The 230186-nt window shown below is 68.4% G+C and carries 194 protein-coding genes, 6 tRNA genes and 2 pseudogenes (1 of these 202 running past the window's edge); 67 read left to right on the top strand and 135 right to left on the bottom strand.

All coding sequences use genetic code 11. From position 1 onward, the window contains the following. The 3 genes in view from AC5Y31_RS04670 to AC5Y31_RS04660 are tightly spaced (each overlapping or abutting the next) and all read right to left on the bottom strand, a layout consistent with a single transcriptional unit that may run on beyond the window. A protein-coding gene (locus AC5Y31_RS04670) for an SDR family NAD(P)-dependent oxidoreductase (protein ID WP_499978429.1) crosses the window boundary here: on the bottom strand, window positions 1–1140 show its 5' end (the start). 1788 nt of this gene lie to the left of the window's left edge; the window shows 1140 of its 2928 coding nt (coding positions 1–1140); the start codon lies at window positions 1138–1140; its stop codon lies beyond the left edge, outside the window. Next, window positions 1134–2468, bottom strand: coding sequence for a beta-ketoacyl [acyl carrier protein] synthase domain-containing protein (locus tag AC5Y31_RS04665; RefSeq protein ID WP_499978425.1), 1335 nt, complete (start codon window positions 2466–2468; stop codon window positions 1134–1136). The genes AC5Y31_RS04670 and AC5Y31_RS04665 overlap by 7 nt, the downstream gene beginning before the upstream one ends. Next, the gene (locus tag AC5Y31_RS04660; protein ID WP_499978422.1) at window positions 2461–3216 is read right to left on the bottom strand and encodes a thioesterase II family protein; all 756 of its coding nucleotides are present in this window, start codon (window positions 3214–3216) and stop codon (window positions 2461–2463) included. Before AC5Y31_RS04660 ends, AC5Y31_RS04665 begins: the two co-directional genes overlap by 8 nt. A gap of 189 nt (window positions 3217–3405) precedes the next feature. On the opposite strand from AC5Y31_RS04660, the gene AC5Y31_RS04655 reads away from it, so the two are divergent. Then, window positions 3406–3795, top strand: a complete 390-nt coding sequence (locus AC5Y31_RS04655) for a nuclear transport factor 2 family protein (RefSeq protein WP_499978418.1) — start codon at window positions 3406–3408, stop codon at window positions 3793–3795. 24 nt (window positions 3796–3819) lie between these two features. Here AC5Y31_RS04655 and AC5Y31_RS04650 read toward each other — a convergent pair whose 3' ends face one another. Next, on the bottom strand, window positions 3820–4509 hold the full coding sequence (locus AC5Y31_RS04650; RefSeq protein ID WP_499978416.1) for a cutinase family protein: 690 nt from the start codon (window positions 4507–4509) through the stop codon (window positions 3820–3822). A gap of 184 nt (window positions 4510–4693) precedes the next feature. Here AC5Y31_RS04650 and AC5Y31_RS04645 point away from each other — a divergent pair, with 184 nt between their 5' ends. Next, window positions 4694–5944 carry an HNH endonuclease signature motif containing protein gene (locus AC5Y31_RS04645; protein WP_499978409.1) on the top strand — a complete coding sequence of 417 codons (1251 nt, stop codon included), beginning with the start codon at window positions 4694–4696 and terminating at the stop codon, window positions 5942–5944. A gap of 431 nt (window positions 5945–6375) precedes the next feature. Here the strand turns inward: AC5Y31_RS04645 and AC5Y31_RS04640 are convergent, their stop codons facing one another. After that, window positions 6376–9810, bottom strand: a complete 3435-nt coding sequence (locus tag AC5Y31_RS04640) for a non-ribosomal peptide synthetase (protein WP_499978407.1) — start codon at window positions 9808–9810, stop codon at window positions 6376–6378. Between the two features lie 71 nt (window positions 9811–9881). On the opposite strand from AC5Y31_RS04640, the gene AC5Y31_RS04635 reads away from it, so the two are divergent. Then, window positions 9882–11423, top strand: coding sequence for a (2,3-dihydroxybenzoyl)adenylate synthase (locus AC5Y31_RS04635; protein ID WP_499978405.1), 1542 nt, complete (start codon window positions 9882–9884; stop codon window positions 11421–11423). A gap of 3 nt (window positions 11424–11426) precedes the next feature. On the opposite strand, the gene AC5Y31_RS04630 is transcribed toward AC5Y31_RS04635, so the two are convergent. Together AC5Y31_RS04630 and AC5Y31_RS04625 are read right to left on the bottom strand one after the other, a co-directional pair. Further along, on the bottom strand, window positions 11427–13157 hold the full coding sequence (locus tag AC5Y31_RS04630) for an ABC transporter ATP-binding protein (RefSeq protein ID WP_499978403.1): 1731 nt from the start codon (window positions 13155–13157) through the stop codon (window positions 11427–11429). Continuing rightward, window positions 13154–15745 (bottom strand): ABC transporter ATP-binding protein/permease, encoded by a 2592-nt coding sequence (locus AC5Y31_RS04625; RefSeq protein WP_065024878.1) that lies wholly within the window; start codon window positions 15743–15745, stop codon window positions 13154–13156. Before AC5Y31_RS04625 ends, AC5Y31_RS04630 begins: the two co-directional genes overlap by 4 nt. A gap of 127 nt (window positions 15746–15872) precedes the next feature. Here AC5Y31_RS04625 and AC5Y31_RS04620 point away from each other — a divergent pair, with 127 nt between their 5' ends. Next, window positions 15873–16499: a GNAT family N-acetyltransferase gene (locus AC5Y31_RS04620; protein WP_065024877.1), complete on the top strand. Its 627-nt coding sequence runs from the start codon at window positions 15873–15875 to the stop codon at window positions 16497–16499. Here the strand turns inward: AC5Y31_RS04620 and mbtN are convergent. The 3 genes from mbtN to mbtL are packed head-to-tail and all read right to left on the bottom strand — an operon-like array spanning window position 16463 to window position 19508. Then, the gene (mbtN, locus tag AC5Y31_RS04615; RefSeq protein WP_065024876.1) at window positions 16463–17623 is read right to left on the bottom strand and encodes a mycobactin biosynthesis acyl-ACP dehydrogenase MbtN; all 1161 of its coding nucleotides are present in this window, start codon (window positions 17621–17623) and stop codon (window positions 16463–16465) included. The two genes, AC5Y31_RS04620 and mbtN, sit on opposite strands and share 37 nt — an antisense overlap. Then, entirely contained in the window at window positions 17620–19203 is a 1584-nt protein-coding gene (gene mbtM, locus AC5Y31_RS04610; protein WP_499978397.1) for a long-chain-fatty acid--ACP ligase MbtM, read from the bottom strand. Before mbtM ends, mbtN begins: the two co-directional genes overlap by 4 nt. Next, a complete protein-coding gene (gene mbtL, locus AC5Y31_RS04605) occupies window positions 19200–19508 on the bottom strand; it encodes a mycobactin biosynthesis acyl carrier protein MbtL (protein ID WP_082966460.1) in 309 nt (102 codons plus the stop codon). Before mbtL ends, mbtM begins: the two co-directional genes overlap by 4 nt. A gap of 122 nt (window positions 19509–19630) precedes the next feature. Here mbtL and AC5Y31_RS04600 point away from each other — a divergent pair, with 122 nt between their 5' ends. The 5 genes from AC5Y31_RS04600 (at window position 19631) to AC5Y31_RS04580 (ending at window position 24858) form a co-directional block, all read left to right on the top strand. Further along, entirely contained in the window at window positions 19631–20584 is a 954-nt protein-coding gene (locus tag AC5Y31_RS04600) for a hypothetical protein (RefSeq protein WP_065024873.1), read from the top strand. A gap of 120 nt (window positions 20585–20704) precedes the next feature. Next, entirely contained in the window at window positions 20705–21562 is an 858-nt protein-coding gene (locus tag AC5Y31_RS04595; RefSeq protein ID WP_499978395.1) for an SDR family NAD(P)-dependent oxidoreductase, read from the top strand. An 11-nt stretch (window positions 21563–21573) separates the two neighbouring features. Next, window positions 21574–22494 carry a reductase gene (locus tag AC5Y31_RS04590; protein WP_065024871.1) on the top strand — a complete coding sequence of 307 codons (921 nt, stop codon included), beginning with the start codon at window positions 21574–21576 and terminating at the stop codon, window positions 22492–22494. Window position 22495: 1 nt separating this feature from the next. After that, window positions 22496–23962, top strand: a complete 1467-nt coding sequence (locus AC5Y31_RS04585) for a flavin-containing monooxygenase (RefSeq protein WP_499978390.1) — start codon at window positions 22496–22498, stop codon at window positions 23960–23962. Beyond that, the gene (locus tag AC5Y31_RS04580) at window positions 23959–24858 is read left to right on the top strand and encodes a MerR family transcriptional regulator (protein WP_065024869.1); all 900 of its coding nucleotides are present in this window, start codon (window positions 23959–23961) and stop codon (window positions 24856–24858) included. The genes AC5Y31_RS04585 and AC5Y31_RS04580 overlap by 4 nt, the downstream gene beginning before the upstream one ends. 134 nt (window positions 24859–24992) lie before the next feature. Here AC5Y31_RS04580 and AC5Y31_RS04575 read toward each other — a convergent pair whose 3' ends face one another. After that, window positions 24993–25262, bottom strand: coding sequence for a metal-sensitive transcriptional regulator (locus tag AC5Y31_RS04575; RefSeq protein ID WP_065024868.1), 270 nt, complete (start codon window positions 25260–25262; stop codon window positions 24993–24995). A 64-nt stretch (window positions 25263–25326) separates the two neighbouring features. Further along, window positions 25327–26670 carry a salicylate synthase gene (locus AC5Y31_RS04570; RefSeq protein WP_499978386.1) on the bottom strand — a complete coding sequence of 448 codons (1344 nt, stop codon included), beginning with the start codon at window positions 26668–26670 and terminating at the stop codon, window positions 25327–25329. A 228-nt stretch (window positions 26671–26898) separates the two neighbouring features. Between AC5Y31_RS04570 and AC5Y31_RS04565 the strand changes: the two genes are divergently transcribed. Continuing rightward, a complete protein-coding gene (locus AC5Y31_RS04565) occupies window positions 26899–27153 on the top strand; it encodes a hypothetical protein (protein WP_408632458.1) in 255 nt (84 codons plus the stop codon). Between the two features lie 169 nt (window positions 27154–27322). Here the strand turns inward: AC5Y31_RS04565 and hemW are convergent, their stop codons facing one another. From hemW to AC5Y31_RS04550, 3 genes are read right to left on the bottom strand one after another with little or no spacing between them, the layout of a single operon-like run. Next, window positions 27323–28495 carry a radical SAM family heme chaperone HemW gene (gene hemW / locus AC5Y31_RS04560; protein ID WP_499978383.1) on the bottom strand — a complete coding sequence of 391 codons (1173 nt, stop codon included), beginning with the start codon at window positions 28493–28495 and terminating at the stop codon, window positions 27323–27325. Between the two features lie 43 nt (window positions 28496–28538). Then, entirely contained in the window at window positions 28539–28943 is a 405-nt protein-coding gene (locus AC5Y31_RS04555; protein ID WP_065024865.1) for a transglycosylase family protein, read from the bottom strand. After that, complete coding sequence (locus tag AC5Y31_RS04550) at window positions 28940–29479, bottom strand: Rv1363c family protein (protein WP_499978380.1); 540 nt, start codon at window positions 29477–29479, stop codon at window positions 28940–28942. The genes AC5Y31_RS04555 and AC5Y31_RS04550 overlap by 4 nt, the downstream gene beginning before the upstream one ends. Here AC5Y31_RS04550 and AC5Y31_RS04545 point away from each other — a divergent pair. From AC5Y31_RS04545 to AC5Y31_RS04530, 4 genes are all read left to right on the top strand, one after another. After that, complete coding sequence (locus tag AC5Y31_RS04545) at window positions 29368–29712, top strand: Ms4527A family Cys-rich leader peptide (RefSeq protein ID WP_428844333.1); 345 nt, start codon at window positions 29368–29370, stop codon at window positions 29710–29712. The two genes, AC5Y31_RS04550 and AC5Y31_RS04545, sit on opposite strands and share 112 nt — an antisense overlap. Before the next feature lie 114 nt (window positions 29713–29826). Then, complete coding sequence (locus tag AC5Y31_RS04540; protein ID WP_499978376.1) at window positions 29827–31506, top strand: nitrite/sulfite reductase; 1680 nt, start codon at window positions 29827–29829, stop codon at window positions 31504–31506. Next, a complete protein-coding gene (locus AC5Y31_RS04535) occupies window positions 31503–32234 on the top strand; it encodes a phosphoadenylyl-sulfate reductase (protein WP_065024863.1) in 732 nt (243 codons plus the stop codon). The genes AC5Y31_RS04540 and AC5Y31_RS04535 overlap by 4 nt, the downstream gene beginning before the upstream one ends. Then, a complete protein-coding gene (locus AC5Y31_RS04530; protein WP_065024862.1) occupies window positions 32213–32947 on the top strand; it encodes a sirohydrochlorin chelatase in 735 nt (244 codons plus the stop codon). Before AC5Y31_RS04535 ends, AC5Y31_RS04530 begins: the two co-directional genes overlap by 22 nt. A gap of 18 nt (window positions 32948–32965) precedes the next feature. Here AC5Y31_RS04530 and AC5Y31_RS04525 read toward each other — a convergent pair whose 3' ends face one another. The 6 genes from AC5Y31_RS04525 to AC5Y31_RS04500 all read right to left on the bottom strand — a co-directional run bounded on the left by AC5Y31_RS04525 (window position 32966) and on the right by AC5Y31_RS04500 (window position 37254). After that, window positions 32966–33997: a sulfate/molybdate ABC transporter ATP-binding protein gene (locus AC5Y31_RS04525; protein ID WP_065024861.1), complete on the bottom strand. Its 1032-nt coding sequence runs from the start codon at window positions 33995–33997 to the stop codon at window positions 32966–32968. Beyond that, a complete protein-coding gene (cysW, locus tag AC5Y31_RS04520; protein WP_065024860.1) occupies window positions 33994–34809 on the bottom strand; it encodes a sulfate ABC transporter permease subunit CysW in 816 nt (271 codons plus the stop codon). The genes AC5Y31_RS04525 and cysW overlap by 4 nt, the downstream gene beginning before the upstream one ends. Beyond that, window positions 34806–35666, bottom strand: coding sequence for a sulfate ABC transporter permease subunit CysT (gene cysT, locus AC5Y31_RS04515; RefSeq protein WP_065024859.1), 861 nt, complete (start codon window positions 35664–35666; stop codon window positions 34806–34808). Before cysT ends, cysW begins: the two co-directional genes overlap by 4 nt. Continuing rightward, complete coding sequence (locus AC5Y31_RS04510) at window positions 35663–36679, bottom strand: sulfate ABC transporter substrate-binding protein (protein ID WP_065024858.1); 1017 nt, start codon at window positions 36677–36679, stop codon at window positions 35663–35665. The genes cysT and AC5Y31_RS04510 overlap by 4 nt, the downstream gene beginning before the upstream one ends. 113 nt (window positions 36680–36792) lie before the next feature. Further along, window positions 36793–36885 (bottom strand): Ms4533A family Cys-rich leader peptide, encoded by a 93-nt coding sequence (locus AC5Y31_RS04505; RefSeq protein WP_428844332.1) that lies wholly within the window; start codon window positions 36883–36885, stop codon window positions 36793–36795. A gap of 174 nt (window positions 36886–37059) precedes the next feature. Beyond that, window positions 37060–37254, bottom strand: coding sequence for a hypothetical protein (locus AC5Y31_RS04500; RefSeq protein ID WP_499978362.1), 195 nt, complete (start codon window positions 37252–37254; stop codon window positions 37060–37062). 141 nt (window positions 37255–37395) lie between these two features. Between AC5Y31_RS04500 and AC5Y31_RS04495 the strand changes: the two genes are divergently transcribed. Then, window positions 37396–39441 carry a glycoside hydrolase family 15 protein gene (locus AC5Y31_RS04495; protein ID WP_065024884.1) on the top strand — a complete coding sequence of 682 codons (2046 nt, stop codon included), beginning with the start codon at window positions 37396–37398 and terminating at the stop codon, window positions 39439–39441. 17 nt (window positions 39442–39458) lie between these two features. Here AC5Y31_RS04495 and AC5Y31_RS04490 read toward each other — a convergent pair whose 3' ends face one another. The 4 genes from AC5Y31_RS04490 to AC5Y31_RS04475 all read right to left on the bottom strand — a co-directional run bounded on the left by AC5Y31_RS04490 (window position 39459) and on the right by AC5Y31_RS04475 (window position 43669). Next, complete coding sequence (locus AC5Y31_RS04490; RefSeq protein WP_499978361.1) at window positions 39459–40223, bottom strand: sensor domain-containing protein; 765 nt, start codon at window positions 40221–40223, stop codon at window positions 39459–39461. After that, the gene (gene lepA, locus AC5Y31_RS04485) at window positions 40223–42091 is read right to left on the bottom strand and encodes a translation elongation factor 4 (RefSeq protein WP_499978966.1); all 1869 of its coding nucleotides are present in this window, start codon (window positions 42089–42091) and stop codon (window positions 40223–40225) included. Before lepA ends, AC5Y31_RS04490 begins: the two co-directional genes overlap by 1 nt. A 124-nt stretch (window positions 42092–42215) precedes the next feature. Continuing rightward, the gene (locus tag AC5Y31_RS04480; protein ID WP_499978359.1) at window positions 42216–42779 is read right to left on the bottom strand and encodes a hypothetical protein; all 564 of its coding nucleotides are present in this window, start codon (window positions 42777–42779) and stop codon (window positions 42216–42218) included. Between the two features lie 335 nt (window positions 42780–43114). Continuing rightward, window positions 43115–43669, bottom strand: coding sequence for a hypothetical protein (locus AC5Y31_RS04475; protein ID WP_499978357.1), 555 nt, complete (start codon window positions 43667–43669; stop codon window positions 43115–43117). A 495-nt stretch (window positions 43670–44164) separates the two neighbouring features. Between AC5Y31_RS04475 and AC5Y31_RS04470 the strand changes: the two genes are divergently transcribed. Continuing rightward, window positions 44165–44779, top strand: a complete 615-nt coding sequence (locus AC5Y31_RS04470; RefSeq protein ID WP_065025646.1) for a type II toxin-antitoxin system PemK/MazF family toxin — start codon at window positions 44165–44167, stop codon at window positions 44777–44779. An 18-nt stretch (window positions 44780–44797) separates the two neighbouring features. On the opposite strand, the gene AC5Y31_RS04465 is transcribed toward AC5Y31_RS04470, so the two are convergent. After that, entirely contained in the window at window positions 44798–45226 is a 429-nt protein-coding gene (locus tag AC5Y31_RS04465; RefSeq protein ID WP_065025647.1) for a CBS domain-containing protein, read from the bottom strand. A gap of 116 nt (window positions 45227–45342) precedes the next feature. On the opposite strand from AC5Y31_RS04465, the gene AC5Y31_RS04460 reads away from it, so the two are divergent. Both AC5Y31_RS04460 and rpsT read left to right on the top strand, forming a co-directional pair. Next, the gene (locus tag AC5Y31_RS04460) at window positions 45343–46200 is read left to right on the top strand and encodes a ribonuclease Z (RefSeq protein WP_109470828.1); all 858 of its coding nucleotides are present in this window, start codon (window positions 45343–45345) and stop codon (window positions 46198–46200) included. 120 nt (window positions 46201–46320) lie between these two features. Next, a complete protein-coding gene (gene rpsT / locus AC5Y31_RS04455; protein ID WP_065025649.1) occupies window positions 46321–46581 on the top strand; it encodes a 30S ribosomal protein S20 in 261 nt (86 codons plus the stop codon). Between the two features lie 97 nt (window positions 46582–46678). Here rpsT and holA read toward each other — a convergent pair whose 3' ends face one another. From holA to AC5Y31_RS04440, 3 genes are read right to left on the bottom strand one after another with little or no spacing between them, the layout of a single operon-like run. Beyond that, complete coding sequence (holA, locus tag AC5Y31_RS04450) at window positions 46679–47641, bottom strand: DNA polymerase III subunit delta (protein WP_065025650.1); 963 nt, start codon at window positions 47639–47641, stop codon at window positions 46679–46681. Between the two features lie 12 nt (window positions 47642–47653). Continuing rightward, window positions 47654–49210, bottom strand: a complete 1557-nt coding sequence (locus AC5Y31_RS04445) for a ComEC/Rec2 family competence protein (protein ID WP_499978351.1) — start codon at window positions 49208–49210, stop codon at window positions 47654–47656. Between the two features lie 2 nt (window positions 49211–49212). Then, window positions 49213–50058, bottom strand: coding sequence for a ComEA family DNA-binding protein (locus tag AC5Y31_RS04440; RefSeq protein ID WP_499978347.1), 846 nt, complete (start codon window positions 50056–50058; stop codon window positions 49213–49215). Window positions 50059–50347: 289 nt separating this feature from the next. On the opposite strand from AC5Y31_RS04440, the gene AC5Y31_RS04435 reads away from it, so the two are divergent. Next, complete coding sequence (locus AC5Y31_RS04435) at window positions 50348–50743, top strand: hypothetical protein (protein ID WP_234787455.1); 396 nt, start codon at window positions 50348–50350, stop codon at window positions 50741–50743. A 151-nt stretch (window positions 50744–50894) separates the two neighbouring features. Here the strand turns inward: AC5Y31_RS04435 and AC5Y31_RS04430 are convergent, their stop codons facing one another. Continuing rightward, window positions 50895–51431, bottom strand: a complete 537-nt coding sequence (locus AC5Y31_RS04430) for a DUF4352 domain-containing protein (protein WP_499978343.1) — start codon at window positions 51429–51431, stop codon at window positions 50895–50897. Window positions 51432–51585: 154 nt separating this feature from the next. Between AC5Y31_RS04430 and AC5Y31_RS04425 the strand changes: the two genes are divergently transcribed. Beyond that, complete coding sequence (locus AC5Y31_RS04425; protein ID WP_065025654.1) at window positions 51586–52746, top strand: acyl-CoA dehydrogenase family protein; 1161 nt, start codon at window positions 51586–51588, stop codon at window positions 52744–52746. A gap of 14 nt (window positions 52747–52760) precedes the next feature. Further along, window positions 52761–53870, top strand: a complete 1110-nt coding sequence (locus AC5Y31_RS04420) for an acyl-CoA dehydrogenase family protein (RefSeq protein WP_065025655.1) — start codon at window positions 52761–52763, stop codon at window positions 53868–53870. Window positions 53871–53875: 5 nt separating this feature from the next. Here AC5Y31_RS04420 and AC5Y31_RS04415 read toward each other — a convergent pair whose 3' ends face one another. After that, window positions 53876–55069, bottom strand: a complete 1194-nt coding sequence (locus AC5Y31_RS04415; protein WP_499978336.1) for an enhanced intracellular survival protein Eis — start codon at window positions 55067–55069, stop codon at window positions 53876–53878. 56 nt (window positions 55070–55125) lie between these two features. Between AC5Y31_RS04415 and AC5Y31_RS04410 the strand changes: the two genes are divergently transcribed. Further along, complete coding sequence (locus tag AC5Y31_RS04410) at window positions 55126–56169, top strand: NAD(P)H-dependent amine dehydrogenase family protein (protein ID WP_499978335.1); 1044 nt, start codon at window positions 55126–55128, stop codon at window positions 56167–56169. Here AC5Y31_RS04410 and AC5Y31_RS04405 read toward each other — a convergent pair whose 3' ends face one another. Then, window positions 56170–56757: a PepSY domain-containing protein gene (locus AC5Y31_RS04405; RefSeq protein WP_065025658.1), complete on the bottom strand. Its 588-nt coding sequence runs from the start codon at window positions 56755–56757 to the stop codon at window positions 56170–56172. A gap of 223 nt (window positions 56758–56980) precedes the next feature. On the opposite strand from AC5Y31_RS04405, the gene AC5Y31_RS04400 reads away from it, so the two are divergent. Both AC5Y31_RS04400 and AC5Y31_RS04395 read left to right on the top strand, forming a co-directional pair. Beyond that, on the top strand, window positions 56981–57424 hold the full coding sequence (locus tag AC5Y31_RS04400; protein ID WP_499978333.1) for an MmpS family transport accessory protein: 444 nt from the start codon (window positions 56981–56983) through the stop codon (window positions 57422–57424). After that, a complete protein-coding gene (locus tag AC5Y31_RS04395; protein ID WP_065025660.1) occupies window positions 57421–60336 on the top strand; it encodes an MMPL/RND family transporter in 2916 nt (971 codons plus the stop codon). The genes AC5Y31_RS04400 and AC5Y31_RS04395 overlap by 4 nt, the downstream gene beginning before the upstream one ends. Before the next feature lie 8 nt (window positions 60337–60344). Here the strand turns inward: AC5Y31_RS04395 and AC5Y31_RS04390 are convergent, their stop codons facing one another. The 5 genes from AC5Y31_RS04390 to nadD are packed head-to-tail and all read right to left on the bottom strand — an operon-like array spanning window position 60345 to window position 63687. Next, window positions 60345–61208: a DegV family protein gene (locus AC5Y31_RS04390; RefSeq protein ID WP_499978329.1), complete on the bottom strand. Its 864-nt coding sequence runs from the start codon at window positions 61206–61208 to the stop codon at window positions 60345–60347. Next, window positions 61205–61936, bottom strand: a complete 732-nt coding sequence (octT, locus tag AC5Y31_RS04385; RefSeq protein WP_165607364.1) for a diglucosylglycerate octanoyltransferase — start codon at window positions 61934–61936, stop codon at window positions 61205–61207. Before octT ends, AC5Y31_RS04390 begins: the two co-directional genes overlap by 4 nt. A 7-nt stretch (window positions 61937–61943) precedes the next feature. Beyond that, window positions 61944–62615: a glucosyl-3-phosphoglycerate phosphatase gene (gene gpgP, locus AC5Y31_RS04380; RefSeq protein WP_065025663.1), complete on the bottom strand. Its 672-nt coding sequence runs from the start codon at window positions 62613–62615 to the stop codon at window positions 61944–61946. Continuing rightward, window positions 62612–63019 carry a ribosome silencing factor gene (gene rsfS, locus AC5Y31_RS04375; RefSeq protein ID WP_499978326.1) on the bottom strand — a complete coding sequence of 136 codons (408 nt, stop codon included), beginning with the start codon at window positions 63017–63019 and terminating at the stop codon, window positions 62612–62614. The genes gpgP and rsfS overlap by 4 nt, the downstream gene beginning before the upstream one ends. Continuing rightward, on the bottom strand, window positions 63016–63687 hold the full coding sequence (gene nadD / locus AC5Y31_RS04370; RefSeq protein WP_499978323.1) for a nicotinate-nucleotide adenylyltransferase: 672 nt from the start codon (window positions 63685–63687) through the stop codon (window positions 63016–63018). The genes rsfS and nadD overlap by 4 nt, the downstream gene beginning before the upstream one ends. Before the next feature lie 161 nt (window positions 63688–63848). Between nadD and AC5Y31_RS04365 the strand changes: the two genes are divergently transcribed. Then, complete coding sequence (locus tag AC5Y31_RS04365) at window positions 63849–64841, top strand: class I SAM-dependent methyltransferase (RefSeq protein WP_499978962.1); 993 nt, start codon at window positions 63849–63851, stop codon at window positions 64839–64841. A gap of 148 nt (window positions 64842–64989) precedes the next feature. Then, complete coding sequence (locus tag AC5Y31_RS04360) at window positions 64990–67641, top strand: helix-turn-helix transcriptional regulator (protein WP_499978321.1); 2652 nt, start codon at window positions 64990–64992, stop codon at window positions 67639–67641. A 122-nt stretch (window positions 67642–67763) separates the two neighbouring features. Here the strand turns inward: AC5Y31_RS04360 and AC5Y31_RS04355 are convergent, their stop codons facing one another. The 6 genes from AC5Y31_RS04355 to AC5Y31_RS04330 form a co-directional block, all read right to left on the bottom strand. Next, window positions 67764–72224 (bottom strand): PE family protein, encoded by a 4461-nt coding sequence (locus AC5Y31_RS04355; RefSeq protein WP_499978316.1) that lies wholly within the window; start codon window positions 72222–72224, stop codon window positions 67764–67766. Window positions 72225–72454: 230 nt separating this feature from the next. Next, complete coding sequence (locus AC5Y31_RS04350; protein ID WP_499978312.1) at window positions 72455–73894, bottom strand: vWA domain-containing protein; 1440 nt, start codon at window positions 73892–73894, stop codon at window positions 72455–72457. Window positions 73895–73905: 11 nt separating this feature from the next. Further along, window positions 73906–74814 (bottom strand): AAA family ATPase, encoded by a 909-nt coding sequence (locus AC5Y31_RS04345; RefSeq protein ID WP_499978311.1) that lies wholly within the window; start codon window positions 74812–74814, stop codon window positions 73906–73908. 17 nt (window positions 74815–74831) lie between these two features. After that, the gene (locus tag AC5Y31_RS04340; protein ID WP_499978310.1) at window positions 74832–76085 is read right to left on the bottom strand and encodes a glutamate-5-semialdehyde dehydrogenase; all 1254 of its coding nucleotides are present in this window, start codon (window positions 76083–76085) and stop codon (window positions 74832–74834) included. Next, window positions 76082–77494 (bottom strand): mechanosensitive ion channel domain-containing protein, encoded by a 1413-nt coding sequence (locus tag AC5Y31_RS04335; RefSeq protein ID WP_499978309.1) that lies wholly within the window; start codon window positions 77492–77494, stop codon window positions 76082–76084. Before AC5Y31_RS04335 ends, AC5Y31_RS04340 begins: the two co-directional genes overlap by 4 nt. Continuing rightward, on the bottom strand, window positions 77491–79560 hold the full coding sequence (locus AC5Y31_RS04330) for an adenylate/guanylate cyclase domain-containing protein (protein ID WP_499978958.1): 2070 nt from the start codon (window positions 79558–79560) through the stop codon (window positions 77491–77493). The genes AC5Y31_RS04335 and AC5Y31_RS04330 overlap by 4 nt, the downstream gene beginning before the upstream one ends. Before the next feature lie 175 nt (window positions 79561–79735). Between AC5Y31_RS04330 and AC5Y31_RS04325 the strand changes: the two genes are divergently transcribed. After that, the gene (locus AC5Y31_RS04325; RefSeq protein WP_499978307.1) at window positions 79736–80587 is read left to right on the top strand and encodes a ribokinase; all 852 of its coding nucleotides are present in this window, start codon (window positions 79736–79738) and stop codon (window positions 80585–80587) included. A gap of 36 nt (window positions 80588–80623) precedes the next feature. Here the strand turns inward: AC5Y31_RS04325 and AC5Y31_RS04320 are convergent, their stop codons facing one another. Genes AC5Y31_RS04320 through AC5Y31_RS04310 form a run of 3 tightly spaced genes read right to left on the bottom strand, consistent with a single transcriptional unit; the run spans window position 80624 to window position 83854 of the window. Continuing rightward, window positions 80624–81019: a tautomerase family protein gene (locus AC5Y31_RS04320; RefSeq protein WP_499978306.1), complete on the bottom strand. Its 396-nt coding sequence runs from the start codon at window positions 81017–81019 to the stop codon at window positions 80624–80626. 21 nt (window positions 81020–81040) lie between these two features. Continuing rightward, entirely contained in the window at window positions 81041–81784 is a 744-nt protein-coding gene (locus tag AC5Y31_RS04315; RefSeq protein ID WP_499978304.1) for a class I SAM-dependent methyltransferase, read from the bottom strand. A gap of 15 nt (window positions 81785–81799) precedes the next feature. Further along, entirely contained in the window at window positions 81800–83854 is a 2055-nt protein-coding gene (locus AC5Y31_RS04310; RefSeq protein WP_499978303.1) for an NAD(+) synthase, read from the bottom strand. Between the two features lie 58 nt (window positions 83855–83912). On the opposite strand from AC5Y31_RS04310, the gene AC5Y31_RS04305 reads away from it, so the two are divergent. The 3 genes and pseudogenes from AC5Y31_RS04305 to AC5Y31_RS04295 all read left to right on the top strand — a co-directional run bounded on the left by AC5Y31_RS04305 (window position 83913) and on the right by AC5Y31_RS04295 (window position 86726). Further along, window positions 83913–84452 carry a cysteine hydrolase family protein gene (locus AC5Y31_RS04305; RefSeq protein ID WP_301636566.1) on the top strand — a complete coding sequence of 180 codons (540 nt, stop codon included), beginning with the start codon at window positions 83913–83915 and terminating at the stop codon, window positions 84450–84452. Between the two features lie 4 nt (window positions 84453–84456). Then, a pseudogene (locus AC5Y31_RS04300) lies at window positions 84457–85290 on the top strand (NAD-dependent protein deacetylase); the annotation flags it as partial. Between the two features lie 173 nt (window positions 85291–85463). After that, on the top strand, window positions 85464–86726 hold the full coding sequence (locus tag AC5Y31_RS04295) for an MFS transporter (protein WP_499978301.1): 1263 nt from the start codon (window positions 85464–85466) through the stop codon (window positions 86724–86726). 67 nt (window positions 86727–86793) lie between these two features. Here AC5Y31_RS04295 and AC5Y31_RS04290 read toward each other — a convergent pair whose 3' ends face one another. Then, window positions 86794–88053, bottom strand: a complete 1260-nt coding sequence (locus AC5Y31_RS04290) for a cytochrome P450 (protein ID WP_499978300.1) — start codon at window positions 88051–88053, stop codon at window positions 86794–86796. A gap of 93 nt (window positions 88054–88146) precedes the next feature. Between AC5Y31_RS04290 and AC5Y31_RS04285 the strand changes: the two genes are divergently transcribed. Continuing rightward, window positions 88147–88782, top strand: a complete 636-nt coding sequence (locus AC5Y31_RS04285) for a TetR/AcrR family transcriptional regulator (RefSeq protein ID WP_499978298.1) — start codon at window positions 88147–88149, stop codon at window positions 88780–88782. Here AC5Y31_RS04285 and AC5Y31_RS04280 read toward each other — a convergent pair. The 17 genes and pseudogenes from AC5Y31_RS04280 to clpX form a co-directional block, all read right to left on the bottom strand. Then, window positions 88776–89480 (bottom strand): PE-PPE domain-containing protein, encoded by a 705-nt coding sequence (locus AC5Y31_RS04280; protein WP_065025679.1) that lies wholly within the window; start codon window positions 89478–89480, stop codon window positions 88776–88778. The genes AC5Y31_RS04285 and AC5Y31_RS04280 overlap by 7 nt on opposite strands. A gap of 11 nt (window positions 89481–89491) precedes the next feature. After that, window positions 89492–90598 (bottom strand): glutamate 5-kinase, encoded by a 1107-nt coding sequence (proB, locus tag AC5Y31_RS04275; protein ID WP_065025680.1) that lies wholly within the window; start codon window positions 90596–90598, stop codon window positions 89492–89494. Next, entirely contained in the window at window positions 90595–92040 is a 1446-nt protein-coding gene (obgE, locus tag AC5Y31_RS04270; protein WP_499978297.1) for a GTPase ObgE, read from the bottom strand. Before obgE ends, proB begins: the two co-directional genes overlap by 4 nt. 102 nt (window positions 92041–92142) lie before the next feature. Then, a complete protein-coding gene (rpmA, locus tag AC5Y31_RS04265; protein ID WP_065025682.1) occupies window positions 92143–92409 on the bottom strand; it encodes a 50S ribosomal protein L27 in 267 nt (88 codons plus the stop codon). Between the two features lie 14 nt (window positions 92410–92423). Beyond that, a complete protein-coding gene (rplU, locus tag AC5Y31_RS04260) occupies window positions 92424–92735 on the bottom strand; it encodes a 50S ribosomal protein L21 (RefSeq protein WP_064856633.1) in 312 nt (103 codons plus the stop codon). Between the two features lie 139 nt (window positions 92736–92874). Next, window positions 92875–95682, bottom strand: a complete 2808-nt coding sequence (rne, locus tag AC5Y31_RS04255) for a ribonuclease E (RefSeq protein ID WP_499978295.1) — start codon at window positions 95680–95682, stop codon at window positions 92875–92877. A gap of 296 nt (window positions 95683–95978) precedes the next feature. Further along, complete coding sequence (gene ndk / locus AC5Y31_RS04250; RefSeq protein ID WP_065025684.1) at window positions 95979–96425, bottom strand: nucleoside-diphosphate kinase; 447 nt, start codon at window positions 96423–96425, stop codon at window positions 95979–95981. 28 nt (window positions 96426–96453) lie between these two features. Continuing rightward, window positions 96454–96804, bottom strand: a complete 351-nt coding sequence (locus AC5Y31_RS04245) for a DUF4233 domain-containing protein (protein ID WP_064856630.1) — start codon at window positions 96802–96804, stop codon at window positions 96454–96456. Beyond that, window positions 96801–98228, bottom strand: a complete 1428-nt coding sequence (gene folC, locus AC5Y31_RS04240; RefSeq protein ID WP_065025685.1) for a bifunctional tetrahydrofolate synthase/dihydrofolate synthase — start codon at window positions 98226–98228, stop codon at window positions 96801–96803. Before folC ends, AC5Y31_RS04245 begins: the two co-directional genes overlap by 4 nt. Beyond that, window positions 98225–100876, bottom strand: a complete 2652-nt coding sequence (locus AC5Y31_RS04235; RefSeq protein ID WP_499978293.1) for a valine--tRNA ligase — start codon at window positions 100874–100876, stop codon at window positions 98225–98227. Before AC5Y31_RS04235 ends, folC begins: the two co-directional genes overlap by 4 nt. A gap of 79 nt (window positions 100877–100955) precedes the next feature. Further along, window positions 100956–101546, bottom strand: coding sequence for a DUF937 domain-containing protein (locus AC5Y31_RS04230; RefSeq protein WP_499978290.1), 591 nt, complete (start codon window positions 101544–101546; stop codon window positions 100956–100958). Between the two features lie 101 nt (window positions 101547–101647). Beyond that, window positions 101648–102904: a saccharopine dehydrogenase NADP-binding domain-containing protein gene (locus tag AC5Y31_RS04225; protein WP_301636545.1), complete on the bottom strand. Its 1257-nt coding sequence runs from the start codon at window positions 102902–102904 to the stop codon at window positions 101648–101650. An 80-nt stretch (window positions 102905–102984) separates the two neighbouring features. Continuing rightward, window positions 102985–103218, bottom strand: a pseudogene (locus AC5Y31_RS04220) (transglycosylase family protein); the annotation flags it as partial. Between the two features lie 1010 nt (window positions 103219–104228). Continuing rightward, entirely contained in the window at window positions 104229–104822 is a 594-nt protein-coding gene (gene mobA / locus AC5Y31_RS04215) for a molybdenum cofactor guanylyltransferase (protein ID WP_499978288.1), read from the bottom strand. A gap of 15 nt (window positions 104823–104837) precedes the next feature. Beyond that, on the bottom strand, window positions 104838–105923 hold the full coding sequence (locus AC5Y31_RS04210) for a 2-oxoacid:ferredoxin oxidoreductase subunit beta (protein ID WP_499978285.1): 1086 nt from the start codon (window positions 105921–105923) through the stop codon (window positions 104838–104840). Next, window positions 105920–107860, bottom strand: coding sequence for a 2-oxoacid:acceptor oxidoreductase subunit alpha (locus AC5Y31_RS04205; RefSeq protein ID WP_499978956.1), 1941 nt, complete (start codon window positions 107858–107860; stop codon window positions 105920–105922). Before AC5Y31_RS04205 ends, AC5Y31_RS04210 begins: the two co-directional genes overlap by 4 nt. Window positions 107861–108148: 288 nt before the next feature. Continuing rightward, window positions 108149–109432: an ATP-dependent Clp protease ATP-binding subunit ClpX gene (gene clpX, locus AC5Y31_RS04200; protein ID WP_065025692.1), complete on the bottom strand. Its 1284-nt coding sequence runs from the start codon at window positions 109430–109432 to the stop codon at window positions 108149–108151. Window positions 109433–109688: 256 nt separating this feature from the next. Here clpX and mmuM point away from each other — a divergent pair, with 256 nt between their 5' ends. Next, a complete protein-coding gene (gene mmuM / locus AC5Y31_RS04195) occupies window positions 109689–110573 on the top strand; it encodes a homocysteine S-methyltransferase (protein ID WP_499978280.1) in 885 nt (294 codons plus the stop codon). A gap of 56 nt (window positions 110574–110629) precedes the next feature. On the opposite strand, the gene clpP2 is transcribed toward mmuM, so the two are convergent. The 4 genes from clpP2 to AC5Y31_RS04175 all read right to left on the bottom strand — a co-directional run bounded on the left by clpP2 (window position 110630) and on the right by AC5Y31_RS04175 (window position 113492). Further along, the gene (gene clpP2, locus AC5Y31_RS04190; protein ID WP_064854936.1) at window positions 110630–111265 is read right to left on the bottom strand and encodes an ATP-dependent CLP protease proteolytic subunit ClpP2; all 636 of its coding nucleotides are present in this window, start codon (window positions 111263–111265) and stop codon (window positions 110630–110632) included. Next, window positions 111262–111840, bottom strand: a complete 579-nt coding sequence (locus AC5Y31_RS04185; RefSeq protein ID WP_046315102.1) for an ATP-dependent Clp protease proteolytic subunit — start codon at window positions 111838–111840, stop codon at window positions 111262–111264. The genes clpP2 and AC5Y31_RS04185 overlap by 4 nt, the downstream gene beginning before the upstream one ends. A gap of 95 nt (window positions 111841–111935) precedes the next feature. After that, entirely contained in the window at window positions 111936–113360 is a 1425-nt protein-coding gene (tig, locus tag AC5Y31_RS04180) for a trigger factor (RefSeq protein WP_499978276.1), read from the bottom strand. A gap of 55 nt (window positions 113361–113415) precedes the next feature. After that, a tRNA-Pro gene (locus tag AC5Y31_RS04175) sits at window positions 113416–113492 on the bottom strand. A 123-nt stretch (window positions 113493–113615) separates the two neighbouring features. Here AC5Y31_RS04175 and AC5Y31_RS04170 point away from each other — a divergent pair. Then, window positions 113616–113686, top strand: a tRNA-Gly gene (locus tag AC5Y31_RS04170). Window positions 113687–113722: 36 nt separating this feature from the next. Then, window positions 113723–114946, top strand: coding sequence for a serine hydrolase domain-containing protein (locus tag AC5Y31_RS04165; protein ID WP_499978273.1), 1224 nt, complete (start codon window positions 113723–113725; stop codon window positions 114944–114946). A gap of 18 nt (window positions 114947–114964) precedes the next feature. Here the strand turns inward: AC5Y31_RS04165 and AC5Y31_RS04160 are convergent, their stop codons facing one another. The 4 genes from AC5Y31_RS04160 to AC5Y31_RS04145 all read right to left on the bottom strand — a co-directional run bounded on the left by AC5Y31_RS04160 (window position 114965) and on the right by AC5Y31_RS04145 (window position 117244). Next, on the bottom strand, window positions 114965–115768 hold the full coding sequence (locus tag AC5Y31_RS04160) for an Fpg/Nei family DNA glycosylase (RefSeq protein WP_065025695.1): 804 nt from the start codon (window positions 115766–115768) through the stop codon (window positions 114965–114967). Between the two features lie 18 nt (window positions 115769–115786). After that, on the bottom strand, window positions 115787–116266 hold the full coding sequence (locus AC5Y31_RS04155; RefSeq protein WP_065025721.1) for a ribose-5-phosphate isomerase: 480 nt from the start codon (window positions 116264–116266) through the stop codon (window positions 115787–115789). A 46-nt stretch (window positions 116267–116312) separates the two neighbouring features. Then, on the bottom strand, window positions 116313–116924 hold the full coding sequence (locus AC5Y31_RS04150) for a mycothiol-dependent nitroreductase Rv2466c family protein (protein ID WP_065025696.1): 612 nt from the start codon (window positions 116922–116924) through the stop codon (window positions 116313–116315). 62 nt (window positions 116925–116986) lie between these two features. Beyond that, window positions 116987–117244 (bottom strand): hypothetical protein, encoded by a 258-nt coding sequence (locus AC5Y31_RS04145; protein WP_065025697.1) that lies wholly within the window; start codon window positions 117242–117244, stop codon window positions 116987–116989. A 100-nt stretch (window positions 117245–117344) separates the two neighbouring features. Between AC5Y31_RS04145 and pepN the strand changes: the two genes are divergently transcribed. Beyond that, window positions 117345–119903 carry an aminopeptidase N gene (pepN, locus tag AC5Y31_RS04140; RefSeq protein WP_065025698.1) on the top strand — a complete coding sequence of 853 codons (2559 nt, stop codon included), beginning with the start codon at window positions 117345–117347 and terminating at the stop codon, window positions 119901–119903. Between the two features lie 24 nt (window positions 119904–119927). On the opposite strand, the gene AC5Y31_RS04135 is transcribed toward pepN, so the two are convergent. From AC5Y31_RS04135 to ctaJ, 3 genes are read right to left on the bottom strand one after another with little or no spacing between them, the layout of a single operon-like run. After that, window positions 119928–120692 carry a hypothetical protein gene (locus AC5Y31_RS04135; protein WP_499978269.1) on the bottom strand — a complete coding sequence of 255 codons (765 nt, stop codon included), beginning with the start codon at window positions 120690–120692 and terminating at the stop codon, window positions 119928–119930. Between the two features lie 23 nt (window positions 120693–120715). Further along, window positions 120716–121183 carry a DUF5130 family protein gene (locus AC5Y31_RS04130; RefSeq protein ID WP_065025699.1) on the bottom strand — a complete coding sequence of 156 codons (468 nt, stop codon included), beginning with the start codon at window positions 121181–121183 and terminating at the stop codon, window positions 120716–120718. After that, window positions 121170–121403, bottom strand: coding sequence for an aa3-type cytochrome oxidase subunit CtaJ (ctaJ, locus tag AC5Y31_RS04125; RefSeq protein ID WP_301636520.1), 234 nt, complete (start codon window positions 121401–121403; stop codon window positions 121170–121172). The genes AC5Y31_RS04130 and ctaJ overlap by 14 nt, the downstream gene beginning before the upstream one ends. Before the next feature lie 92 nt (window positions 121404–121495). Here ctaJ and AC5Y31_RS04120 point away from each other — a divergent pair, with 92 nt between their 5' ends. Continuing rightward, a complete protein-coding gene (locus AC5Y31_RS04120; protein ID WP_499978266.1) occupies window positions 121496–122419 on the top strand; it encodes a carbon-nitrogen hydrolase family protein in 924 nt (307 codons plus the stop codon). Window position 122420: 1 nt separating this feature from the next. On the opposite strand, the gene AC5Y31_RS04115 is transcribed toward AC5Y31_RS04120, so the two are convergent. Next, the gene (locus tag AC5Y31_RS04115) at window positions 122421–123062 is read right to left on the bottom strand and encodes an HNH endonuclease (RefSeq protein ID WP_065025701.1); all 642 of its coding nucleotides are present in this window, start codon (window positions 123060–123062) and stop codon (window positions 122421–122423) included. A 136-nt stretch (window positions 123063–123198) separates the two neighbouring features. Between AC5Y31_RS04115 and AC5Y31_RS04110 the strand changes: the two genes are divergently transcribed. After that, entirely contained in the window at window positions 123199–123597 is a 399-nt protein-coding gene (locus tag AC5Y31_RS04110; protein WP_499978264.1) for a globin, read from the top strand. Continuing rightward, window positions 123597–125213: a glycoside hydrolase family 13 protein gene (locus AC5Y31_RS04105; RefSeq protein ID WP_065025703.1), complete on the top strand. Its 1617-nt coding sequence runs from the start codon at window positions 123597–123599 to the stop codon at window positions 125211–125213. Before AC5Y31_RS04110 ends, AC5Y31_RS04105 begins: the two co-directional genes overlap by 1 nt. Window positions 125214–125217: 4 nt before the next feature. Here the strand turns inward: AC5Y31_RS04105 and AC5Y31_RS04100 are convergent, their stop codons facing one another. After that, window positions 125218–126075, bottom strand: a complete 858-nt coding sequence (locus tag AC5Y31_RS04100) for an alpha/beta fold hydrolase (RefSeq protein ID WP_499978263.1) — start codon at window positions 126073–126075, stop codon at window positions 125218–125220. A 22-nt stretch (window positions 126076–126097) separates the two neighbouring features. Between AC5Y31_RS04100 and AC5Y31_RS04095 the strand changes: the two genes are divergently transcribed. Next, window positions 126098–126739 (top strand): TetR/AcrR family transcriptional regulator, encoded by a 642-nt coding sequence (locus tag AC5Y31_RS04095; RefSeq protein ID WP_499978261.1) that lies wholly within the window; start codon window positions 126098–126100, stop codon window positions 126737–126739. A 30-nt stretch (window positions 126740–126769) separates the two neighbouring features. Here AC5Y31_RS04095 and AC5Y31_RS04090 read toward each other — a convergent pair whose 3' ends face one another. The 5 genes from AC5Y31_RS04090 to AC5Y31_RS04070 all read right to left on the bottom strand — a co-directional run bounded on the left by AC5Y31_RS04090 (window position 126770) and on the right by AC5Y31_RS04070 (window position 135279). Beyond that, window positions 126770–127168: an acyl-CoA thioesterase gene (locus AC5Y31_RS04090; protein WP_499978954.1), complete on the bottom strand. Its 399-nt coding sequence runs from the start codon at window positions 127166–127168 to the stop codon at window positions 126770–126772. Window positions 127169–127182: 14 nt separating this feature from the next. After that, on the bottom strand, window positions 127183–132036 hold the full coding sequence (locus AC5Y31_RS04085) for an NAD-glutamate dehydrogenase (RefSeq protein ID WP_499978259.1): 4854 nt from the start codon (window positions 132034–132036) through the stop codon (window positions 127183–127185). 54 nt (window positions 132037–132090) lie between these two features. Continuing rightward, window positions 132091–133767, bottom strand: coding sequence for an energy-dependent translational throttle protein EttA (gene ettA / locus AC5Y31_RS04080; protein WP_301636503.1), 1677 nt, complete (start codon window positions 133765–133767; stop codon window positions 132091–132093). 80 nt (window positions 133768–133847) lie between these two features. Then, window positions 133848–134306 (bottom strand): single-stranded DNA-binding protein, encoded by a 459-nt coding sequence (locus AC5Y31_RS04075; protein ID WP_065025708.1) that lies wholly within the window; start codon window positions 134304–134306, stop codon window positions 133848–133850. 154 nt (window positions 134307–134460) lie between these two features. Next, entirely contained in the window at window positions 134461–135279 is an 819-nt protein-coding gene (locus AC5Y31_RS04070) for an LppX_LprAFG lipoprotein (RefSeq protein ID WP_499978257.1), read from the bottom strand. A 179-nt stretch (window positions 135280–135458) separates the two neighbouring features. On the opposite strand from AC5Y31_RS04070, the gene AC5Y31_RS04065 reads away from it, so the two are divergent. Next, a complete protein-coding gene (locus AC5Y31_RS04065; RefSeq protein WP_499978952.1) occupies window positions 135459–136808 on the top strand; it encodes an MFS transporter in 1350 nt (449 codons plus the stop codon). A 4-nt stretch (window positions 136809–136812) separates the two neighbouring features. Here AC5Y31_RS04065 and AC5Y31_RS04060 read toward each other — a convergent pair whose 3' ends face one another. From AC5Y31_RS04060 to AC5Y31_RS04045, 4 genes are read right to left on the bottom strand one after another with little or no spacing between them, the layout of a single operon-like run. Next, window positions 136813–138822, bottom strand: a complete 2010-nt coding sequence (locus AC5Y31_RS04060) for a bifunctional copper resistance protein CopD/cytochrome c oxidase assembly protein (protein ID WP_499978254.1) — start codon at window positions 138820–138822, stop codon at window positions 136813–136815. Between the two features lie 54 nt (window positions 138823–138876). Further along, window positions 138877–141240: a glycerol-3-phosphate 1-O-acyltransferase gene (locus AC5Y31_RS04055; protein ID WP_499978253.1), complete on the bottom strand. Its 2364-nt coding sequence runs from the start codon at window positions 141238–141240 to the stop codon at window positions 138877–138879. Continuing rightward, window positions 141237–142829, bottom strand: a complete 1593-nt coding sequence (locus AC5Y31_RS04050) for an HAD-IB family hydrolase (protein ID WP_499978251.1) — start codon at window positions 142827–142829, stop codon at window positions 141237–141239. The genes AC5Y31_RS04055 and AC5Y31_RS04050 overlap by 4 nt, the downstream gene beginning before the upstream one ends. Continuing rightward, window positions 142826–144274, bottom strand: a complete 1449-nt coding sequence (locus tag AC5Y31_RS04045; protein ID WP_499978250.1) for a wax ester/triacylglycerol synthase family O-acyltransferase — start codon at window positions 144272–144274, stop codon at window positions 142826–142828. Before AC5Y31_RS04045 ends, AC5Y31_RS04050 begins: the two co-directional genes overlap by 4 nt. 272 nt (window positions 144275–144546) lie before the next feature. Here AC5Y31_RS04045 and AC5Y31_RS04040 point away from each other — a divergent pair. The 3 genes from AC5Y31_RS04040 to AC5Y31_RS04030 all read left to right on the top strand — a co-directional run bounded on the left by AC5Y31_RS04040 (window position 144547) and on the right by AC5Y31_RS04030 (window position 146969). Continuing rightward, window positions 144547–144620: transfer RNA gene (locus tag AC5Y31_RS04040), tRNA-Arg, on the top strand. Window positions 144621–144734: 114 nt separating this feature from the next. Next, window positions 144735–145925, top strand: coding sequence for an IS481 family transposase (locus AC5Y31_RS04035; RefSeq protein WP_499978248.1), 1191 nt, complete (start codon window positions 144735–144737; stop codon window positions 145923–145925). 285 nt (window positions 145926–146210) lie between these two features. Beyond that, the gene (locus AC5Y31_RS04030; RefSeq protein ID WP_065025087.1) at window positions 146211–146969 is read left to right on the top strand and encodes an enoyl-CoA hydratase; all 759 of its coding nucleotides are present in this window, start codon (window positions 146211–146213) and stop codon (window positions 146967–146969) included. Between the two features lie 9 nt (window positions 146970–146978). On the opposite strand, the gene AC5Y31_RS04025 is transcribed toward AC5Y31_RS04030, so the two are convergent. From AC5Y31_RS04025 to AC5Y31_RS04010, 4 genes are all read right to left on the bottom strand, one after another. Further along, on the bottom strand, window positions 146979–148163 hold the full coding sequence (locus tag AC5Y31_RS04025; RefSeq protein ID WP_499978245.1) for a dihydrolipoamide acetyltransferase family protein: 1185 nt from the start codon (window positions 148161–148163) through the stop codon (window positions 146979–146981). Window positions 148164–148236: 73 nt separating this feature from the next. Beyond that, complete coding sequence (locus AC5Y31_RS04020) at window positions 148237–149286, bottom strand: alpha-ketoacid dehydrogenase subunit beta (RefSeq protein WP_499978243.1); 1050 nt, start codon at window positions 149284–149286, stop codon at window positions 148237–148239. Further along, window positions 149286–150380 carry a pyruvate dehydrogenase (acetyl-transferring) E1 component subunit alpha gene (gene pdhA / locus AC5Y31_RS04015; protein ID WP_499978241.1) on the bottom strand — a complete coding sequence of 365 codons (1095 nt, stop codon included), beginning with the start codon at window positions 150378–150380 and terminating at the stop codon, window positions 149286–149288. Before pdhA ends, AC5Y31_RS04020 begins: the two co-directional genes overlap by 1 nt. A gap of 92 nt (window positions 150381–150472) precedes the next feature. Then, window positions 150473–151141 carry a pyridoxamine 5'-phosphate oxidase family protein gene (locus AC5Y31_RS04010; protein ID WP_499978239.1) on the bottom strand — a complete coding sequence of 223 codons (669 nt, stop codon included), beginning with the start codon at window positions 151139–151141 and terminating at the stop codon, window positions 150473–150475. A gap of 40 nt (window positions 151142–151181) precedes the next feature. Between AC5Y31_RS04010 and AC5Y31_RS04005 the strand changes: the two genes are divergently transcribed. Continuing rightward, complete coding sequence (locus AC5Y31_RS04005; protein WP_499978237.1) at window positions 151182–152504, top strand: aminotransferase class I/II-fold pyridoxal phosphate-dependent enzyme; 1323 nt, start codon at window positions 151182–151184, stop codon at window positions 152502–152504. A gap of 7 nt (window positions 152505–152511) precedes the next feature. Here AC5Y31_RS04005 and AC5Y31_RS04000 read toward each other — a convergent pair whose 3' ends face one another. The 16 genes from AC5Y31_RS04000 to AC5Y31_RS03925 form a co-directional block, all read right to left on the bottom strand. Next, entirely contained in the window at window positions 152512–155094 is a 2583-nt protein-coding gene (locus AC5Y31_RS04000) for a multicopper oxidase domain-containing protein (RefSeq protein WP_499978235.1), read from the bottom strand. Between the two features lie 90 nt (window positions 155095–155184). Next, on the bottom strand, window positions 155185–156246 hold the full coding sequence (locus AC5Y31_RS03995; protein WP_065025081.1) for an NADPH:quinone oxidoreductase family protein: 1062 nt from the start codon (window positions 156244–156246) through the stop codon (window positions 155185–155187). Beyond that, entirely contained in the window at window positions 156243–157502 is a 1260-nt protein-coding gene (locus AC5Y31_RS03990; protein WP_499978233.1) for a sulfotransferase family protein, read from the bottom strand. The genes AC5Y31_RS03995 and AC5Y31_RS03990 overlap by 4 nt, the downstream gene beginning before the upstream one ends. Then, on the bottom strand, window positions 157499–158563 hold the full coding sequence (locus tag AC5Y31_RS03985; RefSeq protein WP_499978231.1) for a DUF1214 domain-containing protein: 1065 nt from the start codon (window positions 158561–158563) through the stop codon (window positions 157499–157501). The genes AC5Y31_RS03990 and AC5Y31_RS03985 overlap by 4 nt, the downstream gene beginning before the upstream one ends. Beyond that, on the bottom strand, window positions 158556–159173 hold the full coding sequence (locus AC5Y31_RS03980) for a TetR/AcrR family transcriptional regulator (protein WP_499978229.1): 618 nt from the start codon (window positions 159171–159173) through the stop codon (window positions 158556–158558). The genes AC5Y31_RS03985 and AC5Y31_RS03980 overlap by 8 nt, the downstream gene beginning before the upstream one ends. 93 nt (window positions 159174–159266) lie before the next feature. Beyond that, window positions 159267–160088: a class I SAM-dependent methyltransferase gene (locus AC5Y31_RS03975; protein ID WP_499978228.1), complete on the bottom strand. Its 822-nt coding sequence runs from the start codon at window positions 160086–160088 to the stop codon at window positions 159267–159269. Between the two features lie 64 nt (window positions 160089–160152). Beyond that, a complete protein-coding gene (locus tag AC5Y31_RS03970; protein ID WP_499978227.1) occupies window positions 160153–161082 on the bottom strand; it encodes a ketopantoate reductase family protein in 930 nt (309 codons plus the stop codon). A 4-nt stretch (window positions 161083–161086) separates the two neighbouring features. After that, window positions 161087–162262 (bottom strand): enolase C-terminal domain-like protein, encoded by a 1176-nt coding sequence (locus AC5Y31_RS03965; RefSeq protein ID WP_499978225.1) that lies wholly within the window; start codon window positions 162260–162262, stop codon window positions 161087–161089. A 26-nt stretch (window positions 162263–162288) separates the two neighbouring features. Continuing rightward, entirely contained in the window at window positions 162289–163095 is an 807-nt protein-coding gene (locus AC5Y31_RS03960; protein ID WP_499978222.1) for an HpcH/HpaI aldolase/citrate lyase family protein, read from the bottom strand. Continuing rightward, a complete protein-coding gene (locus tag AC5Y31_RS03955; protein ID WP_065025073.1) occupies window positions 163092–163589 on the bottom strand; it encodes a MaoC family dehydratase in 498 nt (165 codons plus the stop codon). Before AC5Y31_RS03955 ends, AC5Y31_RS03960 begins: the two co-directional genes overlap by 4 nt. Continuing rightward, window positions 163589–164752, bottom strand: coding sequence for an acyl-CoA dehydrogenase family protein (locus tag AC5Y31_RS03950; protein WP_499978220.1), 1164 nt, complete (start codon window positions 164750–164752; stop codon window positions 163589–163591). Before AC5Y31_RS03950 ends, AC5Y31_RS03955 begins: the two co-directional genes overlap by 1 nt. Continuing rightward, window positions 164752–166785: an acetyl/propionyl/methylcrotonyl-CoA carboxylase subunit alpha gene (locus AC5Y31_RS03945; RefSeq protein ID WP_499978218.1), complete on the bottom strand. Its 2034-nt coding sequence runs from the start codon at window positions 166783–166785 to the stop codon at window positions 164752–164754. The genes AC5Y31_RS03950 and AC5Y31_RS03945 overlap by 1 nt, the downstream gene beginning before the upstream one ends. Window positions 166786–166791: 6 nt before the next feature. Further along, the gene (locus AC5Y31_RS03940) at window positions 166792–168363 is read right to left on the bottom strand and encodes a carboxyl transferase domain-containing protein (protein WP_499978216.1); all 1572 of its coding nucleotides are present in this window, start codon (window positions 168361–168363) and stop codon (window positions 166792–166794) included. Next, window positions 168360–169001, bottom strand: a complete 642-nt coding sequence (locus AC5Y31_RS03935) for a 3-oxoacid CoA-transferase subunit B (protein WP_499978214.1) — start codon at window positions 168999–169001, stop codon at window positions 168360–168362. The genes AC5Y31_RS03940 and AC5Y31_RS03935 overlap by 4 nt, the downstream gene beginning before the upstream one ends. After that, window positions 169001–169744, bottom strand: a complete 744-nt coding sequence (locus AC5Y31_RS03930; protein WP_065025069.1) for a CoA transferase subunit A — start codon at window positions 169742–169744, stop codon at window positions 169001–169003. The genes AC5Y31_RS03935 and AC5Y31_RS03930 overlap by 1 nt, the downstream gene beginning before the upstream one ends. A 75-nt stretch (window positions 169745–169819) precedes the next feature. Next, on the bottom strand, window positions 169820–171460 hold the full coding sequence (locus AC5Y31_RS03925; RefSeq protein ID WP_499978211.1) for an AMP-binding protein: 1641 nt from the start codon (window positions 171458–171460) through the stop codon (window positions 169820–169822). Window positions 171461–171560: 100 nt separating this feature from the next. Here AC5Y31_RS03925 and AC5Y31_RS03920 point away from each other — a divergent pair, with 100 nt between their 5' ends. Then, window positions 171561–172199: an SACE_7040 family transcriptional regulator gene (locus tag AC5Y31_RS03920; protein ID WP_499978209.1), complete on the top strand. Its 639-nt coding sequence runs from the start codon at window positions 171561–171563 to the stop codon at window positions 172197–172199. Between the two features lie 66 nt (window positions 172200–172265). Continuing rightward, complete coding sequence (locus tag AC5Y31_RS03915; protein ID WP_499978207.1) at window positions 172266–173036, top strand: MmpS family transport accessory protein; 771 nt, start codon at window positions 172266–172268, stop codon at window positions 173034–173036. 4 nt (window positions 173037–173040) lie between these two features. Here the strand turns inward: AC5Y31_RS03915 and AC5Y31_RS03910 are convergent, their stop codons facing one another. Next, complete coding sequence (locus tag AC5Y31_RS03910) at window positions 173041–174357, bottom strand: MFS transporter (RefSeq protein WP_499978206.1); 1317 nt, start codon at window positions 174355–174357, stop codon at window positions 173041–173043. A gap of 23 nt (window positions 174358–174380) precedes the next feature. Here AC5Y31_RS03910 and cmrA point away from each other — a divergent pair, with 23 nt between their 5' ends. Next, on the top strand, window positions 174381–175187 hold the full coding sequence (gene cmrA / locus AC5Y31_RS03905) for a mycolate reductase (protein WP_499978204.1): 807 nt from the start codon (window positions 174381–174383) through the stop codon (window positions 175185–175187). Here the strand turns inward: cmrA and AC5Y31_RS03900 are convergent. Next, a complete protein-coding gene (locus AC5Y31_RS03900) occupies window positions 175184–176764 on the bottom strand; it encodes a helicase HerA-like domain-containing protein (protein WP_499978202.1) in 1581 nt (526 codons plus the stop codon). The genes cmrA and AC5Y31_RS03900 overlap by 4 nt on opposite strands. A gap of 63 nt (window positions 176765–176827) precedes the next feature. On the opposite strand from AC5Y31_RS03900, the gene orn reads away from it, so the two are divergent. The 3 genes from orn (at window position 176828) to AC5Y31_RS03885 (ending at window position 178693) form a co-directional block, all read left to right on the top strand. After that, entirely contained in the window at window positions 176828–177484 is a 657-nt protein-coding gene (orn, locus tag AC5Y31_RS03895) for an oligoribonuclease (RefSeq protein WP_499978201.1), read from the top strand. Window positions 177485–177519: 35 nt separating this feature from the next. Next, a tRNA-His gene (locus AC5Y31_RS03890) sits at window positions 177520–177592 on the top strand. Window positions 177593–178003: 411 nt separating this feature from the next. Then, window positions 178004–178693: a VldE C-terminal domain-containing protein gene (locus AC5Y31_RS03885; protein ID WP_499978199.1), complete on the top strand. Its 690-nt coding sequence runs from the start codon at window positions 178004–178006 to the stop codon at window positions 178691–178693. A gap of 21 nt (window positions 178694–178714) precedes the next feature. Here the strand turns inward: AC5Y31_RS03885 and AC5Y31_RS03880 are convergent, their stop codons facing one another. Further along, window positions 178715–179944 (bottom strand): L,D-transpeptidase, encoded by a 1230-nt coding sequence (locus AC5Y31_RS03880; protein ID WP_065023362.1) that lies wholly within the window; start codon window positions 179942–179944, stop codon window positions 178715–178717. Between the two features lie 155 nt (window positions 179945–180099). Here AC5Y31_RS03880 and AC5Y31_RS03875 point away from each other — a divergent pair. From AC5Y31_RS03875 to AC5Y31_RS03865, 3 genes are all read left to right on the top strand, one after another. Continuing rightward, window positions 180100–180172, top strand: a tRNA-Lys gene (locus tag AC5Y31_RS03875). Window positions 180173–180441: 269 nt separating this feature from the next. Beyond that, window positions 180442–181149, top strand: coding sequence for an HNH endonuclease family protein (locus AC5Y31_RS03870; RefSeq protein WP_499978197.1), 708 nt, complete (start codon window positions 180442–180444; stop codon window positions 181147–181149). Next, window positions 181149–182129: a DUF3761 domain-containing protein gene (locus AC5Y31_RS03865; RefSeq protein WP_499978195.1), complete on the top strand. Its 981-nt coding sequence runs from the start codon at window positions 181149–181151 to the stop codon at window positions 182127–182129. Before AC5Y31_RS03870 ends, AC5Y31_RS03865 begins: the two co-directional genes overlap by 1 nt. A gap of 227 nt (window positions 182130–182356) precedes the next feature. Here AC5Y31_RS03865 and AC5Y31_RS03860 read toward each other — a convergent pair whose 3' ends face one another. After that, window positions 182357–182584 (bottom strand): DUF3618 domain-containing protein, encoded by a 228-nt coding sequence (locus AC5Y31_RS03860; protein ID WP_499978194.1) that lies wholly within the window; start codon window positions 182582–182584, stop codon window positions 182357–182359. 97 nt (window positions 182585–182681) lie between these two features. On the opposite strand from AC5Y31_RS03860, the gene bcp reads away from it, so the two are divergent. Further along, window positions 182682–183155 carry a thioredoxin-dependent thiol peroxidase gene (gene bcp / locus AC5Y31_RS03855; protein WP_301636444.1) on the top strand — a complete coding sequence of 158 codons (474 nt, stop codon included), beginning with the start codon at window positions 182682–182684 and terminating at the stop codon, window positions 183153–183155. A 23-nt stretch (window positions 183156–183178) separates the two neighbouring features. Further along, complete coding sequence (locus tag AC5Y31_RS03850; RefSeq protein WP_499978192.1) at window positions 183179–183652, top strand: VOC family protein; 474 nt, start codon at window positions 183179–183181, stop codon at window positions 183650–183652. Window position 183653: 1 nt separating this feature from the next. Here the strand turns inward: AC5Y31_RS03850 and AC5Y31_RS03845 are convergent, their stop codons facing one another. The 4 genes from AC5Y31_RS03845 to AC5Y31_RS03830 all read right to left on the bottom strand — a co-directional run bounded on the left by AC5Y31_RS03845 (window position 183654) and on the right by AC5Y31_RS03830 (window position 189012). Further along, window positions 183654–184994, bottom strand: a complete 1341-nt coding sequence (locus tag AC5Y31_RS03845) for a dipeptidase (protein ID WP_499978190.1) — start codon at window positions 184992–184994, stop codon at window positions 183654–183656. A gap of 85 nt (window positions 184995–185079) precedes the next feature. Beyond that, a complete protein-coding gene (acpS, locus tag AC5Y31_RS03840) occupies window positions 185080–185469 on the bottom strand; it encodes a holo-ACP synthase AcpS (protein WP_499978189.1) in 390 nt (129 codons plus the stop codon). A gap of 50 nt (window positions 185470–185519) precedes the next feature. Beyond that, on the bottom strand, window positions 185520–187043 hold the full coding sequence (locus AC5Y31_RS03835; RefSeq protein ID WP_499978187.1) for a flavin-containing monooxygenase: 1524 nt from the start codon (window positions 187041–187043) through the stop codon (window positions 185520–185522). Window positions 187044–187080: 37 nt separating this feature from the next. Then, window positions 187081–189012: a hypothetical protein gene (locus tag AC5Y31_RS03830; protein ID WP_499978185.1), complete on the bottom strand. Its 1932-nt coding sequence runs from the start codon at window positions 189010–189012 to the stop codon at window positions 187081–187083. 135 nt (window positions 189013–189147) lie between these two features. On the opposite strand from AC5Y31_RS03830, the gene AC5Y31_RS03825 reads away from it, so the two are divergent. Continuing rightward, a complete protein-coding gene (locus AC5Y31_RS03825; protein WP_499978183.1) occupies window positions 189148–190374 on the top strand; it encodes an Rv1453 family transcriptional regulator in 1227 nt (408 codons plus the stop codon). Window positions 190375–190391: 17 nt separating this feature from the next. Here AC5Y31_RS03825 and AC5Y31_RS03820 read toward each other — a convergent pair whose 3' ends face one another. Together AC5Y31_RS03820 and AC5Y31_RS03815 are read right to left on the bottom strand one after the other, a co-directional pair. Further along, the gene (locus AC5Y31_RS03820) at window positions 190392–199616 is read right to left on the bottom strand and encodes a fatty acid synthase subunit beta domain-containing protein (RefSeq protein ID WP_499978181.1); all 9225 of its coding nucleotides are present in this window, start codon (window positions 199614–199616) and stop codon (window positions 190392–190394) included. Between the two features lie 399 nt (window positions 199617–200015). Beyond that, a complete protein-coding gene (locus AC5Y31_RS03815) occupies window positions 200016–200738 on the bottom strand; it encodes a DUF1906 domain-containing protein (RefSeq protein ID WP_499978180.1) in 723 nt (240 codons plus the stop codon). 97 nt (window positions 200739–200835) lie between these two features. Here AC5Y31_RS03815 and AC5Y31_RS03810 point away from each other — a divergent pair, with 97 nt between their 5' ends. Continuing rightward, the gene (locus AC5Y31_RS03810) at window positions 200836–202092 is read left to right on the top strand and encodes an MFS transporter (RefSeq protein WP_499978950.1); all 1257 of its coding nucleotides are present in this window, start codon (window positions 200836–200838) and stop codon (window positions 202090–202092) included. 4 nt (window positions 202093–202096) lie between these two features. Here the strand turns inward: AC5Y31_RS03810 and AC5Y31_RS03805 are convergent, their stop codons facing one another. Next, complete coding sequence (locus AC5Y31_RS03805) at window positions 202097–202468, bottom strand: DUF732 domain-containing protein (RefSeq protein WP_065023354.1); 372 nt, start codon at window positions 202466–202468, stop codon at window positions 202097–202099. A gap of 360 nt (window positions 202469–202828) precedes the next feature. On the opposite strand from AC5Y31_RS03805, the gene AC5Y31_RS03800 reads away from it, so the two are divergent. Next, window positions 202829–204361, top strand: coding sequence for a hypothetical protein (locus AC5Y31_RS03800; RefSeq protein WP_499978178.1), 1533 nt, complete (start codon window positions 202829–202831; stop codon window positions 204359–204361). 144 nt (window positions 204362–204505) lie between these two features. Here AC5Y31_RS03800 and AC5Y31_RS03795 read toward each other — a convergent pair. Next, window positions 204506–204589 (bottom strand) — tRNA-Leu (locus AC5Y31_RS03795). Window positions 204590–204658: 69 nt separating this feature from the next. Next, window positions 204659–205225 (bottom strand): dihydrofolate reductase family protein, encoded by a 567-nt coding sequence (locus AC5Y31_RS03790; protein WP_499978177.1) that lies wholly within the window; start codon window positions 205223–205225, stop codon window positions 204659–204661. A gap of 108 nt (window positions 205226–205333) precedes the next feature. Here AC5Y31_RS03790 and AC5Y31_RS03785 point away from each other — a divergent pair, with 108 nt between their 5' ends. After that, window positions 205334–205708: a hypothetical protein gene (locus AC5Y31_RS03785; protein WP_499978176.1), complete on the top strand. Its 375-nt coding sequence runs from the start codon at window positions 205334–205336 to the stop codon at window positions 205706–205708. Continuing rightward, a complete protein-coding gene (locus tag AC5Y31_RS03780; RefSeq protein WP_065023351.1) occupies window positions 205705–206046 on the top strand; it encodes a DUF3817 domain-containing protein in 342 nt (113 codons plus the stop codon). The genes AC5Y31_RS03785 and AC5Y31_RS03780 overlap by 4 nt, the downstream gene beginning before the upstream one ends. A 36-nt stretch (window positions 206047–206082) precedes the next feature. On the opposite strand, the gene AC5Y31_RS03775 is transcribed toward AC5Y31_RS03780, so the two are convergent. From AC5Y31_RS03775 to clpS, 8 genes are all read right to left on the bottom strand, one after another. Beyond that, window positions 206083–206694 (bottom strand): non-canonical purine NTP pyrophosphatase, encoded by a 612-nt coding sequence (locus tag AC5Y31_RS03775; RefSeq protein ID WP_499978946.1) that lies wholly within the window; start codon window positions 206692–206694, stop codon window positions 206083–206085. Then, window positions 206687–207469, bottom strand: coding sequence for a ribonuclease PH (gene rph / locus AC5Y31_RS03770; protein ID WP_065023349.1), 783 nt, complete (start codon window positions 207467–207469; stop codon window positions 206687–206689). Before rph ends, AC5Y31_RS03775 begins: the two co-directional genes overlap by 8 nt. 28 nt (window positions 207470–207497) lie before the next feature. Beyond that, a complete protein-coding gene (locus tag AC5Y31_RS03765) occupies window positions 207498–208274 on the bottom strand; it encodes a cyclic nucleotide-degrading phosphodiesterase (protein ID WP_065023348.1) in 777 nt (258 codons plus the stop codon). A gap of 84 nt (window positions 208275–208358) precedes the next feature. Beyond that, window positions 208359–209159, bottom strand: coding sequence for a glutamate racemase (murI, locus tag AC5Y31_RS03760; protein ID WP_499978174.1), 801 nt, complete (start codon window positions 209157–209159; stop codon window positions 208359–208361). Next, on the bottom strand, window positions 209156–209812 hold the full coding sequence (locus AC5Y31_RS03755) for a rhomboid family intramembrane serine protease (protein ID WP_499978172.1): 657 nt from the start codon (window positions 209810–209812) through the stop codon (window positions 209156–209158). The genes murI and AC5Y31_RS03755 overlap by 4 nt, the downstream gene beginning before the upstream one ends. A gap of 1 nt (window position 209813) precedes the next feature. Further along, complete coding sequence (locus AC5Y31_RS03750; RefSeq protein ID WP_499978941.1) at window positions 209814–210875, bottom strand: P1 family peptidase; 1062 nt, start codon at window positions 210873–210875, stop codon at window positions 209814–209816. Between the two features lie 5 nt (window positions 210876–210880). Further along, on the bottom strand, window positions 210881–211486 hold the full coding sequence (aosR, locus tag AC5Y31_RS03745; RefSeq protein ID WP_301636417.1) for an oxidative stress transcriptional regulator AosR: 606 nt from the start codon (window positions 211484–211486) through the stop codon (window positions 210881–210883). A gap of 30 nt (window positions 211487–211516) precedes the next feature. After that, window positions 211517–211831 carry an ATP-dependent Clp protease adapter ClpS gene (gene clpS, locus AC5Y31_RS03740; protein ID WP_065023345.1) on the bottom strand — a complete coding sequence of 105 codons (315 nt, stop codon included), beginning with the start codon at window positions 211829–211831 and terminating at the stop codon, window positions 211517–211519. A 28-nt stretch (window positions 211832–211859) separates the two neighbouring features. On the opposite strand from clpS, the gene AC5Y31_RS03735 reads away from it, so the two are divergent. Beyond that, window positions 211860–213185: a nicotinate phosphoribosyltransferase gene (locus tag AC5Y31_RS03735; RefSeq protein ID WP_499978939.1), complete on the top strand. Its 1326-nt coding sequence runs from the start codon at window positions 211860–211862 to the stop codon at window positions 213183–213185. 9 nt (window positions 213186–213194) lie between these two features. Here AC5Y31_RS03735 and AC5Y31_RS03730 read toward each other — a convergent pair whose 3' ends face one another. Continuing rightward, window positions 213195–213461 (bottom strand): YdeI/OmpD-associated family protein, encoded by a 267-nt coding sequence (locus tag AC5Y31_RS03730; RefSeq protein ID WP_064853413.1) that lies wholly within the window; start codon window positions 213459–213461, stop codon window positions 213195–213197. A 72-nt stretch (window positions 213462–213533) separates the two neighbouring features. Here AC5Y31_RS03730 and AC5Y31_RS03725 point away from each other — a divergent pair, with 72 nt between their 5' ends. From AC5Y31_RS03725 to AC5Y31_RS03715, 3 genes are read left to right on the top strand one after another with little or no spacing between them, the layout of a single operon-like run. Further along, the gene (locus tag AC5Y31_RS03725; protein WP_499978169.1) at window positions 213534–213908 is read left to right on the top strand and encodes a nuclear transport factor 2 family protein; all 375 of its coding nucleotides are present in this window, start codon (window positions 213534–213536) and stop codon (window positions 213906–213908) included. 20 nt (window positions 213909–213928) lie between these two features. Then, window positions 213929–215905 (top strand): ATP-dependent DNA helicase, encoded by a 1977-nt coding sequence (locus AC5Y31_RS03720; RefSeq protein ID WP_499978167.1) that lies wholly within the window; start codon window positions 213929–213931, stop codon window positions 215903–215905. 20 nt (window positions 215906–215925) lie between these two features. Then, on the top strand, window positions 215926–217374 hold the full coding sequence (locus AC5Y31_RS03715) for a neutral zinc metallopeptidase (RefSeq protein WP_065023343.1): 1449 nt from the start codon (window positions 215926–215928) through the stop codon (window positions 217372–217374). Between the two features lie 72 nt (window positions 217375–217446). Here the strand turns inward: AC5Y31_RS03715 and glgP are convergent, their stop codons facing one another. Then, window positions 217447–220026: an alpha-glucan family phosphorylase gene (glgP, locus tag AC5Y31_RS03710; protein ID WP_499978165.1), complete on the bottom strand. Its 2580-nt coding sequence runs from the start codon at window positions 220024–220026 to the stop codon at window positions 217447–217449. 189 nt (window positions 220027–220215) lie between these two features. Between glgP and AC5Y31_RS03705 the strand changes: the two genes are divergently transcribed. Next, on the top strand, window positions 220216–222261 hold the full coding sequence (locus AC5Y31_RS03705) for an alpha-1,4-glucan--maltose-1-phosphate maltosyltransferase (protein WP_499978163.1): 2046 nt from the start codon (window positions 220216–220218) through the stop codon (window positions 222259–222261). Between the two features lie 5 nt (window positions 222262–222266). Next, window positions 222267–224474, top strand: a complete 2208-nt coding sequence (glgB, locus tag AC5Y31_RS03700) for a 1,4-alpha-glucan branching protein GlgB (protein ID WP_499978160.1) — start codon at window positions 222267–222269, stop codon at window positions 224472–224474. On the opposite strand, the gene AC5Y31_RS03695 is transcribed toward glgB, so the two are convergent. Together AC5Y31_RS03695 and AC5Y31_RS03690 are read right to left on the bottom strand one after the other, a co-directional pair. After that, a complete protein-coding gene (locus tag AC5Y31_RS03695) occupies window positions 224471–225370 on the bottom strand; it encodes a tetratricopeptide repeat protein (protein WP_499978156.1) in 900 nt (299 codons plus the stop codon). The genes glgB and AC5Y31_RS03695 overlap by 4 nt on opposite strands. A 156-nt stretch (window positions 225371–225526) precedes the next feature. Continuing rightward, on the bottom strand, window positions 225527–226708 hold the full coding sequence (locus AC5Y31_RS03690) for an acetyl-CoA C-acetyltransferase (RefSeq protein WP_499978153.1): 1182 nt from the start codon (window positions 226706–226708) through the stop codon (window positions 225527–225529). Window positions 226709–226790: 82 nt separating this feature from the next. Here AC5Y31_RS03690 and mce point away from each other — a divergent pair, with 82 nt between their 5' ends. After that, window positions 226791–227294: a methylmalonyl-CoA epimerase gene (mce, locus tag AC5Y31_RS03685; protein WP_065024493.1), complete on the top strand. Its 504-nt coding sequence runs from the start codon at window positions 226791–226793 to the stop codon at window positions 227292–227294. Window positions 227295–227298: 4 nt separating this feature from the next. Here the strand turns inward: mce and AC5Y31_RS03680 are convergent, their stop codons facing one another. From AC5Y31_RS03680 to AC5Y31_RS03665, 4 genes are all read right to left on the bottom strand, one after another. Then, a complete protein-coding gene (locus tag AC5Y31_RS03680; RefSeq protein ID WP_499978151.1) occupies window positions 227299–227637 on the bottom strand; it encodes an Rv1322 family protein in 339 nt (112 codons plus the stop codon). Window positions 227638–227642: 5 nt separating this feature from the next. Continuing rightward, window positions 227643–228737, bottom strand: a complete 1095-nt coding sequence (locus tag AC5Y31_RS03675; protein WP_065024495.1) for an NADH:flavin oxidoreductase — start codon at window positions 228735–228737, stop codon at window positions 227643–227645. A 45-nt stretch (window positions 228738–228782) separates the two neighbouring features. Then, window positions 228783–229454 carry an endonuclease NucS gene (nucS, locus tag AC5Y31_RS03670; protein ID WP_301636395.1) on the bottom strand — a complete coding sequence of 224 codons (672 nt, stop codon included), beginning with the start codon at window positions 229452–229454 and terminating at the stop codon, window positions 228783–228785. Window positions 229455–229527: 73 nt separating this feature from the next. After that, the coding region (locus AC5Y31_RS03665; protein ID WP_499978148.1) for an RNA-guided endonuclease InsQ/TnpB family protein at window positions 229528–230186 on the bottom strand (659 nt) is incomplete at its 5' end.

Here is a 230186-nt window from a genome sequence, read left to right as displayed (position 1 = left end):
CGCGGAATCGGCGATGTCGCCCAGCGGCACCAGCAGGGTGGGGTGCGCCGACATCTCGACGAACGTGGTGACCCCGCGCGCCACCGCGGCCCCGGTGGCCAGGTCGAACCGTACCTGCTGACGCAGGTTGTCGAACCAGTACTGCCGGAACGTCTTGCCGGGCGGGACCGGGCCACCATACACCGAGCCGATGAACTCCACTGGGGCGCTGTGGAATTGCGCGTCGGGCAGCTGTGCGATCATCCGATCACGCAGGGGCTCCAAAACGCTGGTGTGGGCCGGATAGCGCACCGCCAGCTCGCGGGCGAACACCCCGCGACGGTCTGCGCGCGCCAGGATCTGCTGCACCGCAGCCCATTCGCCCGAGACCACCACCGATTGCGGGCCGTTGACCACCGACAGCTCCACCCAGCCGGGGGTGCCGGCGATGAATTCGGCAGCGGCCTCGGCGCCCAGCGCGATCATCGCCATGCCGAATCGTCCCGGGGTGTCATCGGTCAGTTCCGCCCGTGCGATCACCACCGCGACCGCGGCGTCGAGATCCACCACGCCGGCGGTGTAGGCGGCGGCGAGCTCTCCCAGACTGTGGCCGACGGTGATGTCGGGCAGCACCCCGAAGTGCCGCCAGGTGGCGGCCAGCGCCGCGGCGTGGGTGAACTGCGCGGCCTGCACCACCACCGGGTCCGCGTCGTCGGTGCCGCGCAGATAGGTCAACGGCGAGGGATGCCCGGCGCGGCGGAAGGCGTCCGCGCAGCGGTCCGCCTCGGCGCGATAGGCCGCGATGCCGAACAGGTCGGCCCCCATGCCGGGCCACTGGTTTCCCTGCCCGGGGAACACGAAGGCGGTGCGGGCGGCCTCCTGCTGATGGGATCGGGCCACCAGCGGATGGTCGGCGTCGTGGTAGACGGCGTCGAGGCCGCTGATCAGTTCGCCCGCGTCGCGGGCCCGGATGACGGCGCGGTAGCGGCGGATCGGGCGGGTGGCCCGCAGCGTCTGCGCCACGGCCGCGACGCCGGGCTGCCGGGTGTGCACGTAGCGCGCCAGTGCGCCGGCCTCGGCCTGGACCAGGTCGCGGGCGTGCGCCGAGATGAGGACCGGGATGCGGCCGTCGGGCAGGGCGGTCGGGTGGGTGCTCAGCACGATGGCGTCATTTCCGCGTCGTCGACGGCGACGATCACGTGCGCATTGGTGCCGCTCATCCCGAACGCCGACACCGAGCCGATCCGGCGGCCGTCGCCGGCCGGCCAGGCGATGATGGTCTCAGCCAGGGTGATGCCGCCGCCGTGCCCGCCGTCCCAGTCGATGCCGTCGTGCCAGCCGTCGCTCACATGCAGGGTGGGCGGGATCATCTGGTGTTCGGCGGCCAGCAGCACCTTGGTCAGCCCGAGCGCTCCGGCCGCGGCCTGGGTGTGCCCGATGTTGGACTTCACCGAGCCGAGCCGCGGGCCGGCGCCCGGCTCGGTGTCGGCGCCGTAGACGTTGATCAGCGACCGCAGTTCGACAGGATCGCCGACCCGGGTGCCGGTTCCGTGGCCCTCGATCATGCCGACCTGGCCCGGGTGCACGTCCGCGTCGGCCAGCGCGTGCCGGAACAGTCGCTGCTGGGCCTGCTCACTGGGGGTGAGCAGGCCGGTAGTGTGGCCGTCCTGGTTGAGCCGGCTGGCCAGCACTTCACCGTAGATATGCCGGCCGTCGCGCAAAGCCGCTGACTTGCGTTGCAGCACAAAGATTCCGGCGCCCTCGGCCCAGACCGTTCCGGTGGCGGCGGCGCTGTAGGGCCGGCAGTGTCCGTCGTCGGACAGCGCGTGCTGCTTGGAGAACTCGACGAAGAACCCGGGCGAGCCCATCACGCACACGCCGCCGGCGAGCGCCATGTCGGCGTCACCGGTCCGGATCGCCTGGATCGCCAGGTGCAGCGCTGAGAGCGCCGAGGAACAGGAGGTGTCGACGGTCAGGGCCGGACCGGCCAGCCCGAGGGTGTAGGCGACCCGGCCGGAGATCACCGATAACGCGGTCCCGGGCAGCAGGTGACCGCTGTGGGCGGAGAACTGCGCCATGTCCGGGCCGTAGCCGGTGACCGATGCGCCCAGGTAGACGCCGACGTCGTGGCCGGTGAGCTCGTCGGGGTTGATGCCGGCGTCCTCCAGCGCGCGCCAGGCCACCCGCAGCGCGACCCGCTGCTGCGGGTCCATCGCGATGGCTTCGCGTGGCGCGATTCCGAAGAATCCGGGGTCGAATTCGGCGGCGCCGGAAAGGAACCCGCCGGCGTTGCAGATGGGCTTGAAGCCGTCGCGGTGTGATCCGTCGATGAGTTCGCGCACCGCCCAGTCCCGGTCCTCGGGAATGGTGCTCAGCGCCTCACGTCCGTCGGCCAGCAGCGACCAGTACTGCTCGGCCGTCTCGACTCCGCCGGGCGCCTCGATGCCCAGGCCGACGATGACGACCGGATCCTCGCACCGATCAGGCATCGGCGATGATCCGATTCGCCAGTGTGTCGATGTGCTCGTAGTGATAGAAGTGCCCGCCGTCGTACAGCGAGACGGTGCAGGTGCCGGAGGTGTGTTGGGCCCACCCCTCGAGCAGGTCGGTGCCGACGCGGTCGTCGGAGCGGCCACCCAGCACATTGATGGCGGCGCGGATCCGCACCTCGGGTGCGCACTGGTAGCGGTTGAACGCCAGATAGTCCGAGCGCACCGGGGTGAGCAACAGCGTGAGGAATTCCTCGTCCGCCAGTATGCGCGGGTCGGTGCCGCCGAGTTCCTCCAGTTCGGCACGCAGGTCGGCATCACCGGTGGGCACCTTGCGCAGCCCGGCCACCACGCCCGGGGCCGGCGCGGCCGAGGCCCACAGCCGCTGAATCTCGATGCCGCGTTCTTCGGCGATCCGGGCGAACTCGAAGGCGACGAGCGAGCCCATGCTGTGCCCGAAGAGCCGCAGCGGCCCGAGCTGGTGCCAGGGCGCCGCGTCGAAGAGGCTGCGGGCCAGCTGCGGGACGGTTTCGGCGGGCGGTTCGCGGAACCGGTCGGCGCGCTGCGGATACTGCATGACGTACGTGTCGACGCCGGCGGCCAAAGCCAGCGCCAAGGGGCGGTAGTTGACCGCCGCTCCCCCGGCGTGCGGGAATACCAGGGTTGCCGGCCCGGGCCCGGAAAAGCGGCCCATCCAGGTCGGAAACTGCGCGACGGCCGAGGTGTCGTCCATCCGGTCCCCTCGCATGCAATTCAGTCTGTTAGTAAAGGCTGCCCTAATTTCCCGGGTTAGATTACCCCGCTGGGGGGCGCGCCGGAAATCCGGGCGGGCTCTTGGCTGGCCCTGGACCCTCGGCCGCGCCGAACGTGCACTGAGCGCGGTTTCGCGGCGGTTTTTTCGCACTGAATGCGCGTTCGGCGAAGGGGGCGCCGCGCCATGGGCCACACTCCCCTGATGGACGTCCGCGCCACGATCGACACCTACCTTCGGGCCTGGATGCAGCAGGACCCGGCCCTGATCGTCACGATCTTCACCGACGACGCGACCTATCACGAGCGGGTGCTGGAAGAACCGATCCGCACCCGCGCCGGGATCCGCGACTACTGGCAGAGCAAGGTGGTTGAGGGACAGGCCAATATCGACGCCCGATTGCTCAACCTCTACACCGCCACCGACGGCACCACGGTGATCGCCGAGTGGGAGGCCACCTTCGACGACCGGGTGCAGGGCCACCGCAAGCGCATGCGCGAGGTAGCCGTCCTGGAGTTCGCCGGGGAGCGGATCGCGAGCCTGCGCGAGTATTGGGCTTCAGAGGTCATCGGGTAAAGCGGGTTGGGTATGCGTCCTGCGTCAGAGGTGGCTCGCCACGAAGGCCGCGGCCTGACCGGGCATCGGCGACTGCGCGTAGGACAGGTGCGGCGCGGAGACCATCTCCTCCGGTGAAGGCAGCGCCAGGGCGCCCGGGGTGCAGATCGGATCCCCGTCCGCACACAGATCAATGGCCTTGGCGCCGTACCACGGGCTGATTTCGCTGATCGGTCCCCCCAGGTACCTGTCGGTCGGGTTCCCGAAGACGGCGACCGCCGCCACGTGCGCGGCCTCGTCCTCCGACAGAGTGGCGGCGTTGAAGCCCGCCACCGATGCCCGCGCGATGGTGATCAGGTCGATGACCATCGCGCCTTGGGAGTATCCGCCGAGCACCAGCTTGGTGTCGGGGCAGTTCGCGACCATGGATTGGACGTGAGCGTTCGCATCGCCGGCGCCGGCGGACGCCGACGGCGGCCAGTCATCGGTGGCGGGGTAGTTGATCGCATATACCCCGACCGACCGCCCTCCGGCCTGGGAGCGCAGTGCGTCGACGAATCTCTGGCCGACTCCGCCGACGCCGGCTGCCTCGCCGGTGCCACGGGCGAAGGTCACCTCGACGTCGGGACAGCTGGCCGCGGACGCCGAGGGGGCGATGACGGGAGCACCGGCCAGCATCGCCACGGCGGCCAGCACCGGAACACCGAGCAATACGATCGATCGGCGCGCTTTCATGTCATCGATGCTGGCACACCGCGACCGCGGTCCACCACCCCTAATCGCGACATCTAGCTGGGGTTTTCAGACACTTTCCGGGCATCGAGATGCGGATGTGGATGTGCCCGCCTGAAGTGGGGTCGGCCATCCATCAAGGACCCGACGGCCCGAAGTTGTCGGACCCCGCTGCGATGATGAACTCATGTCAACGACCGCACTGTCCGGCACCCCTCGGAGGGGGCCTGCCCAGCGTCTGGACGTGCTGTTCGAGGAGTTATCCGAGCTGACCGGTCAACGCAACGCCATTGATGGGCGCATCGTGGAGATCGTCGCCGAGATCGACCGCGACGGCCTGTGGGGCGCCACGGGCGTCCGCTCAATCCCGGCCCTGGTGGCCTGGCGAACGGGGGTGTCGCCGAGCAACGCCCACACCATCGCCACCATCGCCCACCGGCTCGACGAATTCCCCCGCTGCGCTGAAGGCATGCGCGAAGGCCGCTTCTCCCTCGATCAGGTCGGCGTGATCGCGCAGCGCGCCGCCGACGGATCCGACGAGCACTACGCGCAACTGGTCGGGGTCGCCACCGTCACCCAACTGCGCACCGCAGTCAAGCTCGAACCACGCCCCGACCCCGACCCCCGAGCCGAACCGGAACGCTCCATCACCAAGACCAGCGACGAACACGGCAGCTGCTGGCGCATCACACTCAACCCCCTCGATGCGGCAAAGTTCGACGCCGCCCTACAGTCCCATCTCGATGCGCTGATGGCTGCATGGAAGCGCGATCACGAGGATGGCGGCGGTGCCTCAGAGCAGCGGCCGCCGTTGCCCAGCACCACCGATGCGTTCCTGCGCCTGATCGAAACCAGCTGGGACACCGAAGCCGCGCGCCGCCCCCACGGCCACCACACCACCGTGGTGATGCACCTCGACGTTGAAAACAACGCCGCACAGCTGCACCTAGGCCCACTGCTCACCGACGCCGAACGCCGATACCTGACCTGCGACGCCACCTTTGAGGCCTGGTTCGAGCGCAACGGCGAGCCCATCGGCGCCGGGCGCACCACCCGCGCAATCAACCGCCGACTGCGCCGCGCGCTGGAACACCGCGACCGGGCCTGCGTGGTTCCCGGCTGCGGGGCCACCCGCGGCCTGCACGCCCACCACATCACCCACTGGGAAGACGGCGGCCCCACCGAGCTGGCCAACCTGGTACTGGTCTGCCCGTATCACCACCGACTGCACCACCGCGGCATCATCACCATCACCGGCGATGCCGCCAACCTCACCATCACCGACAACAACAACCAGCCACTGGAGTCGGCATCGCTAGCCCGACCACCCAAGAAACCCCCACCAGCCGTACCACCATGCCCCGGACCCACCGGCGAACGCGCCCAATGGTGGTGGTACCAACCCTTCCAACCCCAACCACCACCGAGCACCAACTAGGCTCGCCGTCCTAGCCAGCCGGCGCACCGCCTCGTCGATCCGCAAATACGCTGGGGAATAACCGGTTCGTTGCATCGCTTTCCGCCACCGAGCCGTCAGAATCACGGCCGAAGGCGAAACCGTCGGAGTGCGCAACGCATAGCCGGAGGACGTGGGCGCGACTACGCCTCTGCCACGGGTGATTCACCCCCCGACCAGGACTAACAGCCATCACGGATCGCGGTCCTACTGCCAGAAGGCCGCGGGGGACTCGGCTGCGAAACCATCAGCATCCTTGGCTTCACGGGTGGGCTTCCCTTCGATGTCATTCGGGATGAGGCCGACCGCACCCTGCGTGATCTCCGCGCTACTGGGATCAACATGCAGGACGTCGCCCTTCCCCCCCATCCCAGGCGCTATCGCGCTACCCGGCGACCAAGAGCCACGAAATATCAGTCGACCTCGGCCAGCGCGTCGGCGACCTCCGCCGAATCCAGCTGCGCCACTTCCAGGTACACCTCGGCGACGGCGTCCAGGCGGTCCGGATCGGCCTCCGCGGCGGCAAGCCGAGACGCCAGCCCGGCCACGGTCCGGGTGGCGAAGATATCGGCGACCACCGCGCCGGGTGCATCCAGCCAGGTGCGGATGCGTGCTACCGCGGCGGTGGCCAGCACTGAATCGCCGCCCAGGGCAAAGAAATCGTCGTCGGCGCCTACCCGATCCGCGCCGAGCACCTCGGCGATGATCGCGGCCAACGCTCGCTGCAACGGGGTAACCGGTTCACGGTAGCCATCCGTCGCCGCGAAACCCGCGGCCAGCTCCGCCGTTACCGCGCGCCGGTCGATCTTGCCGGAGACGGTGTAGGGAATCGCCGGAACCAGCACCAGGTGCCGTGGAATCATGTGCTCGGGCAGCGCCTCGGTCAGCCCTGACCGTAGCCCCGTCACGGTCAGCGCCGGATCGTCGGTCCGAACCGCGGCGGCCAGCACGTCACGACCGGCCTCCGAGAGCGCCACCACCACGGCCTCGGCCACCCCGGGCAGCCGGCGCAGCGCGGCTTCGACCTCGCCGAGTTCGATGCGGTACCCGCTGATCTTGACCCGATGATCGGCGCGACCGACGAATTCCAGGATGCCGCCCGGCCGGTAGCGGGCCAGATCGCCGGTGCGATACCAGGTTCGGCCGTCATTCTCGACGAACTTCTCGGCGGTCAGGTCGGGCCGCCCGCGATACCCCGATGCGATACCGCGCCCGGCCACCCACAGCTCACCGGCCACCCAGTCCGGGCGGTCGGTCCCATCGGCGCCGACGACGCGGCAGGCGATGTTGGGCAGCGGCGTGCCGTAGGGCACCGACGCCCAGTCGGCCGGCGGTTCGCCGTCGACCTCGCAGATGGTGGCGTGGATGGCCGTTTCGGTGGCCCCGCCCAGCCCGGCGAACCGCACTCCGGGCGCCAGGGCGGCAAAGCGGCGCGCCAGCTCGGGGCTCACCCAGTCGCCGCCGGTCAATACCGCACGCACCGAGGGCAATTCACCCCCGACCGACACCAGCATCTCCAACGCGCCGGGCATCAAGTTGAGCACGCTGACCCGGTGCTGTCGCACCAGCCGCGCCCATACCTCGGGGCTGCGCCGATCGGCCTCGTCGACCATCACGATCGCTCCCCCGGCGCGCAGCATGGCGAAGACGTCGAGCACCGACATGTCGGCGTCCAAGGTGAGCAGTGCCAGGCTGCGATCGTCCGGCCCGAATCCGAAACGTGCGCTGAGGGTTTCGACGGTGTTCATCGCCGCGTCGTGAGTGAGCTCGACGCCCTTGGGTTCGCCGGTGGACCCGGAGGTGAACACCACGTAGGCCAATGCCGACGGATCGGTTGCGACCGGTTCCGCGGCACCGGGACGCGCGGCAGCCTCGCCGGCGCGCACGGCGGGAATCGGCAGCACCGGCACGGATTCTCCGGTCACCAACGCCACAGCGGCACCACCCAGCGCCAGGATCCGTTGCACCCGCTCGGGCGGCTGGTCGGCGGCGATCGGCAGATACCCCGCTCCCGCGGCCAGGATGCCCAGCAGTGCCGGGATCTGCTGGGTGCCCTTGGGACCCAGCAGCGCCACGGTGTCACCGGGCTGCACCCCGCGCTCACGCAGCGCGGCGGCCACCGCCAGGGCCTGATCACGCAACTCGCCGTAGCTCAACTCGCCCGTTCCATGCAGCACGGCGGGCGCATTGGGTGCCAGCTCGGCTTGCCGAAAGAACCCGTCCTGCAAGGCTTCCCCGCTGGGCTCAGCGGTGCCGGCGTTCACCGCCGCGCGCACCTGCGCCTGCGCAGCCGGCAGGGCCGGTGGCGCCGGTTCGTCCCAGCCGTCGCCGGCGGCCAGCCGGGTCAGGTCGGCGATGTGGTGGGCGAACATGGCGTCGATCACGCCGGGCGGGAACATCTCGTCGCGCACATCCCAATTCACCAGCACACCGCCGTCGAACTCGGTGACCTGAGCGTCCAGCAGCACCTGCGGGCCTTGGGAGATGATCCACACCGGGGTGCCGAACGTCTGGGTGACCTCCGGGGCGAACAACTCGCCGAGCCCGAGCGCACTGGTGAACACCACCGGGGCCAGCACCTGCGTGCCGCGGTGGCGGCCCAGATCCCGCAGCACCGCCAGCCCCGGGTAGTCGGCGTGCGCGGCGGCGGTCCGCATGGCGTCCTGCACGGCGTGGGCCCGTTGGGCACCGGTGGCGGCAGAGCCCAGATCCACATCCAGCAGCAGCGACGAGGTGAAGTCACCGACCAGCCGATCGACGTCGTCGTGCAGCGGATCCCGGCCGAACAATGGCACATTCAGCAGGAATCGCGGTCCGTCCGACCAGCAGGCCAGGGTGTGCGAGAACGATGCGGCCAGTGTCATGGCCGGGGTGACGCCGTGGGTGCGGGCCTGCCCGAACAGTGCGTCCCGGGTGGCCGGGTCCAGCCAGTGCCAGCGTCGGGTGCTGCGGCGCGGGTCGGCGGGTGCGCCGGCCGGCGGCGGCAGCTTGGGCGGGTCGGGCAGGTCGGGTATGCGCTGCGTCCACCACTGCCGGTGGTTCTCGTCGGGCGCCCGGTCGGCCACCGCGTGGCGGTACTGCCGGTAGGTGTAGCCCAACTCCGGCAAGACCGCCCCCCGGTAGGCGGCGGCCAGGTCGGCCATCAGGGTGCGGTAGCTCATCGCGTCGGCGGCTTGCATGTCCAAGTCGACGTGCAGCCGAGCGGTGCCATCCGGCAGCAGCGACACGGTGAGCTCGAAGACCGCCCCGTCGAGTTGCTGGTGGGATTTCGCCTCCCGGGTGGCGGCAAGACGCGCGGAGACGTCGTCGGTGCCCATGCCGCGCAGATCCTGCACCGCGACCGGCAGGCCGGCGTCGGGCCGGATCTGCTGGGTGCCGTCGGGCAGGAACTCAACGCGCAGCATCGGGTGTCGGGCCGCCAGCAGACCAGCAGCGGCAGACAGCCGTTCGGGGTCGAGCCCCGGGCCGTCAAACTCGACGTAGAGGTGGCCGGCCACCCCACCGAGTGCGACGTCGTCGTCGCGTCCCACCCACATGGCGTGCTGCATCGGGGCCAGCGGGAATGGTGCGGTGTCATCCTCGGGTTCGGGCCCCGCAGCGGGCTGCGCTGCCGATGACGCGCCCGACACCAGTGCCGTCCAGGCGGCGACGGTCGGTGCGGCGGCCAGTGCGGCGAAGTCGACGTCCAGACCGCGGCGCCGCCACTGGCCGGCCAGGCTCATCATCCGGATGGAATCGAGACCCTGTCCGACCAGATCAGCATCGCTGTCGAGGGCACCGGCCGGGACGCCGAGCAGCTCAGCGACCTGCGCGCGAATATCGTCCGGCCCCACCCCGCCACCTTTCATTAGTGAAGGCTGCCCTAATTTCGTCGAAGCTACTCTATCTACGTCCGGTCACCGCAAAGCCAGGGAGTCTCATGCACGGGTTCGTAGCGTTTCCGGCCGAGCGGGCCGCCGCCTACCGCGCGGCCGGCTACTGGAGCGGCCGGCCGCTGGCGTCGCTGCTCGACGACGCCGCCGAACGCTGGCCGGACCGCGCGGCGGTCATCGATCCCACAACGACGCTGACCTATGCCGAACTGGACGTGGCCGCCAACCGTGCCGCCGCGGGACTGCACGGGCTCGGCATCGCCCCCGGCGACCGGGTGCTGTTGCAGTTGCCCAACAGCGTTGCCTTCGCAGTCGTGCTGTTCGGGCTGCTGCGGGTGGGCGCCATCCCGGTGCTGTGCCTGCCTGGGCATCGCGCCGCCGAGATCGGGCATCTGGCCGCGGTGAGCGACGCGGTCGGGATCGTGGTTCCTGACGCCACTGCGGGTTTCGACTACCCGGCGATGGCCGCCGAACTGGGGCTGCGGCGCATCATCATCGACGACACGGCCGACGGCCCGCCCGCACCACGTTTCAGCCCCGATCCGGCCACCCCGGCGGTGCTGCTGGTCTCCGGCGGCACCACCGGCCTGCCCAAGCTGATCCCCCGCACCCACAACGACTACGTCTACAACGCCACCGCCAGCGCTCAGGTGTGCGAGCTGACCGCCGAGGACGTCTACCTGGTGGCGTTGCCAGCCGCCCACAACTTTCCGCTGGCCTGCCCGGGGCTGCTGGGCGCCATATCGGTGGGCGCGGCCACCGTCTTCGACACCGATCCCAGTCCCGAGGCGGCATTCGCCACCATCACCAGCCACCGGGTGACCGTCACCGCGCTGGTGCCGGCGCTGGCCACGCTGTGGGCGCAGGCCTGCGATTGGGAACCGCAGAAGCCGACGACACTGCGGTTACTGCAAGTGGGCGGCGCCAAGCTGGCAGCCGATGACGCGCGCCGGATCCGGGAGGTACTGACCCCGGGACTGCAGCAGGTGTTCGGCATGGCCGAAGGGCTGCTGTGCTACACCCGGCCGGGCGATGGCGCCGAGCTGCTCGACGCGACCCAGGGCCGGCCACTGTGCGCCGATGATGAGCTGCGGGTGGTCGGTGAGGACGGCGTCGAGGCACCCGAGGGTGAGCTGCTGGTGCGCGGGCCCTACACGATCAACGGCTACTACAACGCTCCGGAAGCGAATGCGCGCTCGTTCAGCCCGGACGGCTTCTACCGCAGCGGCGACCGGGTCCGCCGCCTGGCCAACGGCTACCTGGAGGTGACCGGGCGGATCAAGGACGTCATCGTCCGCGGCGGGGAAAACATCGCGGCCGAGGAGTTGGAGGCACACCTGCTGCGCCATCCCGCGATCCAATCGGCTGCCGCGGTCGGACTGCCGGATAAGTATCTTGGTGAAAAGATCTGCGCGGCAATCGTTTTCAATGGGACGTCGCTGAGTCTGCCCGAGCTGAACCGACATCTCGCCGAGCAAGGGGCCGCCACCCACGTCCGAGTCGACCAGTTGGCGGCGTTAACGACCCTGCCCACCACGGCGGTCGGAAAGATCGACAAAAAGGCGATCATCCGCCAGCTTGTGGGCTGAACGCTATCCGGTACTGATCCGCCAACCGGCAGCATCGTGTTGCTGTCGCCAGAACTCGTCGAAACGTCCACCGGCGGAACGTAGTTCCTCGATGGTGCCGTCTTCGACGATCTGGCCGTTGTCGAGGAACAGCACCCGGTCGGCCTGGGCGATACTGGCCAGCCGGTGCGCGACGATCACCCGGGTGCGGGGCCGCGGCTCGGCGCTGAGCGCGTCGACGATCGCCGCCTCGTTCTCGGTGTCCAGCGCGCTGGTCGCCTCGTCGACCAACATCACCGGCGCCGGTTTGAGCAGCGCGCGGGCGATGCTGACCCGTTGGCGCTCACCGCCGGACAGCGCGCCGCCGGCCTCCCCGACCGCGGTATCGGCGCCGTCGGGCAGCCGGCCGGTCAGCTCGTCGACCCGGGCGAGTTCGACCGCCCGCCCGAACGCTTGCGGATCCGCGCCGGGATCACCGACCAGGACGTTGTCGCGGATCGTGCCGTCCAGCAGGTAGGGATGCTGGAACACCATGCTGCTCGCCGCACGCCGCGCCGCGGCAGTCAGCCCGGCGGCGTCGGCCCCGTCGAGCAGGATCCGGCCGTCGGTCGGTTCGTGCAGGCCGGCGATCAGGGCCAGAATCGTGCTCTTGCCCGAACCGGACGGCCCGACGATCGCGGTCGTGGTGCCCGGCTCCAGCACGAAACTGACCCGGTCGAGCACCGGGTCGCCGGCGTCGTAGCCAAAGGTGACATTGTCGAACTCGATGCGCGGCGCCGCGTCGGTTGACCCGCCGTCTCCCACCGTCAAGGCCGGTGCGGTGAGCACGGCCCGGATCCGCTCGAGGCTGGCACGCGTCGATTCCAGGGCCGGCGCCAGCTCGCTGATGGCGGTGAAGGGTTCCAGATAGCGGGCGATCACGACGATCAGCGCGATGGCCTCCGGAACGCCCAGGGTGCCGGTCATGGTCAACGCGGTGGTGGCGCCGGCGAGCAGGATCAGTGCACCCTGGCTGGCCAGGCTGAACAACAGCTGACCCGGAATCTGCATGAGCAGCAGCCGCATTGCCGCGCCGTGTTGGGCGGCCAGGGCCGCACCGACGGTGCTGCGTTCGGGTTCGACCCGCCGTGCCGCGCGCAGCGCCTGCTGGGTGCGGGCGAACTCGATGATGCGTTCGGTCAGCGCGGTGTTGGCCTCCCCGGCGGCGGTGTCGGCGCGGGCGCTGAGCCGGTTGGCCGCCCACAGCGCCCCCAGCAGCAGTGGCACCCCGCCCAGGGCGGCCAGACCCAGCTGCCACGACACCCCGAGCAGCGCCAGCGCGATCGCCGGTGGCAGCAGAATGGCGCTGATCAGCGGGGTCAGTAGGTTGACGACCAGGCTGACGAGTTCGGGGCCGGTAGCGGCGATCGCCTGCCGGGCGGTGGCGGTGTTGTCGGGGGTGAACCAGTCCAACCGGATTGCCGGCAGCCGGTCGGCGACATCGTGTTGGGTGTGGTCGAGGACGGCGAATCCGAGATCGAATCCGATTCGTGCGCAGGTGAAATCGATGAGCCAGCCGGCCACCGTCGCCACGGTCAGCCAGCCCACCCAGGTCAGCGCGTGATGCGGGGTTTCGGAGAACAGCGCGGCCACCAGCGGGACCAGCAGTACGGTGCCCACCGCCCGCACCGCCACCGACAGCAACGTCAGCCCGGTGTAGCCGAGTAGCCGGCCGCGGCGGTTATGCGGAATCAGCTGGATCAGCGTGCGGATCATCGTGCCGCCTCCGCTGCAGCGGCCACGGCCCGGCGCCCGGTCTCCCACAGTTGCAGGTAGCGTCCTCCCGCGGCGAGCAACTCCTCGTGGGTCCCCTGTTCGGCGACGGCGCCGTGATCGAGTACCACGATCTGATCGGCTCCAGTGATCGTGTGCAGCCGGTGGGCGATGACGAGCACGGTGCGGTCCTTGGTCAGCCGGTTCAGGGCCTGCTGTACCAGGTATTCCGATTCCGGGTCGGCGAAGGCGGTGGCCTCGTCGAGGATGAGCACGGGAGTGTCGGCGAGGATGGCGCGGGCGATGGTGAGCCGTTGGCGCTCCCCGCCGGAGAGCGCGGCCGCGGCACCCAGCACGGTGTCGTACCCGTCCGGCAGTCGCAGGATGCGCTCGTGGATCTGCGCTTCGCGGGCGGCGGCCCACACCTGCTCGTCGGTCGCGTCCGGAACGGCCAGCGCGATGTTGTCCCGCACGCTGCCGTGCACCAGCTGGGTCTCCTGCAGCACGAAACCCACCCGGCGGTAGAGCTCGTCGGCGGTCAACGACCGAATGTCCTGGCCGTCAACGGTTATCGAGCCCTGCTGCACGTCGTGGAAGCGGGCGAGCAGCGCGGCCAGGGTGGACTTGCCCGATCCCGACGGACCCACCAGCGCGGTCACCGTGCCCGGCCGCAGTGTCAGCGACACATCGGAGATCACCGGCACGCCCGGGCGGTAGCCGAAGCCGACGGACTCGAAACGCACCGTTCCGGGCTGCGTCTGCGCCGGCGCCGATTCCGGCTCACCCACCACCAGTTCGGGCTCGTCCAGGGCGATCTGCAGCCGCCGCGCCGCCAGCATGCCGCCGCGGATACCGCCGACCCCCAGCCCGATACCCAGCAGCCGGGCTCCGAAGGTGGTGCCCAGCAACAGGAACGGCAACAGGCTCACCGGGTCCATCCGGCCGGCCACGATCAGTGGGACGCCGGTCAGCACCATCAGCCACAGGAAGGTCGACGGGCGGGTGACCAGGTCCATCAGCGTCTTCTTGCCGATGAACGGGCGCTGCCAGTCCACCAGGAAGTCGATGTAGTCGTCGAGGCGGCGGCGGAAGGTCGAGGCGGCCGCCCCGCCGAACACCCGGATCACCGGCTGGCCCTCCAGGTAGGTGCCGGCTTCGCCGTTCATCCGTTCCGCCCAGCGCTGCGCCTGGCTGATCTTGGGTCCGGATTGGGTCATCATCACCGACATCAGCACCAGGTAGATCAGCACCGGCACGAACAACACCAGCGCCACCCGCCAATCCACCGCGAATAGGTAGACCAGCACCGCCACCGGGGCGACGACCGCGGCGACAGCGTCGGGGATGGCGTGGGTGACCAAATAGTGCAGTGACAGGGTGTCGTCGGCGACGAGTTGCTTGATCGATCCGGAACCGCGGGCGGTGAACCAGCCCAGCGGTAGCCGGGACAACTTGCTCAAAAGCCGGCTGCGCAAACCGCTGGCGAAGCGGGCGTCGATCACGTGCAGCCACAGTGTCAATCCCGCGCCCAGTAACGTGCCCAGGCCGAGCAGGGAGACCGCCGCGATGGCAAGCGTCCACAGCCGCGACTCGTCGGCACCGGAGACCAGCAGCCGGGCCAGCTCGACCAGCAGTACGAACGGGGCCAGCTGCAGCAGGGTGATCACGGCCTGCAGGACCCCGGAGACGATCAGCGGCGCTTTCAGCGGAGACAGCAGGCGCCCCGCGGCCTGGGAGCGCCACTCCCCCTTGGCGTTGACTCTGCGCTCAGCAGGCGTCTCACTCGCACTTTCGTCTGGTGGCTGCAGAGTCAGCGGGGCTTGTTCAGTGTCTTCCGGGCCCCGTTGAGTGCCCATGGCGCGTCCGGCGTTCCAGTACGCCTGGGCGTGGATCTCGGATTTGGGGAAGCCGAACTCGTCGCGCAGCCGCGCCCGCACGGCCTTGAGCGTCGCGGCTTCCGGTGTCGCCCATGCGTACCAGTCCGACCAGTCCCGGGATTCGATCGCGGCGGCCAGGGAGTTCGCGTCGCGGCGGGGCACCCAGTGCACCCGCAGGCGCGGATGCTCCCGCAGCGGGATCAACAGGTCGTTGTCCTCGTGCTGCTCGAGATACAGCTCGATCGGCACATCGAGCGGGACGGTTCCGATGATCGCGTTGATCCCGGGGATCGACGCCGAGTCCCCGATCAACAGGTAACCGGCGGGCTGTTCTGCGGGATCGGGCACTTCGAAACGCGACGAGCCCATCAGCGACATCGCCGCGATGCGCGCTCCGGGCTCAACGGTGCTCGCCCACCGGGTCGCGGGCCCGGCCGGTTCGTGCAGCACCATGTCCACCGCGAAGCGTCCGGTTTCCGCGTCCCCCTCGGCGATGGTGTACGCGCGCTGGAACTCGGTACTCGAGCCGTCTGGGTCCGGAAACCAGAACCGTAGCCAGGCACTGGGTTCGACGGTCGCGTCGGTAAACAAGGTCGGTGAATGCAGCCACACTCGGATGCAGTGCGGGGCGATCCAGCTGGTCTCGAGCACCGTGGCGACGTGGTCCCGGGCGCCGAAGCCCCGCAGTATCGCGCCCTGCAAACCGCGCGCCATCAAGGTCCTTTCGCCAACGGTTTCCCGCCCCGCGGGGTGGGACCCGGCGCTCGCGCCGCCAAGCCCGACCTAGGTTACCCTACCCTCACTTATCCGGATAGGGCCTCGGGTAGGCTCACCGTTCGTTATGACTGACGCTGCCGCCATCCTGCACCGCGAGCTCACCGACATATCCGACGAGGTCCGCAGCGTCCCGGCGCCCCCGATCCCCGTGTTGGCCGACCCATACGCGATCCGGGTGGCCGACCCCGATGCCGACGCCGAGATGGTCGCCGAATGGATGAACCGGCCCCACCTGGCCCAGACCTGGGAGTCGGCCTGGCCGCCTGAGCGCTGGCACGCCTATCTGAGCGCCCAGCTCGCCGGCAGTTATTCGCGGCCGTTGATCGTCAGCCGTAACGGGGAAGACGGCGGTTACGTCGAGATATACCGGGCCGCCAAGGATTCCATCGCCAGGTACTACGCGGCCGATCCGCACGACCTGGGCATCCACGCCGCCGTCGCCGACACCACGGTCGTCAATCGCGGGTTTGCGGCGATCCTGTTGCCGCGCGTCATGACCTGCGTCTTCGACTTCGAGCCGCAGTGCCGGCGGATGATGTTCGAACCCGAGTACCGCAACACGGCGATGCGGCGGTTGGCCGAGTATGTGGGCGGCACCTTCCTCGGCGAACACGACATGGGTTATCGCCGGATGGCGCTCTACGGGGTGCTGCGCTACCCCGACGACCCGCTGTCGAACAACTCGGCGTAGCCGTCGTAATCCGGGCGCATCCCCGCGGCGACCAATTCCCAGAGCACCTCATCGGTGCCGCCGCCCACCCGGGCCAACTTCATGTCGCGCCACCAGCGCCCGATCGGCGTCTCGTCGACCAGGTAACCGGCGCCGCCGAACAGGTGCATGCACTCCGCGATCACCTCTTCACCCAGCCGCGCCGCGGTGACCTTCATCGCCGCGGAGGTCCGTAGGTCCAGCCGGCCCTCGGCGGCAAACCCGTTGAGCCCATGCCGAAGAAGATCGACCCGGGCCTGCAGGTCGGCCAGCCGCAACCGCAGGGCCTGATGCTCGAAAAGGCTGACGCCGAACTGCTTGCGGTGCATCATCCGGGCGTGGGTGATGCCCAGCACCTTCTGACACGACGAGGCGACCTGCCCGGAGATCGACATGCGTTCGTGCGCCAGTCCCCAAGAGATCGCGGCCAATCCGGTACCGGGGCGGGCGATCAGGGCGTCGGCCGGTACCCAGGTGTCGATATCGACCGGAGCGGTGTCCAACGGCGCCGCTCCGACCTTGCTGAACGGCTCGTGCACCTGCACCTGCGCGGTCGGCACCGCGATCATCATGACGTTGCCGTGCCGGCTGTTTTCGTCGTGATCCATGCTGCGCGCCAGCACCAGGATGTGGTCGGAGATCGGCGAGAGCGAGACGAACTTCTTACGGCCGCGCACCTCGAAACCGTCACGCACGGAACGGGCCTCGGTCTGCACCCGCTGCAGGTCCGACCCCCCGGACTCCTCCGAGGCGCCGATGCACAGCACCGCTTCGCCGCGGATGGCCCGCTGGCAGATGTCTTTCAGGTACTCCGACCGTCCGAACCGGTGCAGGATCGAGATCGACGAATCCTGCAGGCTGACCCCCACCCCGATGCCGGCAGATCCGAGCCGGCCCAGCGCATAGGCCAGCTCCACCAGTTTGGCGACATCGGTGGGCGCCGCGTCAGTCCATTTCCGGGTGAAAACCCCTGCCTGCCCGAGGTGTTCGATCAGTTTGCGGGGAAAGCGCCCACTGACTTCGGCCTCCGCTGTCCAATCCACCACCTGCTGGTCGAAGACCTCGTCAAGCAAGCCGCGATAGGTGTGGATGTCCGATCCCGTCACGTCATAACCTCCAGGTTGCGTTTGACCTCCAGTCGCCGCAACTTGCCCGACGACGTTCGGGGCAGGGCTCCGGGCGTCAGGAACACCACTTTGGCGGGCACCACCCCGCATTCCGAGGCGACCCGGGCGACCAGGTCGCTGCGGGCGCCGGCCTCGTCGGGGCCCCGGAATTCGGCGACGACGATCAACGCCGGGCGCACGTCGTCGGTGGCCTCACTGGTTCCAAAGGCCACCACCGCGCCTTCCCGCACGCCCCGGATTTCGGCGGCGACCCGTTCGATCTCGGTGGGGAACACGTTGCGCCCGGCCACCGAGATGATCTCCTTGGCGCGACCGCAGACCACCAGCCCCTCGTCGGTGAGGTAGCCAAGATCGCCCGTGGCGAACCAGGATTCCGGGTCGTGTGCCGGTTGGCCGACGTAGCCGGACATCATCGAGGTGCCCCGGATCTCGATCTCGCCGACGTCGCGTCCGGGTTGCTCGACATCGTGACCGGCGGTCGGGGCGATCCGGACCTGCATGCCGGGGATCGGCACCCCGAGAATCGCGTGGCGGCGCATCGCGTCTCCGGCGCCGGGGATTTCGTCATACAACAGTCCGGTGCCCGGCCGTGGAGCGGTCACCGCGCAGGTAGCCTCGGCCAGCCCGTAGGACGGGGTGACCGCGCCCGGGTTGAAGCCGAACTTCGCCAGCTCGCTGACGAACCGCTGCAACGCCGCGCAGTCGACGGGTTCGCCGCCGTTGATCGCCATCCGCACCCGGCCCAAGTCGACTTCCGGGATTCGGCGCGCGTATTTACCCAACACGCTGAAGGCGAAGTTCGGAGCCGCGGTCATGGTCGCGGCACTCTCGTGCAGCCACGTCAGCCAGCGAAACGGCGAGGCCGCGAACGCCGCGGTGGGTGCCAGCCACAGTGCCGAACCGGTCAAGGCAGCGCTGAGCACGAAGGTCAGTCCCATGTCGTGATACAGCGGCAGCCAGCTGCAGCCGACGTCGTGCGACGGGTCGACGCCGAGGTGCTCACTCAAGCCGGAGACGTTGCTCAGCACGGCGGCCGGCGACAACTGCGCGGTGCGCGGCACTCCGGTGGAGCCGGCCGTGCCCTGCAATACCGCCGGCGTATCCAGCGCGGCGGCCACCGGCGTGAAGGCCGCCGACCGCTCGGTGGCGGCGGCGGTGACGTCGTACACCGCGACACCGGCGTCGTGCTCACCCAGCAACTGCAGTGGTGCGCTGTGGCTGAAGACCGTGTCGACACCGACGCCGCGGAACCGGTTCAGGGTCGCTTGAGCCCACTGCTGCGGATCGGAGCCGCGGACGGGCCCGGGCAGTATCGACACGCTGCGTCCGGCCAGCCAGGCACCCTGGATGGCGGCGACCAATTCGACGGTGGGCTCCCCGACCAGTCCGACCGCACCGGTGCGATCCGAGTCAAGGATCTTCGATGCCACGCCTTGCGCGCGGGAGTGCACCTGCGCCCACGGGTGATGCTGCCACGTGCTGCTGCCCTGATCGAAGGTCACCAGGTCCTGATCTGAGGCGGTCATCGCCCGAGTCAGGGCGCTTGCCAGCACGCTCACGCGTCGGCGGGCGCTTTCGCCCGGATGGCGGCCTCGAGGTCGCCGACCGTGTCACAGGTCAGCAGGTCTTCCTCAGACAGCGCCACCCCGAGCCGGTCCTCGATGGCGACCATGCCGATCGCGAAGGCCACCGAGTCCAGGCCGACGTCGTCGACCAGCCGCGACTCCGCAGTCACCCGGTTGAGGTCGACATTCAGGTCGTCACGCAGGATCTCGAGCAGCGCGGCGCTGACGGCGTCAGAAGACGAAGAGCTCATGTGGTGGGACGCTACACCAAACGTCGAACTAAGGTTAGCTTGCCCTATCTTGTGACTCCCGACACAGAGTTAGGTAAGCCTTGCCTGGCGAGAGAGTTAATGATTAAGGTGAAGCCGCGTTCTAACTAACAGGAACCTCATACCAGATGAGGTCACGATAAGGAGAAGCAATGCAGCTCGCCCTTGCGGACGGATCCCTCGATCGCGGCTCCGCATCCGACGCTCGACCGACCACCCGCGCCAGCCTGGTAATGGCCGCCGGGGTCGCCCTGGCCGGCGCCGGCCTGATCGCCGTCAGCCCGGTAGCACCGTCGATCTCGATGGAGGCACACCAGGCTGCCGTGCAGCTCGCCAACACCACCGCTGAGAACCTCGACTACCTGACGGATCTGCTCAACCAGCCGAACCCGCTCACCACGGCCCTCGGCGACCTCGGCAGCTACTACAGCGAAGTCGCCCAGAACAGCTTCGCCGGGGTGCAGGATGGCCTCGAGATCATGTGGTCCGGTGGCGGCCGGGTCATCGGCCTGGAGAACCTGATCCCGCAGGTCACCGAGTTCCTCCAGCAGGGCGACACCCTCAGCGCCTGGAACCTGATCAACAACGACATGTTGTACAACATGAACAACATCTTCCAGCCGCTCTTCGACCACATCCCGCGCGGCGAGGACGTTGAGGTCCCCGGCGTGATGGGTATCGGCGCCGACATGACCCATGTTTGGGCGAATGTGCAGGAAGTCTTCGGCGACTTCAGCTTCTGGAAGACCACCGCCAAGTACTTCATCGAACCGCTTACCGGCTTCGCATTCGCGTTGTCGGAAAACGCGACCGGTGTACCCGACGGCATCGAGCACGTGGCGCAGGACCCGTTCGACGCACTGCTCAACGGCTACATCACCTGGGACTCCGAAACCGGCGAGAACACCGGCCAGTGGTGGGGCCTGCTCACCGAGCAGGGCACTGTCTCCTACTTCCTCGACTACCTGCCGAGCAAGATCGCCGAGGCGTTGACGATGAACCTGCCGGTGGACGACGTGGAGGTCCCGGTCGACCCCGACCTCGGCGCCTCGCTTGCCGACCCCAACCTGTTCGACCTGGACTGGCTCACCGGCCTCTTCAGCTAGCGGTACCACCGCCTGCGCCGTCGCGTGCAGGCAAAGGGCCGGGTTCGGGCGTCAGCCGTCCGAACCCGGCCCACAACATTGCCATTGACTAATGTCACCATTGGCTGTTGACTCGATCACATGATTCTCGGGCGATCGCCGAAACGCAGCCATGGAGCCTCCGCGGTCGTCACCGGCGCCGGCAGCGGCATCGGAGCCGCATTCGCCCGCGAACTCGCCCGCCGCGGCAGCGCCGTGGTCTGCAGCGACATCGATGACACCGCAGCGCAACGCACCGTCGACGCCATCGCCGCCGCGGGCGGACGTGCCACCGCTGCGCACTGCGACGTTTCGCAACTCGACGACGTCACCGCGCTGGCCGACGCCGCGCAGTCCTGGTTCGGACGCCCACCCACCCTGGTGATCAACAACGCCGGCGTCGGCACCGGCGGCCGGCTGATCGGGGAGATGTCGCTGGACGACTGGAACTGGACGCTGAGCATCAACCTGTGGGGCCCGATCCACGGCTGCCACGTGTTCACCCCGATCCTGCGCGAAGCGGGAAGCGACCACCCGCGCGGGATCATCAACGTCGCCTCCGCGGCCTCGTTCGGCGCCGCCCCGGAGATGGCCGCCTACAACGTCAGCAAGGCCGGGGTGCTGTCACTGTCGGAGACCCTGGCCGCCGAGCTGTCGGGCACCGGAGTCGGCGTGACCGTGCTGTGCCCGACGTTCGTCAAGACCAACATCGTCGAATCCGGCCGCAGCACCGCACGATCCAGCGACGCCGCGAACCGGTTGATGCGCTGGACCGGAATCTCCGCCGCCCGAGTGGCCCGGGACTGTCTGAACACCCATGACCGCGGCGGCTTGTACTGCATGCCGCAACTCGACGCGAAAATCGGTTGGAACGTCAAACGATTGGCGCCCGAGACGTTCACCCGCACCATCGGGCTGGCGTTCCGGGCTGGTGCGGCACTGGCCGAAAAAGCCGACTGAAGGAGAGTCAGATGGCTATCGACATGGACGTCATGCTCGCCAAGATCAAGGACCGGCAGTGGGCGCTGGCCGACATCGACTGGGACGCACCGGGAGCCGAGCTGATCCGGCCCGAGATGGTGCCCAAGCTCAAGAAGTTCATGGCCGACCTGTGCTGGATCGAGAACGTCGGCGCTCGCGGCTTCGCGGCCATGGCCCGCAAGGCGCCCACCAAAACGCTGGCCGAGATCTATCGGTACTTTCACGCCGAGGAGCAGCGGCATGCCAACGCCGAGCTGGCGCTGATGAAGCGCTGGGGCATGCTCGAGGACGGCGAAATCCCCGAGCCCAACGTCAACATCCGGATGGCGATGCAGTGGCTCGACGACTACTCCGACGACCTGCCGCTGTCGGTGCTGGGCACCGTCATCCCGATGCTGGAGGTGGCACTCGACGGAGCACTGCTCAAGTTCCTGCTCGACGAGGTCGACGACCCGGTCTGCCACCAGGTGTTCGAGAAGATCAATAACGACGAATCACGCCATATCGCCGTCGATTTCGAGGTGCTGGAGCTGATCGGACACGCCGACGCCCGCCGGCTGGCCATCGAGTTCGTCGGCACCGTCGCCTCCCCGTCTCTGATCGTCGGCGCGCTGATCTCGATTCCACTGCTCAACCGGATCCGCAACGAGATCATCGGCATGGGACTGGATCCCCAGCGGCTCTACTCGGCACTGATGCGCTTCCAGCAGTTCGGTGAACGCGGCGAACACACCCGGCGGGTGCCGGCCTACCAGGTGGTCAAGCGCTACTCGAACTGGTTCGCCAACCCCGACAGTCCCTATCATCTGCTGGCCAATCCCGCGGCATGGCTGTCGGGCTACTACCCCAAGCGGCTGCTCAAGCCCATACCGAGCTGGTTCAAAGAGCTCACCCACGAACCGGCGGCCTGACGTGGCCCGTGCACACGTCTATCAGACGCTGATCGTGGGTGCCGGATTCTCCGGGATCGGTGCGGCGATCAAGCTGGCCGAAGCCGGAATCGGCGACGACGAGATCGTGATCCTGGAGCGCAGCGACCGGGTCGGCGGCACCTGGCGCGACACCCGCTATCCCGGTGCGGCATGCGACATTCCATCGCTGCTCTACTCATTCTCGTTCGTCGCCAACCCGGGCTGGTCGCGGGCGTATCCGTCGGCCGGCGAGATCTATCAGCACATTGAGGACATGGTCGACCGGTTCGGCCTGCGCCGCCACATCCGGTTCAACACCGAGGTGACCGGACTGGCGTTCGACGAGCAGGCTGGCGTGTGGGCCGTCACCGCCGGGCGCAAGAAGTTTCGGGCTCGCACCGTGGTGCTGGCGTCAGGCCCGCTGCCCGATTCGAGTTTTCCGGCCATCCGCGGCCTGGAAACCTATGCCGGCCACAAGATCCACAGCGCACGCTGGGATCACGACTACGACTTCACCGGTAAGAAGGTCGCGGTCGTCGGCACCGGCGCCAGCGCGGTGCAGATCATTCCGGAACTGGTCGAGCGGGCCGGTTTCGTCAAGGTCTTCCAGCGCACCCCGGGCTGGGTGATCCCGCGGTTGGATATCGCCATGCCCGCGGTGGTGCAAGAGCTGTTCGCGAAAGTGCCTGCCGCCCAGCAGCTTGCCCGCCAGGCACTGTTCTGGGGACACGAAGCCAGTGCCACGGCGCTGGTGTGGAACACCCCACTGAGTGGCTTGGTGGCCCGACTCGGGAAAGCCCACTTGCGCGCGACCGTCAAGGATCCGTGGCTGCGTCGCCAGCTCACGCCGGACTTCACTCCGGGCTGCAAGCGCATGCTGATCTCCAGCGACTACTACCCCGCCCTGCAGCGCGACAATTGCAAGCTCATCGACTGGCCGATCGCCACGATGAGCCCCGCCGGCATCCGCACCAGCGACGGGGTGGAGCACCACCTGGACGCCATCGTCTTCGCCACCGGCTACGACGTGCATCTGACCGGCCCGCCGTTTCCGGTCACCGGGCTGGCCGGCAGATCGCTGGCCGCCGACTGGAGCGGCGGCGGCCAGGCGTTCAAGAGCATTCAGGCGCACGGATATCCGAACCTGTTCTTCATGACCGGCCCCAACTCCGGCCCGGGCCACAACTCACTGCTGGTGTATGTCGAAGGCCAGCTCGACTACGTGGTACGCGCCGTCAGCGCCATCCGCACCGCGGACCTGCGCTACCTCGACGTCCGCGAAGACGTGCAGCGCCGCCACAACGACCAGCTCCAGCGCCGGCTGCGCAAGACGACCTGGATGTCGGGCTGTCGCAGCTGGTATCTCACCGAGGACGGCTTCAACGCGTCGATGTACCCGGGGTTCGCGACGCAGTATCTTCGGCAGATGCGCACCTTCCGGCTCGCCGACTACCACACGGTGGCATGACCGCACCGGATCGTCACCTCAAGGCCGACTCCATCGCCGGCGTACTGGCGAACCTGCGCAAGGTTCCCCGCCGGGTGCGGCGCGAGTCCCGCGAGGTGATCGAAGCCGCGGTGACCCAGCTGTTCGAAGTCGTGGTGCGCCACCCGGGCGGCAGCACGGCGTCGCGCGAATACCGGATCGACGATCTGGCCCGGATGGCCGGCACCACCACCCGCAACGTCCGGGTCTACCGGGACCGGGACCTGTTGCCGCCGCCGCGGCGGGTCGGCCGGGTGGCGCTGTTCAACGACACGCACCTGACCCGGCTGCGGCTGATCACCTCGATGCTCGACCGCGGCTACACGATCGCGCACGTCAAGGAGATGATCGGCGCCTGGGAGCAGGGCAAGGACCTCGGCGACATCCTGGGCCTGGAGAGCGCCGTCGCCGGCACCTGGACCACCGAGCGGCCCCACACCATGCCGCGCGCCGACGCCGAGCGGCTGATCGACGACCCGCAGGCGCTGCGCCGGCTGGTGGAACTCGGGTTGATCCGCCTCGACGGGGCCGACGGCTCCCGAGCCACCATCACCCGGCCCAAGCTGATCGAGGCGTTCAACGAGATCCGCGGCTACGGCATCGGCGTCGACAAGCTCATCGACCTCTACGAGCAGACGCTGCCCCATATCGACGCGATCAGCCAGCTGCTGGTGCGCGCCGGCGCCGAGCATGTGCTCACGCGAGTGCAGCCCGGTGCACCGCTGCCGGCCGACACCGAGATCGCCGAGTTGATCGGCATGCTGGTCCGGTTTCGCACCCAGGCTGTCGCGTCGGTGACCGCCACCCTGGCCTCGTCGATCGAGTCGACCATCGAGTCAATGGTCACCGGCCTGCTCGCCGAGTCCCTGCAGCACTGAGGCCGCGCTGAACCGCCGGGCTTGATGCGGCGGTCCCAGCTTCGCCTCTCCTCCGTCGAGGCTCGCTGAACCGCCGGGTTGATGCGGCGGTCCCAGCTTCGCCTCTCCTCCGTCGAGCCTCGCTGAACCGCCGGTCAGGCCAGGGCGAGAAACAGCTTCTCGAGCTCGTCCTCGGTCAGCGGAGCATTGCCGCTGCCGGACTGGCCGGCGAGGCATTCGCGCAGCCCGCTGGCCACGATCTTGAAACCCGCCCGGTCCAGCGCACGCGAGACCGCGGCCAGCTGGGTGACCACATCCTTGCAGTCGCGGCCGCTCTCGATCATCGCGATCACCCCGGCGAGCTGGCCGTGCGCGCGGCGCAACCGGTTCAACACTGACTTGACGCTGTCGTCGTCGCCAACCACATGAGCTCCTCTCCACCAAAGAGCCACGATACCCGCCGGGGTATCACCGCGCCGGGAAGGCGGTTCAGCGGCGCGCGATCAGATACGGCGCCAGCGTCGCCAGCTTCTCGCAGGTCTCCTCGAATTCCCGTTCCGGACGCGAGGCGTCGATGACGCCCGCCCCCGCCCGCAGCCAGGTCCGCCCGTCTTGCTCGTAGGCAGCCCGCAGCGTCAACGCGGCGTCCAGCCCGCCGTCGGCCGAAAACATCACCACCGCGCCGGAGTACAGACCCCGCGGACACTCGTCGAGCCGCAGGATGGCCTCGATCCCCGGCGCTTTCGGGATGCCCGAGGCGGTGACCGCCGGAAACAGCGCCACCAAAGCGTCCATCCGATTCCGCGCGGGATCCAACCGCCCCGACACCGTCGAGCCCAGGTGCTGGACGCTGCCGCGCTCGCGCACCGTCATGAAGTCGGTGACCGCGGCGCTGCCGGGTTCGGCGACCTCGGCGATCTCCTCCATCGAGGTACGCACCGAGATCGCGTGCTCCACGATCTCCTTGGCGTCGGATTCCAGCTCGGCGCGAACCGGCCCGTCGACCGCGGGATCGCCGCTGCGCGCCCGCGTCCCGGCCAGCGGCTCGGTGACCACCACGCCGTCCTCACGCACTTCGGCCACCAGTTCCGGACTGTAACCGAGCGCTCGAATACCGCCGAGCCGCAACAGAAACGACCGGGCCGGGGTGTTGTGTCGCCGGCCCAGCCGATAGGTCGAGGGGAAGTCCAGCGTGAACGGCACGTCGACGCAGCGCGACAGGATCACCTTGCGGTAGGCGCCGGCGCAGATCTCGTCGACCGCGGTGGCCACCCGGCCGCGATAACCGGCGGCGTCGGCATCTACCGCGATCCGGGACGGGTCGGCGAGCGCCGGGACGCCGTCAGCCAGCAGCTGCTCCAGCACCGCGGCCTCCCGGTCACCGGCACCGAACATCTCGACCTTCGCGGCGGTGACCACGATCCGGGTCCGGGGCCAGAACACCCGCGCCAGCGCGGTTCCCGGCGCCAGCCGATCCTGCAGCCCGAAGCGGTAGGTACCGAACTCGAACGCGACCCAGCCGAACACCTGCTCGGCCTCCAGCAACAGCCGGTCGACAGCTTCGCCGAGCACCACGGCTGGGTGGCCGCGCCAGTGCTGGCGTTGCACCACTCCGTCGCGGATGGTGCGCAACTCGTCGCTGTCCAGCTCGACGGCAGCGCGCACGCCCATAGCCAGCGTCCAGCTTCCGCACCGCTCGTAGAGCAGGTATTCCTCGCCATCGCGTTCCGGCAGTGCGGCCGCCAGGGCCGCCGCGAGGTCGGCCGGCCCGACGCCCGGCGGCAGCGGCACCGACAGATTTTCGGACGCTGTTTCGACACCGAGCTCGGACACGATTAGTAAATGTAGCCTAACCTACAAACTGACGTCCTCCCCGGCCCGCTAATCCGCTGCCGCAGGGCCTTGAGCAGCGATGCCGGTGATCGTTCGGCCGCAGAGCCCGCGATGGTGATGTGTTACGGGCGTTCACGATTCGGTATCGGTCGTCACACAAGGGTTGGCAACGAGGCCATCGGTATGAAATATGGAGGCATGCTAAGTATTCGAAAGCTCGTGGGTTCGATGTTCATAGCGACAGCCGCGGCGGCGATCGCCGTCGCACCGACCGGCGTGATGGCGATGAGCGCACCGGCGGTTGTGGCCCAACCGCACGGCGCCGGGGGCCCCGACGGCAACGGCGGCGGCAGCGGCTGCGGCCACGACGCCGGCTGGCAAGGCTGCGGCGGTTTCATTCCCGGCCAGGGCGGCTTCGGCCACGGCTGCATCGGCGGAGTCTGCGGCAGCTGGGACGGCGGCCGCGGCTGGTTCAGCGGCTGACCTGCCGCAAACGTCGCCGCTCACCGGCAGGGTGTGTGCCCGCCTTAGAGCGACAACTTCCGGCAATTCCGGCACTCCACAACAGTTGTCGCGCAGAGGCGGGCACACACCACATGGTCGAAATTCCTGCAGCGACTCATCAGCCCGTCGCGAACCCCTCTGCCCCGGGCTACCCCAGCAGCGAACGCACCACCGCATCGGCCAGCAGCCGGCCCCGGTCGGTCAGCACCAGGTGGTCGCCATCGCTGCGCAGTAGCCCGTCGCTGACCGCGACCGCGGCGCGCTCCCGCTCACCGGCATCCAGCACCGCCAGCACCAATCCGTCGCGCATGCGCAACCGCAGCATCACGTCTTCGGTGTGCCGGTCGGACTCCGAGAGCTCCTCGAAGCCCGCGACCGGCAGCGTCCCCTCCCCCAGGAGCTGCGCATAAGCGTTGGGGTGCTTGACGTTCCAATAGCGCAGGTCGCCGTCATAGCTGTGCGCCCCGGGGCCGGCCCCCCACCACCGGCCACCGCCCCAGTAGCCCAGATTGTGGCGGCAGGCCGCGCCCGGCCGGCTCCAGTTGGACACCTCGTACCAGTCCATCCCGGCGGCACGCAGGGTGGTGTCGACCAGTTCGTAGCGGTGCGCCAGCACGTCGTCGTCGGGAGCGGGCAGTTCCCCGCGCCGCACCCGACGGGCCAGCGCGGTGCCCTCTTCGACGATCAGGCTGTAGGCCGAGAGGTGATCGACGCCTGCTTCCAGCGCGGCGTCCACCGAGCGCAGCAAATCGTCGTCGGTCTCGCCGGGCGTGCCGTAGATCAAGTCGATATTGAGGTGCTCAAAACCGGCGGCGCGTGCCTCGCGGGCGGCGGCCACCGGGCGCCCCGGCGAGTGGATGCGGTCCAAGGTGGCCAGCACCCGCGGCGAGACCGACTGCATCCCCAGCGACACCCGGGTGTAGCCGGCGGCGCGGATCGTGTCGAAGAACTCCGGCGACGTCGACTCCGGGTTCGCCTCGGTGGTGACCTCGGCGTCCTCGGCCAGCCCGAAGTGCTCCCGCACGTGGTCGAGCACCAGCGCCAACCGCGCGCCGCCCAGCAGCGACGGCGTGCCCCCGCCGACGAACACGGTGTCGGCGCGCGGGCCGCCCAGCCGGGCGGCGGCGAGCTCCAGTTCGCGGGCCAGCGCCGCCACCCAGGCGTCCGGGTTGGCGCCGCCGAGCTCCGCCGGGGTGTAGGTGTTGAAGTCGCAGTAGCCGCACCGGGTGAAACAGAACGGCACGTGCACATACACCCCGAACGGGCCGTCGTGGTTGCGGCGGACCTCGGGCAGCGCCACCGCGGTCGGGGTGAGCGTCATGGGGTCCGATCCTCCCACGGCTCGCCGGGCGGTGCAGGAGGCCTCAGTCGGCCCGAACCTGAAGCCCGTCGGCTTCGTCGAACAACGCCGACAGATAGTGGGTCAGCGATCCGACCGGGGCCGCCCCGGCACCCGCCGTGGCCGAAGCGCCCCGGGAGGAACAGGTCGGCCAGGCACCGGGCCCCTGCTCGGCCATGATGCGTTTGGCGACGGCGATCTGCTGCTGCGGGCTGGCCTGCGATGGCAGCCCGACGCCGCCGTTGGCGTCCCAGGTTGCCGCGCTGATCTGCAGACCGCCGTAATCGCCGTTACCGCTGTCGGCTGCCCAGTTTCCGCCCGATTCGCACTTGGCGATCGCTTCCCAGTTGATCGGATCGGCGTTGGCCGCGGCGGTCAGTTCGGCGCCGATCAGGAGCACCCCGGCGGCCAGCACTGTGAATTTCCTCATACCAGCTCCACCTTGCTGGCCAGCCAGCGGCCGTCGACCTTGTCCATGGTCATCCGGATCCGGCTGCGGTCCATCACCGGTTCGGGATTGTCGGCGTTGCGCACCGCCTGGTTGACCAGCAGCACCACTACGGCATGGCTCCGGTCCGCGGATTTGATCACTGCTTCGCCGACGTGGCCGCGCGCGGTTGCCTTGTTGTCGATCAGCAGCTGACGCAGCCTGGCACCCGATCGGGTGTGCATTTGGCTGAACTCACCGGTCGACCCGTCGGCGATGCCGGCGAAGTTACGGTCGACGTCGTCGGCGTCGATGTTGGTCAGCCGCAACGCGTATGCCTCGGCGGCCTGAAGCGCCTGCTCGCCTGCGAGATGGGTTTCGTAGTGCTGGACGGCCAGCCATCCGCCACCGCCCACCGCAGCCACCAATGTTGCGATCGCCAGCCAGCGCCGCAGCACGGCGCGTCCGTTGGCCCGCGGGGGCGGTTCGGGCGCCGGGGGCGGTTCCCACAGCTCCCAGCCGAAGTCGACGACACTCACCTGGCCCACCCGCCTTCCGATTGCGGCCCTCCCGTCCCGACCGCCTCGCCGTCGGGCCCCAAATGAGTTTTGCGCACGCTGATCACAACTTTGCGCCGGTAAGGAAGATTTTCGGCATCCATGGCATAATCGGCCGCGTGACTGCCGCCTACTGCACCGCATCCGGGGTTGCCTTGGTGGCTCGGCGGCACATCGATCTCAAGCGGGTTTGCAGCTGTCGCTGTCTGCCTTGATGTCGTAGAACCGCCCACCTGTATCTTCCAGCTGGCCGCCGGATCTGCGCCGCCGGAGTCAGTCGCCGGTTACCCGCGCTCCATCCCGCCAGCTCCTTTGTGTAAGGAGAATCGATGACCACCACTCCGTCCGCTCCGGCGAGCAGGGCCAAGCGCAGTGAGGCCCAGTGGGCGCTCGGCGAGACCGAACCGGTCAACCACAACGAGCAGTTCAAGCAGGACGACCCGGCCCTCAACGTGCAGGCCCGGATTATCGAGGTCTACTCCAAGCAGGGCTTCGACTCCATCACCAAGGACGACCTGCGTGGCCGGTTCCGCTGGATGGGCCTCTACACCCAGCGCGAACAGGGCTACGACGGCACCTTCACCGGCGACGAGAACGCCGACCTGCTGGAGGCCAAGTACTTCATGATGCGGGTGCGCTGCGACGGCAAGGCGCTGTCGGTCGCCGCGATGCGCACCCTGGGCGAGATCTCGCAGGAGTACGCCCGCGGCACCGCCGACATCTCCGACCGCAACAACCTGCAATACCACTGGATCGAGATCGAGAAGGTTCCCGAGATCTGGGACCGGCTGGCCGCGGTCGGGCTGCAGACCATGGAGGCCTGCGGCGACTGCCCGCGCGGGATGCTGGGCTCACCGCTGGCCGGGGAGTCCCTCGATGAGGTGCTCGACGCCTCCCCCGCCCTCGACGAGATCGTCCGGCGCTACATCGGCAAAGCCGAGTACGCCAACCTGCCGCGCAAGTACAAGACCGCGGTGTCGGGTCTGCAGGACGTCGCCCACGAGATCAACGACATCTCCTTCATCGGCGTCAACCACCCCGAACACGGCCCCGGCCTGGACCTGTGGGTGGGCGGCGGCCTGTCGACCAACCCGATGCTGGCCCAGCGCCTCGGCGCCTGGGTTCCGCTCGACGAGGTGCCCGACGTCTGGGAGGCCGTCACCCGCCTGTTCCGCGACTACGGCTACCGCCGGTTGCGCTCCAAAGCCCGGCTGAAGTTCCTGGTCAAGGACTGGGGACCGGAGAAATTCCGGGAAGTTCTCGAAACCGAATTCCTGGGCCGCAAACTGATCGACGGGCCGGCCCCCGCCCAGCCCACCGCGACCATCGACCACGTCGGGGTGCAGAAAACCCGCAACGGCCTCAACGCGGTCGGGGTGGCCCCGATCTCCGGACGGGTCAACGGGGCGACGCTGCTCAAGGTCGCCGAGCTGATGGAGCAGGTCGGCTCCGACCGGGCCCGGTTCACCCCGTACCAGAAGCTGATCATTCTCGACGTCCCCGACGAGAAGCTCGACGGGCTGCTCACCGAGCTCGACGCGCTGGGCCTGCCGGCCAACCCGTCGGCGTGGCGACGCAACCTGATGGCGTGCACCGGGCTGGAGTTCTGCAAGCTGTCGTTCGTCGAGACCCGGGTCCGCGCGCAGAGCCTGGTCCCCGAGCTCGAGAAGCGCCTCGAAGACCTCAACGCCCTACTGGACGTGCCGGTCACCGTCAACATCAACGGCTGCCCGAACTCGTGTGCCCGAATCCAGGTGGCCGACATCGGGTTCAAGGGCCAGATGATCGACGACGGCAACGGCAACTCGGTCCCCGGCTTCCAGGTTCACCTGGGCGGCAGCCTGGGCGCCGACAGCGGTTTCGGCCGTAAACTGCGCCAGCACAAGGTGTTCAGCTACGAGCTCGGCGACTACATCGATCGGGTGGTGCGCAACTTCATCAAGGGCCGCAACGCCGGTGAGCGATTCGCGCAGTGGGCGGTGCGGGCCGACGAGGACGACCTGCGATGAGGCCCCACGACGAAGCGGAGTTGCGTGAGCTGGCCGCCCGCGGCGCGGCCGAGCTCGACGGCGCCGGCGCCACCGAACTGCTGGAGTGGACCGACGCCAACTTCGGCGGGGTGAACGGCCCGCGCGGCGGCGCCACCTGTAACTACGTGGTGGCCTCCAATATGGCCGACGCGGTGCTGGTGGATCTGGCGGCCAAGGTCCGCGCGGGGGTTCCGGTGCTGTTCCTGGACACCGGTTACCACTTCGCCGAGACCATCGGCACCCGCGACGCGGTGGAGGCGATGTACGACATCTCGCTGGTCAACGTCACCCCCGAGCAGACCGTGGCCGAGCAGGACACCGCGCACGGCAAAGACCTGTTCGCGTCCAATCCGGCGATGTGCTGCCGGCTGCGCAAGGTCGAGCCGTTGGCCCGCACGCTGCGCGGCTACTCGGCATGGGTGACCGGGCTGCGCCGGGTGGAGGCGCCGACCCGCGCCAACGCCCCGCTGATCAGCTTCGACGAGCAATTCGGCCTGGTGAAGATCAACCCGATCGCCGCCTGGACCGACGAGGAGTTCGACGCCTACATCGCCGCGAACAATGTGCTGGTCAACCCGCTGATCGACGAGGGGTACCCGTCGATCGGCTGCGCACCGTGCACGGTCAAACCGGCCGCCGGCGCCGACCCGCGCAGCGGACGCTGGGCGGGGCTGACCAAGACCGAATGCGGGTTGCACGCCTCGTGACCACGCTAGTCTTGACCGCGCACGGCAGCCGGGATCCGCGCTCGGCTGCCAACACCGAGGCGATCGCCGGCCACGTGCGCCGGGTGGCACCGGAGTTCACGGTGCGGGTGGCGTTCTGCGAACACAGCACGCCCGGCCTGCGCGACGTGCTGGGCGAGGTGCGCAGCGCCGACGACGACGTGGTGGTGGTCCCGTTCCTATTGGCCAGCGCCTATCACGCCCGCGTCGACATCCCGGGAGTGATCGCGCAGTCCGGGGCCGCCGTGCAGGTGGCGCCCACCCTGGGCGAGGACGACCGGCTGGTGCAGGTTCTCGGTGAGCGGCTCAGTGCGGCCGGGGCATCCCGTTTCGATTCGGAGCTCGGCGTGGTGGTGGCCGCGGTGGGTTCCTCGCACGCTGCCGCCAACGCCCAGACCGCCCGCGTCGCCGCGCCGTTGTCCCGCGGAACCCGTTGGGCCGGAGTGGAAGTCGCCTTCGCCACGCAGGGACCGTCGGTTCCCGAGGCTGTCGAGCGCCTGCGGGAACGCGGGGCCACCAGGCTGATGATCGCGCCGTGGTTCCTGGCGCACGGCAGGATCACCGACGGGATCGCCGCCTATGCCGCGGGCGCCGGAATTCCGATGGCCGAGCCGCTCGGTGCGCACCGCCTGGTGGCGGCGACCGTGCTGGACCGGGTGGAGGCGGCACTCACCGCGCGTCACGCCGCCGCCTGACGCGCCGAGATTGCAGCGTTACGCCGGCACCGGCGCGTCCGCGACGGGCGCGTCCTTCAGCGGCGGTATCCGGGTGGCCCGCACGTAGACGGTGTCCCCCTCTACCAGCGACAGCGCCTCGGCGTCACCGCGGGTGATCTGGGCGGTGAACGGCACCTTGGTGGCGGCGTTGGTCAGCTCCACCCGCACCTCGAAGCCCAGTGTCACCACCCGGTCGACCACCGCACGCAACACGCCAGTGGACTCTGCGGTGCCGTCGGCGTTGGCCACCGCCATCTCGGGGGTGCGTCCCACCCGGATGTCGTGCGGGCGCACCAAGGTGCCGTTGAGCGAGGACACCGCACCGAGGAACGACATCACGAAGGCGTTCGCCGGGGCGTCGTAGACCTCGGTCGGGGTGCCGAGCTGCTCGATGCGGCCCTGATTGAGCACCGCGATCCGGTCGGCGACGTCCAGCGCCTCGGCCTGGTCGTGGGTGACCAGCACCGTGGTGACGTGCACGTCCTCGTGCAACCGGCGCAGCCAGGCCCGCAGGTCCTCGCGGACCTTGGCATCCAGCGCACCGAACGGCTCATCGAGCAGCAGCACCTGCGGATCCACCGCCAGCGCCCGCGCCAAGGCCATCCGCTGGCGCTGCCCGCCGGAGAGCTGATTGGGGTAGCGGGTCTGAAAACCGCTGAGCCCCACCACTTCCAGCAGGTTGTCGACCTTCTCCTTGACTTCGGACTTGGGCCGCTTGCGGATCTTCAGCCCGTACGCCACGTTGTCGCGCACCGTCATGTGCTTGAACGCCGCGTAGTGCTGGAACACGAATCCGATGCCGCGCCGCTGCGGGGGCACCCCGGTGACGTCGACGCCGTTGATGGTGACGGTGCCGCTGTCGGGGTGGTCCAGGCCGGCGATCGCCCGCAGCAGGGTCGACTTGCCCGAGCCGCTGGGGCCGAGCAGCGCGGTGAGCGAACCGGACGGCACGGTGAAGTCGACGTTGTCGAGGGCGACGAAGTCGCCGTAGCGTTTGTTGGCTCCCCGGACGGTGATCGCGTCGCTCATCTGCTTCCCTTTCCGGCCCGCCGCATGTCGAGCACCACCTGAACGATCAACACCAGTACCGACACCGTCATCAGCAGTGTGGACAGGGCGTAGGCGCCGTACTCGGCGCCGCGGTTGTAACGGTCGGACACCAGCAGCGTCAGCGTCTGGGATTTGCCGGGCAGATTCGACGACACGATCAGCACCGCGCCGTACTCGCCGAGGGTGCGCGCCACGGTCAGCACGATCCCGTACGTCAGACCCCACCGGATCGAGGGCAGCGTGATCCGCCAGAACGTCTGCCACCAGCTCGAGCCCAGCGTCGCCGCCGCCTCCTCCATGTCGGTGCCCAGTTCGTGCAGCACCGGTTCGACTTCCCGGATCACGAACGGCAACGTGACGAAGATGCTGGCCAGCACGATGCCGGGCAGACCGAAGATGATCTTGAAGCCCCAGTCGTTCTCCACGAAGCCCAGCAAGCCGGCCGAGCCCCACAGCACGATCAGCGCGACGCCGACGACCACCGGCGAGACCGCGAACGGCAGGTCGATGATCGCCTGAAGTGCGCCCTTGCCGCGGAATCTGTTGCGGGCCAGCACCAGTGCCGTCGGAATGCCGAAGATGACGTTCAGCGGCACCACGATCGCCACCACCAGCAGCGACAACTGCAGCGCCGAGATCGCCGCCGGGGTGGAGATGTAGGCGAAGAACTGCCCGAACCCGGGCGCGAAGCTGCGCCACAGGATCAACGACACCGGAACGATCAGCAGCAGGCCGATGTAGGCCAGCGCCACGAACCGCAGCAGGTAGCGGACTTTCGCCGACGGAGTCATGCCGACCGCTCCTGCCGCTTGGTCACCCGCGCACCCAGCAGCCGCAGCGCCAGCAGCACCAGGAACGAGATACCGAGCAGCACCAGCGAGATCGCGGCGGCCCCGGTGGGGTCGTCGTTCTCGATCAAGGTGCGGATCCACTGCGAGGAAACCTCGGTCTTGCCGGGCACCGCCCCGCCGATCAGCACCACCGAGCCGAACTCGCCGATCGCCCGGGAGAACGCCAGGCCCGCCCCGGTCAGCAGCGCCGGGGTCAGCGACGGCAGGACCACGGTGCGAAAGACCGTCGCCCCGGAGGCGCCCAGCGACGCGGCGGCCTCCTCGACCTCCCGATCGATCTCCAGCAGCACCGGTTGCACCGCGCGCACCACAAACGGCAACGTGACGAACGCCAAGGCCAAGCCCACGCCCCAGGCGGTGTGCTGCAGATGCAGGCGCACCGGGCTGGCCGGGCCGTACAGCGCCAGCATCACCAGACTGGCCACGATGGTGGGCAACGCGAACGGCAGGTCGATGATCACGTCGAGGAAGCGCTTGCCGACGAAGTCGTCACGCACCAGCACCCAGGCGATCAGCAGTCCGAACACCAGGTTGACCACCGTCACACCGGCGGCGATCGTCAGCGTCACCCGGAAGGACTCCAGCGCCGCGTGCGAGGTGACCGCCAGCCGGAACGCCTGCCAACCTCCGCCGGCGGCCTGCCAGGCGATCGCGGCCAGCGGCGCCAGCACGATCAGCGACAGCCATATCACCGCGGCGCCCACCCGCAGCGAGACGCCTTCGCGCCGGAACCCGGTGTGCACCGGCGGTCCGCCCTCACCGGGCCGGGTCGCCTCGGTGACCACAATGGCCGTCATCCGGTGACCCGGGTGTAGATCTTGGTGATGGTGCCGCTCTCCTTGTCGAACAGGCCGGTGTCAACGACGTCCCACCCGCCGAGATCGGCGATCGTCCAAAGCTTGTCCGGTGCCGGGAACTCCTCGCGGAACTCGGCCGCGACGCCCGGGTCGGCCGGGCGGAAGCCGGCCTGCGCCCACAGGCGTTGCGCGGCGGGCGTGTACTGGAAGTTCTTGAACGCGGTGACGGTCTCGAGATTCCGGCTGGAGCTCACCACCGCCAGCGGGTTCTCGATCTTGAAGGTCCGCGACGGGTTCACGTGCTCTACCGGCTTGCCCTTGCGCTCGACGGCGATCGCCTCGTTCTCGTAGCTGATCAGCACGTCGCCGCTGCCCTGCAGGAACACGTCGGTGGCCTCCCGCCCCGAGCCCGGGCGCAGCTTCACGTGATCGCTGACCAGCTTGTCGACGAAGTCCAGGCCGGCCTGCGGATCCTTGCCGCCTTCGCTCTTGACCGCGTAGGGAGCCAGCAGATTCCATTTGGCCGATCCGGAACTCAGCGGGCTGGGGGTGATCACCTCGACGCCGGGTGTCAACAGGTCGTCCCAGTCCTTGATGTGCTTGGGATTGCCCTGCCGCACCACCAGCGTCACCACCGAACCGAACGGGATGCCCTTGGTGACGTCGGCGTTCCAGTCCTCGGCCACCTTGCCGGCCTTCACCAGCCGGGTGATGTCGGGCTCCACCGAGAAGTTCACGATGTCGGCGGGTTTACCGTTGGCGACGCCGCGAGACTGATCCCCCGAGGCGCCGTAGGAGGTGACGACCTGCACGTCAGCACCGTCCTCGGTGGCGTAGAAGGCCGGGATGACCTTGCTCCAGCCGGGTTCGGGAACCGCGTAGGCCACTAGCGTCAAGGTGGTGCTCGCGCCGGAGTGTTCGGCACCGCCGACCACGTCGCTGGGGCCGCCGCCGCACCCGGCGAGCAGAACAGCGGCCAGCGCTAGCGCGGCGCCTCTGGCGGTGTGAAGCATTGGTGACCTTTCAGTGCAGGGCTGAGGAAATTCGGTCCCGTCGCTTCGCGAAGATGGTTGCCCAGGGATTACCTGCCGGGCATTACGACTTCAAAGCGTCGACGGGCGGGTGTTCAGCGACAACAGTGCACGTCGGCCACAGCGCAATTACCCACGGCAATGAGTGCCAAGACATAGCACTCGTGATTACCGGACGCTGCGAACATGCCGGGAAGCGTAACAGAACCGCGGCATGAACCCCGCGGTTCAGCGAGGCTCGACGGAGGAGAGCCGAAGCTGGAACCGCGGCATGAACCCCGCGGCTCAGCGGGTCAACAGCCAGCTGACGATCACCAGCAGGATCAAAGCGACCAGAATCAGTGTCACCTGCGAGCGCGGCATCAGCGCACCCCGCCGTCGTCGTGCCGGGCCCGTCGCAGCACCCGGATGCCCTGGGCCAGCGCAGTGTCCAGCACCAACGCCAGGCCGTACGCCAATGCCAGCACCACCGGCATCACCACCGCGGTCTGGACGACGAAACCGAGCCCCGACAGCCACAGCTCAACGCCATCCCACCAGCTCAGGAAGCCAACCATCCGGACCACTGTAGCGGCGATCGCAAGTTCGGCGAAGCCGGGCGAATGGGGCACTGCCGTTGCCGTATGCGCACGGCCCGCGGAAACCACGAACGGGCGGGTCAGGTGGACGTGCGCCGAGCCGCCAGCGATGATGTCGGAATGGTCCTGCACACCCCGCCGGGCGATGCACCCGACAAGACCGCTCCCGAAGCTACTGGAAAAACCCTCGACGTTCCTGCTCCCAAGACCCCGCCGCTGTCGGCCACCGCGCCGGTGCCGTACTCCGCGACGCCCGGGCAAGTCCGTAACTCGTTTCCCCCGATCGCCGACTACGCGTTCCTGTCAGACTGCGAGACCACCTGCCTGATCTCGGCGGCCGGCTCGGTGGAGTGGATGTGCGTGCCGCGGCCGGACTCACCCAGCGTCTTCGGCTCGATCCTGGACCGCAGCGCCGGGCACTTTCGGCTCGGGCCCTACGGGGTTTCGGTGCCCGCGGCGCGGCGCTACCTGCCCGGCAGCCCGATCATGGAGACCACCTGGCAGACCCACACCGGTTGGCTGATCGTGCGCGACGCGCTGGTGATGGGCAAGTGGCACGACATCGACGCGCGCTCGCAGACCCACCGGCGCACCCCCACCGACTGGGACGCCGAGCACATCCTGCTGCGCACCGTGCGCTGCGTCAGCGGAACCGTCGAGCTGACCATGAGCTGCGAGCCGGCCTTCGACTATCACCGCACCAGCGCCACCTGGGAGTACTCGGCCAACGCCTACGGCGAAGCGATCGCGCGGGCCCGGCACAACCCGGACGCCCACCCCACACTGCGGTTGACCACGAATCTGCGGCTGGGTTTGGAAGGCCGGGAGGCCCGTGCCCGCACCCGGCTGACCGAGGGCGACGACGTCTTCGTGGCGTTGAGTTGGTCGAAGCACCCCGCGCCGCAGACCTACGCCGAAGCCGCCGACAAGATGTGGAACACCACCGAGTGCTGGCGGCAGTGGATCAACATCGGCAACTTCCCCGACCACCCGTGGCGGGTCTACCTGCAGCGCAGCGCGCTGACGCTGAAGGGGCTGACCTATTCACCGACCGGGGCCCTGCTGGCCGCGTCCACCACGTCGCTGCCGGAAACACCGCAGGGCGAACGCAATTGGGATTACCGCTACGCCTGGGTGCGGGATTCGACGTTCGCGCTATGGGGCCTTTACACCCTGGGGCTGGACCGCGAGGCCGACGACTTCTTCTCCTTCATCGCCGACGTGTCCGGCGCCACCAACGGCCAGCAGCGTCCCCTGCAGGTGATGTACGGCGTCGGCGGAGAACACGAACTCGCCGAAGAGGAACTCGAGCACCTGTCGGGCTACGACAACGCCCGCCCGGTGCGGATCGGCAACGGCGCCTACAACCAGCGCCAGCACGACATCTGGGGCACCATGCTCGACTCGGTCTACCTGCACGCCAAGTCCCGCGAGCAGATTCCCGAAACGCTGTGGCCGGTGCTCCAGCGTCAGGTCGAGGAGGCGATCGACCACTGGCGCGAGCCGGATCGCGGGATCTGGGAGGTGCGCGGCGAACCGCAGCACTTCACCTCGTCGAAGGTGATGTGCTGGGTGGCGCTGGACCGCGGCTCGAAGCTGGCCGAGTTGCAGGGCGAAATGTCCTACGCCCGCCAGTGGCGAGCGATCGCCGAGGAGATCAAGGCCGATGTGCTGGCCAACGGGGTGGATTCGCGCGGCGTGCTGACCCAGGTGTACGGCAAAGACGCCTTGGACGCCTCCCTGCTGCTGGTGGTGCTCACCAGGTTCCTGCCGGCCGACGATCCGCGGGTGCGCGCCACCGTGATGGCGATCGCCGAAGAGCTCACCGAGGACGGTCTGGTGCTGCGCTACCGCACCGAGGAGACCGACGACGGACTGTCTGGCACCGAGGGCACCTTCACCATCTGCTCGTTCTGGCTGGTCTCGGCGCTGGTCGAGATCGGTGAAGTCAGCCAGGCCAAGCATCTGTGCGAGCGGCTGCTGTCGTTCGCCAGCCCGCTGCACCTCTACGCCGAGGAGATCGAGCCCCGCACCGGCCGGCACCTGGGCAACTTCCCGCAGGCGTTCACCCACCTGGCGCTGATCAACGCCGTCGTGCACGTGATCCGTGCCGAGGAGGAGGCCGACTCCACCGGGGGTTTCCAGCCCGCGAACGCCCCCAATTAGGGGCGGCTCGGTCCGGGTCAGCCGCTGAGGTTGCGGATCTTGTCCAGCATCGCGCGCGCCATATCGGCGGCCGTGGTGTCCCCCGGCGGTGGGGCGTCGGCGTGGTCATCCTCGCCGACGAACCAGAACACGTCGACGTCGACGATGCAGTTCACCCGCGCGGCCACCGCACGCGTCACCCGCAGGCCCACCTCGTCGTCGACGGTGGTGCGCACCGTGGCGGTGAGCACCGTGTCGCCGGTGGAGACATCAGTGATCTCCCCGCTGGCGTCGCTGCCCTCGCCGTGCCGGATCACCGTGACCCCGTCGCACTGGCCCCACTGCTGGGAGAACTTCTCGAACAGCGCGTCGGCGTCGGCGGCACTGGCCAGTGCGATCACGGCCTCGCCCACCCCGGTCAGCGACGAGTCGCCGGCAGCCGAAGTGCTGTCCCAGAACTCGTGGGCGACGTCTTGGACGCCGGCCGCGCCGTAGACACTTTTCTGGCCGCCCACCGCGGCGCCGACGCAATCCTCCGGTTCCGCTTCGTCCCAGGCGTCGGGCAGCTCGTCGACGCCGCCGAACCGCGGCGGCAGGGAGGGGTCGCTGCGGAAGGGCTGACCGACCAGCTTCGACAGCTCGGAGTCGTCGAGTAACACCTGCCGGACCGCCATTCCGGTCACCGGTGTCGGAGCCAATCCCGGTGCGGGCCTGACCGTTCCGGACACCACCGTGGTGCAACCGCCGGTCAGCAGCACGACCGCCGCCGCGCCGGCTGCGATTGCGCCTGCCCGGGCGGCCACTACTTCTTGGCCTTCTCCCCGGCAGCACCGCCGCTATCGGTAGACAGTGCCGCGACGAACGCCTCCTGCGGCACGTCGACGCGGCCGATGGTCTTCATCCGCTTCTTGCCTTCCTTCTGCTTCTCGAGCAGCTTGCGCTTCCGGCTGATGTCACCGCCGTAGCACTTGGACAGCACGTCCTTGCGGATGGCCCGAATATTTTCGCGGGCAATGATTTTCGACCCGATCGCGGCCTGTACCGGCACCTCGAACTGCTGGCGCGGGATCAGCTCCTTGAGTTTGGTGGTCATCTTGTTGCCGTAGGCCGAGGCCGAATCCTTGTGCACGATCGCACTGAAGGCGTCGACGGCCTCGCCCTGCAGCAGGATGTCGACCTTGACCAGGTCGGCCTCCTGCTCGCCGGCCTCCTCGTAGTCCAGGCTGGCGTAGCCGCGGGTGCGCGATTTCAGCGAGTCGAAGAAGTCGAAGATGATCTCGCCCAGCGGCATCGTGTAGCGCAGCTCGACGCGTTCGGGCGAGAGGTAGTCCATGCCGCCCAGCTCGCCGCGCCGGGACTGGCACAGTTCCATGATGGTGCCGACGAACTCGCTCGGGGCGATGATGGTGGTCTTGACGACGGGCTCGAAAACGTTGCGGATCTTGCCTTCCGGCCAGTCCGAGGGGTTGGTGACCAGCATTTCAGCGACCTCGTCGCTGCGGCCTTCGCGGATCACCCGGTAGACGACGTTGGGCGAGGTGGAGATCAGGTCCAGGTTGAATTCGCGCTCGAGGCGTTCCCGGGTGATCTCCATGTGCAGCAGGCCCAGGAAGCCGCAGCGGAAGCCGAAGCCCAGTGCCACCGAGGTTTCCGGCTCGTAGGTCAGGGCGGCGTCGTTGAGCTGCAGCTTGTCCAGGGCGTCGCGCAGGTTCGGGTAGTCCGAGCCGTCCACCGGGTAGAGCCCGGAGTAGACCATCGGCTTGGGTTCGCGGTAACCGGTGAGCGCCTCGGTGGCGCCGTGTCGGGAGGTGGTGACGGTGTCGCCGACCTTGGATTGACGCACGTCCTTCACACCGGTGATCAGGTAGCCGACCTCGCCGACGCCGAGCCCCTTGGTGGCTTTGGGTTCCGGGGAGACGATGCCGACTTCCAGCAGCTCGTGGGTGGCGCCGGTGGACATCATCGCGATCTTCTCGCGCGGGGTGATCTTGCCGTCGACGACACGGACGTAGGTGACCACGCCGCGGTAGATGTCGTAGACGGAGTCGAAGATCATCGCCCGGGTGGGCGCGTCGGCATCGCCGGTGGGCGGCGGCACCTGCTTGACGACTTCGTCGAGCAGCTCGGCCACGCCTTCGCCGGTCTTGCCGGACACCTTCAGCACATCCTCGGGTTCGCAGCCGATGATGTGGGCCAGCTCGGCGGCGTAGCGCTCCGGATCGGCGGCGGGCAGGTCGATCTTGTTGAGCACCGGGATGATGGTCAGATCGCGATCGAGCGCCAAATACAGGTTGGCCAGGGTCTGGGCTTCGATGCCCTGGGCGGCGTCGACCAGCAGGATGGCGCCCTCGCAGGCCTCCAGCGCGCGGGACACCTCGTAGGTGAAGTCGACGTGGCCGGGGGTGTCGATCAGGTGCAGGACGTACTGCTCGCCGTTGGCCGTCCACGGCAGCCGGACATTCTGGGCCTTGATGGTGATGCCGCGTTCGCGCTCGATGTCCATCCGGTCCAGGTACTGGGCCCGCATCGACCGGTCGTCGACGACGCCGGTGAGCTGCAGCATCCGGTCGGCCAGCGTGGATTTGCCGTGGTCGATGTGGGCGATGATGCAGAAGTTCCGTATCTGCGCCGGCGCGGTGAAGGTCTGGTCGGCGAAACTGCTGATGGGAATCTCCTGGTGAGCGGGTGGTGCGGCGGTGCTGCCTACTGTCTACTCAGGGTAGCGAGGCAGCCGCTGCAAAACGAAACCCCCGGAGGCGCCGGGGGCCTCCGGGGGTTTGCGTGCTTACGACGATTTAGACCTCGATCGCGCCCAGGCCGAAGTAGCCCAGGAGGTCGTTGAACCCGAGCTCGAAGTAGTCACCGGCCTGCGCCCAGCCGTCGCCGGATGCCGCGGCAGCGGTGGCGATCTCCATCGCGGCATTCCCGCCGAACAGCGCACCGCTGTCCCAGTCGAGGTTCTCGCCGTCGTTCATCAGCGCCCACAAAGCAGTGTTGCTGCCGTTGTTGAACTCCATCAGCGCGCCGTTGAGCAGGCTAAAGGACCCCGAGTCGCCTGACGACATCTCGTCTTCCCAGTTCACGCCGTACAGCAGCTGGCCGAACGCCGCTTGCTCCAGCAAGTCGGCGTGCGAGATGGTGGCGAACGGGTAGGTCTCGGTGGGCGCGACGACGTCGTCCTTGGCGCCCGTGAGGTCAGCACCGGTGTTGAAGAGCCAGTTCATCGAGGCCTGCTGGCTCTTGACGATGTTGCTCCAGTCGAAGGGGTCGGGGGTTTCGTCAGCGGCCGCCAGCGGCGCGAATGCGAATGCCGCTCCCGCGGCGAAGCTGCCGATGATACCGATCTTGCGAATGTTCATGGTTTCTATTGCCTTTCAGATGTCCCACCGGCGAGCGGGTGGCCCCACCGGATGCTCCCCCAGCACCGTCCGCTGCAAAGCTCCCCAAAGCTAACAGATACCTGTGATCAAGCGCAAGCGAACATTCACTTCTCCATCGAGAATGAGATGGTTTGGCGAAGTTCTCCCAGGTAAATCGGGTCCGAGAGCAGCAACCGTCGGTTCTTAGGGGACCTAAGCCAGCGCGTCACAAAATTGCGTTCGCCGACGCCGTCCGCCCGCCGCAGCACGCGGAGGCCGCGACAAAACGAAGCCCCCGGAAGGGACCTTCCAGGGGATTCGATCCTCAGCTGTGACTACGAGCCGAAGATACCGAAGTATCCCAACAGGTCACCCCAACCGAAGTTGAAGTAGTTCGCGGCCTCTTCCCATCCACTGGTGGCGTTGTTGGCAATGTCCATCGCGCTGCTCCCACCGAACAGGTCACCGCTATCCCAGTCGAGCACACCGCCGTTGTTCGCCAGCGCGAACAGCAGCGAGTTGATGCCGTCCTCGAATTGGACCATCGAGCCGTTGAACACGTTGTACGCACCGGGGTCGGAGGCGAGCCCGGCCGTTATCGGGTTCAACCCGTAGACCAGGAAATCGAAGGGGGTAGGAGTTACACCGTCACCCTGCACCGTCGCTACGTCCTCCGGCTTGATGAAGTCGAAGCCCTGCGTATTGGTATCGACGTCGCTGGAGGGGACCCCAGCGAGAAAGGTATCGGTCCCGAAGAGGAAGTTCATCGACCCGATCTCACTAGCCACGATGGGGTCCAGCGGGTCGGTTACGGCAGATGCCAAGGGCGCCAATGCGAATGCGGCGCCGGCCGCGAGGCCGCCGACCACGGCGATTTTGCGGATGCTCATAATCAATGCCTTTCAGATGTCTACTGCGACCGGAAACCTACCGCGGATTCCCCTCAGCGCTGCGGCTGAAATCCCAAGGGGCCATGCCGGTTTCACTAGTGCCGTTGCCGGCCGAACTTTGCGTCAAGATGCGTAACCCCATATACCTCTTGATAGCCGTGGCTGGACGGCGGAGGGCGACAGATCGGACGCAGGATGAATAACTAATCCCCTCCCCAAATCACTCCTCGGGGACCGACAACCAGCATCAAATCAACCCGGACGGTGGAAACCCCTCGTCACCACAACATCCCACCGTCCAGAAGCCCCCGTGTTAACGAATATTCTCGAACCGTACGCCGCTACGCTTCACGGGACAACACAAGTGGCACATCAGTTTTCGTACAGGTTCCTGTGCGCTTTGTTTACCCCCGCGTCAAGAAAATTCAGGCCTGGCCGGGCCGCCAACCGTCCGGCACACGGCTGTTCCAACCCTGATTCGCCTATGCTGCGATCATGGCTTCCCCGCGGAAGAGCCCCTGGCAGACGGTGCAGCGTTTCGCGGAAAACCTGGTGTTCAACGAAGCTCCACGGTTCATCCGCCAACTCGAGCAGGCTCCGCTGGTGCAACAGCGCATCCAGCGGGGCATCGAGCAGGGCATCAAGATCGGCCTCGAGGTGCTCAGCGGCGCGGCGTCGGAGCCGTCGCCGGCGATCCCGGCGGGCCGGCCGGTCACCAACAGCAGCGTTCCCAGCGCGCACCGCGCGCGGCGCCTGGTCTACGCGCCTGACCTCAACGGCCGGGCCGACCCGGGCGAAATCGTCTGGACCTGGGTGGCCTACGAGGATGACCCGGACCAAGGCAAGGACCGGCCGGTGCTGGTTGTCGGACGCGACCGCAGCATGTTGCTGGGGCTGATGTTGTCCAGCCAGCCGCGCCACGCCGACGACACCAACTGGCTGGGCATCGGCGCGGGCAGCTGGGATGAGGCCCACCGGCTCAGCTGGGTGCGGCTGGACCGGGTGCTCGACGTGCCCGAGGAGTCGATCCGGCGTGAGGGCGCCATCCTGGAACGCACGGTGTTCGAGGTCGTGGCCGCCCGGCTGCGCAGCGACTACTCCTGGAGCTGACCGGCCTGACGATCGCCGCTAGCCCTGGCTGATGTAGGAGCGCAGCTGCGCGTGCTCGGCCTGCAGCTCCTCCATCCGCGACTTCACCACGTCACCGATGCTGACGATCCCGGCCAGCCGGCCGTCTTCGAGCACCGGTATGTGACGCGCCCGGTGCTCGGTCATCAGCATGCTGACTTCGTCGGCGGTGTCGGATTTGGTGCAGGTCGCCACCAACTGGGTCATGATCGCCGACACCGGCCGCGCCAGCATGCTCGCGCCGTGGACGTGCAATTGGCGGACCACATCCCGCTCGGAGGCCACCCCCTCCAGGCCGTTGGGTCCGATCACCACCATGGCGCCGATGTTGTGCTCGGCCAGACCCGCCAGCAACTCCATGACGGTGGCATCCGGATGGATGGTCACCACCGCCGCGCCCTTGTTCCGCAATACATCCGCGATCCGCATAAAAGCCTCCCGCCGCAGTGATCTGCTTCACACCAGGCTAGGCCATTTGCCGCGGATGCGGGGCGGTGATGTTGAAACTCCACCGCGGCGTGCGCATCTGTGGCATATGTGGCCTCATGACCATCGAGATCACCCTGCTGGGCACCGGAAGCCCGATCCCCGACCCGAACCGCGCCGGACCGTCGACCCTGATCCGGGCCGGAGGCCAGGCACTGCTGGTGGACTGCGGACGCGGGGTGCTGCAGCGGTTGGCCGCTGCCGGTGCGTCGGCCAACACGCTGTCGGCGTTGCTACTCACCCATCTGCACAGTGACCACATCGCCGACCTCGGCGACCTGCTGATCACCCGGTGGGTCACCACGTTCACCCCCGACCCCGCGCCGTTGCCGATCATCGGCCCGCCGGGAACAGCGGAGGTGGTGGAGGCCACGCTGCACGCCTTCGGACACGACATCGGCTACCGGATCGCCCACCACGACGACCTGACGGGCCCGCCCCCGGTCGAGGTGCACGAACACACCACCGGCCCGGTGTGGGATCGCGACGGGGTGCAGATCACCGTGGCGCCCACCGATCATCGGCCGGTGGCGCCCACGATCGGATTCCGGATCGAATACGCCGACGAATCCGGGACCGCCTCGGTGGTGCTGGCCGGCGACACCGTGCCTTGTGACAGCCTCGATGAGCTGGCCGCCGGAGCCGGCGCGCTGGTCCACACCGTGATCCGCAAGGACCTCATCGACGCGCTCCCCCAGCAGCGGATCCGCGACATCTGCGACTACCACTCGTCGGTGGCCGAAGCCGCCGCGACCGCCCGGCGCGCCGGAGTCGGCACACTGGTGCTGACCCATTACGTGCCTGCCATCGCGCCCGGGCAGGAGGAGCAGTGGCGGAAGCTGGCGGCCGCGGAGTTCGACGGGCCGATCGAGCTCGGCGACGACCTGCACCGGGTCGACGTGCACCCGGGAGGCTGAGCGCAGAGCGCCGTGGTTGAGCCAAGTTGGGGAGTTGACCGGGCAGCTGGTAATCTGAACAGCCGTTGCCCCCACGTCGGGAGGCGAACCCAACGCAAGCTTTTAAGAAGGAACTACTTCGTGGCCAACATCAAGTCGCAGGTGAAGCGCAACCGGACCAACGAGCGCGCCCGGCTGCGCAACCAGTCGGTGAAGTCGGCGGTGCGCACCGCGATCCGCGCCTTCCGTGAGGCCGCCGAGGCCGGCGACAAGGACAAGGCCGGCGAACTGCTGGTGTCGACCAGCCGCAAGCTGGACAAGGCCGCGAGCAAGGGCGTGATCCACAAGAACCAGGCCGCCAACAAGAAGTCGGCGCTGGCGCAAACGCTCAACAAGCTCTGATCCACCCGGGAGCAGTCGCCCGCAAGCGGGAGATGCCCCCAGCCAAGGCCCCCATTCCGGTTGGAATTTGGGGGCTTTTGCGTCTGCTCGGGACCAGTTAGCGCGCGGCCAGCTCGGCGACTTTGCGGACCGCGGCTTCCAGTGCGTAGTCGGCGTCGGCGGCAGCGCCCTTGACGTCGGCGTTGAGGCCGGCCACCAGCCGCACCGCGACAGCCACCGAGTCGCGCGACCAATAGCGGGACTGTTTCTGCGCCTTCTGCACCCGCCACGGCGGCATGCCCAATTCGCCGGCCAGCCGGTAGGGGTCACCGGACTTGGGGCCGACCCTGGCGATGGTGTGGATCGCCTCGGCCAGCGCGTCGGCCAGCACCACGTGCGGTTCACCACGGATCATCGCCCAGCGCAGCGCCTCGGTGGCGCCCTCGACATCGCCGACGACGGCCCGATCGGCGACGTCGAAGCCTTTCACCTCGGCTTTTCCGCTGTGGTAGCGGCGCACCGCGAGGGCGTCGACCTGGCCGCCGGTATCGGCGACGAGCTGCGAGCAGGCCGAGGCCAGCTCACGGATATCGGAGCCCACCGCATCCAGCAGCGCCGTGACGCAGGCGTCGTCGACCCGGACCTTGAGCCGGCGAAACTCGGAGCGAATGAAGTCGGCGCGTTCGGCGGCCTTGGTGATCTTGGCGCACGGGTGCACCTGGGCGCCGAGTTCCCGCAGCTGGCCGGCCAGCGCCTTGGCTCGCCCGGCGCCGGAGTGCACCACCACCAGCACGGTGCCCGCCGGCACATCGGCGGCCGTCGACCCGATCAGGGTCACGGCATCTTTGCCGGCCTCGCCGGCGGCGTCGAGCACCACCACCCGTTCGTCGGCGAACAACGACGGGCTCAGCAGCTCGGCAAGCTCACCCGCCTCGACTTCGCCGGCCCGCAACCGGTCCACCGGGACGTCGGTGCTGCCGGCCTGGGCCCGTACCGCCGCCAGTACCTGCGCGACCGCCCGCTCGACCAGCAGTTCCTCATCACCGAGGAGCAGATGCAGCGGCGAAACCGGTTGGCTCACCCGCCAATCGTGTCACGCAGTCCCGACACCCGCCCAGCCGGTCAACACCTCCGAGACCGACCAGGCCAGTAGGCCCACCGCCAGCGCGGCCAGCACCCACCGGCCACCTCGCCAACGCCAGCAGACCACGACCAGCACCGCGGCGGCGCCCACACCGACCACCCCGGCCATCCCCGCGGGCACCGGCACGGTGGCGGCGGGAACCCCGCCGGCCCAGTGCGCGACGTGGCAGACCCACCACAGTTCGGGCCCGGTGAAGCGGATCGCCATCTCGGCGGCCGCCGGCCACCACCCGCACAGCACCGCCGCCGCGCTTCCCAGCACGGTGATCGGCGCGACCAGCACCGCCACCGCGAGGTTGGCGAGGGTGCTGACCAGGCTGAGCCGCCCGGAGATCCCGGCGATCAGCGGCGCGGTGACCAGGTTGGCGGCCCACGCCACGGCGACCGCAACTGCCACCGGTTTCGGCCAGCCGCGAGCCACCAGCCGCGCCGACCAGACCGGTGCGATCAGCACCAGCGCCGCGGTGGCGACCACCGACAGCGCGAAGCCGACATCGACGGCCAGATGCGGGGCCAGCGCCAGCAGCACCAACACGCTGGCGGCCAGGCTCGGAATCGCCTGGCGCCGGCGCGCGGAGAGCACCCCCAGCAAGGCGATCGCCCCCATCACCGCCGCCCGCAACACACTGGCCGTCGGCTGCACGACGATCACGAACGCCACCAAGGCGAAGCCGGCCAATACCGCCGCCGCGCGCGGCCCGACCAGACGCGCCGAAAACAACATCGCGCCGCAGACGATGGTCACATTGGCACCCGAGACCGCCATCAGATGCGTCAGGCCTGCGGCCCGAAACTCGCGCCCGGTCGCCGCAGTGATCCCCGAGGTGTCCCCGAGGACCAGCGCGGGCAGCATCCGGGCCTGCTCGCCGGGCAGCACCCGCCCGGCGGCCGCCGCAAACCGGGCACGCACCCGATGGGCTGATCGCGCGATGAGTCCGGGCCGGCCCCGGGTGGGTTCGCCCGCGGCGGTCAGCGTCGCGACCGTCAGGTCACGCCGGGCCGGGCGGGCGACTTTGGCGCGGAACGCCATCGACTGGCCGACCATCACCTCGTCGAATTCCATGCCTGAGGCGAAAACCACTACGCGGCCGGAGGATTCGTCGCCGTCAAGTTGCTGCAGCGTGGCCCGGAACATCACCCGGCGGGCACCGGCGGCCATCGGGCTCTCACTCGGGGTAACCGTCACCGCCGCGGTGCGGCCGAACGCCGCGGTGATCGGATGATGGACGATCGAGTCGGTGCGCAGCGCAACGGCGCAGCCGAACCCGGCCCCCACGGTTGCCGCCGCTGCCAGTGCCGCACCGGCCAGCCGCCACCCGCGCCGCCGCGTCTCCGTGCCGTACCAGCACAGTGCCCCGCACAATGCACCGAGCAGGGCGCACAGCAGCGCCAGCGCGGCGCCGATCTGCCACTGGATGCCCGCAGCGGTGACCAGCCAGCCGGTGAGCGCCGCCGGCACCAGCCGAACATCCAGCCGGGCCGCCGGCGCGGCCTCGGGCGGGGTCACGGTCAGACGCGGACCAGGGCACGCAGCTTCTCCAGGCGCGCCGGGCCGATGCCGTCGACCTCGCCGAGCTGGTCCACCTGGGCGAATTTGCCGTGGGTTTCGCGCCACGCGACGATGGCGGCGGCAGTCACCGGGCCGACCCCGGGCAGCGCGTCGAGCTGCTCGACGGTCGCGGTGTTGAGGTTGACCGGTTCACCGGATTTGGACTCCGGTTTAGCCGGCGCGGTGCTGGTCCGCGGCGCCTCCGGTGCCCGCGAGGGGGCGCCGACCGAGCTGCCGAGCATCGGCGGACCCGACGGCGGCGCCAGCCCGACGACGATCTGTTCGCCGTCGACCAGGGGCCGGGCCAGGTTCAAGCCGATGGTGTCGGCGCCATCGAGGGCGCCGCCGGCGGCGGTGAGCGCGTCGGCGATCCGCGATCCGGGCGCCAGCGTCGCCAGCCCCGGCTTGTGCACCAACCCGACCACGCTGACCACCACCTGATCGGCGTCGGATGCCGCCGGCGCCGCAGCGGGTTCGTCGGCACGCGGGCTGGCGGTCGAAACCATCTCTACCGGAGGCAGTTTGGCGCTGCGCACCGGCGCAGGCTGGTCGCGGAGCACGGTGAACACGGTGATGAGCACCGCGACCGCGGCGATCACCGCCAGGGCGACCGTGCCGGCCCGTCCCGGGTCGGCCCGCACCTTGGCGAGCCAACCGGCGTCAGCCGTCCCGTCGGGTAGCCAGCGCGGCAGCAATGAGTTCGGGCCGGCCTCGTCATCGGGCTCGGCTGTGTCGTCGCTGCGGTCGGGTTCGGGCAGCAGGCCGAGGCGACGCTGCAGCCGCTCGCCGGGAAGTTCTGGTGCCATGCGCCGACGGTAGGCCGCGGTTCTGGCAGTGACACTCGCTCGCAACACGATTCGAGCCAGTTCTGTGGATCAATGCCCGGTTGGGGAGAACGCCGGTGGTCGCGGCCGACGATAGGCGGGCCGAACGACCGCGTCCCTAGAATCGACCGTCATCACCGATCACATCTACGTCGACGAGACCAAGCAACGCGACTACCTACTTGTCGCCACTCTGCATACCACCAGCGACCTCGCTGATTTGCGAGCGGTCGTCCGCGGACTGTTGCTGCCAGGTCAGCGTTACCTGCATATGAAGGATGAGAAGAACGGACGCAAACGAACCATCGCGGACACTCTCGTCGCCGCAGGAGTTCAAGCCACCGTCTACCGCGCCGCATCCCCCGCGCACCGCAACGACCGGGAACGTCGGGCCGCATGCCTGTGGTCACTTGTGCGCGATCATGCTGCCAGCAATGACACCCGCGTCATCTTTGACCAAGACGACAGCATGCTCAGTTGGGACAACCAACGGCTTATCGAGTACACGCGCGCGGCTGACTGTCGCCATACCCTCCACTATGAACACAAGCGCTCGCATGCCGACGCATTGCTGGCGGTCCCCGATGCCGTCGCATGGTGCTGGGCTAAGGGTGGGCGCTGGCGACAGCTGATCACGCCGGCCGTCTCGGCTGTTCGCGACGTATGAACCCGTGGAAAACGCGAAGCCCGAGCGCCGCGGTCGTCCGGCCGGGTCTCGGGCTCACTTCCAGAGGCTCAACGCCCCAGGCGACACCCATCCTAAACCACGTCAGGCGTATGACGACAAACCATCAACGCGCGGTTGTGCAGAAACCCCGCTACGGGTTCACCCATTCCCCGATGTCACGGGAGATGCCCGAGGACGGTGAGTAGCGGACTTTCGTCGCGGTGACCCCCGCGGGCAGCGCGAACACGACGCAGCCGGTGCTCGAGGAGCCGGCGGCGAGCAGGAACCAGCCGTAGGCGAAGTCCTGGCACTCGGTCACGGTGGCGAAATCGGCCTGGTAGCTCTGGTCGTCGGAACCGACCACCGAGACGTCGCTGTTGCTGTTGCCGACGATGGTCGTCGTTCCGGCGTTCTCGATACGCAGTTTGGTCGCGATGTAGGTCTTGCCGGCCTCGCCCCAGCCGTTGGGCACGGTGGCGGGGTCGATGACCTCCGTCAACGTCACCGCGATCTTCTGCCCGCCGATCCGCATCAGGTCCAGTGTCTGGCCGAGGTGGGCGGCCGGCCGGGCGGGCGGGGGCTGCTGCGCCGAAGCCGACGGCGCGGGCCGCGCCTCCCCGGCCGGCTCCGCCGAACACGACACCGCACAAAAGAACAGGACACATAGTGCGACGAGCGACCGTCTCATAAATTCATAGCCTACAAAAACGCATACCAGCGCCTGCGTTAACCGGTTCCGATCGGTTTCCGGGTCCGGGACCGCACCTTTGCCGCGCCGCGCGGCGGGTTCCGATTAGGGTGCATACCAACCGTGAGTTCACCCAACCAACCGGGAGGTCGACGTGAGACTGGCACTGACCGCCGAGGAGGCCGCATTCCGCGACGAGATGCGCACCTTCTTCACCACCGAGATCCCCGCGGATATCCGGGAGCGCGGCCGGCTGGGCCAGTCGATATTTCCCGACGACATCGTGGCCACGCAGAAGATCCTCAATGCGAACGGTCTCGCGGTGCCCAACTGGCCGGTCGAGTGGGGCGGCAAGGACTGGACGCTGACCCAGCACCAGATCTGGCTCGACGAAATGCAATTGGCGTCGGTGCCCGAGCCGCTGACCTTCAACGCCAAGATGGTGGGCCCGGTGATCGCCGAATTCGGTTCCCAGGCCATCAAGGAACGCTTCCTGCCGGCCACCGCCAACCTGGATATCTGGTGGTGCCAAGGGTTTTCCGAGCCGGACGCCGGCTCCGACCTGGCGTCGCTGCGCACCACCGCGATACGCGACGGCGATAGCTACATCGTCAACGGGCAGAAGACCTGGACCACACTCGGGCAGTACGCGGACTGGATTTTCTGCCTGGTGCGCACCGACCCGCAGGCCCCCAAAAAGCAGGCCGGCATCTCGTTCCTGCTGTTCGAGGTGAACACGCCGGGCGTCACCATGCGGCCGATCAAGCTGATCGACGGCGGCTACGAGGTCAACGAGGTCTTCTTCTCCGACGTGCGGGTGCCCGCCGATCAGCTGGTCGGCGAGGAGAACCACGGCTGGACCTACGCGAAGTTCCTGCTGGGCAACGAGCGCACCGGGATCGCCGGGGTAACCCGCACCAAGGTGCGGCTCGCCGAGGTCAAGGAGCGCGCCAAGGAGCTCGGCGCACTCGATGACCCGCTGTTCGCGGCACGGCTGGCCGAGGCCGAAAACGACTTGCTGGCACTGGAACTCACCCAGATGCGGGTGTCGAGTGACTCCGCCGACGGCAAGCCCAACCCGGCGTCGTCGGTGCTCAAGCTGCGCGGCAGCCAACTGCAGCAGGCCGTCACCGAACTGTTCGTCGAACTCGCCGGTCCCGACGTGCTGCCGTTCGAGGCGGGCGAGGGCATCGCCACTCCGGAGTGGGCGCAGCACGCCGCCCCGACCTACCTGAACTACCGCAAAACATCGATCTACGGCGGCAGCAACGAGGTGCAACGCACCATCATCGCGTCCACCATTCTGGGCCTGTAGGAGGTACGACGGTCATGGACTTTCAACTCAGCGACGAGCAGGTTCTGCTCCGCGACACCACCCGTTCGATGTTGTCGGGCTACGACACCGAGACCCGCAACACGGTCGTCGACGCCGACCCCGGCTACAACACTCAGGTGTGGAAACAGCTGGCCGACACCGGAATTCTCGGTCTCGGTTTCGAACCGGAGGAGTCCGGACCGCTAGAGATCATGGTGGTGCTCACCGAGATCGGCCGGCGGGTTGCCCCCGAGCCCGTCGTGCACGGAGCACTCGGGCCGGGTGCGCTGATCGCCGAACACGGCGATGCCGAGCAGCGCAAACTGCTCGACGCCGTCGCCGAGGGCGAGCAGATCCTGGCGTTCGCCCACACCGAGCCGAGTATGCGCGGTGGGAACGCCAAAGTGACCACTGCGGCTGCGCAGCATGGTGATTCGTGGCGCCTCAGTGGACGCAAGAACCCGGTGTTGACCGGCGACCGCGCCGACACCCTGGTGGTCAGCGCCGCCCTGCCCGATGGGGGAACCGGACTATTTCTGGTCGACGGAGACGCCGACGGCCTGACCCGGTCGCCCTACCGAACCTTTGACGGCCGGCGCGGCGCCCAGATCGACTTGGACAACACCCCGGGTGCTCCGCTCGGTGAGGCCGCTGACGCCACCGGTGCCATCGAGCACGCGCTCATCCGCATCTCCTCGGCGCTGTGCGCCGAGGCGGTCGGGGCGATGGAAGAGGCACTACGGCTGACCACCGACTACCTCAAGACCCGCAAGCAGTTCGGCGTCACGCTCAACACCTTCCAGACCCTGACTCAGCGCGCCGCCGACATGTACGTCTCGCTGGAGTTGGCCCGCAGCATGAGCATGTACGCGGCCATGTCGATCGCCGACGGCAACCTCGACCCGGTGATCGCGGCACGCGCCAAGCTGCAGATCGGCCGCTCCGGGCGGCACATCGCTCAGGAGGCCATCCAGCTGCACGGCGGGATCGGGATGACCTGGGAGTATCCGGTCGGTCACCTCGCGGCCCGGCTCACCGCGATCGAGCACACCCTGGGCTCTGCGCAGGATCAGGTGCACGTGCTGATGGACAACCTGGACCGCTACGGCCTGGCCAAGCTGTAGCCGCTTTAGAAGAAGAAGCCGAGCTGAGCCGGCACCGCGCTGGCGAACGCCGCATCGAGCCGCTGCGCGAGCCCGCCCTCTCGGCAACGCAACCGGTTCGCTGCGGTCAGCGCCGACACCCGGTGAGTTCCCAGGTAAAGGCTGCCCAGCACGTCGAGATCCAGTTCGGCGTCCGCGGGTGCGTCGCAGCGGGTGCACTGCGCCCGGCCGTCGCGGATTTCCAGCGCGAATCGGCCACCGTCGCCGCGGAACCGGTCGGACACCTCCAGGACCACACTCAGGTCTGCGGCGTAGTCGCGGGCCGCCAATGCGGTCGGGATGTCCATCAACCGCAGCCAGCCCTCGTCGGTGCGTGCGGTGGTGCGGGCCAACCGGGTGTCGGTCAACAGATAGGGCAGCGGATCGTCCGGGTAGGTGCCGATGACGACGGTCTGCATCAGATCCATGCCCAGCAGCGCCCGCCACAACGCGGCGTGCGCCTCCGGCGTGACGGCCCGCAGCTCCGCCACCCGCACCGTCTTGGGCTTCGCCCCGTGCACCCGGTACAGGGCGTAACCGTCCGGGTGCAGCAGCGCCATCCAAGCGGTGCCGCCGTCGCGGTCGCCTTCCCGGTCGGCGAGCAGGTCGTCCCAGAGCGGGATCGGGCGTACCAACCCACCGGGGGTGCGCTCGCGGCAACGGTCGTAGATCGCGGCGAACTCGTCGCGGTGGTCACCGGCCCGGACCAGCCGGACCCCGCCGGGGTCGGGTGCGTCGGGGTGGAACACCGCGAACCGCCGGTCGATGGTCAGCTCCTGGTCGACGGTGGCCGGGCCGTAACCGAATCGCCCGTAGATGCCGCCTTCGCTGGCGGTCAGCGCCGCCACCGGATATCCGGAATCGGCGATTCGCCGGTGCAATTCGACGTACATGGCGCGCAGCACGCCGCGCCGGCGGTGGGTGGGCGCAACGACCACGCCGCTGATGCCTGCGGCCGGCAGCACCGCCCCGCCGGGAACCGTGAGCCGCAGGTCGAGGTAGAACGCCACGCCGATCACCTCGCCGCCTTCGCAGGCCACCACCGCGCCGCCGGGCGGGACCAGGGTCCGAATGGCCTCGACCTGGTCCGGGTGGGTGAACGACCCGAAGCCGGCGGCCTCCAACAGCGAGATCGCCGCCCAGTCGTCGTCCTGCGCGGTCCGCACGGTCACATCGGTCACGGACTTCGACGGTGCCACAACCGGCGGCGCGCCGCATCCCAATAAGGTGTGGAGCCATGAGCACACCGCTGCGCGTCATCCAATGGACCACCGGCAACATCGGGCAGCGCTCGCTGCACGCCATCATCGGCCGTCCCGACATGGAGTTGGTCGGCGTCTACGCCCACGGCAAGAACAAGGTCGGAGTGGACGCTGCCGAGTTGGCCGGCTGGCCGGAACCGACCGGGATCACCGCCACCGACGACATCGACGCCTTGATCGCGCTGAAGCCCGACGCCTGTTGCTACAACCCGCTGTGGCCGAGCATCGACGAATTGGTCCGGCTGCTGGAAGCCGGCATCAACGTGTGCTCCACGGCCGCCTGGATCACCGGCGGCAAGCAGACCCCGGAAGACCGCACCCGCATCGAGGATGCCTGCCGGGCCGGGAACTCGACGATGTTCGGCAGTGGTGCGCACCCCGGGCTGACCAACATGGTCGGCATGGTGCTGTCGGGGGCGTGTGAGCGGGTCGACGAGATCCGGATCACCGAATCGGTGGACTGCTCGACGTACGAGTCCGCGGCCACCATGGCGGCGATGGGCTTCGGCCAGGACCCCGAGACCCCGGGGCTAGCCGAGAGTGTCCGCCGCGAATGCGAGGTGTTCGCCGAGTCCGCGGCGATGATGGCCGACGCGATCGGCGCGCAGCTGGACAGGATGACTTTCGACGTGCAGTTCACCGCCGCGACCGGTGACAGCGATCTGGGCTTCATGAAGATCCCCGCCGGAACCGTGGGCAGTGTCTTCGGCTACCACCGCGGTTGGGTCGGTGAGCGCAACGTGGTCAGCGTGGGATTCAACTGGATCATGGGCAGCCACGTCACGCCGCCCAAGCCGGTGGCGCACGGCCACGTGATCCAGGTGTTCGGAGTGCCGAACATGCGCACCGTCATCAACTGCCTGCCGCCCAAGGACTGGAGCGAGCCGAACTTCAACGGATTGGGTTCGATCTACACCGCCATGCCGGTGACCAATGCGGTGCCCGCGGTGGTCGCGGCCGCGCCGGGCATCGTCACCCTGGCCGACCTGCCGCCGATCACCGGCCGTTCCGCGAGCTGATCAAACCGGGCGGTTGGTGGTGATCGCCCCCGACGCGGCATCGATGGTGACGTCGTGTTCGACCAGCTCGGTGTCCCACACGTCGGCGTCCCACACCACGGTGCCGTTCATGTCGAGCAGGCTCAACTCGGTGACCGAGCCGTCGGGCACCGCGCTCAGCACCTTCTTCACCGCGGCCCGGTAGTCCAGGTGGGCGCCGTCCAGATTGGCGCGTCGTTTGGCCTTGTCGGCGTCGCTGTCCTCGGTGACGGTCGGGCCGACCAGCACCGACTCACCGTCGGATTCGATCTTGAGCTGCCGTTCGGCGCCGTCGGGGGTGACCACCCGCGCCTTCCAGCTGCCGGAATCGTTGGTTTCGCTCTCGATGAAGATCAGCACGCTGGCCGGCACCTGCGAAACGGCCAGGTCCCCCGCGCGCAGCAGGGTGTGCGGATCAGGCGGCGCATCCGGGCGCGACCAGGACGCCCCGGGCGTGGTCGACTCCGACGATTTCGCGCCTGACCTGCCGTTGCCGCTGCAACCGGCCAGCGCCAGCGCTACCACGATGACCACTGCGCCGACTCGGACGCCATTCACCAGACCGTGCATCAGCGGCCATGCTACTGAAAGGCCGGCGACACTGCCGACCTACCGGGGACTTCTGCAATCGGCACACCCGGCGTGCGCACCCGTTGCGATCGTTAGCCAAGCGAAGGTTTATGCTGCCCGAGGACGATATTCGTGGCAGCCTTCGACGATTCCGGCGAGGCCGGAACACACCCTGTCCGCTGCCGGCGTTCGACCGCACTATCGACCAGCGGAAGGCGGTGATATGAGGAAGATTCCGATCGCCGCAATAGTCAAAAGGCATTGGATTCCGCTGGTCTTCATCGTGGTCGTCTTCATATCCGCCGTGGTCGTCACCCGGCTGCACAAGGTGTTCGCCTCCCAGGACCTCAACCCCCACGCCGGCGCCGGCATCGAGATCGTGCAGTTCAACCCCAAGTACGTCGCCTACGAGGCATTCGGTCCTCCGGGCACCACCGCCGACATCAACTACTGGGACGCCGAGGCCAACGTCCATCAACTCAACAATGTGCCGCTGCCCTGGTCCTACACCGTCGTCACCGTGCTTCCCGCAGTGCAGGCCAACATGATCGTGCAGGGCAACACCGGTGAGATCGGCTGCCGGATCAAGATCGACGACCGGCTGCTCGACGAACGACGCGCCACCGGGCTGAACGCCCAGACCTTCTGCCTGGTGAAGTCCGGATGATCAAACGGATCCGAGCGCGGCTCGACGAGCACCAGGACCCGCACGTCAAACGGCCGTTCTTCGCACACATGCTGCGCATCTTCGCGGTGCCGATCATCATCGTCTGGATCGTGTTCACCGTCCTGGTCAATATCCTTGTGCCCCAGCTGGAAGTGATCTCCGAGGAACACTCGGCCCCGCTGGCGCCGATGGACGCGCCGTCGATGGTCGCCAGTCAGCTGGTCGGCGAGAACTTCCAGGAATACAAATCCAACAGCACCGTGATGATGGTGGTGGTCGGCGAGGACGAACTCGGCGAGGACGCCCACCGCTACTACGACGAAATCGTCAAGAAGCTGGTCGCCGACAAGGACCACGTCGAGCACGCGCAGGACTTCTGGCGTGACCGGTTGACCGCGGCCGGTGTGCAGAGCTCCGACGCCAAAGCGGCCTACATCATGCTCAACCTGGTCGGCAACCAGGGCATGACCGAAGCCAACGACTCGGTGCAAGCGGTCCGCAAGCACATCGACGACACTCCCGCCCCACCCGGCGTGCAGGCCTATGTCGCCGGTCCGGCAGCGCTGACCGCGGATCTGCGCGAGATCGGCGACGCCAGCCTGGTGAAGATCACCCTGTTCACCATCGCCGCGATCGCAATCATGCTGCTGATCGTCTTCCGGTCCATCTCGGCGATGCTGACGCAGCTGTTCCTGACGCTGCTGGAACTGATCTGCGCGCGCGGCGTCGTCGCGGTGCTCGGGTTCAACAACGTGATGGGTCTGACGACGTTCGCGGTCAACATCATGGTGATGCTGGCGATCGCCGCCGGTACCGATTACGGCATCTTCCTGATCGGCCGCTACCGCGAGGCCCGGCTGGCCGGCGAAGAGCGGGTCGACGCCTACTACACCACCGTGCGCAGCGTCACCCCCGTCGTGCTGGGGTCGGGCCTAACCATCGCGGGGGCGTCGGCGGTGTTGTACTTCACCCGGCTGCCCTACTTCCACACCATGGGCATCCCGGTCTCGGTGGGCATGATCGTCGTGGTCGCCGCCGCACTCACCCTGGGACCGGCGTTGCTGGTGGTGGTCACCAGCTTCGGGCTGCTGGAGCCCAAACCAGCCAAGCCGGGTGGGTTCTGGCGCCGCGCCGGGGTCTCGGTCGTGCGCTGGCCGGGTCCGATCGCGGTGGCCAGCCTGGCGGTCATCATGGTCGGACTGGTCGCCCTGCCGGGGTTCAAACCCGGATACGACGACCGGAAGTACCTGCCGAAGGAAACCCCGGTCAACGTCAGTTATGCCGCCGCCGAGAAGCACTTCTCGGCCGCCCGGATGGCCCCCGACATCACCATGGTGACCTCCGACCACGACATGCGGAACCCGGCCGACATGCTGGTGCTGGACCGGGTCGCCAAGAACATCATGCGGGTGCACGGCATCGCCATGATCCAGGACATCACCCGGCCGTTGGGAATCCCGTTGCAGCACAGCTCGGTTCCCTTCCAGCTCAGTGCGTCCAATCAGTTGATGATCCAGAACATGAAGACGCTCAAGGACCGGATCAAAGACATCGACACGATCTCCCAGCAGCTCGACAAGGACATCGAGTTGCTGATCCAGATGTACGGCTACCTGCAGGAGGTCGACCGGACCTTCGATGACACCGCCGAGGTCACCGAGCGCACCGTGGAGGTCTCCGACCGGATCCGCGACCATCTGGCCGACTTCGACGACCAGTTCCGGCCGCTGCGCAGCTACTTCTACTGGGAGCCGCACTGCTTCGACATCCCGATGTGCTGGGCGCTGCGGAGCACCTTCGACACCACCGACGGTGTCGACCAGCTCACCGAGCAATTGCACCACCTGTCAGCCGACATCACCAAGACGGCCCGCTTGCTGCCACAGGCGGTGGAGTTGCTGCCCGCCGTCGTCGACACCATGAGGATCATGCGCGGCCTGGTGCTGACCGTGCATTCCACCTTCTCGGCGTTCGTCAACCAGATGGAGGATCTGAGCAACACCCAGATCATGATGGGGCAGAGTTTCGACGACTCGAAGAACGACGACTTCTTCTACCTACCCGCGGAAGCATTCGATAACAAGGACTTCCAGACGGGGCTGCGCCTGTTCATGTCGCCGGACGGCAAGTCGGCGCGCTTCTTCGTCACCCACCAGACCTACCCGGCCACCGCGGAGGGCATTGCCCGCGTGGAGCCGGAGCGCATCGCCGCGCAGGAGGCACTCAAGCAGTCCTCGCTGTCGGACGCCAAGGTCTACGTCGGCGGGATGGCCGCCCTCTACGAAGACATGAGCAACGGCGCCAAGTACGACCTGATGATCGCGGTGGTCGCGTCGCTGACCCTGATCTTCTTGATCATGATGATGATCACCCGCAGCATGGTGGCCGCGCTGGTGATCCTGGGTACCGCTTCCAGTTCGATCGCGGCGTCCTTCGGCATCTCGGTGCTGATCTGGCAACACATCTTCGGCCAGCACATCTACTGGGTGACCCTGGTTTTGGCGGTGATCGTGCTACTGGCGGTGGGTTCGGACTACAACCTGCTGCTGGTCTCGCGGTTCGAAGAGGAGATCCACGCCGGGCTGAAGACCGGCTATATCCGGGCGATGGCCGGCAGCGGTGGCGTGGTGACCTCGGCGGGCATGGTGTTCGCCGCGACCATGGGCATCATGTTCTTCAGCGATCTCAAGGCGATCGGCATGTACGGCACAACCGTGGCCATCGGGTTGCTGCTGGACACCTTCGTGGTCCGGGCGTTCTTCATGCCGTCGATCGCGACGATGCTGGGCAAGTGGTTCTGGTGGCCTCAGGTGGTCCGCCCGTGGGGCCCCAACAAGAACATCCGTGGGATCGCGGCCCACACGCCCCACACCGATCCGGCCGCAGACACCGACAGGTTCGCCACGCAGTAGACGGCGGGTCAGACGCCGGCCGGAGCCTCTCCCGGATTCAGGTCCACGCACACCGCGACCGCGCCGGCCCCGACATGCAGGGCCAACGTCGGTCCCAGGTCGGTGATGATGGCCGGCTCGCAGGACGGCAACCGCTCCGCCAGCGCACCGGCCACCTCTTGTGCTCCGTGCGGATTGGCGACATGTTGCACGGCCAGCCCGGCGGGACGATCACCGACCGCATCGCAGACCCGATCGATCATCGATGCGACGGCCTTGTTGACGGTGCGGATCCGCTGGGCCAGTACGAGTTTCCCATCGTCCACCGCCAACAGCGGCTTGAGCGACAGTGCGGTTCCCAGCCAGGCCGCCGCACTGCCGATCCGGCCGCTGCGCCGCAGATTGTCCAGCCGCTGTACCACCAGGTAGGCGCGGCTGCGCTGCACGGCTGCCTCGGCGGCGGCCGCCACCCCGTCCAGATCGGCGCCGCCGGCGGCAGCGCGGGCGGCGGCGAGCGCCACGAATCCGGTGCCCATCGCCGCAGACCTCGAGTCGATAACCCGGACACCGGGGCCGATTTCGGCGGCGACGTGCTCGGCGGTGCCGAACGTGCCGGACAGTGCCGAGGAGATGTGGATCGCCACCACGCCGGCGCCGCCGCTGTCGGCCAACCCGTTCCGATAGGCCTCGGTCAGCTCCTCGGGGTTGCTTCCGGCCGTGCTTACGCCGTCCCGGGCGTAGATGTCCTCGGGCACATCATCGATGCCGTCGCGCAGGTCGGCGCCGTCGAGCAGAATGTGCAGCGGCACCACGCGGATGTCCCACCGATCACGCAGTTCCGTGGGTAGGCACGCCGACGAGTCGGTGACCACGACGACGGAGGGGCCGGTCATTCCGCCTGTCCGGGCACGCCGGCCTCGGCCAGCGCTTTGAGCATCAGTTCGGCGACACCCCGGTGCGCTTCGAAGTTCCAGTGGATGCCGTCCGGGTTGGCCCGCCCGCTCATGACCTCGTCGGCCACGCCCAACTTCAGATCGACCAGCCCGACGTCGTGCCGCTGCGCCCATTGCGTGATCGCCCGCACCGTCGGCTCTCGCCCATGGTGGGCGCGGCCATAGGTATCGGCGATGTGAACCGACGGCAGGCAGGCCACGATCGGGATCCCCGGCCGGTTGAAATCGATTGCACCACGGGTCATTTCAAGGTAATCGGCGGTCAGCCGCGGCGGCAGTGCCGCCCGGGCCAGCGGCGAGAGCCGGGGCTGCAGCCAACCGTAACCGTCGCGCACCCAGCGTCGCAGCCAGGGCGGCCGCACATACCGGATCAACTCGCGCAGCGCGGTCGGCCACACCGAGGGCAGCGAATCCATCCCGCTGGTGGCGATGATGACGGCCCCGGCCCGGGGCAGGGCGGCCCAGGCGCGCGGATCCTGGGTGGCCGCCCACCAAACGTCCCGACTGGTCCAGCCGATCCGTCCGATCAACTCGACATCCCAGCCCAGCTGCGCCCCAACGATGTTCGGCCAGATCCGCGGGTCGTCGGCCGGCAGCCCGCCGGTGGGCCCGTAGTACGACAGCGAATCGGCGAAGATCAACAGCGTCGGACGGGATGGCGAGGACATCGTCGGTTCAGAGGACATCGCCGGCTACCTGTGCTGACGCGTTCCAGACATCCAGGCGCCATCGGACGTCGGCCGGATCGGTCACTCCGGCCTCCGAGTACCCGCTGAGCTGGGTCCAGCTGGCGTTGGCCATTCCACCCAGCACCGGCCAGTTCTCGACCGGAAGACGCAGCAACGCCGCGGTCAGGGCGGCGATCAGGCCACCGTGGGCCACCAGCACCACCGGCCGGTCAGCGTCACCGCTCCCCCAGTCCGGCTCGCCGGCCACCAACTCGGCGACCAGCGGTTCACTGCGCGCGGCCACATCCACTCTGCTCTCGCCGCCGTGCGGAGCCCACCGGGCGTCGTCACGCCAGGCCAGCCGGGCACCGGGCGCCACGGCGTCAACCTCCTCATGGGTCAGGCCCTGCCAGTCGCCCAGGTGTGTTTCGCGCAGGCGGGTGTCCACCCGGACTTGCAGCCCGTTGTGCTCGGCCAGCACCGTGGCGGTGTCGTAGGCACGCCACAGATCCGACGACACGATCAGCAGCGGATGGCGCTTGCGCAGCACCTCGGCGGCCGCCTCCGCTTGCGCGCGACCCAGATCGCTCAAGACGGTGTCCAATTGACCCTGCATCCTGCTGCCGGCATTGAACTCGGTCTGGCCGTGCCGCAACAGGATCAGTCGGCGGACCCTCACGGGGCTCCCTCCGACGCCGCCGCGTCGCCCGGCTCGGCGGCTGAGTCCGCTAAGTCCACCGGCACCAGTGGGCAGTCCTTCCACAGCCGGTCCAGCGCGTAGAAGTCCCGCTCGTCCTGGTGCTGGATGTGCACCACGATGTCGACGTAGTCCAGCAGCGTCCAGCGCCCCTCCCGGGTGCCTTCGCGGCGCGCCGGCTTGTACCCGGCCAGCCGCATCTTGTCCTCCACCTCGTCGACGATGGCGTTGACCTGACGTTCGTTGGACGCCGAGGCGATCACGAAGCAGTCGGTGATGACCAAGTGGGCGGATACGTCGATGACGACGACGTCGGTGGCGAGCTTGGACGCGGCGGCCACCGCGGCCACCGTCGCCATGTCGATCGCTTCGCGGGTCGCTGTCATGCGTTGTTCCCGGCGGCCAGGCTGGTGGATCGGCCGACGGCCTTGCTGGCGCCCGGATCACTGCGGTAGAGCCGGCGCTTGGACACGTACTGCACAACGCCGTCGGGCATCAGGTACCACAGCGGCCGGCGCTGCTCGGCGCGTTGGCGGCAATCGGTCGACGAGATTGCCAACGCCGGGATCTCCACCAAGGTCAACGCGTTCTCCTCCAGTTCGCCCAGCACACCGGTGATGTGGTCATGCCGCAGCTCGAATCCGGGCCGGCTGACCCCGATGAAACGCGCCAAGTCGAACAGCTCCTCCCAGCCCTGCCAGGACAATATCGACGCCAACGCGTCGGCGCCGGTGATGAAATACAGCTCCGATTGCGGGTTCAGCGCGTGCAAGTCCCGCAACGTGTCGCGGGTATAGGTGGGGCCGGTGCGGTCGATGTCCACCCGGCTCACCGAAAAGCGCGGATTGGACGCCGTGGCGATCACCGTCATCAGGTACCGGTCCTCGGCCGCCGAGACATGCCGATCCTTTTGCCAGGGCTGACCGCTGGGTACGAACACGACCTCGTCCAGCGCGAACTTGTGGGCTACCTCGCTGGCTGCGACCAGGTGGCCGTAGTGGATGGGATCAAACGTCCCGCCCATCACCCCCAGCCTGCGCAGCCCGTCATGCATGGTTCGCCAGCTTACTGGACCAGCGGAAACGGCTGTCGCCAGACGGCCGCGGACAGCTCAGCGCTATTGCCGAGGCAAAGCGTTCCACGATCGTGTAGAAGAGGGCTGTGGAGAATTCGCCGTCGTCATCGGTTGATCGAGCGCAGGCCGCCAAGGACGCCATGTTGCGGCGTTTCTATACCCGCGCGCGGATCAGTGGCCAGGTCGTGCTGCCGGCCGTCCCGAGCATGCTCGACGAATACGTGTCGATGTGCGACACGGTGTTCGCCGGCCTGGGCAAGCGTTTCAACGACGCCGAACTCGCCCATCTGCGCGAGGTGTTGGAGGGCCAACTAACCGCCGCCTACACGGCATCGCCGCGCTCGAACATCGTCATCTCCTACGAGGCCCCGATCGGTCTCACCCTGAACTACACGGTCCGCGCCGAATGGACCTCGATCGCCGAGGCGTACGAGCGCTGGCTGGCGACGCGGGAGCCGCCGCTGTTCGGCACCGAGCCCGATGCACGGGTCTGGCAGCTCGCTTCCGAAGCCGATGATCCTGCCGCGCATCGCGTGCTCGAGATCGGCGCCGGCACCGGGCGCAACGCCCTGGCTCTGGCACGACGCGGGCATCCGGTCGACGTCGTTGAGATGACCCCGAAGTTCGCCGAGATACTCACGCATGAGGCGAACCGGGAATTGTTGGACGTGCGCGTCATCGTGCGCGACGTATTCGTCGACGCCGACGACCTGCGCGACGACTACCAGCTGATCGTGCTCTCGGAGGTGTTGACCGATTTCCGGTCGACGCAACAGGTGCGCAGCCTCTTCGAACTCGCCGCCCGCTGTCTGGCGCCCGGCGGCCGGCTGGTGTTCAACGCGTTCCTGGCCGGTGCGGGCTACGAGCCCGATGATGCCGCCCGCGAATTCTGCCAGCAGGTGTACTCGAGCCTGTTCACCCGCGATGAGATATCCGCCGCAACAGCCGGCTTGCCGCTGGGGCTGGTTGCCGACGACTCCGTCTACGAGTACGAGAAGGCTCATCTGCCCGATGGCGCCTGGCCGCCCACCAGCTGGTACATCGACTGGGTAAGCGGGCTCGATGCGTTCCGCACGTCGCGGGAGAACAGCCCGATCGAGTTGCGCTGGCTGGTTTTCGAGCGCACCCACTGAGCGATCGGCGAGGTAGCCGCCCTGGTGAGCGGCACTTTTTGACGCGTTCGTCAACGTTTGTTTTTCGGCTGCGGAAATATGTACACCCCCGATACCCGCGGCGTAGTTTTGCGCCAAACGCAGTTGGCCCCGGGGGAGGTCGGATCCTTTGCGCAGCAAGGCTGAAGCTGTTTCGGCGTGGCCGATCGTCGGCCGCGACGATGAGCTGCGCGAGGCCTTGGCGACTCTCGAGCCGGATTCGGAGTTTCAGGGCGTCGCTCTGGTCGGCGACAGCGGTGTCGGCAAGTCGACGCTGGCTCGTGCGCTCGGAGCCCGTCTCAATGCGGCCGGGCGCACAGTCCGGTTTGTGCTGGGCACCCAGACCGGCCGCGATGTGCCGTTGGGGGCGTTCTCCCGGTCGGTGACCGTCGATGCATCGTGCGAGCCGGCAGCGATGTTGGCGATCGCGCACAAGAACCTCGAGGCCGCCGAGAACCCGGTGATCGTGGTCGATGACGCTCAACTGCTCGATCCGTTGTCGGCCACCCTGGTCTACCAGCTGGCCGCCGAAGGCACGGCGCAGGTGATCGTGGTGATCCGGGCCGGCGAAACGCTTCTCGATGCGGTCACCGCACTGCTCAAAGAACAGTTGCTGTTGAACATGCGCATCAATCCGTTCACCCGCGAACAGACCGGCGAACTCGCCCGCCGGGTACTCGGTGGTGTCGTGAGCCCCCAGGCGATCAACCGGTTGCACGACCGAAGCGGCGGAAGTCCGCTGTATCTGCGCGGACTGCTGCGGGCCGGCCGCGATGACGGCGTCCTGGTGCAAGACGAGTACGGCTGGCAGCTCAAAGGTTCCCTGCACGCCGACCAGGAACTGTCTGTCCTACTCGGCTTCCGGCTCCAGGCGCTCACCCCTGAAGAGCTCGAGGCACTTGAGATCCTGGCGACCGCCGAATTGCTGGACTGGGAGGTCTTCCGCGAGCTCTGTTCTCCCGAAGCCATTTCCGGGCTGGAGCGTCACCGGTTGATTCATCTGACGTCCGATGCCGGGGGAACCCTGGTCCAGGTGACTCACCCCATCATCTGTGAAGCGGTGCTTGAGCGTGTCGGGGTGGTGCGCGCCCGCCGACTCAACGGTGTGCTGTTCAACGCCTTCGACAAGTACCTTCTTGGTGGCGGGCGGCGCTTGCGGTTGCCCGACGTGCGCGGCAAGATCCGGATGGCCCAATTCATGATCTGCAGCGACTTGGATCCCGACTTCAAGCTGATCATCGGCGCGGCGGTGCGGGCGGCGGCGATGTCCAACCTCGGCCATGCAGAAGAGTTGGCCCGCTTCGCCTTTGACCGCGACGGTGGCCTACCGGCGGCCCTCGTTCTCGGAGACGCACTGTTGTGGCAAGGCCGAGGCGACGACGCCGAGTCGGTGTTGACCGATGTCAGCCTCGACGGCGCCGACGACGCGTTAATAGTTCAATGGGGTTGTCTTCGCGCGTCGAACCTATTCTGGAACTGCGGTGAGATCGATTCCGCATGGGCGGTTCTCGCCGAGGTGCAAGGTCGCGCCCACTCGGAGGTGAGCGCCGCTCTGTGCCGCGCCCTGGAGGTGGCTTTCACGTTCTTCACCGGCAACCTCGCAAAAACGATTCGTTCCGGACCGCCGTTCTGCGCGGCGGACGTATGGCCGGCCGCGACCGCCTTGGCGGCGTTGCCCACTGCGCACGCATTGACCGCAGCGGGGCGCTTCGGCGAGGTCTACGGAATCGCTGACCTGGGACTGCGGGCGGCTGCGCACAGTCGCTCCGGGATGATCCGATTCGGGCTCGGTATCGCCGAGGTCATGGCACTGGTCACCGCCGGGGATTTGGCCGCGACCGAAATGGTCGCCGAACGCTATGCCACCATGGCTGCCGGCGTCCCGGAACCCGATTCGATGGTCGGGGTGCTGTTCGGCCTGGTACAGCTGGCACGCGGTCAACTGCCCTTGGCATGTTCGTCGTTTCAGGACTCGATGCCGGTGTTGTCGGGCGCTTCCCTATCGCTGTGGCCGATGCTGGCCAACGCGTGGGCCACCCAAGCCGAAGCGGCGCGAGGCAACGCTGCGTCGGCCTCCGCCGCATTGCGGCATTGCGAAGAAGCCTATGGAGCGCAAATCGCCGCGTTCTCACCGGAACTCGAGATGGCCCGGGCCTGGGAGCGGGCAGCGCACGGTCAGATCTCCGATGCGCGCGCCCACGCACTGCGGGCGGCGCAGAGCGCCCGCCGATCCGGAATGCACGCGGTCGAGTTGCGGGCGCTGCACACCGCGGTCAGATTCGGCGACCGCTCGCATGCCGACCGGCTGGCGGAGCTCGCCGAGACACTGGACGCCCCGTTGCCCAATGCGGTTGCGGCGCATGCCCGCGGTCTGGCTGACCACAACGCCGACCTGTTGAGCATCGCGTCGGACAAGTTCGCGACCCTGGGCGCGTTCGCACTCGCCGCGGATGCGGCGGCCCAGGCATCCGCCGAATACGCGCGCAGCGGTCAACGCGGCAAGCAATTGGAGTCGTCGACGCGGACGCAGTGGCTGGCCCGCCAAGGTGACATCCACACTCCGGCAGTCGCGGCGGTGACTCAGCCACTGCCGATCACCGACCGGGAGCGCGAGATCGCGATGCTCGTCGCCGCCGGTCTGCCCAACCGTCAGATCGCCGACCGGCTCTCGGTGTCGGTACGCACCGTGGACGGGCATCTCTACCGGATGTTCGCCAAGCTCGGCATCGAGCGGCGCGACCAGTTGGTCCGGTTGTTTGCCGAGGGCCGGCCCCGCGCCTGAGGTCCGAGCGTCAGAAAGGCCCGCGGTAGCGGGCCTTTCGTGGTTCTCCCGGCGACACCCGCCGCACAACAACGAAGAGACCCGCCGAAGCGGGCCTCTCCGTTGTCGGTCTTGGCGACTCCCTACGTTGCGGGTGCTCCCGTGCCAGGGATGCCGCCGCTGCCGCCCGCGCCGCCGGCTCCGCCGGCGCCGGCGCCGGCGTGGCCGGGCTGACCGGGCTGACCGGGTGTCGGGCCGCCGGTGACACCGAGCCCGGGAGCCACGCCGCCGGGGGTCCCGGCGCCGTTGGCGCCGCCGTTGCCGCCGATACCGCCATCTTGGCCGTCGCCGCCGCTGCCGGTGGTGCCAGCGGCAGAGCCACTGGCGCCGCCGGTGCCGCCGGTGCCGCCGGCCGCGCCGGCCGCGCCGTCGCCGCCCTTCCCGGCGCCACCGACCGTTCCGGCGCCGTTACCGCCGACCAGCGGTTGACCGGCGCCACCGGCCCCGCCGTTGCCACCGGCGCCACCGACGCCGGCGGTGCCGCCGTCGCCGCCCTGACCGCCGGTTCCGGTGGTGACAGAACCGCCGAGACCGCCCTGTCCGCCGGCCACGGTCGTGCCGCCGTTACCGCCCGCCCCGCCGTGACCGCCGTCGCCGCCGTTGACTGCAGTGCTGGCCGCGCCGCCGGCGCCGCCGGTGCCACCCTGACCGCCCGCACTGGCGTTACCGCCATCACCGCCGGCCCCGCCGGTGCCGCCGAGGGCGTTGCCGCCGTCGCCGCCACTGGCGGCCGCGCCCGGGGTGCTGGCATTGACGTTCCCGCCGGCGCCACCCTGACCGCCCTGGCCACCGTTGGCTCCCGCGGCGTCGGCCTGGCCGCCGGCCCCGCCGGTGCCGCCGTTGCCGGCGGTGCCGGTGTCACCGGCGTTACCGCCGTCGCCCCCGGAGGCGCCGACGGCGCTGGTGCCGCCGCCATCGCCGCCGGCGCCTCCCGCCCCCGCGTTGCCTCCGGCGCCACCCTGGCCACCCTGGCCACCTGCCACAGCACCGACCGCGTTGCCGCCGGTGCCGCCGGCGCCGCCGTCGGTGCCGTTGCCGCCGTTACCGCCGACGCCTCCCGCGCCGCCGTTGCCGACGTATCCGGAGCCCGCCCCGGTAGTGGTGCTGTTGCTGCCGCCGGCGCCGCCGCGACCGCCGCTGCCACCGGCGCCGCCCTGACCGCCCTGACCGCCTGCGCCGCTGGCGTTACCGCCGGCCGCACCATTGGCGACCGCGTTGCCGCCCGCCCCGCCGTTACCGGCGTCGCCGCCGGTGGAGCCGATGCCGCCGTAACCACCCTGGGCGCCGTCGCCGCCGGTGCCACCGGAGCCGCCGGTGCCGGCGGTGCCGTTCACCGAGTTGCCGCCCGCGCCGGCCGTCGCCCCGGCGTCGCCGCCGGCGCCGCCGTTGCCGGCGTTGCCGCCCGCGCCGGCCGGTTGGGTGCCCGTGGCGTTCAGGCCGCCATCGCCGCCGTTGCCGCCGTAGTTGCCGTTACCGCCGGTTCCGGCGTTGCCACCGGTGCCGCCGGTGCCGGTGGCCAGCGCGTTGCCGCCTGCCGCGCCGTTGCCGCCGACACCACCCTGGCCGCCGTCGGAACCGTTGCCGCCGGAACCGGTGCCGGCGCCGTGGCCGCCGTCGCCGCCGTAGCCGGCCTGACCGCCGGTGCCGCCGTTACCGGCGTTGCCGCCGTTTGCTGGGCCACCCACGTTCGTCGGGTCGTTGGCGTTGCTACCGGCCCCGGCGTTGCCGCCGGCGCCACCGTTCCCGGCCACGCCGCCGTCGCCGCCGTTGCCGGTCGCACCGGCGCCGGTTGCCAGCGCATTGCCGCCGTTGCCGGCGTGGCCGCCGGCGCCGCCGGTGCCGCCGCTACCGCCGTTGTGGCCCACGGAGGCGGACCCGACGGTGTTGCCGGTGTTCTGGAAGCCGGCTGTGCCGTTGCCTGCGGCACCGCCGTCGGCGCCGTTACCGCCGAGCCCGCCGTTGCCGCCGAACGCGCCGCTGTCGCCGCCGTTACCGCCGTAACCGCCCTGGCCGCCCTGGCCGCCGTTGAAGCCGTCCACAGCGTTGACGCCATCGGGGGTGAAGCCGTCGCTACCCTTGCCGCCTTCGGCGCCGTTACCGCCGTTGCCGCCGTTTCCGGTGCCCAGGCCGGCCGGCCCGCCGCTACCGCCATTGCCGCCATAGCCGCCGGTGCCGCCGGTCATGCCTTCGCCGGTCATGACGTTGTAGCCGATGGCGTTACCGCCTATCGCGCCGTTACCGCCGTCACCGCCGGAGCCGCCGTCCCCGGTGACACCCGCGTGGCCGGTGACGCCACCGGCCAGGCCGCCAGCGCCGGCTGCGCCCGCGGTGCCGCCGTTGCCGCCGTAGCCGCCGTCGCCGCCGTTGAGCCCGACCGTGTTCCCCACCAGGTCACCTTGGGTCGGGTTGTAGCCCTTACCGCCGTCACCGCCGTTGCCGCCGGTACCCGCCGAGCCCCCGTCACCGCCGTTGCCGTCGGTGCCCGCCGCGCCGTTGGTGGCGGTGCCCGCGACGCCGCCCTTGCCGCCGCTGCCGCCGCTGCCGGCCGAGCCGCCGTTACCGCCGTGCCCGCCGTTGGGGGCGTTGGCCGCCAGTCCATCGGCGCCGTTACCGCCGTTGCCGCCGCTGCCGGCGGTGCCGCCGGTGCCGCCCTGACCGCCGTTGCCGGCGTTGCCGCTGACCGTGCCCCCGGCGCCGCCGTTACCGCCCTGGCCGCCGCTGCCGCCGCTGCCACCGGTGAGGCCGTCGGTGCCGTTGCCGTCGGCGCCAGTGCCGCCGTTGGCGCCGGTGATGCCCTGGCCACCCTGGCCGCCCTGGCCGCCGTCACCACCGTTGCCGGTGGTGCCGCCGGCGCCACCGTTGCCGGCCGTGCCGCCGGTACCGGCGGTCAGGTGGCCGACGGTGGCGTCGGCACCCGCACCGCCGTTACCACCGGTACCACCGGTGCCGCCGGGGCTGGCGACCCCGCCGTCGCCGCCGTGACCGCCCATGCCACCGTTGTGCGCCCAGTCGCCCGCGGCGCCCACGCCACCGTCTCCTGCCTGACCGATGGCACCCACGCTGCCGTCGGTACCGGCTTGACCGTTGCCTGCTCCGCCGGTCCCGGCCGTTCCGGCGTGACCGACCTCGGTGCCGCCGGCGCCACCGGCGCCACCGACCCCGCCCGAACCGTCGCCGTACTCTCCGTTCACGCCCCACTGCCCGGCCGCACCGGTACCGCCCTGGCCGCCGTCACCGGCGTCACCGCCGTTACCGGCATTGCCGCCATGGCCCTCCGACCCGCCGTTGCCGCCGTTGCCGCCGTCGCCGCCGGCCGCACCGGTGCCGCCGGCCTCACCGGTGTTACCGGTCTTGCCCGCAGCACCGTTGCCGCCGTTCCCGCCGTTACCCCCGTTACCGGTGGCGGTACCGGCGTTGCCGCCGTTGCCGCCGGTACCGCCAGCCGTGCCTGGGATAAGCGGGGTGAAGCCGTCCGCACCGTTACCGCCGTTGCCGCCGCCGGTGCCATCCGGCCCGGCAACGCCGGCCTTGCCACCACCGGCGCCCGCCGCACCACCGGCCCCGCCGTTGCCTTCGGCGCCGCCGTTACCACCGTTGCCGCCGTTGAGGTGGGTGGCGTCGGCCGCTGCGCCGTTGCCGCCGTTGCCGGCCATACCACCGGCGCCGCCGTCACCGCCGTTACCGCCGTGACCGCCGAACAATGCGTTGAGGAAGCCGGTTCCGGCACCACCGGCACCGCCGGCACCACCGTCAGCACCGTTTCCGCCGTCTTGGCCGGCGCCGTCGACGCCGCCGCTGCCGGGCACGCCCCACACGCCGTTGGCGCCGTTGACGCCGTCCGCGCCGTCGTCGCCGTCGCCGCCATTGCCGCCGTTGCCGAACCAGCTGCCACCGGCGCCACCGTCGCCGCCGGCGATGCCATCGTTGTTCGGGTCGAGGGCCGCGTCGCCACCGGCGCCGCCGCTGCCCCAGAGGTTCGCGTCACCACCGCTGCCGACGATCCAGTCGCCGTTCGCGTCCAGACCCGAGAAACCGGCACCACCGTTGCCGAAGAAGAGCCCGCCGTCTTGACCATTGGGGTTGGCCGCGGTGCCGGCGGCGCCGTCACACCACAAACCACAGGAGTTGGCAAACGACCAGGCGCTGCCGGGCACAGAGCCGGCCGCGTCACCGGCCTGGCCGGAGCCGGTGAACCAGCTGTTGACCGTAGCCATGAGTGAGTTCCAGGTCGCATCCCAACCGACCTGGTCCGCGGTCGCGCTGCCCGCAGTCGCCGCGTCGAATGCCGAGGAGTCGAACAGGGCCGACCAGGCCGCAGGATCGACGAAAGAATTCCAGTCGATGCCGTCGTAGGGCAGCGCCCACGCCGACGGGTCGAACAGATCACCCAAGTCGAAGTCATCGGCTTGGGCAGACGGCATGTGCGCCAATGGCCCCATCCCGAACGCCAAGAACGCACTTACCGCCGCGCCGGCACCGGCGACATGACGCGCCTTGCCTTTGGGCGTGGAATTCCGCTTCCCACTGCGGTTCCTGTCAGACATCACACAACCTCCCCATGAACACCGAGATGCTTAAAGCTCGCTAAGACGCCTTAGGTTATTTCGGTATTCGGCGGGGATCATAGAGTAATCAACTACCCTAGTTTTTTCGAGAAAGACCTCTTGCTTACTCGCCCCGGCAAGGGTGCCTACCTGAAACACCCACTGCGGTGTGTCCGCGACACACCCGCTCGCCGGGAAAGGCCAGCTCAGAAGGTCCTCGCCGGGAAGGGTCAGACCGGCAGGAGCTGGTCGATTACCGCCGCCAATTGCTTGGCCGAGCGGCACTCATGCATGGCGATGACGTCCTCGTACCGCGGAACCGCGGAATCCCCGCTGCCCCAAAGGTGTCTGGGCTCGGGGTTGAGCCAGTGCGCGTGCCGGCTCGCGGTCACCAGATGCGACAGCACGTCGGTGCCCGGGTCCCGGTAATTGGTGCGCCCGTCGCCGAGCACCAGCAGCGCGCTGCGCGGTGACACCACACTCGGGTACTTCTCCACGAACGAGACGAAGGCGTGGCCATAGTCGGAGTGGCCGTCACGGGTGTACACCCCGGACTCTCGGGTGATCCGCTGAATGGCCACCGCCAGGTCGGCCTCCGGCCCGAACAGATGCGTCACCTCATCGGTGGTGTCGATGAACGCAAAGACGCGAACCCGCGAGAACTGTTGCCGCAGTGCGTGTACCAGCAGCAGGGTGAAGTGACTGAACCCGGCGACCGACCCCGAGACGTCACAGAGCACCACCAGCTCGGGCCGGGCCGGACGCGGTTTGCGCAGTACCACGTCGATCGGCACGCCGCCGGTGGACATCGAGCGGCGCAACGTCTTTCGCAGGTCGATGGTGCCGGCGCGGGAACGCCGCCGGCGGGCGGCAAGCCGGGTGGCCAGGGTGCGGGCCAACGGCGCCACCACCCGGCGCATCTGGCGCAACTGTTCGCCGGAGGCACGCAGGAACTCGACGTTCTCCGACAGTTGCGGGATGCCGTACATCTGCACGTGCTCGCGGCCCAGCTGTTCGGCGGTGCGCCGCTTGGTCTCGGCGTCGACGAGCTTGCGCAACTGTGCGATCCGCTGCGCCGCGACGGCCTTGGCGATCTGCTCCTGCGTCGGACTGGGCTCATCCCCGTACGGGGTGAGTAGCCCGGCCAGCAGCCTGCCTTCGAGTTCGTCGAGCGCGAGCGCCTTGAGCGCCTGGTAGGCCGAGTAGGACGGGCCGCGGCTGGAACGGTACTGCCCGTAGGCCCCGACGATCGCGGCGACCATCGCCGACAACCGTGCGTCGGTATCGGCCAGATCGGGATTGGCGGTCAACAGGTCGACCAGCATGGCCCGCATGTCCTCGACGTCCTCGGGCAGCGGCGCGTCGTCGGCCGACTGGGGGTCGTCGGAGACGATCACGGTGCGCCCACCCAGCGCGGCGGGGAACCACAGGTCGAACATGGCGTCGTAGGTGTCGCGATGATCGGGCCGGCGCAGCACCGCGCAGGCCAGCCCCTCGCGCAGCACCTCCCGATCGCCCAGCCCGAGCGCGGCCAGCACCCGCCCGGCATCGACGGTCTCCGATGGTCCTACCGAAATCCCTTGCCCGCGTAAGGCTTCGACGAACTCCACCAGGTGCCCCGGGATACCGTGCGGGGCCAGCGGCTGGGGTGGGCGGGTTCTACGCACCATCTAGGCGACCATCAGTTCAACCGGAGTTCCCCGGATGCGCGCACCTGATCGGACTGGTGTTTGAGCACCACCCCGAGCGTGGCGGCGACGGTGGCGTCATCGATGGTGTCCAGGCCCAGCGCCAGCAGCGTGCGTCCCCAGTCGATGGTCTCGGCCACCGAGGGCAGCTTCTTGAGCTGCATGCCGCGCAGCACGCCGATGATGCGCACCAGTTCGCCAGCGAGGTGTTCGGGCAACTCCGGTACCCGAGACAGCAGGATGCGCCGTTCCAGGTCCGGATCGGGGAAGTCGATGTGCAAGAACAGGCAGCGGCGCTTGAGCGCCTCGGACAACTCGCGGGTGGCGTTGGAGGTCAGCACCGTGAACGGTGTGCGGCTCGCGGTGATGGTGCCCAGTTCCGGCACGGTGACCGCGAAGTCGGAGAGCACCTCCAGCAGCAGGCCCTCGATCTCGATGTCGGCCTTGTCGGTCTCGTCGATCAGCAGCACGGTGGGATCGGTGCGCCGGATCGCGGTCAGCAGCGGACGCGACAGCAAGAACTCCTCGGAGAACACGTCCATCTTGGTGGCGTCCCAGTCACCGCCCGGAGCGGCGGTGTTGCCGGACTGAATGCGGAGTATCTGCTTGGCGTGATTCCACTCATACAGCGCGCGGGCCTCGTCGACGCCCTCGTAGCACTGCAGCCGCACCAGCCCGGCACCGGTGGCGGCGGCCACCGCGCGGGCCAGTTCGGTCTTGCCGACCCCGGCCGGTCCCTCCACCAGCAGCGGCTTGCCCAACCGGTCGGCCAGGAAGATCGCGGTGGTGGTGGCGGTGTCGGCCAGGTAGCCGGTCTCGGCCAGCCGCCGGGCGACGTCGTCGATGTCGGTGAACAGCGAGGCGTGCTGCGCGGGGGTGGCGGGAATGGCGGGCTTTTCCATGCGAGGGTATGGCTCCTTTAGACGGGACGAGTGTGGCCATCACCCCACACGATCCATTTGGTCGAGGTCAGCTCCGGCAGGCCCATCGGTCCGCGCGCATGCAGTTTCTGGGTGGAGATGCCGATCTCGGCGCCGAAGCCGAACTGCTCGCCGTCGGTGAACGCTGTCGAGGCGTTGACCATGACAGCGGCGGCATCGACCTGCTCGCTGAACCGCTGGGCGGCGGCCATGTTGGTGGTGACGATGGCCTCGGTATGACCGGTGCCGTACTCGTTGATGTGGTCGATGGCGTCCTCGAGCCCGTCGACCACCGACAAGGCGATGTCCATCGCCAGGTACTCGCGGCGCAGATCGTCCTCGGCGGCGGCGGCATCGGCGTCGCCATGCACGGTGACGCCGGCGGCGGTCAACGCATCTACCAGCCGCGGCAGCGCGGAGGCGGCGATGGCCCGGTCGATGAGCAGAGTCTCGGCAGCGTTGCAGACGCTGGGCCGCCGGGTCTTGGAGTTCAGCAGGACCTCTTCGGCGACGGCGAGGTCGGCGCCCTCATGGATGTAGACGTGGCAGTTGCCGACGCCGGTCTCGATGGTCGGCACCAGCGCATCGCGCACCACGGCCTCGATCAGCCCGGCACCCCCGCGCGGAATCACCACGTCGACCAGTCCACGGGCCTGGATCAAATGGGTGACGGTGGAGCGGTCGACCGCCGAGAGCAGCTGCACGGCGTCGGCGGGCAGATCCTCACCGGTCAGTGCGCCCCGCAGGACGTCGACCAGAGCCTGGTTGGAGTGTGCCGCCGATGAACTGCCGCGCAGCAGTGCGGCGTTGCCGGACTTCAGCGTCAGCCCGAAGGCGTCCACGGTGACGTTGGGCCGACCCTCATAGACCATGCCCACCACGCCGAGCGGCACCCGCTGCTGACGCAGCTGCAACCCGTTGGGCAGGGTGTAGCCGCGCAGCACCTCACCGACCGGATCGGGCAGCCCGGCCACCTGGCGCAGTCCTGCGGCGATGCCCTCGACCCGCTGGGGGTTCAGCCCCAGCCGGTCCAGCATGGCCTCGGGGGTGCCGGCGGCCCGGGCGGCGGCCAGGTCTTCGGCGTTGGCCGCCAGGATGTCGTCGGAGTGGGCCAGCAGCGCGTCGGCGGCGGCGTTCAGGGCACTGTTCTTGGCCACGGTCGACAACGCCGTCAGCACGCGGGAGGCGATCCGGGCTCGGCGGGCGGCGTCGTGGACCTCTTGGCGCAGGTCGGGAAGCACGGGGACGCTCATCGTCCCAGCGTATCGGCGAACGCGGGATCCGGCGAAACGGCCCCGCTCTGGTGCTGACGGCGGCGCTGATCGATGATCCGGCCCAACTCCTGCAGCAACAGCGGCTTGGCCATCACCAGTTCTTCGATATGGTCGCGCTCGATCACCACCGCGGTCACTTCCTCCAGGGCATAGGCGTCGAACTGACTGGCTTGCCGGGTCAGCGTGGTGACGCCGAGGAAGGCGCCGTGCCGCAGCGTGGTGTCCGATACGGCCGGATCCGCGCCGGTGAGGCGGACGCTGCCTTCGGTCAGGAACGTCATCGCGGTCGGTACCTGACCGGCCTGTTCGAGTGCTTCGCCGGTGCCGTAGCGGACCACGGTGGTGTAGGGCGCCAGGGCCTGCCGGTCGGCGTCGGTGAGCCGCAGCGCGGGTGCCACCACCGTCCGCAACGCCTCGGCCACCCGCTGCGGCGTGGAGAACTCGTCGTCGGCGTCATTGAGGTGCAGGCCTTCGCGGCGGGCCGCATACCAGAGCCACAGGTTGAAGGTGGCCTGCGCCGCGCCGTCGTCGCCCGGGGAGTCCAGCGCGATGGTGGTCCGGTATTGGCCCCCGCCTAGAGCCACCGATTCGGGCGCCTCCCCGGTGGTGCGCAGCGGCAGTGCCGCGGCGACCCGCGACAGCAATGCGCAGACCCGGTCGGGTGGGTCGACAACCGCGAACGTGGTCGTGACCGACACCCGGTGCAGCCCGCCGGATCGGCTGATGTTGGTGAACGAGGTGCCCGCCAGCACCGAGTTCGGCGTGACCTGCAGCCCCTCGGAGGTGCTGATGTGCACCGCGCGCCAGTTCACTTCGACGACCTGACCGCGCGCCGAGGGGGTGGACAGCCAGTCGCCGATCCGGAACGGCTGCTCGAACAGCATGAACAGACCCGAGACGATCTGTCCGACCGAATTCTGCAGCATCAGGCCGATGACCACCGACGTGACGCCCAGCGCGGTGAACAGCCCGCCGATCCGGGCGCCCCACACGTGCGACAGGATCAGCGCCAGGCCCAGTCCGATCAGCAGGAATCGGGCGACGTCGATGAAGATGGTCGGAATCCGGCCGCGCCACGAGCCCTTCGGGGCGCTCTGGAAGAAGGTGACGTTGAATCCGGACAGCACCAACACCAGCAGCATGAACCCGAACACGGTGAAGATCACCCGCACCGTCGGGTCTTGAGCCGGTACCCCGGCCACCGGCACCAGCAGCGCCAGCAACGCGCCCAGCGGCAACAGGTAATTGCGGATCAGCGCCACCGGTCGGGCCAGATAGCTGCCGCGGCGCACTAAGGCCACATGCCATTCGGTGAACAGGGTCAGGCCGGCGGGCAGTCCGACGGCGACGCCGAGCGCCCAGTAGAACCACGGCCCGAAGACGTTCACGGTTTCTCCGACAATCGCCAGGTCTGCTCTTCGACGTCCCCGATCAGCACGGTGCCGGCGGGGACGAATTCCTGGCTGTCGCCGAGCATGTCGCGCACCGCCTCGGTGGCATAGATGCCGGGTTCTGAGGTGGCCCTGCGCAACTGGTAGGTGAGATTGACCGCCGAGCCCCACAGGTCGTAGGTGACACCGGACCGGCCCACCAGACCGCTGACGACCTCCCCGGTGTTGACCCCGGCCCACAGGCTCAGCCGATGACCGGTCTTGACGTCGAACCGATCCACGATGCGCTGCATCTCGCACGCGAACTCGACGATACGGTGCACGCCGTCGAGCCGCGGGGTGGTCAAGCCGCAACCCGCGAGGTAGCCGTTGTACATAGTGCGGATTCGTTCGACGCCAACGACTTCGGCCGCCGCATCGAACTGCCTCACCAGCTCGTCGACCATCGTCACCAGTTCGTTCGCGGAGACCGCGGCAGACAGCTCATCGATGCCATGCAGTTCGGCGTAGACCACGCTCACGTTGTGATGCTCCTCGGCGATGGCCTGTTCGCCCCCGCGGTAACGCTGCACCACCGATTCGGGCATCAGTGACAACAGCAACTCGTCGTTCTGCTTGCGCTGCTCGTTTAGCAACTCCTCCTTGATTCGCAGGCTGCGGCTCATGTCGTTGAATGCCCTGGTGAGATCGCCGATCTCATCGGCGGCCCGGGTCGCCACCGCAGCGCTGTAGTCGCCGGCGCTGATCCGCTGGGCGGCACTCTGTAACCGCCGGATCGGTCGCAGGAACAACCGGGCGAGCACCATCGCCAGTACGCAGATGGTGAAGATGACCGCGGTGGTGGCCAGCACCACCCTCCTGCTGAACGACGTGACCCCGGCGTAGGCGTCGGAGTAGTCCCGGGTCGCCAGGATCGACCACTGCAGGTCGGAATTGGGAATGGTCAGCGGCGCGTAGGCCACCAGCTCGCGGTTGCCCAGATAGTCGTATCCGGTGTTCAGCGTGCCGGTCTGGCCGCGCTGGGCGGCATGAAGTCCAGGTGCACCCACCGGCTGAACCAGGGTCGTGGTGCCCAGCTGCAGGGCCCTTTCCGCCGTCGCCACCGCGGTGCCTGCCGCCACCGCTTCGCGACGATAGGCCTCGGGGTCCTCCAGGAACAGTCGCGAATCGGAGCGCATCAGTTCGTCCGGACCGGCGAGATAGGTCTCGGTGGTGTGGCCCAGCCCCGCCTCTTTCCACTGCCGGTTGGCGGTCATGATCCGGTTGACCTTCGCGCTGGGCAGCGGCAGCGCCATCACACCCTCGACGGTGCCCTGGTTGCCCACCGGCGACACCAGCCAGGCGGTGGGCGTGTCCAGGTTGGGCTGATAGGGCTGGTAGTCGGTGATCCAGACGAAGTTGACGGCGTTGGACGCCAACGCTTTGCGGTAAGCGTCGCGCAGACTGGATTCGCGGTAGGGACCGGTCAGCACATTGGTGCCTAGGTCCACACCCTTGTTCACGCTGTAGACCACATTGCCGCGGGTGTCCAGCAACAATGCGTCGAGGTACTCGTTGCGATCGACGATCTCGGCGAAGAAGCTGTCGAACTGGGCGTTGGCCGCCGCCCAGACACCGGGGTCACCGGCATCGTAGGGTTTCTTGGGATCTCCGGCGAAACCGGCGGTGTACTGGGCTTGCAGGTAGCGCTGGGCGGTCGACGTCGGCAGCAGCGCGGCGATGTCAGCGTGTTCGCCGGTCCGTTTGGCCAGCTCGTTGACGAAGCGGTCACGGTAGTAACCCGTTATCGCCCGCTGCTGTTCGGGAGTGACTGCGGCGTGGGCAAGTTCGTCGAACCCCGCGGTGAATGCCTTGAGCGCGTTGGCCGCAGTCGCTCCCCCGCTGAAAACGACCAGCGAGTTCGTCATCTCGGCGAACAAGGTGCTCACCGCACGGCGCTGCGCCTCGCGGGCCTGCACCAGCTTGCTGGTCGCCGCACGCTGCAATTCGGCTGCGCCGTACTGGAACTCGACGAACCCGACCACCGCGACCGAGGCAATGCTGGTCAACAGCAAGATGAGCATCAGCTTGGTCTGAATGCTGATCCGGGATGGCAACCGCCGGCGCCGACGTTCATCGCTCTCGGTGCTGATCGTCGACGGTGCCGAGCCCACTCGGCCGCTCCCTTCGGTTAGGCGGACGATTTCCCAGCGTAGGGGATCTGACGCATTCCGCGTTCGTGAATGGGAAGCTGGCAGCATGGCGACGCGAGTGTGCGTGGTGGGCAGCGTGAACCTGGATAGCGTGTTCACGGTGGCCGCGCTGCCGGCCCCGGGCGAGACGGTGCTCGGCTCGGCACCGAGCGCTCACCCCGGCGGCAAGGGCGCCAACCAGGCGGTCGCGGCCGCTCGGGCCGGTGCGGATGTCTCGTTCGTCGGCGCGGTCGGCGACGACGACGCGGGCGAACGGTTGCGCCGGCACCTGCAGGCCAACGGGGTCGGCACCGAAGGATTGACGACGGTGCCCGGGCCCAGCGGATCGGCGGTCATCACTGTGGACCCGGCCGGGGAAAACACCATCGTGGTGGCGCCGGGCGCGAACACCTCGCTGACGGTCGATGCCGGCCTCGAGCTCATCACCGGATCCGACGTACTGCTGCTGCAGCTGGAGATCCCGCTCGCCACCGCGACCGCCGCCGCCCGAGCCGCTCACCAGGCGGGCGCGACCGTGATCGTCAACGTCTCCCCGATCCGCGGCGATGTGACCGAGCTGGCCGGGCTGATGGACGTCGCGGTGGTCAACGAGACCGAATCCGCACAGTTCGACCACCCGGTACCGCACCGGGTGGTCACGCTCGGCGCGCGCGGAGCGCGCTACACCGGTGACGGCGGCTCGGTTGTCGTATCTTCACCGAGGGTCGAGCCGGTGGACACCTCGGGCGCCGGAGACGTGTTCGCCGGCGTGCTGGCCGCCGGTTGGGCCGAGGGCATCGAATCCGCGCTGCGCCGCGCCTGTGTCGCCGGGGCGCTGGCGACGCTGGTGTCCGGAGCCGGCGAATGCGCTCCGGGTGGTGCGGAGATCGACGCAGCGGTCGCCGCGATGCGGCGCTGAGCAAGAACTATCAGCACCCGGCGGTGCTGTATCGGCTCAAACCCGCACGTTGAATCCCAGGTCGACGTCGGAGGCGGCCTGCCCGCCGCGGATTCCCCAGTTCTCCCGATCCACCTCGTGCAATGTGATCATCACATGGTCACGCGGAATGCCCAGTGCGGCAAGGCGTTCGACGACCTCGGCGTAGAGCGCCCGCTTGGCGTCCAGGGACCGGCCGGTGAAGCAGTCGATGGAGACCAGGGTGCGGTACTCCGGTTGGCTCAACTCCTGCGAGACCGCGAACCGGTGCGGTTCGTGGGCGATCAACCGGACGTTCTTGTCCTTGGCCGGGATCTGGAAGGCCGCTACCAGCGCACCGTGCACGGCGTCGATGATCGCGACTTCCTCGGCTTGGGTGTAGCGGCGGCGAACCTCGATCAGGACGGTGGGCATGGCTTCTAGCCTGGCAGACGGTCAGGCCCGCTTGCCCCGCACCCACTGGATGGTGCCGACGTTCTTGACCCGCACGCTGGTGAAACCCTGGCTTTCCAAGGTGTCGGCGATCTCGTCGTCGCCGAACACCCGCGCACCGGCTTTGGGCAGCAGCCGCCACAGCCGGGCGGCCGAGCCGGCGGTGGGCACCATCAGCGCGATCCGCCCACCGGGTTTGAGCACCCGCGCCATCTCGCCCAGCGCCGCGGCCGGGTCCGGGATCAGCTGCAGCACCGCGATCGAGGTGATGGCGTCAACGGTGTTGTCGCGCAGCGGGAGCCGCTGGGCATCGGCGCGCAGGAATCCCGCCTGGGAGCCGGCCTGCACCCGTACCGCACGGGCCAGCATCGGCTCGGAGACGTCGACACCCAACGCCAACCCGTCGGCGCCGACGGCGCGGGCCAGCGAGGCGGTGATGCTGCCCGGACCGCAGCCGACGTCCAGTGCCACCCCGCCGACCGGGATGTCCAGCCAGTCGATCGGATGCTGCCAGGCCTCAAGGAGTCGGCGGGCCACGGCCTGGGCGTTGTCGTAGAACATCGACCCGAACGGCGAGGCCCACAGCTTCTGGATGGCACCGGTGTTCTGCTGCGCGGCGACGTCTCCTGGCCCGCCGAGCAGGTCAAGATAACCTCGGTCCACCTGCGGGTCCGACGGCGGATCGCTGAGCAACGTCATGGCCCGCTGCAACGCCGGTGACAACGGAAACCTGCGCACCTCGTTCATCGTCGGTGCTCCTTTCTAGCCGTGCGGAATCTCCCGTTCGATCTCGTCGAGCCAGACCCGCGCCGACATGTCCGCGGGGGCCCGCCACTCCCCCCGCGGCGACAGTGAGCCGCCGTGGGACACCTTCGGCCCGTTCGGCAATGCCGAGCGCTTGAATTGGCTGAACGAATAGAACCGCTGGGCAAAGACTTTCAGCCAGTGCCGGATGTCGGCCAGCGAATAGGCCTGCCGCTTGTCCGCCGGATACCCGGGCGGCCAGGACCCCGCTTCCACGTCGTGCCAGGCGTGCCAGGCCAAGAACGCGGTCTTGGCCGGCGTGAACCCGTGGCGCAGCGCTTGAAACAGCGCGAAGTCCTGCAGCGAGTACGGGCCCACCTTGTCCTCACTGCGCTGAATGTCCGCACCCTCGCTCGCCGGGACCAGCTCCGGGCTGATTTCAGTGTTGAGTACCGAGGCCAGCACCGCGCACACGTCGGTATCGAACTCGCCGGAGTTGATCACCCACCGGATCAGGTGCTGGATCAGCGTTTTGGGCACTCCGCCGTTGACGTTGTAGTGCGACATCTGATCGCCCACCCCGTAGGTGGACCAACCCAGCGCCAGCTCCGACAGGTCGCCGGTGCCCAGCACGATGCCGCCGCGCTGGTTGGCGATCCGGAACAGGTAGTCGGTGCGCAGGCCGGCCTGCACGTTCTCGAAGGTGACGTCGTAGACGGCTTCGCCGCGGGCGAACGGATGCTCCAGCTCGGTCAGCATCAGCTTCGCGCTGTCGCGGATGTCGATCTCGGTGAAGGTCACCCCCAGGGCCTTGCTCAGCGCGCCCGCGTTGGCCTTGGTGCGTTCGCCGGTGGCGAAGCCGGGCAGGGTGAACGCCAGAATGTCACTGCGCGGCCGGTTTTCACGGTCCATGGCTCGCGCGGCGACGATCAGGGCGTGGGTCGAGTCCAGCCCGCCCGACACCCCCAGCACCACCTTGGGATAGTTCAGCGCCCGCAGTCGCTGCTCCAGACCCGATACCTGGATGTTGTATGCCTCGTAGCAATCCTGTTGCAGCCGCTGCGGGTTCGACGGCACGAACGGGAACCGCTCGATCGCCCGGCGCAGCCCGATGTCCCCCGCCGGCGGATCCAGAACGAACTCCACCCGCCGGAACGCCTGCACCGCATCCCGGTGCTGGCGGCGGTTGTCGTCGAAGGTGCCCATCCGCACCCGCTCCGAACGCAGCAGCCCGAGGTCGACGTCGGCGACCGACCGGCGAGAGCCGCTGGGGAACCGTTCGCTGTCATCGAGCAGCTTGCCGTTCTCCCAGATCATGGTCTGGCCGTCCCAGGCGAGGTCGGTGGTCGATTCGCCCTCCCCGGCGGCGGCATAGACGTAGGCCGCCAGACACCGCGCTGAGGCTGAGCGGGCCAGCAAGCAGCGGTCCTCGGCGCGCCCGACGGTGATGGGGCTGCCGGACAGGTTGGCCAGCACGGTCGCGCCGGCCAGGGCGGCGTGGGCGCTGGGCGGCACCGGCACGAACATGTCCTCGCACACCTCGACGTGCAGCACGAACCCGGGCAGGTCGGTCGCGGCGAACAGCAGATCCGGGCCGAACGGAACCTCGGCATCACCCAGCCGGATCACGCCCCGCTCGCCGGCGCCGGCGGCCAGCTGGCGGCCCTCGTAGAACTCCCGGTAGGTGGGTAGGTAGGACTTCGCCGCCACCCCGAGGATGCGCCCGCGGTGGATGACGACGGCGGTGTTGTAGATGCGATGCGCATAGCGCAGCGGCGCCCCGACCACCAGCACCGGCAAGAGCTCCGCTGATGCGGCGACCACGTCGAGCAGCGCCGCCTCGACGGCACGAAGCAGGCTGTCCTGCTGCACGATGTCCTCGATGGAGTATCCCGACAGTGTGAGCTCGGGAAAAACGGCGAGCGCGACGCCGTCGTCGTGGCACTCGCGCGCCAGCCGCAGCACCGACTCGGCGTTGGCGGCCGGGTCGGCGAGCGTCGTGCGGTGCGTGCAGGCGGCGACCCGCGCGAATCCGTGCCGGTAGGCGTTGTAGAAGTCTCCAGAGCGGTCCATCGCTCCTCATTGTTGCCCGGCCCGTGTCAATACGCAGCTTTCGGGTATCACCAGGATCATGACCGAAACCGCGGTGGTCGTCGTCGACATGCTCAACGCCTACCGGCACGACGACGCAGAAGACTTGGCCGGCAACGTCGCGAACATCGTCGAACCGCTGGCCGACCTGGTCGAACGCAGCCGGGCCGATGACGACGTCGACCTGATCTACGTCAACGACAACTACGGCGACTTCACCGCGGGATTCGCCGAGATCGTCGACTCGGCGCTGCACGGTGCGCGCCCCGAACTGGTTCGGCCCATCGTCCCGGTGGCCGGCGATCGGCGGGTGACCAAGGTGCGCCACAGCGCCTTCTACTCCACTCCGCTGGAGTACATGCTCGGCCGGCTCGGCACCCGGCGTTTGATTCTGACCGGGCAGGTCACCGAGCAGTGCATTCTCTACACCGCCCTGGACGCCTACGTACGCCATATTCCGGTAGTGATCCCCGTCGATGCCGTCGCCCACATCGACGCCGAAATGGGCGCCGCGGCGCTGGAGATGATGTGCCGCAACATGGGAGCCGAGCGGTCGGCCGCCGGCAAGTGCCTACGCTAGGCCGATGGGCGACTCCGAGCCGACGGTCTGCGATCTGCTGGAGCTGATGGCGGGCCGGCGGGTCGCGGCGCTCACCGGTGCCGGCATCTCCACCGATTCGGGCATTCCGGACTATCGCGGCCCGGACTCGCCGCCGAGCAACCCGATGACGATCACACAGTTCACCGGCGATCCGGTCTTTCGGCAGCGGTACTGGGCCCGCAACCACGTCGGCTGGCGCCACATGGCCGACACCTCCCCCAACCTCGGGCACCTGGCGCTTTCAGCACTGGAAGCCGCCGGGGTGGTGACCGCGGTGATCACCCAGAACGTCGACCTGCTGCACACCAAAGCCGGCAGTCGTCGCGTCATCGATTTGCACGGCAACTATGCGACGGTGGTCTGCCTGAGCTGCGGGAACTCGTTGAGCCGCGCGGCGCTGGCCGAGCAGTTGGAGGAACTCAACCCCGGGTTTCTCGAACGGGCGGGCACACTCGGCGGCATCGCCGTGGCCCCCGACGCGGACGCCGTCGTCACCGACACCGCGTCATTCCGCTTTGCCGATTGCCACCACTGCGGCGGGATCCTCAAGCCCGACTTCGTCTACTTCGGCGAAAGCGTCCCCAAAGACCGCGTCGCCCAGGCCTATTCGGTGCTCGATGAAGCCGACGCCCTGCTGGTGGCGGGCTCGTCGCTGACGGTGTTCTCCGGCTACCGGTTCGTCCGGCACGCCGCCGCGCGCGGTATCCCGGTCGCGATCGTCAACCGCGGCCCCACCCGCGGCGATGCGCTGGCGGCCGTCAAGATCGACGGCGGGTGTTCTGCGGTCCTGGCGCTGCTGGCTTCGGAGCTGGCCCCGGCGGTTCAGCGAGGCTCGACGGAGGAGAGGCGAAGCTGGGACCGCCGCATGACCCCGGCGGTTCAGCGAGGCTCGACGGAGGAGAGGCGAAGCTGGGACCGCCGCATGACCCCTGCGATTTCGGCGCGGTAATCCTCGCCGAGGCCACACGTAGGAGCGTTGAGTCCGGCACGATGTCTCTGGTGAAACAGCGCCTGGACGCCGATCAGCGCAACGCGTTTTTGGCCGCCTTCCTGGGCTGGTCGATGGACGCCTTCGACTACTTCATCGTGGTGTTCGTCTACGCCGATATCGCCAAGACCTTCGGCCACACCAAGACCGAGGTCGCGTTCTTGACCACCGCCACCCTGGTGATGCGTCCGGTGGGGGCGCTGTTGTTCGGCCTGTGGGCCGACCGGGTCGGCCGGCGACTGCCGCTGATGGTGGACGTGATCTTCTACTCGACGGTGGGGTTCTTGTGCGCGTTCGCGCCCAACTTCACGGTGCTGGTAATCCTGCGCCTGCTGTACGGGATCGGGATGGGAGGCGAATGGGGACTGGGCGCCGCGCTGGCCATGGAGAAGATCCCGCCCGAGCGACGCGGATTCTTCTCCGGGCTGCTGCAGGAGGGCTACCTGTTCGGTTATCTGGCGGCCACCCTGGCGTCCTTGCTGGTGACCGACTGGCTGGGACTGTCCTGGCGCTGGCTGTTCGGGCTGTCCATCCTGCCCGCCTTGATCAGCTTGCTCGTCCGCTACCGGGTGTCCGAATCCGAGGTGTGGCAGGCCACCCAGAATCGGATGCGGCTGACCCGCACCAGGATTCGTGATGTGTTCACCGACGCCAAGGTGATCCGCCGGTTCTGCTACCTGGTGTTGCTGATGACCGCGTTCAATTGGATGAGCCACGGCACCCAGGACATCTATCCGACGTTCTTGACGTCACCCGAGGGAGCCGGTCTGCCGCCGGTGACGGCCAAATGGATTGCGGTGATCTACAACATCGGCGGCATCATCGGCGGCCTGATCTTCGGTGCCCTGTCGCAACGATTGGGGCGTCGCTACGCGATCATCTGGTGCGCGGTGATGGGACTGCCGATCGTGCCGCTGTTCGCGCTGTCGCAGAGCGCGGCGATGCTGTGCCTGGGTTCGTTTCTCATCCAGTTCTGCGTGCAGGGCGCCTGGGGCGTGATCCCGGCGCACCTGACCGAGATGTCCCCCGACGCGATCCGCGGCTTCTATCCGGGCGTGACCTACCAGTTGGGCAACCTGCTGGCCGCGTTCAATCTGCCGATTCAGGAGCGCCTCGCCGCTTCGCACGGTTACCCGTTCGCGCTGGCTGTCACGTTGTTCCCGGTGCTGATCGCCGTCGCGGTGCTGACCGCGGTCGGCAAGGACGCCACCGGGATCCGGTTCGGCACCGACCACCTCACCCCGAACCCCGCCGAGCAGACGTGAAAGCCCCCTTTTGCGGAGCGATTTAGGGGCTTTCGCGTCTGCTCGCGCCCAAGGACCGCGCCCGAAATCAGAACGTGCAAGGCATGGCGCGGATGCCGTGAATGAAGTTGCCGGCCAGATACTCCGGCTCGCCGGCCGCAATCTCGGGCAGCTGCCGCAGCAACTCGCCGAAGATCGCGCGCAGCTGGGCCCGTGCCACATGGGTGCCGAGGCAGTAATGCTGACCGCCGCCGCCGAACCCGACGTGCGGGTTGGGGTCGCGGCTCAGGTCGAATCGATCAGCCTGATCGAACACCGATTCATCGCGGTTGCCCGACGAGTAGAACATCGCCACCTTGTCACCCGCCCGGATGGTCTGGCCGCCAAGCTCGTAATCGGCTGCCGCGGTGCGCCGGAAAGTCATCACCGGGGTGGCGTAGCGAATGAATTCTTCGACGGCCATCCCGATACGACTGTCGAAATCCTCTAGCAGCCAAGCACGTTGGTCGCCGAAGTCGGTGAGCGCCTTGATCGCGTGACTGGTGGCCTGGCGGGTGGTGTCGTTGCCGGCCACCGCCAGCAGCACGAAGAACGCGGCCACATCGTCGTCGGTGAGCCGGTCACCGTCGACCTCGGCGTTCACCAGCGAACTGAACAAGTCGTCGCCGGGCTTCTCCCGCCGTTCGGCGGCGAGGCGGCCGGCGACCTGATGCAAATACATGGTGTTGGTGAACATGACCTCCAGCGGGTTGCGGCCGTCGAGGTAGGTCGGGTCGTTGGTCGACACCAGCGCGTCCGCGGCGTGTGCGACCTGCTCGCGCTCGGATTCGGGAATGCCCATCATGTCCGCGAGCGTGCGAAGCGGCAGTTCCTTGGCGCAGTGCTCCACGAAGTCGCAGCCACTACCGGCGGCCGTGAGTCCTGCGACGATGTCCTTCGCACTGGCCTTGATCGAGTCCTCAATGCGGCGGACCTGTCTCGGGGTGAACGCAGCGGTGGCCAGCTTGCGCAGCCGGGTGTGCTTGGGCGGGTCCATCGCCAGAAACGACATCGTCGTCTCGAGGACTTCCTCGGGGAAGTTCTCGAACATGACGCCCTTGCCGGACAGGAACACGTCGTTGGCGCGGCTCACCGTGACGATGTCGGCATGCCGGGTGACCGCCCAATAACCGGGGTCATCGGGATCGTTGAGCATCGAGTCTTCGACCGGAGGGTGCCAGCTCACCGGGCGTTCGGCGCGCAGCACGGCGAACGATCTTTCCCGCTCGGCGGCGGTGGTCGACCAAAACGCCTGCGAGGACAGGTCGATCGGGTCGTAGCTACGGGCGGAAGCGGACGTCGCGGTCATGGTGGCCCCTTTGCGGTCTGTGACTTCGCCCACAAACCGTAATTTAGACACTACGTCTAGTCAATATGTCGATTGCCGTTTACCCTGGATCGCATGCCCTCCGTCACCCGGAAACCGCAAGCGGCCCGGCAGGCACGTCGGGAGCAGATCGAGCGCCGCCTGCTCGACGCCACCGAGCGGCTGATGAGCGCCGGCGCCAGCTTCACCGAACTGAGCGTGGACCGCCTCGCGACCGAGGCCGGCATCTCGCGCGCCAGCTTCTACATCTACTTCGAGGACAAGGGCCATCTGCTGCGCCGGCTCGCCGGCCAGGTGTTCAGCGATCTCGCATCGGGCGCCGAGCGCTGGTGGAATGTGGCCCATCGCCGTGATCCCGACGATGTGCGCGCCGCGATGACCGCGATCATCGCCAGCTATCGGCGGCACCAACCGCTGCTGATCGCGCTGAGCGAGATGGCCGGCTACGACCCGCAGGTGGCAACCACCTACCGGGAGTTGCTGGCCGGCATCTCGGACCGGGTGGCCCACATCATCGAGGACGGCCAGGCCGGCGGCTCCATTCGCCGCGCGTTACCGGCCACGGCCACGGCCAGTGCACTGACCTGGATGGTGGAGCGGGCCTGTCAGCAGAACCTGCCGGCCCGGGATGCGGATTACGATCCCGAGCTCGCCACCGCGCTGACTGAAATCGTTTGGGGCGCGCTCTATCTCAAACCCACCGATCAGTAACCCCAGGCCGAGCGATCATAACTGCGCTCGATCCGCAGACGCCTCTTACGCCGGGTGGGACAGAAGACGTAGGTGAGGTTGCCGCGCCGAACCCAGATGTTGTCGGGGCTCTCAAGGTTGACCCGAAAGTAGTTGTTGTGCACGGTCACCAGGCCCAACAGCGCGTTTCGGACAGCCAACGAGTCGACGTGTGCGGCACGCAGATTGGGGAAATCGGCCATGCCGTCGTACTGGCGACACAGGTCCGTCACCGCGAAGGGCGTGTTCTGCGGCACACCGACGCCGCCGTAGTCGGGCAGCTTCATGAACCAGACCAGTTTGGGGTCGGCCCGGTAGATGCCGTGGAAGGGCTGTTCCGGGTTGGCCAGCAGCAGAAATGACACTTTGCCGGTGGGGACCGAGGAGGCCGCCCCGTAGTCGCGCAGCCATTTGCAGGCCACCTGCGACCCCATGCTCACCGCGTAGACCAGCACGTCGTCGGCATCGGGGTTCCCGTTGAAGTGGGCGACCAACATGTCGTCGAGGGCTTTGGCGCCGCGTTCCACCGCTTTGACCGCGGGCACATAGCGTAGGCCGTCAAAGTAGGTGTTGGGGTACTTGACGCTTCGGATGGTCTTGCCCTTGGTGACAGCGCCCCGGCACATGAACCGCAGAAACCCGCTCCAACCTGCCCCGTCGATGGTGAATACCGTGCTCACGCAGGCAGGTCCTACACCGCGACCAAATCGTCGGCATGCACCACCGGGCGGCGGGCATCCGATGACAACTCGGCGGAGGAATGGCCGATCATCCCGGCCAGCTCCACCGCGTCGTAACCCACGACGCCGCGCGCCACCACCGAGCCGTCCGGGCCGCACAAGTCGACCACGTCGCCGCCGTGGAACCGTCCTGATGCGCCGGTGACCCCCGCGGCCAGCAGCGAGCCACGCCGGCTCAGCACCGCCTCGACGGCCCCGGCGTCCAGCGTCAGCCTCCCCGCCGCGTCGGCGGCATGGCGCACCCAGAACTTGCGCGCCGACAACCGCTGCGCCCGCGGCGCAAAGACGGTGCCCACCGAAGCGTCACCCAGGGCCGCGCCGGCTGCACTGGCGGCGGCCAACAGCACCGGAACGCCCGCGTCGGCGGCCAGCAGCGCCGAGGACAGTTTCGACACCATGCCGCCGGTGCCCAGGTGACTGCCCTCGCTGGCCACCACGTCGGCGAGATCCTCCGGTCCGGACACCTCGGGGACCAGCCGGGCCGGGCCCTTGCGCGGATCGGAGTCGTAGAGGCCGTCGATGTCGGAAAGCAGCACCAGCGCATCGGCGCCCACCAGGTGGGCCACCAGCGCCGAGAGCCGGTCGTTGTCGCCGAACCGGATCTCGCTGGTGGCCACCGTGTCGTTCTCGTTGACGATCGCGACCGCGTGCAGGGCCCGCAACCGGTCCAGGGTACGAGCGGCATTGGTGTGCGATACCCGCATCGACACGTCCTGCGCGGTGAGCAGCACCTGCCCGACGGTTCGACCGAACCGGCCGAAGGCGGCACTCCAGGCATTGACCAACGCCACCTGGCCCACGCTGGCGGCAGCCTGTTTGGTGGCCAGATCGGTGGGCCGCTTGGTCAACCCGAGCGGCTCCAGGCCGGCGGCGATGGCCCCGGACGACACGATCACCACATCCGACCCGGACTTCATCCGGGCTTCGATCGCCTCGGCGAGACCGGCCAGCCGGGCCGCGTCGAACATACCGTTCTCGGCGGTCAGTGCGGTGGTGCCGATCTTGACCACGACGCGGCGCGCGTGCCGAATCGCTTCGCGCGCACCGCCGCCCGTCACGGCTCCTCCGAGTGCTCTCGGCGCTGTTTGCGCGCGACCTTGCGTTCGGCGGCCCCGACCCGATCAGTGCGCTCCAGCCTGCTGTCGGTGCCTCGACCGGACAGCGTCATATCGACTCCGGCCGGTGTGGTCGGCTCCCAGTCGAAGGTCATCTCCCCGATCGTCACCGCGCAGCCCGGCGTGGCGCCCAGCCGCAGCAGCTCATCTTCGACGCCCAGGCGCGCCAGTCGGTCACCCAGGTAGCCGACCGCCTCGTCGTTGTCGAAGTTGGTCTGGTGCACCCAGCGCTCAGGCTGGGTCCCGCGCACGATAAACCCGCCGTCACCGTCGGTTTCCACGGTGAACCCGGTCTCTCCTGCGGGTATCGGCCGGATCACCGGCCGGCGCGCCACCGGCTCAGGCTGCGCCGCACGATAGGCCCATACCATGTCGGCCAGCGCGAACGTCAACGGGCGCAAGCCTTCCCGGCTCACCGTCGACACTTCGAACACCGGCCAGCCGCGCTCGGCCGCGATGTCGTCGCGGACGAATTCGGCCATCTCTCGCGCTTCGGGTACGTCGATCTTGTTGAGCACCACCGCGCGCGGCCGGTCCACCAGGTCGCCCAGCGCTGAGTCCCCTTGCATGGTGGGCGTATAGGCGGCCAGCTCGGCTTCGATGGCCTCGATGTCGGAGATCGGGTCGCGGCCCGGTTCCGCAGTCGCACAGTCGATGACGTGCACCAGCACCGCGCAACGCTCGATGTGGCGCAGGAAGTCCAAACCCAGCCCGCGCCCGGCCGACGCACCCGGGATCAGACCCGGTACGTCGGCGGCGGTGAAAGTGTTGTCCCCGGCGGAGACCACCCCCAGGTTCGGCGCCAGCGTGGTGAACGGGTAGTCGGCGATCTTGGGTTTGGCCGCCGAGATCACTGACACCAGTGCGGATTTGCCCGCCGACGGGAATCCGATCAGCCCGATGTCGGCGACCGTCTTGAGTTCCAGGGTGAGATCGCGGGCTTCGCCCTTCTCCCCCAGCAGCGCGAACCCCGGCGCCTTGCGGGCCCGCGACACCAGTGCGGCGTTGCCCAGTCCGCCGCGGCCACCCGCGGCGGCTTCGAAGCGGGCGCCGGAGCCCACCAGGTCGGCCAGCAGCCGCCCGTGTTCGTCGAGCACGACGGTGCCGTCCGGCACCTTGATCTCCAGGTCGGACCCGGCGGCGCCGTCCTTGTTGCTGCCCTGCCCCTGTTTTCCGGACGCGGCGTTGATGTGCGGCCGGAAGTGGAAGTCCAACAGGGTGTGCACGCCGCCGTCGACAACCAGCACGACGCTGCCGCCGCGACCACCGTTGCCCCCGTCCGGACCGCCAAGCGGCTTGAACTTCTCCCGGTGAATCGACGCGCAGCCGTTACCCCCGTCGCCCGCGCGCACATGGATGACGACGCGGTCGACGAACCGGGACATCGGGCTTCCTCTCACCCGTCCCACGCGTCGAGCGTGTAACCACTGCGAGTTTCGTCGCTCTTCTTCGCAGTCAGTGCACGCTCGCGACGCAGGGCCGGTTGGTTAACTCTCCGCGCGGGCGACCGGCACGATGTTGACGGTCTTGCGGCCGCGCTTCTGGCCGAACTCGACCGAACCCGGTGCCGTGGCGAACAGCGTGTCGTCGCCGCCGCGCCCGACGTTGATGCCCGGGTGGAAGTGGGTACCGCGCTGGCGGACCAGGATCTCGCCGGCCTTGACGACCTGGCCGCCGAACCGCTTGACGCCGAGTCGCTGCGCGTTTGAATCGCGCCCGTTCCGTGAGCTGGAAGCGCCCTTCTTGTGTGCCATCTCGTTCGCTCCCCTTACTTGATTCCGGTGACCTTGAGCACGGTCAACTGCTGACGGTGACCCTGCCGCTTGTGGTAGCCGGTCTTGTTCTTGAACTTGTGGATGCGGATCTTGGGGCCCTTGGTGTGCTCGAGCACCTCGCCGGTGACCGCGACCTTCGCCAGCTTGGCGGCGTCGGTGGTGACCGTGGTGCCGTCCACCACCAGCGCGACCGGCAGCGATACCGATGCACCCGGCTCGGACTCGAGCTTTTCCACCTTGAGCACGTCGCCGACGGCAACCTTGTACTGCTTGCCGCCGGTTTTGACGATTGCGTACGTCGCCATCGTTGGTGTCTTCCTCTTCTTTCGGAGCGCGCGCTATCGAGGCTCGCGTACAGCTGGGGTTTGTCGGCCGAGTCCACCGGCCTGGTGACAACTGGTCTAGGGTACTTGACCAGCGACTAAGGGGTCAAACCGGCCCTTCTCAGCTGGGCGGCCCGGCCGGGCGGGCCGCCGCCCGCCGCCGCCGGGGACGTTCGTAGGGCGCCGCGGCGGCCAGAGTGTCCTGGTCGGACTCGTCGGCCTCATCCGAATCGTCCGACTCGTCGATGACATCCAGATCGTCGTCGTAGTCGTCGTCATCGTCATCCAGATCGACCTCGACGTCATCCTCATCGGAGTCGTCGTCGGAGTCCTCGGTGTCCTCGTCGGCGTCCTCGTCGGAGTCCTCGGTGTCCTCATCGGCGACGTCGTCAGCCGCCTCCTCGACGGCCTCCACCGGCAGCTGCTCCTCGGTCTCGACGTCGGGCTGCTCGTCGGTGTCGGTCGTGTCCTGCGGCTCTTCCGCCTCGTCGTCGTGGCGGTCGCTGGCCGCGGCCATCGCCTTGAACATCGGATGGTCACCGGGGGTGTGCACCGGAACCTTGGCCACCACCGGTTCGTCGACCTTGGGCTTCTTCGACCGCTTGCTGCGACGGCTGGTCGGCTCGGACTTGCGCCCCGGCGCGGCCGAGTCGACCGGGTCGGCGTGCACCATGATGCCGCGCCCGGCGCAGTGCTGACACGACGTCGAGAACGCCTCGATCAGCCCGGTGCCCAGCCGCTTGCGGGTCAGCTGGATCAACCCGAGCGATGTCACCTCCGAGACCTGGTGGCGGGTGCGGTCCCGTCCCAGCGCCTCGGTCAGCCGGCGCAACACCAGGTCCCGGTTGGACTCCAGCACCATGTCGATGAAGTCGATGACGATGATGCCGCCGATGTCGCGAAGGCGCAGTTGCCGCACGATCTCCTCGGCGGCCTCCAGGTTGTTCTTGGTCACCGTCTCCTCGAGGTTGCCCCCGGACCCGGTGAACTTGCCGGTGTTGACGTCGACGACGGTCATCGCCTCGGTCCGGTCGATGACCAGCGTCCCACCCGAGGGCAGCCAGACCTTGCGGTCCATCGCCTTGGCCAGTTGCTCGTCGATGCGGTGCACGGCGAAAACGTCCGGCCCGGCCTGCCCCTCCGGTCCCTCCGGTGCCTGGTAGCGGGTCAGCTTCGCCATCAGCTCCGGCGCCACCGACCCCACGTACTCGTTGATCGTCGCCCAGGCGTCGTCACCGGAGACCACCAGCTCGGAGAAGTCCTCGTTGAACAGGTCGCGGATCACCTTGACCAGGACATCGGGCTCTTCGTAGAGCGCCACCGCCGCACCGGCGGCTTTGGCCTTGGTCTCGGCCGCGGTCGCCTCGATCTGGTTCCAGCGTTCCTGCAGGCGTTCCACGTCGGCGCGGATGTCCTCTTCTTTGACACCCTCCGACGCGGTGCGGATGATCACGCCTGCATCGGCGGGCACCACCTCGCGCAGGATCTCCTTGAGCCGCTGGCGCTCGGTGTCGGGCAGCTTGCGGCTGATCCCGGTCGACGACGCTCCCGGCACGTACACCAGGTAGCGGCCGGCCAGCGACACCTGTGTGGTCAGCCGGGCCCCCTTATGCCCGATCGGATCCTTGCTGACCTGGACGACGACGTAGTCACCCGGCTTGAGGGCCTGCTCGATCTTGCGGTTGGCGCCGCCCAGGCCGGCCGCCTCCCAGTTCACCTCACCGGCGTAGAGCACGCCGTTGCGGCCGCGACCGATGTCGACGAACGCGGCCTCCATCGAGGGCAGCACGTTCTGCACGATGCCCAGGTAGACGTTGCCGACCAACGACGTGGAGGCAGCCGACGTCACGAAGTGTTCGACCATCACGCCGTCTTCGAGCACGGCGATCTGGGTGTAGCGGGCGCCGATGTGCGGCGGTTCGGTGCGGACGCGGTCCCGGACCACCATCCGGCGTTCGACGGCCTCGCGGCGGGCCAGGAACTCGGCCTCGCTCAGGATCGGCGGACGGCGGCGCCCGGCGTCGCGGCCGTCGCGGCGACGCTGACGTTTGGCCTCCAGTCGCGTCGAGCCGGTGATGCCCTGGATCTCGTCGTCCGAGGAGCTCTTCTCGTTCTTGGCGTTCCTGGCGGTCTTGGCGCGCGGCGTCCGTTCGTGCACGACGGTGTTGGGCGGGTCATCGGCGGACCCGGTGTCGTCGTCATCGCCGTTACCGGTCTTGCGGCGACGGCGGCGGCGCCGGCGCCGGCTGCCCGTCTCGTCGGCGGAATCGGTCTCGTCGTCGCCGCTCTCGTCGGTATCGGTGGTCTCGTCGGATTCCGCGGCCGAATCGTCGTCCTCGGTGTCATCGTCGGAGTCGGCGGTGTCGGCCGTGTCGTCTGGGGCGCCCCCCTCGGAGCCGCGGCCCCGACCGCGTCCGCGCCGGCCGCGACGGCGGCGACGGCTGGCGGGACGGTCCCCGTTCTCGTCGTCGGCATCGGCGTCGGCGTCGGGGCCGAGGTCGTCGTCATCGTCGGACCCGTCGTCGCTGTCGTCGGACGCCGGGGGCTCGAAGGTGACCGGCTGCGGCGCCACGAACAGCGGCATGTAGTCGACGACCCGGGCGCTGGCGGCCTCCGGGGCGGTCTCCAGCAGCAGCCGGGACTCGGGCTCCTCGGCAACCTCACCGGTCTCCTCGGCCACCTCGGCGGTCGGCTTCTCGATCGAATCCAGCAGGTCACGCACGCGGACCGCCTCGACGCGGTCCACGCTGGAGTGGGCGCTGCGCGCCCGGCCATCCAGCTCGATGAGGGCATCCAGCACCCGCTTGCTGGTGGTTCCCAGTACCCGGGCCAGGGAGTGGACCCTCAGCCGGTCGGGCAACTCCTCCTGCTCGGCCGGCACCGCCGGTGCGTCTGAAAAAGGGCCCTTAAAAAGAGAGGGGTCTGCCACGTAAGTCTCCTCAAGCCCCCGGGCGCGTAACTACGACGCGGCCACGCGAGGGCTTCTCGTTATTCGCCCGGCTCACTTCCCCCGGGCTTGTGGTGGTCTCGCTCCGAGGGGCTCGGGTGGAACCGACTCGGTGCCTGGCTGAATGAGGACCCGCGATCGGCGCCGCATCACATATCGCGACCGTCGCACTCGCTAAGTCTTCATTCGGGTGTCCGACACCGGTCCGGTGACGTTCACCCGTTCGTCAGTATCCCACACAACCGGAGCAACCCGGGCCAAAGGCATTAACTGCGACGTCAGGCCAGTGTCATGGGTGAGGTCGGCGCCGACGGCTTCAGGTCGGGGAACCACAGCGCGATCTCGCGTTCGGCCGACTCCGGCGAGTCGGAGCCGTGCACCAGGTTGTACTGGGTCTCCAGTCCGAAGTCACCCCGGATGGTGCCGGGGGTGGCCTTGGCCACCGGGTCGGTACCGCCGGCGAGCTGCCGGAACGCCTCGATGGCCCGCGGTCCCTCCACCACGGCGGCGACCACCGGGCCGGAGGTGATGAAGTCCAGCAAGGAGGCGAAGAACGCCTTGCCCTCGTGTTCGCCGTAGTGCTGCCGGGCGACCGCCTGCTGCACCGGCCGCAGTTCCAGCGCCGCCAGCGTCAGGCCCTTCTTCTCGATCCGGCTGATGATCTCGCCCACCAGCCGACGGTTCACGCCGTCCGGCTTGATCAGCACCAAAGTCCGCTCAGTCACCGCGTCAGCGTACCGAATAGCCGCCCCGCTACGACCGGCGCAACACCTCGGCCCGGAAGTAGGCGATCAGCGCCCACACGCCGGTGAACACCAGGCCCATCACTCCGACGCCCGGATAGACCGCGAACCCGGCGACCAACACCAGTTGCACCGCCAGGTTGGCCCAGATCGCCCAGGACCGGCCCTGGATTCCGGTGAACAGCACCAACACCAGCGCCAGACCGAGCAGGTAGGCCAGCGACGCCGGCGTCAGCCCGCCTCCGACCACGTGGACCACCGGCAGCGCCAACAGCACCACGATCGCCTCGAGGATCAGAGTCGCCGCCATCACGCCGCGGAAACCGCGCCACGGATCGGGCGCCGCGGTGTGGTCGGTCATGCCGGTTCCTTTCCGAACAAGGTGCGGGCGGCCCCGGCGGTGACCACCGAGCCGGTGATCACGATGCCGGTTCCGGCGAACGGTTGCTGTCCAGAGCCCTCGGAGTCGAACTCGTCGACGAGCGCGGTCGCGGTGTCGATGGCGTCCCCGAGCGTCTCGGTGGTCACCACCCGGTCTTCTCCGAACCACCGCACCGCTGCCGCGGTCAGCGTCTCGACGTCCACGGCCCGCGGAGAGCCGTTGTGGGTCACCACGATTCGGTCGAAGACCGGTTCCAGGGCGGCGAGGATTCCGCTGACGTCCTTGTCGGCGAGCACGCTGACCACCCCGACCAGGAACCGGAAATCGAACTCGTCGGTCAGCGCCTGGGCCAGGGCGGCCGCGCCGGCCGGGTTGTGCGCGGCGTCGACGAAGACGGTCGGCGAACTGCGCATCCGCTCCAGCCGCCCGGGGCTCGTCGCCGCGGCGAAGCCGGCCCGGACCGTGTCTACGTCGAGCTGACGCTCGGCACCGGCACCGAAGAACGCCTCGACTGCCGCCAACGCCACCACCGCATTGTGGGCCTGGTGCTCACCGTGCAGCGGCAGAAAGATATCGGCGTACACCCCGCCCAGGCCCTGCAGCTCCAACAGCTGGCCACCGACCGCCAGCCGGCGGCTGCGCACCGCGAACTCGGAGTTCTCCCGCGCCACCGCGGCATCCGCGCGCACCGACTGGGCCAGCAGCACCTCCATCGCCTCGGGCGCCTGACGGGCGATCACCGCCACGGTGTCGACGAGCTCATCGGAGGAACGGTGGATGATGCCGGCCTTCTCCGCGGCGATCCCGGCGATGTCGTCGCCCAGGTAGTCGACGTGGTCGATGCCGATCGGGGTGATCACCGCAACCGGGGCGTCGACGACATTGGTCGCGTCCCAGCGGCCGCCCATGCCGACCTCCACGACCGCGACGTCGATCGGGGCGTCGGCGAACGCCGCGAACGCCATCGCGGTGAGCACTTCGAATTTGCTCATCGCCGGTCCGTCTTCGGCCTGTGACGAGGCGTCGACCATCTGCACGAACGGCTCGATCTCGGCGTAGGTCTCCACGTATTTGGCCGGGGTGATCGGGACTCCGTCGATGGCGATGCGCTCGACCGCCGATTGCAGATGCGGGCTGGTGGTGCGACCGGTACGACGGCTGAACGCCGTCAGGAGCGCATCGATCATCCGGACCACCGAGGTCTTGCCGTTGGTACCCGCCACGTGAATCGAGGGATAGCCGCGCTGCGGGGAGCCGAGCAGCTCCAGCAAGGCGTTGATCCGGGTCAGGCTCGGCTCGATCTTGGTCTCGCCCCACCGCTGGTCGAGTAGGTGCTCGACCTGCAGCAGGGCCGCGATCTCATCCGGGGTCGGTTCGGTGGTGCCGACCGGGTGATCGCTCATGTCAGTCCTGCGAGACGCACGGTGATCCGGTCCACTTCATCGCGGGCCGACTGCTGACGGGCCCGGATCTTGTCGACCACCGCTTCGGGCGCCTTGGCCAGGAAGGCCTCGTTGTCGAGCTTCGCCGCGGTGGCCACCAGCTCCTTCTCCGCGGCCGCCAGGTCCTTTTCCAGGCGGCGCCGTTCGGCGGCGACATCGACGGTCCCGGAGGTGTCCAGTTCGACCACGACGGTGCTTCCACCGCCCGTGGGGCCCAGTCGCACCTCGACGGTGGCCGACGGCGCGAAGTCCTCCCCCGGCTCGGTCAGCCAGGCCTGCGAGGTCACCGCGGCCACCTGGGTGGCCAGATCGGCGTCGTCGACACCGGTCAACCGGGCCGGTACCTTCTGCCGGTCGCGCAGGCCCTGATCGCTGCGGAACCGGCGCACCTCGGTCACCAGCTTCTGCATGTCGGCGATTCGTTGCGCGGCAACCTGGTCCAGACCGATTCCGGACGACTCCGGCCAGTCGGCGATCACCAGGGACTCTGCTCCGGTGAGTTCCTGCCACAGGGTTTCGGTGACGAACGGGATCACCGGATGCAGCAGTCGCAGCAGCGTATCGAGCACCGCGGCCAGCACCGCGGTGGTGTGCGAGAGCCCCTCGCCCAGCTGCGTTTTGGCCAACTCCACATACCAGTCGCAGAATTCATCCCAGGCGAAGTGGTACAGCGCCTCGCAGGCCCGGCCGAACTCGTAGCCGTCGAAGGCCGAATCCACTTCGGCGCGAACCTCTTCCAGCCGCCCCAGGATCCAGCGGTCGGCATCGGTCAGCTCCTCGAGCGACGGCAGTGGCGCGGGCCGGGCGCCGTTGAGCAGCGCGAACCGGGTGGCGTTGAACAGCTTGGTGACGAAGTTGCGCGACGCCCGGGCATGGTCCTCGCCGATCGACAGGTCACCGCCGGGGCTGGCGCCGCGGGCCAGGGTGAACCGCAGGGCGTCGGCGCCGAAGGTCTCGACCCAGTCCAGCGGGTCGATGCCGTTGCCGCGGGACTTGCTCATCTTGCGGCCGTGCTCATCGCGAATCAGGCCGTGCAGGAACACGTTGTGGAAGGGAACTTTGCCACCGTGCAGGGCGTCGTCATCGCCGACGAAGGTGCCGAACATCATCATCCGGGCCACCCAGAAGAACAGGATGTCGTAGCCGGTCACCAACACGGTGGTGGGATAGAACTTCGCCAACTCCGGCGTGGCCTCGGGCCAGCCCATCGTGGAGAACGGCCACAGTGCCGAGGAGAACCAGGTGTCGAGCACGTCGGGGTCCTGCTCCCAGCCTTCCGGCGGGGTGTCATCCGGTCCGACGCAGACCTTCTCGCCATTCGGCCCGTGCCAGATCGGGATGCGGTGACCCCACCACAGCTGGCGGGAGATGCACCAGTCGTGCATGTCGTCGACCCAGCTGAACCAGCGCGGTTCCAGGCTTTTGGGGTGAATGACGGTGTCGCCGTTACGGACCGCGTCACCGGCCGCCTTGGCCAGCGAGGACACATCGACCCACCACTGCATCGACAACCGCGGCTCGATGACCTCGCCGCTGCGTTCGGAATGTCCGACGCTGTGCAGATACGGCCGTTTCTCGGCGACGATGCGTCCCTGGGCGGCCAGTGCTTCGCGCACCGCGACCCGCGCCTCGAAGCGGTCCATGCCGTCGAACTGCGTTCCGGTGCCGGTGATCCGGCCCTTGGTGTCCAAGATCGTCGGCATCGCAAGCTGGTGGCGCAGGCCGATCTCGAAGTCGTTCGGGTCGTGGGCGGGAGTGACCTTGACGGCGCCGGTGCCGAATTCGGGGTCGACGTGGGCGTCGGCGACCACGGCGATCTGCCGCTCCAGGAACGGGTGCGCCAGGCTGGTCCCGACCAGGTCTCGGTACCGGTCGTCGTCGGGGTGCACCGCGATCGCGGTGTCGCCGAGCATGGTCTCGAGCCGGGTGGTGGCGACCACCAGGTGCGGCTGTGCGTCGTCTAATGAGCCGTATCGGAACGACACCAGCTCGCCTTCGATGTCCTCGTATTTGACCTCGAGGTCGCTGATCGCGGTCTCCAGCACCGGCGACCAGTTGACCAGCCGCTCGGCCTGGTAGATCAGCCCGGCGTCGTAGAGCCGCTTGAAGATGGTGCGAACGGCGCGTGACAGGTGCTCGTCCATGGTGAACCGCTCACGGCTCCAGTCCACGCCGTCGCCGATCCGGCGCATCTGGGTGCCGATGGTGCCGCCGGAGTCGCGCTTCCACTCCCACACCTTCTCGATGAAGGCCGCGCGGCCGAGGTCCTCTTTGGTCTTGCCCTCGGCCGCCAGACGCCGCTCCACCACGCTCTGGGTCGCGATACCGGCGTGGTCCATGCCCGGCAGCCACAGCACCTCATAACCCTGCATCCGCTTGCGGCGGGTCAGCGCGTCCATCAGGGTGTGGTCGAGTGCATGGCCCATGTGCAGGCTGCCGGTGACATTCGGCGGGGGCAGCACGATCGAGTAGCCGGGCTTGGTGCTGGCCGGATCCGCGGTGAAGTAGCCGGCATCCACCCAGCGCTGGTAGATCGCGTCCTCGACCACACCCGGCTCCCAGGATTTGGGCAGGTGATCGGTGTTGGCGGCATCGGGGGTCACGGTCACCGCTCAATTCTAGGAACGACGGCCCAGCACAGGCCAAAGCCCCCGGACCGGCATCGTTCCGGGGGCTGGTGAAGACTGGCTACTTCTTGCCGCCGAGCAGTCCGCCGAGGATGTCGCCGATGGCGCCGCCGGTCTTGCCGCCGAGCATGTTGCCCAGGATGCTGCCCATCGACTGGTTGTTGGCGCCGCCGCCCCCGGCCATGCCACCCAGGATGCTGCCCAGGACGTCACCGAGGCCGCCGCCGGAAGCCTGCTGCTGGGCCGGCTCCTCCTTCTGGCCGCTCAGTTGCTTGCCGATGTAGGCGAGCACGATCGGCGCGATGATCGGAAGCAGCTTTTGCAACAGGTCGTTGTTGCCCGCGCCGGCGCCCGACAGCGCCGAGGCGACCTGGCTGGTGTCGTTGCCGCCGAAGATGCTCGAGATCACCTGCTGGCCGTCGGCCTGGTTGCTGCCGAGCGCGTTGCCCAAAAAGCCCTGGGCCGCGAAGCTGTTGGCCGTGCTGGCGATGTTGTCGGCCTGGCCCGGGTCTTGGGCGTTGTGGTTCAGTCCGCTGACCAGCACCGGCACCAGGGTGCGGATGGCGCTGTCCACCTCACCCGAGTCGGCACCGAGCTGGTTGGCAATGTCCTGGATGGGAATCTGCGCGAAGAGATCGTCAAGGCCGGCCATGGGAGTATTCGTCCACCTTCGTTGCTGGGTGCTGACGTAAGAGCGGTCGAGCAAAAACACTAGCGGAAACAGCAGCTCGGCACCGGTCGATTCAACACCGGTCAGCGCAGCCGCGACACTTCTAACGTCACGCCCGCCGCGGGCAGCCGGGCCAGCAGGGCGTCGCCCATCGCGGCCGCCGGGGTGAGCACCCCATAGTGATCGGACAGGGCGTCGCGATCGAGGGCCAGCGCCAGCGCGCTCTCGGCCAGCAGCACCGAGGTGGCCTGGTAGCCGGGGTCGCCCTGCTGCGCCATGACCGCCAGGTAGCGAGCTCCGCTGGTCGTTTTCGTGTAGGTCTCGAGGCGGTAGTAGCCATTTTCGCGAGTGCTTTGGCTTGGCCCGGTGCCCGGCTTGGGCAACACCCGCTCGAGCAATGCGGGCGGCAGCAGCCGGAAGAGGTGGCCACCGAGCCCAAAGGTCGCTTTGCCCAGCGCGGTCGCGATTGCCGAGAGCACAGGTGCCGCGGCCGACGAACCGACACTCATGTGTTCGGCGTAGCGGAACCGGCGCCCATAGGCCCAGTCCAGCAATCCGTTGCTACGCCGCACGATGCGGGTGTTGTAGGGCGCCATGGCGAAGCCGGCGGTCCAGATTCCCTCCAATTCCGGCGCGATGTCACGGCCCCGGCGCCAGGCCAGGTCGGGTTCGCGGCCCAGCCGGGGTTCCGCCGGCCGGTCGACGCTGAGCGTATGGGGATCGAACAGCTGACGCCGGGCCTCCGGGTCGCCGGCGACGGTGCTCAGGACCTCGACCATCGAGGCGAGGGTGCCGCCGGACACACCGCCGGAGAAGCCCCGCACGACGAGATCGGTGTCGAGTAGATCTCCGGTGCCCTCGTCGCGGGCCGCCCGGTAGAGCGCATAGACGCTTAGATCCGAGGGAATGGAGTCGAAGCCGCAGGCGTGCACGATGCGCGCTCGGTTGTCTGCGGCCTGCTTGTGGTAGAGGTCGATGCTCTCCCGCACGAACGTCGCCTCGCCGGTGAGGTCGACGTAGTCGGTGCCCGCGGCGGCGCAGGCGGCGACCATGGGCATGCCGTAACGGGTGTAGGGGCCGACGGTGGTGATCACCACTCGGGTGCGGGCCGCCATCGCCTCCAGCGTCGCGGGGTCGTCGGCGTCGGCGACCACGATCGGCCAGTCCTGAGCGGCGGCACCGAGCTCATCGCGCACCGCCTGCAGTCGCTCCGCCGAGCGTCCGGCCAGCCCGATACGCGCGGCGCCGCCGGCGCGCGACAGGTACTGGGCGGTCAGCTTGCCGGCGAAGCCGGTGGCCCCGTAGACGATGACATCGAGCTCACGTGGCGTTTCGGACATGGTCCCGACGCTACCGGGCGCATTGCGCCGCCGACGACGACGGCGCCGGGCTCATCGCCCGGCGCCGTGTCATGTGGAGGTCAGCCGCGACGGCCGCAGACCGGCCACGCGCCGATCCCCTGGCTGCGCAGCACGTTCTCGGCCACCCGGATCTGCTCGGCCCGGCTGGCGTTGTGCGGCATACCGCTGCCGCCGTTGGCACGCCAGGTGCCCGCATTGAACTGCAGGCCGCCGTAGTAGCCGTTACCGGTGTTGATCGACCAGTTACCGCCGGACTCGCAGGCCGCGATGGCGTCCCAGTTGACGCCGTCCGCCTTGGCGGTGGCCTCGGACAGGGCGACCGCGCCGGTGATCAGGGCGCCGGCGATCGCGGCCAGGGTGAGGGGCTTCCGGACGTTCTTCAACATCGTTCCTTTCGCTGTGCGCGCGCCGACGAGCGCCCACGGAGTGGGCTGGCGAGCCTGGTGGTCCAGGCGGAGTGGTCTTCGAGACGTGCCGTCTTGGTCAGGCACGACAGCGGGGGCAGGGTCTGCCCGCCGGGGATGACACCCGGCACCGCGGAAGCATTCATGGGGCCGCCCGCGGCCCCGCTCACACGCGGTTCCGTGGATTCAATTTGTTTGCCCTGCATTCGGGCGAAGGGAAATTTACGAAACGCTCATACGGCCCGTCCAATCGCATGTCGCGAGCATTTCGGGCAGATAACGAAACCATCACAGCGACGGTTCGAATGGTTACAGCAGGTCAGCAATAACTTTGCGCTTCCCTACGGGCCGGCGGCCCACCCGATTTTCGTGAGTCAAATCACGGCTATTTTGTGGGCTGGGCCACGAAAAACGGATACGGTTTCCCGCGCATTTGCCCGCCGGCGCGAGCGACAGCACCATCTCACGGGCCCCAACGGCATCGTCTGCCCCACCAGGTGCAGGTCAGAACGTCATCGACCGGTATGCCCGCCGGTTCGGTCCCGCCCCGCCCGCCGCTCGCCGGGTCGCGGCTTCACCAATTCGCCGAACATCGAGATTATTTCTTCTCGGTGCGAACTATCGGGCCGTTGCGGACCGGCATTTCAGCCGATCGGTGCCGGCAGCGTCCAATCCGTCGCAGGCGACCGAAACCCGCTCTCGGACAGGCGCTTTCGCCGTCCGAGCGCAAGCGCGCTCGCCGCGGCGCCACGGCCGTCCCCACAACGATAATCGCCGTATGTCGGCGCGATAACAAAAGGATTTATGTACACCAATCGCGGCACCGCGAAACCCGTTATCAGAATCGCCCAGCGATATTTGCTGTCAACAGCTCAAGGCACGGAGCTTCGCGGGTGCGCTCACGACAGTCCGGCCACATCGTCCGGAGAGTTGAGGTTGGTCAGCGAGGCCGCATCGGTCACCACGATGCGCCGGACCTCGACCAGATCGACCAGCGCCCCTACTCGCCGCTCCCCTGCGGCGACCAGCGCGTCGACGGTCTCGGCCAGCCTCGTGCGGTAGATCCCGGCCAGGTAGTGGTCGCGCCCCGCCCGCGGCAGCACGATGTCGGCCACGTCAGGGGCATCTTGCGGCCGGGTGGAATCCGCCAACCGGTCGATCAACTCGGACGTCAGAAACGGCATGTCGACCGCGCAGACGAAGGCGCGATCGGCGCCCGCGCGCGCCGCGGCCCGCAGGCCCAGTCCGACGGCCGGCAGCGGCCCCAGGCCGGGCACCTCGTCGCGCAGCACCTGTGCGGCAAGAACCGGTAACGCCTGGTCCTGGGCGGCCACCACGAAGACCGGATCGCAGCGCCGCGAGACCACCGATACCAGGTGCTCCACCAGGGTGCGGCCGTCGAACATCCCGGCCACGGTCAGGGTGGCCTTGTCGCGGCCCATCCGGCGCGATGCGCCGCCGGCCAGTACGACCCCGGCCAACCGGCCGGTCATGGCGTCAGGCTCGCCTTAGTCCACGGTCCAGGTGTCGCGGCCACGCAGCAGCGCCTGGAGTGCGGCGGAGTCGTGGGCGCTTGCCTGCCGCGCCTCGGCGACCTGCGCGCGAGCCAGGTCGTCGTAGGTGGGCTTGGTGACCTTGCGGAAGATGCCCATCGGGAAGTGCGACAGGTCCTGCTCGGACAGCCGCGACAGCGCGAACGCGTAGGACGAGTCGGCCAGGGTGGCGTCGTGCACGACGATCTGGTCGGCCGACACGTTGGCGGTCTTGGCGACCTCCAGCCCGTAGCCGTTCTTGATCACGCAGTACTCGCCCTCGGCGCCGAAGATGATCCGCTCGCCCTGGCGAACGTTGATGAGGCGGTTCTCCGCACCCTCCTTGCGCAACAGGTCGAAGGAGCCGTCGTTGAACACCGGGCAGTCCTGCAGGATCTCCACTAACGCCGACCCGCGGTGCTCCATCGCCCCGCGCAGCACCTCGGTGAGGCCCTTGCGGTCGGAGTCCAGGGCGCGCCCGACGAACGTCGCCTCGGCGCCGATCGCCAGCGAGACCGGGTTGAACGGGTTGTCCAACGACCCGAACGGCGTCGACTTGGTGATCTTGCCGGTTTCCGACGTCGGCGAGTACTGGCCCTTGGTCAGGCCGTAGATCCGGTTGTTGAACAACAGGATGGTGATGTTGACGTTACGGCGCAAGGTGTGGATCAGGTGGTTGCCGCCGATCGACAGCGCGTCGCCGTCACCGGTGATCAGGAACACCTTCAGGTCTTCGCGGGCGGTCGCCAACCCCGTGGCGAACGTCGGACCGCGGCCGTGGATCGAGTGCACCCCGTAGGTGTTCATGTAGTACGGGAACCGGCTCGAGCAGCCGATCCCGCTGACGAACACCACGTTCTCCCGGCGCAGCCCCAGCTCGGGCAGGAAGTTGCGCATCGAGTTGAGGATGGCGTAGTCGCCACACCCCGGGCACCAGCGCACTTCCTGGTCGGAGGTGAAGTCCTTGGACTTCTGCGGCTCGTCGGTGGTGGGCACCCCGCTCAGGGCGGTCAGCCCCAGCTCGGTGCCGATCAGGGATTCGGTCGTCGGTTCTGCGGTCATGACTTCGCTCCTGCTGTACCCGCAATGGTGACCGCCGTGGCCTTGGCCAGCGACGCCTTCTCGTTCTCCCGCGCGGCCAGCGTCCCGGCCAGCGCGTCGTCGATGATCCCCTCCACCTCGTCGGCGAGGAACGCCTTTCCGGCCACCTTGGTCACCGACTGGATGTCGACCAGGTAGCGGCCGCGCAGCAGCAGCGCCAGCTGGCCCAGGTTCATCTCCGGCAGCACCACCTTCGGGTAGCGCCGCAGCACCTCGCCCAGGTTGGCCGGCAGCGGGTTGAGGTAGCGCAGGTGCGCCTGCGCGACCTTGACGCCGCCGCGCCGGACCCGCCGGCACGCCTCGGCGATCGGGCCGTAGGAACTGCCCCAGCCCAGCAGCAGCAGCTCGGCGTCACCGGTCGGGTCGTCGACGACCAGGTCGGGGATCTTGATGCCGTCGATCTTGGCTTGACGCAACCGCACCATCAGGTCGTGGTTGGCCGGCTCGTAGGAGATCTCCCCGGAGCCGTTGGCCTTCTCCAGCCCACCGATCCGGTGCTCGAGGCCGGGCGTGCCGGGAATGGCGAACTGCCGGGCCAGGGTCTCGGGGTCACGGGCGTAGGGCTGGAAGGGTTCGCCGGCCTTGGCCAGGTTGCGCTCGATGGGCTCCATCGAGGCGACGTCGGGAATGCGCCACGGCTCGGACCCGTTGGCGATTGCCCCGTCGGACAGCAGCACCACCGGCGTGCGGTAGGCCAGCGCGATCCGGACGGCCTCGATGGCAGCGTCGAAGCAGTCCGACGGCGTGCACGGCGCCACCACCGCGACCGGCGATTCACCGTTGCGGCCGTACAACGCCTGCAGCAGGTCCGCCTGCTCGGTCTTGGTCGGCAGGCCGGTCGACGGGCCGCCGCGCTGAACATTGATCAACAGCAGCGGCAGCTCGGTCATCACGGCCAAGCCCAGCGCTTCGGCCTTGAGCGCCAAGCCCGGGCCGGAGGTGCTGGTGACGCCCAGCGCGCCACCGTAGGAGGCGCCGATCGCCGCACCGATCCCGGCGATCTCGTCCTCGGCCTGGAAGGTCAGCACGTTGAAGTTCTTGTACTTGGACAGCTCGTGAAGGATGTCCGAGGCCGGGGTGATCGGGTAGGTCCCGAGCACCACCTGGGTGTCGGCCAACTGGCCGGCGGTGATGACGCCGTAGGCCAGTGCGGTGTTGCCCGAGATCTGGCGGTATTCGCCCGCCGGCAGCTTGGCCGGTGAGATCTCGTAGGTGGTGCCGAACGCCTCGGTGGTCTCGCCGTAGTTCCAGCCCGCCTTGAGCGCCAGCACGTTTGCCTCGGCGACGTCGGGCTTCTTGGCGAACTTCTCCCGGATGAAACGCTCGCTGCTCTCCAGCTCCCGGCCGTACATCCAGGACAGCAGTCCCAGGGCGAACATGTTCTTGGCGCGCGCGCCGTCCTTCTTGGTCGCGCCGATCACCTCGACCGCGCCCAGCGTCAGCGAGGTCATCGCGACCGGGACCACGACGTAGTCGGAGAGTTCCTCGGTGTCCAGCGGGTTGTTCTCGTAACCGATCTTGGCCAGGTTGCGCTTGGTGAACTCGTCGGAGTTGACGATCACCATCCCGCCGCGGGGCAGGTCGCCGATGTTGGCCTTCAAGGCCGCGGGGTTCATCGCCACCAGTACGTCGGGGCGGTCGCCGGCGGTCAGGATGTCGAAGTCGGCGATCTGGATCTGGAACGACGATACCCCCGGCAGGGTGCCCTGAGGTGCGCGGATCTCGGCCGGGTAGTTGGGCTGGGTGGCCAGGTCATTGCCGAACAGCGCCGCCTCGGAGGTGAAGCGATCGCCGGTGAGCTGCATACCGTCACCGGAGTCCCCGGCGAAACGGATGACGACTTTCTCGAGTTTTTGGCGCCCGGGCGCCGACCCGGCTCCGTTACCGCTCGGACCCACGGCCCCGCCTTCCATCACTGTCTCCCCGGGCCCGCACAGCGCGACTGGCGCACCCACATTTTTTTCTGTCACTGGCGGTACCGATTATTGCACCGTTCTTAGAGACGATTCGACGCCACACCGTGTCGAAACCCTACCGGCTTATCGTTAAACGCCGACGTCATGGCCGGGTTCACGGTCATCTCGGGACCGAAATGTGGTTTTGGTCACGTTTGGCGGCAGCTCAACTTTAAGAAGTTTTTGCTACCCGCGGGTAACCCTCGGCGGCGCGGGCGGCGCCGCCGGCGATCAGGCGCTCTTGTCGCGACGCTCGGAGCGCGACGCCTTGCGCGGCACGATGGTGGGCAACACGTTGTCCTGCACCGTTTCCTTGGTCACCACGACCTTGGCGACGTCATTGCGGCTGGGGATGTCATACATCACCGGCAGCAACACTTCTTCCATGATCGCCCGCAGGCCGCGCGCCCCGGTGCCGCGGTGGATGGCCTGATCGGCGATCGCCTCCAGCGCGTCCTGGCTGAACTCCAGCTCCACCCCGTCCATCTCGAACAGCCGGGTGTACTGCTTCACCAGAGCGTTCTTCGGCTCCGAGAGGATCTTGACCAACGACTCCATGTCCAGGTTGGTCACCGAGGCCACCACCGGCAGCCGGCCGATGAACTCCGGAATCAATCCGAACTTGATCAGGTCTTCGGGCATCACCTCGGAGAAGTGGTCGACGGTGTCGACCTCTGCCTTGGAGCGAACCTCGGCACCAAAACCCAAGCCGCGCTTGCCAACCCGGTCGGAGACGATCTTCTCCAGGCCGGCGAATGCCCCGGCGACGATGAACAACACGTTGGTGGTGTCGATCTGGATGAACTCCTGGTGCGGGTGCTTGCGCCCACCCTGCGGCGGAACCGACGCCTGGGTGCCCTCCAGGATCTTCAGCAGCGCCTGTTGTACGCCCTCGCCGGAGACGTCGCGGGTGATCGACGGGTTCTCGCTCTTCCGGGCGATCTTGTCGACCTCGTCGATGTAGACGATCCCGGTCTCGGCGCGCTTGACGTCATAGTCGGCGGCCTGAATCAGCTTGAGCAGAATGTTCTCCACGTCCTCACCCACGTAGCCCGCTTCGGTGAGCGCGGTGGCGTCGGCGATCGCGAACGGCACGTTGAGCATCTTGGCCAGGGTCTGGGCCAGATAGGTCTTGCCGCAGCCGGTGGGACCCAGCATCAAGATGTTGGACTTGGTCAGCTCTACCGGCTCACCCGAGCGCGAATCGCGGCTCTTCTCGCCGGCCTGAATGCGCTTGTAGTGGTTGTAGACGGCCACCGCCAGTGTGCGCTTGGCCGTGTCCTGACCGATGACGTAGCCCTCCAGGAAGTCCCGGATCTCAGCGGGCTTGGGCAGCTCGTCGAGCTTGACGTCGTCGGCGTCGGCCAGCTCCTCTTCGATGATCTCGTTGCACAGGTCGATGCATTCATCGCAGATGTAGACGCCCGGACCCGCGATGAGCTTCTTGACCTGCTTCTGACTCTTTCCGCAGAACGAACATTTCAGCAAGTCACCGCCGTCTCCGATGCGCGCCATAGTGCGTTACGACCTACTTCCTGTTCGCCGTCCGTCGTCGGGGTATCGGTGTCTGCCCCGACGCTACCCGCTCATTCCGGTGCGAGGCGACCGATAAGGTCGAATCGCGTCGTTGGTATTTCGTTTGTGGGCCTGTACGTCTGCTCCAAGAAGATATCGCCCGTACCGCGATCCCGGCGTCTGACGCGCTGGCGCGTGTCGTCGGCGTTATCCAGCCGTGAGACGGCCGGCGCCCAGGAGCCCTACAGTGGCGAACGTGGGGTTCGCCGTGCCCGACGATACCGTGCTCGTCGCCGATGGGGGGCTGGCTACCGAGCTGGAAGCCCGCGGTGCCGACCTGGCGGATCCGCTGTGGTCGGCCCGACTACTACTCGACGGCCCCGAAGAGGTTGCGGCCGTACACGCCGCGTTTTTCGCCGCGGGCGCGCAGATCGCGACCACCGCCAGCTATCAGGCGAGCTTCGAAGGTCTCGCCGCCCGCGGGGTCGACCAGCCTGACGCGGTGGCGCTGCTACACCGCAGTGTGGAACTCGCCCGCGCGGCCGGCGGCGGCGCGCGTGGGCACTGGGTGGCGGCCTCGATCGGGCCGTACGGCGCCGCCCGTGCTGATGGCTCGGAATACGTTGGCCGGTATGGTCTTTCGGTTGCCGAGCTGGCGGCGTGGCACCGCCCCCGGCTGGAGGTCCTGGCCGGCGCCGGGGCTGACGTGCTCGCGCTGGAAACCGTGCCCGACATCGACGAGGCCGAGGCCCTGGTGGGCCTGGTGCGCGAAGCGCAGGTACCGGCCTGGCTCAGCTACACCATCGACGGCACGGCGACTCGTGCGGGACACCCGCTGACCGACGCCTTCGCGGTCGCGGCCGGGGTGCCACAGATCGTCGCGGTCGGGGTGAACTGCTGTGCACCCGAGGATGTACTGCCGGCCATCGAGATCGCCCGCCGGGTCACCGGCAAGCCAGTGATCGCCTACCCCAACAGCGGGGAACGCTGGGGCGCCGGGGGCTGGGTGGGGCCGGCGCGCTTCTCCCCCGAGTTGGTACCGCGGTGGGTGGCCGCCGGTGCCCGCATCGTCGGTGGCTGTTGCCGAGTGCGCCCGGCCGACATCGCGGCGATGGCAGCCTTGTTGCGCGAGAAGACGTGAAAGCCCCCTGTAGCGGTGCTACGAGGGGGCTTTCACGTCTGCTCGCGAGAAAAGGCTCAGGCGGTCTGCGCCGAGAGCTTGCGGTACTCCAGCACGGTGTCGATGATCCCGTACTCCTTGGCCTCGTCGGCGGTGAGGATCTTGTCCCGGTCGGTGTCCTTGCGGACCTGCTCGGGATCCTTGCCGGTGTGGCGGGCCAGGGTGGACTCCATCAGGGTGCGCATCCGCTCGATCTCGGCGGCCTGGATCTCCAGGTCGGAGAACTGACCCTGGATCACCCCGGACAGCGACGGCTGGTGGATGAGCACCCGGGCGTTCGGCAGCGCCATCCGCTTGCCCGGCGTGCCCGCGGCCAGCAGCACCGCGGCAGCCGAGGCGGCCTGCCCCAGACACACGGTCTGGATGTCGGCCCGCACGTACTGCATGGTGTCGTAGATCGCCATCAGCGACGTGAAGGAGCCGCCCGGGGAGTTGATGTACATGGTGATGTCGCGGTCCGGGTCCAGGGACTCCAGCACCAGCAGCTGGGCCATGATGTCGTTGGCGGATGCGTCGTCGACCTGCACGCCGAGGAAGATGATCCGCTCCTCGAACAGCTTGTTGTACGGGTTGGACTCCTTGACGCCCCAGCTGGAGTGCTCGACGAACGACGGCAGGATGTAGCGCGCCTGCGGCTGGATTTCAGGGTTCATGATGCGGCTCCGTTGGTGTGGGCGCGGGTGATGATGTGGTCGACGAAGCCGTATTCCAGCGCTTCTTGAGCGGTGAACCAGCGGTCGCGGTCGGAGTCGGCCTCGATGCGCTCGATCGGCTGCCCGGTGAATTCGGCGTTGAGCCGGAACATCTCCTTCTTGATGACCGCGAACTGCTCGGCCTGGATCGCGATGTCGGCGGCGCTGCCGGTCACCCCGCCCAGCGGCTGGTGCATCAGGATCCGGGCGTGCGGCAGCGCGTAACGCTTGCCCTTGGTGCCCGCCGCGAGCAGGAACTCGCCCATCGAGGCGGCCATGCCCATCGCGTAGGTGGCGACGTCACACGGCGCCAGCACCATGGTGTCGTAGATCGCCATCCCGGCGCTGATGGAGCCACCCGGGGAGTTGATGTACAGCGAGATGTCCTTGGTGGGGTCCTCGGCGGCCAACAGCAGGATCTGGGCGCACAGCCGGTTGGCGATGTCGTCGTCCACCTGCGACCCCAGGAAGATGATGCGTTCTCGCAGTAGGCGCTCGTATACGGAGTCGACGAGATTCAGACCGGGCTGGCTCACAGTGGGATACCTGCTTTCTCGAGATTCATATGCACCGACCCTAACGAACCGGCGGCGCTGGGGGCGGTCCGAACCGGCTTCGTTCGCTTACAGCGTCACTCGTCGGATGCCGCCTCGGCTTCGGCCGCCTCGTCTGCGGCCACGTCCGTCTCCTCAGTTCCGACCGCCACGTCGTCCCCGGCGTCTGCGTCAGGGGCCTTGCCGGTACCGAAGAACTCGGCGGTGTCGATCTCATTGCCGTCGGTGTCGGTGACCGAGGCGGCGCGCACCGCCGCTGCCAGCGCCATGCCCCGGCGCACGTCGGCGAAGACCGCGGGCAGCTGGTTGTTCTGCTGCAGGAACTGCATCAGCTGCTGGGGGGCGATACCGTACTGACGCGCCATCAGCACCAGGTGCTGGGTGAGGTCGTTCTGGCCCACCTGGATCTCCAGCTTGTCCCCGAGCGCGTCGAGCAACAGCTGCGTCTTGACCGACTTCTCGGCCTCGGTGCGGGTCTCGGCGTCGAACTCGGCCCGCGAGGACCCCTTGTCGGCCAGCGCCTCGGCGAACTTGTTCTCGTCGTGGTCGAGACCGTGCAGGGCGTTGTGCAGTGCATTGTCGACGTGCGCCTGGACCACGGCCTCGGGCAGCGGCATCTCCACCTGCTCGACCAGCGTCTCCAGCGTCGCCTCCCGCACCTTCTCGGCCTGCTGGATGCGCTTGGTCCGGGCGACCTGCTCGCTGAGGCTCTCCCGCAGCTCGGCGATGGTGTCGAATTCGCTGGCCAATTGCGCGAACTCGTCATCGGCCTCGGGCAACTCGCGTTCCTTGACCGACTGGACCGTCACGGTCACCTCGGCGTCCTTGCCGGCCTGCGGGCCGGCGGCCAGGGTGGTGGTGAAGGCCTTGCTCTCCCCAGCCGAGAGCCCCACGATGGCGTCGTCGAGTCCCTCGATGAGCTGACCCGATCCCACCTGGTGCGACAGCCCCTCGGTGCTGGCCCCCTCAACGGCTTCCCCGTCGATGGTGGCGTCCAGGTCGATCGAGACGAAGTCGCCGTCGGCGGCCGGCCGGTCGACGCCGGTCAGCGTGCCGAACCGGGCACGCAGCGACTCCAGCTCGGCGTCGACCTCGTCGTCGCCGACCTCGATCGGGTCCACGCTGATCTTGAGCTGCTCGAGGTCGGGCAGCGCGATCTCCGGGCGCACGTCGACCTCGGCGGTGAAGGTGATCTGGTCACCGTCGTCGAGCTTGGTGACCTCGATGTCGGGCTGACCGAGGGGCTTGAGGTCCGAACTGGTCACCGCCTCGCTGTAGCGACTGGGCAGCGCCTCGTTGACCACCTGCTGCAGCACCGCGGCGCGGCCGAAGCGGGCCTCGATGAGCTTGGCCGGCGCCTTGCCCGGCCGGAAGCCCGGCATCCGCACCTGCTGGGCCAGCTGCTTGTAGGTCCGGTCGAAGTCCGGCTGCAGCTCGGTGAACGGCACCTCCACGTTGATGCGAACCCGGGTAGGGGTCAGCTGCTCGACGGTGCTCTTCACGGGCGTACTCCTCGATATCGTTGACGGTCAGTCGTGCCGGTGCGGCGCGCGCTGCTGGTCGGGGTGACAGGATTTGAACCTGCGGCCTTCCGCTCCCAAAGCGGATGCGCTACCAAGCTGCGCTACACCCCGCACTGACCAGGCGATCCTACGGCCCGGCGCCCACGGCAACACAGCCGCCCGCACCGCACGGCCGCACCGGGGTGCCAATTGGATTTGGAGTCGACCACGCCGGTACAGTCTGCCCTGGATATTGCGGGCGTAGCTCAATGGTAGAGCCCTAGTCTTCCAAACTAGCTACGCGGGTTCGATTCCCGTCGCCCGCTCGATACGGGGATTTTCCCTGGCAGGAAGGCACGCCTATGGGCGGCACACGGCACGTCCAGATTCACGGGTCGTGCTCGCCGCGCTTCGAACGGGTGCGGTATGAGTTCGAGCGTAATTTCACCCTGCGCGAGGAGCTCGGGGCCGCGGTCGCGGCGTACGTGGATGGCGAGCTCGTCGTCAATCTGTGGGCCGGGTCGACCGACGTCGAGGGCTTACACCCCTGGCAAAAAGACACGCTGAGCACCGTGCTGTCGGGCACCAAGGGACTGACCAGTACCTGCGTGCACCGACTCGCCGAATCCGGCGAACTGGATCTGCGCGTTCCGGTGGCGCACTACTGGCCGGCATTCGGCCAGGCCGGTAAGCAGGACATCTCGCTGGCCATGGTGCTGGCCCATCGCTCCGGGGCGATCGGGCCGCGCGAACCGATGCACTGGCGCGACGTCACCGACTGGGACCTGGTCTGTGAACGGCTGGCCGCCGCCGAGCCGTGGTGGCGGCCGGGCACCGCCCAGGGCTACCACATGACTACCTACGGCTTCATCATCGGCGAGGTCGTCAAACGAGTGACCGGTATGACGGTGGGCCAGTATCTGCACAGTGAGGTCGCCGGTCCGCTCGGCGCCGAGGTGCACATCGGTGTGCCGGCCGACCAGCAGCCCTACCGTTGCGCCGATCCGGTGGGCAAGCCGACGATCCGGGAGATGCTGGCCTCGGCCGGTGCACCGAAACGTCCGACCTCGCTGGAGCAGCATTCCAAGGCGGGGCTGGCGGTGGCGATGGGGTTCGCTCCCGACGACGAGATCGCCACCAACGACCTGACGCTGTGGCGGCAGCTGGAGTTTCCCGGCACCAACGCCCAGGTCTCGGCGCTGGGCATGGCCACGTTCTACAACGCGCTGGTGCAGGAGAAGCTGCTCAGCCGTCCCGCGATGGACCGGCTTCGGGTGTTGCAGGGCGGCACCGAAACCGACCTGGTGCTCGGGCCGCGGGTCGCCGAGCACGGCTGGGGCCTGGGCTACATGCTCAACGCCCAGGGGGTCAACGGACCCAACCGCCGGATCTTCGGTCACGGCGGCCTGGGCGGCTCGTTCGCATTCGTCGATCTGGAGCACCGGATCGGCTACGGCTACGTGATGAACCGGTTCGACCACACCCAGGCCAACGCCGACCCACGCAGCGTGGTGCTGTCCAACGAGATCTACCGGGCGCTCGGCGTGCCGATCCGGCCCCGGCGCGAAACCGTCTACGACGACTGACGGTTTGGCGCCGGCCCGCTAGCCCGCCTGGCAGGACGGGCACCAGAACACGTTGCGGCCCTCCAGTTCCGCGGTGCGCACCGTGGTCGCGCACAGCCGGCACGGATCGCCGGCGCGGCGGTAGACGTAGGTGCGCGGCTTGCCGGTGGCATAGGCCGGTGCGCCGTGATCGTGTTCCGGCCGGACCACGACGATGTTGCCGCGGCGCAGCCCGACCTTCATCAACGCCACCAGATCCGCCCAGATCGCGGCGAATTCCGCTTCGCCGATCTCGGTGCCGGGCCGGTACGGGTCGATCTGATGCCGGAACAGCACTTCGCTGCGGTAGACGTTGCCGACGCCGGCCAACACCGATTGATCCATCAGAAGCGCAGCTACCGCCTTGCGGGACTTGGTAATTCGCTTGAAGGCCAGCGCCGGGTCGGCGTCGCTGCGCAGCGGGTCGGGCCCGAGTCGCGCGATCACGTCGGCGACCTGCGCCTCGTCGATCACCTCACAGGCGGCCGGGCCGCGCAGGTCGGTGCCGTACTCGGCACCGATCATGCGCATCCGGACCTGGCCGACCGGTGCCGGCACGCCGTCGGCGAGGTGGAATTCGGTGAAGTGGCCGTAGATGCCCAAGTGGACGCGCACGATCGGGCCGCCGGCGTAATGGTGAAACAGGTGCTTGCCCCACGCCTCGGCGCGGGTCAGCCGCCGGCCGCTGACGGCTGCGGCGCCGGATTCGAACCGGCCCTGCGGACTCGACACCGCGACCGGGGCGCCGGCAAAGCGGCGCTGATGCAACCGGGCCAGCCGGTGCAGGATGTGCCCCTCGGGCATGCCGGACGGTCGCTTGGGTCAGACCGGGGCGCCGGGCACCGGCGGCGCCTCGTGCGTGCGCTCGTAGGCCGCCAGGATGTCGATGCGGCGCTGGTGGCGTTCGGCTTGCGACCACGGCGTGCTCAGGAACGCGTCGACGATCGCGAGCGCTTCAGCGGTGGAGTGCATCCGGCCGCCGATGCCGATCAGCTGGGCGTTGTTGTGCTCCCGCGCCAACTGCGCGGTTTCGGTGCTCCACGCCAGCGCACACCGTGCCCCGGGCACCTTGTTGGCGGCGATCTGTTCCCCGTTGCCGGATCCGCCGATCACGATGCCCAGGCTGTCCGGGTCCGCCACCGTGCGCGACGCCGCGGCGATGCAGAACGCCGGGTAGTCGTCCTCGGCGTCGTAGCTGTAGGCCCCGCAGTCGACCGGTTCGTGCCCGGCCTGCTTCAGGTGCTCGAGGATCTGCTCTTTGAGTTCGTAACCGGCGTGGTCGCAGCCGAGGTAGACGCGCATGGCGGCCATTGTCTCAGACCCGGTCGACTCCCAGCTCACGCCGGTATCAGTCGAATTCGGGCCCCTCAGCGCGGGAGCGCTTGAGCTCCCAGAAATGCGGGTAGGATGCGAACGTCACCGACGCGTCCCACAGCTCACCGGCCTGCTCGCCACGCGGGATGCGGGAGAGCACCGGTCCGAAGAACGCCACCCCGTTGACGTGGATGGTCGGGGTCCCGACGTCCTTGCCGACGGCGTCCATCCCGGCGTGGTGGCTCTTGCGTAGCGCCTCGTCGTAGCTGTCGGTGGTGGCGGCATCGGCCAGTTCGGCCGGCAGGCCCACCTCGGCCAGCGCACCGGTGATGACGTCGGGGAAGTCCTTGTTGTTCTGGTTGTGGATTCGGGTTCCCATCGCGGTGTACAGCGGGCGCAGGACCTCGTTGCCACGCTGCTGCTCGGCGGCGATCGCCACCCGCACCGGGCCCATCGCCTTCGTCAAGCCCTCGCGGTACTCCTCGGAGAGGTCGTCGCGGCCCTCGTTGAGGACGGCCAGACTCATCACGTGGAAGGTCACATCGATATCGCGAACCTTCTCGACCTCCAGGATCCACCGCGAGGTGATCCAGGCCCAGGGGCACAGCGGGTCGAACCAGAACTCGGCTTGAGACCGTTCAGACATCGACCTTCCTCTCGAGCCGGTGCTCGTCGTCGGACACCACCATGGCCACCGTGTTCGGCGTTCTACTCTCCGCTGCCGGAGTTCTCAGCCGAGCGGTCATCGTATTTGGGGTTGCCTTCGTCATCGAGCCAATCGCTGACCGCGGTTCCGCTGACCGTCCCGCCGGTTCCCGGCATGACGACGGTCGGCCGATCATCATCCTGGGCGTCCAGCTGCTTAGTGGCTTCCTCGATTTGCTCCTGGGTGGGCTCGGGTTTTTCGGTTCTGGCGGCCTTCCCCTCGCCTGATTCCTGGCGCGGCTCTTCATCCTGTGCGCTCACCGCAGACCGTCCTTCGCCGAGATTCCCCTACGTTCGGAACTCTACCGCGAACGGCAGCTATGGGGCGTCGAGTGGCGCCCAGCGGCTACTGTTGGCGGGCGTGGCACTTCCCAACCTCACCCGCGACCAGGCCGCCGAACGCGCCGCCGCGGTCACTGTCGGCAACTACCGGATCACGCTCGATTTGACCGACGGCAACGGCCGGCCGGGCGAGCGCACCTTCCGCTCCACCACCACCGTCGCCTTCGACGCCTTGCCCGGCGCCGAGACGGTCATCGACCTCGCCGCCGCGACCGTCCGCAGCGCCACCCTCAATGGCCGCGCGCTCGACGTCTCGGCCTACGACGAGTCGACCGGCATCACCCTGCCCGGCCTGGACACCCACAACGTCGTCGAGATCGACGCCGACTGCTACTACTCGAACACCGGCGAGGGTCTGCACCGCTTCGTCGACCCGGTCGACGACGAGGTGTACCTGTACTCCCAATTCGAGACCGCCGACGCCAAGCGGATGTTCGCCTGTTTCGATCAGCCGGACCTCAAGGCCACCTTCGACATCACCGTCACCGCACCGGAGCACTGGCAGGTGGTCTCCAACGGCGCCACGGCCGCAATCGAGGCGGGTGTGCACACGTTCGCGACCACCCCGAAGATGAGCACCTACCTGGTGGCGCTGATCGCCGGACCGTACGCCAAATGGGACGACGTCTACCGCGACGAGCACGGCGAGATCCCGCTGGGCCTGTTCTGCCGGGCCTCGCTGGCACCGCACATGGACGCCGAGCGCCTGTTCACCGAGACCAAGCAGGGATTCGGCTTCTACCACCGCAACTTCGGCACGCCGTATGCGTTCGGCAAGTACGACCAGTTGTTCGTCCCGGAGTTCAACGCCGGGGCGATGGAGAACGCCGGGGCCGTAACCTTCCTGGAGGACTACGTCTTTCGCAGCAAGGTGACCCGGGCGTCCTACGAGCGACGCGCCGAGACCGTCCTGCACGAGATGGCGCACATGTGGTTCGGCGACCTGGTCACCATGCGCTGGTGGGATGACCTGTGGCTCAACGAGTCCTTCGCGACCTTCGCCTCCGTGCTATGTCAGAGCGAGGCGACCGAATACACCAGCGCCTGGACCACATTCGCCAACGCGGAGAAGTCGTGGGCCTACCGCCAGGACCAGCTGCCGTCGACGCATCCGATCGCCGCCGACATCCCCGATCTGGCCGCCGTCGAAGTCAATTTCGACGGGATCACCTACGCCAAGGGCGCATCCGTGCTCAAGCAACTGGTGGCCTACGTCGGGCTGGAACACTTCCTGGCCGGATTGCGCGACTACTTCGCCGCACACGCCTTCGGCAACGCGACCTTCGACGACCTGTTGGCCGCACTGGAGAAGGCATCCGGGCGCGACCTGTCCGACTGGGGCCGGCAGTGGCTCAAGACCACCGGCCTGAACACCCTGCGCGCCAACTTCGATCTCGACGACGCCGGGAAGTTCAGCCGGTTCGCCGTCACCCAGGACGGCGCCGCCCCGGGCGAAGGCGAGACCCGGGTGCACCGGCTGGCCATCGGTATCTACGACGACGACGGCACCGGACGCCTGGTGCGCACCCACCGCGAAGAACTCGACATCGAGGGTCCGGCGACGGCCGTGCCTGGGCTGGAAGGGGTTTCGCGCGGCAAGCTGATCCTGGTCAACGACGACGACCTGACCTACTGCGCGCTGCGGCTGGATGAGGAGTCGCTGGCGACCGCCCTGGAACGCATCGCCGATATCGCCGAGCCGTTGCCGCGCACGCTGGTGTGGTCGGCGGCCTGGGAGATGACCCGCGAGGCCGAGCTGCGCGCCCGGGATTTCCTGGCACTGGTGCAAGGCGGTATTCACGCCGAAACCGAGGTCGGGGTCGCCTCGCGGCTGCTGCTGCAGGCGCAGACCGCGCTGGGGTTCTACGCCGACCCCGGCTGGGCCGCGCAGCACGGTTGGCCGGCGTTCGCCGACCGGCTGCTGGAATTGGCCCGCGCGGCCGACGGCGGCTCCGATCACCAGCTGGCCTACGTCAACGCGCTGTGCACGTCGGTGCTGTCCGAGCGGCACACCGCGGTACTGGCCGCGCTGCTCGACGCCGACCCGGCAGATCAGGGGTTGGCCGGCCTGGCGGTCGACACCGATCTGCGCTGGCGGATCATGGTGGCCCTGGCCCGCAGCGGCGTGCTCGACGCCGAGGCGATCGACGCCGAGATTCGACGCGACCCCACCGCGGCCGGCCAGCGCCAGGGCGCCCAGGCCGCGGCGGCGCGACCGCAAGCAGCAGTCAAACAGGCGGCGTGGCAGCAGGTGATCGAGGACGACACGCTGGCCAATATCACCGGCCGGGCAATCATCGCCGGGATTGTCCAGCCTGGGCAGGGCGAACTGTTGGCGCCGTTCACCGAGAAGTACTTCGCCGCGATCTCCGGTGTCTGGGAACGGCGCTCCAGCGAGGTGGCGCAGACGGTGGTGATCGGCCTGTACCCGGGATGGGACGTCAGCCAGGCCGGGTTGGACGCCGCCGACACGTTCCTGGCCGATCCCACGGTGCCCTCGGCGCTGCGGCGATTGGTCCTGGAGGGACGGGCCGGGGTGGAGCGGTCGCTGCGGGCACGCACGTTTGATCGCGCCTGAACAGACGCCGCTTGAACGACGGGCTTACCGGTATCCTCCGTCGGACAATCCGGCCTCCCGCTCAAAACTGTTGGTGCCGCGCAGGATCAGCGCCTTCGCCTCCTCGGCCAGATAGCGCGCGGGCATCTGTATCGGGCCAAGGTCGGCCCACTGCTGGGCGTGGATCTCCTCGTGATGCAGCACCCTGTCCAGATCGGGCCCACCGCTCGAGATCCGTCCGGATTCGACGATGTCACGCAACTGGTGAGCCGGGTCGGAGATCCGAGTGACGTTGACCATGAACAGGTCACCCCACATGGTGCCGGCTCGTCGGCTGAGCTGGGCGTGAAACCGGTTGCCCCCCAAGCCCATCAGTACGCCATTGGGAGTGGTGACCAAGCAACCGCCGGTGTTGCCGATACCCCGGACAGCCTCGTAGCTCCAGCGATTCGCGTGCTGGCGCGCGACGATCCGCCCCGCCTCGACGGCGCCGTACGGTGTCTCGGGAAAGTCGTTGCCGCTGCCGGCCCGGCCGTAGCCGGTGCCGGCGTTGAGGATGTAGGTCAGCAGTGTCGCGTGGCGGGCTTGCTTGGCGCCGGCACCCCGGGGAATCACGAAGAAGCTCTTACCGTCCGGGTCGGTGATGTGCTCCATCGCGTCGAGAGCCCGAAAGCTATCGCGGGTGATCCGCCGCTGACGGACGATGTCGGCCACGTCCTGCGGCGCGACGCCGCGCCGGTCGAGGTTGGCCAGCCAGCTGCGATGGGCCGGGGACGCGGTGACCGCGACAGCGCGGCCTGAGCCGGGCACGCTTGCGACCGATGCGACGGCGACTAGGCCGGGGGGATGCCGGCGCTGAGCACCTGCACCGCGCTGACCAGGCCGCCGATCAGGTCGCCGTCGGTGAACGCCGCAGCGGCGGCGGCCACACCCTGGGGAGCCGCTGCCGGGGCGATGCGCGCACCCACGCCGGCGCCGTAGACCACCTCGATGGCCCGCTGGTCTGGCGATACCGCGACCAGCACCGCGTCATTGGGGGTGGGCACCTTTGCCAGGATCTCGCCGGCCCGCGCGGCGGAGTCTGAGCCCAGGTCGCCGATGTAGACGGCGAACCGGGCGCGCGACGCCCGCGACGCGTACGTCAAAGCGTCATCGAGGGCCACCAGCCCCTTGACCGGGAACGGATAGTGCAGCGACGCCTCGCCGGGCTCGGTGACCCCGGAGATCCGACCGCTGTAGGTGATCGCCGATCCGTACGGCAGGTCCGCCGGATCGATCGTCGCGACCTCACCAGTTGCCACTGGCTCCACCCCCCACGCTGAACTCGGACTTGCCGTGACCGTGCCCGCCACCGACGACCTCATCGGTCGCCGCCCACAGGATCGGTGGATGCGTCCAACTGTCGGACATCTTGTAGACGGCCGCACGCGGCCCCTTTTGCATCCAGATCCGCGATGACAGCAGCAAGACCAGCACTACCGGAATGCCGACGAAGTAGCCGAGGAATGACAACACGCTCACGCCGTAGACCGTATCCCACCGCGGATTGATCGGTGCGGGAACCCGGGCCGACGCGACTACGCCGGCGATCCGGGCCGACTATGTTCGGCGGCATGGTTTTGGCAGCGGCAGTCCAGTTGGACGCGGTTCTCGGCGATGTTCCCACCAACCTCGCGGCCTGTGAACGGCTGGCCGACGAGGCGGGGCGAGCCGGCGCAGCGATCATCGCGCTTCCGGAGTTCTTCAGCACCGGGATCGGTTTCGAGCCCTCCCTGGCTACCGCTGCACTGCCCCCCGATGGTGCGGCCACCGAGTTGCTCACCGCCCTGGCCCACCGGCACCGAGCGCTGGTCGGCGGATCCTTCCTGTGCCGCGACGCCGACGGCCACGTCCGTAACGCCTACCTACTCGCCGATCCCTACGGCGTGGTGGGCCGCCACGACAAGGACCTGCCGACGATGTGGGAGAACTCCTTCTATACCGGCGGCGACGACGACGGCGTGCTCGACGCGGCCGATCACCCGGTGGGGGCGGCGGTGTGCTGGGAGCTGATGCGCACCCAGACCGTGCGCCGGCTGCGGGGCCGGGTGGACCTGGTGATGACGGGCTCGGGTTGGTGGTCGATTCCGCGGTGGCGCCCGCACACACTGTTCGACCGCCTGGAACGCAATAACGCCGGCACCGCCCGGCACGCGGCGGCCTCGTTCGCCGGGTACGTCGGTGCGCCGGTGGTGCACGCCGCCCATGCCGGTGCGCTGTCCTGCGCCATGCCCTGGGTGCCGATGACCTATCGCGGCCACTTCGAAGGTGCGACGCTGATCGCCGCCGCGGACGGCACCGTCGTCGCCGAACGGCGCGCCGAGGAAGGCGAAGGGGTGGTACTCGGCGACATCACGCTGCAGCGCCAACCGCCCCGGCTCGAACCGCCGGCCGGCTTCTGGCTGCATGCCCGCGGGACGCTGCCCACCGCGGTGTGGCACTACCAACGCTGGCACGGACGGCGCTGGTATGAGCACCACGTAGTGCAAGCCACCTAGCTCAGGCGGCGCCTTCACCGAGGTAGCGCATCCACACCGGATCGAGGTCGTTGATCACCGCCAGCAGCCGCCAATGCTGACCCTTCGGCGACGTCGGCACCAGCCGCAGCGTCCACCCGAGCTCGGTGAGCAACCGGTCCGCCTTGCGATGATTGCAGGCCGAACAGGCGGCCACACAGTTCTCCCAGGAGTGGTCGCCGCCGCGACTGCGCGGCACCACGTGATCGACGGTGTCGGCCTTGCCGCCGCAGTAGGCGCAGCTGTGCCGGTCACGGTGCATCAGCGCGGCGCGGGTCAACGGGATGCGGGCGCGGTAGGGCACCCGGACATACGACCGCAGCCGGATCACCGACGGCACCGTCACCGAGCGGGTCGCCGAATGGATGACCGGGCCGGTCGGGTCGTCGTGCACCACGTCGGCCTTCCCGCAGATCAGCATGACGATGGCGCGCCGCAGCGGAAGCGCCGTCAACGGCTCGAAGGTGGAGTTCAGCAGCAACACGCGCCGGCGGGTCCAGATCGACGCGGCATCAGTCGCGGGCACCGGGCCGGTAGTGGCGACCGAGTGCAGGCAGGGGGCAGCGGCAAGCCCGGACAGGCTCGCCGTGGGGGCACCGGGTCGGCGGTGGCCCCGGCGTTTCATATCCGGCTTCGGGGACGGTTTTTGTGCTGCACCATAAATCCTCCGCCGAACAGTTCACCATGATTCGGCGCTGGTCGCACGCCTATTTGCTGTGTGTTCATTGGCAGGAACGCCCGATGCCCCACAATGGTGGGCGATGCAGCCGATAGAAGAGCCCTCGTTTTATGACGCCGTCGGCGGTGCGGAAACCTTCCACGCCATCGTCGCGCGGTTTTATCAACTGGTCGCCCAGGACGCGATCCTGCGCCCGATGTACCCGGCCGACGACATGGACGGCGCCGAGGAACGCCTCCGGATGTTCCTCGAGCAGTACTGGGGCGGGCCGCGCACCTACACCGACCGTCGCGGCCACCCGCGGCTGCGGATGCGGCACATCCCCTACCGCATCGGCCCGCTGCAGCGCGACGCCTGGCTGCGCTGCATGGTCACCGCGGTCGACGAGATCGACTCCGAGACCCTCGGAGACGAACATCGCGCCGAACTGTTGCACTACCTGCACTCAGTGGCCGACTTCCTGGTCAACGCACCGATCTGATGGGCGCCGAGAACCCGTGGTGGGCCAGCAGTGTGTTCTACCAGGCCTACCCGCGCTCCTTCGCCGACAGCAACGGTGACGGGGTCGGCGACCTGGACGGGGTGATCGCCCACCTGGACTACCTGCAGGGTCTGGGGATCGACGCGATCTGGCTGAACCCGGTGACGGTGTCGCCGATGGCCGATCACGGCTACGACGTAGCCGATCCGCGCGACATCGATCCGCTCTTCGGCGACCTGGCGGCGCTGGACCGGCTGGTGACCGCCGCCCACGAACGTGGCATCAAGCTGACCATGGACCTGGTGCCCAACCACACCAGTTCGGCGCACCCGTGGTTCGTCGAGGCCCTGGCGTCCGCGCCCGGCGGTTCAGCGAGCCTCGACGAAGGAGAGGCGAAGCTGGGACCGGCGCATAAGCCGGGCAGTCGCGCACGGGCGCGCTACTTCTTCCGGGACGGCCGGGGGCCGAACGGGGAGCTGGCGCCCAACAACTGGCTGTCGGTGTTCGGCGGGCCGGCGTGGACCCGGGTCACCGGCCCCGATGGCCCGGGCCAGTGGTACCTGCACCTGTTCGACACCACCCAACCGGATCTGAACTGGGACAACCCAGAGGTGATGGGCGATTTCGAGCAGACCCTGCGGTTCTGGCTGGACCGCGGCGTGGACGGCTTCCGGATCGACGTCTCCCACGGCATGGCCAAGCCGCCCGGACTGCCCGACATGCCCGTCACCGACGTGGAACTGCTGGCGCATCAAGACGACGACCCACGGTTCAACCAGCCCGGGGTCCATCCGATCCACCGTGCGATTCGCGCCGTCTTCGACGACTACCCGGGCGCGGTGTCCGTCGGCGAGGTCTGGGTGCACGACAACGACCTGTTCGCCGAATACCTGCGTCCGGACGAACTGCACCTGGCCTTCAACTTCCGGCTGCTCCAAGCCGACTTCGATGCGGCCGAGATCCGCGACGCGATCGAGAACTCCCTGGCCGCGGTCGCATCGGTGGACGGCACCGCTACCTGGGCGCTGGAGAACCATGACGTGCAGCGGTCGGTCACCCGCTACGGCGGCGGGGCGGCCGGGCTGGCGCGGGCCCGGGCGATGGCCTTGGTGCTGCTCGCGCTGCCCGGGGCGGTGTTCGTCTACAACGGCCAGGAGCTGGGACTGCCGGAAGTCGAGTTGCCCGATGCGGCGCTGCAGGACCCGGTGTGGGAGCGCTCCGGGCACACCAAACGCGGCCGGGACGGCTGCCGGGTGCCGATGCCGTGGTCGGGCGACGCGCCGGCCTTCGGGTTCTCCGAGCGGACCGACACCTGGTTGCCGATGCCGGCGCAGTGGGCGCCGCTGACCGTCGAACGTCAAGCCGGTGACGCCGGCTCGACCCTGGCGCTCTACCGGCGAGCGATCGAATTGCGCAGCGCCCATGTCGGTTTCGATGCCCGCGTCGAATGGCTGCCCGCGCCGGACGGGGTGGTGATGTTCCGGTGCGGCGGGCTGGTGTGCGCGCTCAACGCCGGCGACGAACCAGTGGCGCGGCCGGAGGGTCAGCTGATCTTGGCCAGCGCACCGGCGGCCGACGGTGTACTGCCGCCCGACACCGCGGCGTGGCTGGTCTGACGGCTTAGCGGCGACTGCGGCCCTCGTGCCCGCTTGTGGCGCCGGCGAATTCGGCCACCAGATCGGCCAGCTGGTCCGGTTGATCGATCATCGAGAAGGTGCAGGCGTTTTCGATGAGTTCCAGTCGGGCGTTCGGCAACGCATCGGCGAGGCGCTTGCCGTCGTCAACGGGGAAAAACCGGTCATCGGCAGACCACGCGATGAGCGCCAGCTTGGCGAACCCACCAAGCCGCGCTCCCGCGTCCAGGGTGGTCTGCTGGTGCAGCGACTTGGTGAGGTGGCGAAGATCCTCGGCGATTGCCGCATCGCGCAGACCCGGTTTCACCCACTCGGCCACCAGATGGTCGATGTCGCCGTGGGACAGCGCCCCGAAGCCGCGCCGGCGGAAGGTGCGCAGCCGCATGGGTTGTAGCGCGGCGCGGAAGGTAATGGGTGTCTTGGCCGCCAGCATGAACGGTTTGAGGATCGGCGGCGGGAAATGTTCGAAGGCGTCGCAGCTGGTGAGAACCAGCGCACCGAGTCGGTCCGGGTGGTGCACCGCTACCAGCTGAGTGATCACGCCTCCGGTGTCGTTGCCGACCAACACCACGTCGTCGAGCGCGAGTGCGGCCATGAAGGCGTTGACCATCGCCGCGATGCCCGGCAGTGACCGGTCTGCTGCGGGCCGCAACGCGGTCTGATGCGCGCCCAGCGGCCAGGTCGGGGCGATGCAACGCAGATTTCGCGCGGCCAGCCGTGCGCTCAGCGGCCCCCACAGGGACGAGCCCATGGCGTAGCCGTGGACGAACAGCACCGGACGGCCGTCCGGCGGCCCTGCGGTGTCGTAGTGGATGGTTCCGGCGTCAATGTCAACGGTGGGCATTGGATGCTCCTAACATAGTTACGTGCAACCTGCCGATAACTTACCGACAGCCTGTACGGAAATCAAGCGTCGGACGCAGGCGGAGCGTTCGGCCGCCACCCGTGCGGCGCTGACCAGCGCTGCGCGCACGCTGTGGGGCGCGCGCGGCTTCGCCGCGGTGGGCACCCCCGAGATCGCCGAGGCCGCCGGAGTGACCCGCGGCGCGATGTATCACCAGTTCCCGGACAAGGCAGCGCTGTTCCGCGCGGTGGTCGAGGCCGTGGAAGCCGACGTGATGGCGCGCCTCGCCGAAGCCGTCGCCACCTCCGGGGCGAGCACTCCCGCCGCCGCGTTGCGGTCCGCGGCGGAAAGCTGGCTGGTGGTGGCCAACGACCCGGAGGTGCGCCAGCTCATCCTGCTCGATGCGCCAAACGTCCTCGGCTGGGACGGTTTTCGCGATGTGGCCCAGCGCTACAGCCTGGGCATGACCGAGCAGTTGCTCAGCGAAGCGATGAAGGCCGGCCAACTCCCCCGGCAGCCGGTCCGCGCGCTGGCGCACGTTCTGATCGGCGCACTCGACGAGGCCGCGATGCTCGTCGCGACAGCCGAGGACCCCGACCAGACGCGCGACGAGGTGAGCACGGTGGTGCGTCGGTTGCTGGACGCCATGTTGACCGAGGGCTGATCCCCCGGTAATCCCACCGGACTGTGACGGTTACCGCACCCACTGCTCCAAATAAGCCCGATGCTCCGGTGACAACCGCACCAGCTTCTGCTCGTCGATGCTGAACGCGGCCAACTGGGTCTCGGCGATCACCGCCGGTTTCGCATCGGGTTCGGCGCTCACTGAACGCACCTCGTAGCCGATGGTGAAGTCGACCGCGCGCAGCCGCGAGATCCACATCGTCACCTGCAGCGGCGAATCCATCAGCCGCAGTTGCCCTTTGTAGGCGACCCGGACCTCGGCGATCAGCAGGCCGACACTGGTGATGTCCACCGCGAACGCCGGTGACAGGAACGGCACCCGCGCTTCTTCGAGGATGGTGACCATGGTCGCGTGGTTGACGTGCTGATACATGTCGATGTCCGACCAGCGCACCGGAATCGACGCGATGAAGCCCGGTTTACTCACGAGGTCGAGGCCCGGCCGCTGGCGCGGGTCATGCTGCGGATCTGTCGGGCCGCCACCGAGAGGGTGGCCAGGTCCCGCTGGTCGGACTCGTAGATCTGGGTCAGCGTGCGCCGCGCCCGGTCCACCCGTGAGCCGTTGGTCGATTCCCATTCGGTGATTTTCTGCATCCCGTCCTCATCCGGTTCGCCGACCGCCAGCACATCCAGGCACAGCGATCGCACCGAATTGTAGATGTCGTCGCGGATCGCCAACCGCGCCAAGGCATGCCAGCGGTCATCGCGAGGCAGTCGGGCCACCGCGGTCAGCAGCCCGTCGGTACCGAGCCGATCCATCAACGCGAAGTAGGTGTCGGCAACTTCGGCGGGGTCGCGGTCGGTGATGTCGGCAACGTCGATGATGTCGAGCAGGCTGTAGCGGTACAGGCCCGTGGCGATGTCGGCGGCGAGGTCCTCCGGTACGCCCTGGGAGCGAAACTCCCCGATGTGCTTGGCCACGATGGCGGCGTCGTCGCCGCGTAGCCATTGCGACATCTGCGGCGTCAACTGGCTCATCTTTTCGGCGAACCGGTTGATCTCGGCGCCGACCGCCAGCGGCTGTGGACGATAGTTGAGCAGCCAGCGCCCGGCGCGGTCGATGAGCCGACGCAGATCCAGCGTCATCCGGTCGGTCACTGCCACCGGCAGTCCGTCGCGTTCACCGGCCTCCCGGATCCGGCGCCACAGCTCGCCCACCCCGAAGATCGCGTCGGTGGCGACGTAGGCCCGAACCGCGTCGATGAGGTCGACGCCGGCGTCCTCGGTGATCCGGAAGGCGTAGGTGATGCCGGCGGTATCGACCACGTCGTTGATCAGCATCGTGGTCACGATCTCGCGGCGCAGTTGATGCGAACGGATCTGGTGGGCGAAGCGCTGCTGCAGCTGCGAGGGAAAGTACTGCGGCAACCGGGCGGCGAAGACGTCCTGATCCGGCAGGTCAGTGGCCAGCACCGCCGCCTTGAGTGTCAGTTTGACGTGAGCCATCAGCGTCGCCAGCTCCGGTGAGGCCAGACCCAGCCCAGCCTCGGCGCGCCGGGCGATCTCCTTCTCCGAGGGCAGAGCTTCCAGCTCGCGGTTCAGGCCGCGGTCGGCGACCAGGTGCCGGATCTGGTCGGCGTGCACCGGCAACAGACTGGCGGCATTGGCGCGGCTGGTGCCCATCAAATCGTTCTGCGCGGTGTTGTCGGCCAGCACCAGCGCACTGACCTCGTCGGTCATCGAGGCCAGCAGCTGCGGCCGGTCGGCGACGTCGAGCTTGCCGACGGTGACCAGGGAGTCGATCAAAATCTTGATGTTGACCTCGTGGTCGGAGCAGTCGACGCCGGCCGAGTTGTCCAGCGCATCGGTGTTGATCCGGCCGCCGGACAGGTCGTACTCCACGCGGCCCAACTGGGTGACCCCGAGGTTGCCGCCTTCCCCGATCACCTTGGCGCGCACCTGGTTTCCGTTGACCCGCACCTGGTCGTTGGCGCGGTCGCCGACGTCGCTGTCGGATTCGTACTCGGCTTTGACGTAGGTGCCGATACCGCCGTTGAACAGCAAGTCCACGGGAGCCCGCAGAATCGCCCGGATCAGCGCAGGCGGTGTCAGCTCGCCGGTGTCCTCGTCGAGACCCAGCACCGCGCGCACCTGGGGGCTGATCGATATCGACTTCAGCTCCCGCGGATAGACACCGCCGCCCGGACTGATCAGCGACGTGTCGTAGTCGTCCCAGCTGGATCGCGGCAGGTCGAACATCCGCTGACGTTCGGCGAAGGACCGGGCCGGATCCGGGTCGGGGTCCAAGAAGATGTGCCGGTGGTCGAATGCGGCCACCAGGCGGATGTGTTCGCTGCGCAGCATTCCGTTGCCGAACACGTCGCCGCTCATGTCGCCGACGCCGACGACGGTGAAATCCTCGGTCTGCGTGTCGACGCCCATTTCCCGGAAGTGCCGCCGGACCGATTCCCAGGCACCCTTGGCGGTGATGCCCATCTCCTTGTGGTCGTAGCCGACCGATCCCCCGGAGGCGAACGCGTCGCCGAGCCAGTAGCCGTAGGACTGCGCGACCTCGTTGGCGATGTCGGAGAAGCTGGCGGTGCCCTTGTCGGCGGCCACCACCAGATAGGCGTCGTCGCCGTCGCGCCGCACCACCTGTGGTGGGGCGCTGACCGCGCGGGTGGCGTGGTCGACGTTGTCGGTGACGTCGAGCATGCCGGAGATCAGCAGCTTGTAGCAGGCGATCCCCTCGTCGCGGGTCGCTTCGCGGTCGGTGGCCGGGTCGCCGGTGGGCGCCGGCGGGCGTTTGACCACGAACCCGCCCTTGGCGCCGACCGGGACGATAACGGCGTTTTTGACCTCCTGGGCCTTGACCAGCCCGAGGATCTCGGTGCGGTAGTCCTCGCGGCGGTCCGACCAGCGCAGGCCGCCGCGGGACACGAAACCGAACCGCAGGTGCACCCCTTCGACGCGGGGCGAGTAGACGAAGATTTCGAATTTGGGGCGCGGCAGCGGCAACTCGTCGACCAGCCGGGCGTCCAGCTTGAGCGCCAAAACGTTCTGCGCACGAGCCGAATCCGCACGGGTGACAAAGTAGTTGGTGCGCAACGTGGCCTGAATCAGCGAGGCGAACGCGCGCAGCACCCGGTCGGTGTCCAGGCTCACCACCGCATCGATGCCGGCCGCGACGTCCGCGGCCGCCGCTTGGGCCTCGCGGCTGCGGGATGCCTGGGACGGGTCGAACAGTGCCTCGAACAAGGCCACCAGGGCCCGCGCGGTGTCCGGATGCTCGTTGAGCACCGACGCGATGTGGTTCTCGCTGTAGGGAAAACGCGCCTGGCGCAGATATTTGGCGTAGCCGCGCAGCACCACCACCTGCTGCCAGGTCAGCCCGGCCCGCAGCACCAGCTCGTTGAACCGGTCGATCTCGACCCGGCCCTCCCAGATCGCGGTGACCCCGTCGGCGAATCGTCGCTGGGCCGCATCCCGTTCGGCGCCGGTTGCCGGGATCTCGATGCTGGCGTGCGGCGACACCTTGAACTTGTAGATCCAGACGGTCAGACCGTCGGCGCGGGCCACGGTGAACGGGCGCTCCTCGAGCACCACCACGCCCATGGACTGCAGCATCGGCAGCAGTTGACTCAGCGAGGCGCCGTGGCCGCCGAGGAACCAGGTCAGCGGGACCGCGTCGTCTTTGCCGTAGTCGGAGACCACCAAACGGACCGAGCCGTCGGCCAGTTCCTCGACGATCGCGATGTCGTCGACGGCCTCGGCCGGGGTGACGGCCTGCTTGTAGGTTTCGGCGAAGGCCGCCGCGTAGTGCTGCGCCTGGGTCGCTGCCGGGGTTCCGGCCGCAGCGCCGATCATCCGGTCCGCCCAGGTACGGCTGGCCTCGGTCAACAGCGCCTGGATCCGCACCCGGTTGGCCTCGGAGGTGTCCACGGTGCGCGCCTTGGGATCTTCGGGCAGCCGGACCATGAAATGGATCAGCGCCCAGGGAGCTTCGCTGACCCGGGCGCTGTACTCCACACCGACACCACCGAATTCGGCGGCCAGGATGTCCTCCATCTGCAGCCGGACCGGCGTGGTGTAACGATCGCGCGGCAGGTAGACCAGGCAGGATACGAAGCGCCCGGTGCGGTCGCCGCGCAGGAACAGCAGCGCGCCGCGCCGCGAGCCCAGATCGGCGACGGCCATCGCCATGTTCAGCAGTTGCTCGGAGCTGATCGCGAAAAGCTCTGAGCGCGGGACGGTTTGGATGATGTCGAGCAGCAGCTGGCCCGGGTGGCCAGGCTCGCTCTCGGACAGGGCCAGCGCCTGACGCACGGTCCGGGAGATGACCGGGATCTCGAAGACGTCGGCGTTCATCGCCCCGGCGGTGAACAGGCCGACGAAGCGGTGCGCGACGATGTCGTCGCCGGTGTTCTCCCGGATCACCACGACGTAGGTGTGTGAACCGAACCGCATGTAGCTGGGCACGGTGGCCTGCGCCAGGGTCAGCAGATTGTCGCCGGTGAGCATGGGCCGCAAGGACTTACGCAGCCGCAGCACACCCATCCGGTCCGCGTCTTCGACCAGCACCTGCCCGTCGCGCACCACCCCGCGCTGGTAGCCCAGCAGTACGAAGTGCCCGTCGGCCAGCCAGCGCAGCAGCGCGGCCACATCGTCGCGGTCCGGCGCGGTGTAGTGACCGTGCGGGTCGGTTTCGACGTCGACGGCCAGCGCGTCGAGCGCATCGTGCATGGATTGGGAGTCGGCGGCGACCTGACGGACGTCGGCCATCACGTGCGGCAGCAGCTGTTCGGCCTCAGCCAACGCCTCGCGGCTGACCGACGGCGAGAGCTGGACGTGGATCCAGGTCTCCGAGCCGGCGGCGCCGTCCGGGGATCTCGGCTCCACACTGCGCAGTTCGCCGTCGGCATCCCGGTGCACGGTGAACACCGGCGTCATGATGCCGAGGTAGGCCACCCCCAGGCGGTGCAGCAGCACGGCGACGGAATCCACCAGCATGCCGGCATGCCCGGTGACCGCTTGCAGGGCCGGGCCGAATCCGGCCGGGTCGTCCGCGGTGTAGACGCCGACCCGGGTCTCGCCGGCCGGCCGATGTTGGGCCAGCCGGGCGTGGGCTGCCAGCAGCGCCGGGGCCACAGTCGCCGTGGCGCCGGCTCGGTCGGCGGACTCAGCGTCGGCGGCATCGTCGCCGCCCAGCGCATCGCTGTGCGGTCCGCGATGGGTGGCGAGATAGGCGGCTGCGACCCACTCGGGGATGTCGTGCGGCCGGGTGGGATCGGGAAACGTCGTCCATGCGGCTGATCGCCGCTCGGTGGATTCCGTCATCCCCACCCCTCCTGACCAAGTGTCAGTTCCGGCAGCGCCGCTACCGGACTTACCTTAATCGCGGGTGAGTCTGCGGTGGGTCACTCGATGCGGGCGCGCCGCCTCGGCCCCCAACCGTTCCACCTTGTTCTCCTCGTAGGCGCCGAAGTTGCCCTCGAACCAGAACCACTTGGCCTCTTCGTCGGCGTCGCCCTCCCAGGCCAGGATGTGGGTGCAGGTGCGGTCGAGGAACCAGCGGTCGTGGGAGATCACCACCGCACAGCCGGGGAAATTCACCAGCGCGTTCTCCAGCGACCCCAGGGTTTCGACGTCCAGGTCGTTGGTCGGCTCATCGAGCAGGATCAGGTTCCCGCCCTCTTTGAGGGTCAGCGCCAAATTCAGCCGGTTGCGTTCACCGCCGGAGAGCACACCGGCCGGCTTCTGCTGGTCAGGTCCCTTGAAGCCGAACGCCGACACGTAGGCCCGCGACGGGATCTCGTTCTGCCCGACCTGGATGTGGTCGAGCCCATCGGAGACCACCTCCCAAACCGTCTTCTTCGGGTCGATGCCCGCCCGAGACTGGTCGACGTAGCTCAGCTTGACCGTCTCGCCGACCTTGACCGTGCCGCTGTCGGGTGCCTCCAGTCCGACGATGGTCTTGAACAGCGTGGTCTTGCCGACACCGTTGGGGCCGATCACGCCGACGATGCCGTTGCGGGGCAGGGTGAACGACAGATCCTTGATCAGCAGCCGCCCGCCGAACCCCTTGTCGAGGTGTTCGACCTCCACCACCTGGCTGCCCAGCCGCGGCCCGGTCGGGATCTGGATCTCTTCGAAGTCGAGCTTGCGGGTCTTCTCGGCCTCGACCACCATCTCCTCGTAGCGCTGCAGCCGGGCCTTGTTCTTGGCCTGGCGAGCCTTGGCGCCCGAGCGCACCCAGGCCAGTTCCTCTTGCAGCCGCTTCTGCAGCTTGGCGTCCTTGCGGCCCTGAACGGCGATCCGCTCGGCCTTCTTCTCCAGATACGTCGAGTAGTTGCCTTCGTAGGGGTAGGCCCGGCCGCGGTCGAGCTCCAAAATCCATTCCGCCACATTGTCGAGGAAGTAGCGGTCGTGGGTGACCGCCAGGATCGCCCCCGGATAGGCGGCCAGATGCGCTTCGAGCCATTGCACGCTCTCGGCGTCGAGGTGGTTGGTGGGCTCGTCGAGCAGCAGCAGGTCGGGCTTGGACAGCAGCAGCTTGCACAGCGCGACGCGGCGCCGCTCGCCACCGGAGAGGTTGGTGACCGGCTCGTCGGGCGGCGGGCAGCGAAGCGCGTCCATGGCCTGCTCGAGCTGGGAGTCGATGTCCCACGCGTTGGCGTGGTCGAGTTCCTCCTGCAGCCGGCCCATCTCCTCCATCAGCTCGTCGGAGTAGTCGGTGGCCATCAGTTCGGCGACCTCGTTGAACCGGTCCAGCTTGACCTTGATGTCGCCCAGACCTTCCTCGACGTTGCCGCGGACGGTCTTCTCCTCGTTCAGCGGCGGCTCCTGCTGCAGGATGCCGACGCTGGCCCCGGGTGCCAGGAACGCGTCACCGTTGTTGGCGGTGTCCAGCCCCGCCATGATCCGCAAGACGCTCGACTTGCCGGCCCCGTTGGGGCCGACCACACCGATCTTGGCCCCCGGCAGGAAACTCAACGTGACGTCGTCGAGGATGACCTTGTCGCCGTGCGCCTTGCGGACCTTCCTCATCGTGTAGATGAACTCAGCCATACCGCGGTGTCGCCTCCTGGTCTCGCGAATTTGCTCGCCGACCATCCTAGGCGGTGGATTCACCCGCCTGTCGCCTGCGCTCAGGCCGTCAGCGCCATCCCCTCCTCGGCGTCGTCGTCGGCGCAGTCCGAACCGTCGGCCTCGTCGGCGTGCGGCGCGGCCGGCGGATTGTCCGGTCCGGCGGCGATGATCCTTTCCACCCGGGCTGCGCAGCGCGCCAGGTTGGGCCCGACCGCGGTCGCGCGCAGCTCCACCGACGATCGGCGATTGCCGTCCTTGTCCTCGTATTCACTGGTGTACACGTCCCCGACCACGATCACCGGCAACCCCTTGCTCAGCGACGCACCGACGCCGGTGACCAACCGGTCCCAGCAGGTGACCGTCAGGTACAGCGAGTTGCCGGGCTCCCAGTTCCCGTCGGCGCCGCGCTTGCGCGAATTGCTGGCCACCCGGAACTTGATCAGTTCGTGCTCCCCCACCCGGCGCCGGATCGGGTCGCTCGCGACGTTGCCGATGATGGTCAACGGAGTTTCATACATTGCACGTTTCCTTCCTGGTTGCGGCGGAGCTGACAGGCCCGCCGGTGCTGCACCCATTGAGCCCGGCGGACCCGACAACCAGGCCCGCGCAACCGTCGCCCGCAACGGCAACTGTGGAAGAAACGCGAACTGGGGACAACCTCGCGGCGAGCGGTTACACCCGCGGCTTGCCGACGCGCACCGGCGCGTTCCAGTTCGAGAAGGTCATCTGCACGGCGTTGTCGGCTCCGGAGGCGAGCTCGAGCCGAACCAGGTGATGATCGCCGGTTTCCTGAATCCAGACGGTGCACGGCGTCCGCTTGGCGGCGTGCAGTTGCGGCACGATCTTCTTCGCCGCCGCGGGCGAAACCTCGCCGGTGACCCGCACGGTGTGCACGCCGTCGACCGTTTCCCGCCCACCGACCTCGGGATCGACGAAGTTGGTCAGCAGATCGGCGAGTCCGGTGTCCGGACTGAGGATTTTCGCCGCGTCGTAGAAGTTCTCCGCCGGTCCGTAGTCGACCCACTGGCGAGACGACTGCGAGACGTAGAGATCACCGCCGAAGACCACGAACTCGACGTAGGCCGGGGCACCCCGGTAGGCGATCTTGGCGTAGCCCTTGGCCGCGGCGTCCGGCACCTTGGTCACGTCGCCGTCGAGGGCGGTGATCGCCATGTTGTCGATGTTTCCGGTCACCGACAGGCTCAGGCGCACGCTGTCGAGGCCGGCGGTGGTGACACTGGCCTCCTTGAGAATCGCCGCGGCGTCGGGCAGCGGCTCGCTGGCCTTCTTCGACGACGTGGGCGCGGCGGACGCCGAGGGCGCTGCCGACGAGGATGTCCCCGGTGCCGCGGAGGGCGGCACGGTCGTCGCGGAGGTCGTCGCAGCAACCGATGACGACGACGGAGCCGACGGGGACGGGCTGGATGAGCAACCGGCAACCAGGGCAGCGGCGGCGCTCACAACGGTCAGGACGGCTGGGAGCCTGCGCATGCCCGTCATCGTAGAGGGCACCCCCGGGCCCGGGCAGGCCATCTCGTGTCAACGAGAACGACGGAACCCGTTGGTATACGTTGCTTGCGGTGGATACCAACGGCCAGTCCGGCAGCGGTGCACACACGAACCGCAGCACATGGGCACGCGACGACATCCGGGTCTCGGACCCGAAGGCCATGCAGCGGTCGATTGCCGGAACCGCTGTCGGCAACTTCATGGAGTGGTACGACTTCGGCATCTACGGCTTCCTCGCCACCACCGTCGCGCAGGTCTTCTACCCCACTGACAGCTCCAGCGCGGTGGGCCTGATCGCCACCTTCGGCACCCTGGCGGCGGCCTTCGCGGTGCGGCCGTTCGGCGGGATCGTCTTCGGCGCACTCGGTGACCGCATCGGCCGCAAACGGGTGCTGATCATGACCGTCACGCTGATGGCGATCGGCACCACGGTGACCGGGCTGCTGCCCTCCTATGAGGAGATCGGGGTCTGGGCTCCGATCCTGCTGATCGTCACGAAAATCATGCAGGGCTTCTCCACCGGCGGCGAGTACGTCGGCGCGATGACCTACGTCAGCGAACACGCCCCGGACCGCAGCCGGGGTGCACTGACCGGCTACCTGCCACTGGGCACGCTGGGCGGCTACATCACCGGTGCCGCCGTGGTGACGCTGATGAAATCCCAACTGCCGGTCTCCGACATGCTGCACTGGGGCTGGCGGGTGCCCTTCCTGCTGGGCGTCCCGCTGGCCCTCATCACGCTCTACATGCGGTTGCGCATCGACGAATCACCGGCCTTCGAAGAGCTCGGGCAACTCAACGAGGACGACACGGCCGCGGCCCGCAGCACCGGGTGGCAGCAGTTCCAGCAGACCGTGGTCGGCCAGCGCCGAGGCCTGCTGATCTGCATGGGCCTGGTACTGGCCGAGAACGTCACCAATTACATGCTCACCGGGTACATGCCGACGTACTTCAAACAGGTCGGTGGCATCAGCGGCAGTCGCGGGCTGACCATGATTGTGGTGGCGCTGCTGCTGATGCTGGTGGCGGTGATGCCGCTGGCCAAGCTGTCCGACCGGATCGGTCGCAAACCGATCCTGTGGACGGGCAGCGTAATGCTGATCGTCGGCTCTGTTCCGGCATTCCTGTTGATCCGGCACGGCGGAAACTATCCACTGCGGCTCCTCGGCGTGCTGCTCATCGGCATGACGCTGGTCTGCTTCTACAGCACCACGCCGTCGACGCTGCCGGCCCTGTTCCCCACCCGGGTGCGGCTGTTCGCGGTGGCGATCGGATTCAACATCTCGGTCTCGACGTTCGGTGGCACCACTCCGCTGATCGCCGAGACGCTGGTGTCGGGAACCGGCAACGTGATGGTGCCGGCCTTCATCTTGGTGGGTGCGGGCATCGTCGGCGCAATCACGCTGTGGTTCACCCCGGAGGTCGCCGGCAAGCGGCTTCCGGGCTCGGGGCCGTCGGTGGCCACCGAACAGGAAGCCGACGCGATCGCCGAGGCCGGGCTACCCGATTGACGGCTCAGTGCTGCCCGAGCGCGTCACGGCGGGCCGCCTCGGCCAGCATCGCGTTGTAGGCGGCCAGCTCGGCGTCCTCGTCCCGGTCGGCGGAGCGGTCGAGCCGCTTGGCGGTGCGGCGGTCACTGCGATGCCACTGCACCAACAGCGCGATCATCACCAGCACCAGGGGCAGTTCGCCTCCCGCCCAGGTGATGCCGCCGCCCAGATGCTGATCTCCGGCCAGGTCGGTGTGCCAAGGCAGCCGCAGGCCGGCATAGAACCACTCGCCTAGCATCTTGTGCATGCCCATCAGGAACACCCCGAAGAAGCCGTGCAGCGGCAGCGAGGCGAACACCACTGCCAGCTTGGCCAGCGGGGAGATCGGCCGCGGGGTGGGATCCACGCCGATCACCACCCAATAGAAGAGGTATCCGCTGAGCAAAAAGTGCACGTTCATCGCGACGTGTCCCGCGTGGCTGCCGACGATCGAGTCGAAGAGGGTGGAGAAGTACAGCCCGTAGAAGCCGGCGACGAAGATCACCGCCGCGACGATCGGGTTGGTGAGAACCCGCGAGACCCGGCTGTGCAGCGCCGCCAGCAGCCATTCCCGCGGGCCGGGCGGCTCGCCGCGACCGGCGGCCGGCAGCGCCCGCAGGGCCAGCGTGGTCGGCCCGCCGAGCACCAGCAGGATCGGCACCAGCATCGACAGCATCATGTGCACGACCATGTGCATGCTGAACATCGCCGGCATGTAGCGCCCGGTTCCCGACGAGGTGGCGATCAGCAGGGTGGCACAGCCCAGCAGCCAGGCGGTGGTGCGGCCGGCCGGCCAGGCATCGCCGCGGCGGCGCAGTCGCAGCACCCCGACTAGGTAGACGGCCGCCAGCACCAACGCGGCGGTGCCGAAAATCACGTCGAACCGCCAGTCGAACAGGATTCGCGCCGCGGTGGGCGGGCCGGCGAGGTCGTAGCCGATCTTCACCATCGGGATCGACGGGTTGAGCACCGGCGGCGGGGGCGGCGGGGTGCGGCCCAACCCGACCGCGATACCGAACGTGACCGCGAAGACGGCGGCTTCGATCAGGGCCAGCCGGATCAGCGGTCCCCGCGCATCCGGTTCGGTCTGCAGCGCCGCTATTCCGCGGCGCCGCTGGCCCCAGCCGAGGACTCCGAGGGCGCACAGCGCGACGAACTTGGCCAGCACCAAGCGGCCGTAGTCGGTGGTCAGCACATCGGAGGGGGCCAGCCGCACCAGCGCGTTGAGCACCCCGGACACGCCCATGGCCACAAAGCACCACAGCGCCACGGTGGAGAACCGTCGCGCCGCCAGATCGGCGTGTTCCCCGCCGCGCAGCGCGTGGACCAGCAGGGCGAGCAGACCGCCGGCCCACAGCCCCGCGGCGACCAGATGGATCAGCAGGCTGTTGGTGGCCAGGTCATGGGATCCGCCGGCTGCCGAATGCCCGGTCAAGCCCAACGGGACCAGCGTCAGCAACGAGCCGGCCAGCAGCGCCGGCGTCCAGGACCAGCGCAGCACCGGCAGGCTCGCCAGGGTCAGCGCCGCGGCCAGCAGCGCGGTCCAGCGCCACGCGGATGCGGTGTTGACCAGGCCGGCCAGCGACCACGTCGTCACCGGGTCGAGGAGCTCGGACATCGGGTGGCCGGAGACATCGGAGATGGTCAGCGGAACCAGCAGCGCCGCACACACCGCCCAGGTTCCCAACGCTTTGGTGCCCAGCCGCAGCGCGCGGTAGCCGGCGGCGTCGAGCACGCCGCTGGATTGCGGGGGCACCAGAAAGGCGGCGAGCAGAAACGAACCGACCGCCAGCACCGCGGCGATCTCGCCGGCGGCCCGCACGAACGGCAGCCCCAGCGTGGTCACCGGGCCGGGGTCGGGCAGACCGGTCGCGGTCAGCGCGTCGGCCAACGCCAGCGCGGCGATCCCGGCGGCGGTGCAGCCGGCCAGGATCGCCACCCCGGCCAGCACCGGCAGGTACCGGGCCGAGCGGGCGCGGGTCGGAATCGCCGTCATGGCCCCCAGCGTATGGCGTACGCGCGAATCACTACGTAGCGAGGCGCTGCCGGGCTACCGTTCGCCGCGCGCCCGCCGGAGTCGCCGTGCCTCGGCGTCTCGGGCGAAGAACTCCCGGCGGGCGATTCGGGCGATATGGTCGGAGTCCTTCAGGATGCGTCGCAATTCGCCACGGAACGCCCTACGGCGGTCCGCTAGATCCGGGCCGTCCTGCAGCAGTTGCTGGTCGGCGACCACCTGCCGTGCGGTGGCGAACAGCAGGGTGGACACCGACTCGCTGCTGCGGATCCGCCCCTGGGCCACGTATTGGCGGCCCACACCCAGCGCCAGCTGGGTCAGCTCCTTCTCACCGATGTCGGCCGGCGCATCGCAGAGGACGTCGGCGACGATCTCGTACGCCTCGAAGAAGACCCGCAACATGACGTCGGACATCACCGGCTTCTTCTCCGACAAAATCCCGTCGATCTCGGCGCCGCCGGCGGCGACGCGGGCCTCCCAATCGGTGAACCAGGACATCTCCTCGGCGATGTTCTCGCGGAACGCCGCCGAATCGGCGAAGTAGAAGTCGAACTTGAGCAGATCGCGCAGCCGCATCGCCTGGTCCCAGAACGCGTCGAGCCGGTCGCCTTCACCGCGGCCGGCATGGGCCAGGGCCAGCTCGACGATCGAGGTCTCCAGGAAGGCGTGGATCACCGAGTTGCGGTAGAACGAGGCGGCGTGTTCGTCCTCGGGGGCGATCCGCCACACCGACTCGCGTCCGCCGTCGACCCGAGTGACCGGATGCGCGTTGGACAGCGCGTCCACTGCCGCTCGCACCCCATCCCGGGTGCGCAGCCGCAGCGCACTGGTGGAGATCGGGGTCTGCTTGCGTTCCAGGTAGTCCAGTCCCTCCTGCAGCGAATGGTGGATCTGCTCTAAGGTCAACGCCAGCCCGTGCGTGGTCAGCAGCAGCGCGGACACCAACCCGGTCGCGCTGATCGGGGTGACGCGCTGAATGCGCCAGGCCACTTCGATGGCCATCTTCTGCATCGCCAGTCGCTTGGCGTCCGGGTCGCTGGCCGCGGGCCCGTCGCGCGAACCGAGGTACTGGCGCATCGACACCGCCTCGGGGAAACGCACGTAGATCTTGCCGTAGTTGCGTTCGCCCTGCGCCTTGATGAACCGGTACAGCCAGCCGACTCCCTCCGGCGTCTTCTCTCCGCCGCGGGCATAGGCCGCGTATTCGGCCGTTTCGTGCAGCTGGTCGAAGCTGATCGAAACACCTTGCAGCAGAACATCATCGGTTCGGTCATCCAGGTAAGCGTCCGCGACGTAGGTCATCAGCCCCAGCTTGGGGGGCAGCATCTTGCCGGTGCGCGAGCGGGTGCCCTCGATGGACCAGCTCAGGTTGAACCGCTTCTCCATCACGTAGCCGACGTACTCCTTGAGCACGTACTTGTACAGCGGGTTGTTGCCGATGCTGCGCCGGATGAAGATGACCCCGGAGCGGCGCAGCAGCGGCCCCATCAAGCCGAACGACAGATTGATCCCGGCGAACACGTGCACCGGCGGCAGGCGGTTCTCCTGCATGGCCACCGGCATGACCGCACCGTCGATGTAGGACCGGTGCGAGAACAACAGCACTGCGGGATGGTTCTCCAGCGCGGTACGCAGCGCGGCGACCTGGTACTCGTCGTAGTCGATGTCGGGGTCGAAGCCGCGGCTGAGCATCCGGGTCAATACGCCGACCAAGTCGACCGAAACCCGACTCCAGCCGGTGGACAGCTCATCGAGCATCTTGCCGGCCTCGTCGAGCGTGGCACCCGGGATGTTCTTCAGCCCGTCACGAAACCGGGTGGACGCCAAGATCTCCGGCTTCACCAACCGCGGCGACTTGTACTGCGGGCCCAGGATCCGGTACTCGGCGCGCTCCAGTGCCAGCACCGCCCGGCGGGTGACGAAATGCGCGAAGTCCCGAGGATTCTCGCCGACGGTGTTCGCACTCCACTGCTCGCGTAATTCGGCGACGCTGGCCGGCTCACCGGCCACCACGCGCGCCAGCGACGATTCGCTGCTGACAATGCGCCGCTGCTGACGTTCATTGGGCCGGTAGGGATTCCGGCCGGGCAGCAGCGCGATGACCCGGGACAGCGCCGATGCCTCGGCACGTGGCATCCAGAACACCCGAACCGGCAGGACCGAGCGCTGTTCGTCGCGTTCGAGTTGCCCCACCAGCCGGGCCATGACCGCGGGCGGCCGGTCCGGGGAGATCTGCAGCAGTTCGGTACGGGCATCCGGTTGCGCGTCGCGATAGCGGTCCAGCCACCCGCGGACCAGATCACCCTCCACCGGCGTCGACACGAACGCCAGCACCAGCGTGTCGCCGGTGTCGTTGGACCCAGAGGAGTCAGCGGAGTCGGTGGCGGGTGATGTCGTCACTGCCTGCCTTTCGGGCCGGCGCTCTTCTTGGCTGGGGCCTTTTTGGCCGGGGTCTTCTTGGCCGGGGTCTTCTTGGCCGCTTTCTTGGCGGGCTTCTTCTGAACCGGTTTGAGCTCTGGCAACTCGTCGAGCGGCCAGTCAGCCAGCGTGTCCAGGTAGAGCTGACGAACCTGCGCGATCCGATCGGCCAGATTGTCGACCGTCCAATCGTCGACCGGGATCGCCGGGAACACCGCGACATCGACGGTGCCGGGGTTGGCGCTCATCGAGTCTCGGGCAGCGACCACTTCGGCGTTGCGGATCACGATCGGCACGATCGGGATCCCGGCGGCCATCGCGATCCGGAACGGCCCCTTCTTGAAGGGCCCCACCCCGGTGGTATCGACGCGGGTCCCCTCCGGGGCGATCACCACCGACAGTCCCCGCTTGGCGCGCTCTTCGACCTGGTGCAGGGACTCCACCGCTGCGGCCGCATCGTCCCGGTCGATGAACACCATCTCGGTGAGCTTGCCCAGCGGCCCGGCGATCGGGTCGCGTTCCAGTTCCCGCTTGCCGACGCTGATCCAGTTGTCACGCACCAATGATGCGGTGATCACCGGGTCGACCTGGTTGCGGTGGTTGAAGATGAACACCGCGGGCCGGGTTGCGGTGAGGTTCTCTTTGCCGATCACGTTGAGCCGCACACCATTCAGGGTCAGCAGCAGGTGCGGAAAGTACGCGGTGAAGAAATTGACGCCGCGGCGCCGGCTGCCGCTGAGCAGTCCCAGCCCGATCGCCCCCGCGCCGACGGGCACCATCGACCCCAGACCGGCCAGGTTGCGCAGCTGGCCCACCACACCGCTGCCGCGGCTGCTGAACCGCAGGATGGGCCAGCCCCGCTTGCGCGCGACCGAGGCCATCTTGCCCTCGGGATTGGTCGGGCGCGGGTTACCGACCAGATGCATCAGCGCGACGTCCTCGTCGCCGTCGGCGTAGAAGTAGCTGTCCTGCAGGTCGATGTCATGCTCGGCGGCGAACTTCTGCACGGCGGCGGCCTTCCCGGACCCCCACAGGATCGGTTCGGTCACCGCTCCGGTGAGCACGCCGTCCTCGTCGGTGACGAACGCGTTGGTGAGCATGTTGGTGATGCCCAGGAACCGCGCGACCGGCTCGACCTGAATGGTCAGCGCCGACGAACTCAGCACCACGGTGTGCCCGCGGGCCTGGTGCGCCCGCACCAGCTCGCGCATCTCCGGGTAGATCCGCTTGGCGATCTTCTGGACGAACAGCCGCTCACCGATCTCGTCGAGATCAGTGATCGAGCGGCCCCGCAACGCCGACGACGCCTTGGTGATGAGCTGTTCGAATTCGATGCGGCCGAGTTGGTGGTTGAGCCCGGCCTGGATCATCCCGAACAGCTCCAGCAGCCCCATGTCGCGGCTGCGGACTCGCTCCCGGGTCAGGATGACGGCGGTGAAACCGGCGACCAGGGTGCCGTCCAGGTCGAAGAAGGCGCCGATCTTGGGCCCGGGTGGGCTGGCGGCGATCTCGGCCACCGAACCGGGCAGCCGCATGTCCCGCGGTGGTGGCGCCTTGGTGTCGTCGGTCATGACTGGCCACCCGGATCGAACGAGGCCGGCACGCAGTGCGGCGCCGGGTCACCGGCGAGCGCCAGCACTTCGTCGAAGCCCTCGACCAGGCAGCGGGTGAACAGCTTCTCGTCGCGGACCGCGGCCCGGTCGTAGCGGACCGTGATGGAGCATTCACCGCCGCGCGAGATCAGCACCACCATCATCGCCACCCCGGGCAGCGGCCCGATCCCGTAGTGCCGCAACACTTTGGCTCCGGCGATGTAGGTGTCCCCGGGATAGAACGCCACGTTGCTGGCTTGCACGTCCGCCGCGACCACCGACTCGGTCATCTTCTCCAGCACCGGGGACGGGAACACACTCAACAGTGGCGCGATGGAGCCGATCACGTCCATCGCGGGTTCTTCACGCCGCTGGGTCATCTGCGAGCGGATCCGCTTCATCCGCTCCACCGGGTCGGCGACGCCGACCGGAGCGGCCAGGTTCACCCCGGTGAACCGGTTACCGCCGGCCGGATCGGCCTCGGCACGCAGATTCACCGGGATCGCCATCGGCAACGTGGCGATCGGCACTCCCAGCGCCCGGTGATAGCGCCCCAACGCCCCCGACAGCGCGGCCAGGTAGGCGTCGTTGATCGACCCGCCGCCGGCCTTGGCGGCCCGGTGCAGATCCGAGAGCCGGATGTCGAGCGCCTGGGTGCGACTGGTCAAGCTGCGCCGACGCAGCAGCGGCGAGGGTTCGGCCGCCTGGCTCATCACCCGCGCACCGGAGCGGGCGTAGCCGATCACCCCGGCCACCGCCGACAGCGGGTCACGCACCGTGCGGGTCGCCATCGACAGCATCCCGACCAGCGCGTCGCGGGTGCCGCCGAGCACCGCGGCCGGCAGGTGGTTGATGCCGTCGCGCATCAGGTCGCCCGACGACAGATCCTGCGGCACCGGTTGCGGCGGCATCGCCCGAGCGGGCGGGTCGCGTTCCAGGTCGTAGATCTGACCGAACATCGCGGCGCTGCCCACGCCGTCGGTGACCGCGTGGCTCAGATGCAGCAGGGTGGCGGCCCGTCCGCCGGCCAGCCCCTCCACCAGTGTCGCCGCCCACAGCGGGCGCTGAATGTCCAGCGGTGATTGCAGGCTCACCTCGGCCAGGTCGAACACCTGGCGCAGCCCCCCGGGCTCGGGAACCCGAAGCCGCCGGACGTGGAAGTCCAGATTGAAATCGGGGTCCACCACCCAACGCGGCGCGGCCGTGGGCAGCGTCGGCACCACCACCTTCTGGCGCAGCCGAAGCACCCGCCGGGAGACGTTCTCGAACAGGCCGCGGAAGCGATCCCAGTCCGGGGTGGTGTCGAGCAGTTCCAGGCCCATGATCCCCGAACGGGTGCGCGGATTCGCCTCGCCGCGGTGCAACAGATAGTCGACGGCGCCGAGTTCGGTCGGCAGACCCGCGGCGTCGACCAGGTCACCCACGTGCAGCTCCCGCGGGCTCGCGGCCCGGACCTTCCCGGTGCACCAACGCTGCGACCACCACGTTCCCCTCCTGGCTCCCAGTCTTCACGAGCACCATTCAACGCTAATTGTTTGGCTATCGCGACGGGTGTCGATTCCGCAGATCGGGGCCATGGGCCGCAAAACGAAATACTCTGCTGGCCGGGTGAATTGGAAACCGCCGATCGACCCGGCCCGCGATATCGTTCGGTCGCCGCCGATCCGGCGTCGCCAGCCGATAAACTGGGCGCACTGCCTCCGTAGCTCAGGTGGATAGAGCACATGACTTCTAATCTTGTGGTCGCAGGTTCGAGTCCTGCCGGGGGCGCAGGCAGCCGTGTATTACGTCGGGTGATGCTTGACGTTTCGGCTTCGGGTGATGGCTGACAGTGTTTCGGCTGATGGTTGACAGTTACTTCGGTTGATCCTTGACACTCCCTGGATGAGGGAGTTGAGCGTGGCTGAGCAGCGGTATCAAGCGGTGTTGTCGGTGATTGCCGACGGGCTTTCGGTGGCGCAGGCCGCTGAAAAGGCGAATGTGTCGCGGCAGACGATGCATGGCTGGCTGGCCCGGTATGAAGTCGAGGGCTTCGAAGGGCTCAAGGACCGGTCGCATCGGCCGGTGCACTGTCCGCATCAGATGCCGGCCGAGGTTGAGGCGGTGGTGTTGGAGTTGCGGCGGTCGCGGCCGTATTGGGGGCCGCGGCGGTTGGTGTTCGAGCTGGATAAGCGGGGTATGAGGCCGCTGCCGTCGGAGTCGGCGGTCTATCGGGCGCTGGTGCGGGCCGCCATGATCGATGCCGAGTCGCGGCAGCGGCGGTCGCGGAAATGGAAACGCTGGGAACGTAGCGCTGCGATGGAGCTGTGGCAGATGGATATCGTCGGCGGGTTCCCGCTGGCCGATGGCACCAGCGCCAAAGCATTGACCGGTATCGATGACCATTCCCGGATGTGCATCAGTGCGCACTTGATGACGCGGGAACGCACTCGCGCGGTCTGCGATGGGCTGCGTGCGGCACTGGATCGCTATGGGGCACCCGAGCAGATCTTGACCGATAACGGCAAGGTGTTCACCGGGCGGTTTCATCATCCGCCGGTGGAGGTGCTCTTCGATGCGATCTGTCGCCAACACGGTGTTGAGCATCTGTTGACTCAGCCGCGCAGTCCTACGACGACGGGCAAAATTGAGCGTTTCCATCGCAGTTTGCGTGCTGAGTTCCTCAGCGACCGAAAGCCTTTCGCTACTCTGAAACGTGCTCAGCAGGCCTTGGATGAGTGGGTTGGCTACTACAACACGGCCCGGCCCCACCAAGCCATCGCCATGGTGGCCCCTGCTGAGCGGTTCAGCGCGGGCGCGACCGACGCTGCGGTAGCGAGCCCCTCGAGTGCAGCCGGTACCGATCGCAGCGGTGATGACTGGGTGTCGCGCCGGGTCACCACCAACGGCGTCGTCAGCGTGGCATGGCAGCAAGTCAGCGTGGGAGCCCATCACGCCGGCTCCCGCTGCGACGTGCATGTCGACGGGGATCTGCTGCGGTTTTTCATCGGCGACGACCTGGTCAAGACCGCCGCCCGCACCAGCCGCGGTGAGGTAAGAAACAAACGGGCCTTCCGCAGCCGCGAACAGGCCTAACCACTAACCTGGAGTGTCAAGGATCAACCGAAGACGATCCGTCAAGCATCACCCGAAGTCCAACAGGGGCGCAGGCAGCCGATGCGATGCGCAAGGGCGCTCTGGCGCGTGACATTGTGTCGCAGACCGGCAAAGATACCGGGGAAACCGGGAAAGGTAGGCCAATGAGCCACGAACGTACGATCATCCTCTACACCGCCTTCATGATCGCGCTGGTGGTGGCGTCCGCCGTGATCATCGCGTGGGTCGCCTGACCGATTCACCCGTCGAATACCGTCATCCTCGATGACTGATTCCGGCCTCGTCTTGTTCAGTGTCACCGATCGGGTGGCGCTGATCACCGTCAATGATCCCGACCGCCGCAACGCGGTCACCGGCACGATGTCGGCGCAGTTGCGGACTGCGGTGGAGCGCGCCGAAGCCGACCCGAACGTGCATGCGGTGATCGTCACCGGCGCGGGCCGGGCCTTCTGCGCCGGCGCCGACCTCTCGGCCCTCGGTGCCGCCACCGAAGACGGGCTGTTGGCGCTGTACGACGGTTTCATGGCGGTCGCGCAGTGCGCGCTGCCGACCATCGCCGCGGTCAACGGCGCCGCGGTGGGCGCCGGGCTGAACCTGGCGTTGGCGGCCGACGTGCGGATCGCCGGCCCGGCAGCCCTGTTCGACACCCGGTTCCAGCAGCTGGGCCTCCACCCCGGCGGGGGCGCCACCTGGATGCTGCACCGGGCGGTGGGGCCCCAGGTGGCGCGGGCCGCGCTGCTGTTCGGCATGCGTTTCGACGCCGAGGCCGCGGTGCACCACGGGTTGGCGCTGCAGGTCGCCGACGACCCGGTCGCCGCGGCGATGGCACTGGCGGCCGGGCCCGCGTCAGCACCGCGAGACGTCGTGTTGGCCACCAAGGCCACCATGCGGACCACCGCGAGCCCCGGCGCGGTCGAGGGCGAGCAGCACGAGTTCGCCAAGCGCACCGAGCTGGGCCCGCAGGCGGCGACGGTCGAGTCACCGGAGTTCGCCGCCCGGCTGGCCGCAGCACAGCGCAGATAGCCCCCCGGACTACAGATCCACCAGCGCGGTATCGGGATGTTCGATCAGATCGCGTAGCGCACAAAGGAATTCGGCGACCTGCGCGCCGTCGGCGATGCGGTGGTCGAACGCACACGTCAATGTCATCTGCGGACGCACGACGACAGCCTCGCCCAGGGCCACCGGGCGCGGCTTCAGCGAACCCATGCCCAGGATGGCCGCCTCCGGGTAGTTGATCACCGGCACCCCGTCGTCGAGGCCCAAGGCGCCGAAGTTGGAGACGGTGAACGTCGAACCCTGCAGCTCGGCGGGCTGCAGGCTGCCGGCCCGGGCGTCGGCGACGAGCCGGGCCACGCAGTCGGCGAGCTCACGCGTGGTCTTGCGATGCGCGTCGAAGACCACCGGCACCAGCAGGCCGCGCGGGGCGGCCACCCCGACACCGAGGTGTACACCGCGATGGGTACGGACCCGCGGTCCCTCCGGTGCGTCGACCCAGGTCGCGTTGAGCACCGGGTGTCGCATCAAGGCGATGACCAGCAGCCGCAGCGTCAGCACGAACGGCGTGATCGCCGCACCGCCCGCGCTGCCGGCAAGGCGATCCCGCAGCTGCAGCAGGTTGGTGCAGTCCACCTGCATACTGCCGTGCGCGTCGGGAATCCGGCTGCGCGACAGCGTCATCCGTTCGGCCATGGCCGCCTGCACCGGGCTCGGTGGACGCAGCTCGTCGCCGGACCGATCGCCGGCGGCCGCGCGCACACCGTCGGTGGTGATCACACCGCTCGGGCCGGGTGCTACACCGCCCAGATCGACACCCAGCTCGGCGGCGAGCTTGCGGGCGGCCGGCTTGGCCTTGGGGCGCCCGGTGGTGGCGCAGGTGCGGCGGCTGGTGTCGAAGGCGTCGTCGGCGCCGTAGCCCACCAGCACCGGCGTGCGCCCGGCTACGGCAGTATCGGACGGTGCGACCGCCGTGCCGGTGTCGATGCGCACCAGCGGCGCCCCGACCGCGAGCACAGCGCCTTGCGGGCCGCCGAGTTCGACGATGCGACCGGCGTACGGGCTGGGGATCTCGACTTCGGCTTTGGCGGTCTCGACCGTGCACAGCACCTGGTTGAGCTCCACCTGGTCACCGACGGCGACGTTCCAGCTGGTCACCGTCACCTCTTGCAGACCCTCCCCGAGGTCGGGGACCGCGAAGGTGTTCGGCTCGGCGCTCATGGCACCACTCTCCCCCGCAAGCGGGAGGTGCCCCCACCTCGTCGTTGGCGCTCCGCATCGTCGCGGCGCGGGCTCACGGCAGCTCCAGGAGCCGCTGGACGCTGTCGAGCAGCCGGTCGGGGCCCGGCAACCAGAGCCGTTCCAACCGGGCCGGCGGATAGGGGGTGTCGAATCCGGTGACGCGCAATACCGGCGCCTCCAGTTCGTAGAACAACTCCTCTTGGATGCGCGCGGCCAGTTCGGCGCCGTAGCCGAGGTTTCGCGGGCCCTCGTGCAGCACCACACACCGCCCGGTGCGGCGCACGGATTCGGTGACGGTGTCGAAGTCGAGCGGCACCAGGGAACGCAGGTCGACCACCTCCAGGCTCCAACCCTGCTCTTGGGCAGCGATGTCGGCTGCCGACAGCGCGGTGGCCACCCCGCCGCCGTAGGTCAGCACCGTGACGTCGGTGCCTGACCGGCGTACCGCGGCGCGCCCGATGCCCGGCGCCGGGTGCTCGGTGTCGACGGCTCCGCGGGCCCAGTACCGCCGTTTCGGCTCCAGGAACATCACCGGGTCGGGCGTGGCGATGGCGTGCCGCAGCAGCCAGTAGGCATCCGACGGATCGGCGGGGACCACCACCTTGAGCCCGGCGGTGTGCGCCCAATAGGTTTCGGTGGATTCCGAATGATGTTCGGCCGCACCGATTCCGCCGAACGATGGGATACGCACGGTGACCGGCATCGAAATCTCACCGCGGGTGCGGGTCCGGTACTTCGCCAGGTGGCTAACCATCTGGTCCAGCGCCGGGTAGCTGAACCCGTCGAACTGGATCTCCGGGACCGGGACGAAGCCGCGCACCGCCAGCCCGATGGCGATGCCGATCACCGCGGACTCGGCCAGCGGAGTATCGAAACAGCGCTGCTCCCCGAAGGATTCGGCCAGCCCCTCGGTCACCCGGAACACTCCGCCCTGTACGCCCACGTCGGTGCCGAACACCAGCACCTGGGGATCGGCGTCCATCGCGTCATGCAGCGCCCGGTTGAGTGCGGCCACCATGGTCAGCTCTTCGATACGCGTAGTTGCGCCGGTGACCGGCGCGGGGGCCGGCGAGCGGGTCGGCGGTTCGAGGATCTGGGTCATCAGCGCTCCCTGGCCAGCTCGGTGCGCAGTGCGCGGCGTTGCTGCTGCAGTTCCGGGGTGATCTCGGCGTACACGGAGGTGAACACCTCGTCGACGTCGAAATCGGACGCACCGACCGTGGCGTCGCGCAACTCGGTGCGCAGCCGCTGCGCCCGGGCCGTGACCCGGTCCTCGAGGCGCTGCGACCAGACGCCGGTGTTGCGCAAATAGCTGCGGTAGCGCGGGATCGGGTCGAGGGCGGTCCACCGCTCGAGTTCGGCGTTGCTGCGGTAGCGCGTCGGATCGTCGGAGGTGGTGTGCGGGCCGAGCCGGTAGGTGACAGCCTCGATCAGGCTCGGCCCGCCGCCGGTCCGGGCCCGCTCGGCCGCTTCGGCCATCACCGCGTAGCAGGCCAGCACATCGTTGCCGTCCACCCGGATCCCGGGCATCCCGTAGCCGATCGCCTTGTGCGCCAGCGACGGAGCGGCGGTCTGCCGGTGCAGCGGCACTGAGATCGCCCACTGGTTGTTCTGCACGTAGAACACGCACGGGGCGGTGAACACCGCGGCGAAGTTCAGCGCTTCATGGACGTCGCCCTCGCTGGTGGCGCCGTCACCGACGAATGCGACCGTGACCGAATCCTCGCCCAGGCGTTGGGCGCCCATCGCCGCGCCCACCGCGTGCAGCGCCTGAGTCCCGATCGGAATCGAGATCGGTGCACAGCATTTCGCGGTGAAATCCAACCCGCCGTTCCAGGTTCCGCGCCAGGCGGCCGCCAGGCTCCAGGCCGGGATGCCGCGGGCGATGAACACCCCCAGCTCACGGTACTGCGGGAACAGCCAGTCGGTTTTGCGCAGGCAGGCGGCGGCTCCGACCTGGGCTGCCTCCTGGCCGCGGCAGGAGGCGTACAACGCCAGCTCCCCCTGCCGCTGCAGGTTGATCAGCTCGGTGTCGAACTCGCGGGTGAGCACCATCAACTCGTAAAGCCAGCACAGGGTTTCCTCGGGCAGATCCCGGCCGTAGCGATCCTCGTCGGTCGGCGCGCCGTCCGGCCGCACGAGCTGCACGGGTTCGAGGGCGACCTCGGGACCGGTCATTCCTGGCAGCTGGCCCATGCGAGCCTCCTTGTGACGCTGATCTCATTATGCCCCCGCCCCGGGGCCGCCCGGCTGATCTCGAGCGGTCGACCGAACGTGTCGCGCAGGGATCAGCGTGGCCGCCGGTAGGGCTTCAGGTAGGCCGGCAGCGGGATGTCCGGGTCGAGGTCGCCGGCCGGCTCGGGAGATCCGGCGGTCATCGCCAGCGGCACCACTCCGGCCCAGTGCGGCAGGGTGAGGTCTTCGGGGTCGTCGACCGGGCCGCCGGTGCGCAGCTTGGCGGAGACCTCGACCAATTCCAGTGCCAGCACGGCGGTCATGGCCAACTCGCGGTGATTGGGCGGTCTGCTGTCGGCGGCACGGCCGGACACCGCGTGGTCGGTCAGGGCGGCCAGCGCGTCGAGCTTTTCGTCGCGGTCGGTGACCAGACGGGCGGCGCCCAAGACGACCACCGAGCGGTACGCGAGCGAGTGATGCATTGCCGAGCGGGCCAACACCAAGCCGTCGACCAGGGTGACGGTCACGCAGACCGGCAGGCCCTCCGGCGTTTTCGCCGCCGCCAGCATGGGCCCGCTGCCGCTGGAGCCGTGCAGGTACAGGACGTCGCCGCGGCGGGCGTGGGTGGTCGGCAGCACCACCGGGGAGCCCGCGTTGAGGTAGCCGAGGTGACAGATCAGGCTCTCGTCCAGGATGCGATGCACGGTCGTGCGGTCATAGCGGGCCCGCTCCCGGTACCGGGTGGGGGTGGTGCGCGGCGTGGATGAATACGTCCCTGGCATCACACTGCCTTTCTTATTGTATTAGTGCATACTGTGTATTGTGGTCGTACAATATTCTATCGCCGGTGACGGCGCCGAGTCGATAGCCGCCAGCATCGAACAGGGCATCTCCGAGGGCGCCGTCCCACCCGGTGCGGTGCTCCCCCCGATCCGCGGCCTGGCCGCCCGGCTCTCGGTGAACCCCAACACCGTCGCCGCCGCCTACCGTCTGCTGCGCGACCGCGGGGCCGTCGAAACCGATGGGCGGCGCGGCACTCGGGTGCGCGACCGGCCGGCGACCACGCCACGCTCGCTGCGCGGGTTGACGATTCCGGCTGGTGTGCGTGACCTGTCCACCGGTAACCCGAACCCGGCGCTGCTGCCGATCGCCACTGCTCGGCTCTCGACGCCCAGCACTGTCGTGCTGTACGGACAGCCGCCCATCGCACCGGCGCTGGCCGACCACGCGCGGACCACGCTGGCCGCCGACGGGGTGGCATCCGAACACCTCGCGGTGACATCAGGCGCCCTGGACGCGATCGAGCGGGTGCTGGCAGCGCACCTGCGCCCCGGGGACCGGGTAGCCGTCGAAGATCCCGGCTGGTCCAACCTGCTGGACTTGCTCGGCGCGCTGGGACTGACTCCCGAACCGGTCGGCGTCGACGACGAGGGACCACTGGTCGCCGACCTGACCCGGGCACTGCGCCACCGAGTACGGGCGGTGGTGGTGACCAGTCGCGCCCAAAACCCCACCGGCGCAGCGCTTTCCGAACAGCGCGCCAACGCGTTACGCAGCCTGCTCGCCGAAACCGACAACGATGTGCTGCTCATCGAAGATGATCACTGTGCCGGCATGGCCGGGGTCGCGCTGCATCCGCTGGCCGGGGTGGTGCGGCACTGGGCGTTCGTGCGTTCGACGGCCAAGGCCTACGGCCCGGATCTACGGTTGGCAGTACTCGCCGGGGACCACCGCACCGTCGAGCGGGTGCACGGTCGGCAGCGGCTCGGGCCGGGCTGGGTCAGCCACCTGCTGCAGGACGTCGCCGTGAACATGTGGCGCGATACGGCGGCGACTCGACTGGTGGCCGACGCCGAAACCAGCTACACCGACCGGCGCACCCGACTGTGCGCGGCGCTGGCCGAGCGCGGCATCGCCGCCCATGGCCGCTCCGGCCTCAACGTGTGGATACCGGTGCCCGACGAGACGGCGGCGATCACCCGGTTGCTCACCGCGGGCTACGCCGCTGCGCCGGGGAGCCGGTTCCGCATCGGTAGCTCACCGGGAATCCGCGTCACCATCGCCGATCTGGCGCGCACCGAGATCGAACCGCTGGCCGACGCCGTAGCCGAGGCGGCAACCGGTACCGGACGCGCGAGCGTGTGACGTAGTGCTACCCCGTCACCGCGAAGATGCCGCGCGCCCCGTTTTCGGCATGCCGCATGTCGTGATCCATGAACGGGTAGTGGCCCGGTTCGGGGAAGCTCAGCTCGACGAAACCGCCTTGGGCGGGCGCCAGATCCAGGGCCTGTGATCCTCCCGCCGAATCCCCGGGCCTCAGCAGCCACGCCCCCTCCTTGTAGACGGTGTCGAACTGCGTCCCGACGATGTGGAACGCGATCGCGTCACCCGGTCCGGCGTTGACCACCCAGACCCGCACTCGCTCGCCGGTGCGCGCCGGCAGCGGGGCGTGCATGTACTGGGCCGCGGTGCCGTTGAACATCCAGCCGTCGGGCTGTCCGGCGCGAATCGCCGTGGTCTTGGCGTCGGCATCCGGGGCACCGGCGTAAAGCTGCGCGCCGACCAGCGCATACTCGCGGTCCACGGCCGGCAGTCCGGGCGGGTCGATGATCACCGCGCCGTACATGCCGTTGGCGATGTGCAGCGTCATCGGCGGCGTGCTGCAGTGATACAGCCAGGCGCCGGCCCGCCGCGCCGTGAACCGGTAGACCAGCCGCTCCCCCGGCTCCAGGGTGCGCATCGGCTGGTCGGGTGCGAGCGCCCCGGCATGAAAGTCGATGCCGTGGCCCATCGACGCGTCGTTGATCAAAGTGATCTCGAAGACGTCACCTACCTTGCCGTGCAGCGTGGGGGAAGGTTCGACACCGCCGAACGTCCAGCGGATCTCGCGGCGCCCGGGTGCGACCTCCAGCTCACGGTCCACCGCGCGCAGTTCCACCCGGTGCAGGCCGGGCGTGGCCGGAGCCAGCACCGCGTCATAGGGCGTCCAGCCCGGCGAGGGGTCGGCGGCCAGGTTCAGCGTGGCCGGCGTCGGCAGTCCCGAGTCCTGGCCGCCGCCCGGGTGTTGGTGCCGTGGCACGCCGCCGACGGCGCGGATCGTCAACGTCATCCCCGCGGCGCGATGGCCTGCGATATCGCACCAGGCTTCCCGATCTTGGTTCACCACACCGAGATCCAGCACCGCGGACTGTCCCCGGCTCAACCGCGGGGTGTGCTCGCCGGTGTCGACCCGCACATCGTGCGGCAGTCCGTCGATGTTGGTGACCCGCAGCACCAGGTGCGTCCCGGCCGGCACGTCGATGACGTCCGGGGAGAAGCGCATGTTGTTGGAGGTGACCTCGACGGTGCGGACCGGACCGGCGACGCCGGTGGCACCCGACGGCGCCGGGTTGCCCATCCCCAGGCCCAGCGCCACCGCGACCCCGACCGCTGCGGCCAGCGCGACCGCGCCGGTCACCGCACCCGAATGCGGCTTGATCTTGTCGACATCGATGGGCCCGCGCAGCGCCACCGGCAGCGCCAGCCGCAGGGCCATCAGCAGAAAACTGCCGACCGCGACCGCGGCCAGCACCCAGCCGATCACCGGCACCGGGCCGTGCCAGGGCCCGGCGACCAGCGGCACGGCGACGTTGATCGCACCCACCCGCACCTGCCAGCCCTGATCCAGATAGGCGATGACAGCCTTGCGGACCGGCGGCCCGTTGGCCACCAGGATCGGCAGCAGCTGGCTCAGCGCACCCAGCAGGATCTGGGCGACGAAACCCACCGCCAGCAGCGGCAGCAGGGTGTGCTCCACGAACGCGGGCAACACCTCGACGGAGCGGGCCGAGAGCAGGGCGATCACCTCGATCACGACGGCCACGCCGAGCCAGCCGGCCGCGCCGACCAGCATCCAGGCCGCCGGACCGGTGAAGCTTCGTCCGGGCCACAGCCCGGCGATGGCCAGCCCGACGCCGAGGGCGTACCCCAGTAACCCGGCCGCCGCCAGCCACCAGCTGCCGGCGAGCAGGCCCACGGTGGCGACGGCCAAGCCCGTCGTCAGGGTCGGCAGCGCACGACGGGCCATCGCGAAGCTGCGGGGGGTGATCTTCTCCCGGATCGTGGTGGGCCACAAGGTGAAAAGCGTCCCGACGACGGTCAGCCCGATCCAGCCGTAGAGCATCACGTGCACGTGGGTCGTCCACAACCGCGCATACCACCGGGCAACGCCGAACGCCATGGCTGCGCCGGTTGCCGATCCGGCCAGCAGGGCCACGATGGCGGCCAGATAAAAGCCGACGAGGTAGTCGAAGCGCGCCGAGAGCGCGGACTTCTTCATCGCGATCAACTCGGCGCCGTGAGCGACCGCCACCAGCGCCACGATGGCACCGCCGATGCCGGTCAGCGACTCGGCGCTCCAGGCGACACCGGCCAGTGCCGCGATGACCCCGATATTGAGCAGTGCCAGCTTGACCACGAGATGCCAGTGCGGCGGGTCGGGAACCCGGCACAGCGTCGTGGCGAAGTGTCCCGACCAGATCACGATCGCGTTGGTGGCGGCGCCGAGCAGCAGCGCGTGCACCGGCAGCCAGATCGGGTGCGCAAGGGCGTTGTGCCCGATCAGCAGCGCCACCGAGACGGCCAGCCAGGCCAGCACCACGATGTTGGCGCCCAGGAACACCGGTCCCCGCGGTCCGCCGCGCCGGCGGATCTTGACGGCCGGCGGCTGGGAGGACGGCAGCCCCAACTGGATCATGACCGCCAGGCTACGGTGAGCGCGTCACCAGGAGAAAGTGCCCTTTGACATCGATAGCATCGATCGCCATCGGTTTTCTCCCGGGCGACGTCAGCCGGATCGTCCGGTGGTGACCACCAGGCGGCCGGTGGTCTGCCGGGCAGCCATGCGTTGCAACGCATCCGGCAGGTCAGCCCAGGCGACCTCGGCGCCGACGACGGTACGGATCTTGCCGGTGCGCAGCATCTCCAGGATCTTGGCGTGGGCATCCAGTCCCTCGGAGCGGGCCGGCCAGTTGAAGCCCAGGGTGCGCCGGATCGCCACCGGGTCGTTGACGTAGACCAGGCATACCCCGCAGACGTCGAAGTTGCTGTAGGCGATCGGCCGCGGCGAAAGGTAGTCGCCGTCTTCCAGGGCGATGTCCTGGGCGAAACCGGCCATCAGGTACCGCCCGTTCAAGCCCATGCAGCGGAACGTCTGCACTGCCACGTCGCCGCCGACCGCGTCGAACGCGACGTCGACGCCGCGGCCGTAGGTCAACTCCACGACCTGCTCAGCCCAGTCATCATTGCGGTAGTTGATCGCATGGTCGGCGCCGAGTTCCTTGCAGAATTCCAGCTTCTCCTCGCTCCCGGCGGTAGCGATCACCCGGGCGCCCAACGCTTTACCGAGCACCAACGCGCCGGATCCGGTGCCGCCGGCGGCGGCGTGGACCAGCAGGGTCTCCCCCGGCTGCAGTCGTCCGCGTTCCCGCAGCGCGAACCACCCCAGGTGGAACGGGTAGTGCAGGGCGGCACCGTCGACGTCGCTGACCCAGTCCGGCAGATCCAGCGCGGTCGCCGCGTCCACGATCGCATACGAGGCGTACCCGCCGAAGGCCATCACCGGGATACCGACGATGCGCCGGCCGATGAGGTGTTCGGCCCCCTGGCCCGCGCTTTCCACCACTCCGACCGTCTCCATGCCGGGTACGAACGGCGGCTGCAGCGGCAGGGTGGTGTAGCGGCCCTGGATGATGTCGATGTCGTTGAAGTTGAGGCAGAACGCATCGACGGCGACCCGGATCTCGCCGGGGCCGGGCGCGCGCACCTCGACGGTCTGACGGGCCAGCACTTTGGCCGGGTCGCCGAGTTCGGTGGCGACCCAGGCGTCGGCGGCGATCGGTTGATTCATGATTTCTCCAATGGTTCGGTGACGAAGCGGTTTCGGTAGTCGCGCAGGCGGTCGGCGATCTCGTCTGCGTCCAGTCCCAGATCGGCCGGGCGGTAGTCCACCGCGCCGTAGCGACCGCGGGGGTGGTCGATACGGAACTGCGTCATCGCCTCTCGAGCCCGGGCATCGAGCGGCTGGCCCGCGAGCTCATAAATCGCAGCGACGGTGCCGTCCTCATCGGCCATGAAGTCGTCGAACCGCACGTCGATGGACTGGCCCGCGGGCAACACATCGCGGTCCCGGAGGCACCCGGTGAGAAGGTCGTCGGCCCGATCGAGCCAGTAGCGCGAGATCTTGACCGGATCGGGACGGTCACAGCCCATCCGCATCGCGTAGCTGATCATGGTGGCCATCGACCGGGTCACCTCGACCGGGTCCCGGTGGGTGACAACGAAGATGGCGTCGGGGAAGGTGGCATACAGCGCGGGGAACTGTTCGAGATGCTGCGGCGATTTGAGTACCCAGCGCTGTGGACCGCGCAGCCATTGCAGCGCCTGCAGGGTGCGTTTCAGGTAGGCGTATGACGCTGTTTGGTCATGGGTCTTGTAATGCCGGGCGAATGCCGGTAGGTAGTAGCTGCATTCGAAGAGCATCCCGGAGATGTCGTTGGCCAGCAGCTGGATCTCTTCGTGCGCATGGTCGACGGTCATGTCGTGCATGCGCTTGAACTCGGGCATCGAAGTGTTGATCAGATCCAGGCCGACGGCGCAGCGGTCCCGTCTGGCCTGCGGATCGGGCTCGCCCGGGGTGGCAACCGGCTCCATGCTCTCCCAGTAGGGCAGATAACGCAGTGCCGGGTCGGCGGCGATCAGGTTGTGCAAGTGGGTGGTTCCGGTGCGCGGCAGCCCGCAGATGATGATCGGGCGCTCGATCGCTACGTTCTCGATCTCGGGGTTCGCCGTGATCAGTTGCTCCAGCCGCAGCCGGTTGACCAGGTGGCCGGTCAGTTGCTCGAACGCCATCGCCCGCCCGACGCCGGACAGGTCGGCGTCGTCGATCAGCGACGCGCACAACACGTCGAGGCGTTCCCGAAAACCGTTGTCGCCCCAGTCGTCCAGGCCCGTCCGCTCGGTTGCGGCCTGCAGCATCGCCTCCGGCGTCAGCTGCAGCGCGGCGCCGTAACCGGCCAGTCCGTCGCGCATCGGCGCGGCGGCATCCGGGAAAACCGGGGCGGCCAGGTCCTCGAGCCGGATGGGCGCCGGCCTGGTGACGCTCACGAGGCCAGCTCCGCGACGTCGACGACCCGGCAGCTCAGCGGCTCCGGCGTTTTCTCCGGCAGCAACCAGCGCAACCAGATCAGGCCCTTCGACCGGCCGGCCGTCGACACCCAGTTCGGGTGTCCCGGATCGGTCTCGCTGATGACGATCTGCCAGGACCCGTCGGGTGCGTAGGTGACGTGCGCGCCGTTGATCGTGACCCGCTCGCGGGTGTAGTCGTAAGTGTGCAGGAACGGATTCCACAGGCACAGGTTCCAGAACACACACTCCGGCGAGGTTCCGTCGATGACCAGCGCCTGGCCCGGTTGCAGTTCGTAGGCGCCCATCGAATAGGCGGCGTCGCCGGCCGCCCAGCCCACGGTGCGACTCGGCACGGGGTAGGGCTCCTGCAGCACGTTGGCCGGCAGCCGCACCGGCGCCATGGCGGCCTGTTCACGAATCCAGGTCCGTGCCGCGCGCATCCGCCGGCTCAGGTCGGCCCGGCTGTCGGGGCGTCGCGGCGTGTCATCAAGCGCCTCGATCTTCCATTGGACCCGTCGGTCGGTTCCGGGGTCGGTGAGGTAGTCGCGGGTCAGGATGAACACGGCGTCGGGCTCCAGCTTGAGCCGATGTCCTTGCTGTTCTTGGGCGCTGATGACGAACTCGAAGTTTCCGTCGACGTCGCAGCCCAGGTCACGATCGTTGATCGTGTCGATGATGCGGTCGCTGTAGCGGCCGTCATCGGGGCCGCCGTAGACGGTCATGGACAGATAGACCGCGTCGCCGCGGTTGCCGGTAACCCGGTAGCTGCGGCTCGGGTCGATCGGCGCCAGCTGGTAGAAGGCATCCGAATTGTCGCCACCCCACTTGAGGTAGGGACCGATCACGTCGACCAGGATCGGCTTGTCCGCATCGCCCCAGATGTAGGCCTCAGAGGCGACGCGCAGCAGGCTCAACGCCCACCGGTAGCCGTCGAGGACGTCGGCCTCCTCCAGCGGCGGGTCGGCGGTCAGCAGGCGCTGCTCGACGGCACGGACCTCGTCGAGCAACCCGCAGAATGCGTCCGACAACTCATCACTCATCCCGGTTCTCCTTTTGTCGAATTCCCTGTAGCAGCAAGGCGCACAGCCGCTCGGCGGCGGCGTCGACGGTTTCAGTGGCCAAGACTTGGGCAATGTAGAAACTGGTGCCCACCAGTGCGTCATACGCGATCTCGATATCGACGCCCGCGTCGACCACACCTTGGTCGATGCCGGCGCGGACCAGCGCGGCGAACGCGGTGCGGGTGGTCTCATCGAGCAGCTCTTGGGTGCGGATGAATAGTTCCGGGTCGCGGTGCCGATCGGCCAAAATACCCAGCGCCGCGGCGGCCACCTCCGGTGAGCGCCAGAACTCGAACACGCCGGCGACGAATTGACGCAGGTCGGCTTCGAAGTCGCCTGAGCTGGCCAGCACGTCACCGACCTCGGCGGCACCGAAAACCGCGTCGAACACCAGATGCGTCTTCGACGGCCAGCGCCGGTAGACGGTGGGGCGGCTGACGTCTGCCTCGCGGGCGATCGCCTCGATGGAGACCTGGTCGTAGCCGTCACGGGCCAGCAGCCGACGGGTGGCCTCGGTGATGGCACGCTCGGTGCGGGGATCGCGCGGACGTCCGCGACCGGCCGGGGCCGAGTCCGGGCCCGCCGTCACTGTCGCATCCGTTGTCGGCGACTCACGCCCTAAACAATTACATTACGTAACGTAATTAGTCAACGGTGATTGCGAGCTGCCCGACTGCGCAGTTCAGAAGGCATAGCGGTGGTACTGCGACATGTTCGCCACCGCCGGAATCAGTGACATCGCCTTGCCCAGCGCCCGGTAGCGACGCGGAAGCTTCCCGTAGGTGTCCGACTCGAACCAGCGCACCCACTCCAACAGCCGCACGCCCGGGATTGCGGCCAGGATCTCGCGGGGCTCGTTGATCCCCCACTGCAGCGTCGCCCCGGAGCGGCGTACCACAGCGTTGGCCCACTGGGTCTTGATGCCCAACCGGTTGAAGGCATCGAACTGCAACTCACCGCTCGGAGCGTGCTCGACCACTCGGCGCAGCAACGCCACGCCGTCGGTTCCGCTGAGATACATGGTCAGGCCTTCGCCGAGCATCAATGTCGGTCGGTCGGTGGGGATTTCGGCGAACCACGCCGGGTCGGTGACCGACGCCGCCACCACATGGTTGTGGGCTCGCTCGGGAAGCAGTTGCCGGCGCAGCTCGGCCACATCCGGATAGTCGATGTCATACCAGTCGACTCCGTCGCCGGGTTGCAGCCGGAAGTATCGGGCATCGAGCCCGCAGCCCACGTGCAGGACAACGGCGTTCGGGTTGGCCGCCAAGAATCGGCGGGCCCACTCATCGAAGTGCGCGGCACGGGTCGTCACCGACGGCGAGCGGGCCGCGGTGATCGTCGTCTTACTCCAGTCGTAGTCGATGCGCCCGACCACCTCTTTGGCGTAGCGATCCCCCAGGATCGGTTCGGAAAGGTCGGCATCCAGCGCTTTGGCGTACAGCGTCGCGAGCATGGTCTGCGGGGCCCCGCTGAGATCCACCCGCGCCTTGTCGGAGGTCATGAACTTCGAGGCTAGCGGCGCTACCGGCCGGACGAAGCGAACTGAACACCGCCCGGTGTGGCGTTCAGTCCCCGGTCGTTACCCACTGCCGTTCAACGGCTTTGACCAGCGCCGTCAGCGTTGCATTGACCGGGGCCTGCTCGCCGACCTGCGTGGCCTGGCGCAGCACCGCACCGTTGATCACGTCGATTTCGCTGACCCGGCGGGCCTGGTGGTCCAGCAGTGCAGACGGTTTGGCATCCGGCATCTGTGCCCCGAAGGCCCGGACGTGGGCGATCGGGTCGGACACGGCGATGCCGATCCCGGCGGCGCGGGCCACCGTCCAGGCTTCGGTTGCCGCGGCACGGCTCACCGGCCCCACGTCGGCGTCGTCCATGACCTGCCCCACCGTCATGCCGGTCAGCGCGCACGGTGCGCTGTAGGCGACGTTGCAGATCAGCTTCTCCCACTGCATGGCGGCGATGTCGGCGACCGCGGCCGCGTCGAATCCGGCGTCGGCCCACACTTGAGCGATCCGATCGACGGTCGAAAAGGGCAGCGCCGCATAGCCGCCGAATCGGACGGCGCGCATCGCGTTGTGGTGCACATGCCCCGGCGCGGGGCGCGAGGCCCCGAAACCACTGGCGATACCCACCGCTACCCGCTCGGCTCCGACGATGCCGGCGACAGTGTCGGCCGATCCCAAGCCGTTCTGGATCGTCAGCACCGGCGTGCTGTCGGCGAGCAGCGGCAACGCCTGGGCGGCCCCGGCGCCGACGTCGGCGGCTTTGACCGCCAGCACCACCAGGTCCATCGGCTCGCTCGGCGCCACGGTGGCCGCCCGCATGGCCACCAGCTGGTCGGGGTACGGCCCGCTGATCCGCAGGCCGTCGGCATTGATGGCGTGGACATGCTCGGCGGATCGGTCGATGGCCAGTACGTCGTTGCCGGCCGCCGCCAGCCTGCCGGCGTAAATCGAACCCATGGCACCGCATCCGATGACCGCGATCTTCATCTGCTCATCCCACCAGTTCGGCAATCGCCGCAGCCAGCTCGGGCTTTTCCTCCAGCCCGAAGCCCGGGGCGTCGGTGGGCGTGATGGTGCCGCCGGCCAGCGCGCACCCCGGCGAGTAGCCGCCGAAAGGCGCGAACACCCCGGGGTAGGACTCGCAGCCCCCCAAGCCCAGGCCCGCCGCGATGTGCAGGTTGATCAGGTGGCCGCCGTGCGGGAAGGCACAGCCGCGGTCGAAGCCGTGCGTCTCGAGCACCTCGAGCATGCGCGCGTACTCGGTCAACCCGTAACTCAAACCGGCATCCATCTGGAAGATGTCGCGGCCCGGACGCATACCGCCGTAGCGCACCAGATTGGTCACATCACCCGCCGAGAACAGGTTCTCGCCGGTGGCGATCGCTCCGGGATAGTCGGCGATCAGCGCAGCGTTCAGCGCGAAATCCAGTGGATCACCGGGTTCCTCGTACCAGCGCAGGCCGTAGCGGCTCAGCTCCTGCGCCCAGTCGCCGGCCGCCGCGGCGTCGAACCGGCCGTTGGCGTCGACGGCAACCCGCGCGCCGGCGCCCACCACCTCGATCACCGCTTCGATGCGGTCCAGATCCTGGCGCATCGAGGCGCCGCCGATCTTCATCTTGACCGCCTGGTAGCCCGCGTCGAGATAGCCGGCCATCTCGGACCGGAGCCGATCCAGCGCGTCTCCGGGATAGTAGTAGCCCCCGGCGGCGTAGACCGGAACCGCGGCGACGGCCTCGTTCTTGCCCAAGTCCCGGCCGAAGTGCCGCGCGATGGTGCGGTAGGCGGGTTCGTCGGCGAGTTTGGCGTTGAGGTCCCAGCACGCCAGTTCCAGCGCTGCCGCCGCACCGGCCCGATCGCCGTGGCCACCGGGTTTTTCGTCGGTGAGCGCCGCGCCCAGCACCCGCGCCGGATCGATGCGGCCGGTGGCGTCGAGCAGCGATTCGGGGTCGGCGCGCAAAACCCGCGGGATCATCCGGTCGGCCAGGATGCCGCCTTGGGCGAACCGGCCGATCGAGTTGAACGCGATGCCGGTCACCGGTTTTCCGTTCCGGATCCGGTCGGTGACGACGGCGACCAGCGACACCGTGTGCCGAGAGAAGTCCACCAGCGCGTTGGCGATCTCACCGTGAAGCGGTACCGATGTCTCGACGATCCGGGTGATGCGCATGCGTCGCGACTCCTTCGGCTAAAGCGTTAGTCCGCTCGCCGCAGGATAGCTTCGGCGTGCCGCAGCACCGGGGAGTCGACCATCTGCCCTTCGAACGCGAACACCCCACGCTCGTTCTGCGCTGCGGCGAGCACCCTTCGCGCCCAATCGACTTTCTCGGCCTCCGGGCGGTAGGCGTCGCGCACCACCGGCACCTGGGTGGGGTGGATGCACACCGTTGCGGCGAATCCGACGGCGGCGCCGTCGACCGCCTCTGCCTTCAGCCCGTCGAGGTCACCGATGTTGAGGTAGACGGCGTCGAGCGCCGCGCGGCCGAACGTCGACGCCGCCAGCAGCACCGTCGAGCGCGCGTGCCGGGCGAAGTCCCGGTAGGTGCCGTCCGGGTGCCGGCTGGAGCCACCGCCCATGGCCGCGACCAGATCTTCGGCGCCCCACATCATCGCCACACAGCCGTCGGTGGCGGCGATCTCGGTGGAAAACACGACACCGCGCGGCGTTTCCAGCAGCGCGACAACCTGCCGAGGCGCCAGCGCGGTCACTTGGCCGGCCGACTCGGTCTTGGCCAGCATCACCGTCGTGTAGGCGGTGTCCGCCAGCGCCTCCAGGTCGCGGGCCTGATCCTCGGTGCCGGCCGGGTTGACCCGCACCACCGTCCGCTGCGGGTCAAGGGGATTGTCCCGCAACGCCTTCCGTGCCGCGGGCCGGTCGACGGCAGCCACCCCGTCCTCCAGGTCGAGGATCACCACGTCGGCCGCCGCGGCGGCTTTGGCGAAGCGTTCCGGCCGGTCCGCCGGACAGAACAGCCAGGCCGGGCCCGCGGTGTGCAGGTTCATGCCGACTCTCCTGCCGGCCGTTTGCGCACCAGGGTGGTACGTACCGCGCGCGCCACCACGTCGCCGTGCTGGTTGCGGCCGACGTGCTCGAGGGTCACGATGCCTTCCCCGGGACGGCTCTTGGATTCGCGCTTGTCGGTGCAGACCGTCTCGGCGTAGAGGGTGTCGCCGTGAAAGACCGGCTTGGGAAACGACACCTCCGAGAAACCCAGGTTGGCCACGATGGTGCCCAGCGTCAGTTGTGCCACCGACAGGCCGACCAGGGTGGAGAGGGTGAACATCGAGTTCACCAGGCGCTCACCGCGAAAGCCGGGCTGCTCCGCCGCCCAGGCCGCATCGAGGTGCAGCGACTGGGTGTTCATGGTCAGCGTGGTGAACAGCACGTTGTCGGCCTCGGTGACGGTGCGACCGGGCCGGTGGGCGTAGGTGGTCCCGATTTCGTACTCCTCGAACCACAGCCCGCGCTGCTCGACGGTTTTGCGTTCGTCACCCATCAGCCCATCCCCAGCGATCGTGCGATCAGCATCAGCTGCACCTCGGTAGTGCCCTCACCGATCTCCAGGATCTTGCTGTCGCGGTAGTGCCGGGCCACCGGGTATTCGTTGATGAAGCCGTAGCCGCCGTGAATCTGGGTGGCGTCGCGGGCGTTGTCCATCGCCGCCTCCGAGGAGATCATCTTGGCGATCGCCGCTTCCTTCTTGAACGGCTTGCCCGCCAGCATCTTCGCGACGGCGTCGTAGTAGGCGGTGCGGGCGACGTGGGCGCGGGCCTCCATCCGGGCGATCTTGAAGCTGATCGCCTGATAGGAGCCGATCGTCTGGCCGAACGCCTCGCGTTCGCCGGCGTACTTGACGCTTTCGTCGACACAGCCTTGGGCCACCCCGGTGGCCACCGCGGCGATCGCGATGCGGCCCTCGTCCAGGATCGACAGGAAGTTGGCGTAACCCCGGCCTTCCTCCCCGAGCAGGTTCCCCTGCGGAACGCGGGCGTCGGTGAAGGTGAGCGGGTGGGTGTCCGAGGCGTTCCAGCCCACCTTGTTGTAGGCCGGCTCCACGGTGAAACCCGGTGTGCCGGAGGGGACGATGATCGTGGAGATCTCTTTCTTGCCGTCGGGCCGGGTGCCGGTGACGGCGGTGACGGTCACCAGCGAGGTGATGTCGGTGCCGGAGTTGGTGATGAACTGCTTGGTGCCGTTGATGACCCAGTCACTGCCGTCTCGCCGGGCGGTGGTGCGGGTGCCGCCGGCATCCGATCCCGCGCCGGGCTCGGTCAGGCCGAAGCCGGCCAGCGCACGGCCGGCGACCAGATCCGGCAGCCAGGTCTGCTTCTGTTCCTCGGTGCCGAACCGGTAGATCGGCATCGCGCCGAGGCCCACCCCGGCCTCCAGGGTCATCGCCACCGACTGGTCGACCTTGCCGAGCTCCTCCAGCGCGAGCGTCAGCGCGAAGAAGTCGCCGCCCATACCGCCGTACTCTTCGGGGAACGGCAGCCCGAACAACCCCATCTCGCCCATCTTGGCGATCACTTCGTAGGGGAAGCTGTGCTCTTCGTCGTGCTTGGCGGACACCGGAGCCACTACGGTGCGAGCGAACTCGGCGACCGTGTCGCGCAGGTCCTGATATTCCTTCGGCAGCACTCCTGCCGTGATCGTCGTCATTACGCTTCTTCCTCACTCGACTCGGGAATCAGCCGGGCCAGTACCTGGTCCACAGTCACCTGATCGCCCACCGAAACCAATACCTCCACCCGCCCGCTGATCGGCGCGCTCAGGGTGTGTTCCATCTTCATCGCCTCGACCACGACGACGGGGTCCCCTTCCGCCACAGGCGAATCCGAGGCGACATTGACGGCGATCACGCTGCCCGGCATCGGGCTGAGGATCTCCGCGCTGCGCGCCCCACCGCCGCGATGCACCCGGACCACCTCGGCTTCCCGCAGGTGCCAGGTGCCGCGGTCATCGGCGATCCACAGCTGACCGCCGTCCTCGGCGAACGCGTAACAGCGCCGCCGGCCGGCCAGCGTGATCACCATCCGGCCGTCCTCGACGTCGATGCTTCCGCTGTGGATCTCGCCGTCGCCGACCTGTACCCGGGCATCGGCCGGGAGCCCCCATACCGACACCGTCTCCGAGCGCAGCGGGGTGCGCATCTCGGTGCGCACCGGCGCCGGTGCGCCGATCCGCCAGCCGCTCGGGGATCCCCACAGCGATTTCGGCGCGGACAGCTCCCATTGGCGGTAGAGCCCGCCGGCCGCTAAGACGTCGTCGGGTGCGGGTGCCGGGGCGAAGTCGGCCGATCTGATGTCGAGCAGTTCGGTGTCCAGGTCGCCGGCCACCACCCGCGCATCGGCCAGCAGGAACCGCAGGAATTCCACGTTGGTCTGCACCCCGAACACCGCCGTGCCGGCCAGTGCCGCGTCGAGTCGCGCCAGCGCCTGCGCCCGGTCGGCACCGTGGGCGATCACCTTCGACAGCATCGGGTCGTAGTCGCTGCCCACCACGGTGCCCGCTTGCAGCGACGAGTCCACCCGGACACCCGGCCCGGGTCCATGCGGCGGTCCCAGCTTCGTCTCTCCTCCGTCGAGCCTCGCTGAACCGCCGGTGGGTTCGTGCACCGCCAGCACCCGTCCCCCGGTGGGCAGGAAGCCGCGGGCCGGGTCTTCGGCGTAGACCCGGGCCTCGATCGCGTGCCCGGTCAAGGTGATCTCGTCCTGGGCGAACGGCAGCTTCTCACCGGCGGCCACCCGCAGCTGCCACTCGACCAGATCCAGCCCGGTGACCGCCTCGGTGACCGGATGCTCCACCTGCAGGCGGGTGTTCATCTCCATGAAGAAGAACTCATCCGGGCGATCGGCGGAGACGATGAACTCCACGGTGCCGGCGCCGACGTAGTCGACGCTGCGGGCGGTGTTACAGGCCGCCGCCCCGATCCTGGCCCGGGTGGCGGCGTCCAGCAGCGGCGACGGCGCCTCCTCGATCACCTTCTGGTGGCGGCGCTGCAGGCTGCATTCCCGCTCGCCGAGGTGCACCACATTGCCCTGGGTGTCGGCGAGCACCTGCACCTCGATGTGGCGGGGCCGCAACACGAATCGCTCCAGAAACAGGGTGTCATCGCCGAACGCCGACGCCGCCTCACGCCGCGCGGTCACCAGCGCCGCGCGCAGCTGCGCGGGTTCTTCGACCAGGTGCATGCCCTTGCCGCCGCCACCGGCCGAGGGCTTGATCAGCACCGGGTAGCCGATATCGGTGGCCGCAGCCACCAGTTCGTCATCGGTCAGGCCCGGCTTGGCCAACCCGGGTACCACCGGTACCTCAAAGGCGGTGACGGTGTTCTTGGCGGAGATCTTGTCGCCCATCACCTCGATCGCGCGCGCCGGTGGCCCGATGAACACCACCCCGGCCCGCTCGCAGGCCGCCGCGAACCCGGCGTTCTCGGAGAGGAAACCGTAGCCGGGGTGAATCGCCTGCGCGCCGGTGGCCGCGGCGGCCTCGAGCACCTTGGGAATCGACAGATAGCTGTCCAGCACGGGCGCCGGCCCCAGCCGTACGGCGGTGTCGGCTTCGCGCACATGCCGCGCCCCGGCGTCGGCGTCGCTGTAGACGGCCACCGACCGAATTCCCATCCGGCGCAGGGTGTTAATCACCCGCACCGCGATCTCACCGCGATTGGCTATCAAAACCGTTTCAAACATCGCCACTCACATCCGGAAAACGCCGTAGGAGACCGGGTCCAGCGGCGCGTTCGAGCAGACCGAAAGCGCAAGCCCCAGCACGGTTCTGGTATCGGCCGGGTCGATGATCCCGTCGTCCCACAGCCGTGCGGTCGAGTAGTACGGGTTGCCCTGCGCCTCGTATTGATCGCGGATCGGCGCCTTGAACGCCTCTTCATCGGCCGGCGACCACGGCTTGCCAGCGGCGTCGAGTTGTTCACCGCGGACCGTGGCCAGCACCGATGCGGCCTGTTCGCCGCCCATCACCGAGATCCGCGCATTGGGCCACATCCACAGGAACCGCGGCGAATACGCCCGGCCGCACATGGAGTAGTTGCCCGCTCCGTAGGATCCGCCGATCACCACCGTGAGTTTGGGCACCCGCGCACAGGCCACCGCGGTGACCATTTTGGCGCCGTGCTTGGCGATACCGCCGGCCTCGTAGTCGCGGCCGACCATGAAGCCGGCGATGTTCTGCAAGAACACCAGTGGAATCCGGCGCTTGTCGCACAGTTCGATGAAATGCGCTCCCTTGAGCGCCGACTCGCCGAACAGCACCCCGTTGTTGGCGATGATTCCCACCGGATGGCCGTGGATGCGCGCGAACGCGGTCACCAGCGTCTTGCCGTACTCGGCCTTGAACTCGCTGAACTCGCTGCCGTCGACGACGCGCTCAATCACCTGCCGCACGTCATAAGGCACCCGCGGATCCGGCGGGACCACGTCGTAGAGCTCGGCCGGATCATGCCGGGGGTCGATAGAATCGCCGATCTCCCAAGGGCTTGGGTGACGCGGCCCGAAAGTCTCGGCGATCTGCCGGACGATGCGCAGCGCGTGTTCGTCGTCGTCGGCCAGATAGTCGGTGACCCCGGAGACCTTGGAGTGCAAGTCGCCCCCGCCGAGCTCCTCGGCGGTCACCACCTCCCCGGTGGCCGCCTTCACCAGCGGCGGACCGCCGAGGAAGATGGTGCCCTGTTCCCGGACGATGACGGCCTCGTCACTCATGGCGGGCACGTAGGCGCCGCCGGCGGTGCAGGAGCCGAGCACGGCGGCGATCTGCGGGATGCCCGCCGCACTCATGGTCGCCTGGTTGTAGAAGATGCGGCCGAAGTGCTCCCGGTCCGGGAACACCTCGTCTTGGCGGGGCAGGAACGCGCCGCCGGAGTCCACCAGGTAAATGCAGGGCAGCTGGTTGCCCAGCGCGACTTCCTGGGCGCGCAGGTGCTTTTTGACGGTGACCGGGTAGTAGGTGCCGCCCTTGACGGTGGCGTCGTTGGCGACGATCACGCACTCTCGCCCGGACACCCGTCCGATCCCGGTGATGATGCCGGCTCCGGGGCACTCGTCGTCGTACATGCCGTCAGCGGCCAGCGGAGCCAGCTCCAGAAACGGACTGCCCGGATCCAGCAGCCGGTCCACCCGGTCGCGCGGCAACAGTTTGCCCCGGGCCACGTGACGTTGCCGGGAGTGCTCACTGCCGCCGAGGGCTGCCGTCGCCAGCTTGGCGTTGAGCTCGGCGACCAGCCGCCGGTGCTCGTCGGCGAATGTCGGGGCGGTCATGAGACCTTCGAAAGATTCAACTCTGCACCGGTTTTCGCAACGACGTCGTCGACGGAGACGCCCGGAGCGGTCTCGACCAACTGCAGGCCCGTCTCGGTGACGTCGATGACGGCCAGGTCGGTGATGATGCGGTCGACGCAGCGGGCGCCGGTAAGCGGCAGCGTGCAGTGTTCGACGATCTTGGCGCTGCCGTCTTTGGCCGCGTGTTCCATCATCACGATGACGCGGCGCGCCCCGTGCACCAGGTCCATCGCCCCGCCCATGCCCTTGATCATCTTTCCGGGGATCATCCAGTTGGCCAGATCGCCCGCCGCTGAAACCTGCATGGCGCCGAGGACGGCCACGTCCAGGTTGCCGCCGCGGATCACCCCGAACGAGGCCGACGACGAGAAGAACGACGCCCCGGGCAGCACCGTCACCGTTTCTTTGCCCGCGTTGATCAAGTCGGCGTCGATGTCCTCGCGGCGCGGGTAGGGCCCGACGCCGAGGATCCCGTTCTCCGAATGCAGCACCACGCTGACCCCGTCGGGAATGTGGTTGGGAATCAAGGTGGGTAGCCCGATGCCGAGGTTGACGTACTGTCCGTCTTCCAACTCGGCGGCCACCCGTGCGGCCAGTTCGTCACGTGTGAGTGCCATCAACGCACCGTCTCCCGCTCGATTCGCTTAGTCGGATTCGGTACGTGCACCACCCGGTGCACGTGGATGCCCGGCGTATGCACCTCCGCCGGAGGGATCTCGCCGGGCTCGACGAGGTGCTCGACCTCGGCGATCGTGATGCGGCCGGCAGCAGCGCAGTCCGGGTTGAAGTTGGCGGCGGCCTCGCGGTAGACGAGGTTGCCGTGCCGATCACCCTTCCAGGCGTGCACCAGCGCGAAATCGGTGCGGATCGCCCGCTCCAGCACGTAGGTGCGTCCATCGAAGTCGCGGGTCTCCTTGCGCGGTGAGGCGACCGCCACCCCGCCGGCGCCGTCGTACCGCCACGGCAGGCCGCCGTCGGCGACCTGGGTGCCGACACCCGTCGGCGTGTAGAACGCCGGAATTCCGGCGCCGCCGGCGCGCAGCCGCTCGGCCAGGGTGCCCTGCGGGGTCAGCTCCACCTCCAGCTCGCCGGAGAGGAACTGCCGGGCGAATTCCTTGTTCTCCCCCACATAGGAGCTGACCGTGCGACGGATCCGTTTGTGCTCCAACAGCACTCCGAGGCCGATGCCGTCGACGCCGCAGTTGTTCGACACTGTCTCCAGGTCGGTGACACCGAGCGCCAGCACGGCGTCGATCAGCGCCTCCGGTATGCCGCAGAGCCCGAACCCGCCTACCGCCAGTGACGCACCGTCGGTCACATCGGCCACGGCTTCTGCCGCTGTTGCCACGACCTTGTCCATCGCCACCAGCGCCTCCTCATTTTCAGTTAATGTTGATTAACTGACGTCAGAGAATACCATTCTCCTGCGGCCGTGTCAGCCACCCCGCACGTGCTCGATCGCCTGCCGGCGCATCTCGTCCTTGCGGACCTTGCCGGTGACCGTCAGCGGGAACTCCTCGACGACGCGCAGATACCGCGGCACCTTGAAGTGCGCCAGCCGCCCGGCGCAGAACTCCCGCAGCGCCTCGACGGTCAACGGCACCGAGTTCTCCCGCATCATCACCATCGCCATCAGTTCCTCGCCGTACGTTTCGTCGGGCACACCGACCACCTGGGCGTCGAGGATGTCGGGATGGGTGTGCAGGAACTCCTCGATCTCGCGCGGATAGATGTTCTCGCCGCCGCGGATCACCATGTCCTTGATCCGTCCGGTGATCCGGACGTAGCCGTCGCCGTCCATGACGGCCAGATCGCCGCTGTGCATCCAGCCCTCGGCGTCGATGGCCGCCGCGGTCTTGGCCGGGTCGTCCCAGTAACCGGTCATCACCGAATAACCGCGGGTGCAGAATTCGCCGGGCTGCCCCCGCGGCACCGTCTGGCCGGTGCCGGGGTCGATCATCTTGATCTCCAGGTGCGGGCCCACCCGCCCGACCGTCTCGACTCGCTGCGTCAGCGAATCCTCGCCGCGGGTCTGGGTCGACACCGGAGACGTTTCGGTCATCCCGTAGCAGATCGCGACCCCGGTCATGTGCATGTCGTCGATCACCCGCCGCATCACCTCCACCGGGCACGACGAGCCCGCCATGATCCCGGTGCGCAGGCTCGTCAGGTCGTACTCGCCAAAGTCGGGCAGACCGAGCTCGGCGATGAACATCGTGGGCACCCCGTAAAGGCTGGTGCACGCCTCGTCCTGCACGGCGCGCAGCGTGGCAGCCGGATCGAAGCCGGGGCCCGGCAAGATGATGGCCGCGCCGTGGCTGGTCGCCGCCAGGTTGCCCATCACCAGACCGAAGCAATGGTAGAGCGGCACCGGAAGGCAGATCCGGTCCTTCTCGGTGTAGCCGAGCAGCTCGCCAACCAGGTAGCCGTTGTTGAGGATGTTGCGGTGACTCAGGGTGGCGCCCTTGGGATAACCCGTTGTGCCCGAAGTGTATTGAATATTGATCGGGTCGTCGGGATGCAGTGCGGCTGCGGCCTTGACCAGGGCGGCGGAATCGATCGGCGTGCCGGCCAGCTCGTGCCAGCGCGCGCTGTCGATGAACACCACCTCCCGCAGATCCGGGCATTGCGGGGCCGCCTCCTGCAGCAGCGCAGCGTAATCGGAGGTTTTGAACCGCGATGCCGAGATGACCATCGCGGTCCCGGACTGCTTGAGCGCGTAGGCCAGTTCGCGAGAGCGGTAGGCCGGGTTCAGGTTGACCAGCACCGCCCCGATCTCGGCGGTGGCGTACTGCGTCAGCACCCATTCGGCGCAGTTGGGCGACCAGATGCCCACCCGATCCCCGGCGCTGATCCCGGCCCCCAGTAGGCCGCTCGCCAGCCGGCGCGCAGCCACCGACAGCTTGGCATAGCTCCAGCGCCGGCCCGACGGAACATCCACCAGCGCATCGCGATCCGGATGCGCACGCGCGGTGGCAGCGAGATCGGCGCCGATCGTCGTCTCCAACAGAGCGGGTCGGGTCTCGCCGCGGGCGTAGGACGAATCGCCACGTGCTGCGGGTCCCGCAGTTGCCATCAGGCCTCCACCGATCTCGCCCGACGCCGGGCCGGCCCCGAGGCGATGGGTGCTACGTTAGTGACCGTTAACTCAGCTGTCCATGAGGAGCGGAGGCGTGATGGCAGCATCCGCCCCGTCCGGCCCGGCGGGAATCGAGCCGGCCAACCGGCGCAGCCGGCTGAAGTCTGACCGGCGGACCCAGTTGCTCGCTGCCGCCGAGCGTCTCTTCGCCCAGCGCGGCTTTCTCGCGGTGCGACTGGAGGACATCGGCGCGGCCGCCGGTGTCAGCGGTCCGGCGATCTATCGACACTTCCCCAACAAGGAAGCACTGCTGGTCGAGTTGCTGGTCGGTATCAGCACCCGGCTGCTGGCCGGGGCGCGCGCCGTCGAAGCGGGCGGCCACGGTCCCGAGGACGTGCTGGACGGCTTGGTCGAGTTTCATCTCGATTTCGCGCTGAACGAGCCGGACCTGATCCGGATCCAGGACCGCGATCTGGCGCATCTGCCGGCCGGGGCGCAGCGTCAGGTACGCAGCGCCCAGCGTCAATACGTCGAGGTCTGGGTGGGGGTGCTGTGCGCCCGGTACGCCGGCTTGGCCGAAGCCGACGCCCGGTTGATGGCTCACGCGGTGTTCGGCCTGCTGAACTCCACGCCGTACAGCATCAAGCCGGCGGGAACCAAGTCTGCCGCCCCGGAGAGTTCCCGAGCGGTGTTGCGGGCAATGACGATCAGGGCGTTGGGCGCCGCCGGAATGTGACCGGGCTGCGCGACGTCGCGGTCGAAGGCGGCCCGGCGCAGGTACCCTGCAACCCATGAGGTGGGTATGACCGATCCGTATCGACCGGAGGGTTCCGATCAGCCCTGGCAGCGCAACGGGGCGAGCGAACCGTCGACTTTCGGCGTTCCGCCGCACGTCGATCCGGCCTATGCCGGACAGCTTCCGTCGTACCCGGCGGGCTATCCGCCACAGTCCCCCAACCCCACCGCCCAACTGCCGCGGCAGCACTGGGAACCGCCGCAGCCCCCACCCGGCGGGCCGGCAGCCGGCGGCGAGGGCGGCCCCCCGGAACCGCCGCGGTTCCCCAACTGGCTGTGGCTGGTGGCCGGTGCCGCGGTGCTGCTGGTGGTCGGCATGGTGATCGCGCTGGTGATCGCCAACGGCTCGGGCCGCAATTCGGCTACGGTGACGCCGGTCTCGCCGCTGCCGACAGCTCCGAGCACGCCGATTCCCAAGCGCACCCCGGCCACCACGCCGCCGCCGACGCGGTCGACGGCCCCTAGCACCACCCCGGGCACCGCGCCGCCGACGACCTCGACCACTGCCGGGGTTCCCCAGACGATCGTCTACAGCGTCACCGGGACCGGCCGGGCGCTCAGCATCGCCTACATCGACACCGGCGGCGTGCTGCAGACCGAGTTCAACGTCGCGCTGCCGTGGACCAAGCAGGTCACGCTGACGCCACCGGCATCCACTGCCGCGGCGGTCACGGTGGTCAACTTCGGCGAGCAGATCACCTGCTCGGTGGCGGTGGACGGCGCCCAGGTGCGTCAGCGCACCGGGTCGATCCTCACGGTCTGCGCCGCAGCGGGCTGAGCCATCAATCCGCGCGGCGCGGAACGCGCACGCCGAGCATTGCCAGCAGACCGAGCACCAGCACCGTGCACAGCCCGCCCATACCGGCCCGATCGGACCGGAAGACGTCGACGAAGACCGAGAACAGCCACGGCGCAAGGAATGACACCGCTCGGCCGGTCATCGTGTAGAGGCCGAAAGCCACCCCTTCCATTCCCGCCCGGCCTTCCTGGGCCATCCGCAGCAGCAGGGTGCGCGCCGAGGACTGGGTGGGCCCGATGAACAGGCAGAGCACTAGGCCGCAGGCCCAGAAGGCGACCGGCCCGGACAGCGCCATCAGCGTGATGCCGGCGGCCACCATCGCGACCAGCGAGCCGACGATCACCGTCTTGGATCCGATCCGGTCATCGAGCAGGCCCCCGGCGACCGCCCCGACCGCGGCCACCACACTGGCGGCCACCCCGAAGATCAGCACGTCGCCGCTCGAGATGCCGTAAACGGTGACCCCTAGCACCGCCCCGAAGGCGAATACGCCGGCCAGCCCGTCGCGGAAGATGGCACTAGCTACCAGGTAGAAGACCAGATTGCGGTCGCGGCGCCATTCGGCACTGATGTCGCGCCACAACTGGCGATAGCCGCCGAGCAGGCCCGGGCGTGGCGGCGCCGGCTCGTCGGCACCTCCGAGCCGGTGCGCGCTGAGCAGCAGCGGCAACGCGAACACCGCCAGCCAGGCGGCGGTCAGCCACATAGCCGCGCGCACGTTCTGCCCACCCTCGACCGGCAGGCCCAGCAGGCCGCGGGTCGGGCCGCTACCGGCGATGAAGCCCAGGTAGACCACCAACAGCAGCACGACGCTGCCGACATAGCCTGCCGCCCAGCCGAATCCGGAGATCCGCCCGGAGTTCTGCGGTGTCGACACCTGCCGCAGCATCGCGTTGTAGGGGACGCTGGCCAGATCACCGCAGGCGGCGGTCAGCGCCAGCAGCACCAGCCCCGGAGCCAGGTAGGCGGGTGCGTCGCGAATCGTGCTCATCGACGCGATGAGCACCACCGCGGCCCCGGTCAGGACCGCCAGCGTCACCCGACGGCGGTGCGGGGCGGCAACCCACACCCCGACCACCGGCGCCACCGCGGCCACGGTCAAACCCGAGAGCGCCAGCGTGCGGCCCAGCCAGCTGGTCGACGACACCGCACCGGGCAGATCCCGGCCGACGCTGCTGGTCAGATACACCGAGAACACGAACGTCACCACGATCGCGCTCACGGCCGCGGCACCGGTATCCCACAACGCCCACGCCACGATCCGCGATCGCCGGGATCTGACCACCCCCGGGGCATCCATGCCTGGCACTCTACGATTGGCCCATGCCAGTGCCTGCTCCCAGCCCGGATGCCCGCGCCGTCGTCACCGGAGCGTCCCAGGGGATCGGCGAAGCGCTCGCCACCGAGCTGGCCGCTCGCGGCCACGGTCTGATCATCACCGCGCGGCGCGAGGACGTGCTCAACGACGTGGCGGCGCGGCTGCGCGACAAGTACCGGGTGGCCGTCGAAGTGCGGGCGGTCGACCTGGCCGATCCGCCGGCCCGCGACCAGTTCTGCGCGGAACTGGCCGAGCGGGAGATCTCGGTGTTGTGCGCCAACGCCGGCACCGCGACGTTCGGGCCGATCTCGGGTCTGGATCCGGCGGCGGAGAAGGCGCAGGTGCAGCTGAACGCGATCGCGGTGCACGACCTGGTGTTGGCGGTGCTGCCGGGCATGCTGACGCGCCGCGCCGGGGGGATCCTGATCTCGGGTTCGGCGGCCGGCAACTCACCGATCCCCAACAACGCCACCTACGCCGCGACCAAGGCCTTCGCCAACACCTTCAGCGAGTCGCTGCGCGGCGAGCTGCTCAAGTCCGGGGTGCACGTGACGCTACTGGCGCCCGGACCGGTGCGCGCCGAGATGCCCGACGCCGCCGAAGCCTCGCTGGTCGACCGGTTGATCCCGGACTTTCTGTGGATCTCCACCCAGCACACCGCCAAGCTGTCACTGGATGCCTTGGAGCGCAACAAGATGCGCGTCGTACCCGGGATCACCTCGAAGGCCATGTCGATGGCCAGCGGGTACGCCCCGCGCGCCATCGTCACGCCGATCGTCGGCGCGGTCTACAAGAAGCTCGGCGGGGGTTAGCGCCGGCGGCGGCCGGTACCCATTGCGCCGCGGGTGATCTGACCGACCACCACGGTGGTGACAGCACGTGTCACCTGCTTGCCCTCCCGGGTGGAGAGGAAGTGGGCGAGCCAGCGACCGAACCGCGTCCACCAGTGCACTTTCGGCGGCGGCGGCACACCGTCGTACCCCTGGGGGTCGGAGGGCGGCACACTGCCCTCCCCCGCTGCGAGCTTGCGCGACAAGATCTCATAGGCCGACTCGCGATCCACCGTCTCGCTGTAGACGGCGTGCAGGGGACTCGCCGTGGCCGCCGCGGTGATCGCCGCGTCGCCGACGGAGGCCATCAGCGATCGCGGTGCCCGCAGCCGCGTCCAAGCGACCGGGGTCGGGGCGCCCCTCTCCGACAAGACGGTGACGATCGCCTCGCCGATCCCCAGCGACGTCAGCGCCGACTCCAGGTCATAGACCTTGGTTTTGGGGTAGGTGCGCACCGTCTTGCTCAGCGCCTTCTGGTCATCGGGGGTAAACGCACGCAGCGCATGCTGGACCCGGGCGCCGAGCTGGGACAGCACGTTGTTGGGCACATCGGTGGGCAACTGGGTGCAGAAGAACACCCCGACGCCCTTGGAGCGAATCAGCTTCACGGTCTGTTCGACCTGCTGCAGGAACGCCTTGGAGGCGTCGGTGAACAGCAGGTGCGCCTCGTCGAAGAAGAACACCAGCTTGGGCTTGTCGATATCGCCGACCTCGGGAAGCAGCGTGAACAGGTCGGCGAGCACCCACATCAAGAAGGTGGAGAACAACACCGGGCGGGCAGCTTGATCGCCCAGTTCCAGCAGCGAGATGATGCCGCGGCCCTGACTGTCGGTGCGCAGCAAATCTTCCGGCTTGAGCTCCGGCTCGCCGAAGAAGGTGTCGCCGCCTTCGGCCTCCAGGTTGACCAGGGCACGCAAGATCACCCCCGCGGTCTGCGCCGACACCCCGCCAAGGTTCTTCAGTTGAGGCTTGCCGGCATCACTGGTCAAAAACGTGATCACCGAACGCAAATCCTTCAAGTCCAGCAGCAGGTAACCGTTCTGGTCGGCCCAGTGGAAGATCAACCCCAGCGTCGACTCCTGAGTGGCGTTGAGCCCCAACACCTTCGACAACAGAATCGGTCCGAAACTGGAAATGGTGGCGCGCACCGGGATACCGAGGCCGCCGGTGCCCAGCGACAGGAACTCCACCGGGAACGCCGTCGCCGCCCAGTCGTCGCCGGTCTCGGTGGCGCGCGCGGTGAGCTTGTCGCCCGCCTCCCCGGGCCGCAACAACCCCGACAGGTCACCCTTGACGTCGGCCATCAGCACCGGAACGCCGGCCGCGGACAGCTGTTCGGCGATCACCTGCAGCGTCTTGGTCTTGCCGGTGCCGGTGGCGCCGGCCACCAGCCCGTGGCGGTTGATCGTGGCCAGGGGGATCCGGACCTGCGCCGACGGGTCGGCGGTCCCGTCGATGACCACCGTGCCCAGTTCGAGGGCCTGACCCTCGGCGCTGTAGCCGGCCGCGATCTGCTGTGCGGCGTTCGCCGCCGAATCGGGACTCACAGGCCACGACATTACTTGGCCGGTCAGCACCGCTATGCGACTACGGCGCCGCCGAGCGGCTAACGTGTGCCTACTGTGAGCGCTGCACGAGATGAACTCGTCTGGATCGACTGCGAGATGACCGGGCTGGACCTGGCCTCGGACAAGCTGATCGAGATTGCCGCCCTGGTCACCGACGGTGAGCTGAACATCCTCGGCGACGGGATCGACGTGGTGATCCACGCCGACGACGCGACCCTGGCCGCCATGAGCGACGTCGTGACCGACATGCATACCCGGTCAGGGCTGATCGAGGAGGTCAGAGCGTCGAGCATCGACCTGGCCACCGCCGAGCAGATGGTGCTCGACTACATCCGCACCCACGTCAAACAGGCCCGCACGGCGCCGCTGGCGGGCAACTCGATCGGCACCGACCGCGCCTTCCTGGCCCGCGACATGGGCACTCTCAACGAATACCTGCACTACCGGATGGTCGACGTGAGCTCGATCAAGGAGTTGTGCCGACGCTGGTACCCGCGGATCTACTTCGGTCAGCCCGAGAAGGGCCTGGCGCACCGCGCGCTGGCCGACATCCACGAGTCCATCCGGGAGCTCAAGTACTACCGGCGCACCGCGTTCGTCGCCCCTCCCGGGCCGCCTACCAGCGACATCGCTGCGGTAGCCGCAGAGCTGGGACCGCCTTCGGACGCGCACGAGGTAATCGATTCGGTCGCTGAGCGTCCAAGCGGCTAGTATCGACGACGCTGCCTGCTCGGCTGGCAGCGATGGTGGCTGTAGTTCAGTTGGTAGAGCACCAGGTTGTGATCCTGGGTGTCGCGGGTTCGAGTCCCGTCAGCCACCCCGATAGGTCGGAGGGCTTTGGCCCTCCGACCTTTTTCTTTGGCTGGGGGCCTTGCCGAGACCGTCGAGACCGGCGGGCGTCTTTGCTGGCCGCATCCGGCCCGGACGGACGGCCGCCCAACTCGGCCCTGTCGGTTCCGATGGTTTCGGGCACCCGCCGCGCTATCCAGCGTGAACCGGGTCACGTCGGACACCTGCGGTCGCCTCTGATGGCAAGCCTGACGGAACGACTTACCAACAGTCACCGGATTCCACCATCGCCGCTGGCCAGAGTGTCTTTTCCGCGGACATCGGGCGGGGTCGAGCTCGATTCGCCAAGCCCAGAGACGTGTCATTTCGACGGCTCTTTGTAACGCCGCCTCGGCGCGCCGGATTGGTGTACAAGGACACGTTTTGGTTACGGTTTCCCGCGTGCTCACGCAAGGACTGCTTGATCTGCGCATGAAATCCTCGGTTCTGGCGGCGACGGCTGTGTTGCCGGCCGCCGTTTTTATGACCGGCAACGCCGGCGCCGACCCGGGAAACAACGACGAACCCGCGGCCGTCGCCGAAGCCCCGCCCCCCGAGGACGCGCCACCGCCGCCCCCGGAAGACGGGCCGCCGCCCCCACCGGAGGATCTGCCCCCGCCGCCCGAAGACGCGCCGCCGCCCGAGGTCTTTCCGGTGGGAGCCAACTGGGGCCTACCCGTACCGCACGCGCTGCCGCCGGGCATCGCCAACGAGCACGGCATGCAGGTCAAGACGATCCTCGTCTCGCGCAGCATCAGCGAGGTGTTCCCACAGGTCCACGACATGATCGGGGTGCGCCCGGACGGGCAGCGTTGGCACCCCTCGGGCCTGGCGATCGACATCATGATCCCCAACGCGGGCAGCCCCGAGGGCATCGCGCTCGGTGACCAGATCGTGGCGTACGCCCTGCGCAACGCCGGCCGGTTCGCCCTGCAAGACGCGATCTGGCGCGGCACCTACTACACGCCGGCTGGGCCCAGCGGCCGCGGTAATGGCCACTACGACCACGTGCACATCACCACGTTCGGCGGTGGCTATCCCAATGGCGGCGAAGAGTACCTGCACGAAGAGAGCGAGCCGGCCCCCGTCTGAGCCGCGAACACCCGCTCGGCGCTACCGCGTCGGTCCGGCGGCGTTGCCGGCTTCCCACTCCGACCACGGCACGTTCCAGTCGCCGAGGCCCTCGGTGCCGGGCAGCAGCGGCCCGATGGTGTTGCGGATCTGCACCACGTCGCCCCGCTTGACGTGGTCGTAGAACCACAGCGCGTTACTCGGGCTGACGTTGATGCAGCCGTGGCTGGCGTTGGAGTATCCCTGCGCGCCCACCGACCACGGCGCCGAGTGCACGAAGATCCCGCTGTAGGAGATCTGGGTGGCCCAGTCCACGTCGGTGCGATACCCGTTGGGTGAGTTGACCGGCACCCCGTAGGTCGAGGAATCCATCACGATGTGCGGGAAACGTTCGCCGACGATGTAGGTGCCGTTGTTGGTCGGCGTGCTGTCCTTGCCCATCGACACCGGCATGGTCTTGACCACTTCGCCATTGATCCGCACCACCATCGACTTGGTGTCGTCATCGATCGACGCGATGACCTCATCGCCGATGACGAAGTGACTCGATGCGTCGTCCTGGCCGAACACGCCGTTGCCCAGATCCACGCCATAGGTGTTGACCGCTACGTCGATCTTGGTGCCGGACTTCCAGAAAGACTGTGGGCGCCACCGCACTTCGCGATTGTTTAACCAGTAGAACGCGCCCGTCACCGGCGGGTCGGCAGTGATCTTGATCGCGTTCTCGGCCGCTGCACGATCAGCGATGTTCTCGTCGAACCGGATCGCCACCGGCTGGCCGACGCCGACGACCTCGCCGTCGCGGGGCATGACGTAGGGCATGGTCAGGTTCTGCGGCGAGTGAGTCTGAAACGTCATCTGCCGGCTGGTAACCCCGCCCAGCCCGAGGGACTTCGCGTTCACCGTGTAGCGCTTGTTGTAGCCGAGCGGCTCGGTCGTCGACCAGGTCAGCCCGTCGGGGCTGAGTCGACCGTCGACCACCGAACCGTATTCGTTGACCATGGTGACCGAGTCGAGCACGCCGTCCTCGGCGGTCACCGTCACCGGCACGTCCACCGCGACGCCGACGGCCTTGTCGGTGACCGACGCGGTGAGCTTGGGCACCAGCAGGTCGGCAAACGGGGTGCCCTTGTCGGTGATGATCTTCGTCGCCTCGGCGTCGGCATTGCCGCCGCAGGCGCTCAGGCCCAATACCGCGACCGGCACCATCAGCAATGCCGCCAGCCGGGACCGATACCCCCGGCAGTGGCGCGTCGAACCAACCTGCCCCATAACTCTTTCCCACCTGACCCAGCTCAAACTGCTCGCACGCAGTCTAGTGGGTAATCGGGGGTACTGCTGATCTGTGCGATCGCCGCCCGGCACCAGCGGATTTCGCCTGGCGGTGCCGCGCCTGTTATTGTCTTCCTCGCGGTATTGACCGCCCAGCGCCGTTAGCTCAGTTGGTAGAGCAGCTGACTCTTAATCAGCGGGTCCGGGGTTCGAAACCCTGACGGCGCACAGCTCGGAGAGTTGTCGATTGTCACGGCTCGCAGCGCGGGTCCGTTCTGCACTCCAGACACTCCATCCGCACCCGACACCACTGCAACCCGCAGCTTTGCGGGCTTCCCCCGACGTCGGGAAATTTTTCTAAAACGACCTTAGAGAAATTGGGGACACGCCTAAACTCACGCCCATGCTGCGCGTCCCGGGCCAGTTCGCCGCACTTCTCGTCGGCATGAGCGGATCGTCCACTTGGTAAACCGATGTCCCTCAGTAGACCAGCTCGGATGGCGTTTCTCACCGCTGCCGCTTGCGCGATTGTCTACATCGCAGCCATCTTGGCGGTCGACTCGGGATCGTCGAACACACCAACGGCCGTCACGTCGACCTACGTCACCACTACATCGCGCGCCGTAACCGCAACGGACAGTCCAGCTCTGGCGAAGCTTGCCGCGCTCCCTATCAAAGGCCGTGCACCAAAAACCAATTACGACCGCGCCCTGTTCGGCAGCCCATGGAGTGACGACGTCACCGTGGAAGGCGGCCACAACGGCTGCGACACGCGCAACGACATCCTCCGACGCGACCTCACCGGAGCCGGTTTCAAGCCGGGCCGCAAATCCTGCATCGTCCTGTCCGGCATACTCAACGATCCCTACAGCGGCGAAACGCTGCTCTATCAGCGCGGACCCGGGTCGTCGAGCCGAATCCAGATCGACCACATCGTGCCTATCCTCGACGCCTGGCAGAAAGGCGCCCAGGACTGGAACTACATGACCCGCAGGAACTTCGCCAACGACCCGATCAACCTCCAAACGACAACTGCGGCAGTCAACGACCAAAAGGGGTCAAGCGACGCCGCCTCGTGGCTCCCGCCGCGGACCTCTTACCGCTGTACCTATGCGACACGAATCGTCGACGTGAAGACCCGATACGGACTGTGGATAACCCCACCAGAGCACGACGCCCTCGCCCGAGTACTCAGTGCCTGCTGATGCGCGACTCGGACGACAGCAACACCGGCATCGGCGTGGGGGCGACGATAGTCCGGGTCGCGTACCGCTCCCTGGCCAAGCCGGTTCCCGACGATGGATCTGGCGGCGGATGCGTCTACTACTGGCCCTTTCGCGAACCCCCGGCTCCCGGACAGTGGGTGATCGTCCCTTGTTCCCAGGGTCCCGCGAACTACGCCATCGTCACCGGATTCGGTGATAGGGGGGATGCCCACGGTGATCCGATCGAAACCATCACGAGCTTGGCGCCCGACGAAGTCGTCGCAGAGACACAGCGGAGAACTGATGCCGACATGGTCGCGTGGCTGTGGGTCGCTCAACGCGCTGCAGGATTCCCTGCCCCCGGCTATCCCGCCCCGCCGGACGAGTACCCCTACTCGCCGATACCGCCCGCCACAGGCACCGTGCCGAGCGCTGATGTCGCCAAGGAATACGGGTTCGTCTGGCGACGCGTCCACCGTCGAGCGGAGGAGTACGGGCTTCCCGATGAACAGGTGACGCGGTTCAAGAGCATCTCCGAGCGCTGGTTCACGATCTCCCGAAGCTTGCCACCTGGGACTGACCAAACCTCCAGGTCGTCGGATGCCACTTCTGAAACGGACACAACCAGAGCAGCGGCCACAACGAACAGCACCTCATTGTGGAAGTGGCTTCTGGTCCTGGCCGCCATTGTTCTCGTCGTCGCCGCCCTTACGGCACTGCTCCGGTTGTGGGGCCAAGATATGAAACCGGACCCACGCGATTGGCGGCCGACGAGCAGCCTTCAGACGACATCGCAGCCAGCTTCCAGGTGCTACCGCAACGCGAATGGCGAGTGCGTTCCCAAACCGGACACATCCACTTCATTGCCCGGCCGAGCGATTGCGAAGTGCCGAGATGGCACGTATTCATTCTCGAACCATCGGCGCGGTTCGTGCGCGGGTCACGGTGGCGTCGCAGCCTGGATGGACGGCATACCTTGAAGTGACTTCGGTTGTTGCGACGGTCTCGATTCTTCCGTCGCTTTGACGATCCAGCAGCTCGGACCGGACATGCATACTGGCTCGTTCCCCGCCCTCGGGTACGCGCCAGTCACCGGGGGTGATGTTCGATACCGCGACTGCGAGCGAATTTTCACTGCGACTGTATTCCTCAACACCGACGGCTCCAGACGCTTAGAACCAGATTTCGTGCGCTTCCCGTAGGTGCCTTAGCGGTTGCGGATTCGCCGGATCGCCAGGACGACGAGCAGGCCGCCGACCCCCGCCAGCGAGACCATCACCACCGGCTGGGTGACGAAGCTGACAGCCCGGGTTTTGGCCCGCTCAGCGAGATGACGGGGGTTGGCCCGGTCAGCGAGAATGTCCACCGTCGACGCCAACTGCTCGCGTGCCTGGTCGATGTCCTTCTTGATCCGCTCGGGATCGCGCTCCGCCACGTCTCGTCCTCCCTGTCCGCCCGATGCTGCCCCTGCCGAACTACCCTAGAGCAGCCGGGCCTGGTCTCATGCTCCGGCGAGCAGAAAGGGGTAGTTGTTGACCGACACCGCACGCCTGGCGCCCGGCGATGAAGCCCCGGCGTTCAGCCTTCCCGACGCCGACGGCAACACCGTGTCACTGGCCGACTACCGGGGACGACGGGTGGTCGTCTACTTCTACCCGGCAGCATCGACGCCCGGCTGCACCAAACAGGCCTGCGACTTCCGGGACAACCTGGCTGAATTCAACGACGCCGGGCTCGACGTCGTCGGCATTTCCCCCGACAAGCCGGCCAAGCTGGCCAAGTTCCGCGACGCCGAAGGGCTGACATTCCCGCTGCTGTCCGACCCGGACCGCAGCGTGCTGGCGGCCTGGGGCGCGTTCGGGGAGAAGAAGATGTACGGCAAGACGGTGCAGGGCGTCATCCGCTCGACGTTCGTCGTCGACGAGAACGGCAAGATCGCCGAGGCCCAGTACAACGTGCGCGCCACCGGGCATGTGGCCAAACTGCGACGCGATCTGTCGGTCTAGCCGCCAACCGTTAAGGAGCAGCCATGCCGGTGATCCGGACAAGTCTGTGGTTCGACACCCAGGCACTGGACGCCGCCGAGTATTACGTGTCGATCTTTCCCAATTCCAAGATCACCGAGGTCTCCCGTTGGGGCGCAGAGAATCCCGAGCGCGACGGCGGTCCGCTGGAGGTGCTGTTCGAGCTGGACGGCCGGCAGTTCTCCGCGATCAACGGCGGCCCGGATTTCACGTTGAACGAGGCCATGTCGATCCAGATCTACTGCGCCGACCAGGCCGAGGTCGATTACTACTGGAATGCGCTGAGCGAGGGCGGCAGGGAAGTCCGGTGCGGTTGGCTCGCCGACCGTTACGGCCTGTCCTGGCAGGTCATTCCGCAACGGATGTCGCAGTTGATGACCGATCCCGATCCCGACCGGGTGTATCGGGTGAAGCAGGCGATGTACACGATGGTCAAACTCGACATTGCCGCCCTGGAGGCGGCAGCCGACGGTCCTTGAGCTACCCGCTGGCCTGCTCACCGAGCTTGGCCAACAGCAGCGTCTCGGCGGTGGCAGCGCGTTCCAGCACGCCCAGGTGCAGGCTCTCGTTGATGCTGTGCGCCTGGGTGGCCGGATCTTCGACTCCGGTCACCAGGATGGTCGCCTGCGGGTAGGCGGCGGCGAATTCGGCGATGAACGGGATTGAGCCACCCATCCCCATATCGACCGGCTCGACGCCCCAGGCCTGCGCGAACGCGGCCCTGGCCGCCTCATACACCGGGCCGGTGGCGTCGATCGCGTAGGGCTGGCCGATGTCGCCGCGGGTGACGCTCACCTGCGCGCCCCAGGGGGCGTGCTGCTGTAGGTGAGCGGTGAGCGCGTCCAGGTGGGCGGCGGCGTCGCCACCGGGAGCCACCCGCATGCTGATCTTGGCGCGAGCCCGCGGGATCAGTGTGTTCGAGGACGCCGCAACGCTGGTGGTGTCGATGCCGATGACGGTGATCGCCGGTTTGGCCCACATCCGCTGCGGCACGGAACCGGAGCCGATCTCGGTTACTCCGTCCAGCAGGCCGGTGTCGGCGCGCACCCGCTCCGGCGGGTAATCGACTGATGCTGCGGCGCTTTCGTGAAGTCCGGCAACGGCAACATTGCCGTCGTCGTCGTGCAGGCCGGCCAGCAGCCGCACCAAGACCGTCAGAGCGTCGGGCACCACCCCGCCCCACAGCCCGGAGTGCAGGCCGTGATCCAGCGTGGCGACTTCGACCACGCAGTCGGCCAGCCCACGCAGCGACACCGTCAGCGCCGGCACATCGGTACTCCAGTTGTCGGAATCGGCGATGATGATCACGTCGGCGCGCAGCGCGTCGGAGTGCGCGGCGAGCAGCGCGCCCAGCGACGGCGAGCCGGACTCCTCCTCGCCTTCGACGAAGACCGTCACCCCGACCGGCGGGCGTCCGTCGTGCGCCCGAAACGCCGCCAAATGTGTTGCGATACCGGCCTTGTCGTCGGCGGTGCCGCGGCCGTAGAGGCGCCCGTCGCGTTCGGTGGCCTCGAACGGCGGCGATGCCCACTGGGTCGCGTCGCCCTCGGGCTGCACATCGTGATGGGCGTAGAGCAGCACGGTCGGTGCGCCTTCGGGTGCCGGATAGCGGGCGATGACCGCCGGCGCGCCACCCTCGGCGACGATGCGCACGTCGGGAAACCCGGCCTGGCTCAGCAGATCTGCGGTCAGCTGCGCGCTGCGCTGCACCTCGGGACGCCGTGTTGGGTCGGCCCACACCGATTCGATGCGCACCAGGTCCTCCAGGTCGCGCCGCACCGAGGGCAGCACCTCGCGGACTCGCTGGATCAGTTCGGTCACCCGTCACCCCTTCAGCCGTGATCGTGCAGAGAATGCCAAGTCATTGCGGCGTGTCGTGTGCAAACGCGCTCGCTCGCGGCAAAGGTTAGGCCTCCAGAATGGCGACGGCGGCGGCGGTGTCGGCCTCGTGAGTGAGCGACACGTGGATAGTCACGTCGGCCAGGTGGCTGGCGATCTCCCCGGAGAGCCGCACCTTCGGCCGGCCCCACATGTCGGTGATCACCTCGATGTCGCGGTGGATCGCCTCCGGCAGCACCGGTTTCTGGGCGAACCGCGACCCCGACCACGCCTTGATCACCGCCTCCTTGGCCGCCCAGCGGGCCGCCAGATGCCGCGCCGCCGATGAACTCTTATCGGAGGCGTCGCGGCGCTCACCAGGCGTGAACGTCTCGGCGAACACCGTACCGGGCTGATCGACCTGCTCGGCGAACTCGGAGATCGACACCAGGTCGATCCCCACCCCGACGATGCTCATAGCCCGTAATCTATCCGATGACTATGGTCAGCCTGCGGTTGTGCGCATGGTCACGCGTCGACCGCTGCCGGCGACATCGGCGACGCGGTCGTTTGGCCGGACCCGAACCGCAGTCTCGGGTCGGTGACGGCTTTGTTGCGCATCAGCTTGACGTCGGTGTCGTAACTCATCGACATCAGCCACGGCTCCGCAGAACCCTGCCGGGGCAAATCATTGACCGAACGCTGCACATAACCGGCAGCGAAGTCCAGCAGCGGTCTCGTCGGCATCTGCGGGTCGTCGAGTTCTGCCCGAACGACGGTGTAGCCGTTGCTGTCCATGTAGCTGAGCAGTCGGCAGAAGTGCTCGCATACCAGACCGACCTTCAAGGTCCAGGAAGAGTTGGTGTAGCCGACGGCAAACGCGAAATTCGGGACTCCGGTCAGCATCATGCCCTTGTATGCGACCGTGTCGGGCAGATGCACCGGATCACCGTCCACAGTCAGTGCCACGCCGCCGAACGCCTGCAGGTTCAGCCCGGTCGCCGTGACGATGATGTCTGCGTCGATGGTGCGGCCGGACTTCAACTTCAGACCGGTGTCGGTGAAGGTGGCAATGTGGTCGGTCACCACCGACGCGCTGTCGTTGCTGATGGCCTCGAACAAGTCAGCATCGGGCACCGTGCACAGCCGCTGGTCCCAGGGCTGGTACGCCGGATTGAAGTGCTCGTCGAGCGGATAGCCCGCCGGCAGATGTCGGGCATTCAGCTGCCGGATTGCCCGACGAGCGACGGCCGGGTAGCGCTGGCACAGCCGGTAGATAACGCGCTGCCGCAGGATGTTCTTGCGCCGCGTCAACGCGTATCCGCGCTGGTCACCGAGCAGCCTCTTGGCTGTGTTCGCGAAGAAGTCCTTGGACGGCACGGGCAGGATGTACGTCGGCGAACGCTGCAGCATTGTTACGTGCGCGGCCTCGCCGGCGATGGCGGGCACCAGCGTGACCGCGGTAGCGCCGCTGCCGATCACGATGACTTTCTTCCCGGTGTAGTCAAGGTCTTCAGGCCAGTGTTGTGGATGCACGATCCGGCCCGCGAATCGGTCGCGCCCCTCGAACTGTGGGGTGAACCCTTCGTCGTAGCGGTAGTAACCGCCCGCACAGAAAATCCAGTTCGCGCTCAGCTGGATCCGCTCTCGGGTGTCGCAGAGCTCGGCGTCGACGACCCAGCGGGCTTGCTCGCTGGACCAGGCCGCGGCCAGCACCTTGTGGTGGAAGCGCACCCGTGCGTCGATGCCGTTCTCCGCTGCAGCTTCCCGCAGGTAGGCCAGGATCTTGTCGGCCGTGGCGATCGCGTGGTCGTCGCGCCAAGGCTTGAACTCATAGCCGAAGGTGTGCAGATCCGAATCCGAGCGGATTCCCGGGTACCGAAACAAGTCCCAGGTTCCGCCGGTCGCGCCGCGTGTCTCCAAAATCGTGTAAGACCTGCCGGGGTGTTCGGTCTGCAGGTAATAGGCCGCGCCGATGCCGGAGATTCCGGCGCCGACGATCACCACGTCGAAATGCTCGACGCGGCTGGCTTGGGTGGTCGTCGCAACCATGACACTGACTCCTTAAGGATGAGTAATGCCGCGGCGCCTACGGCACCAAGCCGTCGAGCAGGTAGCTGAATCCGGCCGACAGCATCTCCGAGCTCGACTGCCCGAACTGCCCCAGCTGTTCCCACGCGGACGTGAGGTCGTTGACACTCAGGGTGTAGCTGTCGGTGTGCATCAGCGCCACCCACAGGTCGTCGCGAGCGTTGAGAATGCCCGCCGTGACACTGGAGGCCGGGTCGCTGAAAGTCTGGTCGAATAGCGTCACCAGGCCGTTCCAGCCGGCGTTGACGTCGGCGGATAGCTGGGACAGATCCCCCGAACTGATATCGCCGATAATCGTTCGGCCGGTCTGGTCGAGCCACATATCCAGCCGCAATGCCGCCAGAATCATGGGCATGCCAACATCTTTGATCAAAAGTGGCAGATTGTTGACTATCGCCGAGAGGCTGCCGTCCGGATCAGCGAACAACGCGCGACCCAAGATGCCCATATCGGGAATCAGCGCCGAATCCGTCAGCCGGTCCAGCACCGAGGGAACTGCCGCCTGGCCGCCGAATATCTGGCCGAACTCGTCGCTGCCGATCGCGTTCTTGATCTGATCCAGTTCAAGGTGGGCGGTCACCCAGCCGGGGCCGAGGAACTGGTTCTGGGTGTAGCCGTATTCGAACAGTCTCAGCTGGAGGTCGGCAGCGCGTTCGGCGGCGGTGACCGTCGGCATGTCATCCGGCAGCGCGTCGCGGACATCGGCGATGTTCACCACCTCGGTCTGCACTCCGGCGACCGGCCCAGACTCGGTGACACCCTGCCATCTCAGCAGCAGATTTCCATCCGGTGCGCCGGAGTTGTCGATCCAGTTCGCCACACCCGGGTCTTGGCTACTGATGACGTAGTAGGTGGAGCCGTCCGCGCCGTGGAAGGTGTTGGTGTCGTTGAGGGAACCCTGTGCGATCACCGAGGGGTAGTTGTTCGCCCAGGCGTCGTTGCTCTGGATGGACGAATAGGCGGCGTCGATGGTGGGGACCTTGACGATCAGCGCCTGATCAGGGCCGAGCTCGAAGTGGCCGAAGCTGGCGAGCTGGCCGGGCAGGATGGGCCCGCCGGCGATCTGGCCGAGGGTGCTTGTGATGGGGGTGAATGAGTTGTCGGGAAGAGTGTTCTGCAGGTGCTGCAGGCCGAAGTTGGTCGGGGCACTGTTGTTTTGGACCATCGCGACGGCCAGCTCGTTGAGCGTCGCGGTGATCTGGCCTTCTGTCAGCACCGGCATCGTGAATGGCGATTGGTAAGTGATGTTGTTATGCAGCAGGCCCCAGTCGCCGAGCGTGTCGCGAGTGATCAGCGTCTGGGCCCCTGATGTGTCCACCCAGTTGCCGGGCTGCTCGGTGGGGCTGAGGGTGATGGTGTAGGTGCCGTCGGAGTTGGGCACGAATTGTGACAGGTCGTAGCCACGCAGCGACACGAAATCCTGGGTCAGGCCGTTGCCAGACATCGGGGTGAAGGTCACATCCTTGGTGCCCGGCCCGGGATCGATGGTGATCGTCTGGGTCTGCGTCCCGATGTTGATGAATTGGTAGAAGGTGTCCGGGTTCGGGTCGTTGTTGAAACTCTGCGGTTCGGCGCCAGGGGCGTTCGTCAAATACCGGAACACCCCCGAGTTCGGATCGTAGGAGTTGTCCGCGTTGACCTGGTTGAGTTCGAGGCGAAGTCCGGCCATCGCGGTGTTTTGGATGTACTGCGGCAGCCGGGTCAGATCGAACGCCGAGACGAAGGGGTAGGCACTGTTGATCGCCGAGATCTGCTGAGCCGCGGCGTGCAGCGCATCGACCGCCGACTGCAGACCGGATGAGCTTGAGGCGAGGTGTACCGCGCCCGCGAGGGTGTCAGGAGCGGAGAACGACACCGGGGCGGCTATGACGCTACTGGCGCCGATCACCGCGATACCGGTGGTCAGGTAGGGGCGAAGGGCTGCATTCATGAGTGATTCCTAGGCGTCCGTTGAGTGAGAGTTGCATCACTGTAGCGACGGTGCACCACGGTGCGTCCAGCACATAATGCTGCAGATTTCGGCGGATCGTGCTACAGAATGACGCACCAAAGCTACGGTGCTGGTATGTCGTGGGACACTCCATCACCGCAGGTCTGCGAGCTGATCCGGCAGGGTGCCCAGGCCGTCATCAATGCTCCTGCCGAATGGCTCGATGAACTGGATCGAGCCACTGTCGCCGCCAATCCGGCGATCGCCGCGGATCCGACGTTGGCGGCGGCGGTCAGCCGTACGAACCGCGCCAACCTCATCTACTGGGCCACCGCCAACATGCGTGATCCCGGCGCGCCGGTGCCGGCCAACCTGGGCGCCGAGCCACTCGGGATTGCACGAGATCTGGTGCGCCGGGGTCTAGACGCCGCCGAGCTCGATGCATATCGCGTTGCGGAGGGAGCGGCCTGGCGACGCTGGATGCAGATCGCGTTCGCGCTGACCTCCGATCCAGCGGAACTTTACGAGCTACTCGATGTGTCCTCGCGGTCCATCAGCGCCTTCATCGATGCCACGCTCGCTGGTATTGCCGCCCAGATCGACTTGGAGCGCGACGAACTGACGCGCGGGACCCACGCTGAACGCCGCGAGGTGGTCGCACTGGTGCTCGATGGGGCACCCATCAGCCTGGCACGCGCCGAATCCCGGCTCGGCTACCCGCTGCAACGCCCACACACCGCGGCGGTCATCTGGGCCGACGACGTGACGGGCGATCTGTCACTGTTGGACCACACTGTCGAAGCATTTTCCCGGGCCGCGCGGGCGCCGCGACCGCTGAGCATTTTGGCCAGCGCGGCGAGCCGTTGGGTATGGGTGGCCGGCGAGACCGATCTGGACACCGATCGGTTACGCGCGGTGGTAGAACCAATTTCGGACGTTCGCATCGCGATCGGGCCTACCCGTCACGGTATCGATGGGTTTCGCCGCAGCCACTTCGCCGCACTGACCGCCCAGCGGATGCTTACCCGGCTCGGCTCGCCGCAGCGAATCGCCTTCTACACCGATATTCAATTGACCGCATTGATCACCCACGACCCTCAAGCCGCCGACGAATTCATCAATGAGGTATTAGGCGAATTCCGGTCGGCAAGCCCCCGAATGCATACCGCAGTGCTGACGTTCATCCATGAGCAGTGCAACGCTTCGCGCACCGCCGCGCGGCTCTACACCCACCGCAGCACGCTGTTACGCCGACTCGCCCAGGCTGACCGGCTGCTGCCGAAACCCCTGGCCGAGAACATCGTTCAGGTGGCAGTGGCGCTCGAGGCGCTCAGTTGGCGCGACGCCAGCGTGACCAGCTGAACACGAACGGAGGCACCTCAGCCGATGTAGACGTCGCCGTCGCCGAGCCGGGCCGCCGGGTTGAGCAACATCGCCGACTCCTGGCGCTTCTCCGAGCGGTCGTGGTCGAACCGCCGGTCCGCGGGCCGCTCGTACATCGGCGTACCGCCGGCGATCGCCGAGGCGAGCCGGCGCTGACCGGCCAGCACACGGGCGGAGGCCTGCTCCAGATACGCCTCGCGCTGGCCCGGGTCCAGTGCCGCCAGGAACGCCTGCGGGTGCACCAGCGCGACCAGACCGGACACGTGGCCGAACCCGAGGCTGGTGACCAACCCGGCCTTGAGCGGGAACTTCTCCCCGAGGTGCAGCGGCTCACGCACCCACACGAAGTGCCCGGCGGTGGCCAGCTCATCGTCGACGCAGTCCAGGCTGCGGTTGGGCGGGATGACCCCGTCGCGCAGCACCTGGCACAGCCCCATCAGCTGGAAGACCGCCGCACCGCCCTTGGCGTGCCCGGTGAGGCTCTTCTGGCTGATCACGAACAGCGGTGCGCCTGGCGAGCGGCCCAGCGAGTCGGCCAGCCGCTCATGCAGCTCGGTCTCGTTGGGGTCGTTGGCCAGCGTCGAGGTGTCGTGCTTGGAGACCACCGCGATGTCGTCGGCACCGACGCCCAGCTTGGCCAGCGAACGCGCCAGCATCGAGTCTTTGCCGCCCCGACCGGCACCGAGTGCACCCAGGCCGGGGGCCGGGATGGAGGTGTGCACACCATCGGCGAAGCTTTGCGCGTAGGCCACCACCGCCTGCACCGGCAGACCCATCTTGGCCGCCAGGTCGCCGCGGGCCAGCAGGATGGTGCCACCACCCTGGGCCTCGACGAAGCCCAGCCGGCGCCGGTCGTTGGCCCGGGAGAACTTCGAGTCGCTGATGCCCTTGGCCCGCATCATCTCGGTGTCGGCGGTGGCCGCCATGTCACCGAAGCCGATGATCGCTTCCAGGGTCAGGTCGTCGTAGCCGCCGGTGACCACCAGCTCGGCCTTGCCCAACCGGATCTTGTCGACACCCTCCTCGACCGACACCGCCGCGGTGGCACATGCGGCCACCGGGTGGATCATCGCGCCGTAGGACCCGACGTAGCTCTGAACCACGTGCGCGGCAACCACATTCGGCAGGACCTCCTGCAGAATGTCGTTCGGCTTGGACCGGCCCAGCAGGTTGCCGTGGTACATGGTCTGCATCGAGGTCATGCCACCCATGCCGGTGCCCTGGGTACTGGCCACCAGCGACGGGTGCACCCAGCGCATCAGCTCGGTCGGGGTGAAGCCCGCCGACAGGAACGCATCCACGGTCGCGACGATGTTCCACAGCGCCACCCGGTCGATGGAGGTGGCCATGTCCTGGCTGATCCCCCACACCGTCGGGTCGAACCCGGTCGGGATCTGAGCGCCCACCGTGCGGGACAGCTTGCTCTTGCGCGGCACCCGAATCTCGGTGCCCGCCTTGCGGATCACCTGCCAGTCCGACGAGTCCGGCACCGGGCTCACCACGGTGTGCTCGGGGTCGAATTCGACGAACGCCCGCGCGTCGGCCTCGCTGGAGACCACGAACGAGAAGTCCTTGTCCAGGAACACACTGACCAGCAACGGCGAGGCGTGGTCGGGGTCGATCGCACCGTCGTCGACGAACTCGCGGACGCCGACGCGCTCCACGACCGCGTCGTGGTAACGCTCGACCAGCTCGGACTCGTCGATGAGCTCACCGGTTTCGGTGTCATACCAACCCGGCGTCGGGTCGTCTTCCCACTTGACCAGCCCGGTGGTCCAGGCCAGCTCGAGCACCCCGGCAGCCGACAGCTCGCCGGAGACCTCCATCTCGAAGCGGGTGCGCGACGAGCCCAGCGGGCCCAATTCGGCGCCGCCGACGATGACCACCAGGTCGGCCGGGTCGACGTCGAGGTCCTCCCAGACCGGTGGGGGCGCCGGGTTGTGGCCCCGCGGCGGCGACGGGAGGGCGGCGATCGTTCCCTGCGCCGGCTCGTCGTCTTGCGCGGCCTCCGAAGTCATCTCCTCGCGGGCCTTGGCGGCCAATTCGGCCATGTCCAGGTTCGCCTCGGCCAGGCCACCGGTCAGGTCGGCCTCGATCGGCGCGTTGGCCGCGGCCACCTTGGACTCGATGTCGCACAGACCCAGCAGCATGGCCGCCATCTGCTCGGTCGAGTAGGTGGTGACGCCGGCTTCCTCGACAGCGTCGACGATGACGTCGTTGTGGCCCATCAGGCCAGTGCCGCGCGTCCAGCCGATCAGGGCGTGCGCGAGGCTGACCCGAGACGCCCAGGACGACTCGGCCTTCCAACGCGACACCACGGCATCCAGTGCGGCCTTGGCCTCGCCGTAGGCGCCGTCACCGCCGAACATGCCGCGGTTGGGCGATCCGGGCAGCACCACGTGCAGCCGCGAGGCGATGTCGCGTTCGGCGCCGATCTTCGACAGGCCACCGATCAGTCGCTGCGCCGCCCACAGCAGCACCTTCATCTCCATCTCGGCGCGCGAGCCGGCCTCCGAGAGGTCGCCGGCCACACGAGGTGCCGCGAACGGGAACAGCAGCGTCGGCGTCTGCGCATCCTTCAGGTGGATCGACTGCGGCCCAAGGTTTTCGGACTGCTCGTTGCCCACCCACTCGACGAGCGCGTCGATGTCGGCGTAGGAGGCCATGTTGGCCGGAACCACCCACAGCGCGGCGCCGAAGCGGGCGTGGTCGCGGTAGAGGTTGCGGTAGAAGCCCAGGCGCTCCTCGTCGAGCTTGGACGTGGTCGCGATGACGGTCGCACCGCCGTCGAGCAACTGGCCGACCACCGACGCGGCGATCGAGCCCTTCGACGCGCCGGTCACCACCGCGATCTCGTCGCAGTAGCGGCCCCGGCCCGGGTTCTCCGCGCCTGCGGCGATCCGGGCGAACAGCGACGCATGGATCTGCTGGCCGACCGCCAGGGCCCGGCCCTGCCACCAGGTCGCCTGGGTGGCGACCACATGGCCGGCGCCCTCGAAGCGCTCGGCCAGCCGCGGCCAGTCGGCGTCGATGTCGCCTTCGTCGGTCAGCCACAGCTTGACCAGGTCTTCGCGGGCGCTGGCCCAGCGGTCGTCGAACAGCACCGCCTTGCGCCCGTCGAACGCCGGCGCCACCAGCCGCGGCCAGTCCGACCCCAGCTCGGCGGTCACCAGATCGATGAGCTCGCTGTCGGTGGCGCCCGCCGGAACGGTCGCCGGCTCGTCGAACCCGAGCTGGCCCAGCACCAGTCGGGCCGCCGAGGCCAGCACGCCGTCGCGGCCGGTGATCTGCTCGGTGAACTCCCCGAGTGCGGCGGCATCCACGGTCGCACCGCCGCCCCCGCCGGCCGACGGCAGGCTGACGGCCACGCCGCGGCGGGCCGCGACGGCCGCAACGGCCGCATCAATCACCTTGTCGACCGCGGCGGCGTCGGCCAGCGCGCCCTCGTGCAGACCACCCAGGGCGCCGCCCCGGACGCTGGTGCCCTCGCGGGTGCCCAGCGCCACCTCGACGGTGACGTGCTTGGCCCAGCCGTCGCCGAGCTCCCAGGTCTTCTTCACCCGTTCGGCGATGGCGGCGGGCCGCTTGCCCGACGGCCCCAAGACGGTGCGCAGCTGATCGTTGATCGCGTCGGTCAGCACCGGGCCGTACGGCTTGTAGGTGCGCGCCAGCTTGGTGACCTGCGACTTCAGCCCGGACAGGTCGGCTTCGGCGGCGCCGTCGATGGCGCCGAGGTTCAGCTCCGAACCCAGATCGACCAGCAGCTGGTTGCGCCGCGACGACGCACCGTCGGTGATGGACTCGATGGAGTCCAGCGCCTCGATCTGGTCGATGCGCATCTTGGCGCTCAACGCGATCAGCGCCAGGGTGGCATCGGCGGCGTCGAACCCGATGTCGTCGGGGCGTGGGCCCCCCGACGGAGCGGCGGGCGCCGGGGCGGCCGCCACAGCAACCTCGGCAGGCGCATCAGCGCCGGAATCCGCAACCGGCTCTTCCTCTTCGGGCTCCGGCTCGGGGTCGGTGTCGGTGGCGAACAGCACTGCCGCGTCCCGCTCGGCGTTGAGCACTTCCACTGTGCTGTGGGCGTACTCGGGCAACTTGAGCGTGTTGGTGGCCAGTCCGGCGACCGTCGGCGCGGTCTTCACCCCGATCTCGACGAACCGCTCGACACCCAGACCGCCGGCGGCGTCCTCGATGAACAGCAGGTCCTGGGTCTCGATCCAGCGCACCGGGCTGGCGAACTGCCACGCCAGCAGCTCGATGACGACCTTGCGGCACAGCTCGGACGGCTTCTCGTTACGCCAGGTGTCGTAGTCGGCCAGGATCTCGTCGAGTGCGGTGGCCGGCACCAGGTCGCGGATCTCCTGGATGAACTCTCGGTCCAGCGTGAACGGCTTGGGCACCAGGTTGGGGATGTAGCGCCCGACAATCAGAGCCGGGTCTTTGCCGTGCGGCATCACCCGCTCCAACGAGCGCCGGAAGTCGTCGACGCCGATGCGCAGCACACTCGAGTGGAACGGCACGTCGATCCCGGGAACCAGGATGAAGGACCGCTTACCGCCGGAGATCTCGCGGCGCCGCTCGACCTCGGCCTCCAGGGCCTCCAGCCCGGCCACCGTGCCGGCGATCGCGTACTGCGAACCGCGCAGGTTGAAGTTGACGATCTCCAGGAACTCCCCGGTGCGCTCGGAGATGTCGGCGACGAACGCGGTGACGTCGGCGTCGTCGAGGTCGATCTGCGAGGGCCGGATGGCGGCCAGCCGGTAGTTGGACCGCCCCATGGCGTCGCGCGGCACGATGTCGTGCATGTTCGACCCGCGCTGGAATACGGCCTCCAGCAACGCTTCCAGTTCGAAGACACCGCTGACGCACGCCAGTGCGGTGTACTCACCGACCGAGTGCCCACAGGTGATGGCCCCCTCCACGAAGGCACCTTGCTCGCGCATCTCGGCGACCTGCGCGGCAGCTGTTGTCGCCATGGCGACCTGGGTGAACTGCGTCAGGTACAGCACGCCCTCGGGGTGGTGGTAGTGCACGCCGGCGGCGATCAGCGAGGTCGGGTTGTCACGCACCACGTTCAGCACCGAGAAGCCCAGGGTGTCGCGGGTGAATTTGTCCGCGGAGTCCCAGACCTTGCGCGCCGCTTTGGAGCGGGCGCGGACGTCCATGCCCATGCCCTTGTGCTGGACACCCTGGCCCGGGAACGCGTAGACGGTCTTCGGCGCGGTCAGTCGGGCGGTCGCCGACATCACCAGGTCCGACCCGATCCGGGCGGACACCTCCAAAACCTCTGCGCCCAGGTCGATTCCGACCCGGTCGACCCGGAAGTCGACGTCGTCGCCCGGCTTGACCATGCCCAGGAAGCGCGCGGTCCAGCCGAGCAGCCGCGCCGGTGGGCGGGCTTGGCCGTCGGTGGCGGTCACTACGTGCTGGGCCGCGGCCGAGAGCCACATGCCGTGCACGATGGGCGATTCCAGGCCGGCCAGCAGCGCTGCGGCCCGGTCGGTGTGGATGGGGTTGTGGTCTCCGGAGACCACCGCGAACGGCCGCATGTCGACCGGTGCGGTGACGGTGACGTCGCGCCGGCGGCGGCGCGGGGTGTCGGTGGCGTTGTCGGAGACCGCGCCACCCGCCCGGACCGGGTCGGTAAGTTCCGCGGCGCCGGTGCGCCCGCGGATCGCGAAGCGCTCCTCCAAGGTGGCCAGCACTGTTCCATCGGCCGCGGAGACCGTGACCGAGACCGGGACGACGCGGCCGACTTCGGTGTCGGTGGCCGCCGAAGCCGTTGCGGTGACGGTCAATTCGGCCGGGTCGGCCGGCAGCCCGGCGTGCAGGCGCGCCGTGTGGTCCAGGTGCACCAGCGACAGCAGGCCTTCGACGACCGGGAATCCGGCGTCGGTGGTGGCCGAGCCGATCGCGGCGAACACCGCGGGCCAGCAACGACCGACCAGCGCGTCGGGCACCGTCGAGAGTCCCGGCGCCAGTGGCGCGCCGAACGTGGCGGTCACCCCGGTGTGGTCGGCGACCTGCTCGGGGTTCCACGCCACCGTCACGGTGGCCGCGCCGTCGCGCACCGGCGGAAGTGCCTCCGGGCCGTCGACGCCGGCGGCGATGGCCAGCACCGAACGCATCGCGGCGGCGGCGTCCTCGGTGGAGACCAGCGGGGTGGCGCCATCGACGACGGATGCCGGCACAGTGAAACGAATGTCGATCCAGACACCCGACAGCGGCACGCTGAGCACGACGGCCGACTCCGAAACGACCTCCAGGCGCGCCCCGGTCGTCGGGTGGGTGGCGGTGCGGTTCTCGTGCACCTGCCACTCGTCGGCACCGGCGATCCGGTGCACCGGGTTGGTGGCGGTGCGACCGGCCCACAGCACATCTGGGGCGTCGAGCAGCACGGCCAGCGGGCCGGACACGTCGGTGCGGCCCTGGCGGCGCGCCGTCACCGGCGTGGGCTGCGCACCATTGGCCAGCACCTGGTCGATCGCCGCCTGCTCGAAGCGGTCCAGCAGCTCGCCGACCGGCTCGTCAACCCGGGTGATACCCGCGACGGCGGTGATGCCGGGAATGATGCAGACCTGGTCGGCGGCGTAGCGGGCGTCGTGCGCCTGCCACAGCGAGTCACTGCGCCACCAGCGACGCACGTCCTTGTCGATCACCGGCACGAAGTTGACCGGCTTGCCCGGCGTCTTGCACAGCTGGGTGAAGAACGGTGCATCGGCCGGGTGCAGCACGACGGTCTCGGCGTCGGGGTAACGCGCCACCAGCGCGGCGATGGCGTCGGCCGGGCGCTCCAGAATCGCCTGTCCCTCTTCAGAATCGGCGAACAGCGTCTCGATGGGGCCGGACTCGACCTCGTTGAGCCGGGCTTCGGCGCGCTGCAGCATCGAGCCGAACCGCTCCCGCCAGGTGTCGGCCAGCCAGGGGCTGTCCGGTGAGGCGGTGTCGGCGGTCGAGTCGCCGTCGCCGATGGCCAACTCCACGTACCGGCGCAGCCACTGCGCGTACGTCATCTCGGTGACGTCGCCGAAGTACGGCTTGGCGGTGTCGGCCAGTGCGGCGATAATCTCGTCGCGGCGGGCCGCGACCGCATCGCCGTCGCCGGCGACCTCGTCGAGCAGCCGGCCGCACCGCGAAGCGGTGTTGTCGATCTCGTGGATGTCGGCGCCGAGCTGGCTGCGCGAGGAAGCCATGCCGCCCTGGGCTTTTCCGGCGCCGATCCAGTGGTCGGTCCCCTTGGTGTCGACCAGCATCTGCTTCACCGCCGGCGAAGTGGTGGCCTCCTTGGTGGCCATCGCCGCGGTGCCGACGAGGATGCCGTCGACGGGCATCAACGGGAAGCCGTGTTCCTGCGACCACTGCCCGGACAGGTATTCGGCGGCCCGCTCGGGGGTGCCGATGCCGCCGCCGACACACAGGGTGATGTTGGGCTGCGAGCGCAGCTCCGAGTAGGTCGCCAGGAGCAGGTCGTCCAGGTCTTCCCAGGAGTGGTGACCGCCGGCGCGGCCGCCCTCGACGTGCGCGATCACCGGGGTGGTGGGCACCTCGGCGGCGATGCGGATCACCGACCGGATCTGCTCGACGGTGCCGGGCTTGAACACGACGTGGCTGATGCCGGCCTCGTTGAGCTCGGCGATCAGCTCGACGGCTTCCTCGAGCTCGGGGATGCCGGCGCTGATCACCAGTCCGTCGAACGGGGCACCGGACTGACGGGCCTTCTGCACCAAGCGCTTTCCACCCACCTGCAGCTTCCACAGGTAGGGGTCCAGGAACAACGAGTTGAACTGGACCGTGCGACCCGGCTCCAGCAGGGTGGTCAGCTCGGCGACCCGGTCGTTGAAGATCTCCTCGGTGACCTGCCCGCCACCGGCCAGCTCGGACCAGTGTCCGGCGTTGGCGGCCGCGGCGACGATCTTGGCGTCGACGGTGGTCGGCGTCATGCCGGCCAGCAGGATCGGCGACCGGCCGGTCAGGCGGGTGAACTTGGTGTCGAGCTTGATCCGGCCGTCGGGCAGCTGCACCACCGACGGGGCGTAGCTCGTCCACGGCCGGGCCACCTCCGGCACCGCGCCGATGGTGAACAGGTTGCGCTGTCCGCCGCGGGTGGCCACCGGCACGATCCCGATGCCCAGGCCGCGGATCACCGGTGCGGTCAGCCGGGTCAGGATGTCTCCGGGACCCAGGTCCAGAATCCAGCGGGCGCCCGCGTCATGCAAAGCGGTGATCTCGTCGACCCAGTCGACCTGGCCCACCAGGATGGACTCGGCCATCGCGCGGGCCAAAGCGACGTCGAGGCCGACCGTGGCCGCCCACTGGCCGACGATCTCGATGCCATCGGACAGCCGCGGCGAGTGGAATCCCACTTCGACCTGCACCGGCTCGAAGACCGGAGCGAAGACCGCACCGCCGCGCAGCTTGTTCTTGCGCTCGGCGGCCTCCTTGTCGGCAATCTGCTCGCAATAGAGCTCGAAGCGGGACAGCTGCTCGGGGGTGCCGGTAATAACGACCGCACGCCGGCCGTTGCGGATGGACAGCACCGGCGGCAGCACGGTGCGCACGTCGGTGGCGAACTCCTCCAGCAGTTGCTGGATACGCTCCGGGTCGGCGCCTGCGACCGACACCATCGGCGGGCGGTCGCCCAGGATCGAGATGCCGCGGCGGCGGGCCACCAGAGTTCCGGCGGCGCCGACCAGCTGGGCGATCGCGAGCAGCTGCACGTCGGTGGCACCACCGGCTTTCAGCGACTCGACGGCCAAGACGCCCTGCGAGTGCCCCGCGACGGCGACCGGTGGGGTGGCCGACAGGTCCAGGCCCTGACGTTGCAGCGCCCGTACCGCGGCGATCTGCGTCAACAGGACGCCCGGGACCGACACCGCGGCCGAGGTCAGCTGCTTGGCCGAGGGAACCGGGTCCTCGGCGGCCAGCGCGCGCACCCACTGCAGCGGCTCGAAGCCTATGGGCCGTACCACGACGAGTTCTTTGGCGACCGGCTCCAGCAGCAGGTCGGCCTCACCGGCCAGCGTGGCCAGCTCGGTTTCGATCCCGGCCGAGGACACCAGCTCCTCGAGCGACTCCAGCCAGGCGCTGCCCTGACCGCCGAAGGCGACCGCGTACGGCTCGCCGGCCGTCAGACGATCCACCAGAGCGGACGAGGCGTTGGCGAGCGGCCCCGAGCCGGCGCCGTCGGCGGACACCCGGTCGTGTTCGTGGATCGTCACGTTAAATATCTCCCCTGCTCTGGCATATCGCGTCTTGATTCGTCGTCGGCCGGCATCACCGGCTGGTCCCCTGGGCGGGCAGCGGGCTCTCGCGTCGTCGCGGCCGCGCTACAGCAGTAAGAGTGTCATAAGAACCTGTGCCGTTTCTGCAGCTAATGGGTTACTCGTGAGTTCTACGCCCGGGTAACCCACCTGCGAATATCACGCGCTCCGACGACGCCTCGGATCATCGGGACCAAACGTCCTGCGTGCGTGGGGTTACGGTCGAGTAGCCACAACAGCGCTGATCAAAGCCGCATTGTTATCTAATCGTTATGTTCGCGTCTGGCGAAACAATGTCGTCGTGGACAGCCGATGTCGCAGTGTCCACCGGGCGCGGTGATCCCCGCCACCCGCGGGTCAGGCCCACTGGCCGAACTGGGGCGTGCGGATCTCGTTGACATCCACCCCGACGTTGCCGACCTTGCGCTTGTCGATCTCGACCTGATGCAGGTTGGCCGCCGGGTGCGCGACACCGCCGGGCGAGCCCCAGTTGTGCTGCCAGAAGCATGAACCCAAGCCGTCTTGCACCGCCCACTCGATCGTCGTGGAGTTGGCGTAGACCCCCGTGCGGTCAGGCCCGATCACCGACTCCCAGCCGCGCAGGTAAGGGGCCACCTGCGCCTGGTACTGCTCGTAGGAGGGGTTGTCGTCGATCGAGGCGTAGATCGGAGCGCTGTCCGGGCCGCCCGCCGCGGCATGCAGTTGCAATCCCCGCCGGGCGTGCTCGACGCCGGCCGCCTGGCCGCCTAGCCAGTCGGCGGTCGCCTGTTTGCCGTACTGGTAGCAGGAGACGATCTTGAGGCCGTTCTGGTTCAGGTCATGCGCTTCGGCCGGCTGCATCGGCTTGCCGAGCATCCAGTCGGCGCCGGGGCGGCGGTCGGAGACGTAGCGGATGGCGCCGAGCGCACCTGCCTCCCGGATCTCCTCGGCGGACAGCACCCCGGCCGCGTAGTCCAGCAGGATGCCCAGCGGAGCCGCCTTAGCGGTCGCGGCCACCAGCGCCGACGCCGCGGCGCCGAGAGCGACCGCAGCCGGGGCGGTTGCGGCAAGTTTGAGCACGTCGCGCCGGGAAATCAACACGCGCCAAAGGATACGGGAGACACCCGCCGCTCACGGGAGGCTGAGCACCGCAGGGCAGGATGGGCGGGTGGCACAGGTGCGGAGGTCGGGTCGCTGGATGCGTCCCTGGATCGTGTGGGGCACCGGCCTGTTGTCCTACGTGGTTGCGGTGCTGGACCGCACCACCTTTGGGGTGTCCGGGTTGGACGCTGCCGACCGGTTCAGCACCGGTCCGGGCGCGCTGTCGTCGTTCGTGATCCTGCAGCTCATCGTTTACGCCTCGATGCAGATTCCGGCCGGAGTGCTGCTGGACCGCTTCGGACCCAAGGCGATGATCGCCAGCGGCGTCGCGGTGCTCTCCGCCGCACAGTTGACGCTGTCGCTGACCCATTCGCTGCCCGTCGCGGTCGGCGCATACGGCGTCGTCGGCCTGGGCGATGCGTTCGTGTTCATCTCGGTCATCCGGCTGCTGCCCAATTGGTTTGCACCCGAGCGTGTTCCGTTGCTGACCCAACTGACCGGGATCTGCGGCCAGTTCGGGCAGCTGCTTTCGGCGGTGCCATTCCTGGCGATTCTGCTGCACGGCGGCTGGACGGCGGCTTACCTCTCGGCAGCCGCCCTGGGTGTGCTGGCCGTCGCACTGACCCTCGCCTTGTGCCGGGACGCCCCGGCCGGGACGCCGGTCGCCGTACAACCGAGGACGTTTCGTGCGGTATTCGGTGACGTCAAGACGGTCTGGTCCCGGCCCGGCACCAAACTGGGGTTCTTCACCCACCTGGGCACACCGTTCTCGGCGAACGTCTTCGCGCTGATGTGGGGCGTGCCCTACCTGACCACCGCCCAGGGGCTTTCGCGCGGCGTGGCCGGTGCGTTGCTGACGCTGTCGGTGGCAACCTTCGTCGTGGTTGGGCTGCTGACCGGAACCCTGTCGGCGCGCCGGCCTCAACACCGGACGGGGCTGGTGCTGGCGATGATCGCGCTGACCGCCGCGATCTGGGCGGTGCTGCTGACGCTGCCCTCCCCCGCGCCGCACTGGCTGCTGGTGGTGCTGATCGTGGTGATCTCGGCGGGCCAGCCGGTGTCGATTTTGGCCTTCGACTTCGCCCGCACCTACAACCCGCCCGCCGCGTTGGGCACCGCGCAGGGCATGGTCAACACCGGCGGTTTCATCGCCACGCTGCTGATCATGCAGGCGATGGGGATCGTCATCGCGATGGCCGGCGGTTTTTCGTTCTCGGCCTTCCGGCTGGCCTGGACCGTCCAATGCGTGATCTGGGCGGTCGCCGCCGTGGGCGTGGTAGTCAACGCGCGCAAGGCACAGCACTCCGACACGCTGGGTGAGGCGCCGACCCCGGTCGTCGCTGCCGAGCGCTGACCGTTCAGACGGTCGATCGATACGGGTCCGGAGACTGCGGACAGTAGGCCTGCCGAGCCGCCGTGATGATGGCGTGCGCCTTATCAGGTGACACTTCCAGATTCGCGATCACCGAGATCGGCACCAGCCGCGGGGAACTGCCCAGCGCCGAACAGACCGCATGGCCCTCCTGCACCAGCAGATCCCGCAGCGAGGAGCACTTGATGCTGCCACAGACCTGCTTGTCGTAGTCAGGGTGCAGCCCCTCTTGCTCCAGGTCGGTGAAGAACACCTGGTCGTCATTGCTGAGTGGGTCGGCGAATGCCGCGGGAACAGGTGCTGTGGCAAAGCCGGCCAGTACCGCACCGAGCGCCGTTGCGAAGAGTTGTTTTTTCATCACACCGCACCAATCCGAGAAGGACTAATACACCCATTCTGGCACCGGCGGACGTTCGGGAGGGCGAAGTCGAGCAGTCGCCCACCGGTTATGGTCAGCCGTTCTGGCGGGCAGCGGCGGGTTAGCTGGCAAGGCGTCGAAAGTGCCTCCTCGCGCGCCCTCGGCGAACGAACAAAACCCCAGGTCGAGAGCGGTGCCAAAACTTGACGCGGAGGTAAATATCAAGCCTCCATATTTATTAGCTAGCTGGCATTGCCCTATCAGCAACCCCGGCTATCGTCCGTTTCGCGCTATTCAGCTCGGTGGATCCTCGACGATGCGGCCACGCCACCGGGCGTGGTGTGCCAACGGGGGGAAGACATGGCAGTTGCAGTACACCGTCGCCGGTATCCGCAGACCGGCTTGATAGTCGTTGCGGCAAGCGCCGTGGTCGTCGCTCAGGCCGCAGCGGTCCAGCCGTGGTCAGCGGGAACGTCGATTATCGACCGAGCCGTGCGCCTGGTGGCCGGCGACTCCATCCTCAACGTGCCCTTCAACTTGTTCCAAGACCTCTTCAACATTCCGGCCAACGAGGTCGCCGCCACCAATGTGCTGGCGGATTCCTTCTTCTTCACCGGCACCTGGTGGACGCCGAGCGCCACGAACCTGTGGGGCGAGGACCCCGGCGACCCGGGGCATTTCATGGCCATCTTCGACTTCCTGTTTCCGTTCGCCCCGCAAGTCTCCGGACTGGACCAGCCCGAAATCGATCCGACCTTGCTGGCGAACGGGACCGCGGGCCTGGGGCAGCAGTTCGCCATGCTGGCGGCGGCCGAACTTCCGGTCAGCGCATCGTGCGACGCGGTGCAATGCGCGCCGCTGGTGCCGACGGACCCGATCACCGGTCTTACCGCGCTGGACAGGCTGATCGACTTCGAGAAGGTGTTCACGAACTTTCCCAACGCCGACAACCAATTAGGACTTTTCAGCCACTGGTTGAAGGTGCCGTTGCAGCAGCTGCTCACCGGATACCAGTTCCCGTCCACCCCCGCCGACATCGCCAACCCGACAGCGGCCGGAATCGCGGACCCCTCGGCGGGTATCGGCCCGGGCGGTGCGGTTCCGGGTGCCCCACTGGATGCGGTACCCGGCAGCGAGGCTCAGCCCGGCTTCGGTTTCCCGGGCACCACAACCGGACCTGACGGTGCGAACTTGATGCCCTGGGCGGGAACTGATGTCCAACTCAATCCGCTCGGGCCGTTCGAGCAGTGGTTCCAGAGCCTGGAGGCACCGGTCGACCTGAACGGCTTCCAGCTCGTCGGCCCGGACGACGTGGGCCAGGCGCTGAAGGCGCTGGTCGCCGGAATGGTCGTGGACTTCAACCCGTTCACCCCGGGCAGTCCGCTGTGCCCGGAGCTCTGCGACCAGTCCCCGTTCGCGCCGCCCTTCGGCGTGACCACGGCGGACCTGGTTCAGTCGATCCAGAACATCGGGCCGCCCAATCCGCTCATCAGCGAGTGGCTGAGCCTCAACAGCTCAGGCCTGGCGAACGCGCCGACACCGGAGCAGATCGACGCCACCGTGGCCGGTCTACAGACCGGGTGGTTCACCTTGAACCCGGACACCGAAAATCAGATCGTTGATTACCTCGACGACATCAACCCCAACTTGGCAAAGCTCCTGGTCAACTCGGGACTGATGACCGACCCGGCTTACCTGGGGCCGTGGGCCGGAACCGGAGGCTCGGACAGCGGCGTCGACGTTCCCACGGTGCCGAGCGAGCTGGGCGGGTTGGACCAGACGCAGATCTGGCCCGACCTGCTCGGTGTCGTCGACCCTACGGGGAGCCTGTCCAATGACCTCTCCGATTTCTGGGTTTCGCTGTCGAGCATCTGGGACGGGTTCGGACTCTAAGCGGGTAAGCCCGCGTCGAGATTGCGTACACGCAGGAAAAATTCGTGTTTTCCCTGCGTGTTTACACTCTCGCGGGCTGGCTTGGAAAACCGCGACCCTAAAGCCGGGGCGATCTGTCGCTTATGCCGCGACTCATCACATTTGTGCGGGCGGAGGGACTCGAACCCTCACGCTCTTTCGAGCAATGGCACCTAAAGCCATCGTGTATGCCAGTTTCACCACGCCCGCAAGCGCGCCCATATTACCGCCCTGACGGCCCCCGGAAAGTTCGGCAGCACGCGGGCAGCGGAGGACCGATCAGCCGTGTCGCGCCTCATAGCGCAGTAGGACGGTGCCGCCGGGGAAGGTGCGGTTCTCCAACAGTCGCAGCGAGATCCATGACGGCAGGGTCGGGAAGAACGGGGTGCCACCGCCGACGGCGGTGGGTGCGACCACGATGCGGTATTCGTCGACCAGTCCGGCCTGCACGATCGAGGCGGCCAGCGTCGCGCCCGCCACCTCCAGGTTCCCGTCGGTTTCTGCCTTCAGCTTCCTCACCACCTCGACCGGGTCGCCACGTTCCAGCTGGGCGTTCCAGTCGACGGACTCCAAGGTGCGCGAGAACACCACCTTGGGCATGCCGCGCCAGGTGCGAGCGAAGTCGGCGATCAGCGGGGTGGCATCCGGGGCCTTGTCGGCGGTCGGCCAATACGCGGACATCAGCTCGTAGAGGCGGCGGCCGTAGAACGACAGCGCGGTCTCGCGCTCGAAGTCGTTCCAGTACTGGTGCAGTTCGTCGCTTGGACGGGACCAGTCGATGCTGCCGTGGGCGTCCGCGATGTACCCGTCCACCGACACGTTGAAGCCATAGATGAGTTTGCCCATGTCCATCAGACTGCACTGGAGGGCAGAACTGATAGCGACGCACCCACGAGATGTTGTGCGGCGACAAGTCCTGACGGCGCCTCGGCCAGCGCACGGTACCGTCAAGGGGTGTCCACTACACGGCGTCGGAGACCGGCACTGATCGTGCTGGTGATCGTCGCCGCCTGCGCCTGCCTGGCGCTGGGCTGGTGGCAATGGACCCGGTTCCAGGAGGTCAACGGCACCTTCCAGAACCTCGGCTACGCCCTGCAGTGGCCGCTGTTCGCCTGGTTCTGCGTCTACGCCTACCGCAAATTCGTCCGCTATGAAGAAGCACCGCCCGAGCCGCACCCGGCCGACACGGTGACCGAGATACCGGCCGAACTGCTGCCCGAGCGGCCCGCGCCCGCCGTCGCACCCAGCGACGACCCCGCACTCCGGGAGTACAACGCCTACCTGGCCGAGCTCACCGAGAACGAACGAAAGAACAGGAATCCCGCATGACCGAGACACCCGCCCAGGCCGCTCCCGCGGAGAAGGTCCGCAGCGCACTGCTGCCCTACCGGGTCATGGCGTGGGCGACCGGTGTCTGGCTGATCGCGCTCTGCTACGAGGTGTTCGTGCGCTACGTGGTCAAGGTGGACAACCCGCCCACCTGGATCGGCGTGGTGCACGGCTGGGTGTACTTCGTCTACCTGCTGGCCACGTTCAACCTGGCGGTCAAGGTGCGCTGGCCGCTCCCCAAGACCATCGGGATCCTGCTGGCCGGCACCATTCCGCTGCTGGGCATCATCGTCGAGCACTTCCAGAGCCGAAACATCAAGAGCCAGTTCAACCTCTGAGGCGCGCACTTACTTCGGCGGGGAGACCGGCACGGCTCAGCTCACAAGCTGCCGCAACGCCGGTAGCAGCAGCGCCAATGCACGGCCGCGGTGCGACGCGGCGTCTTTCTCCGCCGGGCTCAGTTGCGCCGCAGTGCGAACATCACCGGCGGGCACGAACACCGGGTCGTAGCCGAATCCCCCGTCGCCGCTCGGTTCTCCGGCGATGCTGCCCGGCCATTCGCCACGCACCACCACCTCGTGGTCAGGGCCGCTACCCCAGACCAGTGCGCACGCCGATACGAACGCCGCGCCGCGCCGGCCGTCGGGAACGTCACGCAGTTGGGCCAGCAGCAAGGCGGTGTTGGCGCCGTCATTGCCGTGCTCACCCGACCAGCGCGCCGACAGCACCCCCGGCATGCCGTTGAGCGCATCGACCGTCAAGCCGGAATCATCTGCGATACAAGGCAGTCCAGTCGCCTTATAGCCGTCTCGCGCCTTGGCCAGGGCGTTGCCCTCGAAGGTCGCCGCGGTTTCGGGCGCTTCGGGATAGGGCGCCACCTCGTCCAGCGAGACCGGGTGAAGGCCCGACACACCGGCGTGCTCGAGCACCCGGCTCAGTTCAGCCAGCTTCTTGCGGTTGCGGCTGGCGACCAGAATGTCAGTCAGCGCCGAAAGCCTTCTTCTTCGCCGGCCCCTCAGGCAGCACCCCCGGATATGGCAACGTCAACGCTTCGCGCTGCACCACGAACAACTTCTCGCAGGCGGCCAGTGCCGCGTCGAGCATCTTGTCCAGCGTCGAACGCGGGAACGTCGCTCCCTCGCCGGTGCCCTGGATCTCGACCAGGGTTCCGGTGTCGGTGGCGACGACGTTCATGTCGACCTCGGCGCGGGCGTCCTCTTCATACGGGAGATCGACGCGGACCCGGCCGTCGACGACCCCGACGCTGACCGCCGAGATGGCGCACGACAGCGGGCGCGGATCCGACAGCTTGCCGGCGGCCGACAGGTAGGTGACCGCGTCGGCGAGCGCCACATAGGCGCCGGTGATCGCCGCGGTGCGGGTGCCGCCGTCGGCCTGCAGCACATCACAGTCGATCGCGATGGTGTTCTCCCCCAGCGCCGCCAGGTCGATACAGGCGCGCAGCGAGCGGCCGACCAGCCGGCTGATCTCCTGGGTGCGCCCACCGAGGCGGCCCTTGACCGATTCGCGGTCGGAGCGGGTATGCGTGGCGGCGGGCAGCATGGCGTACTCGGCGGTCAGCCAACCCCGCCCGGAGCCTTTCCGCCAGCGCGGCACGCCTTCGGTGGCACTGGCCGTGCACATGACCCGGGTGTTGCCGAATTCGACCAGCACCGACCCGGCCGGGTTCGAGGTGAATCCGCGGGTGATGACGACCGGGCGCAGCTCATCGTCGAGGCGACCGTCTTCTCGTTTGGACACCCGACCACCCTAGTGGTGATCGCGCGGGTCAACCCCGCTGGATGTCGAAACTCTCGTCGCACACCACCGCGTGCACCGGCCCGTCGAACTCGGCCTTGGCCTCGCCGATCACGTCCTCGCGGGAGGTCCAGGGCGGGATATGGGTCAGCAGCAGCTGGCCGACGCCGGCGGAGGCGGCAATGCGGCCGGCCTCGGTGCCGGACAGATGCAGGTTCGGCGGGCGGTTGGCCTCATGGGTCCAGGACGCCTCACACAAGAACACATCGGCTCCGCGGGCCAACTCGATCACTCCGTCGCAGTAGCCGGTGTCGCCGCTGTAGACCAGGGTCGCGCCGGAAGCGTCGCTGATCCGCATGCCGAACGACTCGGTCGGGTGACACACCAGCCGGGGCTTCACCGTGACCGATCCCAACTCGACCGGCTCGTCGTCCACCCAGGTGTGGACATCGAAGATGTCGGTGATGTCGTCGATCTCGCCGCCGTACGGCGACGACGCGGCCCCCATCCGCGACCAGGTGTCGCTGGGCCCGTAGATGAAGCCCTTGGCGAACGGCTGGGTTGCCACCGACGGGTGGTAGCGGCGCCAGACGAACAGTCCCGGCAGGTCCAGGCAGTGGTCGGCGTGCAGATGCGACAGCAGTACGCACACCGCACCGGGATCGACATGCCGCTGGAGCGCGCCGAGTACCCCGCCCCCGAAGTCGATGACCAGCGGCGGGGTGTCCGGAGCCTGCAACAGGTAACCCGATGCCGGCGAGTCCGGACCCACCACACTGCCGGAGCAGCCGAGCACGGTGAGTCGCACGTTCCCTACTGTGCCATGTTCGCCGCAGCGATGACCAAGACACGAGCGCTTTGCCCGCTATTCGTCATCGAAATCACGGTCTGGCTAACTCAGCGGAGCGTGACGACGGACGGCGCCGACGCCGGTGATCGCCGGGCCCAGAAATCGGGTGGCCAGTGCGGCGAACGCCTCCGGGTCACCGGTCGCCTCGAACACCCTGGTGGCAGGGGCCTCCCCGTGCGGGCGCAGCAGATCGAGTTCGGTGAGCACCCGCAGCAGCTCCTTGGCGGTCTCCTCGGCACTGGACACCAACGTCACCTGCTCGCCCATCGCCAGCTGGATCAACCCCGACAGCAGCGGGTAGTGGGTGCAGCCCAGCACCAGGGTGTCGACCCCGGCGCGCTGCAGCGGCTCCAGGTATCCCTCGGCCAGCCCCAGCACCTGCCGGCCGCTAGTGATGCCACGCTCGACGAAGTCGACGAAGCGCGGGCAGGCCACCGCGGTGATCTCGGTGTCGCGCGCGGCGGCGAACGCGTCCTGGTAGGCGTGGCTGGTGATGGTCGCGCTGGTGCCGATCACGCCGATCCGACCGTTGCGGGTGGTGGCCACCGCCCGGCGCACCGCCGGCAGGATCACCTCCACGACCGGCACGTCGTAGCGTTCCCGGGCATCGCGCAGGCACGCCGCCGAGGCGGTGTTGCAGGCGATCACCAATGCCTTGACCCCGCGCTCGACCAGATCGTCGCCGATGGCCAGGGCGTGGGCGCGCACCTCAGGGATGGTCAACGGGCCGTAGGGTCCGTTGCCGGTGTCGCCAACGTAGACGATGTCCTCGTCGGGCAGCTGGTCGATGATCGAGCGGGCGACGGTCAGGCCGCCGACCCCGGAGTCGAAGATCCCGATCACGCCGAAACCGCCCGCCGGCGTTCACGGGCTTTGCGCTCGGGGCCCGAAAGCAGATACGCGGCCGCCACCCCGGCGATCGCCCCGCATAGGTGCCCCTGCCAGGACACGCCGCCGCAGACATTCAGCACCGGCACCGCCCCCCACAGAATCCCGCCGTAGAGCACCAGCACCACCAGCCCGACCAGAATCTGCCAGATTCTGCGCGTGAACAGCCCGAACACCACCAGGAAGGCCAGCCAGCCGAAGATCAGGCCGGAGGCGCCGATGTGGTCAGTGGGCCCGCACGACGACCCGACGTTGCCGATCAGCCAGGTGCCCAGCCCGCCGAACACCCACACGATGGCGGTAGCGAGCAGAAACCGGGACTGCCCGGCCAACGTCACCAGGAAGCCCAGCACCAGCGCCGGACCGGTGTTGGCCAGCAGATGGCCCCAGTTGGCGTGCAGCAACGGTGCGAACAGCACCCCCCACAGGCCGTCGGTCTCCAAGGGCCGGATGCCGTTGCGGTCCAGCCGGTGGCCGCCGACCTGATCAACGGCCTCGATGAGGTAGAGCAGCGCGACGAATCCCACGACGGTGGCCCCGCCGGTGCGCCAAGCGGACTTCTTGTCGGGCCGCGGCGCAGGCGTGGCGCCGGCTCGCGAAGTCACCACGTCACAACCTTCCGGTGGGCTTGTTGGCGAATGCCCCCGGCAACGTGCCCCGGTAGGTCGGTATTCCGGCCACCGGATCGGCGGCCAGCAACCCGACCAGCACCGCACGCGCCAGGCAGTCCGCCGCAGCGGCGCCGACCGCCGTGACCAGCCCGGTCTCCTGCGACATCGCGGCCGGAGTTCCTGGCAACGGCGGAACCTCGACGGCCCCGGTCGCCAACGCGAACACCGTGTCGCCGTCCACCGGAGTATGGGAGGGCCGGATGGTGCGAGCCAGCCCGTCCTGGGCGGCGATCGCCACCCGCCGGCAGCCGGCCGGACTGAGCGCGGCGTCGGTGGCCACCACCGCGAGGGTGGTGTTGAGCGCGAGGGATTTGGGCTCCAGCCCGGCGAGCACCGCCAGCTGTTCGGACGGCGGGGCGGTCAGGCCGAATTCCTCGACGAGGGGCGCCGACCAGGGCAACCCGGTGGTGGCGTCGATGACCTCGCCGGTGGGGTTCACCACGACCAGCGCGCCGACCGTGACGGTGTGGTCCTCGAGTTCCAGCGTCGCCGACGCGGTGCCCACCCCGCCTTTGAACACCCCGGCCCGTGCCCCGACTCCCGCGCCCACACTGCCGACGGCCGGGCTGTCGCCGTCGGGACCGGCTGCTGCCGCCGCGGCGGCATAGCCGAACTCGGCGGTGGGTCGCCGGTCCCAGCCGCCGACCGGCAGGTCGAAGATGACGGCGGCCGGCACGATCGGCACCACGCCGCCGTCCAGCGCCACCCCGCGGCCCTGCTCCTCCAGCCAGGTCATCACGCCGTCGGCGGTCGCCAGCCCGTAGGCACTCCCGCCGGAGAGCACGACCGCATCCACCCAGCGCACGCTGTTGGCCGGGTCCAGCAGATCGGTCTCCCGGCTTCCGGGCGCCCCACCGCGACAGTCGACGGCACCGACGGTCCCGGGCGGCGCCAGCACGACGGTGACCCCACTGGCCCAGCCCGACCCGAGCGTCGCATCTGGATCGAGCCGCTGGTGGTGGCCCACCCGGATGCCGGGAACATCGGTGAGCGAACCCAAATTCGTCATCGGCCGGACCGTCCCATCAATGCGACCACCAGGTATTCCTGCAGCACCGTGAGCCATTGATAGACGCTGAGCTGGCCCGCCATCGGATCACCCGGTGCCAGCCGGTCCGGGGGCCCGTCGGGGCCGATCTGCAGCATGGTGCCCAGCGCCAGCCGGATGTCGTTGACCGCCGCGATCCAGGCGTTGGCCTGTTCCTCGGTCAGCTCGAAGCGTCCGGCCTTCTGCGGGAGCGAGTCCAGGAGCTGTTGTGCGGCATTACGTTTCGCGTCGATGATCTCCGGCTCGTGCAGGCTGCGCAACGCCGCGTTCAAGCCTTCCGCGTCGACTGCGGCGTCGTCGGCCGAGGCGACTTCACCCGAGCCGCCGGAACGGTAGAAGTCCGGCAGCAGCCGTCGGGTGGTGGCGTCCTCGGGCGGCTTGGTGTTGCCCGTCCTCATCCCGGTTATCTGTTCGAGTTCGTCGGTTGGAGAAGCGGATTCACGCTCCTCGAGCATGCCGACGATCGAACCGACCAGGTTCCGCAGCAGCGCAGCCTCATGCAGCGCCAGCGCGGACCGGAAGCGGGGGCCGTCGTCGGTGTCAACCCGCTTCCACTTGTGCACGGTGAGGCCCGTTTCCCTTCGGTTGACGTCTCAGCGGTCCTGCTGCATGGTCGCCCATAATCCGGCGGCATGCAGTTTGGACACGTCGATCTCCATCGACTCGCGGCTTCCCGCCGACACCACGGCCTTGCCCTCGTGGTGCACCTGCAGCATCAGCTTGGTCGCGTGCGGCTCGCTGTAACCGAACAGCTTCTGAAAGATGTAGGTCACGTAGGTCATCAGGTTGACCGGGTCGTCCCAGACGATGGTCACCCAGGGCGAGGCGGTCTCCTCGACCGGGTCAGCGTGCCGCTGGCCGGTGCCCTGCGGTTTCACCGGGGTGGACGTCGCTGCTGACGTGGCCATAGCGCTCAGGATACCGAGCCGAGGTGGGATCGAGTACAGCCGATACGGTTGGCGGGTGGACTCCTCGGCCCGACGCGGCGGGCTGCTCACCGACAAGTACGAGCTGACCATGCTGGCCGCGGCGCTGCGCGACGGCACCGCTGGGCGGCGGACCAGCTTCGAGTTGTTCGCCCGCCGGCTCCCCGAGGGCCGCCGCTACGGGGTGGTGGCCGGCACCGACCGGTTCCTGGCGGCGCTGACCGCGTTCGGCTTCGACGACACCGCGCTGCACCTGCTCTCGGCGTTCCTGGACCCGAAGACCTTGAACTACCTGGCCGATTTCCGCTTCCGCGGCGACGTCGACGGCTACCCCGAAGGCGAGTTGTACTTCGCCGGGTCGCCGGTGCTCACCGTGCACGGCAGCTTCGCCGAGTGCATCGTCCTGGAGACTCTGCTGCTCTCGATTCTGAACCACGACACCGCGATCGCCTCGGCGGCCGCCCGAATGGTCAGCGCGGCCGATGACCGGCCGCTGATCGAGATGGGCTCACGGCGCACGCACGAGCACGCCGCCGTCGCCGCGGCGCGGGCCGCCTACCTGGCGGGGTTCGCCGGCACGTCGAATCTGGAGGCGCACCGCAGCTTCGGTGTGCCGGTGCTGGGCACCAGCGCGCACGCGTTCACCCTGCTGCACTCCGGTGCTGAGGGCGAATTGGCGGCGTTCCGCTCCCAGGTCGCCGCGCAGGGGGTCGACACCACGCTGTTGGTGGACACCTACGACGTCAGCACCGGGGTGGCCAATGCCGTGGAGGCGGCCGGCCCGCGGCTCGGTGCGGTCCGGATCGACTCCGGTGAGCTGGCGGTGTTGGCTCATCAGGTCCGCGACCAGCTGGACCGGTTGGGCGCCACCGCCACCAAGATCGTGGTCTCCGGTGATCTCGACGAGTTCGCCATCGCGGCGTTGCGGGCCGCTCCGGTGGACAGTTACGGCGTCGGCACCGCGCTGGTGACCGGATCGGGTGCGCCGGCGGCGGGATTCGTCTACAAGCTGGTCGAGGTCGATGGTGTCGCGGTGCACAAGCGCAGCGCCGACAAGACCTCGGCAGGCGGGCGCAAACAGGCCCTGCGGGTGTCCCGTCCCAGCGGCACCCTGGTCGAGGAGGTGGTCCACCCGGCCGACCGCCCACCGGCGGATTCCGGCCGGGTACTGACCGTTCCGCTGGTCCGCGGCGGCGACGTGGTGGCCGATACCGGAGCGACAGCGCTGGCCGCGGCGCGGGAGCGGGTGGCTTCCGGGCTGCGCAGCCTGCCGTGGGAGGGACTGAAGCTGGCGCACGGCGAGCCGGCGATCCCGACCCGGCTGATTCTCCGGTGAGGTTTTCGGCTACTTGCCGTTGCGTTCGCGGTGCTTGCACCCGGGCCAGCAACAGGGACGCCGCATGCCCTCCTCCAGCTCCTCGCGGGTCCGGCGGATCCGGCGCTCGCGGGTTTTGGCCTGCTTGGCGTCCTCGACCCAGCAGATGAACTCGTTGCGCGCCAAGGGCGTAATGTCCTGCCAGGCCGCCAACGCAGTCGGACTGACGAGCAGCCCCTCGCGCAAGTCCGCCGGCAACTCGTGTACCGCTCCGCCTGGCAAACGCTGGCTGGTCATCGCCTCAGGGTAATGCGAACCGGACGGAAAATTGGTGGGGCTGCGCGCGGTCGTGTCGCTACAGTTCGCGGGATGAAGCTCGATGCCGCGGCGTTCAGCCGCCAGTGGGTGCGCGCCTGGAACGCCCACGACGTGGAGGCGGTGCTCGCGCACTTCCACGAGGATGTGCTGTTCACCTCGCCGGTGGCCGCCCAGATGTTTCCCGAGACGGCGGGCGTGATCCGCGGCAAGCCCGCACTGCGCCGCTACTGGACCCAGGCCTTGGAGCGACTGACGAATCTGCATTTCGTCGTCGAGGCCGTCTCTCGGGGCATCGACACCATCGTCATCACCTACCGCAACCAGAACGACGGCCTCGTCAACGAGGTGTTGCGCTTCGACGGGGGCGGCCGGGTCATCGAAGGCCACGGAACGTATCTCGTCACCGAGCCGGGCGACGTGGCCTGACGGGCTACCGTGTGCACACCATGGCTGACCCCTCCGTACCCGAGCTGCTCGCCGCCGCGGTAGCCGCCCTGGGCGGCAGTGAACGCGACGGTCAGGTACGCATGGCCGAGGCGGTAGCCCGGGCCTTCGACAGCGGCGAACACCTGGCGGTGCAGGCCGGCACCGGCACCGGCAAGTCGCTGGCCTATCTGGTTCCGGCGATCGCCCGGGCCGTGACCGACGACCACCCGGTGGTGGTGTCGACCGCGACGATCGCGCTGCAGCGCCAGCTCGTCGACCGCGACCTGCCGCGCCTGGCCGACGCCCTGGAAGGTGTGCTCTCTCGCCGACCGACCTTCGCGCTGCTGAAGGGACGACGGAATTACCTGTGCCTGAACAAGATCCATGCCGGGACCGAAGAATCCGACGATGCCCCGCAGGAGGAACTGTTCGAACCGTTCGCGGCCGGTGCGTTGGGCCGCGACGTCCAGCGCCTCACCGCCTGGGCGCAGACCACCGACTCCGGCGACCGCGATGACCTCAAACCCGGTGTGCCCGAGCGGTCCTGGTCTCAGGTCAGCGTGTCGGCGCGCGAGTGCGTCGGCGCCGCCCGCTGCCAGTTCGGCATCGACTGCTTCGCCGAGCGGGCCCGCGCCGTCGCCGCCGAGGCCGATGTCGTCGTCACCAATCACGCCCTGCTGGCGATCGACGCGATCTCGGAGACCAACGTGCTCCCCGAGCACGACCTGCTGGTGGTCGACGAGGCACACGAACTGGTGGACCGGGTGACGTCGGTGGCTACCGGTGAGCTGACCGCGGCCACGCTCAGTGTCGCGGTGCGCCGAATCACCCGGCTGGTCTCCCCGGAACTGGTGCAGCGCCTCGATGCCGCAGCCCTGACGTTCGGCTCGGCGATTCACGACGGCACGCCGGGGCGGATGGATCACCTCGACGACGAGCTCGCGACCTATCTGGCCGCGCTGCGCGATGCCGCCGGCGCGGTGCGCTCGGCGATTGATACCGCCCCGTCGGATCCCAAAGCGGCGTCTGCCCGCAAGGAGGCGGTCGCCGCGCTGTCTGAGATCGCCGACACTGCCGCACGGATTCTGACTTCCTTCGAACCGGCCATCCCCGAGCGCACCGACGTAGTGTGGCTCAGCCACGAAGACAACCGGGGATCGGTGCGTCCGGTGCTGCGGGTGGCGCCGCTGTCGGTGGCCGGGCTGTTGCGCGATCGGCTGTTCGCCCGGGCAACGACGGTGCTGACCTCGGCGACGTTGACCGTCGGCGGCACCTTCGATGCGATGGCCGGCGCCTGGGGTTTGACCCTCGGCTCGGGCCCCGAGACTCGCTGGCAGGGGCTGGATGTCGGCTCGCCGTTTGCGCACGCCAAGGCCGGCATCCTCTACGTGGCCGCGCACCTGCCGCCGCCCGGACGCGACGGCACTGGTACCGATGCGCAGCTCGACGAGGTCGCCGAGCTGATCGCCGCGGCCGGTGGGCGCACCCTGGGGCTGTTCTCCTCGATGCGGGCGGCGCGGGCCGCGGCCGAGGCGATGCGCGGGCGGCTGGACACCCCGGTGCTGTGCCAGGGCGACGACACCACCGGCGCGCTGGTCGAGCAATTCGCCGCCGACGCCGAGACGTCGCTCTTCGGCACGTTGTCGCTGTGGCAGGGCGTCGACGTACCCGGACCGTCACTGTCTTTGGTGCTCATCGACCGCATCCCGTTCCCGCGGCCCGATGACCCGCTGCTGACCGCCCGGCAGCGCGCGATCAGTGCCCGCGGCGGCAACGGTTTCATGGCGGTCGCCGCCAACCACGCCGCGCTGTTGCTGGCCCAGGGTGCCGGCCGGTTGCTGCGCAGTGTCGATGACCGGGGCGTGGTGGCGGTGCTGGACTCGCGGATGGCGACGGCGCGCTACGCCGGTTACCTGCGGGCATCGCTGCCGCCGTTCTGGGCGACGACCGACACCGGCAAAGTCCGGCTGGCGCTGCAGCGCCTTCGGGACGGTTGAGCGCACTATCGTGTTAGCGCATGCGACCCGCCCGCCAATGGCACCGTGCTCTCGCCACCGCCTGCACGCTGATGCTTTTGGTGAGCGGTTGCGCCCATCTGGTGGACGGCAAGCCGGTGTCGATCTTCGCCGACCCGTTCCGGGTGGGCGGCCTGCAGGCGGTCGACGGGCCCACCGGGCTGCGGCCCGATGCCCCGCCGCCGAGCCGCGAGGTCGCGGGCACCGACGGCGGCCGCATCGACCAGCTCGCCACTCAGTCGGTCAGCGATCTCGAGGCGTTCTGGGCGATCAGTTATCCCAACACCTTCGACGGCGACTTCAAACCGGTGAAATCCCTGCTCTCCTGGGATCCCGGGCAGCTCCGCGGAACGTTCTGCAAGAGTAGGACTTTCCTGCTGGTCAACGCCGCCTACTGCTATCTGGACGACACCATCGGGTGGGATCGCCGGCTGCTGTTGCCCGCGCTGCGCAGCGCCTACGGCGACATGGCGATCACCATGGTGCTCGCCCACGAGTACGGTCACGCGATCGCCCGGGCGGCCGGAATCACCAAGCGGCGCCAGACACCGACGCTGGTGGCAGAGCAGCAGGCCGACTGTCTGGCCGGGGTCTACCTGCGCTGGGTGGCCCAAGGCGACTCGCCCCGCTTCACGCTCAGCACCGGGGACGGGCTGAACGGTGTCCTGGCTGCGATGCTGGCGCTGCGCGACCCGCTGCTGAATCCCGGCGAGACCGTCGGCAGCAACGAGCACGGCTCGGCTTTCGAACGGATCTCGGCGTTCCAGTTCGGGTTCACCGATGGCGCCGGGTCGTGCAAGGCCATCGACGAAAGGGAGATCGAGCAGCGCCGCGGCGATCTGCCCATTCAGCTGCAGCAGAACGAGACCGGTGAGGTGCCGGTCAGCGAGGATTCGGTGCGGCTCATCGTCGATGCGATGAACATCGCGTTCACCCCGGCCGAGCCGCCGCAACTCGCGTTCGACGCCGCCACCGCGTCCTCGTGCGCCGATGCCCGCCCGAGCCGGCCGGCATCGTACTGCCCGGCGACCAACACCATCGCCGTCGACTTGCCGGCCCTCCAGGCCATGGGCACCCCCAGCAAGGACCAGAAATTGGCGACGCTGTCCGGCGACAACACCGCCTATTCGGTGCTGATGTCGCGGTACCTGCAGGCGGTTCAGGTCGAGCACGGCGGCCTGGTACTCGACAACGCCGCCGCCGCGCTGCGCACCGCATGCCTGACCGGGGTGGCCACCACCAGACTCTCGCAGGGGATCACCACCTCCAACGGCGCCACCATCGCACTGACCGCGGGCGATCTCGACGAAGCCGTCGCCGGCCTGCTCACCAACGGTCTGGCAGCGGGCGACGTCAACGGTGAATCGGTGCCCGCCGGCTTCTCTCGCATCGACGCCTACCGGACCGGGGTGCTCGGCGACTTCGACCGCTGCCTGCAGCGCTTCCCGTAAATCCCCAACGGCGAACAGACACGAAAGCCCCCAAAAAGTGGCGTTTTTGGGGGCTTTCGTGTCTGCTCGCGGCTAGGTGGCCAGCGTGACCAGGCCCAGCTCGGCGTCGCCGGACAGCAACGGATGGCTCGGAAGCACTCGCACGGTGTAGCCCACCGCGCCGGCAACCGGTAGCGGCGTCGTCGTCGAGAACACTTCGGTGCCATCGCCGCCGCTGCGCTCGTGCGCCATGACCACGGTGGCCGGTTCGAGCAGGCTGTCACCAGAATCCAACCGGCCCAGCACCGCCTGCACCGTCACCTCGTCAGGTGCCAGACCGGCCAACCGAACCGTGGCGGTCAGCGTCAGCTCCGAACCCAGCAGCGGGGTGTCGGGCAGCCCGGTGCTGTCGACGTCGGTGATCGCGATCCGCGGCCAGGCGCGCTCCACGCGTCTGCGATAGTCGGCCAGCCGTCGAGCCGCGCCGTACGGCACGCCGTCGATCGGTTCGCAGGTACGCCGCATCGACCGGGCCGCGGGGGCGTAGCACTGCTCGACGTAGTCGCGCACCATCCGCGAGGCCAGTACATTCGGTCCGAGCGTCTGCAGCGTGTGGTGCACCATCTCGATCCAGCGCGGCGGCACGCCACGTTCGTCGCGGTCGTAGAACCTCGGCACCACCGACTGCGCCAGCAGGTCATAGAGCGCCGCGGCCTCCAAATCGTCGCGGCGGTTCTCATCGGCCACCCCGTCGGCGGTCGGTATCGCCCAGCCGTTCTCCCCGTCGAACCACTCGTCCCACCAGCCGTCACGGATGGACAGGTTCAGCCCGCCATTGAGCGCACTCTTCATCCCCGACGTGCCGCAGGCCTCCAGCGGCCGCAGCGGGTTGTTCAGCCACACATCGCATCCGGCGTAGAGCCGTCGCGCCATCGACATGTCGTAGTCGGGCAGGAATGCGACGCGATGGCGTACTTCGGGGCGGTCGGCGAAGCGCACCACCTGCTGAATCAGCGCCTTGCCCTCATCGTCGGCCGGGTGGGACTTGCCGGCGACGATCAGCTGGACCGGCCGCTGCTCGTCGAGCAGTAGCCGCTCCAATCGGTCGGGGTCGCGCAGCATCAACGTCAACCGCTTGTAGGTCGGCACCCGGCGGGCGAATCCGATGGTCAATACCCTGGGGTCGAACGCCGTTGCAATCCAGCCCAATTCGGCTTCCGAGGCGCCGCGTTCCAGGCCGGACCGCAGCAACCGCAGCCTGACCTCATCGACGAGCAACGACCGCAGCTGGGAGCGAATCGACCACAGCTCAACGGGATCGACTTCTTGAAGACGCTGCCAGGCCGCCGGCTCGCTGAACGAATCCGTCGCGGCCAGGCCGCGGCTGAGCTGCAACCAGGGCGGAGCCGCCCAACTGGGCGCGTGCACCCCGTTGGTGATCGAGCCGATCGGCACCTCGCCGGCGTCGAAACCGGGCCACAGCCCATTGAACATCGCCCGGCTGACCCGGCCGTGCAGACGCGAGACGCCGTTGGCCCGCTGGGCCAGCCGCAGACCCATGTGGGCCATGTTGAACGTGCCGGAATCGTCTTCAGCGCCCAGCTCGATGATCCGCTCGACCGGCACCCCGGCCGCCAGCGCGTCGCCGTCGAAGTAGCGCCGCACCATGTCGACCGGAAACCGGTCGATTCCGGCCGGCACCGGGGTGTGGGTGGTGAACACCGTCGACGAACGCACCACTGCCAGCGCGGTGTCGAAATCGAGGCGTTGTTCGGCGATCAGCTCACGGATGCGTTCGATCCCGAGGAATCCGGCGTGGCCCTCGTTCATGTGGAACACCTCGGGTGCGGGCATGCCGTCGAGCGCGGTGAACGCCCGGATCGCCCGCATTCCGCCGATCCCGGCCAGGATCTCTTGATGGATCCGGTGCTCCTGGTCGCCGCCGTACAACCGGTCGGTGACCCCGCGCAGCTGGTGCTCGTTCTCGCCGATGTCGGAGTCCAGCAGCAACAGCGGTACCCGGCCGACCTGTGCAACCCAGATCCGCGCACGCAACCGGCCTACCCCGGGCAGCGCGACCTCGATCAGCGCCGGGTTGCCCGCCGCATCTGCCAGCAGCCGCAACGGCAGCCCCTGCGGGTCCAGCGACGGATAGGTCTCACGTTGCCAGCCGTCGGCGGTCAGTGATTGGCGGAAATATCCCGAGCGGTAGTAGAGCCCGACCGCGATCAACGGCACGCCCAGATCGGACGCCGATTTCAGGTGATCCCCGGCCAGGATCCCCAGGCCTCCGGAGTAGTTGGGCAGGGCTTCGGCGACGCCGAACTCCATCGAGAAGTACGCGATGGCGGCGGGTAACGGCGCGCCGCTGTCCTGCTGGTGCTGATACCACCGGGGCTGCGTCAGGTACTCGGTGAGGTCGGCCGACAGGGCGTCGAGACGGCCGGTGAAGGCCTCGTCGGCGGCCAGTTCGTCCAGCCGATTCGGACTCACTGCGCCCAGCAGCGCCACCGGGTCCCGGCCGCATCGGGCCCACAGTGCCGGGTCGATGGCGGCGAACAACTCCTGCGTCGACTGATCCCACGACCAGCGCAGGTTCATCGACAGTTGCCCAAGTGCTCGCAGTCGGTCGGGAAGGTGCGCACGAACGGTGAACCGGCGGAGTGCTTTCACGCGTCACAACCTTACGGCGGTTCAGCGAGGCTCGCCGGAGTTGGCCCGAAGGGTCGGCGGAGGCGAGGCGAAGCTGGGACCGCCGCAGAGGACCTGACGATTCGGTTGCGAACCGGCCGCTTCGTGCAGGTCGGCGAAGGCAGCCCACTACCGTGGGCACAGACAGCCCCCACGACGAACGGAGTGTGAGTGCCTGGTCGTGTCGTGGTCGACGACGTCGAACCGGTCGTCTCGTGCGGCCGCTACCCGGCCAAGGCCGTGGTCGGCGAGACAGTGCCGGTGAAGGCCACCGTGTGGCGGGAAGGTCACGACGCGGTCGCCGCGACCCTGGTGGTGCGCCACCTCGGACAACGCTATCCACAGCCCGGGGAACCGCCGATGAGTTCGCCCGCGTGCGGCGCCGCGCCGGTACACATCCCGATGGCGACCGGCTTCGACGCCTATGTGTTCCACGCCCACTTCAGTCCCGACGCCGTCGGGTTGTGGACCTTCCGCGTCGAGGGCTGGGGCGACCCGGTGCAGAGCTGGCGAAGCGCGGTCACCGCCAAGCTCGACGCCGGCCAGAGCGAAGCGGAGCTCTCCAACGACCTGCTGGTCGGCGCCGAGTTGTTCGAGCGCGCCGCGACCGGCATACCGCCCGACCAGCGCCGGCCGGTGCAAGCGGCCGCTGCCGCACTGCGCACCCCCGGCGATCCGATGCACCGGGCGGCCCCCGCTCTCTCGACGGAGGTCGAGGATTTGCTGAACCGCCACCCCTTGCGGGAGCTGGTGACCCACGGCAAGGACCACCAGATGTGGGTGGATCGGCCGCTGGCCCGCCGCGGCGCCTGGTACGAGATGTTCCCGCGCTCGACCGGCGGATGGGATCCCGACGGCCGCCCGGTGCACGGAACATTCGCCACCGCGGCGGCGGCGCTGCCGCGGATCGCCGAGATGGGCTTCGATGTGGTGTATTTGCCGCCGATCCACCCGATCGGCCAGGTGCACCGCAAGGGCCGCAACAACTCCGCGACCGCAGAACCCGGTGACGTCGGTTCGCCGTGGGCCATCGGTAGCGCCGAGGGCGGCCACGATGCGGTGCACCCAGATCTGGGCACCATCGACGACTTCGACGCTTTCGTCGCCGCCGCCCGCCAGCTGGACATCGAGGTCGCTCTGGACCTGGCGCTGCAGTGCGCGCCGGATCACCCGTGGGCCAGCCAGCACCGGGAATGGTTCACCGAGTTGCCCGACGGGACCATCGCCTATGCCGAGAACCCGCCGAAGAAGTATCAGGACATCTATCCGCTGAACTTCGACAACGATCCGGCCGGGTTGTACGCCGAAGTACTGCGGGTGGTGCGGTTTTGGATGGACCACGGCGTCAAGGTCTTTCGGGTCGACAATCCGCACACCAAGCCGCCGGACTTCTGGATCTGGCTGATCGGCGCCGTCAAGAACATCGACCCGGATGTGCTGTTCCTGTCCGAAGCATTCACCCCGCCGGCGCGTCAGTACGGACTGGCCAAACTGGGTTTCACCCAGTCCTACACGTACTTCACCTGGCGGACAACGAAACACGATCTGACCGAGTTCGGACAGCAGATCGCCGAACTCGCCGACTACCGTCGGCCGAATCTCTTCGTCAACACCCCCGACATCCTGCACGCCAGCCTGCAGGCGGGCGGCCCCGGAATGTTCGCCATCCGTGCGGTGCTGGCGGCCACCCTGAGCCCGACGTGGGGCGTCTACTCCGGCTTCGAATTGTTCGAAGACCGCGCGCTGCACGAGGGCAGCGAGGAGTACCTGGACTCGGAGAAGTACGAACTGCACCCTCGCGACTTCGCCGCCGCGCTCGCCCAGGGCAGGTCACTGGAACCGTTCATCGCTCGGCTCAATGAGATCCGCCGGCTGCATCCGGCGTTGAGTCAACTGCGCACCGTGCACTTTCACCACGTCGACAACGAGGCCCTGCTGGCCTACAGCAAGTTCGATCCGGCCAGCGGTGACACCGTGCTGGTGGTGGTCACCCTCAACCCGTTCGCCCCCGAGCACGCGACGCTACGCCTGGACATGTGGGCGCTGGGAATGGAGGACTACCAACGCTTCTGGGTACGCGACCAGATCACCGGTGAGGACTACCACTGGGGACAGGAGAACTGGGTGCGCCTCGACCCGGCGCGGGCGGTCGCCCACATCGTCACGATGCCGCCGGTCAACGCGCCGGCCCGCACCGAACTGTTGCGTCGCCGGTGAGCACGATGACCCGACACCTGGCGCCCGACCGCGCCGATCTGGCCCGGCTGCTGGCCGGCGAGCACCACGATCCGCACGCGATACTGGGCGCCCACGAATACAGCGATGTCACCGTGATTCGGGCGCTGCGGCCGCGCGCACACCGCATCGTGGTGCTCGCCGGTGCCGACCGGTTCCCGATGCGCCACCTCGGTTCCGGACTGTTCGCCGCAGCCGTGCCCCGGACCGGCCTGGCCGACTACCGCCTCGAGGTGCACTATCCCGACACCGCGCAATTCGCCGAGCCCACCGGAATCCGCACGGCCGCCGACGGTTACCGCTTCCCGCCGACACTGGGCGAGATCGACCTGCACCTGTTCGCCGAGGGCCGCCACGAACGGCTCTGGGAGGTGATGGGCGCCCACCAGCGCACGCTGGCCACGGCCGGCGGTGAGGTGTCCGGCGTGTCGTTCGCGGTATGGGCGCCCAACGCCACCGGCGTCGGCCTGATCGGTGACTTCAACGGCTGGGACGGCAACAACGCCCCGCTGCGGGCGCTGGGTTCCTCCGGGGTCTGGGAACTGTTCTGGCCGGACTTCCCCGCCGGCGGACTGTACAAGTTCCGCATCCACGGCGCCGACGGCACCGTCAGCGACCGAGCCGATCCGTTCGCCTTCGCCACCGAGGTACCGCCGAGAACCGCGTCGCGGGTGACGACGAGCGCCTACCGCTGGGATGACGCCGAGTGGATGGCGCAGCGCGCCCGGCGAAACCCGGTCGCGGAGCCGATGAGCACCTACGAGGTGCACCTGGGGTCGTGGCGGCCCGGCCTCGACTATCGTCAGCTCGCCTCCGAGCTGACGGAATACGTTGTGGAACATGGCTTCACCCATGTCGAGCTGCTGCCGGTCGCCGAGCACCCGTTCGGCGGTTCGTGGGGCTACCAGGTGACGTCGTACTACGCTCCGACGGCACGCTTCGGCACGCCCGACGATTTCCGGGCGTTGGTCGATGCGCTGCACCGGGCCGGTGTCGGCGTGATCGTGGACTGGGTTCCGGCACACTTCCCCAAGGACGAGTGGGCACTCGGCCGCTTCGATGGCACCCCGCTCTACGAGCACGCTGATCCGCGACGCGGTGAGCAGCTCGACTGGGGCACCTACGTCTTCGACTTCGGCCGCCCGGAGGTGCGCAACTTCCTGGTGGCCAATGCGCTGTACTGGCTGACCGAGTTCCACATCGACGGGCTGCGGGTGGATGCGGTGGCATCGATGCTCTACCTGGATTATTCGCGGCCGGAGGGCGGCTGGACCCCCAACATCCACGGCGGCCGGGAGAACCTGGAGGCGGTGCAGTTCCTGCAGGAGTTGAACGCTACCGCGCACCGGGTCGCGCCGGGCATCGTGACCATCGCCGAGGAATCCACCTCCTGGCCGGGCGTCACCCGCGACACCAGCCTTGGCGGCCTTGGTTTTTCGATGAAGTGGAACATGGGCTGGATGCACGACACGCTGGACTATCTTGCTCATGATCCGGTGCACCGCAGCTACCACCACCACAACATGACGTTTTCCATGCTGTACGCCTACAGCGAGAATTACGTGCTGCCGATCAGCCACGACGAGGTGGTGCATGGCAAGGGCACGCTGTGGTCGCGGATGCCCGGTGACGACCACCGCAAGGCGGCGGGCCTGCGCACCCTGCTGGCCTACCAGTGGGCGCATCCCGGCAAGCCGCTGCTGTTCATGGGGCAGGAATTCGGCCAACGCAGTGAGTGGTGCAACGAGCGCGGTGTCGACTGGTTCCAGCTCGACCCGCAACTCGAGGCCGAGGGCTACTCCCCCGGCATCTTGCGTCTGGTCGGCGATATCAACGCCCACTACCGTGCGCTGCCGGCCTTGTGGAGCCAGGACACCGACCCGCGCGGCTATTCCTGGATCGACGCCAACGACTCGGCCAACAACGTGCTGAGCTTTCTGCGTTACGGCGCCGACGGTTCCGTGCTGGCCTGCGTGTTCAACTTCGCCGGCGTTGAACACGCCGACTACCACCTGGGCCTGCCGCGTGCCGGCCGCTGGCGCGAGGTGCTGAATACCGATGCCGTTGCCTACCGCGGTTCGGGCGCGGGCAACTTCGGCGAGGTCGAAGCCACCGACGATCCCTGGCACGGCCGGCCCGCCTCGGCAGTCCTGATGTTGCCGGCCCTGTCCGCGGTGTGGCTGGCGCCGGCCTAGTACAGCGCGTTGGCCAGGTTGCGCCGGCCGGCGACCACTTCCGGGTCCGCCGGGTCGAACAGCTCGAACAGCTCGACCAGCCGGGTCCGCACCGTGCTGCGCTCGTCGCCGGCGGTCCGTCGCACCAATCCGATCAGCCGATCGAAGGCCGCGGTGACGTCCTGGTTGAGGATCTGCACATCGGCCGCGGCGAAGGCGGCCTCGATGTCGTCCGGGGTGGCGTCGGCCTGCGCCGGCGCATCGGGAGCGCGCCCGGTCGCCCGCTCCAGGAAGTTGAGCTGGCGTAACGCCGCCTTCGCTTCGACATGGTTGGGATCGGCATCCAACATGGCCTGGTAGGCGTCGCGGGCCGCACTGAAGTCACCGGCGTCGAGCAGATCACGGGCGTGGGCCAGCGCCGGGTCGACTTGGGCCGGCTGCTCGGATTCGCCGCCTCCGGAAAGCTTGCCCGCGGTAGCCGACACCAGTGAATCCACCCAGCGGCGCAGTTGCTCGGGCGGCTGCACGCCCTGAAAGCTGGTGATCGGTTGGCCGGCGGCCAAGGCCACCACGGTGGGCACCGCGTCCACGCCGAACACCTGGGCCACCCGGGGGGCAACATCGACGTTGACGGTGGCCAGCGACCACGTGCCGCCGTCACTGGTGGCCAACGCGGCCAGGGTGTCGGCCAGCTGGATGCACGCTTCGCTGCGTGGCGACCACAGCAGCACCACCACCGGCACCTGGTTGGACCGGACCAGCACCTCGTCTTCGAAATTGGCCTCGGTGATCTCGGTGGCGCCCGGCGGAGCCGAACTGTCACCGCCGGCGCCGCTGGGCTGCGCCGATTGCTTGAGACCGGACAAATCCACTGCTCCGGCCAACGCCGGGCCGATCGGGGGGCGAGGACGAGTCACGCCGTCAAGTCTGTCACGCCCTCGCGGCGCCGGTGCCGACGCCTGATTTGGGGCCGGGTAAACCGGCGATGCCGCCGGCTATGACCAAAATCACAGTGCGGGTTCGACGCCCCAAATCCGTGTGCTCCAGCAACCTACGCAACCGTAGGGAGACGGTTAGTTGGCCCGCAGGATCAGCGCGTCGCCCTGGCCGCCGGCACCGCACAACGCGGCCACCGCGTAGCCCGAACCGCGCCGCTTGAGCTCCAGGGCAGCGTGCAGCGTGATGCGTGCGCCGGACATCCCGATCGGGTGTCCGACGGCGATCGCCCCGCCGTGCACGTTGACGAGGTCGGGGTTCACCCCGAGCTCGCGGGTCGAGGCCAGCGACACCGCCGCGAACGCCTCGTTGATCTCCACCACGTCGAGTTGGTCGACCGAGATGCCCTCGCGGGCGATGGCCTTCTTGATGGCGTTGGCCGGCTGGGATTGCAGAGTCGAATCCGGCCCGGCCACCACGCCGTGCGCGCCGATCTCGCACAACCAGTCCAGTCCCAGCTCTTGCGCCTTGGCCTTGCTCATCACCACCACAGCGGCCGCACCATCGGAGATCTGCGACGACGAACCGGCGGTGATGGTGCCGTCCTTGCGGAACGCCGGCTTGAGCCCGGCCAGCGAATCGGCGGTGGTGTTGGCCCGGATGCCCTCGTCCTCGGTGAACTCCAGCGGATCCCCCTTGCGCTGCGGGATCTTCACCGGCACCACCTCGTCGGCGAAGACGCCGTCCTTCCATGCCGCAGCGGCCTTGCGGTGCGACTGGGCCGCGAGCTCGTCCTGCTCGGCGCGGGTGAACTGGTCGACCTCGTTGCGCTGCTCGGTGAGCGCACCCATCGGCTGGTCGGTGAACACGTCGTGCAGGCCGTCGTAGGCAAGGTGGTCGCGTACCGTCACGTCGCCGTACTTGTAGCCCGACCGGCTGTCCAGCAGCAGGTGCGGGGCCTTGCTCATGGACTCCTGGCCGCCGGCCACCACCACATCGAATTCGCCGGCGCGGATCAGCTGGTCAGCCATGGCGATGGCGTTGATTCCCGACAGACACATCTTGTTGATGGTCAGCGTCGGCACGTCCCAGCCGATGCCCGCGCCCACCGCCGCCTGCCGGGCCGGCATCTGGCCCGCACCCGCGGTCAGCACCTGGCCCATGATCACGTACTGCACCAGCGACGCCGGTACCTGCGCCTTCTCCAGCGCTCCCGCGATGGCGACGGCACCCAGGTCGCTACCCGAGAAATCCTTCAGCGAGCCCATCAGCTTGCCGATCGGGGTCCGTGCCCCAGCAACGATCACCGATGTCGTCATGACTACCTCCCGGGCGGGTCTGGGTGGCCGATCTAGGTGGATCGGCGCAGCGCGATGTTTCCGGTCAGGTTACCGTTGCGTTATGACGACCGAATCCATCGCCGACTCTTTCGAGGTGCGTAGCGCCCTGGCTTCTGCCCTCGTGACGGCGATCGACCACGTCGGCATTGCCGTGCCGGACCTGGAAGCGGCCAAGAAGTGGTACCACGACCAGCTCGGCATGATCGTGCTGCACGAAGAGGTCAACGAGGAGCAGGGCATCGTCGAGGCGATGCTGGCGGTGCGTGGCGCGCCGGTCGGCAGTGCCCAGATTCAGCTGATGGCCCCGATCGACGAGTCCTCGACGATCGCGAAGTTCCTGGACAAGCGCGGGCCGGGTCTGCAGCAGCTCGCCTATCGGACCAGTGACATCGACGCGCTCTCCGAGCGGCTGCGCGAGCAGGGTGTGCGGTTGCTTTACGACGCTCCCCGGCGCGGCACGTCGGACTCCCGGATCAACTTCATCCACCCCAAAGACGCCGGCGGGGTGCTGATCGAGTTGGTCGAGCCGGCCACGAACGCCAAGGCCGCCACCGGCGCGCACTGACCTCTCACGACCACTTCCGGGTGGGAGCCCGGGTGGCGCGATTCGCCCAGCACGGCGTGTGCCAATGCCGCCGGTCGTCACCCTCGCCTTCATGCGGCGGTCCCAGCTTCGCCTCTCCTCGGTCGAAGCTCGCTGAACTGCCGGATTCGGCACGCCACACCACCACGTGCGCGATACCGGGGCGGATCTCGTGATCGCATCCGGGGCACCGGTAGACCTTCACGGCCCGCGAGCCGGCGATCGCCGCCACGACGTACTCATACCCGTCGGGTCCGGTCTCGACCCGCTGGGCAAGCGGCAACGGGCGTTGCGGCCGATGCGACGGGCCGCGGCGACGAGCCATGCCGGTCAGGCCAGCCCGGCCAGCGCGACAGCCGCGTCGTAACCGCCGAACCCGTCCAGCTCGTCCCGGCGAAGACGGTTGACCCAGGTCGGGTCGGCCAGCAGTGCGCGCCCGACGGCCACCACATCGAACTCCCCGGCCTCGAACTGCTCGACCAGTCGGTCGACGGGGGCGGGCGCGATCACCTCACCGCGCTTCTCGCTGCGGAACTGTGTTTCCAGCCCGACCGATCCGACCGCGATGACCGGCACCCCGGTGACCTTCTTGGTCCACCCGGCCAGGCTCAGATCCGCGTCGAAGTCGGGGAACGCCGGCACATAGTGCCGGCGCGTCGACGGATGGAGCACGTCGACCCCCGCCTCGACCAACGGGTTCAGCAATTCCTGCAACTGGGTCGGATCGTCGGCGATCGAGGCGGTGTAGTCGGTGCCCTTCCACTGCGAAAAGCGGAAGATGACCGGATAGTCCGGCCCCACCGCGGCACGTACCGCAGCGACCACCTCGGCCGGGAAGCGGGTCCGCGCGGCCAGCGACCCGCCGTAGCCGTCGGTGCGTTGATTCGTTCGCTCCCAGAGGAATTCGTCCAGCAGGTAGCCGTGCGCGCCGTGGATCTCGACCGCGTCGAAGCCGATGTCTCGCGCCGTGGCGGCGCTGTGGGCATACAGTTCCGCGACCCCGGGGAGTTCCTCGGTTCGCAGCGCCCGGCCGCGCGGCTGACCACGTCCGTCGATTCCCGATGGGCCGACCGGCACTACCCCGTCGGCGTCGTCGCGCTGCACGCCCTGATGCCAGAGCTGGGCGGCGATCGTCGCACCCTCGGAATGCACGGCATCGACAACCCGGGTCCAGCCCGCGAGCACCTCATCGCCCGCGATTGTCGGCACGCTGAACGGGTAACCCGCGGCCGGGTCGGGCAGCCGGATACCTTCGGTGATGATCAGGCCCACACCTCCGGCGGCGCGCCGGCGGTAGTACTCGGCGACATCGCGGCCCGGGATGCCACCGGGTGATGCCTGCCGGGTCATCGGCGCCATCGCGAAGCGATTCGGCGTGGTCAGCGAGCGCACCGTCAGCGGCTGAAAGAGGTTATCGACTGCCATGGACCGCTCCAACGCGCTGGGTTCGCCGACTATTCCGCCCGGTAATCAGAACAAGCGGTATTCGTCGCTGTTCATCCCGCGCATTGCGTCGTAATCCAGTGTCAGGCAACGGATGCCGCGATCGGTCGCCAGCGTGCGGGCCTGCGGCTTGATCTGCTGGGCGGCGAACACACCGCTCACCGGCGCGAGCAGAGTGTCGCGGTTGAGCAGTTCCAGGTAGCGGGTGAGCTGCTCGACGCCGTCGATCTCGCCTCGGCGTTTGATCTCCACGGCAACCGAGCGCCCCTGCGCATCACGGCAGAGCAGGTCCACCGGGCCGATCGCGGTCATGTACTCCCGGCGCACCAGGGAGTAGCCCTCGCCGAGCAGTTCGACATGCTCGGCGAGCAGCGCCTGCAGTTGTGCCTCCACCCCGTCTTTGACCAGACCCGGGTCGACGCCGAGTTCGTGGCTGGAGTCGTGTTCGATCTCTTCGAGGGTGATCCGCAACTGGTCCCCGGACTTGTTCGCCACGACCCACACCGGGAACTCGCCGCCGGACTCCTCGGTGAGCCGGCACGGCGGGCTCATCCAGTTCAGCGGCTTATAGGCACGGTCGTCGGCATGCACACTGACAGATCCGTCGGCTTTGAGCAGCAGCAACCGGCGGGCCGACGGAAGGTGCGCGGTGAGCCGGCCGACGTAGTCGACGGTGCATCGGGCGATCACGAGTCGCATCCGAACCACCTTAAAGCGTGTCGAACAACTGTGGTCGGTGTGTTCGGCTCCGCCCTTCTCGGGCGTCGTCGGTTCAGGCAGCGGGTGCGGCGTGAACGTCGGTTCCCGCTTCAACCAGGCTGGTTTCACCGGCACACGAAGGGTGCCGGTCAGAGCCGTCCTGTCGGCGGGCGTTGGTGGCCCGGCCTCCTGCTTGGGGGTCCGGGGATCGAGGGGAGTGGTGATGGGTTTGGCCCCAGCGGGCCAGATTCACCGCCGCGTTGGTGTCACGATCCAAGCAATGACCAGCTGTGCAGATGAACTCTCGGTCAGCCAGGCTCAGGTCGGTGCGTCGGTCTCCGCATATCGAGCAGAGCTGACTTGAGGGGTACCAGCGATCGGCGACGGTGACCTGGCCACCGCGCCAGCTCTGTTTGTAGATGAGTTGGCGGGCGAACTCGGCCCAGCCGGCATCGGAGATGGATCGTGCCAGACGGTGGTTGGTCAGCATCCCTGCGGTGTTGAGGTCTTCGATGACGAGCCGGTCGTGAGTCTTGACCAGCTGGTTGGAGACCTGATGCAGGAAATGCTTGCGCCGGTTGGCGATGCGGTGGTGATGCCGGGCCAGCCGGACGGCGGCATCGGAGCGGTTGTGTGATCCTTTCTGTTTGCGGGACAGCGATTTCGCCAACCTGCGCTGGCGGGCCATGCCGGTAGCGAGTGCTTTGGGGGCATCGGTGATTCGGGCGACTT

The sequence above is a fragment of the Mycobacterium sp. NGS18 genome, from assembly GCF_059813185.1.
Note: the sequence above shows the minus strand (reverse complement) of the source record. Positions and strands in the feature narration are given on the sequence as shown.

What these genes read in the sequence shown, in the direction of transcription:
- AC5Y31_RS04665 (WP_499978425.1), bottom strand. Translation starts at nt 2,468, where the DNA reads ATGCCTGATCGGTGCGAGGATCCGGTCGTCATCGTCGGCCTGGGCATC.
- AC5Y31_RS04660 (WP_499978422.1), bottom strand. Translation starts at nt 3,216, where the DNA reads ATGCGAGGGGACCGGATGGACGACACCTCGGCCGTCGCGCAGTTTCCG.
- AC5Y31_RS04655 (WP_499978418.1), top strand. Translation starts at nt 3,406, where the DNA reads ATGGGCCACACTCCCCTGATGGACGTCCGCGCCACGATCGACACCTAC.
- AC5Y31_RS04650 (WP_499978416.1), bottom strand. Translation starts at nt 4,509, where the DNA reads ATGAAAGCGCGCCGATCGATCGTATTGCTCGGTGTTCCGGTGCTGGCC.
- AC5Y31_RS04645 (WP_499978409.1), top strand. Translation starts at nt 4,694, where the DNA reads ATGTCAACGACCGCACTGTCCGGCACCCCTCGGAGGGGGCCTGCCCAG.
- AC5Y31_RS04640 (WP_499978407.1), bottom strand. Translation starts at nt 9,810, where the DNA reads ATGAAAGGTGGCGGGGTGGGGCCGGACGATATTCGCGCGCAGGTCGCT.
- AC5Y31_RS04635 (WP_499978405.1), top strand. Translation starts at nt 9,882, where the DNA reads ATGCACGGGTTCGTAGCGTTTCCGGCCGAGCGGGCCGCCGCCTACCGC.
- AC5Y31_RS04630 (WP_499978403.1), bottom strand. Translation starts at nt 13,157, where the DNA reads ATGATCCGCACGCTGATCCAGCTGATTCCGCATAACCGCCGCGGCCGG.
- AC5Y31_RS04625 (WP_065024878.1), bottom strand. Translation starts at nt 15,745, where the DNA reads ATGGCGCGCGGTTTGCAGGGCGCGATACTGCGGGGCTTCGGCGCCCGG.
- AC5Y31_RS04620 (WP_065024877.1), top strand. Translation starts at nt 15,873, where the DNA reads ATGACTGACGCTGCCGCCATCCTGCACCGCGAGCTCACCGACATATCC.
- AC5Y31_RS04600 (WP_065024873.1), top strand. Translation starts at nt 19,631, where the DNA reads ATGCAGCTCGCCCTTGCGGACGGATCCCTCGATCGCGGCTCCGCATCC.
- AC5Y31_RS04595 (WP_499978395.1), top strand. Translation starts at nt 20,705, where the DNA reads ATGATTCTCGGGCGATCGCCGAAACGCAGCCATGGAGCCTCCGCGGTC.
- AC5Y31_RS04590 (WP_065024871.1), top strand. Translation starts at nt 21,574, where the DNA reads ATGGCTATCGACATGGACGTCATGCTCGCCAAGATCAAGGACCGGCAG.
- AC5Y31_RS04580 (WP_065024869.1), top strand. Translation starts at nt 23,959, where the DNA reads ATGACCGCACCGGATCGTCACCTCAAGGCCGACTCCATCGCCGGCGTA.
- AC5Y31_RS04565 (WP_408632458.1), top strand. Translation starts at nt 26,899, where the DNA reads ATGTTCATAGCGACAGCCGCGGCGGCGATCGCCGTCGCACCGACCGGC.
- hemW (WP_499978383.1), bottom strand. Translation starts at nt 28,495, where the DNA reads ATGACGCTCACCCCGACCGCGGTGGCGCTGCCCGAGGTCCGCCGCAAC.
- AC5Y31_RS04555 (WP_065024865.1), bottom strand. Translation starts at nt 28,943, where the DNA reads ATGAGGAAATTCACAGTGCTGGCCGCCGGGGTGCTCCTGATCGGCGCC.
- AC5Y31_RS04545 (WP_428844333.1), top strand. Translation starts at nt 29,368, where the DNA reads ATGTTGCGATCGCCAGCCAGCGCCGCAGCACGGCGCGTCCGTTGGCCC.
- AC5Y31_RS04540 (WP_499978376.1), top strand. Translation starts at nt 29,827, where the DNA reads ATGACCACCACTCCGTCCGCTCCGGCGAGCAGGGCCAAGCGCAGTGAG.
- AC5Y31_RS04535 (WP_065024863.1), top strand. Translation starts at nt 31,503, where the DNA reads ATGAGGCCCCACGACGAAGCGGAGTTGCGTGAGCTGGCCGCCCGCGGC.
- AC5Y31_RS04530 (WP_065024862.1), top strand. Translation starts at nt 32,213, where the DNA reads ATGCGGGTTGCACGCCTCGTGACCACGCTAGTCTTGACCGCGCACGGC.
- AC5Y31_RS04525 (WP_065024861.1), bottom strand. Translation starts at nt 33,997, where the DNA reads ATGAGCGACGCGATCACCGTCCGGGGAGCCAACAAACGCTACGGCGAC.
- cysW (WP_065024860.1), bottom strand. Translation starts at nt 34,809, where the DNA reads ATGACTCCGTCGGCGAAAGTCCGCTACCTGCTGCGGTTCGTGGCGCTG.
- cysT (WP_065024859.1), bottom strand. Translation starts at nt 35,666, where the DNA reads ATGACGGCCATTGTGGTCACCGAGGCGACCCGGCCCGGTGAGGGCGGA.
- AC5Y31_RS04510 (WP_065024858.1), bottom strand. Translation starts at nt 36,679, where the DNA reads ATGCTTCACACCGCCAGAGGCGCCGCGCTAGCGCTGGCCGCTGTTCTG.
- AC5Y31_RS04505 (WP_428844332.1), bottom strand. Translation starts at nt 36,885, where the DNA reads ATGTTCGCAGCGTCCGGTAATCACGAGTGCTATGTCTTGGCACTCATT.
- AC5Y31_RS04500 (WP_499978362.1), bottom strand. Translation starts at nt 37,254, where the DNA reads ATGGTTGGCTTCCTGAGCTGGTGGGATGGCGTTGAGCTGTGGCTGTCG.
- AC5Y31_RS04495 (WP_065024884.1), top strand. Translation starts at nt 37,396, where the DNA reads ATGGTCCTGCACACCCCGCCGGGCGATGCACCCGACAAGACCGCTCCC.
- AC5Y31_RS04480 (WP_499978359.1), bottom strand. Translation starts at nt 42,779, where the DNA reads ATGAACATTCGCAAGATCGGTATCATCGGCAGCTTCGCCGCGGGAGCG.
- AC5Y31_RS04475 (WP_499978357.1), bottom strand. Translation starts at nt 43,669, where the DNA reads ATGAGCATCCGCAAAATCGCCGTGGTCGGCGGCCTCGCGGCCGGCGCC.
- AC5Y31_RS04470 (WP_065025646.1), top strand. Translation starts at nt 44,165, where the DNA reads ATGGCTTCCCCGCGGAAGAGCCCCTGGCAGACGGTGCAGCGTTTCGCG.
- AC5Y31_RS04465 (WP_065025647.1), bottom strand. Translation starts at nt 45,226, where the DNA reads ATGCGGATCGCGGATGTATTGCGGAACAAGGGCGCGGCGGTGGTGACC.
- AC5Y31_RS04460 (WP_109470828.1), top strand. Translation starts at nt 45,343, where the DNA reads ATGACCATCGAGATCACCCTGCTGGGCACCGGAAGCCCGATCCCCGAC.
- AC5Y31_RS04440 (WP_499978347.1), bottom strand. Translation starts at nt 50,058, where the DNA reads ATGGCACCAGAACTTCCCGGCGAGCGGCTGCAGCGTCGCCTCGGCCTG.
- AC5Y31_RS04435 (WP_234787455.1), top strand. Translation starts at nt 50,348, where the DNA reads ATGAAGGATGAGAAGAACGGACGCAAACGAACCATCGCGGACACTCTC.
- AC5Y31_RS04430 (WP_499978343.1), bottom strand. Translation starts at nt 51,431, where the DNA reads ATGAGACGGTCGCTCGTCGCACTATGTGTCCTGTTCTTTTGTGCGGTG.
- AC5Y31_RS04420 (WP_065025655.1), top strand. Translation starts at nt 52,761, where the DNA reads ATGGACTTTCAACTCAGCGACGAGCAGGTTCTGCTCCGCGACACCACC.
- AC5Y31_RS04410 (WP_499978335.1), top strand. Translation starts at nt 55,126, where the DNA reads ATGAGCACACCGCTGCGCGTCATCCAATGGACCACCGGCAACATCGGG.
- AC5Y31_RS04405 (WP_065025658.1), bottom strand. Translation starts at nt 56,757, where the DNA reads ATGCACGGTCTGGTGAATGGCGTCCGAGTCGGCGCAGTGGTCATCGTG.
- AC5Y31_RS04400 (WP_499978333.1), top strand. Translation starts at nt 56,981, where the DNA reads ATGAGGAAGATTCCGATCGCCGCAATAGTCAAAAGGCATTGGATTCCG.
- AC5Y31_RS04395 (WP_065025660.1), top strand. Translation starts at nt 57,421, where the DNA reads ATGATCAAACGGATCCGAGCGCGGCTCGACGAGCACCAGGACCCGCAC.
- AC5Y31_RS04390 (WP_499978329.1), bottom strand. Translation starts at nt 61,208, where the DNA reads ATGACCGGCCCCTCCGTCGTCGTGGTCACCGACTCGTCGGCGTGCCTA.
- octT (WP_165607364.1), bottom strand. Translation starts at nt 61,936, where the DNA reads ATGTCCTCGCCATCCCGTCCGACGCTGTTGATCTTCGCCGATTCGCTG.
- rsfS (WP_499978326.1), bottom strand. Translation starts at nt 63,019, where the DNA reads ATGACAGCGACCCGCGAAGCGATCGACATGGCGACGGTGGCCGCGGTG.
- nadD (WP_499978323.1), bottom strand. Translation starts at nt 63,687, where the DNA reads ATGCATGACGGGCTGCGCAGGCTGGGGGTGATGGGCGGGACGTTTGAT.
- AC5Y31_RS04365 (WP_499978962.1), top strand. Translation starts at nt 63,849, where the DNA reads ATGTTGCGGCGTTTCTATACCCGCGCGCGGATCAGTGGCCAGGTCGTG.
- AC5Y31_RS04355 (WP_499978316.1), bottom strand. Translation starts at nt 72,224, where the DNA reads ATGTCTGACAGGAACCGCAGTGGGAAGCGGAATTCCACGCCCAAAGGC.
- AC5Y31_RS04350 (WP_499978312.1), bottom strand. Translation starts at nt 73,894, where the DNA reads ATGGTGCGTAGAACCCGCCCACCCCAGCCGCTGGCCCCGCACGGTATC.
- AC5Y31_RS04345 (WP_499978311.1), bottom strand. Translation starts at nt 74,814, where the DNA reads ATGGAAAAGCCCGCCATTCCCGCCACCCCCGCGCAGCACGCCTCGCTG.
- AC5Y31_RS04340 (WP_499978310.1), bottom strand. Translation starts at nt 76,085, where the DNA reads ATGAGCGTCCCCGTGCTTCCCGACCTGCGCCAAGAGGTCCACGACGCC.
- AC5Y31_RS04330 (WP_499978958.1), bottom strand. Translation starts at nt 79,560, where the DNA reads ATGCTCATCTTGCTGTTGACCAGCATTGCCTCGGTCGCGGTGGTCGGG.
- AC5Y31_RS04325 (WP_499978307.1), top strand. Translation starts at nt 79,736, where the DNA reads ATGGCGACGCGAGTGTGCGTGGTGGGCAGCGTGAACCTGGATAGCGTG.
- AC5Y31_RS04320 (WP_499978306.1), bottom strand. Translation starts at nt 81,019, where the DNA reads ATGCCCACCGTCCTGATCGAGGTTCGCCGCCGCTACACCCAAGCCGAG.
- AC5Y31_RS04315 (WP_499978304.1), bottom strand. Translation starts at nt 81,784, where the DNA reads ATGAACGAGGTGCGCAGGTTTCCGTTGTCACCGGCGTTGCAGCGGGCC.
- AC5Y31_RS04310 (WP_499978303.1), bottom strand. Translation starts at nt 83,854, where the DNA reads ATGGACCGCTCTGGAGACTTCTACAACGCCTACCGGCACGGATTCGCG.
- AC5Y31_RS04305 (WP_301636566.1), top strand. Translation starts at nt 83,913, where the DNA reads ATGACCGAAACCGCGGTGGTCGTCGTCGACATGCTCAACGCCTACCGG.
- AC5Y31_RS04295 (WP_499978301.1), top strand. Translation starts at nt 85,464, where the DNA reads ATGTCTCTGGTGAAACAGCGCCTGGACGCCGATCAGCGCAACGCGTTT.
- AC5Y31_RS04290 (WP_499978300.1), bottom strand. Translation starts at nt 88,053, where the DNA reads ATGACCGCGACGTCCGCTTCCGCCCGTAGCTACGACCCGATCGACCTG.
- AC5Y31_RS04285 (WP_499978298.1), top strand. Translation starts at nt 88,147, where the DNA reads ATGCCCTCCGTCACCCGGAAACCGCAAGCGGCCCGGCAGGCACGTCGG.
- obgE (WP_499978297.1), bottom strand. Translation starts at nt 92,040, where the DNA reads ATGTCCCGGTTCGTCGACCGCGTCGTCATCCATGTGCGCGCGGGCGAC.
- rpmA (WP_065025682.1), bottom strand. Translation starts at nt 92,409, where the DNA reads ATGGCACACAAGAAGGGCGCTTCCAGCTCACGGAACGGGCGCGATTCA.
- rplU (WP_064856633.1), bottom strand. Translation starts at nt 92,735, where the DNA reads ATGGCGACGTACGCAATCGTCAAAACCGGCGGCAAGCAGTACAAGGTT.
- AC5Y31_RS04245 (WP_064856630.1), bottom strand. Translation starts at nt 96,804, where the DNA reads ATGACCGACCACACCGCGGCGCCCGATCCGTGGCGCGGTTTCCGCGGC.
- folC (WP_065025685.1), bottom strand. Translation starts at nt 98,228, where the DNA reads ATGAGCGATCACCCGGTCGGCACCACCGAACCGACCCCGGATGAGATC.
- AC5Y31_RS04230 (WP_499978290.1), bottom strand. Translation starts at nt 101,546, where the DNA reads ATGGCCGGCCTTGACGATCTCTTCGCGCAGATTCCCATCCAGGACATT.
- AC5Y31_RS04225 (WP_301636545.1), bottom strand. Translation starts at nt 102,904, where the DNA reads ATGTCCGAAACGCCACGTGAGCTCGATGTCATCGTCTACGGGGCCACC.
- mobA (WP_499978288.1), bottom strand. Translation starts at nt 104,822, where the DNA reads ATGACCGGCCGGTTGGCCGGGGTCGTACTGGCCGGCGGCGCATCGCGC.
- AC5Y31_RS04210 (WP_499978285.1), bottom strand. Translation starts at nt 105,923, where the DNA reads ATGACCGCAGAACCGACGACCGAATCCCTGATCGGCACCGAGCTGGGG.
- clpX (WP_065025692.1), bottom strand. Translation starts at nt 109,432, where the DNA reads ATGGCGCGCATCGGAGACGGCGGTGACTTGCTGAAATGTTCGTTCTGC.
- clpP2 (WP_064854936.1), bottom strand. Translation starts at nt 111,265, where the DNA reads ATGAACCCTGAAATCCAGCCGCAGGCGCGCTACATCCTGCCGTCGTTC.
- AC5Y31_RS04165 (WP_499978273.1), top strand. Translation starts at nt 113,723, where the DNA reads ATGGGCGGCACACGGCACGTCCAGATTCACGGGTCGTGCTCGCCGCGC.
- AC5Y31_RS04160 (WP_065025695.1), bottom strand. Translation starts at nt 115,768, where the DNA reads ATGCCCGAGGGGCACATCCTGCACCGGCTGGCCCGGTTGCATCAGCGC.
- AC5Y31_RS04155 (WP_065025721.1), bottom strand. Translation starts at nt 116,266, where the DNA reads ATGCGCGTCTACCTCGGCTGCGACCACGCCGGTTACGAACTCAAAGAG.
- AC5Y31_RS04150 (WP_065025696.1), bottom strand. Translation starts at nt 116,924, where the DNA reads ATGTCTGAACGGTCTCAAGCCGAGTTCTGGTTCGACCCGCTGTGCCCC.
- AC5Y31_RS04120 (WP_499978266.1), top strand. Translation starts at nt 121,496, where the DNA reads ATGGTTTTGGCAGCGGCAGTCCAGTTGGACGCGGTTCTCGGCGATGTT.
- AC5Y31_RS04115 (WP_065025701.1), bottom strand. Translation starts at nt 123,062, where the DNA reads ATGAAACGCCGGGGCCACCGCCGACCCGGTGCCCCCACGGCGAGCCTG.
- AC5Y31_RS04110 (WP_499978264.1), top strand. Translation starts at nt 123,199, where the DNA reads ATGCAGCCGATAGAAGAGCCCTCGTTTTATGACGCCGTCGGCGGTGCG.
- AC5Y31_RS04105 (WP_065025703.1), top strand. Translation starts at nt 123,597, where the DNA reads ATGGGCGCCGAGAACCCGTGGTGGGCCAGCAGTGTGTTCTACCAGGCC.
- AC5Y31_RS04100 (WP_499978263.1), bottom strand. Translation starts at nt 126,075, where the DNA reads ATGCCCACCGTTGACATTGACGCCGGAACCATCCACTACGACACCGCA.
- AC5Y31_RS04085 (WP_499978259.1), bottom strand. Translation starts at nt 132,036, where the DNA reads ATGACGGAATCCACCGAGCGGCGATCAGCCGCATGGACGACGTTTCCC.
- ettA (WP_301636503.1), bottom strand. Translation starts at nt 133,767, where the DNA reads ATGGCTGAGTTCATCTACACGATGAGGAAGGTCCGCAAGGCGCACGGC.
- AC5Y31_RS04075 (WP_065025708.1), bottom strand. Translation starts at nt 134,306, where the DNA reads ATGTATGAAACTCCGTTGACCATCATCGGCAACGTCGCGAGCGACCCG.
- AC5Y31_RS04070 (WP_499978257.1), bottom strand. Translation starts at nt 135,279, where the DNA reads ATGCGCAGGCTCCCAGCCGTCCTGACCGTTGTGAGCGCCGCCGCTGCC.
- AC5Y31_RS04065 (WP_499978952.1), top strand. Translation starts at nt 135,459, where the DNA reads ATGCAGCGGTCGATTGCCGGAACCGCTGTCGGCAACTTCATGGAGTGG.
- AC5Y31_RS04060 (WP_499978254.1), bottom strand. Translation starts at nt 138,822, where the DNA reads ATGACGGCGATTCCGACCCGCGCCCGCTCGGCCCGGTACCTGCCGGTG.
- AC5Y31_RS04050 (WP_499978251.1), bottom strand. Translation starts at nt 142,829, where the DNA reads ATGACCGACGACACCAAGGCGCCACCACCGCGGGACATGCGGCTGCCC.
- AC5Y31_RS04035 (WP_499978248.1), top strand. Translation starts at nt 144,735, where the DNA reads ATGAGGGAGTTGAGCGTGGCTGAGCAGCGGTATCAAGCGGTGTTGTCG.
- AC5Y31_RS04030 (WP_065025087.1), top strand. Translation starts at nt 146,211, where the DNA reads ATGACTGATTCCGGCCTCGTCTTGTTCAGTGTCACCGATCGGGTGGCG.
- AC5Y31_RS04025 (WP_499978245.1), bottom strand. Translation starts at nt 148,163, where the DNA reads ATGAGCGCCGAGCCGAACACCTTCGCGGTCCCCGACCTCGGGGAGGGT.
- AC5Y31_RS04020 (WP_499978243.1), bottom strand. Translation starts at nt 149,286, where the DNA reads ATGACCCAGATCCTCGAACCGCCGACCCGCTCGCCGGCCCCCGCGCCG.
- pdhA (WP_499978241.1), bottom strand. Translation starts at nt 150,380, where the DNA reads ATGGGCCAGCTGCCAGGAATGACCGGTCCCGAGGTCGCCCTCGAACCC.
- AC5Y31_RS04010 (WP_499978239.1), bottom strand. Translation starts at nt 151,141, where the DNA reads ATGCCAGGGACGTATTCATCCACGCCGCGCACCACCCCCACCCGGTAC.
- AC5Y31_RS04000 (WP_499978235.1), bottom strand. Translation starts at nt 155,094, where the DNA reads ATGATCCAGTTGGGGCTGCCGTCCTCCCAGCCGCCGGCCGTCAAGATC.
- AC5Y31_RS03995 (WP_065025081.1), bottom strand. Translation starts at nt 156,246, where the DNA reads ATGAATCAACCGATCGCCGCCGACGCCTGGGTCGCCACCGAACTCGGC.
- AC5Y31_RS03985 (WP_499978231.1), bottom strand. Translation starts at nt 158,563, where the DNA reads ATGAGTGATGAGTTGTCGGACGCATTCTGCGGGTTGCTCGACGAGGTC.
- AC5Y31_RS03975 (WP_499978228.1), bottom strand. Translation starts at nt 160,088, where the DNA reads ATGACCTCCGACAAGGCGCGGGTGGATCTCAGCGGGGCCCCGCAGACC.
- AC5Y31_RS03970 (WP_499978227.1), bottom strand. Translation starts at nt 161,082, where the DNA reads ATGAAGATCGCGGTCATCGGATGCGGTGCCATGGGTTCGATTTACGCC.
- AC5Y31_RS03965 (WP_499978225.1), bottom strand. Translation starts at nt 162,262, where the DNA reads ATGCGCATCACCCGGATCGTCGAGACATCGGTACCGCTTCACGGTGAG.
- AC5Y31_RS03960 (WP_499978222.1), bottom strand. Translation starts at nt 163,095, where the DNA reads ATGAACCTGCACACCGCGGGCCCGGCCTGGCTGTTCTGTCCGGCGGAC.
- AC5Y31_RS03955 (WP_065025073.1), bottom strand. Translation starts at nt 163,589, where the DNA reads ATGGGTGACGAACGCAAAACCGTCGAGCAGCGCGGGCTGTGGTTCGAG.
- AC5Y31_RS03950 (WP_499978220.1), bottom strand. Translation starts at nt 164,752, where the DNA reads ATGACGACGATCACGGCAGGAGTGCTGCCGAAGGAATATCAGGACCTG.
- AC5Y31_RS03945 (WP_499978218.1), bottom strand. Translation starts at nt 166,785, where the DNA reads ATGTTTGAAACGGTTTTGATAGCCAATCGCGGTGAGATCGCGGTGCGG.
- AC5Y31_RS03940 (WP_499978216.1), bottom strand. Translation starts at nt 168,363, where the DNA reads ATGACCGCCCCGACATTCGCCGACGAGCACCGGCGGCTGGTCGCCGAG.
- AC5Y31_RS03935 (WP_499978214.1), bottom strand. Translation starts at nt 169,001, where the DNA reads ATGGCACTCACACGTGACGAACTGGCCGCACGGGTGGCCGCCGAGTTG.
- AC5Y31_RS03930 (WP_065025069.1), bottom strand. Translation starts at nt 169,744, where the DNA reads ATGGACAAGGTCGTGGCAACAGCGGCAGAAGCCGTGGCCGATGTGACC.
- AC5Y31_RS03925 (WP_499978211.1), bottom strand. Translation starts at nt 171,460, where the DNA reads ATGGCAACTGCGGGACCCGCAGCACGTGGCGATTCGTCCTACGCCCGC.
- AC5Y31_RS03920 (WP_499978209.1), top strand. Translation starts at nt 171,561, where the DNA reads ATGGCAGCATCCGCCCCGTCCGGCCCGGCGGGAATCGAGCCGGCCAAC.
- AC5Y31_RS03915 (WP_499978207.1), top strand. Translation starts at nt 172,266, where the DNA reads ATGACCGATCCGTATCGACCGGAGGGTTCCGATCAGCCCTGGCAGCGC.
- AC5Y31_RS03910 (WP_499978206.1), bottom strand. Translation starts at nt 174,357, where the DNA reads ATGGATGCCCCGGGGGTGGTCAGATCCCGGCGATCGCGGATCGTGGCG.
- cmrA (WP_499978204.1), top strand. Translation starts at nt 174,381, where the DNA reads ATGCCAGTGCCTGCTCCCAGCCCGGATGCCCGCGCCGTCGTCACCGGA.
- AC5Y31_RS03900 (WP_499978202.1), bottom strand. Translation starts at nt 176,764, where the DNA reads ATGTCGTGGCCTGTGAGTCCCGATTCGGCGGCGAACGCCGCACAGCAG.
- AC5Y31_RS03880 (WP_065023362.1), bottom strand. Translation starts at nt 179,944, where the DNA reads ATGGGGCAGGTTGGTTCGACGCGCCACTGCCGGGGGTATCGGTCCCGG.
- AC5Y31_RS03870 (WP_499978197.1), top strand. Translation starts at nt 180,442, where the DNA reads ATGGCGTTTCTCACCGCTGCCGCTTGCGCGATTGTCTACATCGCAGCC.
- AC5Y31_RS03865 (WP_499978195.1), top strand. Translation starts at nt 181,149, where the DNA reads ATGCGCGACTCGGACGACAGCAACACCGGCATCGGCGTGGGGGCGACG.
- AC5Y31_RS03850 (WP_499978192.1), top strand. Translation starts at nt 183,179, where the DNA reads ATGCCGGTGATCCGGACAAGTCTGTGGTTCGACACCCAGGCACTGGAC.
- acpS (WP_499978189.1), bottom strand. Translation starts at nt 185,469, where the DNA reads ATGAGCATCGTCGGGGTGGGGATCGACCTGGTGTCGATCTCCGAGTTC.
- AC5Y31_RS03835 (WP_499978187.1), bottom strand. Translation starts at nt 187,043, where the DNA reads ATGGTTGCGACGACCACCCAAGCCAGCCGCGTCGAGCATTTCGACGTG.
- AC5Y31_RS03830 (WP_499978185.1), bottom strand. Translation starts at nt 189,012, where the DNA reads ATGAATGCAGCCCTTCGCCCCTACCTGACCACCGGTATCGCGGTGATC.
- AC5Y31_RS03825 (WP_499978183.1), top strand. Translation starts at nt 189,148, where the DNA reads ATGTCGTGGGACACTCCATCACCGCAGGTCTGCGAGCTGATCCGGCAG.
- AC5Y31_RS03810 (WP_499978950.1), top strand. Translation starts at nt 200,836, where the DNA reads ATGCGTCCCTGGATCGTGTGGGGCACCGGCCTGTTGTCCTACGTGGTT.
- AC5Y31_RS03805 (WP_065023354.1), bottom strand. Translation starts at nt 202,468, where the DNA reads ATGAAAAAACAACTCTTCGCAACGGCGCTCGGTGCGGTACTGGCCGGC.
- AC5Y31_RS03800 (WP_499978178.1), top strand. Translation starts at nt 202,829, where the DNA reads ATGGCAGTTGCAGTACACCGTCGCCGGTATCCGCAGACCGGCTTGATA.
- AC5Y31_RS03790 (WP_499978177.1), bottom strand. Translation starts at nt 205,225, where the DNA reads ATGGGCAAACTCATCTATGGCTTCAACGTGTCGGTGGACGGGTACATC.
- AC5Y31_RS03780 (WP_065023351.1), top strand. Translation starts at nt 205,705, where the DNA reads ATGACCGAGACACCCGCCCAGGCCGCTCCCGCGGAGAAGGTCCGCAGC.
- clpS (WP_065023345.1), bottom strand. Translation starts at nt 211,831, where the DNA reads ATGGCCACGTCAGCAGCGACGTCCACCCCGGTGAAACCGCAGGGCACC.
- AC5Y31_RS03730 (WP_064853413.1), bottom strand. Translation starts at nt 213,461, where the DNA reads ATGACCAGCCAGCGTTTGCCAGGCGGAGCGGTACACGAGTTGCCGGCG.
- AC5Y31_RS03725 (WP_499978169.1), top strand. Translation starts at nt 213,534, where the DNA reads ATGAAGCTCGATGCCGCGGCGTTCAGCCGCCAGTGGGTGCGCGCCTGG.
- AC5Y31_RS03720 (WP_499978167.1), top strand. Translation starts at nt 213,929, where the DNA reads ATGGCTGACCCCTCCGTACCCGAGCTGCTCGCCGCCGCGGTAGCCGCC.
- AC5Y31_RS03715 (WP_065023343.1), top strand. Translation starts at nt 215,926, where the DNA reads ATGCGACCCGCCCGCCAATGGCACCGTGCTCTCGCCACCGCCTGCACG.
- glgB (WP_499978160.1), top strand. Translation starts at nt 222,267, where the DNA reads ATGACCCGACACCTGGCGCCCGACCGCGCCGATCTGGCCCGGCTGCTG.
- AC5Y31_RS03690 (WP_499978153.1), bottom strand. Translation starts at nt 226,708, where the DNA reads ATGACGACATCGGTGATCGTTGCTGGGGCACGGACCCCGATCGGCAAG.
- mce (WP_065024493.1), top strand. Translation starts at nt 226,791, where the DNA reads ATGACGACCGAATCCATCGCCGACTCTTTCGAGGTGCGTAGCGCCCTG.
- AC5Y31_RS03680 (WP_499978151.1), bottom strand. Translation starts at nt 227,637, where the DNA reads ATGGCTCGTCGCCGCGGCCCGTCGCATCGGCCGCAACGCCCGTTGCCG.
- AC5Y31_RS03675 (WP_065024495.1), bottom strand. Translation starts at nt 228,737, where the DNA reads ATGGCAGTCGATAACCTCTTTCAGCCGCTGACGGTGCGCTCGCTGACC.
- nucS (WP_301636395.1), bottom strand. Translation starts at nt 229,454, where the DNA reads ATGCGACTCGTGATCGCCCGATGCACCGTCGACTACGTCGGCCGGCTC.